Below are 230,686 nucleotides of genomic sequence, written 5' to 3' on the forward strand. Positions count from 1 at the left end.
ACCGGCTCTGTGATACGTTCAACCCGACACTCTGCGATACGGCGCTGGTCACCATTACGGTCCGCTCAGCGCCGCCGGTGGCTAATCCGGACATACAGATCATTTCGTTTAACCAGACTGTAACGATTCCGGTCCTGACCAATGATGCCGACAAAGCCAGCCGTCCGGCCGCGCTGACCAACGTGACCCTTCCTGTCATCGTGGATGGGCCGTTCAGCGGCACTGCGCTGGTAAATCCGGACGGGACAATCACCTATAATCCGGAAGACAGCTATGCCGGTACTGACTCCCTGCGGTACCGCATCTGCGATACGTTTAATCCGGCCCTGTGCGACACGACCGTATTGCGGCTGACCATCCGGTCGGCACCACCGGTGGCGATTGATGATCAGACTACGACAGCGTTCAACACCCCGGTCAGCCTGACGATTCTGGCCAACGACCTGGATCGGGCCAACCGGCCGGCCTCGCTGACCCTGACCCCGGTGGGCAGTGTGGTGCTGCCGCAAATCGTGGAACCGGCACGCCACGGGGCAGCCATTATACTGCCGGACGGTGTGCTGAGCTATACATCGGTTTCTGGCTATGCCGGCCGCGACACCCTGCTCTACCGTCTCTGCGACGCCGTTAATCCGGTGCTCTGCGACACGGCACAAGTCATTATCCGGATTGGTTCGGCCCCGCCGGTAGCTGTCCGGAATGACACAACAACGGCCTTTAATACGCCGGTTAGCCTGGCCATTCTGGCCAATGACCTTGACAAAAACGGCAACCCCGCCAGCCTCAGCGGTGTGGCCCGTAACGTCACCAATCCGGTTATTATCCGTCAGGCCGCTAACGGTATCGCCACGCTGGTGACGAGTGCGTCGGTAGCGGTGCTGACCTATGTGCCGGGCAACACCTTTGCGGGCCGTGATACGGTTATTTACCAGCTATGCGACATCGACGATCCGGCGCTGTGCGACACGGCGCTGGTGACGATCAACGTCCTGTCGGCCCCGCCGGTGGCCGCCGCAGACGGGTTTAATGTACCGTTTAATACCAGTGTGGTGATTCCGGTGCTGGCCAATGACACCGATAAGGCTTCACGGCCGGCTTCACTGACCAACGTCAGTCTGCCGCAAATCACGGCAGCACCGGCCAACGGAACCGCTGCGGTGCTGCCAGACGGGACACTTAGCTATACGCCAACCACCGGCTATGCAGGGCCGGACACGGTTCGTTACCGCCTCTGTGACCTGTTTAATCCGGTCCTGTGCGATACCACGCTGGTGGCATTGATGGTAGGTTCGGCGGCGCCGAATGCCCTGCTTGATCGGGCCGATACGCCGTTTAATACGCCGGTTTCGGTCAGTGTTCTGGCCAACGATACCGACCGGAACGGTCAGCCAGCCACGTTGAGTATGGTTACGGTGCCGCAGAAACTAACGGATCCACGGAACGGGACCGCCACGTTTGATGCATCCGGGGTGCTTTCCTATACACCGCTTACCGGATTTGCCGGTCTGGATACGCTGACGTACCGCATCTGTGACGTAGTTAATCCGTCGCTGTGTGATACCACACTGGTAATTATTCGGGTGGGATCAGCCCCGCCGGTTGCCGTCCGGAATGATACAATTACAGATTTTAATGTCAGCGTAACCATCCCGATTCTGGCGAACGATACCGACCGCAACGGCAATCCGGTCATGTTCAGCAGCAGTTCTGCCAATATGGTTGTTTTACCGGCCATTACACGCGCACCCGCCAACGGGGTGGCGACGATCCAGGCCGATGGTACGTTGTTGTATAATCCGGACGATACGTTTGCCGGCCGCGACACGCTGATTTACCGCTTGTGCGACGTGGTTGATCCGACCCTGTGCGACACGGCCCTGGTGACCATCATGGTAAAATCTGCCCCGCCGGTGGCTACCCCGAACAATTACAACGCGGGTTATGGCACACCGCTGACGGTACCGATTCTGGGTAATGACCTCGATAAGGGCGGCAATCCGGCCTCGCTGACCAGTGTCAGTCCGCCGGAAATTGTGCAGCAGCCGGCCAGCGGCACCGCTATTGCCAACCCGGACGGCACGCTCACCTTTATCCCGGCCATGGGCTTTGCGGGGAGTGATACGCTGCGGTACCGCATCTGCGACCTGATCAATCCGGCGTTGTGCGATACCTCCTTTGTCGTCATTACCATTGCGTCCCGACCGCCAACCAGCATTCAGGACAACCGTACGACCGCCTTTAACACCGATATCACGATCCCGATTCTGGCCAATGACCTTGACCGGGGCGGGCGGCCAGCCAGTCTGAGCCTGACGCCGACTACCGGCGTGACGCTGCCGCAGATTCTGGTACCGGCAAAACACGGAACGGGTAGCATCAACCCGGACGGAACGCTGTTCTACAACCCGAATGACACGTTTACGGGACTCGACACCCTGCAATACCGGATCTGCGACGGGGTAAACACCTCTCTTTGCGACACGGCCATCGTAACGATTCGTGTCAACTCGGCCCCGCCGGTCGCCAATCCGGATGCCGTGACGACAACGTTTAATACCGATGTGCAGATTGTCGTTTTGACGAACGATACGGCCAAAACCGGCCAACCGGCAACTCTGACCAACGTGGTGGCTCCGGCTATCCTGCAGCAACCCGGCTTTGGCATTGCCTCCGTTCAGCCGGACGGCCGCATACTGTACAACCCGAACAACACGTTTGCGGGTCGTGACACATTGATTTACAGGCTCTGCGACACCGACGATGCTACGCTGTGCGATACAGCACTGGTGTCCGTTCTTGTCCTGTCGGCCCCGCCGCTAGCCAGTCCGGATGCGTTCAATGTTTCGTTTAACAGCACGATTACGGCCTCTGTGCTGGCCAATGATGCCGACAAAGCCGCACAACCGGCCGGTTTATTGACCGTAACGCTGCCGCAGATTATTGCCGCTCCAGCCAACGGCACGGCAGTAATTAATCCGGATGGTAGTGTTACCTACACGCCGTTTACGGCATTTGCCGGCATCGACCGCCTTCAGTACCGGATCTGTGATGTGGTCGATCCGACACAGTGCAGCTCGACAACGGTAACGTTTAACGTCGGCTCGGTAGCGCCGAATGCCATTCAGGATGTTGCATCAACCCCGTTCAATACAACGGTAATCATTAACGTGCTGGCGAACGATACCGACCGTACGTCGGGCCAGGCCAGTCTGTCGTTTGTGACGGCTCCGGTAGTTGTTCGCGGACCGGCCAACGGTAGTGCGCAGGTCAATGCGGATGGCAGCATCACGTATGCGCCAACGACCGGTTTCGCCGGACTGGATACGCTGCGATACCGCATCTGCGACCGGGTGAACCCGATCCTGTGCGACACGGCTATCGTGGTCATTAATGTCGGTTCAGCGCCGCCGGTGGCCAATCCGGATCAGGCGACGACACCGTTTAATACCACGGTTGCCATCAACGTACTCGGGAATGACCTTGACCGCAACGGCCAGCCCGCCAGCGTCGGGACGGTGACCCTGCCGGTCATTATCTCGCAGCCCGCCAATGCCACGGTTATTGTCACACCAAACGGAACTGTCGTTTACGACCCGATCGGTGCTTTTGCGGGGCCGGATACGCTGGTCTACCGTATCTGCGACGGGGTCAATAACAGCCTGTGTGATTCCGCGCTGGTGGTAGTCTTTGTCGGGTCGGCGCCGCCGGTAGCCAACACCGATGTGGTGACAGCTCCGTTCAACAGCACCATTGCCATTGATGTGCTGGCCAATGACCTCGACCGCGCCGGGCAGCCGGCGAATGTGTCGACCGTTACTATGCCGGTGATTATCCGGCAGCCGGCCAGTGCCACGGTGATCGTGCGGCCAAACGGCACTGTAGTATACGATCCGCTGGATGCCTTTGCCGGGCCGGATACGCTGGTCTACCGCATCTGCGATCCGGTCGACGGCAGCCTGTGTGATTCCGCACTGGTGGTGGTAGTGGTTGGTTCGGCGCCGCCGCTGGCCTCGCCGGATGCGGCCACAACGGCCTCCGGGGTACCGGTTACGATTGCTGTTCTGGGCAACGACCTCGACCGGGGAAGCCGGCCAGCCAGTCTGGCAACGGTCGGTGTACCGGATATTTTTGTGCAGCCCGCCAACGGAACAGTAAGACCCAATCCGGACGGTACACTTACCTATACGCCGTTTGCCCGGTTCAGTGGTACCGACACTTTCCTTTACCGCATCTGTGACCGGGTTGATCCGACGTTGTGCGTGACCACCCTGGTAACCGTTACAGTCGAACCGGCCGGTTGTCCGGACACCCCGGTTTGTGTGCCGATTCTGATCCGGAAACTACAGCGATAGGCAACAATAAAGGCGAAGGCCCCGAACCTTGGTTCGGGGCCTTCGCCTTTATTGCGTAACTTGCATCACGTTTTATTTTACCTGCATGTTATGACACCTGCACAGCCCAACAACCCGCTACACGGCATTACCCTCGAACGCATCGTGACCGAACTGTCCGAACACTACGGCTGGGAAGAGCTCGGAAGCCGTATCCGGATTAACTGTTTTAACGACAATCCGAGCGTTAAGTCCAGCCTGACGTTTCTCCGGAAAACGCCCTGGGCCCGCGAGAAAGTAGAGCAGCTGTACATCCGGATGGTGGAGAAACAATCGAAAAAGCAGTCGTCCCGCCCCCCTACAAATCGTACCTCGTAAATCGTACCTCGTACCTCATAAATCGTAAATCCCTCTACAATCCGGTTGCCTTTTCCTGCGCTTCCGTGTAGCGGGCACCCACCACCTTTACCTGTTCGGAGGCGGTAGTCAGCGCGTTGACATCGTCTTCGCTGAGAAGAAGCGCCGCCGCTCCGTTGTTTTCGGTCAGCCGGTGCATTTTGGTCGTACCCGGAATAGGCACAATCCACGGTTTCCGGGCCAGCACCCATGCCAGGGCAATTTGTGCATTTGTCGCGTTGTATTTCTCCGCAAAACCGGCAATCACATCCACCAGAGCCTTGTTGGCCGCCCGGGCTTCTTCCGTAAAACGCGGAATGATCGCCCGGATATCACCGGCCTCAAATTTCCGGTTTTCATCAATCGCTCCCGTCAGGAAACCCTTCCCCAACGGGCTGAACGGTACAAATCCGATACCCAGTTCTTCGATAGCCGGGATAATCTCCGCTTCATGCTGCCGTGTCCAGAGCGAGTACTCACTCTGAAGCGCCGTCACAGGCTGAACGGCATGTGCTTTCCGGATGGTGTTGGCACCCGCCTCCGAAAGACCGAAATACCGGGCTTTGCCTTCCTGAATGAGCGTTTTCACGGTACCGGCAACGTCTTCAATCGGGACGTTCGGGTCAACGCGGTGCTGGTACAGCAGGTCGATACAGTCTACGCCCAGCCGCTTCAGTGAACCCTCTACGGCGTTGCGGATGCTGGCCGGCCGGCTATCAACGCCCGTCATTTTCCCGTCCTGAATCCTGAAACCGAATTTTGTGGCAATGATCACCTCATCACGGAAAGGGGCCAGGGCTTCGCCTACCAGCTCCTCGTTGGTGTAAGGCCCATATACTTCGGCCGTGTCAAAAAACGTCACCCCCTCTTCCACGGCTTTGCGGAGCAGGGCCACTGACGCTTCTTTCGGAGGAAACGGTGCGTAGGAAAAGCTCATGCCCATACACCCCAACCCAATGGCCGACACGGTCAGCCCCTGCTCTCCGACTGTTCTTTGCTGCATTCGTATGATTTACTTTTTTTACCTGTCACGAACCGGATACGTCCGTGACAGGTAAGGAATGACTTATATTTTTACCCCTTCCGGCCGGAACGGCTGATTATAATGCCGTTTGCCGGTCGATTTGTACAAGGCATTTGCCACCGCTCCGAACACCGGCGGGAACGGCGGTTCGCCCAGCCCCGTCGGGTCAATTTCGTTCTGTACGAAATGAACGTCGATGGTCTTCGGGGCCTCGTTGTGGCGGATCATCCGGTAGTTATGAAAATTAGTTTGTTCGGCCGCGCCGTCCTTGTGGGTCAGTGCCCCGTACAACGCGTTGCCGATCCCATCGACGACCGCTCCCTGTACCATGTTCTGCGCCGCATCTGGGTTCACCACAATGCCGCAGTCAATGGCACTCGTCACCTGCTCCACATACGGTTCGCCGTTCCGCACGACCATATCCACCACATGGGCTGCATAGGAGTTATGACAGAAATAGGCCGCTACGCCGCGGTGTTTACCTGCCTGTGCGGGGCTTCCCCAGCCGGATTTATCCCGCACCAGTTCGAGCACACCAGCATATCGGTCAGCATCGTATTCGTTGTTTTTGCCAACCGGATTTGCCTTAGCCCGCTTCAGCAGATCAAGGCGGAAGCTGATCGGGTCTTTGCCCATATACTCAGCCAGTTCGTCCAGAAACGACTGCTCGGCAGCGGCGTTAAAGTTTGATCGCGGCGCCCGGAAAGCCCCGATGGTGATGTTCGACGGAATTTCCCAGCCCTCGGCCAGGTAGTTGTCAACGGCACCGGCCGGGAATCGGTTGGCCGCAATCGGATGCTCGGGAATCCCGCCGCCTTTTACGTGGAAACCAATCAGATTTTTGTCAGCGTCAAAGGCGGCGCGGTAGGTTGCGGTGTACATCGGCCGGTAAATACCATACGTCATGTCGTCCTCACGGGTGTACATCAGTTTTACCGGCGCATTGACCTTTTTCGAAATCAGCGCCGCCTCCACCAGATAATGTCCGTAGGCCCGGCGACCGAAGCCCCCACCCATCCGCGTCATCTGAATTTCCACTTTTTCAACCGGTATATTCAGCACTTTAGCCAGTGTGCCTGTTATGAGGGACGGTGCCTGCAACGGACCGACAAGCAACGCTTTTTCGGGCGTTACGTGGGCGAAAAAATTCATCGGCTCCATGGTATTGTGTGCCAGAAACGGAGCATTGTATGTCCGTTCGATCACATGGGCAGCACCCTTGAACGCCGCTTCCGGATCGCCGTCTTTCCGCAGCACGGTAGCGGCCTGTTTTGCCCGCTCCTGCATCTGCGTCAGTTGCGAGGCGGTACTTTCCAGCCCGCCCGGTACGATTTCTTCCCGCGCCGGGCCGCTCCAACCTTTCACCTTTTCTTTGGTGTCGGTCGTTACCTCCCACTGTACCTTCAGTTTTTTCCGGGCGTTCATCACTTCCCAGGTCGTACGGCCCACAACAACCACCAGTTCGTTAAACGTGCGGGTATCAAAGGCCGACCGTTCGTACCCTTCGTCAAATAACCGGATCGGGAACACACCGGTAATGCCCGGCATTTTCAGGGCCTGAGACGCGTCGAACGATTTCAGTTTCATGCCGAAGGCCGGCGGGTGCTGTACCATCGCAATCAGCATGCCTTCCTGCCGGTAGTCGAGACCGAACAGCGGTTTGCCGGTAACAACCTTAATGCCCTCCGTATTCTTCTTCGACCGGCTGACAATGGTAAAGTCTTTTGGAGCTTTCAGTTTCACATTCTTCGGCACCGGCACGGCGGCGGCTTTCGCGGCCATCTCGCCGTAGGTGGCCGTTTTGCCACCGGCATGACTCAGCACACCGGCTTTGGTGGTAATCTCGCTGACGGGTACACCCCATGCCTGGGCCGCAGCCTCACACAGCATCAGCCGCGCCGACGCCCCGGCATTGCGCAGCGGCTTCCAGTAGGTCCGGACCGACATACTGCCACCCGTGAACTGCGACCCGAATTTCAGGTTATCGTGGGGGGCCATTTCTACGACCACATTCTTCCAGTCGGCGTCGAGTTCTTCCGCCACCATCATTGGCAGCGACGTCATGACGTTCTGCCCGAACTCAGGGTTGGGCACCATGATTTTGATGACGTTATCCGGCGTGATCCGGATATAGCCGGTTAACTCAGTCCACTGGTTTGCCAGGTTCAGGGCTTCGGTTTTTCCGGCCGCTCTGGCTTCGGTCAGCCACGAAAAGCTCAGCATCAACCCGCCACCTGCCAGGGCCGAAGAAGTCAGAAAAGAACGTCTGCTAATGTTTTTTTTTGTTTCCATGATCAGGTCGGGTTTATTTCTTCGCAGCCGATTTAATAGCGTCCTTAATGCGCAGATAGGTGCCGCAGCGGCAGATATTGCCGCTCATGGCCGCATCAATATCCTCGTCGGAAGGCGCAGGATTGCCTTTCAGCAAGGCCGCCGCACTCATGATCTGCCCTGCCTGGCAATAGCCGCACTGGGCCACATCGTGCTCAAGCCAGGCCTGCTGCACCGGATGCTCCCCGTTTGCAGAGAGCCCCTCGATGGTGGTAATGGCCTGCTTCCCCACCGCCGACACCGGATAACTACACGACCGCATGGCCATGCCATCGACATGAATTGTACAGGCACCACACTGCGCCATGCCGCAGCCATATTTTGTGCCCTGCAAATTGAGGTGATCACGCAGCACCCAGAGTACGGGCGTCGACGGGTCCACCTCCACCTTCCTTACTTTACCATTGATTTTCAGCTGAAACGTCGCCATAGGTTTATGAACAGAATAGTCTTAAACGAATATGTAAAGAAATTACTTTTTGCGGAATGCGCGTTAACGCTTTTCAAACAGGCGATTACGAAAATCAAACAATGGTGTGGTTCACCGGTGTGCTTCTGGAACCAAGGGTGACCGGCGACGTCTGCGGCACCTATTTTTGACGATTCCGGCCATAATCTTCCGATAGATAAGCATAGATTTACCGGGTCTAAAAACGCGTAGAGAGCTCTCCCTGCTTTTCCATAAAATCATATTCGGCATAACGGCCTTCGAATTGTTTTTTGACTCTGGCAGCATCCGGGCGGTATTGTTGCCAGAGTCCGCACTGACGGCCCACACAATCCATCTTCCGGCAAATGTCTGCCCGGCGCTTGTCTGCCTCCGGCCGCTATCCTCCCGCATCTGATCCAGTTTGATTGCTAAGTGACGCTGCGCAATTTTCAGGTCAATACCAGCCATTTTATACGGATGTCAACGTTAGCAGCCATAGCCACCGTCGTCCGGCAGTTGCCCTTTTGTGATGATCAGCCTATTGTCCGGAAAAACACCGGTCACACCATTGTTAATATGCAGATAGTGTGACAGTTCCCGTACCTTTCCCGACAGATTGTCATTGCACACGCAGCAGCAGTACCACACTACCCGCAAACAAGATTATAGTCATGGTATTGGCTTGCTTGTTTATTGACGGCGAAGCGTTCCCTGACTTTCTTTAGACGGCCGGCGGTCTTTATAAACGGTACGCATGAAATAGGTCATTTCCTGCTGCACGTTCAGGCGAATCTCCCGGCGGGCAATGGATTGATCGACAACCAGTTCGTATGGTTGTCCTTCACCCGGGCTATTCACCCCTTTCGGGTCAAGGTTACGAACGCTGACGGTTCCCCAGTCACAATCAGTGGGGCTACAGGCAGCCATAATCCGGACACGGCTGCGATTACCGGAAAACTCCATCCGCGTGATGGAACGTGTGTTCGGATCAGCCGCTACCCACACCTCTGTTGACTGAGTCGGCGCAGCGCTCATCAGGCCGAGTGTAAAAACGAAGCCGGCCAGTTGTGTAATCGAACGAACAAATTCAGGTCTCATTGTATTGATAACTAATTGATTGATAATTGCAAATACATCTTAAATATAGACACTTACGCAAGCTTATCTTCACATTAGTTAATAACCCAATCGTTTCAGTATACAGCAATAGTCTTTGAGTAAACCATTGCATTAACGTAACCTTTTCTGCGCATCCGGAAGCTCCCTGGCCTCCGAAGCCAGATAGCGGGTCAGCTCTGCCCGCCGCAGTCGGGTTTCGGCGATACTGGTCAGCAGGGCCGAGCTCAGCCCGCTGAGGGTCGGGGCCGGAGCCGGTTCGCCTTCGCTGATCCGGCGGATGTTGTCTGCCGTCGCGGGGATGACCAGGCCGGTTTTCCGGGCCGGATGGGCTGCCAGTACCTGCCCCGCCGGACTGATCCCGAACAGGAGCAGACAGCAGAAGATGCGAAAAAGAATAGCCGTAGTACGCCTAAAAGTCGGTCAGATGGATGGTGTTGCTTTCGTTCGTTGGTAAACTACAGTTGTTCAGGGTGAGCACATGCCGGTTGATAGCCGGCGTGGCCCAGGGCTGCGGTGAGGACGACGGTGGTACGCGGGTAGTGGTGGTGCATGGGTTTATAGGTTACGGAAGCCCGTAGGCATTGGTAATGATCAATTTGTCTAGTTTGCCAGCGCGTGGGTTTACCTCTCCGGCTGGCAATGGTAAGCCTGAAAAATTGTACGTTTACGCTTGAATTTATCATAGCTATCGGAGTTAGGTAAAGGAATCATTTTTTCTGAAAAGTGCATTAACGCTTTTCAGACAGGATATTACGAAAACCAAAAATGATATATCTGCATTAATTAATATATTTGAAAAAAGAGCCGCCTGGCGACCTCCGGCGCTGCGGTTCTGCACTTCCCGGAAGATCCGGATTGACGCCAATACCTGTTCTTTAACCAATCGCAAGCATTACTTAGCTATTTTGGCCCGTACAGGAGAGTACCGATAGGTTACGTTGGCGACAATATTACTTTTGCAACGAAGAATGACCTGATCGTGTTATTCTATTGGTTCTATTACAACAAAACCATGTCTACCTCTTCTAATCAGTTAGCAGCGCTTTTTCAGTCAGAAAGCGACATTCCTGCTGAGTACAACATTCAACCCCTCGATCAGCGTGAGTACCTGATCAACGGCGAAATGCGCCAGTGGGGCGGTATGACGACCGACGTTGTTTCACCCGTTTATGTGCAGTCGGAAGACGGATTAAAGCGAAAGGTTATCGGTAGTTATCCGGTAACGGGCGAGACCGAAGCGATGGAAGCGCTCGACGCCGCCGTCAAGGCCTACGACAACGGCCGGGGTGAATGGCCAACCATGTCGGTTGCCGACCGCATCGCCTGCATGGAACGTTTTGTGGGCCGGATGCTCGAACGAAAACAGCAGGTTGTAAACCTGCTGATGTGGGAAATCGGCAAAACGCTGGGCGACTCCGTAAAAGAATTTGACCGTACTGTTGAATACATTTATGATACCATCGGGGCGCTGAAAGACCTTGACCGTAACTCTTCACGTTTCCGCATTGAGCAGGGCATTATCGGCCAGATCCGCCGCTCGCCGCTGGGTGTGGTCCTGTGTATGGGGCCGTTCAACTATCCGCTGAACGAGACCTATACCACGCTGATTCCGGCGATTCTGATGGGCAATACCATCCTGTTTAAGCCCCCGAAACACGGTACCCTGCTGCACTACCCGATGCTCGAAGCCTTCCGCGAGTGCTTCCCGAAGGGAGTCGTTAACACCATCTACGGCCGTGGGGCTACGGTGGTCCCGGCGCTGATGCAGTCGGGCAAAATCAACGTGCTGACCCTGATCGGGTCGAGCCGTGTGGCCGATCAGCTGAAGAAAATGCACCCGAAAGTAAACCGGCTCAAAGCCGTTCTGGGCCTCGATGCCAAGAATGCCGCCATCATTCTGGAGAACGCCGACCTTGAACTGGCGCTGAAAGAATGTATGCTCGGAACGCTGTCGTTTAACGGTCAGCGTTGCACGGCGATCAAGATTGTGTGGGTACACCGCTCCGTTGCCGATCAGTTCCTGAAGCGGCTGGCCGAAGAGGTGAACAAGCTGCAACCGGGCATGCCGTGGCAGAAAACTTCGCAGATTACCCCGCTGCCGGAGCCGCAGAAACCGGCCTACCTGACCGATTGCATCCGCGATGCCGAAGCCAAAGGCGCGACCGTGATCAACGAAGGTGGTGGCACCTATGCCGAATCGCTGTTTTTCCCGGCGGTAGTGTACCCGGTGGCAGAAGGCATGAAGCTCTATCGCGAAGAGCAGTTTGGGCCGGTAATTCCGGTAGTCCCGTTCGACTCGATTGACGAGCCGATCGACTACATCATTTCGTCGGATCACGGTCAGCAGGTTTCTCTGTTCGGCACCGATCCGGATCAGCTGGCCCGTCTGATCGATCCGCTGGTTAACCAGGTCAGCCGGGTAAACCTGAATGCACAATGTCAGCGCGGACCGGATACGTTCCCGTTCACGGGCCGGAAAGACTCGGCCGAGGGAACGCTATCGGTTGAAGACGCCTTGCGCTCGTTCTCCATCCGGACGGTGGTAGCGACGAAAGATACCCCGGCCAACAAGGAAATTCTGAACGAAATCGTCGGCGAACACAAATCAGAGTTCCTGTCGACTAATTTTATTTTCTAGGCACCTGATTTAAGCCTATTCGTTTTAGTTACTCCTCAGATAAAAGCCCTGCCCTGAACTAACTGGTGTTCAGGTGGGGCTTTTGCTATTTGTAAGCAAATACCAACAAAAAAGTAACATATAGTACAAGATAAGCCTGTTGATAGATATTTGAAATATAGTTTTCTTATCAAAAAAACAACATCTATTTTCAGCGCGTTAAAGTAAGTAAATGCCGTTCATTTACCGGCCTGCCCGTTCTCAATCATTCAAGTCTACCAAACTATGCAACATCAAATGCTGGCTTTACTGCGCAGTAAAAAGCCACAAATCCTTGAACGCTGGATTCAACATCAGCTAACCCTGGACACCTTACGCGATGATCTGATCTCGAATGATGAGTTGCGGGAACAATCCGAAGGCATCGTCAATCTGATCGTTGATCAGATCAGTGAACAGACGCTTGCGCTCGACCCATACGCGCTGGAACCGATTCTGGAATACTTGTCCGGCATCGCTATTTCACGTGCCCGGCACGGTTTTTCGCCCCGTGAAACCAGTTTTTACCTGTTCAGTCTGAAAAATGCCATGCTGGATATGCTGGCAGAATCGGCCGGATCGGATATAGCCGCGCTCTACGACATGACCCGCTCGCTGGGCCGGTTTTTCGACGAGTTAAGTACGAGCACGTTTGAAACGTTTATTAAAGGCCGTGAAGAGGTTATTCTGCGCCAGACCGACGAGATTGCCGAGATCTCAACGCCGGTCATCCGTGTGTGGGACCAGATTCTGGCCATGCCGCTGATTGGCACCCTCGACAGCGCGCGCACGCAGGTTGTTATGGAAAACCTGCTGCAGGCGATAGTAGACACCGGGAGCGAGATCGCCATTCTGGACATTTCGGGCGTACCAGCCGTTGATTCGCTGGTGGCACAGCACTTAATTAAAACCGTAAGCGCTACCCGCCTGATGGGTGCCGAGTGCATCATCAGCGGCATCCGGCCCGAGATTGCCCAGACCGTGGTGCAGCTTGGTATCGACCTGTCGCAGGTAATTACCAAAGCGACCCTGGCCAGTGCGCTTAAATCAGCCTTCAGCATGCTGAAACTGGAGGTGCGGAAAACGCAGTCCCAAAAACCGTTTTTGATCTGATCGCCTATGGAACGTATTCCGATTTTACGAATGGGCTCCTTTTTGCTGGTGACCATTCAGGTAGACCTTTACGACCGGCTGGCGCTGACGCTGGAATCGGATCTGGTACAGGCTATCAGCAAAACCGGCGCACAGGGTGTTTTGATTGATATTTCGGCGGTATCCATCGTCGATTCCTTTATGGGGCGCATCATCGGCAACATCGCCAGTATGGCCAGGCTACTCGATGCATATACGGTTGTGGTAGGTATGCAACCGGCAGTAGCCATCACCCTGATCGAACTTGGTCTGACGCTGCCCGGCGTTCAGACGGCGCTTAATGTTGAAAAAGGCATGCAGCTTCTCCAATCCCGGATTCAGGTGACTGCCAGCGTAGAAGAAGCGCCAAACGAGGACGACGATGCTGGTAGTCCTGAATAAAGATGCGTTTCAGATACAGCGCGAACAGGATGTTATTCTGTTCCGCAACCGCGTCAAGGAGTTTGCGGTCCGGATCGGGATGGGGGTGGTTAACCAAACCAAGCTCATCACGGCGGCGAGTGAACTGGTCAGAAACATGCTCCGGTATGCCAGCGGCGGCGAAGTGCTGATCGAAGTCATTACCCGGGGCCGCGAAAACGGCATCCGCCTGACCTTCAAAGACCAGGGGCCGGGTATACCGGATATTAAACTGGCGATGCAGGATGGCTATTCAACCGGCCGCAGTCTGGGATTAGGCTTGCCGGGGACCAAACGGCTTGTCAGCGAATTTGATATTAAAAGTACAGTGGGAGTTGGCACAACCGTCACCATTGTTAAATGGAAAAATGGATAAGTCAATTCAACACGCATTTAACGCATCCGATCGCAGTTATCTGTCTTTTCTGAAACGTGAAATTCACCAGCTGGCCGTACAGACCGGCTTTAGCGGGCAGCGCCTGGCCGAAATTGACCTGATTATCGCCGAGCTGACGTCTAATCTTATCAAACATGCCGGTGGCGGCGAAATACTGGTCCGTCCGCTGGGCGAGACCACCTTTCACGGCATCGAACTGATCAGTATTGATAACGGTCCCGGAATGAGCAATCCGGCCCGAATGATGGAAGACGGTATTTCCACAACGAATACCCTTGGTCACGGGCTGGGATCTATCCGGCGGCTTTCTGACTTTTTTGATCTGTATACCCTGCCAAACTGGGGAACAATCGTCGTCTGCCGGATTCATCTGCCCAACTTTCGTGCACCGCAGGCTAACCCGACCCGTATCGGCTCCCTGCTGCTCCCAAAGGCAGGCGAAAAGGTTTGTGGTGATGGGTTCGCTGTCAAGTATGTGGCCCGTACCCTGCATGTATTTCTGGCCGACGGATTGGGGCATGGCCCGGAAGCCGATGCTGCCACTCAGCTGGCTATCAAAACGTTTCAGGCTTCCAGCAGCCAGGATCCGGTTTTGATACTGCGCGAAATTCACCAGGCGGTCCTGAAAACACGGGGACTTGTCGGTACGGTTGGCATCCTTGATCCCCTGGCCGGTAACTGGAAACTGTGCGGCATCGGTAATATTACCAGCCGGCTGTCTGGCCCGAACCTGCTGGATCTGCCTAAGACGTTTATGTCGTATAACGGCATTCTGGGCGGAAATCTGCCCCGGACAATGAATGAGCAGGTAGCTCCTTACCAGCGTGGGCAGACCCTGATTATGGCATCCGACGGGTTACGGTCCCGTTGGGAAACGAGCCGGCTCGTAGCCATCCGGCAGCATGACCCGGCCGTGCTGGCAGCTGCCCTGTATAAGGATTTTTCGCGTAAAACCGATGACGCTTCGGTACTCATCGTACAAACCCCATAACCGCATGCACCCAATTACGTCAGTTGCTCTTGACAACGAGTTAGACCTGATTCTGGCGCACAAGCGAACCATGAAACTCGCGGAACTGTCCGGCTTGTCGCTGTCGGCACAAACAACGTTTGCCACCGCCGTTTCTGAAATTGCCCGCATGGCCATTGATCTTGGCCATGGAACGGCCCTGACCCTGGCTGCCGACCGGAGTTCAGGGCAAATCTGGTATCTGGTCGCCTGCATCTCCGGCTTTGCCGGGCAGCCGACCGGGCTCAGCACGCAGGCAGAAGCCGTAAAGTATGCCCGGCGGCTGGTCAGCAAATTACAGGTTACCGAAACCGGCAAGGGAACCGACATCTCCCTGTATTATAAGCTCCCGGCCTCCTTGCCGGTCAGTACCAGTACCCTGAAAATCTGGATGAGCGCTTTTCATGACGACCCGCCCCTCTCACCGTACGATGAAATCAAGCGCAAGAATATTCAGCTCCAGGAAATGGCCGACCGGCTGCGGGTCAGCGAAAATCAGTACCGCACCCTGACCGATTCGCTGCCGATGATGATTTTTTCGTTTAATCCGAAAGGCGAACTGCTGTATGCCAACCGCTGGCTGATCGATTTTACCGGCAAAACGTTACCCGAACTGAATGAAAATCGCTGGGAAGGCATTTTTCACCGGGAAGACTATCCGGTTTTCTGGAACCAATGGGTCAATCATTCGTTTTCGGGCAAACCGTTCCGGATGGAGATCCGGATCGGCAATGCCGAAACCGGTAAGTATATCTGGCATCTGGCCTCACTGACTCCGCTGGTCGACGCCACCAACGTGATCTGGCACTGGACGGGCTTTCTGGTCGATATTCACGCCCAGAAAATTGTTGAACAAACCCTGCGCGATAATGAAGAACTGCAGGCTGCCCGGCAGCAGCTCGAACAATACCAGTTGCAGCTCGAACAAACGATCCGCGACCTGCACCGGAGCAATGATGACCTGATGCATTTCGCCTACGTGGCCTCGCACGACCTTCAGGAGCCCTTGCGCAAAGTACAGACGTTCGGGGATGTGCTGATGACCCAGTATGCCCCTGCCCTCGATGAATACGGCGTGGACGTAGTCCGGCGGATGCAGGCTGCCGCCCGGCGGATGCAGAACCTGATTCAGGACCTGCTGACCTACTCGCGGCTGACGCCTAAACAGCATGATTTTAAACGCATTGATCTCAACAAACTGGTGCATTCGGTGCTGGATGATCTGGAAATGATGCCCCGGTTCAGCGAAACAACGTTTGAGGTCGGTACCTTACCGGTTGTTTTCGGCCATCCGGTTCAGCTCGGTCAGCTGTTTCAGAATCTGATTGCCAATGCGCTGAAGTTTGCGGGTAAGGATAAGCCCCCTGTGATCCATATAAAGTCCCGCCCCGCTGACCCTGAGCGGGATCAGCTAGCGGCCGACCATACGCCGGGGCAGTGGTTTGCCATCGACTTCAGCGACAACGGTATCGGCTTCGACGAGCAGTATCTCGAGCGGATTTTCCAGCTATTCCAGCGGCTGCACGGGGCCAACCAGTATGCCGGTACGGGCATGGGACTGGCCATCTGTAAAAAAGTTGTCGAGCTGCACGGCGGCACCATCACGGCCCGCAGCCAGCCCGGCCAGGGCGCTACGTTTACGGCCTGTTTCCCTGCTTCATTCCAGTTAACCGCTTAACCCCGTTTGCTCTGTCGGCACTCCGGTCAGTCCTGAATTTTTACCTATGATAAAGGAGACGCAAGACGTTGCGTCTCTACCGTATGTACTGCCTGTTATCCGGTCAGGGGTAAAATTTTACCTATAATAAAGGAGACGCAAGATGTTGCGTCTCTACGTGTATATTGCGCATATAAATATAACCGCGACGAAACATGGGACTTTTTGATTTCATCAAGAACGAGTTCATCGAAGTAATTGACTGGGTAGATAACTCAACGGATACCGTAATCTGGAAATTTCCGGACAAAGGCAATAACATCAAATACGGCGCCCAGCTCACCGTGCGGGAATCGCAGATGGCGGTGTTTATGAACGAGGGGCAGATTGCCGATATCTACCCTCCCGGCCGTTACCAGCTGACGACGCAGAACATGCCGGTCATGACGACCCTGCGGTCCTGGAAAATGGGCTTCGAATCGCCGTTTAAGGCCGATGTCTATTTCGTATCTACCCGTCAGTTTACCAATCTGAAATGGGGTACCCAGAATCCGATCATCATCCGCGACCCGGAATTGAAACAGGTACGGGTGCGGGCCTTTGGTGTATTTGCGCTGCGGGTGGTCGACGGAGGGAAGTTCATCAAAGAGTTTTCGGGCACCAACCCGGTCGTCCGGATCGGCGACGTGGAGGATCAGCTGCGGTCGGCGATTATCACCAACTTCTCGGATTCGGTTGCCGAAGCCAGCGTGTCGGTATACGACATGGCCCGCAATTACCGTGAACTGGGGGATAAGCTGTTGCCGATGCTACAGAGTGATTTCTCGCCATACGGGCTTGAACTCACTAAATTCTACATCGAAAACACCAGCCTGCCACCGGAAGTTGAAGCGTTCCTCGACAAAACCACGCAGATGAACATGGTCGGCGACATGGCCCGGTTTCAGCAGTTTCAGGCCGGCATGGCCATTGAAGATGCGGCCGAAAGCGGTGGCGCCGCCGGTACCGCCATCCTGATGGGTGGCCTTGGCAACTTCATGAACAATGCTGCCGCCAGCAATGCACCACAACCGCAGTCAGCGCCGAAAGAAGATAAAGGCGAGGTGCTCGGCCTGCTCAAGCAACTTGGCGAACTCAAGGCCGCCGGTATTCTTACCGAAGAAGAATTTGCTGCCAAAAAAGCTGAATTATTAGCCCGTCTCTAAGTCTATCCGGTGTCGGAAAGGCCCCTGAGGCTAGTCCGGCACCCTGACCATGCTCATGAACCCAGTGCCTGATGCGGCTTTTATCAAAGCCCCCTGTAAGACATGCGGTGCCCAGCTCACGTTTTCGGCCGATGCCCAGAAACTGAAATGCGGCTACTGCGGCAGTACCGAAGAGATTCCGTTCACGCAGAAAAACCTTCAGGAAAATCCGCTTACGTTCCGGATCGAGAACCAGCAGCTGCCGAATGCCCCGACGGAGGAAAAACACCTGTTTACCTGCCAGAACTGCGGGGCCCATACGCAGATCAACCTCGAAACCCCGACCATCACCTGCGCCTTCTGCGGGTCGAAAAACGTAAACCCCGACGCGCAGAAAACCCGCGTCATTGAACCCGCAGGGGTGCTCCCGTTCCGGATGTCGAAGGCCGCCGCCACCGAACGCTTCAAAAGCTGGGTCGGCAATAACTGGCTGGCGCCCTCTGACCTGAAAGCCGGGGCGATGCTCGACCAGCTCCACGGTATTTACATCCCGTACTGGACGTTCGATGCCCGGGCGTATTCCAACTGGACGGGTGAGGCTGGTTTTCATTACTACGTGCAGGTACAGGACCGCGATCAGAACGGCAATATGATTACCCGTCAGGAACAGCGTACACGCTGGGAATACCGCTCGGGTAGTCATTCGCAGTTTTACGACGATCTGCTGATGATGGCCTCCCGCCAGTTGTCGAAGCAGGAAAGTACCGTCCAGGACGTAAGCCATTACGACATGAACGGCGTGGTAGACTATGATCCGCGTTTCCTGCTTGGATGGGAAGCCGAGGTTTACAGCATCGATCTGGCCGAAAGCGCCCGCAAAGCTGAAGAACAGATCCGCTACCGTGAAGAGAATGCCTGCTTACAACAGCTGGGTGGTGATACCCAGCGCGGTTTGCAGGTCGATACGCAGCTGAGCAATCAGACGTTTAAACATTTGCTGTTGCCGCTCTGGATCTGCGCCTACATGTATAACGGGAAGCTTTACCGTTTCATGATCAACGGACAAACCGGGCAGGTAGCCGGCGAACGCCCTAAATCGTTCTGGAAAATAGCGATGCTGGTCGCGGGCTTCCTTCTGCTGGTCCTGTTCTTTGTCTGGCTATCTAAACACAAATAACCAACTGCTCCGTCCGGTATGCGCTACGAACGAATGCCTATTGAGGCCGAATCGCCCGAAGAAACGGGCTATGACACCATCCGGTATAATCTGGCCGAAAGCTCGGTCCATGACCGGACCCTCGGCGAGGTGCTGCCGGACGGAACCCTGAACGATCTGGTGCTGGCGTATGCGCATCACCGTGGGAAACCGGAACTTTGCGACCTTATCGTGGCCGACAGTCCGGGCCTGACTGGCCGGGATGTGCTCGTCTGCACAGGGGCGGCTACGGCCCTGTTTATCATCGCCACCACCCTGCTCAGCGCGGAGGATCACCTGATTGTGATCCGGCCCAACTACAGCACCAACCTCGAAACGCCGCGTGCTATCGGCTGCCCCACCACCATCATAGACCTGTCGTTCGAAGCCGGATTTCAGATTGATGTCGCCGCCATCCGGCAGGCAATCCGGCCCGATACCCGGCTTATCAGCATCACGAATCCGCACAACCCGACGGGGCAGTTGTATACGGCTGAAACGCTGGATGCCCTGACGGAGCTGGCCCGCCAGCACAATTGCCACCTGCTGGTCGACGAAACCTACCGCGACCTGAACTTTCAGACCCCGTTGCAGCCCTACATGGCGGCCAACGCCCCGCATGTAATTTCCGTTTGTTCCTTATCGAAGGCGTTCGGGGTACCCGGCATCCGCATGGGCTGGATCGTTTGCCGCGATGCAGTCCTGATGACCCGTTTTCTGGCGGCCAAAGAGCAGATTGTTATCTGCAACTCCATCCTGGACGAAGCGATTGCCGAACACCTGCTGCGGCGGAAGGCCGAATTGCTCCCGCCCGTTCATGCCCACATCCGGCAGAACTATGCCATCATCAGCGACTGGTTTGCGGCCAACGCCGACCTCATCCGCTGGAACCCGCCGCAGGCCGGCGTGGTCGGCTTTGCCCGGATCAATCCAGACCTGACTATCGATACCGATGCGTTTTACCATACCCTTTACCACCAGTACCAGACCATGGTTGGGGCCGGGCACTGGTTCGAGCTTCCCGACGCGTATATGCGTATCGGTTTCGGATACCCGACGGCCGATGAACTGCGGCAGGGACTGGCCAATATCAGGGCGTGTCTGCTGGCCTGCCGGTGACCTTTCTCTTAGTTACCAATATGATAATATTATAACTACAAATAAGCATAACATCATAAATAATATATAATCTATTCCATTCTTGCATTCATTCATAAAAAAAAGAAACTTAGCAACTCCATTAAGCGACAGGTTTACACCTGCTAAACAACTCTTTATTTTCACTATGCTAACATCTTCTACTAATTGGCGATGGACTAGTTCCAGTCGCCTTCTGTGGGTTATGCTTTTGCTTTTACCCCTGAGTATAACGCCTCTTCTGGCACAGAAAACCTGGATCAGTTCCGGATCAGGCAGCTGGAACACGGCGGGTAACTGGAGTCCGAACGGCGTACCAACCGCTTCTGATGAAGTCGTAATTCCGGCGGGAACGGCCACTCCCGTTATTGAATCCGGTGTCACGGCCCTGGCGAAGTATGTTGAAGTTCAGTTGGGTGCTTCGCTCTCAATCAGCAATGGGGGCAGTTTATCAGTTGTGGGTTCTAAAGTTATTTCTGACCCCATCTATACGGCTGCTTTTCAGAATCTTGGTACGGTTAACACCAGCGGCTTATTAAGTATAAGCAGTAGTGTTTCGAAAACATATGGTATCGTTAACGACGGTGCGTTTACCATCAACGGTACCGGCGAAGTACAGATTGACAATACCAATCTGATAGGTTTCTGGAACCGTATCTCTGTATTATCAACGGCAAGCGTGACCAATTCCGGTAAGTTTTATTTAGGTGGAACTGCCTCATTAGGTGCTGCCGCAATTTATAATGAGGTTGCGATCCGGAATAATGCCGGCGGTGAACTTAAAATTGATCGGGCAAGTAGTTGTAACATTAACAACCGGGCTGGCAGTTCATTTGTCAATTCCGGAACAATTGCCATCGGCCAAACCACCAACAGTTCGGGGCCGGGGATTTATAACTTCAGTACGTTTAATAATCAGGCTACCGGTGTTATTAAGATTGACCGGACATCAACAGCTATTTTTAACCTGATTGATACCGGCCCGGTTTCGTTTACCAATGCCGGTAGTATTCAGATTGGTCAACAGGCGACGGTAAACGGCCCGGGGATACACAATTTGAGCAGCGGCAGCTATGCGGTTACCTTCATCAATACATCCGGTGCTGACATTAGAGCTGATCGTTCGAATACAGGCATTTACAACGAAAACACCGGTAACGCTACTGCTTCATTTACGAATAGCGGAACGATTCATGTCGGTCAGGCCAATGTAATAAACTCCGCCCCGGGTATTCATAATATAGCCAGAGCGAGCGGGAGTTTAACGTTTCAAAATACAAGCCTTGCTGAAATTAAGATTGACCGTGTCTCTACAGGTCTTCAGAATGAAGCGCAAGGCCCGGGGCCTATGTCATGTACGAATGCCGGAAAAATTCACATCGGTCAGACCGGCCCACTCACGAGTGTCGGGCTACTGAATACGTCTTACTCAGCAACGCCGATCGTCACCTTTACAAACACCGGCGGTGCTGAACTATTAATCGATAACGCCAGTGTAGGCCTTCAGAATGAAAGCCCTACAACGTTTACCAATGCCGGAAGTATAAAAATCGGCACGACCAGTACCCAATCATTTTACTCTCCCGGTATAACAAACAAAGGTAACTTTACTAATCAATCTACGGGCCTTATCGCTGTTGAGCGGGTTAATACCTCTGCCATTCATCACTCCCAGAATACCCTGACAAACAGCGGAACCATTACCATTGGTATCAGTGCGACGGCTGGAGGAAGCTATGCCCCCAGTTTCCTGAGCTCATCTACCGTGGTCAATGGTACTGGCGCGGTCCTGCAGATTGATAACTGTACGCGAGGTGGCATACATAGCTCGTCGCTGTTCACTAACGCCGGTTTGATCGATATCGGGAAAAACGGTAGCGGAGGCGTTTACGGTCTACAGAGTTCCGCTACCCTTTCCAATCAGGTGAGCGGAACCATTACCATTGACCATATAAGCGGCAGTAATTCCTGGGGTTTATTTTCATACTATGGCAGCTCGCTCACCAATGACGGTATTATCACCATCGGCCGCTCTTACAGTGGCGGGCAGACAGGCCTCTACAATTATAGTACGTTTACGAATAGCGGCTCGATAACGATTGATCATATCACGCCGAACACCTACAGTGTACATGGTCTGTATAACGCTTCGGGCACGTTCACCAATACCGGCCTGATTACCATGGGAACCTCAAGCACCCTTGGTGACTGGGGCCTGTATAATGTCGCATCCTTCAGCAATAACAGCGGAGGTGAGATCAGAATTAACCGCGCCGGCATTACCGGACTCCGGAATGAAAGTGGCGGCAATTTCACCAATAGTGGTAAAGTTGCCATTGGTGCAACCGCGGGTACCGGTCAATGGGGTCTCTGGAATCAGGGGCAGTTTACCAACAACAGTGATCTGACAGTCGACAACGTTACGATTACCGGCCTCCGTAATCAAGGCAATACATTTACAAACTCAGGCACTATTAAAGTCGGGAGCAACAGCAGCAGCGGTTCATGGGGCTTCTGGAACGAAGGGACCTTTAATAACCTGAACGGCAGCATCAGTGTTGACCGGGCCACAGAGGTAAATTTTGAAAATGCGAAAGGTTTCGGCGGCACCGGCGTGTTTATTAACAAGGCCAGCCTGAGCATTTCGACCGGCACACCCGCCACACTTGGTTTTTATAACGAACCGGGTGCTACATTCTCCAACAGCGCCTGCGCTGCGCTGACACTGTACGATAACCTCAGCAATGTCGGCGGGATGACTAATCAGGGAATTATGATCGTGAATACCTCGAAGCCTCATAGCAATACAGGTATCACCAATGACGGGGTAATTTCATACCTCCAGGCGAATGCCATTCCCAACATCACAAACAATGACCTGATCATTGCCCCGATCAGTTCGAATTGCGGCAATGCCAGTTCAACTGTCCTGCAGGTGGGTGGCAGTAATAGTTTCTCGGTAGCCACAACCTGGTACAAAGATGCCGCGCTGACACAGCCGGCAGGTACGTATGACGCCGGATCGAATACCTTTACGGCGTCAGGGTTGAACAGCGGCCTGAATCTGCTCTATTTTGCGGTCACCGATAACGTGACAAACTGCGTTAAAACAGCATCTGTTGCGCTACAGGTAGCGGGGTCAGCAACCAGTGCCACGATACAAAACGTATCCGTCAATGCTACGCTGGGGAGCCCGAACTGTGCGGTTGAACTGAATGGACAGGTGAGCGGAACGGTATTTACCTTTACCGGCCCGAATGGCTATGTGTTCAGTAACGTATACCGGAAAGCCGGCACCTATACCTTAAACGGATTTCGGGTGACAGAGCCAGGTGTCTACACATTGACCGCCAATGTAACAGGTGATTGTGGTTTGGGGACTCCTGTGACACAGACAATCACTGTCAGCGGGACAAAGTGCCCGTAATCTTTCTTTTTTTACAAACAAAGCGGCAGTCCGAATCGGACTGCCGCTTTGTTTGTTTTTCCTTATAGACGGCCAATCACGCACGAACATCCTGAACGATAACGTCTGGTACTTCCGTGTCTGGTTGTCTGTGTTTTGCCCGAAGAGCCGCAAATGTATGTGATATACTCAAAAGAAATACATACCCGAACCCTGTAACCATCATCAGGTGTAGCGGTGCCAGCCGGTACTCATCCAGTCGGTAGGCCAGCGACAATCCACCGACATAGTACAACCCCAACAAGCCTTCCATCACAGTCAGCCACGATAATTCCGGAACAATGTACTTGTTGGCCTCCCAACGCCCTCCTTTATGATTCAGATTAAACTTCGGTGTGCGGACAAACGGGCTCTTCCGGTTAAGATATCCTTCGATGACCGCAACTGAATTGTGTAGTGATAAACCCATCATCAGCGTTGAAAACATAAAAAAGTGCCAGATCATCAACGGCTTCTTTCTATAGTTCAGTATAAAGGCTGGTATTGCGTAGAATGTACTTAACGTAATCAGATTCAGCACAAAAAAACTGATTTCAAAAACGGTAATATCCCAGGGTATATGCTTTCGGATATACAACACAGGCACACTTAACACACCTAACAGGAAGACAAGGAAAACAATCTGATTACTGAATAAATGCATAAGTGCATGCACTTTGGCACTGATCGTCAGGCCATGCTGCCTGATCACAGCCCCTGTCAGTTTACGGGCACATTCAGCGGACCCCTTCAGCCAGCGATATTGCTGAGACTTCAGGGCTGTCATTTCAACCGGCAGCTCAGCGGGGGCACCGATATCTTCACGGTAATTAAACTTCCATCCTTTTAACTGTGCCCGATAGCTTAAATCCAGATCTTCAGTCAGCGTATTCGACTGCCACCCACCGGCCTGTTCAATGGCTGTTTTTCGCCATATGCCTGCTGTTCCGTTAAAATTGGCAAAGTAATCACCAACATACCGGCCACTTTGTTCAATGGTAAAATGAGCATCCAGCCCGAAACTCTGCAAACGGGTCAACAGGGAATAGTGCTTGTTGAGATGCTCCCATCGGGTTTGCACAAAACCAACCTGCGGATCGGTCAGATTGGGGACCGTCCGCAGTAAAAAATCAGGAGCGGGGACGAAATCGGCATCAAAAATAGCAATGAATTCGCCCCTGGCCAGGGTTAATCCGTAAGAAAGAGCACCGGCTTTATACCCAGTGCGGTGTGGCCGCCGGATGTGTTGAATATTAATCCCCTGCTGCTGAAAAAAAGCCACCCGCTGCGCGATTATATCGACCGTTTCATCGGTAGAATCGTCCAGTACCTGAATTTCCAGACGGGAGGCGGGGTATTCCAGCTCTGCAATCGCCTCAATCAAACGCGCCGAAACATACAGTTCGTTGTAAACCGGCAGTTGAACGGTGATCAACGGCAAATCATCCTTGTCCGGAACGGCTGCCGGAAGGGCATTTGCCTTTTGTCTGGGCCGATACCGTAAGTAAGCCATTACCAGGCTCAACCGGCAAAGGTTATGTGCTGTTAATAAAACCAGTATCAGCCCGTATAAAACCAAGATAAACATCCCCATTACACAAAAATATATGGAAATCGGTAACTTGAACGATCTGAATCAACCAGATGCGAAAAAGATAATTTTTCCCAATCCTCAGTTCACGATTTGATTCACTTCCTCCCCTCCATACTTACCCGTAAGGACATTATTTGCCCATCGCTAATTCATTAGTCTGCTTTTCTGATAAGTTTTATATATATTTTTCAAAATACTTTGAAAATCAATAGGATACTACGTTTATTAGACGTAGATTTACTAAATTTAAAAAAAGTAAGAATGCAAACAGGAACTGTTAAATTTTTTAATGAACTCAAAGGATTTGGGTTTATTTCTTCCCAGGATTCCCAATCCGATATCTTTGTTCATATCTCAGGTCTGATTGATCAGATCCGTGAAAATGATCAGGTAAAGTTCAACGTAGTGGATGGAAAAAAAGGCGTAAATGCGGTCGATGTAGAGCTGCTGTAAGCCTCGTTGCTATATATTGATGTAACAAAAAAGACATGCTGAAAAGCATGTCTTTTTTGTTATGCATATTGTTCAGTCAATGCCCGGTCACGCATGAAACGGGCATATGCCCTACCGGTTAGTCCACCTTGGCGGAACCGGAATAATAACCGGCCGGAAAATCCGTTCGCTCAGGCCTGCCCATTGAACAATCTGAATTGCGAGTTCCTGTAATTGATTTTGCAATCTTTGCTGCTTATGCATGTTTTGTCATCATTAAAATTGTGAAGATTGCCTTGCCCTATTGTATTCCTGTAAGTTAAGCAGACTTTTTAAGTCTATATGCATACGGCCTGCCTTCCCGTAAAATAAAGTGGCCGCTTAACGGGCCGTAATGTCGCCGTTCGCCTGAATGATTAACTCATCCGTGAACGGAACAGCCACAATTTTTATATCCCGGCAATTTGGAAAAATGCTGAGAAACCGCTGACGAGCCTGCTCTTCACTGAGGTTCAGATAGGCCCGCCTGGACGGCTTAGGAGAAACGGAGTTGTATCCGGAAACAAGTATCAACGTGTTTTCTTCCATTCTTTTTGAGTGAAAATTGGTAATAGCACTGTTTCCGGACTCTTCATACGAATCACCGTCCATCTAATAAACATAATTGCGGCCAAATCGCTTTTTTTTAAGCAAAATATCCTTCCGCAAAAAAGGAAATTTTCTGGCCAACCCCTATTGTTGCCCGAAATGCTGCAACATGCGGTAATGCGAGTACAGGGCCGAGGCAAAGCTCCGGTTTTCCAGATACGGCAAACCAAATTCGCGGGCAGTGTCTTTGACAATAACCGTAATGGCCGGGTAGTGAATATGACACACTTTCGGAAAGAGATGATGTTCAATCTGCCGGTTCAGACCACCGCAGATAAATGCAGCCAGAGAGCTGTCAGGCGCAAAGTTAGCCGTTGTATGAAGCTGGTGAATCGCCCATGATTCCGACATCATGCCGCTATCGTCCGGCATCGGAAATTCGGTTCCTTCCACCACGTGCGCTAACTGAAAAACGAGCCCTAACACGAGGCCTTCCGTCAAATGCATCAGCACAAAGCCAGCCAGCACCTGCCAAACCGTCAGATCCAGCACAAGGCAGGGAACGACCAGAAAGGCAAGGTAATACAGCGTCTTACCTACAAACAGGTTTACATACTCGCCCCGCGAATGAACGGCGTTTTTATGCTGACCGATTTTGCTTTTAAAGAATTTGACAAAGTCTTTCCGGAATACCCAGGACAGGGACGCAAAAGCATACAGGGGAATGGTGTAGATGTGCTGGTAGCGGTGCCAGGGATATTTCGGATCATCCGGATTAAGCCGCACCAGCCCCGGCGCTACCTCAATATCTTCGTCATGCCCGGGAATGTTGGTGTAGGTATGATGCACCACGTTGTGGGTAATTTTCCAGACGTACGGACTGGCACCAAGCAGATAAAAACTATTTCCGAGCAGCCGGTTTACCCACGGACGGGATGAAAACGCGCCGTGGACGGCATCGTGCGACACATTAAAGCCGATACAGGCGGCAAAAATACCCAGCAACAGACTCATGCCAAGCATCGCCGGGGTTGAAAACTGATTTGATATGATCAGGGCATAGAGCCCGATGTAACCTCCTAAAAAAAAACAGGCTTTCCCCCACATTGATCGGTTTGCATATGGAGAAAGCGCCTGCTCAGTAAAATAGGCATCAACCCGCTCGCGTAACGTAACGAAAAAAGGCGAGTTTCCTGCCGGAGTAAATTTAAGTTTTTTTGCCATCGGCATGTTTTATTAACTAATTGATTGATCAACAGAAACAGATTGCCCCGCGTCGTTAACCTAACTGATTCGACAGGGATCCGGAACAGTGAAGAGCCACCAATTGGCTTGCTGGATAGGTCAGTTTTGTCTGTTCTGACCAAAAACTGAAGCTATTATTTTCTATCAGACCGGCAACGCACTTGCTGAAATGGCGCTGATCTTTATTTGACAACGCAAATAACGGAAATTAGTTGTGTTTCTACGCCTATCCCGGGCAACAACACCTGATTGTTTTTTTACCTGAAATCATAAGCTAAACAGTATCAGCCGGTCAAAAAAAAAGAGGGAAAACACGTTCCCTCTTTTTCCTACGTTTCCACCTATCTAGTTAACTCATTCATCTACTAGTTCTTCAGTATGGGGCATGAGCCGTTCTGACTGCTCATCACACCGCTTTCGTTATGTCGTCAGTTTATTTTCTTCCGTTGATAATGGTACGATACGTGATTCCCGTCGACGGATCGACCGCCTGATCATCAATAGAAATATTGGTTCCGTCGATGGATCCGACTTTCTGCGAACCATAATACATGTCGTAGCCGCTGCCGACCGCCTGAAGTTTCACCTGTCCCAGGGCACTTATCTGATCGGTTTCTCCGGTGATTTTAATCGTTTGGGTCAGAAACAGGACATTGGCCGAATCGCGGCGGGCCGTAACTGAACCCGATAACGTAGTGGTGCCTACGGTGTAGGGCATGTTAAACTCATACAGGGTAACGGCTGCCGAATCGGCCCGATAGTATGAAATCGGGTATTCGCCCGCTACCTGCGTCGCTGCGTCAGGTTCAGGATCGTCTTTAGAACAGGCGGCCATAACAAAGGCCAGACACAGACCGAAAAGATAAAGATGCCAGCGCATACATAACAGTTGGTTGATTCATTAGTCAGTACGCGGGGGGGTTCTGAAACGTTGAGGCTTTGTCAAACTTTTTTTTCAAAGTGTAACAGACCAGGGCTTTTTTTTACGCAAAAAATAAAAAAAGGCGGCGATACCGGTTAAAGTTGTACCACCGCCTCCAAAAATAATTATGAAAAGAGTATACTTTTTCAATCAACTAAGTATACCCAAATTAACTTTTTGTCTAATTTTGTACATCTTGTTGTTATGCAAGATTGTTAAGTTTGAAACTAAAACGGGCGGCTTTTAGCTGCCCTGTTTTGTTTTTACGCCACCTGATCGCCGGCGGCTACCGCTGGCGGTACGGCCTTTGCCCCTGCCTGCTTTTTATTGATGTGGTTATTGATCCATCTCATCATAAAAATGGTAATGATTGTCGCTGCCGATACGATGTATCCCAGCAGCGGATATTGCTCTAAATAACCGTCGGGCCGCTGCACCACAATTAGCCCGGCGACCAGTGAAGCAACGCCCCCTGCCACCTGTTGGATCGATGCATTGACACTCATAAAGGCCCCCCGGTCTTTCGCCTCCGGCACCGCTGAGATCATGGCCTGCGACGAGATCATCCGCCCCGATATACCCACAAACAGCAGGACATTCAGGCCGATAATGCCCCATAGCGGGGTTTGTCCCAGATTACAGTAGATAATGGTGACGGCAATGCCCCAGATCGAGGCATAGGTAAAGAGATTGAATTTGCCGGTTTTATCACTCAGCCGACCCATTATGGGACCGAGCCCAATTGAAAATACGCCGGTGATGGTATAAATCAGCGGCAGCTGATCCGCCGTTACGCCCAGGTTATGAATGGCATAGGTACTCCCGAACGGCATCAGCATAAACCCGCCGGTGGCCAGCAGAACCGTAGCGGCAAACCCCCGCAGGTAGGTCGGCTGCGAAACGGTGTGCATCAGGTGGCGGAACGGATTATTGTCGGTCTGCAAGGTGAGGTGTCCCGTAACCGGTTTCATATACCAAACCATGAACAAACCCACCAGTATACTGACAGCCACAATCATCCGGAAGGGCGAGTGCCAGCCGTAGTTGTTTGCCAGAAATAAGCCCACCGGAATACCCAGCACCTGACTGGCAGCAAACGACATCTGTACAAAGCCCATGACGCGGCCCCGCATCTGCCAGTCGAATAAGTCGGTGATAATCGCAAACCCAATCGATGAAATGACCCCGCCAAACAGACCGGTGATGATGCGGGCCGCCAGCAGGGCTTCAAAGTTCGGGGCCAGACCGCAAAACAATGTCCCGAGTACAAAGCCGCTGTAGAAGAACAGGAGCAGCTTTTTCCGGTCGAAACGGTCGGCGAAACCAGCTGTCAGGAGCCCCGACACCCCGGCACTGAAGGCATAGCCGGAAACTACCCACCCGAACTGAGCCGTTGTGATGCTGAGTTCGGTCAGCAGCTGGGCACCAAGCGGCGAGAGTACCATGAAGTCGAGAACGACCGTAAATTGAATAAATGCCAGAATGGCAATAATCCCCTTCTGGTAGGGGCTCAGGTTGTTGTTTACCGGTTGTTGTGCTTGCATTGTCTATAGATGTTAAGGCGTCAAGGCTTTGATGACTAATTCAAGGGTCTGGTTCATGATCGGCTCATCGAGCGTAAACTTTTTTGAGCCGGGCAGTCCCTGTCTGGACATATGGAATTTGACGAGCTGATACAAAGGAGCAAACGCAACGGACCAGTATACTTCCATCGGTAACGGCACCAGCTCGCCGCGCGCAATTGCATGCTGAGCCCACGTACGCATGGCATGTATAAACGTACTTTTCGACGCCCCCTGCAGCCGTTCGTGAAACGGAGAATACCGGATCTGCTCCATAAAATGCATGCGTTCGGGGTTTTCCAGGCAATACCTCGCGCGGTTCATCCACTGAATCCGGAGCCCTTCTTCAAAATGCATCTCCGGATCAAATCCGTCGAGGGTAATGTCGGCCATGCGCGCGTTTTCAGTTTCAAAAATCTGCATGATCAGGTCATCGCGGTCTTTGAAATAAATGTAAATCGTGGCTGGCGACACACCGGCGGCCTTTGCCAGCTTTTGCATACTCAACCCGTCAAACCCTTCCTTTACAATCATTTCAAGCGCCTTTTCCCTGATGGCCAGCTCTTTATTTTCGTCGCGTAATCTCATATCTGATTCAAAAATAAACGAACGTTCTTTTATTATCCATAATAAACTGACGTTTTAACTCCTTTTTAATAACGCACTATGCACAGACAATAAATGCTTAACAGGCTGCGCACCGTTAAAATAAGCCGCCGTATTACTTTTGCAGGTATTAATAGATTGTCCCTGACATGATGAAATCTCTGCTTCCGCTGGCTGCTCTTGCCGGTCTGGGTCTGCTGGCCGGTTGCCAGACGCCCCGGCAACAAACCACGATACCATCCAAAGCCCTGACGACCATTGCCTTTGGTTCGTGTAGTGACCAAAAACGTCCGAAACCCCTCTGGGACGACGTGGTTGCCACCAAACCGGACCTGTGGATCTGGCTGGGCGACAACATCTACGGCGACAGCCAGAACATGGATACGCTCCGGGCAAAATATAACCGGCAAAAATCGGAGCCCGGCTACCAGCTGCTCCGGCAGTCGACACCCATCATCGGAGTATGGGACGACCACGACTACGGGGTCAATGACGGCGGGAAGGAATACCCCAAACGGGTAGAAAGCCAGCAGCTCATGCTCGACTTTCTGGATGTACCAGCCAATGACCCGCTACGGAAGCAGGCAGGCGGCTACTCGGTGCATACGTATGGCCCGACAGGCAAACAGGTCAAGGTAATTCTGCTGGATGGCCGCTATTTCCGCGATCCGCTAAAGAAAGACAGCGGCGGGAAAAATAACGTACCCGACCCATCGGGCGACATCCTGGGTGAGGCCCAATGGACGTGGCTGGAGCAGCAGCTGACCAACTCAACGGCCGACGTACACATCATTGGCTGCGGGATTCAGTTTATCTCCGACGACCATCCCTATGAAAAGTGGGGTAATTTCCCGACCGCCCAAAAGCGGCTGTGGGACCTGTTGGGCAAAACAAAGCCAAAGGGGGCCATGCTGATCAGCGGTGACCGGCATATCGGTGAAATCTCAAAAACGGAGATTCCGGGCCTGGGCTATGACCTGTACGACATCACCAGCAGCGGTCTGACCCACACCTGGGCGGCTCCGCGCGACGAACCCAACACACACCGCGTTAAAGACATGGTCGTCAAACTCAACTTCGGGCTGATTACCATCGACTGGGCCAAAAAGCCGCTGACGGCCAGTGTGAGCATCATGGGCGACAACCGCGCTAACTACCTGACGCACGAGATTGTCTTTTAATAGTCTCTGTAACCACAAAGACATGAAGTAAACGTATTACCACAAAGACAGGAAGGCGTGAAGCGGCACGAAGGTTTTATTCTGTTAAAACAAGAAACCTTCGTGCTCCTTCGGTTCTTCCCGTCTTCGTGGTTCTCCCTTTACAAGCCGAGAAACGAGCGACGGTAAACCTTCGGCAGGTCTGCTTCGAACAGGGTAAACGGATCCGCGTAAAACCGTTTGAAATCGGCTTCGCTGGCTTGCCCGGGATAAGGGGCATAAAAGTGCGTCGGGCTGCGGGTATCATTGCGCCAGACCAGCACATACGCCATCCGGACTCCCTCCGCCTGCAGGGCAGGCAACAGCTTTTCCGTCCACCAGGTTACGTCCGGAATAGATTCCAGACCGGTTTCGGTAAAGGCGGCCAGTTTGCCTGCTTTACGGGCATAGTCGGAGACGATCCGGAGTTTCTGCACGCCTGCTTCCAGGTTATACCGGCCATTCCGGCCAAAATCAGCGTAATCGTCAATACCGACCATATCGACGAAATCATCGCCGGGGTAGCGTTCGAGGTACTGCTGTTCGGTGGTAAACAGGCAGTCCGGCGAAAAGGCGTAGATAAAATTATGGACGTGCAGGCTGTCGCGCAGATAACCGACCGTAAAGCGCCACAGACCCGTGAACTCTTCTGCCGTACAGTGTGGCCTCCCCCACCAGAACCAGTTACCATCCTGCTCGTGGTACGGCCGGAAGATCATGGGCACCAGTTTACCGTCGGCCCCGCGGGTTGAGTTGGCTAGCCTGGCCACCGTTTTCAGAATGGATTTATATACCTCATGCTGGCTGCCTCCCGGAATCAGGTTACGGACTGCGGGAGCAGATGCGCCGTCTTTCCAGTAAAATCCGGTCTGCGGGGTAACCGGATTGGTAAAGTGCCAGGCCACCGTTGTGATGCCGCCGCGGTTATAGGTGTCCGCAATGGTTTTCCGCAATTTCTCCAGATTCACCCCGATCTCCCGCTCCGAACGACCGGAAAGCCCGCTGAAGTCAACGCCGATTACGGCCGGATGAGAACCAGTCACCGATTTAACATCGGACCGGTCTGCATCGCCAAACCAGCCGTGTCCATATTCCATGGCGTGCTGGTGACCAAACAGCGTGTGTTTCCGGGATAATTTATGCAGGTTTTTATAGAGTGCCACCGTCTCTTTGGTGGCGTCTTTGTCGATCAGTGACGGGCCTGCACAGCTTTCTGCAATTGGCAGCCATCCCAGCAGGACCATTAGTAATGTATGTTTCATTACGTTAAAATTACCTACAAAGCTGTTTTAAACCACAAAGAAACCTACGCGGCACAACGTTTTAAACGTTTAAAACGTTGTGCTACGTCTTTGTGGCAAAAAAACAAGCCAGACAACTTGCCTGGCCTGTTTCCTTCGTGTTCTTTAACTGTCTGACTACCGGTTATTTCACCAGCATAATATCATCAAAGTAGAACGTTTCGTCCTGTTTGTCAGGCCCCTGAATCCGGAAACCGACCTGAGTCAGCTTTTTGCCCGTTACCCACAAATCCATGTCCGAAATTTTGATCTTGAAGTAATTCCAGACACCGGCTTTGACGTCTACCTTATTGGTCGCAATATAATCGCCGAAACCACCCTTGCCCGCATCGGTCGTGATGTAGAGCGAGTAATCGGCCGAAGCGCCTTTAATCCAGCCGGTAATGTAGGTATAATCGGCTGAATAGCTGATCGGCGACGACCAGTTGGCGAAACCGATCAGGTGCCAGTTGCCCTTCTGGTAGGTCTTCCCTACCGATGCGGTACCGGTTTTGAACTCCTTCGTCGAAATGGCCCCGGCATCGCCCCAAGAGCCATCCTGATACCCTGCGCCATAAGCGTCCGTAAAGATCGGGTAGGCCTTGTCGATGTTCACAAATTCCTGCCGCGTCCGGATGCGGCCGGTGCCGTTGGTAATGCTCAGCGTACCACGGTTCAGCGTCGTAGACGGCATCTGCACCACCAGCTGGGTTTTGGTTTTCGACACAATCGTGGCGGCATCCGAAATCCCTTTCACCGAATCAGCAATGGCCACTGCCGACACATCATCCAGGTTGTTACCCGTCAGCGTAATCTGCGTGCCTTTGGTGAAGTTGTAATTCGACACGCTGGCCACCGTCGGATAGGCCAGTACCTTAAACGTTACCGAGGCCGACGTACCGGCGCCGTTGGTAAACGTAATTTTCTGGCGGCCACCGAGCGCATCCGTCGGAATCCGGAAAATCAGCGCATTATCTGTATTCAGGGTGGGCTGGAACCCGGCCGGAATACTCTGTTTTTCAAAAACAATCGACCGGATATCGCCCAGACCGCTCCCCGTCAGGGTAACCACGGTTCCACCCGCCGCTGAATCCGGCGCTATGGCGTTCAGCGACATACTGCCGGGGCTGATTTGCGGCCGGCCGTCGGTATCCTTTACACAGGAGGTCACCATACATCCTGCCGACAAGGTCAGCACCGACAGGACTGCTATATGTTTGAATCGTTTGAAAGTCATCTGCATACGTAGTTAAGGATCAGGGGATTATTTGTAGTAAGGCACCGGTTCTTTTCCCAGTTCAGGGTCCTGTACGATTTCACCGGCCGGAATAGGCAGATACATCTTGTCTTCTGTGAAGTTGGTGATGTAGTTCGGTGCATTCACAGAGCCACGGTTTTGTCTGGCAATCATCGCTTTTGCCTTTGCAAACCCCTGACGCTGAATATCGTACCAGTAATCGCCTTCAAAAGCAAACTCAACGCGGCGTTCGTGCAGGATATCGTCCAGCGTAAACGATGTTTTTGGTCCTAAACCGGCCCGCTTCCGCACCTTATTGACGGCATCGAGCGCACTTGCCTCATTGGTCGAGGCATTTGTGCCCAGTACGGCTTCGGCATAGATCAGCAAAATGTCGGCATAGCGCAGCAGGACCACGTTATTACCCGAGTTTTGCCCCAGCACCGATTCGCCGCCAAAACTTTTGCCCGGACCGGCAAAGTACTTGGCAATATTCGACCGGGTAGCGTTCAGGTTTCCGCCCGCATCGGCCGGCTGCAGCGTGTCGTACTTAAACCCGTTGGCCATGAACTCATTGTATTTCGGTGCATTCACCCGCTGTGGTTTCCAGCCCGCGTTTGTCCAGCCGTGTTCCATCACCGACCAGCGGCGGCGCAGGTCACCGAATTCATACTCCTTGAGCAGATCGAGCGACGGCACGTACATTTCCCAGGCATCGGCTTCGGCTGTCCGCAGGTTACTGGCACCGCGGTCCGGATTTTTGATGTTGCCGGTTCCCCACGGGTCCTGCGCCAGCTGATGCTGAATCGAGAAGAGCGTTTCGGCGTTGTTGTTCATGCTCATTTTGGTAAACATACCGTAGTAGTCATCCACGAGCATGTACTTCCCTGAGCTGATTACTTCCTGCGCTTTGGTTTTCGCATTGGCGTAATCTTTCTGGTACAGATACAGCTTGGCCATCATGCCTTTGGCGGTATATTTCGTCAACCGGCCCGGCACATCCGACTCCGGCAGCCCGGCCTCCGCCAGCTTCAGCTCTTCGAGTGCAAACCGCAGTACGTCTTTTTGCAGATACCGCGGAATGTTAAAGTTCCCCGACAAAGCCGTTGCTCCCGGATCGGTGATGATCGGTGCCGCTCCCCAGGTCCGGGCAATATAGAAATACACCATTCCGCGCACAAAATGGCATTCGGCAATGGCTGGGTCGAGGTAGCTCGCGCCCCCGCCGGCCGCTTTTTTCTCTTCGAACGTTTTAATCATCACGTTTGCATACCCGATGATTTTGTAAAACGCACCCCATGCCGCCCCAATCCGCTCCGACGCCGACGAGACGGTAAAGTTCAGGTATTCGACGTCGGTGTAGGTAAACATATTACCCGACATCACATCGCCGATGGCGTCCTGGGCGCGGCTTTCGAAGTTCCGCCAGGGCAGTCCGCTGTAGAGCGTGCTGGTTGCGCCCCGTACTTCATCGGCGTTGTTATAGTAGTTGCCGGTTGTTGTGCCCGACAGCGACGGGCGGTCAATAAAACTTTCCTTGCACGACGACAGCAGCATCACTGGTGTCATCAACGCGGCATATATGAAATTCCGTTTCATGTCTGTTTAATTGAGTGATTGAGTGGTTGAGTGATTTAGTGACGTTGCCTTGCTGCTTCTTCAGCGTTTCGCTCCTTCGCTAAATCGCACAATCACTCAACAGGTTTAGAATTGCACGTTTGCACCAATGGTAAAGGTCCGCGGGTTTGGATAGTGGCCGGTGTCGACGTTCATCAGCTTGATGCTGTTGTTGAAGGCGCCGATTTCCGGATCGTAACCCGAGTAATGCGTGAACGTTTTCAGGTTCTGGATGCTCCCGTAAATCCGCAGGTTCGACATCTTCACCCGGTTCAGAATCGTGCGCGGTACGCGGTAGCCCAGCGTAATGTTCTGAATGCGCCAGTATGAGGCATCCTCCACGTAACGGTCCGACATCGCCGTGTTGTTTTTGTTCGTCACCGTAAACCGTGGCAGTGTTCCGTCGGTATTGGTGTCGGTATACCGGTCCATAACCGTCCGCATCTGGTTCGACCAGGCATTGTTCAGCCCTTCAAGCTGCCAGCGCAGGAAGTTGAACGCCTTCGCCCCGTGGCTTCCCTGCAGGAAGATCGAGAAGTCGATGTCGCGGTACGTCAGTGAGTTGGTCAGACCCCAGGTAAATTTCGGTAACGGACTGCCAATATACGTCAGGTCATTGGCATCGACTTTCCCGTCGCCGTTGATATCCTTGTAGCGGATGTCACCCAGCCATGTCTCGGTCTGATTCACTTTGTAACCGAACTGAGACGGCGCTTTGGCCAGCTCTTCCTGGGTCCGGAACAGTCCGTCGGTTACCAGCCCCCAGAATGATCCGACCGGGCGGCCCGGGGTGGTGTGTGTAACGAGGTAGTTGTTGTAATATACTTTGCCGTCGAGTGCCGAGGCCGCGCTTGCTGCCTTTTCGTACTTGTTGGTGAACTGCGTCAGCACGCCGTTGGTTTTCCAGGTAAAGTCGCCTTTTTTGATGTTCACCGTCGACAGGCTCAGGTCGATACCCGTGTTGGTCATCTGACCGGCATTCCCCAGCGGCGCTTTCAGGTCATCCCACTGATCGCCTACCCCGATCAGGTTCGGCCCTGTCAGGAAGATGATCATGTCGGACGTTACTTTTTTGTAGACGTCGATGGTCGCGTCGATGCGGCCGCCCAGGAAGCCCAGATCAATACCGGCGTTCGTTGTTTTCACGGATTCCCACTTCAGGTTCGGGTTCGGAATGCCATTGATCATGTTCGACGACCCGAAGCCAACCGGCCCCGAGAAGAACTGCACGGCCCCCACATAAGCCGGGTTCGGTGCACCGCCCGGGAAGTTCTGGTTCCCTACGGCCCCGTAGCCGACACGTACTTTCATGTGGCTCAGCACATTGGAGATAGCTCCCTTGGCAAACTTCTCGTTTGTAACGGTCCAGCCGGCCGACACCCCCGGGAAGTACCCCCAGCGGTTGTTTGGCCCGAAATTCGATGAACCGTCCGTCCGGAAGCTCGCCGACAGGGAGTATCGCTCATCATAGGTATAGTTGGCACGGGCAAAATACGACTCCATGGCCCACTGTCCTTTGCCGCCGCTCAGGCCCCAGGTCGTCTGGTCGGAGCTACCGGTGTTCAGGTCAAAAATGTTGGCCTGCAAATCCACTTTCGTACCCGAAATGCCCTGGTAGTACGATGCCTGTGCCTGATGACCTAAGGTCGCCTGCACGCCGTGTTTCTTCCAGTACTTATTGTAGTTCAGGTAGTTAGTAATCGAGTAGTAATAACTGTCGGAGCGTGAATCGATCAGCTTACTGCGGAACGACGTTCCTCCTACGTTCCCGGCTTTCTGAAAGGCCACGTTGTTGTCCTGACCGAGGGAGTACGAAATTTCGTTGCGCAGCGTCAGGTCTTTCGTGAACTGGATTTCGGCGTAGAGGCTACCGAAAATGTTGTTCGTTGTTTTGGTATTGCCACGGTACTGGCTGTTTCCGACGAGATTGGCGTTGCTATACTGCACCCCGCCCACGGTCTGCCCGCCGCCCCAGCTTCCGTCCAGGTTTTTCACCGGAATCAGCGGGCTGGTAATCGCGCCCCACCAGATGGTTCCTTCGGCGGCATCGGCCAGCGACACATTCTGAATACTCCGCGACACATTAGCACTGACCCCTACCTTTGCCCAGCTCTTAAGCTGGTTGTCGAGGCTAAACCGGGTAGCATACCGCTTAAAGTCAGAACCCAGCAGGATACCCGTGTTGTCGAAGTAGTTGAGCGACAGGTAATAGGTTGTTTTATCGCGGCCACCCGAGAAGCTCAGCTGGTGGTTCTGCACTTTTCCGCGACGGAACATGGCTTCCTGCCAGTCGGTCCCTTCGCCCAGCAATTCCGGCTTTTTGAACTCATCGGCCACCGGATTGCCGATGATCGGCAACACCTCATTCTGGTATTGGGCAAATTCGCGCAGGTTCATCAGGTCGAGGCGGCGGGCCACTTCTGACACCCCGGTATACATCTCGTAGTTGATTTTCCCTTCGCCGGCCTTGCCTTTTTTGGTCGTAATCAGGATCACACCATTAGCCGCCTGCGACCCGTAAATCGCCTGGGCCGATGCATCCTTCAGCACGTCAATCGACTCAATATCATTCGGGTTCAGCATGGCCATCACGCTGTTACCCGTCTGTCCGTCGCCGCCACCCAGCCCGGCATAGCCGCTGCTCGACGAGGTATTACCACCGACAAACGGCACGCCGTCGATGACGAACAGCGGGTCATTGCTGTTGATTGAGGTCACCCCGCGCACTTTTACCGAAACCCCACCGCCCGGCTGTCCGCCGTTGCTGGTGACGGTTACCCCGGCCGCCTTTCCCTGCAACAGCTGGTCAATCCCGGCCGCCGGCATGTCTTTCAGCTCCGTTGCCTTGATGCTGGTGATGGATGAGGTTACGTCAGAGCGTTTGGTTGTCCCGTAACCGATCCGGACCACGACTTCATCCAGCGACTGGTCGTCCATCACCATCACCACATCGACACTGGTGCGCGAACCCACTTCGATTTCCTGCGTTTTCATGCCGATAAACGACACCACCAGGACCCTTGATCCCGCCGGCATGTTTATCGAAAAACGGCCATCGGCGTCTGAGGTTGTGCCGACCGATGTACCTTTTACCGACACCGTCGCTCCGGGCAGCTTATTGCCCTTATCGTCGGAAACCACCCCTTTGACAATGGCTTTAACGTCTGATGCGGCCCCCGTTGCCGCCCGGACATCCTTAATCGTAGCCAGTAGAGGCCGGTTTTTATCGACCGCTTTTCTGGCCATGGTGCGGTCCTGCGCCTGCGTACCCATGCAGATACTCATCACGAAAACCCCTGAAAGCATATGTTTGATCATACAACAAAAGAAAAAGGGTTGTTTGTAAACTTAGAAAATAGACATGATAGAGAATCGTTGGTGTACGATCCCTGCTTTTCATTTTTGGTTTATATTCAGACTATACGATTGATTGCCTGATCAGCCGGCCCAGGGGCAGCGAAATCATAACCGATGTACCTTTACCCGCCTCGCTGTGCCACATGACCTGCCCCCCGAGGTAAGCAATCCGCGAATTAACATTGGCTATCCCGCTGCCGGTGCCGGTGGGCGGGTTGTCGGCAAAATTGCCGCCGATGCCGTCGTCATCGACACTAACGAGTACGGCTTCGTCATTGGCCATCAGCTGCACCGTAATATGCTGTGCCTGTGCATGTTTAAGGCCATTATTCAGGAGCTCCTGGATAACCCGGTACAGCATAACCGAGGCCTCATCGTTCAGGGGTGGCAGCTCGCCGTAGTGCTCCAGATCCAGCCGGGTCCGGTTTACCAGATTCAGTTTCTGTACCAGGTCTTCGAGCGCCGGAATAAGCCCGAACGTCGACAGGGCGTAGGGCCGGAGGTCGTTTGAAATCACCCGGGTTTCGGTGCAGGCTTCATCCAGAAACTGGTTCAGCGGATCTTTTACCGACAACGGCAGTTGTTCCTGATGGGCCTCCACAAACAGTTTGATCCGCGAGAGCTGAATGCCCAGCCCGTCGTGGAGATCGCGGGCAATGCGGCTGCGTTCGCTCTCCTGTCCGTCGATCATAGCCCGCAGCGATTTAAGTTCCAGTTTCCGGATTTGCTGCTCGGCAATCACGGCCTGCTGCCGGGTAATCAGTTTTTGCTGGCGACGCAGAAAGACCAGTGCCACGACTCCTAACACACACATTACCAACCCGGCTACTAACATATAATTCACGACACTCTGGGTCCGGTTTTGCTCCTGGATCAGCTTTTTTTCAACCTCCAGCGACTTAATCTGGTTATCGAGTTCCTGCACCTGAATGCCTTTTGTCTGTTCAGACGTATAAAACTCGTTGGTATATTTCAGCGCCTTCAGAGACCAGGCATAGGCGCTCTGGTTATCGCCCAGCTGTGCATAGCTGGTAGCCATATGCCTCGACAACTCCCGCATGATGCCGATATTTTTCTCCGCCACCGACAGCCCGAAGCTGGTCTGAAAGTAGTTGAGTGCGGCTTTTTGCTGCCCGCGAAACTGCTCAACCAGGCCCAGATAAAAGTAATTCAGACTGATCAGCCAGTTAATTTTCTGCTGCTTCGCCATCACCAGACTACTGGCGGCGAAATACCGGGCGGAGTCGGGCATCTGCAGCCGGGAATACGAACTGGCCAGCAGATTCCGGGAATAGGCCTCAAAATAGGCTTCCTTATGTTCTTCACTCAGCTGTACTGTCCGGCGCAGGTCAGTTATTAAGGTGGCATTGACCGCATTCGAGTTTTGCAGGATATTGGCCAGGCTAATGCGGCATTCGATGACCTTGTGCATATTGCCGGCGCGGGAAAAATACCGCATGGCATTCCGGGTATATTTAACCGCCGCATTTTTCATGAACGTATCCTGCGAATAATAATCCCCGATGGCAATCTGTGCATTATAATACCCGACCGAATCCCCGACCAGACCGTAATAGCGCATGCCGTTCAGAAAGGCTTCGATGGAGTATTTGTTATACCACCCGAACCGTTTGTTATAGTGCCACCCCAACTCCTGATAGGTATCTGCGGCAAGCCGGTATTTTTTATGCTCAATCAGGGCGGCAATCTGTTTTTTGAGGCTGTCAACCGGTTCTGTCTTAGCATATCCCCAACCGATCCGGCTGGTCAACAGGCACAGCAATACCGCGATCACCGTTACCGGTCGCCCTGTCATTGCCCTAAACCCTGTTGTCAAGCTCACCTACGTATCGTTAAAATCCTGTTAATCAATACAATGCAATTCCATAGCGGTTTTGATCAGTAACGCCGTATTGGGCACCCCGAATTTCATCAGCAGACTGCTGCGGTGAAACTCAACGGCTTTTACACTGACAAACAACTGGTTCGCCATCTGTTGTGTAGTCAGGCCCTGCGAAATCAGGTTCAGCACTTCCGACTCGCGGGGCGTCAGGTTAGGCCTGGCTCCCAGCCCCGACGACGTTCTCCGGTTTTTCGGCGAATCGTCCAGCAGGATCTGCATGATCGTCTCGTTGAAATACTGCTTCTCATGGTACACCGTCTGAATAGCCTGCAGCAGTTCTGTCTTGGTTGTATTCTTGAGTAAATACCCTTTTGCTCCTTTTTTCACGACCCGCTTAATCAGACTCGCATCATCGTGCATCGTCAGCGCAATCACTTTGGTGACCGGATACGTCCGCGTAATGAACTCACACAGGCCAAGACCGTCTTCGATCTGCGGAAAGGAAATATCCAGCAATACCACATCGATACCGGTCTGTGCCAACCGCTCCGTAACCGACTGCACCGTGTAACAACGCTCCGCTACCTGTATCTCTGCTGAACCTGATATCAGTGATTCGATTCCCTCCACAAACACGTTGTGATCATCCGCAATTAACACCCGAATCATACTTCAGCTAAATTGAATATTGTGTAGCAAAATTAGGACTATTTATATCGTCCGGAGAATAGTGAAAACCCCACGAACTGCAAATTTAGGGTTTACCCTATATATGGCCTAATTGATGCGATTAGTATACAAACGTAGAGCCGCAACATCTTGCGGCTCAGTATCCGGAGGCAGGCATAATCAAAAAGGGCGACCCGGATACAAAAAAAGGCGACCACCGATGAAATAAAAAAAGGGCGACCACCGATGAAATAAAAAAGGGCGACCACCGATGAAATAAAAAAGGGCGACCACCGATGAAATAAAAAAGGGCGACCACCGATGAAATAAAAAAGGGCGACCACCGATGAAATAAAAAAGGGCGACCACCGATGAAATAAAAAAGGGCGACCACCGATGAAATAAAAAAGGGCGACCACCGATGAAATAAAAAAGGGCGACCACCGATGAAATAAAAAAGGGCGACCACGTGGGGTCGCCCGTACAGATAATATGTAGGGGCGACCCCACGTGGTCGCCCAAATGCACGCATCACCCAAATGCACGCAGCGCCCAAATCACATAACCGCCCGTTTCTTTTTCCGTTCCACCCAGAAATACAGCGGAGGCAGCAGAATCGGAGTAAAGACGAGGGTAGACAACAAGCCCCCGATGATTACGGTTGCCAGCGGCCGCTGTACATCGGAGCCGATGCCTGACGAAATGGCGGCGGGGACCAGCCCGATAATGGCAACAATGAGCATCATCAGGATCGGCCGCAGCTGCGAAGCGGCCGCCCCGGCTACCGACCTGGCCAGCGGTTCGTCGGGCAGCAGTTCCCGCCGTCGCTGGATAGCCGCCACCAGCAGGACACCGGCCATCACCGACAGCCCGAACAGGGATACGAAACCGACCCCTGCCGACACGTTGAAGTTATAGCCGCGCAACAGCAGTGCTGTCGTGCCACCTGCCCCGCCGAACAAGACGCAGGCCACCGCCATAAGCGCCGAGCCCATTTGCCGGAACAACATAAACAAGACGCCAAGCACAATGAAAAACGTCAGCGGAATGGCAATGCCGAGCTGTTTGCCCGCCCGCTCCAGGTTTTCGAACTGACCGCCGTATGTGACCGCATAACTGTGTGGCAGTTTAATGGCTTTTGAGACTTTCCGCCGCACCTCCTGCACAAAACTGCCCTGATCACGGCCGCGGATGTTGGTCCGGACAGTAACGAGCCGTTTGCCGTCGAGGCGGTAGATGTTGGTTTGTCCGTCGACCAGACCTACGCTGGCCAGCTGGCTCATGGGAATCAGGGCACCGGTCGGGGCCGGCACCTGCAGGGTTTTGATCACATCCAGGTTATTCCGGTTTTCAGGAAAAAACCGCACCACAATATCGTAGCGCTTGGGGCCATCGTAGAGCGTACTGATGGTTTTACCACCGATAGCCGCCTCAATCATGGTCTGAATCGCCGCTACATTAATTCCGTAGCGGGCAGCCTGCTGGCGGTTAATCCGGATACTGATCTGGGCCTGTGGTCCCTCCTGCTCAATACCCGACTCAGACGCCCCGTCGACCGTACGGACAATTTTCAGTATATCATCGGCATGTTTACGCAGCACCGTCAGGTCATTGCCGGTGATGTTGATGGCCAGATCGGAGGCCGAACCGGTCACGATTTCGGTAACCTGGTCGATAATCGGCTGACCGAACGACAGGCTGATGCCCGGCAATTGCTGCTCCAGTTCACGCTTAATCGTCAGCAGCAGGGTTTGTTTGGTGGTATCATGTACCCAGCCGTCGTAGGGTTTTAGCACCATCAGGATTTCGGTCCGGTTGCTCGGGAACGGGTCGGTCCCATCATCGTTACGGCCCGACTGGGTAATGATGCTTTCAATCTGCGGATGGTGGGTCGCCGTCCGGCGGATTACCGGCGCAATGGTCTGGTTGGTCCGGATGTTGGTTCCCGACGGCATAAACGACCGCATGAAGATCGACCCTTCGTCGAGGGTCGGCAAAAACTCCGTCCCTATTTTTACGGCAAAACTCAGTACGAACAGTACCCCTGCCATCCCGGCTATCACCACGATACGGGGTTGCCGGAATGTCTGGAGGAGCAATCGCTCATAGGCAAATTCAAGCCGGCTGAACACCGTTTTACCGTGTTTTCTCGTCTTCGGCTGCTCCACAAACCGACGGAATACCAGACTCATCAGGACCGGAATCAGGGTCAGGGCAAACAACATGGAGCCAATAACGGCAAAGGCCAGGGTCAGCGCCATCGGCGAAAACAGTTTCCCTTCAACCCGCTGCATGGTCAGGATCGGGCCATAGGCCAGAATGATGATCAGGACCGCAAAAAAGATCTCGCGGCTGACTTCTTTGGCGGCCCGGCCGGTCAGGCTGACAATGCTTTCGGATCGCTGGTGGGCGGCGCTCTCCCGGTAGGCGTGCATCAGGTGGGCGGCCATAACACAGGCCCCGTCAACGATAATTCCGAAATCGATGGCCCCCAGCGACAGCAGGTTGGCCGGAATCCCCGTCAGCTTCATCAGCATAAAGGCAAACAGGAGCGCAAACGGAATCGTTACGGCCACCACGAGTGCCGACCGCACATCGCCCAGGAACAGGATCAGGATGATCACCACCACCGAAATTCCTTCCAGCAACGTGTGCGATACCGTATCGAGCGTATAGTTGACCAGCGACGACCGGTCGTAAATCACCTTGATATGAACCCCTTTCGGCAGTTCATTTTCTTCGAGGTCGTTCATGCGCTGCTTTACCGCTTTCAGGACCTCCGTCGGGTTCTGGCCCCGCCGGAGCGACACAATGCCTTCGACGCCCGAGTTTACGTCGATCCCACCGGCAGGAATGGTGTAGCCCAGAATCCCCTGCGGCTGCGGCGGGGCGAGTTCCACACTGGCCACATCGCGGACATAGACCGGTACGCCGTTGATGTTGGTCAGGACGATATTGCCGATGTCGGTCGCGTTCTGAATGGCCCCAAGCCCACGGACGGCAAAGCCCTGATCACCCCGCTCCACAACGTTCCCGCCCGTATTCTGGTTGTTGACCTGTACCGCCTGAATCACCTGTTCCAGGGTCAGGTTATATTTCCGGAGCCGTTCGGGGGCGGTCAGCACATGAAACTGCTTTACCGGCCCGCCAAACGTTACGACATCGGCCACGCCGGGCACCTGCGTAATTGCCGGCCGGATAACCCAGTCCTGCAGATCGCGGAGATCCATGGGCGTAAACGTTTCAGGAGCTTCTACCACGTAGCGGTAAATTTCGCCCACGGCCGTGGTGAGCGGCCCGAGCTCAGGCGTTACCCCTTCCGGCAGTTCGGCGGCCGACAGCCGTTCCATTACCTGCTGGCGGGCAAAATAATCGTCGGTGCCGTCTTCAAAATTCAGCTGCACCACGGCCAGCCCGAAAATGGTCCGGGAGCGGCGCGCAATTACTCCCGGCGTATTGTTGAGCGCCCTTTCGAGGGGGATTGTCACCTGCTGCTCGACCTCCTCGGCGGCCCGCCCTTCGTACTGGGCAATGACAATAACGTTGGTATCGGCAATATCGGGATAGGCTTCGATTTTGAGGTAGGTAAAGCTTACCAGCCCGGCGGCCATCAGAAGAAACGCGGTAATAACGACGGTGATGCGGTTATCAAGCGCCCATGAAATTAAGGATTGAATCATTGCGGAACGGCTTAATAACCAAAACTGAGACCTTTGAGCTGAATGGTACCCTTCGTCACGACCCGGTCACCGGGGCGAAGCCCATTATAGACCACAATCCGTTCGCCGATCTGCGGCCCGATCAGCACCGGACGGCGGCTGAAGCGGTTACCATCCGTCAGAAAGACATACTCTTTGCCCTGCACCGTCACCAGCGACGATTGGGGTATGGTCAGCGTTTCACCTTCGGAGAGGCCAAACGAAACGGTAGCAAACATGCCCGGCCGGTAACGTCCCTGGCTGTTATTCAACCGGATGCGGAGCTTGATCGTCCGCGTCACGTTATCGACCACATCGCCGAACGACTCAATCTGACCGGTAATGGTTTCGTCGGGATAGGCCGTAAACTGAATGGTACACTGGCTCCCGACCCGCATTTTGTTTACCTGGCTTTCCGGCACATCGCAGACCAGCCATGACTGGCCGGGCCGGGCCTGCTGCAGGCTACCCGGGTTAAAACCGGCGATCTGGAGCTGCGTTTCGTGTTCGGCCAGCAACGACCGTTCATTGGCCAGATCGGTCTGTGCCATCGCCAGTTCGGTTTTCGCCTCCAGCACATCGCGGCCCGTAGCGGCGCCATGCTGCGCCAGATCCTGCGCACGCGCCAGTTCGGTCTCTTTCTGCTTGATGTTTACCCCCTGAATCTGCCGGATATTGGCCAGGTGCTGCTGCAGCTGGCTGTAATCGGCGGTCAGATCCGGATTGTCGAACAGCACCAGCGGCCGCGACGCCCCCGGCGACGAAACCACCGACGCAACGACGTGTGCTGGGGCCTGATAAGTCGTTGAAATGGCCTTCCGGCCAATGATTTCACTCTGGTAGTAGGTTAGCTGCGGCGCGTTGGCGGGATACAGAATAGACTCCCCACCCTGCTCAACCGTCGGGCGGATGACGGGATTAGCGGTCGTTTTTACCGGCGTTTCCTGATGCTGACAACCGGCCGCAAACAGGCTGATACACACTATATACTGTTTCATGGATTGGCAATACGCTGAATCTGTCCTGTAACAAATAATAAATCGATAAAAGCCTGTCGGTAAGCCACTTCCGTTGCCAGATACTCTTCCTCAATGGAGAGCATGGCCCGCTGGGCTTCCAGAAAATCGACGATGGCAGTTCCGCCCCTGAAATAGGCATAGCGGACACTGGCCAGCACCGCTGCTCCCTGCTGACGGATAGCCGCATAACGGGTCAGGTTATCCCGCTGTGTCGTATAGTTGCGTAACGCCACCTGCCCCTCAGTCAGCGCCTGCCGCCGCGTATAACCGGCCACCTGCCGCGACTGATCTTCGGCGATTCGCGCCTTCCGTATTTCGCCCTGGTTTTTGTTGAAGAACGGCAGCGCCATCGTGCCGTAAAAACCCAGGTAGGGAACCCCGTTCTGGGGGTTGTAAATCGCTCCCAGTTCGGGACGCGGTATCCGTAGTGCCTGTTGCAGATCGGCATTGCGTTGGGCAACCGTGATGGCCTGCCCGGCGGCCCGCACATCAGCCCGGTCCTGCGCCAGCCCGCTTACGTCCTTATCGGTCAGCCAGTCGGCAGGCCTGAAAAAAAGGCTGTCCATCCGGTCAACTTCGAGGCTATCTGTTGTCTGGAGCAGATACCGGAGGCGGGTGAGCTGGTTCTGGTACGCCTGCCTTGCCGTCCGGCCACGCAGCCGGTACTGATCGGCCAGTAGCTGCGTTCGCGAACGGTCTGTCTGCGTAATGACCTGATTCCGTAGCCGGACATCGCTGATCTGCACGAGCGTATCCAGGTTATGCTGCAGGCGTTCGGTATAGACAACGGTCTGGTAGGCACTCCAGGCATCGAGCCAGGTCTGTGCTGCCGACCGGAGCAGGTTGCGTTCGGTTTCGGCGTAATTAAGGCGGTTCAGTTCCACCGTTTCTTCGGCCAGGGCAACGCTTTTCTGCCGCTGCCCCGCCACATTTACCGGCGTGGTCAGCTGCCACCAGATCTGGCGGTTTTTGCGGTTTATGGCATTGGTCCCTTCCGGAAAATGCGAAGGCTGCATCAATTGCAGCGACTGGTTATTGAGCGATGGATTGGGGCGCAGACCCGCCGTCAAGACATCGGCTTTGGCCAGGTCCTGATTCAGTCGTTCGGCCCGTAGTTCGGGGCTCTTCTCCTGCACCTGCCGGATAACCTCCCTGAGCGTGAGCTGCCGGACAGCCTGAGCCGACAGCGTCTGAGCCGAACACAGAACGGCAGCTACTCCTACCCACAGCCGTATACCGGTCCGGTACATCAGGTCCGGTTGCGGCCTCATTGGTTTGTTGCAGGTCTTCATGGGGCATACTGAATTTATAGGTGAATCAACGATGCCGGTCGATGAACTGCGGATACTGCCTGCTAACTAATGTATTTGTTGGGAAACGATCAGAATGCCGGAAAACGATCAGAGTAACTTACTCATCAACAATAAATTAACCAAAATAGCACCACACAGCTCCGGCCGGCGACCGCAAAAGTACAGTGACACATGAAGCTCCCCTGTTAGGAAGCTCTTAAGGTTTTATTAGAATTCTGTTAGAAGAATCATTATAACGGTAAGTGTATACAAAATACGGTTATTTTGCCCGGTATGGAGCTGACGCTAATGCGTCCGTTGTGGAGCGTAACAATGCGGTGCGTCAAAGACAGGCCGATGCCGTGTCCTTCGGCCTGCCGCGCCTGGCTGCCCCGGTAAAAAGGCGTAAACAGATGGGGAATATCCCCGGGCTGAATCCCGATACCCTGATCCTCAAAATAAACGGCGCAACCGTGTTCTGCCGGCATGATTTTCACCAGGCAATGGTGATCAGCCGAAAATTTACAGCTGTTCTCCATTACGTTGGCAAAGGCAACCCGCAGCAGGTATTCGTTGCCCCGGACAAGGATGGGTTCACCGGTATCGGTTTTCGGATCAAAGGCAATATCTACCCGGTAGCCGGCCCGTTTCCGGATCACCTCATGGCTGGAGTCCAGCAGCACTTCGTCGATCCGGAGCGGCTTCATGGTGATGACAGAGGGGTCATAACTGGCCTTCGCCAGGTTCAGCAGCCCGTCTGTCAGGCGGCCCAGCCGCCGGGCGTCGTTCAGTACCCGCTGGATAATCTGCTCGTATTCTGCGGTTTGGCGCGGGCGGCGTTGTGCCAGGTCCAGTTCAGCAATAATACCGGCCAGCGGGGTACCGGTTTCATGGGCCACATTCGACACAAACTGCTGCTGAGCGGCAAAGGATTTTTCGAGCCGGTCGAGCATCAGATTAAACGTAATGGCCAGTTCGGCAATTTCATCGCGCCCATTCCCTTCCGGAACACGGTTATGCAGGCTCGTGGCCGTGATCTGCCCGACCTGACGGACCACATCGGCCATGGGTGCCAGCGCCTGTCTGGCAAAAAAACGGCCGGCTATCACCACTACCAGAATACTGATAATGAATGTTATAGCAATTGTATTCCGCAGATTAGCCAGCTTGGAAAGGCCATATTCGTCATAGGCCGCCGCCGTTACGATATACGTTTTTTCGCCGTGCTGATACAGGAACCCCACGACCTGACGGTTTTCCTGCTTAAACCGGAGCTTACCGTTCTGACAGATCTGCCGGAGCATCGCCGACGTTTCCTTTACAAAATCCTCTCTGATATCGTCGTGGTAGATCAGTTGGTTATGCTCATCATACACGGCCATTTCTTCCTGGAAAAGCGTGTTGGGCTGATTCTGGTAGATCACTTTCAGAACGGAGGGCGAAATCTGGCCTTCCAGCAACAGACGGGCTTTGGTATAGGCCTGCTGCTCCAGCCGTTTTTCGTATTGCTCATCCCTGAAATCGGCATAGGCCAGATAAACCGTTATGGCAAAAAACAGGAGGATGGCCGTGATAATGGCCGTGAAGAGGATTGTTAGTCGGTTACGGATTTTCATCCTTCTTTGAGAATAAAGCCAATACCGGATTTCGTATGAATCAGCTTAGGGGTAAAATCCCGGTCAATTTTCTTGCGGAGATAGTTGATGTACACATCAATAAAGTTAGTGCCGGTGTCAAACGGCATATCCCACACCCGGTCGGCAATTTCCGTACGCGGCAGCACCCGCCCCTGATTCAGCAGCATGTATTCCAGGAGATTAAACTCTTTCGGGGTCAGTTCAATTTCCTGACCCGCCCGCCACACAGTCCGGGTCCGCTGATCGAGCTGTAAATCGGCCAGCGTCAGCAGGGCTTCCTGCGGCCGTTTGGCATGGCGTTTCAGCAGCGACCGGATCCGTACAAAAAGCTCCCGGAAATCGAACGGCTTCACCAGATAATCATCGGCCCCGGCATCGAAGCCCTCCACCTTATCGTCGGTAGTGCCAAGGGCGGTGAGCATCATAATCGGCACTTCCGGCTGGCTTTTGCGGATTTGCTGGCAAAGATCAAGGCCGTTGAGGCGGGGCAGGATAATGTCCAGAATCAGCAGGTCGTAGGTTTTGGCATGCGCCATCCGGTGGCCCGTCAGCCCGTCCGGTGCCAGCTCAACCTGAAACCCTTCTTCTTCCAGCCCCCGCCGGATCAGATCGGCAACCCGCTCATCGTCTTCAACAATCAGTACCTGCATATACCCGTCCCGTAATCAGCATTTAATTCCCGACAAAGGTAACAGGCCGGGGCGTTTTTCCGGTGACCGGCACCGGTTAAAGCAAACGGGGAGTGCAGGCCCGATTACCTGCACTCCCCGTCCGGTGCTTCTGATACGGTACCTGACCGGCTACTTACTGCCCGAACCGACCGGGTTCAGGATCAGTTTATCCGCCGGCGCAGCGACAGTCACCGTAACCTGTTGCCGGCTACCGTCTTCTCCGTTAATCTGCAGGAGGTATTGGCCCGGCTGCACGATGTTCTGTGCCACCACCTGATATTGTCCGGATTCTCTGTACACGTTACTGAAGACATACCCTCCCGGCCCGGTGATAACAAATGAAATGCCCTGCGCCATAAAGGAGATGGCTGTTGTCGTCCCGCTCATCGGAACGGTTGCAGGATAGCTGATGGCTACGGCAGGCAGGCCTTTTTTCACCACAACAGTAGTCACAGCGGTACAGCCATCCGGCAGGGCATTCCCCGCTGTGATGGCGTAACTACCGGCCTCACTAACGGTAAAACTACCCGATCCGTTGCTGGTCAGCGTTCCGGGTCCCGATAGGGTGTAACTGGTCGCGCCGGTGGCATTCGCCGTAATCGTAACACGGGTTATGTCTTTGGTCAGTACGCCGCTGACCGACGCCAGCAAGGGGCCGACACTTCGTGGTTTTTCGCTGACAACGGCCGTTGCCGACGCCGTGCAACCGTTGGTGGCGCGAACCGTTAACGAATAAGTGCCCGGCAAACTAACCGGCAGATTAACGGCCGTCAGCGATAGCGGAGCCAATCCGGGGCCGTCAACGGTATAGGTCAGTGGGGCTGGTCCGGTCGCCGCTGCCATGAGGCTGGCCGATGCCGCGCAGGTTATTGTACCATTCGGCGCGAAGCTGGTGATTACTACCGGTGTGCTGCTGCCGGTAACCTGAATCGTTTGCTGGTTTGTGTTGCCGGTAATCAAATCCGTAACTGTAACCGAATATGGCCCGGCCAGCGTCACACTGGCGACACCCGTCGGCTGCTGCCCCGTAATTCCCGGCCCGCCAAACACAAAACTGACGCTGGTCGCCGTACTGCCTGCCGTCAGGGTAACGGCCGGTTGCTGACATGAGAGCAGGGCCCCGTTTGAGGCTGTCAGGCTCAGGCCGGGCGTAACCGTACTGCTGGTCACGTTCAGCGTCTGGCTCACCGGTGCGGCTGCTTCATACGTATCGTCTCCCGCCTGAGTGGCCGTTATGGTCGTTGAGCCGATCCCGACGATGCGTATTTTTCCGCTTACGATGGTAGCAACTCCGGTGTTGGAACTGACGTAGCTGACCGATAGCCCGGAACCGGCCGTTGCTGCCGGATCTACATCCGGATCGCCGGGCTGCCTGTCAGGCAAGGCACTGAATGCGATGGTCTGGGTACGTTTGGCCGCGATCAGAGCAATATCGTTGCCGTCGCCGCCCTGATAGCTGATCCGGAAGCGTACTCCCTCGACCTCCACCAGACTTCCTTCAGCCAGTCCGTCAAACGTACCCGCAACCGGTGTATTCGCCGTATTCTCCACCAGGATAAAAACCGTTCCTACTGCTACGGCCGACAAAGTACCGATGTGGCTGACCGTCAGTGAGGCCCCGCCGATTGCAACGCCGTTGGCGACAACCTTATCCGCTTTGCTCTGGCTGGTACTCAGTTCCGGCTGGTAGCCGGCCCCGGTCGTCAGATTCAGAGCACCGGCGACGGTAAAGGAGCCAATGCCGGTGCCTGGCAACAGCCTGCCCGAACCGCCAACCGTCACGGATGAAGCCGTACGGCCACTGCCCGTCAGGACCCCTCCTGTCACCGAAACCGGTCCGGCAAGGGCGCTGCTGACGACCAGCGTGCCGTTGTTGACACTGGTAACCCCCAGGTATTCATTCGTGCCGCTCAGGATCAGTTTGCCGTTGTTGACCGCCACCGACGAATAATAAGGCGTTCCCCCGATGACAGTCGTCCCGTTTTTCAGCGTACCGGATATGGTTTGTGTTCCGGTTCCGGTTTTTTCAATCACTACCCGTCCTTTATCCACGGTATCCGATGTCGGGCCTGAACTGACCGTCCCGTCAAACACGCCATCCTGGTTATCCGCCCCGACAGCGAGTGTAGCTACGCCGTTGGTGAGGTTGCTGCGGGAAAAGATAAACGCATCCGACGTACCATCGAGCGCCCCGACAGTCTGCTTATTGGCATACAGATTGGCTCCGTTGAAAATCAGGGCCGCCGTTGCGTCGGTTCCCATCGTCAGACGGATTGGCGGCAGCAACACATCATTAGCCTCGGTCAGGCTGTTGGTGGTGTTGTGCAGCTCAATAGCTCCCTGCGTCAGTTTAATTCCTCCCTGCATGGCGCTCCAGTCTATGGCCGCCTGAATGCGCAGGCCGGCATAAGACGAGCTTCCGCCGTAAATCGGGGTTGTGATATTCAGGCCCTGGGTTCCGGCAATTTTTAACGGAATCCGCGTGTTGTTGGTCGAATTGCCGAGAAAGAGCTTCCGGGAACCAGTGTTAATCATGTTGATCGCTGGCGTACCCGACAGTGTCTGAAACGTCAGCGTGCCTCCGTTCAGCCCGTTGGCCAGTGTCAGCTCCGAAGTGCCGTTGGCGGCGTAGGTCAGTGTACCGATGGTGATGGGCCCATCTAAGGCTACCCCGCCAATATTGCCAAACGACGTCGGGCCGAACGTAGCATTGGCTTGCGCACCGCCCGGAATCACCGATCCGCTCCAGTTCGCCGCCGTCGACCATTTCAGGAAGCGGTTCCCCGTCCCATTGGCAATGGAACTGGTTGCCGTAATGGCCGTCCCGCCCGGGCGCAGCGAAAGCTGAATCCGCGAACCACTAACCGCCACAACGTTATAGTTAGTATTGGCCGTAAACCCGCCCGGAACCGTGCCCGTCAGCCGCACCTGATCGCCGACCGTAAATGTTTGTCCGGGCCACGTCAGGTCTGCACTTCCGCTGGTTGACGAAAGGGTGCTGGTCACGATACCGGCCGTATTGGTCCAGGTACCATCCGTAACCCCGGGTATCTGATTGACGGTCAGCGTCTGCGAAACGATAGCAGCCGGACGGTACTGACTATCCCCCATCTGCTGGGCAATAATGACCGTTGATCCGGGCTTCAGCACGTGAAGTGTACCGTCGTCATTCACCGAAACAATTTGTGGATTGGTGCTGGAATAGACAACCGTCAGTCCGGAAGAGGCTGTGGCACCCGGCGCAAAATCAGCCGCGTTATAGTCTTTATTCGGGATGGCCGGAAAGGTAATGGTCTGGCTGTTTGGCCGCACCGGTTCGTCGAGAGAAGCCGTCAGTGTTCCGAAACCAAGCTGATCGTACCCGCCGCTGTTAGGGCCGAAATTACCGCCGCCGCCCTCTGGCCGGACGATCTGCGCAAAACGGGCAATGTGAGGTGCTGACAGCCCTTTCCGGTTCACATAATGGTTATACACCATTTCCCAGACCGGTCTCAGGTTTCCGCGCCCGTCTTCCGACACAATAGTCTGCACAACGCCAATGCAGTTTCTGTACGTCGTAAACGGCACCTCATAGCCAAGGTTATATTTCGCAATGTATTCGAAGCCTTTCAGCAGCCGGTTGTCGTCATAGCCATAGAGGTCATCGCCCTGGTTCCAGGCCATTTCGCAGAAGGTGCCGGCCAGTGCCACCCCCAGAACGGTATGTCCCTGATCGCGGCCACTTTCCTGCCACTGCCCGAGGCTACCGTAAAGCGCAGGCACAACATGTTTGATCGACCCCATGCCATTGCCGTTTTTAAAGTAATCGACAGCTTCATTGTAGATGTCGCGCCGGTCACACAAGACCCCGATGGCCAGCATCGAAGCCATGTTACACAAATCCCAGTTTGCCCAGTAGTTACTGATGCAGGCGCCGTTGTGATTCACCAGAAAATCGTGGTTTACCGGGTACCAGACGGTCAGCATCCAGTTCTGGAATTTTGTAAAATCCGTACTCGTCCAGCCGCCGTATGACCGCATGATTTCGGCCGCGTTGGCCAGCTGATACCCCTGAATACCAGCCAGCAGAAACCGGTCGGATGTACCGCTGATCGTAGTCATACCGGCGGCCCAGGCATTGAGGATCGCAATTGATTTGTCGGCGTAGGCATTATCTCCCGAAATTTTCCACCGGAGTGCGGTCTGGTAGGCGGCCGCGGCATCCCGGAAAAGTGATGCGTAATTTTCGGTATTTGTCCCGTCGAACCCGCGGTAAACGATGGCCGGAACAGGATTGGTGAAGTTACGGGTCAGCGACGAATTGGCATTGGCAACCAGCACATCCCAGCCCGCTTTCCATGGCTGGGCATTGGCAGCCACCTTGCTTTTCATCCGGTCGAAATCACTTTCCTTGTGTAACAGGCCCGGATGCACAAACGACTGAGCGTGTAGCTGTATCGTTACAGCCATTAACAATAATGTCAGGCATATAAGCTGCCGAAAGGCAATACCTCCCCTTACCCGGCCAACGGGTGAGAAATGTCGGATCATACGTATGGTTTAGACTATTTACGAAGGATAATAACAGATAATGAAGCACTTAACCGGTCGTTGCGCCCCTGTTATCCGGCAATGGCAATATGGCATTTACTAACGCTACCCTATAAACGCCGGCAAAATCCGTGCGCTATAACAGCTTGTCATCCGGCTTTACTGAAAAAGCCCGCTGATATAATTGTCTATAGAATCAATTGCGTTATTCCTGTTTTAAAGGGAAATAGTCAGCCATTCGCCCGCCATACTCTTATGGCTGCACTCTTTTTTTTTGCCTCCCGCCATTACGTTGTTTTTCAATCCTTTGTAAACAGAGAGCAAACTAAAGGCAAGCAAACAGGAGTTGTTCTGAATGTTGCCTGACCTGAGGCCGTATGCCCGCCAGAATGACCTGTTTTCACAACGGGGAGCAGCTGATACCTTCCTGAAGACGTTTTTAACCCGCCGATTCTTCTTTTGGCAGAAAGACTGTAAAAACGGCTCCTTTGCCGGGCATGCCGGTGGCCTTGATGATCCCGCCGTGATTAGCGACGACCCGCTGACAGGTAGCCAGACCAATGCCGGTGCCGGCGTACTGATTTTTCCCGTGCAGCCGCTGAAACATCTGGAAAATACGGTCCGCATTTTTTTCATCGAACCCGATGCCATTATCCGATACCTCAATGCAGTAGTATCCGGAAGCCGGCAACGGCATAGCTGCGGGCAGGGTTAAACCGGCGGCGCTGACTTCCCGGCACGTAATCCGGATTTCGGGCCTGATGTCTGTCCGGCGGAACTTCAGCGCGTTACTGATCAGATTCTGAAACAGCTGCCCGAACTGGAACCGGTCACCCCATACCTGCGGCAGCGGATCTGCATGCAGAACAGCATCGGTCTCCTGCAGCGTTAATTCCAGATTATCCAGCACGGCTCCGAGCACCTGGTTTAAAGAAACATGGGTTGCTGTTTCCTTACGGGAGGTCACCTTTGAATAGGTCAGTAAATCGCTGATCAGTCCTGACATACGAATGGCCGCAGCCTGCATCCGGTCAATAAATGTCACGCCATCGCCCAACTGAAATGCGTACCGGTCTTTCAGCAGATCGCCGAAGGATTTGATTTTCCGCAGCGGCTCCTGCAGGTCATGGCCCGCTACGTAGGCAAACTGCTCCAGATTCCGGTTTGACTCTCTGAGCTCCCGGATCAGGTTGTCTAACCGGACGGTCCGTTCGTTAACCTGCCGCTCCAGTTCCTGCTGAAGTTGCCGGTGCTCTGTTATGTCCTGCGCAATACCTTCCAGCCGCAGCGGTTTTCCGGCAGCGTCATAGATGACCTGGGCCTGTGCCCGGATAATGCGAATCTGACCGGTAAGGCGGTTAATAACCGGGTGCTCATTATCATACCGTCCGTTACTGCCGGGCTGCCAGGTAGCCTTCAGGGCAGCGGCCACAGTCTGGCGATAAGGTTCCGGCAAGGGGTTATACGCTTCATCAAGTGGCCTGGTCGCTTCCGAAAAGCCCAGCCAGTCCATAAACCGTTGCGAATAGCTGACAGTCCCCTCGTTGATTGCCAGCGTCCAGGTCGACAGTGCTGCCAGTTCAATCGCATCCTCAAGCGCCGACTGTGCCTGCCTGACCTGTTGGGTTGCCAGCGTTTCGGCCGTTACATTCTGAATAATACCGATAATTTTTGCCGGCTTATCGTCCTGATACAGTACCTGGCCGATACTCCTTAAATACAAAAAATCACCTGTCCCTGAGCCGTTTATGCGATAAATCACATCATGGCGGCACTGTTCTTTTGAGGCGAGTGACTGAGCAATGGTCTGTTCAACCATGGTCCGGTCCTGCGGGTGTATCCGGGCAAATGTATCTGCGTGCAGAGCGACATTGGCCGGCAGCCTGAACCAACCGGCCACGTTGTCGCTATACCGGGCCGTTGCCGTTTCCAGATCGACTTCAAATGTGCCAAGCTCTGCAATGGTCAGTGCATTCTGGAGAAACGTGGTTTGCCGGCCCAGTTCACTGCGTTTAAACCGCATACGGATGGTTTCGGCAGTAACATCCTGCATAATCCCACCCAGCAGCGGACTGTCGTCTACGGATCGCGGCTGACCGCTCATCATATCAATTTGGCTTACGACAATGTGCAGTGCATTGTCGTCTACGGATCGCGGCTGACCGCTCATACGCAGCCACCGGTACTGCCCGTCTGTTAGCTGACGGGTCCTGAATGTGTACTCAAGCCGTTTGGCTGAAGCCGATAACAAAACGGCATCAATGGCTTCCCGGAGAAGCGGGTAATCCTGCGGATCAATAAAGTGCATTAGTTCCGTAAAACCAAACCACCCTGTTAACTGACACCCCGTTAATGCCCGGCTCGTGTCATCGAGAAAGAGCATACTGCTTTTCGGTGCCAGCGACCAGATGCCGATACCGGCGGCATCCATGGCCTCAGCGGCAGTAAAAGACGGAGGATTTGTCAGATTATGCATAAAAACGAAAGGCCTGTGCCGGAAACCGAAGGTACTGCACTGAAAAGGCCTGTGATACCGGATTCATCGTAAAGTTATTTACAGGCCATGGCAGAGCGGGGCGGTGGCGGGCAGATTTGAGCCTCCCCGGCAGTTATTGCCTGAACAATGATGTGTTGGGCAGGTCCGTCTTCCGGTTCGTCAAACCGGATGGTACGTATGGAAAAACCACATCTTACCAACCAGACTTCATCGAAATGAGCTGGTCGGCAGGACATGGTTTCCGGAGTAATTTCTGAATTGTATCGCTACCCTTTATGGAGGGTTATTCCTGGCTGGCATCAACATCCACCGACGATTCTGCCAGTTCCGTCAGCAATTCGTCGGTCTTTTTCTCCTCAGACAATGTCTGATTCAACAAAACCGCCGCCTCGTCCAGACCCAGCTGACTGGCCAGGGTCCGCAGCGTGCCATAGGAGGCGATTTCATAATGTTCTACTTTTTGTGCAGCCGAAATCAGAGCCACATCACGGGTACTAGTCCCGGCATCGGTATCGTCCAGCAGTTCTTTGGCCTCCTTGACAAGCCCGTCCATAGCCAGGCATTTCTTCGTGGTCACTTTTTCACCAATAACCGAAAAAACCTGCTCAAGCCGCTGTACGTGCCCTTCGGTTTCTTCGAGATGTTTTTCAAAGGCAGCCTTCAGTTCTTCTGAAGTGGCCCCTTTTGCCAGTTTCGGCAGGTTTTTGACCAGATACTTTTCTGCCCAGAGAATATCCTGTAATTCATTTACAAAAAGCTCCCGCAGTGCGGAATCAGGGTGTTTTGCTTGTTTCGTCGCCATAATAAATCGGGTTTGACTTTGTGTTAGACACAAAGCCATTAAGACTTCAGATCCGGTGCTTGTTTACGGTCGGGGACAGTAAATGAGCTTTTGGTAACCAAAACGCCTATTTTTTAAACTTTACTGCTTACTTTCCTCCGAATCCTTTCCTCCGATAGCCTTTGTCTCCGGTTGCCCATTCGGATGCTCTCTGATACGGGAAAAGCGTTTGATCCGGCGGGAAAAGCGGTGGCGAAGCCGCCTATGACGCTGGTTTTATACCTTCCGAAGTAGGAACCGGCCATTTTTTGGTTTTACCTACCGGAAATCGATTCTTTTCACCTGTTTGCCAGTCCGATGAGCCCATCCATACTCGTAGTCGGTTGTTTTGACACAAAAGGCGATGTATTCGCCTACCTGCGGCAGTGCCTGCTCGACAGCGGGGAGCAGGTCTGCATGATCAATACCGGCGTCATGGGGACCACCACCCTCTTTCCCGTTGATGTTGAAGCCGATGTTGTTGCCGCTCAGGTCAATGAAAGCCTTACCGCCCTGCGGGAAGAGGGAGACCGCGGACGTGCTATCGGGATCATGAGTCAGGGCGTTGCGGTGCTGGTCAGGCAGCTGGTGGCCGCCAATCAGGTGAAAGCTATTGTAGGGATGGGCGGTGGCGGCGGCACCTTTATCGCCTTATCCGCCATGCAATCCGTTCCCTTCGGTATCCCCAAGCTGTGTCTGAGTACCCTGGCGGCGAAAGATGTTTCGGCCCAGACCGGCAGCAAAGACATTACACTGATGACTTCGGTGGTGGATGTGGCGGGCCTCAACAGCATCAGTATGACCCTCATTGCCCAGGCGGCGGCCGGTATCTGTGCCATGGCGGCGGTTACCCTCACCAATAAAACACAGTACAAGGGCCGGATCGCTATCAGTATGTTCGGCAATACCACGCCCTGCGTCAATCGGTGTACGGAGCTGCTGCAACAGCAAGGGTATGAAGTCTTTGCCTTCCATGCCAATGGCACCGGCGGCAGTACCATGGAAAGCCTGATTGCCGACGGCTTTTTCGATGCGGTGCTGGATATTACGACGACCGAACTGGCCGACGAGTTGTGCGGAGGCATCTGTAGTGCCGGACCCGACCGCCTGAAAGCTGCCACGGCGCTGGGCATTCCGCAGATTATCGTGCCCGGTTGTCTGGATATGGTTAACTTCGGGGCACCCGATACCGTACCGGCCCGTTACCGGGACCGGTTACTTTACAGCTGGTCGCCGGTTGTAACGCTGATGCGGACCAACGAAGCCGAGAATGAAATCCTTGGCCGGCAACTGGCCGAAACCCTGAATCAATCGGCCGGACCGGTGACCATCCTGTTGCCGGGCGGCGGGCTTTCCCAGCTGGATGCCAGGGGCGGGCTTTTTTATCAGCCATTGGTCAACCAGATACTGTTTAATTCGATAGAAACCCATGCGTCGGACAGGGTGCAGCTTATCCGTTCCGACGCCAATATAAACGATGCGGCGTTCGCAGCCCTGCTTGTCGACTGCTTTACAGCCATGGAGCAGCAACGAACCACATAATCCTAATTATCACGAAAAACGTATATTGTTATGCCAAATCCCTGGACCGGAAAAGGAAATCCGTATACCAAACAGGAAGTTAAAGACCGATTACAGGCAACGCTGGACCAGCAAAAAGCCATTATTGCAGCCGGGGCCGGTTCCGGCATCAGTGCGAAATTCATTGAAAAAGGCGGAGCCGACTTATTGATCATCTATAACTCGGGACGCTTCAGAATGTCGGGGCACGGGTCAACGGCGGGGTTGATGGCCTACGGAGATGCCAATGCCATTGCGATGGAAATCGGTGAATTTGACGTGTTGCCGGTTGTGGAGGAAATTCCCGTTATCTGTGGCGTTCACGGATCGGATCCGCGTCGCCGGATGTGGCATCACCTGCTCAAAGTCAAAGATATGGGCTTTTCCGGCGTCAACAACTTTCCGACCCACTCAATTGTAGACGGCCATTTCCGGCAGGTGCTCGAAGAAACCGGAATGAGCTTTGATAAGGAAGTCGAGATGATCCGGATTGCCAACAAAATGGATCTCTTTACCATTGTGTACGTCGCCACACCCGACGACGCCCGTAAAATGGCCGATGCCGGCGCCGATGCCATTATTGCGCACGTCGGTACTACCGTAGGCGGTTCGATCGGCGTGGTTGATGCCAGCTGCACCATGGACGACGCCGTCAGCCGGACCCGGGCCATCATCGATGCGGCCAAAGACATTAAGCCGGATAGTTTCTTCCTGGCCCATGGCGGTCCGATCAATACGCCCGAAGACGTACAAATCATTCTGGAGCAAACCACCGCCCACGGCTTTGTCGGGGCCTCGTCTCTCGAACGGATGGGGGTCGAAAAATCCCTGACCGATCTGACCAAATCGTTTAAAAGCCTCTCGTTTTCGGCTAAATAGTGGCCGGCTAACCCGGATTCGCTGTCCGGAGACCCAACCGTCTGCGGACAGCGAATCCGTAAAAATCAGCACGGCCTGAAGAAACTTTGCCCGATACCGTTATATTTGGACGAAAATAACGTCCGATGAATCATTCTGTACGCTCAGGCTGCCCGCGTTTTCTGCTGCTCATTTGCGGCCTGCTTCTATCGGCCATTACGGACCTGTCTGCCCAGGAACTCAGAATTGCCGTTGCCGCCAATGCACAGTTTGTGATGGAAACCCTGCGTGATGCGTTTCAGAAGCAAACCGGCATATCGGTTACGCCCATTGTGAGTTCGTCCGGCAAGCTAACGACGCAAATTCAGCAGGGCGCGCCTTATGACCTCTTTCTTTCGGCCGATACCGACTATCCTGAAACGTTGTTTAAAGCCGGCCTGACTACCGGAACGCCGTTCATTTATGCCTATGGCTCGCTGGTACTCTGGGCACCGGACAAACCTCAGCTCAAACGCCTGCACCAGCTAACGGCCCGATCGGTCCGCCACATTGCTATTGCCAACCCCGCGACAGCACCCTATGGCCAGGCCGCCGTATCCCTGTTGAAGTACCATAAGCTCTGGGACGCGCTTCAGCCTAAGATGGTTTACGGGGAAAGCATTGCGCAGGTAAATCAGTATATCACCTCCGGTGCCGCCGAAGCCGGTTTTACGGCCAAGTCGGTGGTGATGGCTCCCAATGCCAAAGGATACTGGATGGATGTACCGCCCCCCGGTTATGCCCCCATCGCACAGGGGGTAGTGATCCTCAAGCGCACACAATCGCTCAAAGCTGCCCGACAATTCATTCAGTTTTTGCGTAGCTCAACCGGCCGCCGTATTTTGCAGCAATACGGCTACCGTTTTTCAGCCTCCTAACTTTCGTTTGCATGCATACCCCCATTGACTGGGAACCTATCCGGGTAACGTTCTGGCTTACGCTCCGGCTGGCTGGCATCACCACCCTGCTCCTGTTACTGACCGGCATTCCGCTGGCCGGCTGGCTGGCAATCAGCCGGTTCCGGCTAAAACCAGCGATTGAGGCCCTGATCAGCCTGCCGATTGTTCTTCCCCCATCCGTCGTCGGCTTTTACCTTCTGCTGGCTTTCAGTCCGACGAGTGCCTTTGGCAACTGGCTGTTGCAGACGTTTGATATCCAGCTGGTTTTCTCATTCAACGGGCTCGTCATTGCGTCGTTGCTATACAGCCTGCCCTTTATGGTGCATCCGATCCAGGCCGGTCTGGAGAACCTGCCGGTTTCGTGGCGGGAAGCCGCCTATACCCTTGGTCAGTCGCCGGTAAAAACGGTCTGGAAGGTATTACTACCCAACTGCAAACCCGCTATCCTGACCGGTGTTGTTCTGTCGTTTGCCCACACCATCGGCGAGTTCGGGCTGGTGCTGATGATCGGCGGTAACCTGCCGGGACAGACGCGGGTGGCTTCCATCGCCATCTACGACGAAGTAGAGCAGCTGCATTTTGAGACAGCCCATGCTTATGCCGGGTTATTGCTCGGCCTTTCCTTTGCCATTCTCGTGCTGGTTTACAGCATCAACAAACGGGTTACGATATGATTGATGTTCAGCTGACCTATCCCCGCCTGTTTTCTGAAGGAGCCGGTATGCTGGCCATCAAGCTGCAGGTGCCCGAAAAACAGTTGGTAGCCGTTGTCGGGGCATCCGGTTCGGGCAAAACCACCCTGCTCCGGTTGTTGGCAGGACTCGAAAAACCGCAGTCGGGCGCCATCACGGTACAGGGTCAGACCTGGCTGGATACCGCCGCCCGGATCAGTCTGCCGCCGCAGAAGCGGTCTATCGGGTTTGTTTTTCAGGATTCGGCCCTTTTCCCGAATATGACGGTGCTGGAAAATATCCGCTTTGCTGCTGCCGGCTCCCCCCTGATCAGCTCCCTTATCGAATCGGTTGGCCTTCAGCCTTTTATACACCAGAAGCCGGATAAGCTGTCCGGTGGTCAGCGGCAGCGGGTAGCCCTCGCCCGGGCACTGGTCCGCCGCCCGCAGGTGCTGCTGCTCGACGAACCATTTGCCGCCCTTGACGAATCGTCGGGTGCCGAATTACGACAGACCCTCCTCCATCTGCATCAGGCATGGGGTACCACCACCTTACTGGTCAGCCATCATGCCGATGATGTCCGGACGCTGGCCGACCGGGTCATCCGGCTGGAATACGGAAAAATCATCAGTGATGTGCCCGTACCCTTGAAAACGGCGAGTCAGGAGATTATCCGCACTCTGACGTTCGACCATGATACGCAGACGTGGGTGATCGGGACAGACACGACACTACTGCGGTCCTCCAATCCGGTATGGGGGCAGTACAAGCCCGGGGATGTGTTTCCGCTTCCTGCCTGAAATCGTTTACCCGAACAGCTGTTCGTACTGGTCCGGTTTAAAGCCAAGGGCAATAATCCGGCCGTCCTGTTCGATCAGTGGCCGGCGGATCACCGATGGTTTGTCGATCATCAGTTGAATAGCCCCTTCCTGTGTGGTTGGTTTTTCGGCGTCCGGCAATTTTTTCCAGGTTGTTCCGGCCCGGTTTATGAGCTCTTCCCACGGTTTCTGCGTCAGCCAATGACCAATGGTAGCGCGGTCGATGCCTTGCTTTTTGTAGTCGTGAAACTGATAATCGATACCTTGAGCGGCCAGCCAGGTCCGTGCTTTCTTCACTGTATCACAATTCGGTATTGCAAATAAGGTCTTCATGCGTTTCTGTTTTTTGACAGGATTTCAGGATGGGGCAAAAATACGCGCCATACGGTTAAATTCCCGCCCTTCCGGCCTTATCATTCCGTTAACCCTGATCATACATGAAAAAGTTGCTTTGCTGCATTCCCGTTATTGCCCTGCTTTTTGCCTTTACCCACCCCGACATGACCTGGCTGGCCCTGGGCGACTCTATCACCTACCTCAACGATCACGCCGACGAAACCGGCAACCGTGTTCAGAAAGGCTACCTCACCCGCGTAACGGACAAGCTGCCGTATGTGCACTACGTCAACAAAGGCTACAATGGCTGGACGGTTATCCGTATTGCCGAATCCATCGACAAACTGGGCCTGACCAAAGCCGATGTATATTCGGTTTTTCTGGGAACAAACGACTGGTGGGGTGGCAAGCCACTGGGCCGGTTTACAGATTACGCACAGAAAACCGGCAACGGGACCGTCTACGGCGCTTACCGGACCATTATTGATAAGCTCAGGTCCCTGAATCCGGCCGCCCCGATTCTGCTGATCACACCCATGCAGCGCGTCGATTTTGTGTATATCAACAATCCGAAAAACAACGCTTATGGCTCCTACAAGGCCAAAAACGGGCAGACGCTCGAACAGGTTGCCGCCGCCGTTGATTCAATTGGCAAACACGAGCACCTGCCGGTCATTGACCTGTACCACCTCAAATCGCTCAGCCACAAAAAACTGGTCCGGTTTAAGCGGCTGAAGGATCCGGAAACCGGTCAGTACAAAAACGTCCGCTATCCGGCGTTCATTGACATTCCGTTTGACCCCGCCACCGACGAATACCCGTATCCGGTGGAGTCTATCGGCGCCACCTATGACGGGCTCCACCCGTCCGATAAGGGCAATGAAATTATCAGCAGGGAGGTCGTCAGGGTGATGAAGCGGTTTTAAGGCACTTCCCTGCCTCATCACCAACGCCGCGACAAAGAAATCCAGCAGTATTCCCTGTGAAACAATCAATATGAACATCCTGACAGCCGGTGATTTAAAAACTCATTTTTCAGACGCCTTAAAAGCTGTTCAGAACGGGAAAGAGATTCCCATTACGTATGGCAAAAAAAGAGATTGTGGCATATTTAGTGTAAAAGCAGCCGGGAAAGCCTAAAAAACGCCAGTTAGTTCATTGGGCAGACAAAGGAGTCGACAGATTACTTATCCACCATGCGATGACATTACAGTTAACATTCATTTCCGGCGATGAGGCGGTAAAACTTTACCAACCTGAAGGTCTCCGGGTATTCTGGTAAAATGGCAGCATTCAGGCCCAAAAAGCCTCATCATATCCTATCCGAATCAGGTTCTCCGGTCGCCCTCAAATCATTAACAGCGATAAAAGCAGAACGGGGTGCTCCGCTTTCATCGCTGTTAAATCTATATTAACTCTATAACAATCAAGCCATTAAACCCTCCATCAACCGGTAAACCTACATCTCTTTACATCCGGTAGGCCGACTGACGTTCGACCATCCAGCCCGGATACTGTTTCGGCAGCGGGCTGACTTCGTCTATTTTCTGAAGGTCTCCGGCCGTTAACTGCACCTTTACCGATTGCAGGTTGTCGGTCAGCTGGGCCGTGCTTTTGGCTCCGATGATGGTACTGGTTACGCCCGGCTGCTGACGTACCCAGGCCAGCGCAACCTGCGCTACGGTTACCTCATGCGCGGCCGCAATACCGCTGAACACGTCCACCAGATCATAGGCTTTTTCCTTATCAATCGGCGGAAAATCAAACGACTCGCGGCGGGAACCGGCCGATGAGCCTTCACGGGTGAATTTACCCGACAGAAAGCCGCCCGCCAGCGGACTCCACGGGAAAATGGCCAGTTTATGGTGTTTTGCCATCGGTACCAGTTCATGCTCAATATCGCGCGAGACGGCGGAGTAATAATACTGCAGACCGATGAAAGGCTGCCAGCCGTTGCGTTTTGCGATTTCCTGCGCCGTGGCGACCATCCAGGCCGGCCAGTTACAGATGGCGATGTAGCGCACCTTGCCACTGGCAACGATGTCGTTCAGGGAATGCACAATCTGCTCAATGGACGTAACCGGATCAACCCCGTGTACATACAGGATATCGATATACTCCATTTGCAGGCGCTTCAGGCTGGCTTCGACCGAGTTAAAGATGTGGTACCGCGAGAGACCGGCGCTGTTCGGGCGGGGATCCATGCGGCCCAGCACTTTGGTAGCAATCACCACCTGATCGCGCGGAATACCAAGATCAATCAGGGACTGCCCCAGCAACTGCTCCGACTGACCGAAGGAATACACATTGGCGGTATCGATAAAATTAATGCCCGCTTCCACGGCCGTTTTAATGATGTCGTTGACCTCCTGCTGCTGCAGTTTGCCGATGCTCTCCCACATACCGGCATTCTGTCCGCCGAATGTCATTGTACCCAGACATAATTCTGAAACCACGAGTCCGGTTTCTCCTACATAGTTATAGTTCATCGTTGGTTTGTTTATGTATCCGCTAAACACGGTTTATGGTCTGCTCAGTTCAGCCGGGCAGGGCCTTACGCTCATGTTTGTAAAACCAGTATTTCAGTCCTTCGGCCGATATGGCATACGCACCGACGATTCCCGGGATGACCCCGTACAGATGCAACGGCAAGGGCTTAAACCCAAAAGCCTGAGCAACCGGTGTCACGGGCAACACCAACACAAGCCCCACGATAAAAACCGTTGCCAGTACCAGCCACTTGCCGGGTCTGGCGCGGTAAAATACACGCCGCGTACGGACCACCAGCACAATGACAGACGCCGACAGGACGGATTCGACGAACCATCCGGTCTGAAAATGAGCCTCATCCGTCCGGAATACATACAGCAGCAAAAAGAAGCTGATGTAATCAAACACCGAACTTAACAGTCCGAACGTCAGCATAAACCGCCGGATAAACCGAAGGTCCCAGTTGGTTGGCTTATCGATCGTATCCGGTTCTACATTATCGGAGCTGATTACCATTTGCGGCAAATCGGTCAGCAGGTTTGTCAGCAAAATCTGGGTAGGCAACAGGGGCAGGAAAGGCAGAAACAGGGATGCTCCTGCCATGCTGAACATGTTGCCGAAGTTAGCGCTCGTAGCCATAAAAATGTACTTCATCGTGTTGGCAAAGGTGCGGCGGCCCTCGCGGACGCCGTCGATCAGCACATTCAGGTTTTGCTGCAGCAACACAATATCGGCCGATTCCTTAGCGACATCGACCGCCGTATCGACCGAAATGCCGACGTCGGCAGCATGCAGGGCACTGGCGTCATTAATGCCGTCGCCTATATACCCCACCACAAAACCGGCCTGTTGCAGGGCCCGGATCAGACTTTCTTTCTGATTCGGCTCTACCTCGGCAAACACGCTGGTGTGTCTCACCTTATGCCGCAGCGCCTCCGGACTCAGTTGCCGGATCATACTGCCCGTCAGCACTTCGGGGGTATGAATACCCATACGCGCGGCCGCACTCGCCGCAACCAGCGCATTATCTCCCGTAATCATTTTGAGCTGGATGCCCAACCCCGACAATTCATTCAGCGTTTGCTGAATACCGGCTTTGGGCGGGTCAAAGAGCGTAATTAAGCCCAGAAAGGTCATTCCTGCTTCATCCGGCTTATCGATTTCCGGCTTTCCCGAAATGATTTTTGTGGCAATGCCCAACGTACGGAATCCCTGGCTACTCAACTGATGATAGAGCGCATCGATTTGTGCCTGAACGTCGGCAATGGGCACCAGACGACCCGAACCGTTATCGGCGTTTACACAAATACTGAGGATTTGTTGCACCGCTCCTTTGGTACTCATCACGTACTGCCCATCCAGTTCTGTCAGAATCGTCAGCCGCTTGCGGATAAAATCATAGGGAATTTCATCCAGCCGGGGATAGCCTGCTACATCGGTAGCATCAGCCGACAGAATCGCTTCGTCGATCGGATTCCGGAATCCCTGCTGGAGCTGAGCGTTGATTTTTGCCAGAAGCTGTGCTTTCGGAAAGACCTGTCCGTTGATAGCCATAATCCGGTCGACCTTAACGTTGCCTTCGGTCAGCGTACCGGTTTTATCCGAACACAGGATATTCATGCTCCCGATGTTTTCAATGGCCGAAAGGCGCTTAATGATCACCTGTTGTCGGGCCATCCGCCCCGCCCCTTTCGACAGGTTGATGCTGATAATGGCCGGCAGCAGCTGCGGGGTTAGCCCGACCGCGATGGCCAGCGAAAACATAAAGGCATTGAGCGCCGGTTTATGCAGACCGACATTCACAGCAAAAATCAGCATGACCAGTACCAGCGTGATCTGCATCAGCATATATCCGAAATGGCGGACACCCCGCTCGAAGCCGGTTTCGGGCGGGGCAGCACTGATCCGGTTAGCGATATGGCCCAGTTCCGTCTGGATACCGGTATGGACCACAACCGCCTTCCCGCTCCCGCTTACTACATGGGAGCCCATAAAGAGCGCATTCTGCCGCCTGGCAATGGGGGTATCAGCCGGGGTTATACCAGGCAGTTTATCAACCGGATATGTTTCGCCGGTTAATGTGGCTTCGTTTACATATAGTTCGTTGGCGTCCAGCAGATAACAGTCGGCCGGAATCAGATCCCCGGCCCGCAACTGAATAATATCCCCCGGCACGAGCTGTTCCGTCGGGAGACTGACGGGCTGACCATCCCGGAAGACCAATGCCTTGACCGTCACAATCGACAACAGGTCCTGCATGGCATCGGAAGCGCCTTTTTCCTGCCAGAAACCGAGCAGACCACTGACGAGGATAATGATAAAAATGATGATAGCATCAGTCGTATCTCCCAGAAACGCCGACAGCACAGCGGCAGCGAGCAGAATAATAGACACCGGCCCTTTGAACTGGCTCAGTAGTAAACCGATGCAGGAGGATTTTCGGGTAGTCTGTAGCTGATTTACCCCCGAAGTCCGGCGAATTTGTTCTGCCTGCGGGGTTGACAGACCAGCCGCTGTGGTAGTCAGCCGGCGGAGAAGATCCTGCGGATCGGCGGACCAGAATGCATCCACGTCTTCGACGGTGCCTGCGGAACGGGAACTATCCATAGCATGGCAAGATGAATTGACAACACGAATTCAGGTTGCACCGGCAAGTTATGGATTTATACGGGGTATCCGTAAAATGATGCCAAAAGAAAAGCCCCTGAACTGGTTCAGGGGCTTTGGGCAGTGACCGATACGGGAATCGAACCCGTGTTACCGCCGTGAAAGGGCGATGTCCTAACCGCTAGACGAATCGGCCAAATATGGATGGGGTTTCTGAATCTGGTTTGCGCGAACCCCGGCATGCAAACCTGAGTGACCGATACGGGAATCGAACCCGTGTTACCGCCGTGAAAGGGCGATGTCCTAACCGCTAGACGAATCGGCCAAATATGGGTGGGGTTTCTGAATCTGGTTTGCGCGAACCCCGGCATGCAAACCTGAGTGACCGATACGGGAATCGAACCCGTGTTACCGCCGTGAAAGGGCGATGTCCTAACCGCTAGACGAATCGGCCAAATATGGGTGGGGTTTCTGAATCTGGTTTGCGCGAACCCCGGCATGCAAACCTGAGTGACCGATACGGGAATCGAACCCGTGTTACCGCCGTGAAAGGGCGATGTCCTAACCGCTAGACGAATCGGCCAAATATGGGTGGGGTTTCTGAATCTGGTTTGCGCGAACCCCGGCATGCAAACCTGAGTGACCGATACGGGAATCGAACCCGTGTTACCGCCGTGAAAGGGCGATGTCCTAACCGCTAGACGAATCGGCCAAATATGGGTGGGGTTTCTGAATCTGGTTTGCGCGAACCCCGGCATGCAAACCTGAGTGACCGATACGGGAATCGAACCCGTGTTACCGCCGTGAAAGGGCGATGTCCTAACCGCTAGACGAATCGGCCAAATATGGGTGGGGTTTCTGAATCCGGCTTAGATGAACCCCGGCATCTAGGCTGTCGAGTCAGCATTTTTGGCTGCTTTCTCGTAAATCGGTCCGCAAAAGTACGGCGATATCTTTAAAATGCAAATACAAGGACCAAAATTTTCGTGAAAAATAATTTCCACCCGTTTTTACTACTATTTTTACCCTTCGCTAACTTTCAACGAATAACCGTTTCATGAAACACTTCTCATGGCTGGCCGGGCTGCTCTTTCTGAGCCTCACTACGCTGGCACAAACCACCGTTATCACGCCTGAACAGTTTTTAGGCTACCGCATCGGCCAACGGTACACCCCGCACCACCGCGTACTGGCGTATGCCGAACAAATTGCCCGCCAGGCCCCCAACCGTGTTAAATTACTGCCGTACGGGACCACTTATGAGGGTCGCCCGCTGATGGCCGTGGCTGTAGCCAGCGAAGCCAACATGGCCAAACTGGAAGAAATCCGGACCGATAACCTGAAACGCATTGGTATGCTCGACGGAAAACCGGTGAATGCATCCGGACCGGCCATTGCCTGGCTGAGCTACAACGTGCATGGCAACGAAGCCGTCAGTTCAGAAGCGTTTATGGACGTTCTGTATGGACTGGTCAGCGGTACCCACCCGATTGCCGGTAAAGTGGCAACCAATGCCGTGGTGATTCTCGACGCCGACCTGAACCCCGATGGCCACGACCGGTATGTAAACTGGTTTAACCAGATGCTGGGCGCAACGCCGAACCCGATCCCGTTTGCCCGTGAACACAACGAACCATGGCCGGGCGGTCGCTACACCCATTACTACTTCGACCCCAACCGAGACTGGGCGTGGCAAACGCAGGAAATCACCCGGCAGCGCATGGCATTTTACCAGCAATGGATGCCACAACTGCACGGCGACTTCCACGAAATGGGCGTTGAAAGCCCTTACTATTTTGCTCCGTCGGCCAAACCGTACCACGAAGACATTACCGGTTTCCAGCGGCAGATGCAGCAGGTCATCGGTCAGTATTGCAGCCGTTACTTCGACCGAAACAACTGGCTGTATTACACCCGCGAACGGTTTGATTTGTTCTATCCAAGCTACGGTGATACCTGGCCGACCTACAACGGTGCCATCGGTATGACCTACGAACAGGGGGGTAACAGCCGCTCGGGTCTGGCTATCGAAAAAATGGACGGCGATACGCTTACCCTCCGCCAACGGATCGACCACCACGTTGCGGCCAGCTTTGCCACCCTGGAGGCCGCGGCTGACAAATCGGCCGATCTGGTGAAAGAGTTTACCAGCTTTTTCGAAAAGTCGCAGACAAACCCGGTTGGCCCGTATAAAACCTATGTCATTAAAAGTTCGGGGGATCAGGGCCGTATCCGTGCCCTGCGTAAACTACTCGACCTTAACGGTATCCGCTACGGCATGGCAGGGAAAGCGTCGGCGGCTCCGGCCTTTAACTACATGACCCAGCAGAACGACAAATCGGTGTCGATCAGCGCCGAAGACCTGGTAATCAGTGCCTATCAGCCGAAATCAACGCTGCTGAAAATCCTGTTTGAGCCTAAGTCGATGCTGGAAGATTCGGTTACGTACGACATCACGGCCTGGTCGCTGCCGTATGCCTATGGCCTGCAAACCTATGGCGTCACGACACGTCTGAACCCGGTAGCTTATCAGGAGCCGCAACCAGCCGCCACCCCGGCCGGCAAACCATATGCCTACCTGGCCTCGTGGGAATCGCTGCAATCGGTTAAGTTTCTGGCCACGTTGCTGAACCAGAAAGTACGTGTCCGCTCGGCCGAAAAACCGTTTGAACTGGATGGTAAAACCTACAGCGCCGGTACACTGCTGATCACCCGCGCCGGTAACGAACGCCTCGGCGACCGTTTTGATGCGCTGGTGCAGGAAACCGCCAAATCGGCGGGCATCAGCCTGACAGCGGCCGGGACGGGTTTTGTCACAAAAGGCTCTGACTTTGGCTCTGACTTTGTGATGGTCCTGAAAGCGCCGCGCGTCGGGCTGGTTATCGGCGAAGGCACAACCGCCACCTCATCGGGTGAGGTCTGGCATTATTTCGATCAAGAACTGGGTTACCCGGTAACGCTGATCAATCCCAATGATCTCGGCGGCATTCAGTGGAACCGCCTGGATGTACTGGTGCTGCCAACCGGGTCGGGCTATGGCCGCATCCTGAATGAGCGCACCCTGAATGCCATGAAAGACTGGATCCGGGCGGGTGGCAAGCTGATTGCGATCGAACGCGCCGCCGATGCACTGGCCGGCAAGGCTGATTTTGACCTCAAAACAAAACCAGAAAAAGAGGAGAGTCCGAAAGCAAAAGATAAAAAATCGGCTACCGACTCGCTGAAAACCTATGCCAGCCGCGAGCGCGATGCGATCGTCGACGAGTCGCCGGGCAGCATTTACCGCATAACACTCGACACTACCCATCCGCTGGCCTTCGGTCTGTCGGGCGGGTATTACGCGCTCGTGCAGGACACCCATAATTTTGATTTCCTGAAAGATGGCTGGAATGTCGGCTACCTGAAAGAAAACAATTATGTGGCTGGTTTCTCCGGTAAAAACGCGAAGGAAAAACTGAAGAACACCCTCTCGATGGGCGTGCAGCAACTGGGTCGCGGCAGTATCGTGTATCTGGCCGATAACCCGCTGTTCCGTGGTTTCTGGTATAACGGAAAACTGCTCTTCGGCAACGCCGTATTTATGGTTGGTAATTAGCCTTATCAACGTCCTGTCAACTCACCGGGAGGTTACAACTCCCGGTGAGTTTTGTTTTTCGCCAAACAAAAAAAGCCGGAAATTCCGGCTTTTTTTAGTAGTTAGTTGGTAATAAAAATTGTGAGGAACGTTTCTCACAAGGGATTCGGACTACATATATTTCAGGTCGTTATTCAATTTTAACTTGATGACACCGATCCCGTTCAGGAATTTCAGGAACGGATACGTCGGGTCAAATTCATGCCAGCGGAAGCCGCCGAAGTTGGCCCGCCCGCCAAACTTATGGTGGTTGTTATGGTACGATTCGCCCATCATCAGAAAGTCGAACGGCAGGAGATTTTTAGCCGTATCGTCTACCTTAAAATTCGTGTACCCATAGCGATGGGCATACCAGTTGATGATGGCCCCGTGAACCGGCCCCATCAGGAAATGAAACGGCAGCAGCAGGAACATCCACCAGGCGGTTGCGAAGTAGATATAAAACAGCACATAGGCCGTTCCCCACGCAATCCGGACCATCCAGCGATCGCCCAGCCACTCCATAAACTCCCAGTTTGGTACCCCTTTCTTAAACTTAGGGTCGATATGATCGCGGTTATGGACGATATCGTTGTAAAAGCCTTTGGTCTTCCACATCATATCAAACAGGTTATCCGAATAATCCGGCGAATGCGGGTCTTTTTCGGTGTCGGCATAGGCATGATGTAACCGGTGCATGATCCCGTATGCCCGCGGGCTCAGAAACGACGAGCCCTGTGAAATAAACGTTACGACGTAAAAAAACTTCTCCCAACCCTTACTCATGGTAAACATCTGATGGGCTGCATACCGATGCAGAAAGAAGGTTTGCATAAACACCGACAGGTACCAGTGCAGGAGAAAAAAACAAAGAATAATCATGTTAACCGGGAATAAACGCTAAAAAATCTGCTGCGAAACTACAGTCCGGATCCGGCCTGCGTTATGACCGCTGTCATAGCGGATGAATTAATGTTTCGGCCAGGAAACGGCGTATCTGCTGACGGAAACGCTGGTAATTGGCATCGAAATCGTCCATTTTTTCCTGTAGGTACCGCTGGTCTTTCCGCGTTTCCTGATCCATCCGTTCCTGATTCCGGATGGCCACCACCATCTCTACGTCCACGTCGTGCATTTCGTGCAGGATTTCCGGCACCAGCCGTTTATAATGGTCAATTTCATCGGCTAACCGGGCGCTTTGCCGGGCCGCCTGCGGATTATTGACCGCATCCAGCATATCGCGGTAAACGCCGAGTTGCTGCTCGGCCGTCCGGAGCTCGCTTTGCCAGATCCGGTGCAGCAGGTGATAATCACTGATTTGCTGACTTACGACAGTTTTCATAGTTGTATGGGTTAGACCACAGCCAGCACCGGAATATCCGATTGCCGCGCCATGCGTTGGGTGTTACTTTCGGTAAAGAGTTGTTCAAACCAGCCATGCGCCTGTGGCAGCATCACCAGCATATCGGTTTTGTGTTCGTCGATGAACCGCTGCAGATTTTCGGTCAGTTGTTCTCCTTGTATCAGGCTCATGGTATGCGGAACAAACCGGAACAGCTCCCGGATATGTTCGGCTGCCTTCCGGAGTGCCGGATCATCGGGATTTCCGGTAATACACACCATGTCCACGGCGGCCTCAAAAGCCAGCGCAAAGCGGGCAACGCTGTCGAGGGCCACGGCATCAACCGTTTTGGTCAGATCGAGGGCCAGCGTCAGCTGCCTGATATGCAGGGTTGAAATGGTTGGCGGCACCAGCAACATCGGCACGGTGGTTCTGGCGATCATGGCCGTTGTGAGGCTACCAAACAAGCGGGCGGCCTGCGGAGCGTCGCCGGCCGTACTCATCACCAGCACATCCGGCTTATAGTCGTTCACCATCTCCTGCAACACGTCGAGTGTCAGACCTTCGCGGGCCACTACCTCCGCCATAACCTTTGTATTCGACGACTTAGCCAGTTTCCGGCGCAGCCTTGCCAGATTACGCATCGCCTCCAGCCGCTGGAGCTCAGGGTTCAGATTACCTTTTACCGGAAAATCGGTTTTGAAAAGCCAGGGCTGGTAGGCATGAAAAAGCACCAGCCGCGCATTGAGCTGTACGGCCATCTGCATGGCGATCATTGAGGCATTTTCTGAGGCCTCCGAAAAGTCAGTAGCAAAAAGAATAGTTTTCATGGGGCACAGGGCATTTGGTTAGTCAAAAGTAGACCAGCCCGCCGGCTGCTTTCATGACGACCATCAGCCCATGCCATGATTTACAAAATGGTGGCCCGAACCCTGATTCCGGTTATCTTCGCCGTATGAATCCTGCATCCGGCAAATACATCATCTACATCGGCCTCGCGGTTGTGGCCGTTGGTGCGCTTATTTATTTTTTCGGGGATAAACTGAGGTGGCTGGGGCATCTGCCCGGCGATATCCGGATAGAAGGCAAAAACGGCGGCTTTTACTTTCCGATTGTAACCTGCATCCTTGTCAGCATCGTGCTGAATCTGGTCATCGCCCTGATCCGTAAATTCCTGTAGAGACGCAACATCTTGCGTCTCAGTACTACAAAATGTTGTTAGAGACGCAAGATGTTGCGTCTCTACGAATACGCCAATTTTATTCGTAGCGCCGGCTTGAAGGATTTCGCGTTGAGGTTTCCGTTACCTTTTTCAGATCACTGAGCTGATAGGTCATTTTATTGATGTAGTACACTTCCTTACCTGTTCCGTCGTGGCTCGACGAAAATTTCTGCATGCCGCAAGCGAGGAAATACTGCCCGTACCAGGCCATAATATGCTCATGATCCGATTGCAGCAGTTCGCCTTTCTTGTACATATCTTTCAGCGAAAAATTTTCCCGCTCTTTCAGCGTATTAGCCCCCTGAATTACTTCTGTATGGATTTTATCCTTATTCGGGTAAGCCAGGACCAGCTTATCATCCCGCTGCGAGACCTGTACTTTCTCGGTCAGTTCACTACTTTCAAGATCTTCAATGGGCAGGCAGTTATCCCACAACAGATTTCCCTGCCGGTCGAAGCCACACACAAAAGCGTGGGTGTAGCGATAGCCCTCGAAATAGCGGTCTGCCGTCCGGCTTACGTTCCCGGTATACGGCAAGGCGGTTCCGCGATACTGCGGATAGTAGACCTCTGCCAGTAAAACCAGGCCTTCGGGTGTCAGCATCGGGTCATGCACCAGCAGCCGGTAACGGAATTTATAGTCTTTCCCGGTTTCCTTGCGCTTCAGAATTTTGGCAATCAGCTTCTCCTGCCGCCGCGGCTTCATGTAGTTAAAGAAGTTTTTCAGCTGCGAAAATTCGACAAACTGAATGTTGTCGGGGTTGGCCGGGCCATTGTCAGCGGCGTGCACACGGGTGACATATACGCCCTGCGAATAGGGTGTGCAATCGGTCGAGTAATTGCCGATCAGCACCTGTTCCTGCTCGTTGACCCGCACCAGTTTACCGGAAATAAGGCTGCGTTCGGCTCCGTCGAACTCAACGGTTCGCAGCGGTTTGCTTTCATAAGTATAGGAACGCAGCGAAAACTGACATTTTTTTCGCATGGTATGCACAAGGACATGCACCTCGCGGCGGGCTTCATCAATTTCCAGACTACTGATTTCCTGATGGTTGGAATACAGCCCCGGCAGTACCTTCATGGTTTTGTCGAAAAACGAAAACGACATAACCACCGGCCGGTTGCGGTGATAGCCGCCGATGTAGGCCTGCCCGTTCAGCACCTTAAACTGCTGCACGTCAAGGCCATACAGCAACTCTCCTTCAAAGGTTTCAGTGATCCCGTCTTCCAGATTGATCCGGAAAAACAGGTATCGTTCCGAATCCGATTCGTGGAAAAGCCAGTACATGTACTCGGTATTATGAAACGACGTTACCGCATTGTATTTGTAGTCAGGCTTGTATTCGACCACCCATTGCTCTTTCAGGTCGGTTGTGTAGCGGATAAAGCGGAACTGCATCGGCGATGCGGCATAATACCCGCTGCGGCGCACAGTCAGCAGCGCCCCCCGTTCCTGCAGGGGAGTCATATCGAACGTCTCATCCTGATTGGCATCAGGCACAATCTCAATCCGTTTGGCCTGTTCAAACTGGGCCCAAACAGGCTGTGCCAGGCAACAACCCAGTAAACCAATGCCGAAAAGGAGACGTTGAAGCATATACTTGTTTTTGACTAAAAGACTTAAGTTACCGTTTTTCTACCAGTCAGCCCTCCTGTACCTGATGGTTTTGGTATGTATATGCGGATAACCGATTAAACGGGCGGATGGTTTTGGCCAGGTGATTACAGCTTATCCTATTCATTCTCATTTGAACAGGGTACTGGCAAATACTCATATAAACGTGTATAGCCCGGCTACTGGCATAATCTACCTATCACGCCCGGCTACAACATTCTGAATCCCCGCCGGACGAAAACCGGAGAAAGCTTAGTACTTTTGCGCCCATAAAAATACCACCGCTGAAGCGGTAGATGATGTAAATGGACATTCAGGACCAGCTTAAACAGGATATTCAACAAGCCATCAGCACCTTGTATGGCACGACCATCGACGAGGTAACGCTGCAACCGACCAAAAAAGAATTTGAAGGACTCTATACGTTCGTAACCTTCCCGCTCACCAAAGCCCTCCGCAAACCGCCGCACGTAATCGGGCAGGAAATCGGTGCCTGGTTGCAGGAAAACTCGCCGGTCGTCAGCCGTTTCAATGCTGTGCAGGGCTTTCTGAACCTGAGCATTGACGATGCCGTGTGGCTGTACGTGCTGAACAGCATTCTGGGTAACCCGACATTCGGTACTTTACCGAAGAAAAACGAATCGGTGATGGTTGAGTTTTCCTCACCGAATACCAACAAGCCGCTTCACCTCGGCCACCTCCGCAACAACTTCCTCGGCGATTCGGTCAGCCGGATTCTGGAAGCGAATGGCTATGATGTCGTAAAAGCATGTCTGGTCAACGACCGGGGGATTCACATCTGTAAGTCGATGCTGGCCTACCAGAAGTTCAGCAACGGCGAGACACCGGCATCGGCGGGGATGAAAGGTGACCACTTCATCGGTAAATATTACGTTTTGTTCGACAAGGCCTACAAAGCCGAAATCGAACAGCTGGTGGCCGGTGGCATGGATAAGGAAGTGGCCGAGAAAAAAGCCCCGCTGATGATGGAAGCGCAGGAAATGCTCCGGAAATGGGAACAGGGCGACGAAGCAACCGTAGCGCTCTGGAAGCAGATGAACGAGTGGGTGTTTGCCGGCTTTGACGAAACCTACCGCAAAATCGGGGTCAGCTTCGACAAAACCTACTACGAATCAAACACGTACCTGCTGGGTAAAGACGTAGTGGACGAAGGGCTGGAAAAAGGGGTTTTCTACCGTAAAGACGACAACTCTGTCTGGATTGATCTCACCAGCGAAGGCCTCGACCAGAAACTGGTGCTCCGGTCCGACGGCACATCGGTGTACATGACTCAGGATCTGGGCACGACCGATATTAAGTTTCAGGACTTCGGTACCAACCGCATGGTGTGGGTCGTGGGCAACGAGCAGGATTACCACTTTAACGTGCTGTTTGCCATCCTGAACCGGTTGGGGCGTTCCTATGCGCCAGGCTGTTACCACCTGTCGTATGGCATGGTTGACCTGCCGAGCGGTAAAATGAAATCGCGGGAAGGAACGGTCGTTGATGCCGATGACCTGATCCGCGAAGTAACCGCCGCCGCCGCCGAAGCTGCCGAGCAAGCCGCCAAAAGCCGGTACGACGACATGTCGGAAAACCAGCGGGACGCCCTGTTCCGGATGATTGGCCTGGGGGCCCTGAAATATTACCTGCTCAAGGTTGATCCGCAGAAACGGATGATGTTCAACCCTGCCGAGTCGGTTGACGTGCATGGCCATACCGGCCCGTTCATTCAGTACACACACACGCGGACGAAATCGGTTGAAGCAAAGGCGATGCAGAACGGCCTGCTGACCGGCCTGCTGACGCAGGTTGCTATTCCGGAAGGCGTTCAGTTACACGAACTTGAACAGCAGCTGATCTTTTTGCTAAGCCAGTATCCGCAGCGGATCGCTGATGCCGGAGCGGCCTACGCACCGTCGCAACTGGCCCAGTTTGCCTATGACCTGGCCAAGACCTATAACCAGTTCTATGCCGAGGTGTCGATCCTGCAGGAACCCGACGCCGGGAAAGCACAGATTCGTCTGGCAATTTCTCAGGCGGTCGGCCAAACCATTCGCAAGGTAATGTCGTTATTAGGCATTGAAGTACCTGACAAAATGTAAACCAAGACCAATGAAAAAGCCCATTCTGCTAACCATCGCTACCCTGGCGGTTATTGTTACGTTATCTAGTTTTATGTCGGTAACCCGTATCATCAAACACATTTTCAGCAACAAAAGCGCCGTGTATACGGCCCCTGCAAACATGGATTATGCTGGTACAAAATCGCTGTACGATTTCACAATGAAGTCGCTGGACGGCAAATCGGTAAACCTCGACAAGTTTAAAGGTAAAAAGGTCGTATTGCTCAACACAGCCTCTGCCTGTGGCTACACGCCACAGTATGCCGACTGGGAAAAATTCTATAAGGAACACGGCGATAAAGTGGTTGTTCTGGGCTTCCCGGCCAACAACTTCGGTAACCAGGAGTCTGGCTCTAACCAGGAAATTGCTTCGTTCTGCCAGAAAAATTACGGTGTCACCTTCCCGATGTTCGAAAAAATCGACGTGGTAGGTGATAACCAGCACCCGCTCTATCAGTGGTTGTCGAAAAAAGACCTGAACGGCTGGAACGACCAGGCCCCTAAGTGGAACTTCTGCAAATACGTGGTCGACGAAAAAGGTCAGGTAACCCACTTTTTTGCTTCTGCCGTGAAACCAACAGCGCCTGAATTCCTGAAGGCGGTTGGGCTGTAACAGAAATTTTTAAGCCTATTTGAATGAGTGAGTGGCAGAATCAGTAACTGATTGTGCTATTCACTCATTCATGTTTGAGACCTATATGAAAAGTTGGCTTGCTGCGGCCCGCCCGCGCACTCTCCCACTGGCTCTGGCCAGCATCATTCTTGGCAGTTTTTTAGCCGCTGCCGCCGGTCAATTCAGCTGGACAATTACCCTGCTGGCCTCTCTGACGACCATTTTTCTGCAAATCCTGTCCAACTTTGCCAACGACTATGGCGATGCCATTTCGGGTAAAGACACGGCCGAACGTGTTGGTCCGCGCCGCGCTGTGGCGACAGGCCTGATCACGAAGGAAGCCATGTTTAAAGGCATTGTAGTGACCTCGGGCCTATCGCTGATTACCGGCATCTGGCTCCTGATCGAAGCGACCGCACAGCCGGTCATTGCCACGTCCGATGCCACCGGCCCGTCGTATACGTTCTGGGTTTTTCTGGTGCTTGGCGTACTGTGTATTGCCGCCGCCATCGCCTACACCAACGGCAAGCGCCCCTATGGTTATGCCGGTTTCGGCGACATTGCGGTACTGATCTTTTTCGGCTGGGTCGGGGTGATGGGGACCTATTACCTGCAAACGCTGGCGTTTTCGCCAATCTTGTTATTGCCCGCCAGCAGTGTGGGCTTTTTTGCCACGGGTGTTCTGAATATCAACAATATCCGTGACATCGAAACCGATGCCAAAACCGGCAAAAATTCGATTCCGGTACGACTGGGCCGCGCCCGCGCCATTCAGTACCACTGGTTTCTGCTGCTGGGCGGCATGGTTATGGCGCTTATGTATTCGGTGCTGTCGGGCGCCCCGGTGATTGGCTACCTGTATGTGCTGTCGTTTCCGCTGTTCATCCTCAACGGCCGCGCCATTGCTACCCATACGCAGGCCGGTAGCCTCAACCCGCGGCTGGGTCAGCTGGCGTTATCGACGCTGCTGTTTGTGATTCTGTTCGGACTGGGACAGGTGTTGTAAATACAGTGGTGGCACGACTCTAAGTCGTGCCACCACTAAATCTTCTACTAAAAAGCAATAGACGAGCCCTAAACCTTCGGGGAGTTTTTTTAACAGCGTTCTCTATAGCTTCACAACCCGTCGCGTCACCTGCTTGCCGTTGACCTCAATGCGGATAAAGTACGTTCCGGCGGCGGCAGGGAGCTGTAGTTGGGTATGATGGGCATTGGCTGTTTTAAAGCCTTTGGTCTGCACGACCTGCCCCTGTGTATTCAGCACCGTCAGGGTAGCCGCCTGCGGGGTTGGTAAGGTCAGGTCTACCGACACCACGCCCGAGGTAGGATTCGGGTACACGGCCAGTTTGCCGCCCGCGAGTTCTTCAGTTCCCATGATTACCTGCACGGTCACCACGGCCTGACCCGTCACCATGCCAGCCCCGCAGTTGTTCTCTACCCGCTGAATCTGATAGGTGGTTGTGGCTTGTGGCTGTACTGTCAGGGTAACCGGCGAAGTAATGGCAGAAAAGGCCGTTCCGTCGCTCAGGACACCTTTCCACGGCCCGTCGCCGGTAAAGGTAATCGATAGCGGGGTGCTGCTGCCCTGCATGATGGTTGCCGTGCCGCTAAGACTGGCCATCGACAGCCCTTTCACGGCAAACGTGGCACTCTCCACCGATTCGGCAAAATCTACCGATTTGGTCACCACACGGTAGCGGTAGCCGTTGCCCGCCGGCAAGGCGGCGGGTATAGTGGCGCGCAGGTTCTGGCGGGTGCCGCTGCCGATGACTGTCGGCGCGTCAAACCGGCCGGCCGCATCCGAAAGCTGAATGTCATACGTCCACTGATCGGCTTTAGTTGAGTTTTCGGCCGTAATCAGAATCGGGAAGCTGGTACCGACGCAAACCGACGTTGCCGGAGGAGCTGCCGGTACGATGCGAGGTTTTGGCATAACGCTGAGCTGGAACTCATCGCGGAGGCAATTCAGCGGATCCGTTACGACAAAATTGGCCGGCTGCGTGGGCGAAACCGTAATGGACCGGCCCGTTTGACCCGACTGCCAGCGGTACTCGCCCGGCCACGACGCCTGCAATTCGCGCTGCTCGCCGTATTCCAGCGATAGCCGCTGCGTCCGGTTTGTGTTTTTCAGGATCGTAAACTGGTCGCCGATCTGCCCGGTGCTGGTCAGCCATTTCACGTCCATACGGTTGTCGTTCATGTCGATCAGCACCGAGCCGCCCACGGTAGTATTGCTGTAGGCCATGGCCACATGCGGATAATCGGCCGCCACGGCCTGATCCATCTGCCCGCCCGAGCCGGCCACGATGTAGACGGTGCCCTCCCCTTTTGTCAGCATCGGGCAGCTGTTCGGCGTACCGTCGTACCGCCCGTTGGTTTGTTCGGCCAGGTCGGTGTTTTTTGTAAACGATGTCGACGGTCCTTTCAGCCCCCGCAACCGGTACGAGCGTTCGTAGAGATGACTATGGCCTGAGAGCACCAGATCCACGCCATAGCGTTCCAGAATACCGGTCAGGTTTTCGCGGATCAGGATCAACTCAGTTTCGGCATCCGAGTTGTGTGAACCTTTTGAGTAGGGCGGGTGGTGAAAATAGACTACTTTCCAGGGCTGTTTAGTGGCCGCCAGATCCCGTTTAAGCCATTGTACCTGCGTGCCGGTCGTATCAGCCAGCCGCCATAGACCGGCTTCGTAGCCATACGAATCGAGGGCGACAAAATGCACGTTGCCGTAGTCGTAAGAATAATATTGTTTTGAGCCGGACGCCAGCCCGCCCGCTTCTCCCTTTTGCGGAGTACTGAAATTGGTGAAATACGGCAGGTCCCGCACATTAGCGTTGTTGCCGTAATCGTGGTTTCCCGGCACTGGCCAGAACGGCAGATTGGGCAGCGTTTTGGTATAGACGTTAAAGACAAACTGCTGGAACTGTTCATCATATCCGGCCGAATAGGCATTATCGCCCAGCCACAGCCACAGGTTTGCCGGATTCTGCGTCGCTACTTTTTTATACTGCTCATAGGTTGCAAACTGATTGTCGGTACCACACCCGAAATCGCCGAGCGCCCAGATCCGGAACGGACGACGGTCACCGGCTGGCAGGGCCGTTTTAAAGGTATAATCCGTGCCGTAGGCAATTTTCACGTCCGGCTGTCCGACCGCATAGTAATACATTGTCGCCGGCTGGAGGCCGGTAAGCGAGACAATGTGTTCGGTGGCAGGCTGTGCTTCAGACGCGATTGCCGTCATCTGATCGGGATTCGTGCCATACCAGACTTGACCGGCCACGGCCTTATCGGTTCGCCAGCGGACAGTGATACCCGTTGGCGTAACTACCTGCAGGTAGGGAATCCGGGTCAGGTACGCGATGGATTGCTGTGCCATCGCCGGTAAGCTGTTGAGAATGATTAGAAATGTAATGTATAAGTTCTTGTGCATAGGAAGATCAGGACGGAAACCGCAAGATGCAACAAAGCTACAAACGAACCTTCTTTTTTACAGCACCATTCGGGAAGTTCCTGCCAGGTTGGTAATTCGTAGGGGCAACCCCACGTGGTTGCCCGCCCACGTAGTTGCCCGCCCACGTAGTTGCCCGCCCACGTAGTTGCCCGCCCACGTAGTTGCCCGCCCACGTAGTTGCCCGCCCACGTAGTTGCCCGCCCACGTAGTTGCCCGCCCACGTAGTTGCCCGCCCACGTAGTTGCCCGCCCACGTAGTTGCCCGCCCACGTAGTTGCCCGCCCACGTAGTTGCCCGCCCACGTAGTTGCCCGCCCACGTAGTTGCCCGCCCACGTAGTTGCCCGCCCACGTAGTTGCCCGCCCACGTAGTTGCCCGCCCACGTAGTTGCCCGCCCACGTAGTTGCCCGCCCACGTAGTTGCCCGCCCACGTAGTTGCCCGCCCACGTAGTTGCCCGCCCACGTAGTTGCCCGCCCACGTAGTTGCCCGCCCACGTAGTTGCCCGCCCACGTAGTTGCCCGCCCACGTAGTTGCCCGCCCACGTAGTTGCCCGCCCACGTAGTTGCCCGCCCACGTAGTTGCCCGCCCACGTAGTTGCCCGCCCACGTAGTTGCCCGCCCACGTAGTTGCCGGTACAGTTGATAGAATACGATTTTGGGCGTACATTACCATCAAAAACATGAAACAACTTGTCTACCCAGCCCTTGTACTGCTAACAGCTGCTGCCTGCCAACGGGGGACTGTCCCGAACGCAAAACGCGTCGTCATCACCGGCATCGATGCCACGAAAAAGCCGGGCAATGATTTTTTCACCTACGCCAACGGCATCTGGAACGATACGGCTCAGATTCCGGCCAGTCAGGCGGGGGTTGGCTCCTACTCTTTCCTCAATTATCCGCAGCGGATCCGGTTGCAGGGAATTCTGGACAGCGTGTCGGCAAGTCCGCAGCCCAAAGGCAGTCTGGAGCAGAAAGTGGGCGATTTTTATGCGTCCGGCATGGATACCACCGCGATCAACAAGCGAGGTTATGACCCGATCAAGCCCCTCCTCGCCCGCATCGATGCGCTGAAAGACGTTCCTGACATGCTGGCGCTGATTGCCAGTGAACACAAGGAAGGCAACCGCTCGGTTATTGGGTTTTACGTTGGCCCTGACAACCGGCAGAGCAGCATCAACATTGCCCAGTTCCAGCAAACCGGCATCGGGCTGCCCGAACGCGATTATTATTTTAAAACAGATTCGTCGACCCTCGGCATCCAGCAAGCCTACCGTACCTACCTGACCCGCTTGTTTGAACTGACCGGAGCGGCTAAAACCACCGCCGAAAACGGGGCTGCCGTTGTGTATAACCTTGAGAAACAACTGGCCGGCGCTCACCGGACCAACATTGAGCGGCGTGACGTAAAGGCCAACTACAATAAACTGGCCGTTGCCGACCTGGCCACGAAGCATCCGACACTAGCCTGGCCGACGCTGTTACAGCACCTGGGCGTACAGGTCGATTCGGTGAACGTCGCCCAACCGGGCTACTACGACAAACTGAATGAACTGCTCACCGCCGTTCCGCTGGCAGACTGGCAGCTCTATCTGAAAGCCCGTGCCCTCACCAATTACGCCAATTACCTGAGCCAGCCGTTTGTGGATGCGGCGTTTGCCTATACGAAAGTGCTGACGGGACAGGCCGTTAAGAAAACGAGGGCCGAAGAAATGACCCAGGCCGTCGACGGATCATTGGGCGAAGCTCTGGCGCAACTCTATGTCAAAAAGTATTTTCCGGAAGATGCGCGGAAGCGGATGGCGGTTCTGGTCGATAATCTCAAAAAAGCGTTTGAGACCCGCATTACCAAACTGGACTGGATGAGTGATTCTACAAAAGCACGGGCAAAGGAAAAACTGTATGCCTTTACCGAAAAAATCGGCTATCCGGACAAATGGCGGGATTACTCAGCGGTTGAGATTCAGCGGGGAGCTTATTTCGAAAACCGCCTGGCCACCAATAAGAATGACTATCTGTATAATGTGGCCAAAACCGGCAGGAAGGTTGACCGCACCGAATGGCATACCACCCCACCCACCGTAACGGCCTACAACAATCCGCCGCTCAATGAGATTGTCTTTCCGGCCGGTATCCTGCAACCGCCTTATTTTGATGTGAATGCCGACGATGCGCTGAATTACGGCGGTATCGGCATGGTAATCGGCCACGAAATCACCCACTCGTTCGACGATCAGGGAGCCCAGTACGACAAATACGGCAATGTGGCCAACTGGTGGACGAAAGCCGATTACGCCAAGTTTAAAGCCCGAACCCAACAGGTAATTGACCAGTATAACCAGTTTACGGTACTGGATTCAGTACACGTAAAAGGCGCTCTGACGGTTGGCGAAAATACGGCCGACATCGCCGGTGTGGCCATTGCCTACGACGCCTTTAAACTGACTGAACAAGGGAAAAGCACCAAGAAACTGGACGGTTTCACCCCTGACCAGCGTTTTTTCATCTCAATTGCACGGATCTGGCGTGTAAAAACGCGGAATGCCTACATGGGTATGTACGTCAATACCAACCCGCATTCACCGGCTAAATGGCGTGTCAACGGGCCGCTGATGAATTTCACCCCGTTCTACAAAGCCTTTAATGTACAGCCGGGCGACAAAATGTATAAGCCCGAAAAAGACCGGATCACGGTCTGGTAAGTAAGGATCAATCCGGAGGTATTTCACACCTCCGGATTCTTTTTTTTATGTTGCGGGTTAAACCAGTAGCGGCGCCAAAGCCATGTCTCATCCATTAACTGTATGCCGTCAAATACCGGAAAGTGTATCTGTTTACGTACAGTTTTAAGGCCTTTTTTTGCCCTATGCAAACAGAATTAACGTTTTTGCCCCAAATCGCCCGAATCCGGCAGGATACACCGGGCTGTAGCGATGATACCCTGTTTATGAACAGTGCCGGGGCGTCATTGATGCCTGAGCCCGTTTTATCAGCCATGCTGCACCACCTTCAGTTAGAAAACCGGTTGGGTGGCTATGGGGCTGAGCGGCAACAGGCGGGGCAGATTGCCCGCTTTTACGACGAAACAGCGCTGCTGCTCAATACAAAGCCTGATAACATTGCCTATGCCTACAGCGCAACGGATGCCTTTATCCGTGCCATGTCATCCATACCGTTTCGCGAGGGTGATACAATACTGACCACAACGAATGATTATATTTCCAATCAGCTGGTTTTTCTTTCCCTGCAAAAGCGGCTCGGTATACAATTGATTCGGATTAATGACCTCCCGAACGGAGACCTGGACCTGACGCATCTGGAGGAGCTGATACGCCGGCACAGCCCGCGTCTGGTTGCCGTTACCCATATACCTACTAATTCCGGAATTGTATTACCTGCCGAAGCAATCGGGCAGCTTTGTCATCAGTATGACGCCTGGTATTTGCTCGATGCGGCGCAGTCGGTGGGGCAACTGCCGCTGGATGTTGCCCGGATCCGGCCCGATTTTCTGGTAGCCACAGGGCGCAAATTTCTGCGGGGGCCGCGCAATACTGGTTTTTTGTACCTCTCCGACAAGGCGCTACAAGCCGGCCTTACTCCGTTGTTTGTCGACCGCAGGGGTGCCATATGGACAGCACCGGATCAGTTTGACATTCAGCCGACTGCCCGTCGTTTTGAACCACAGGAAATTTCGCTTCTGATTATGGGGCTGGCCGAAGCTATTCGCTATGCCAACCAGATTGGTATCCAACAGATTGCGGCCCATAATCAGCTTTTGATGCAGGAGCTCCGGAACGGCCTTGCTCCTATCCCGGGGCTCACGCTGACGGACCGTGGCTCGGTGCAGAGTAATATCCTGACCTTTCACGCTGCGAACAAATCCCTTCCCGTGCTCGAAAATAATTTACGTCAGGCGGGTATTGTTTTCACGGCTCAGCAATCACAGGCAGCGCTGATCGATTTTCAGCGCAAGGGTATTGACTGGATTATCCGCCTGTCTCCGCATTATTTCAACACCAGTGACGAAATCGCAGCCGTGTGCCGGATCATTTCCCGCTGTCTGGAATAGGCAGGGGCGACCCCACAGGGTTACGGTCTTGTTTTGGTTTTCCGGATGGCAACCGGCACGCAGAGATTTGGCGGACAGTCGCAGCTGACGGACAACGTGACCGTTACGTCGCGGAAACACCCCAGAGCATTGAACACCCGTACCGTGTAGGTTTTCGCCTGATTCAGTGTGCTGGCAATAACCCCACCGGCGGGCACCGGAACCGGCGCGGGCTGAAGTGCCGCTGCCGCGTTAAACGATGTTCCTTCCGAGTATTGGTACATAAACTGACCGGTGTTGCTGCCCAAACCGGACAGACGCAGTGAGCCGTTTGCCTGTGGCTGGTTAGTAAGGCAGGTCGGGCGGGTCGCGACAACGTCGTAGAGCGGAATACTGTCTGACTCAATAAAGATCGGACAGCAGGTCAGATCAGGACACTGCACATTCCCCTTGTAGCCGATCACCCGGTACTCACCGAGAGCAGTGGCGGTAAAGCTCGTCAGCAGACCATCATATACTTTTTCGGTGCCTCGGTACCATTCGTAGCGGGTATAGCCGGCCGGAGCCGTCAGCTCAATCATCACCGGATCGCCCGGACAAACGTTAACGGGTACCGATAAACAAACCTGCGATACCTGCCCGCCTGCATTGGCCGATGCATAGACCACTCCTTCATTGACAATGCTGACCGAATACACCAGAGTTGCCGTACTGCTAGCCGGCAGCGTACCGACGTTCCAGAGGCTGGTCAGTGAGTTTGGCGAGAAAGCCCCCTGTGATACATTGACCGACCCCGGCACAATTACGCCCCCCCCAACTGAATCACGGACAGCAACCGCACTGGCCGCCACAGGACCGGTATTGGCAACCACCACCGTAAATGTAACGAGGCTACCCAACTGCGCCTTCGTAGCCGAAACGAACTTCTGCACCGAAACCTGCGGCCCAAGTACAGACAAACTCATGGACACCGATGCCGTACAGCCTTCCGGCGTGGTACAGGTGGCCGAATAAGCTGTTGTAACAGTCGGCGAAACAACCTGACTGACCCCGGTCAACGAATTGGACCAGGCCACGGTGCCGCTTTGGCAGCCATTGGCGAGCAGGGTTGTACTGGAGCCTGACGCCAGCGTTGAGCCGGTGGCCGACGTGAGCGTCAGTGAAACCGGTACGTCTTCGATCACCAGCGGACAGCAGGACTGTTGCTGACATACGCCGGTACCGTCATCAACCAGCACCTTATATTCACCGGCAGTAGTGGCCGTATAACTGTTCAGCGGTCCTTCCTGCACCAGCGCAGTGCCATTGTAGAATTTATAATTACTGTATCCGGCCGGCGCATTGACCTGCACGACATAACCACTTCCCGGACAAACAAGGATGGGTATGGATGTGCAAACCTGTGTCGTATCCACGTTCTGGATGGTACTGGTAACGTTTACTACCCCCTCCCCGACCACACTGGCCGAGTAGGTTAACGTAGCTGAGGCATTGGCCGGTAAGGTGGCAAACGCCCAGGTATTGGTCGGAATGCCGGCCGTAAAGGTGCCGGTTGATGCAGTGGCCGAATTAGGAATGTAGTTTGCTTTCGCCGAAATGTACTCTTCCACCACCACATTATTAGCGGCAGCATTCCCTGTATTGGAGACAATGACGGTATAGGTAAGCACATCCCCAATCCTGGCCCGCGCCTTACTGACCATGGTTATCAGCGAGAGTTTAGGTACCGGCTGTACGGTTACCGTCCGGGATGCGGTTGCCTGGCAGTTATCACCTACCGTGCAGGTGGCCGAATAGGTTGTTGTCTGAAGCGGCAGCACTACAATCTGCGTCCGGCCGTTGTCGGCTGTGCCCGTCGACCAGTGCATTGTACCGTAATCGCAGCCGGCCGCCGTCAACGTTACGGTACTTCCTTCACTGACGGTTGTGGCCGCCGAAGCCGTAATGGTCAGCGAGGGCACAGGTACGACCGTAATGGTGGCCGTGGTTGAAGCTACTGACGAACTCTCTGTGCAGGTAATTTTAAACGGAATAAGGGTTGGCGTCTGAACGCCCGATGGCGTCTGAAAACCAATCGAAGGTGTTGGCCCTCCGATACTTACACCATTTCCTTCCCACGAGATAGCCCCCGTACATCCGGTTGAGACTAACGTTGCCATCTGTCCCGTACAGGCGGTAACCGAAGCAACACTGATGGATGGCGGCGCTGTTAAGTAAGCATTCGCGCCTAATACTTTTACATTAGCGAACAGTAGCAGCCAGAGGCTAAATAGCATTGCCTTTGTAACAGTTCTGAAAAGTGCATAAACGTTCTGAGTGTAATAAATGGGCATAACCTTAGCTTCTTGAAAAGAGAGAATATAAACGAATTACATATTCGTCATAACCTTATCAAAAGGAATGCCATTTACATTCTCACAAATGTTTTTCTTTATGTCTATTTATCAGTTATCATACCCGTTATACAATAAATAGTTACATAAAAAACAATCACCTATGCACTGATAAAATAGTAAACAAGCTGATAATTAAGCCAATGACAGCTCAGGGGAATTCTTCTTTTATACCCCGGTTTATTTTTTATTTTTTTTCAATCCTGTCGTAAAATGCTGGGTTGAGTCGGCTTGTAAGCGGGCGCCGGAGCTGCCGAATGAATAAAAGTACCGGGTTCCCGGCTCGAGGTTGCTCAGAGTTATGTAATGATCCGTGAGTTGCTGGTTATTGAAGATCGCGCCATTCAGCTGGTTCATCCGGAGGCCATACAAAACCCGGCTGTTAGCGGGGCCGTCGGTATGCCAGCAAATGGTCACACTGTTTTCTGTCAGATTCTGAATATAGGGGCCTTTGACGATCCGGGGCGGAACGGCAAACAGGATACATAAATAAGCTACAGGTAAGAGTTTATTCATCTTTTTTTGAGTTAAGTCGTTTTGCATGCAGGGTTACGGCGCATAACCGGCTCTTTTTTGACATTTTTTTAATCTGAGGCCGCAAGTTACCGGCATCTTTCTGACCTAAGCCTATATAACCCCGACAAAATACCTTGATTTTAGAAGCAGAACTGATACCCCGACTCCGGAAAGGCGACGAAAAAGCCTTCCGTTACCTGGTAGAGACCTACCAGCGTCGGGTCTATAATACGATTCTGGCTCTGGTACAAAACGCAGAAGAAGCGGAAGACATTGCGCAAGAGGTGTTTGTCGAAGTTTATGAGACGATTACGGCCTTTCGGGGGGAAGCGAAGCTATCTACCTGGCTTTACCGGATTGCTACGTCAAATGCCCTGAAAGCCATCCAGAAAAAGAAGGCACAGAAGCGGTTTTCGTTTTTGAGCAGTTTGTTCGGAGCGAACAACGAGGTGATTTACCACCCGCCTGATTTTCATCATCCGGGGGTAGCTCTGGAAGACAAGGAACAAATGCAGCACTTATTTGCTGCCATTGCCCAACTCGCCGATAAACAAAAAATAGCCTTTACCCTCCATCATCTGGATGGGCTGAGCTACCAGGAAATTGCCGAGGTCATGCAAACGTCTCTTTCTTCGGTTGAATCGCTGATTCACCGGGCCAAACAAAATTTAAAGAAGCAACTGAAATACATTCTAATCTTTCATTGAATATGTACGCATCACAAGACGATAACTGGAACGAGCTGTTTGGCAAACTGGGTAAACTGCCCCCCGCCGAACCCAAACCGTTTTTTTATACACGGGTGAAGGCCCGCCTCGATAACCGTCAGGCAAGGCCCGTCAGCTGGCTGCTCAATCCGGCGTATGCCATTGCGGCCCTGAGCCTGCTGGTACTGATCAACGTGGCTGTGGCGGTAAACCATGGCAGCAACGACCTGACGCAAACTGAATCAACAACCTATGACGGCTTTGTAGCCGAATACCATCTTCTTCAATTTAACTGGGATGCCAATGAATGAGAAATCAAAAACCCGCCTGTTGACTGGTATCATTATCGTGCTGGTTGCCCTCAACGCCGCCTTACTGGCGTGGCTGTACATGGGCCCGAAACACCCGCCCCGCTGGCGTGGCGGAAACCGGTGGAACTCATTTTTAGCCGATACACTCAAGTTTTCACCGGAACAGCGTGTTCAGTTTGATACCCTGCGCAAACAGTATTTCAGAGAGACTATGCCCATGGCCAAAGACCTGAAAAAAGCGCGTCAGGAGTTTTATAAGCTCCTTGATGATACCACGCTGACGGAAGCACAACTTACCGAGAAGGCGTCGGTGATTAACAACCGGGTAGCCGGTATGGATGTCATTACCCTGCTGCACTTCCGGAAAGTAGCGGCCATCTGTACACCGGTTCAGCGCGAAAAACTAAAAAAGATCCTGATCGAAATGCCGTTTGTCGACCGTGGCATGGGGCGCGGCGGCGGCCCTCCGTTCGGCGGCTGGCGTAAACATGAAAAACATTAATTTTTTTTCGCTACCGCCGCAAGTTTCACCAGCCGAATCGTCCTAAGACATAAATACTAAACACAATCATGAAAAAAGTAATCTTAGCAGCCAGTTTGCTGGCCACCTTAACCATCAGCCAGAGTTTTGCCCAGGACCAGCCACGCCGCGAAGGCCGTCGCGACAGCACCAACCGTGGCGGTGGCCGCGGCGGGATGATGCGCGACATGGCGCAGGTGGAAGAAAAAGACCTGCCACAAAGCATTAAGGATTATGTTAAGAAAGAGTTTGCCAGTGCAGAATTCCGTCGTGCCGGTAAAAGTACGGAAGGCCAGTACATGGTCATGATGACCGAAGGCGAAAAGCGCCTGATGCTGACTTTTGACGAAAAAGGTGTTTTCGTGAGCAAGCGCGAAATGCAGGGTCGCCCGGGTGGCGGCGGCAATGGCGGCGGGCAACGCAACAAATAATTCCCGTATCGGTTTATGGATGAGGCAGTACCCGCTGCCTCATTCTGTTTACATTTTCACCTGAGACGCATCTGTCTCAACAACTCATTGGTACAATCTGAACACACAATTATGAAACCTGGAAGAATTTTCTTTTCACTGTTTCTGCTCATTTCAGCATGGCAGTTTACGTTCGGGCAAACGGCTCCTCCCCAGACCGGCGCCCTGCCGACCGGTATTCTCTCCGGTACTGTCACCGACCAGAAAGGACAGGCCTTAATCGGGGTAAACCTCGTATTGACCCGCCAGGACAGTACTGCCGAAAAGCATTATGCCGTGACAGACGTCAACGGTGCCTTTCAGTTCCCTAAAATTCCCCAACGCGCTTATCAGCTTCAGGCTACCTATGTCGGCTTTGATGCGCTCAATCAGACCGTTAACCTGCTGCAGGAGAGCCAGAGCCTTGGTGCGCTGCAATTACTCGAATCGGCCAAACAGCTGAAAGAAGTACAGGTTGTGGGAAAAGCGCCGACGGCTCAGCAAAAAGGGGACACTCTCCAGTTTAATGCCAGCGCCTACAAAGTAAACCGCGATGCCCAGACCGAAGACCTGATCAAGAAAATGCCGGGTGTGACGGTGCAGAACGGAACCGTGCAGGTGCAGGGTGAAAACGTACAGCAGATTCTGGTCGACGGAAAACCCTTCTTCGGCGATGATCCGACGATTGCGCTGCGTAACCTGCCGGCCGAAGTAGTCGATAAAATTGAAGTATTCGACCGGTTAAGTGATCAGTCTCAGTTTACCGGCTTCAACGATGGCAATACCAGCAAAACCATCAATATTGTTACCCGGGGCGATCGCCGGAACGGTCAGTTTGGCCGTGTTTATGCCGGCTATGGTACAAACGATACCTATCAGGCAGGGGGTAGCATGAACTTCTTTAAAGGCGACCGCCGGTTAAGCATTATCGGCCTGTCGAATAACATTAACCAGCAAAACTTCTCGGGCCAGGATTTATTAGGTGTTCAGAGCGCCGGGGGTACCCGGGGCGGTGGCGGCGGTGCCCGTGGTGGGGGCGGCGGCGGTGGTGGTGCCCGCGGGGGCGGCAACTTCGGGGGCGGCGGTGCCGGTAACTTTCTGGTCGGTAACGCAAACGGGATTAACACAACCCACTCAGTCGGCCTTAACTACAGCGACCAATGGGGTAAAAAACTGGCCGTGCGGGGCAGCTATTTCTTTAACCAGGGTAACAGCCGCAATGAACAGTCGACGGTACGGGATTATTTTCTGAATCAGGAAACAACCCAGCGCTACGAAGAAACGCAGACCTCCGGCAGCCGGAACAACAACCACCGGGTAAATTTCCGGTTTGAGTATACCATTGACCGTAATAACTCCCTGCTGATTACCCCGAACCTGAGCTTTCAGGATAACCGGTCAAACAGTGAGGTGACGAGCTCAACCCGTCAGGGCGATGCCTTGCAAAACACAGGTTCTAACTCCTCGTCGGCCCAAACGTTTGGCTACAATATGTCGAACAATATCCTGTACCGTCACCGGTTTGCCAAAATGGGCCGCAGCCTCTCGGTTAACTTAGGGATGGGACTGAACGACCGCGATCAGAAAAGCTTCCTGCTGTCGAACAATACGTTCTACGGCACCAATCCCGACACGACTATGATCGACCAGAAAACGCTGAACCGTTCGAAAGGGTATCAGGTATCGGGAAACGTGTCTTACACCGAACCGCTCAGCAAAAAAACACAGTTGCAGTTCAGCTATAACGTCAGCTACCGCTACAGCGACGCCGACAAGCGTACGTACCAGAATAACCCGTTTACACACCTGGTACAACGGCTGGATACGCTGCTGACCAACACCTTCAATAACGATTACGTTACGCATCAGTTTGGTACCGGAATCAACTACCGGGGAAAGAAACTGGGATTATTTGCGACGGTAAACTTACAGGATGCCGAGCTGTCGGGCCAGAAGACGTTCCCGCAGTTTACCAACATCGACCGGTCATTTATCAACCTGCTGCCCATGGTTATGCTCGACTATACGCTGAATCAGGACAACAAGTTTCGTCTGACATACCGCACGTCGACCAACGCGCCGTCGATCACGCAGTTACAGGATGTGGTGGACAACAGCAACCCGTTACAGGTATCGACCGGTAACCCGCTGCTGAAGCAGGAATACAGCCATAACGTTGGCCTGCGGTACTCACTGACCAAGCCAACGAGAGCTGCCAGCTTCCTGACCTTCATCAACCTTGGCTATACGCAAAACCCGATCGGTACTTCGACATTCATCGCTCAGCGCCCGACCACGCTGGCAAACGGGTATGTGTTGCAGCAAGGAGTTCAGCTGACACAGCCGGTTAACTATGACAACAACCTGAATTTCCGCACGTTCGTAACGGGCGGTCTGCCGCTCAAAACGATCAAGAGTCAGGTCAACGTCAATGCCAGCTTTACCTATAACCGTACGCCGGGTCTGATTAACCGGGTGCTGAATCTGGCGCATCAGTATGCAAGCAGCGCGGGGGTAGTCATCAGCAGCAACATCAGCGAAAAACTGGATTTCAACCTTGGATACAACGTTTCGTATAATCAGCAGCAGAATACGGTACAGACTCAGTCGAACTCCAATTACACGGTTCAGACCGGTAGCGCGCGGCTGAACTGGATTTTCGGAAAAGGCTTTGTGTACCGGACAGACTTCTCTTACTACAGCTATTCGGGTCTGGCCGCCGGTTTCAACCAGCAATTCTCGCTCTGGAATATGGAAGTGGGTAAGAAATTCCTGAAGAATCAGGCCGGTGAGCTGAAAATTTCGGTGTTTGACTTGCTGAACCAGAATACCAGCATTACCCGTACGCTGACGGAGACTTACCGCGAAGACGTTCGTTCGCTGGTCTTAAAGCAGTACTTTATGCTGACGTTTACGTATACACTCCGGAACTTCAAATCGGGTTCGATGCCAACGCAGGATAACCAGGAGCAGCGCCCGTGGCGCGAGCGGGGTGGTATGGGACCAGGCATGGGCCCTGGTGGCATGGGGCCTCGCGGCGGATTTAATTAAAGAGTGAAAGAGCGAGAGAGTGAAAGAGCGGCCATTAACCCGGTACTCTTTCGCTCTTTATCTCTTTCACTCTTTCGCTCTTTATATTACGCCTTCGCTACGGCAACGCGCAGCAGGAACTCGTCCATTTCAATTTCAGAAGCCCCGCCGTTCAGGTTTTCGACCAGCTCCAGCGAGTTCGCCTGAACTTCCTGACAGATATAGGCTTTATTGGCTTCAACAGCCGCCGCCAGCGTATCGTTATTCCGCTCCAGTACGATGGTAATTTTATCCGTTACATCAAAATCACTGTCTTTCCGCAGGTTCTGAATCCGGTTCACAAAGTCGCGGGCAATCCCTTCCTGCCGCAGTTCGTCGGTGATTGTCACATCGAGGGCAACCGTCAGCCCACCTTCACTGGCCACCAGCCAGCCCGGCACATCTTCAGTCAGGATTTCCGTATCGGCCAGCGTGATGGGCTGGTTCAGCGATGGCAGCAAAAACGTACCCGACTGCTCCAGCTGCGCGATGTCATCGGCGGTCATGGCCGTAATGGCCGCTGCCACGTCTTTCATCTGCTTACCGAACTTAGGGCCCAGGGCCTTAAAGTTGGGTTTGATCTTTTTCTTCAGGATACCCGAAGTTGCCTCAGCCGACGTACCATCCAGGAATTCAACCGCCCGAACGTTCACTTCCGACTGGATAATCGGCGCTACGTGTTCGATTAAACCGCGTGTTTCGGCATTGAGCACCGGAATGAGCACTTTCGTCAGCGGCTGGCGTACTTTGATTTTGTGGCCTTTCCGCAGCGAATGCACCAGCGAACAAACGTTCTGAGCCAGCGCCATCGACTTCTCCAGCTCAGTATCAATCCATTCTGTGACAACCGGATGCCATTCGGTAAAGTGGACCGAATCGTACTTAAACGGTGTATCTTTCTCAATTGATTCTTCGCGCACTGATTCGGTGAGGTTGCGATACAGCCAATCGGAGAAGAACGGCGCAATCGGCGACATCAGCTGGGCCACCGTTGCCAGACAGTGCTGCAATGTTTCGTAGGCCGCGCGTTTGTCTTCCGTCAGTTCACCGGTTTCGCTCGCCCCTGTCCAGAACCGGCGGCGCGACAGCCGTACATACCAGTTTGACAGCTGATCGCAGACAAAATCCTGAATCAGACGACCGGCTTTGGTCGGGTTATAGTCTTCGAACTGCTCGGTCACCTCGTTTACCAGCGTCATCAGCTTGGAGATAATCCAGCGGTCCAGTTCTGTCAGACGCTCGTATGGCACCCGGTCAAACTGTTCGATGCGGTAATTGTCGAGGTTGGCGTAGAGCGCAAAGAAGTTATACGTGTTCAGCAAGGTACCGAAAAACTTCCGCTGCACCTCCCCGATCCCGTCGAGGTTGAATTTCAGGTTTTCCCACGGCTCAGCATTGGTAATCATGTACCAGCGTGTGGGGTCAGCTCCGTAAGTCGACAACGTCCGGAACGGATCGATGGCGTTACCCAGCCGTTTCGACATTTTGTTGCCGTTTTTGTCGAGCACCAGCCCGGTCGACACCACATTTTTAAACGCAATCGACGAGTCGACGTTGCCATCGAGTGTACCCAGCATACCGGCAATGGCATGCAGCGTGAAGAACCAGCCACGTGTCTGATCAACGCCTTCCGAAATAAAGTCGGCCGGGAACGATTTATCGAATGTCTCTTTGTTCTCGAACGGATAATGCCACTGTGCATACGGCATCGCCCCCGAATCAAACCAGACATCGATCAGGTCCGGCTCGCGGAACATCAGTTTACCCGACTCCGATACCAGTACAAACCGATCAACATACGGACGGTGAACGTCTAACTGTGATTGCGCGAAAGATTGAATAAGTGACTGATTCTGGTCAATGTATGGCGCATATTCCGGGTGCTCAGCCAGCATCGCAGTCATACGCTCAACCGCTTTTTCACTCAAGGCAATAAGCTCTTCGACCGAGCCAATGCAATGTTCTTCACCGGCTTCGCTCCGCCAGATCGGCAGCGGCGTTCCCCAGAACCGGCTGCGGCTCAGGTTCCAGTCAACGAGGTTTTCGAGCCAGTTTCCAAACCGGCCGGTCCCTGTGCTTTCCGGTTTCCAGTTGATGGTTTTGTTAAGTTCAACCAGCCGGTCTTTCACGGCCGTTGTCCGGATAAACCAGCTGTCGAGCGGATAATACAGAACCGGTTTATCGGTCCGCCAGCAGTGCGGGTACGGGTGTTCGTATTTTTCAACGCGGAATGCCTTGCCCTCTTCTTTCAGTTTGATGGCAATCAGCACGTCCGTCGGGCGGAATTCGGGATCGGCCCGTTCCTCATCCGAATAGTATTCTTCCTTGACATACCGGCCGGCGAAGTCCGTAATTTCGTTCACAAACCGACCCTGACGGTCGACCACCGGCACTTCCTTACCCGTTTCGTCGCGGACCATGATCGCGGGAATGCCGTTGGCCTGGGCCACCCGGAAGTCATCCGCACCAAATGTCGGCGAGGTATGAACAACCCCGGTACCATCTTCGGTCGTTACGAAATCGCCGAGAATGACCTTAAAGGCAGGTTTTTCCGGCTGCACGTACGGCAGCAACTGCTCATACTCGATTCCTTCCAGATGCTCGCCTTTAAACGCCATGATAACGGCCCATGGCTGCACTTTATCCCCCGCCTGATAAGCACCAAACGCCGGATCGTTTACGTTGTCAACCTTACCCTTTTCGTTGAGCCACCGGCCAACGAGGTTTTTCGCCAGCACGATATTCACCAGCGCATGGGTATACGGATTGAAGGTTTTGACGAGCACATAGTCGATGTTGGCCCCAACGGTCAGCGCGGAGTTAGCCGGCAAAGTCCACGGGGTTGTCGTCCACGCCAGGATGTAAATGTTATCGCTGTCGGCAGCATCAAACAAATACCCTGATTTGCCCGTCAGCTTCGCCTTAAACATGGCCACGATGGTCGTATCCTTCACGTCTTTATACGTGCCGGGCATGTTCAGTTCGTGGGAGCTCAGGCCCGTCCCCGCCTTCGGCGAAAACGGCTGGATCGTATAGCCTTTATACAGTAAATCCTTGTCGTATAACCGCTTCAGCAACTGCCAGAGGGTCTCGATATAGTTATTCTGATACGTAATATACGGATCCTCCAGATCAACCCAATAGCCCATTTTTTCGGTCAGGTCGTTCCATTGGTCTGTAAACCGCATCACCGTTTCCCGGCATTTCCGGTTATATTCTTCAACGCTGATGGTTTTGCCGATATCTTCTTTCGTGATGCCCAGCTCTTTTTCCACCTGCAGCTCAATCGGCAGGCCGTGGGTATCCCAGCCCCCTTTACGCTTTACCTGAAATCCGCGCAGGGTTTTGTATCGGCAGAAAATATCCTTAATCGTCCGTGCCATAACATGGTGAATACCAGGCGCACCGTTGGCAGAAGGCGGGCCTTCATAGAACGTAAAAGATGGTTTGCCTTCACGGATCCGAACTGATTCCTCGAAAGCATTCGTTTGTTTCCAATGATTTAAAACCTCGTCTGCGATGCTGGCATAACTGAGGTTATCGTATTGTTTATAATTCATCAGGAGGTACTCCGGGTGTTTTCAGAAATAAAAATTGGGGCAAAGGTACAGGTTTCGCAGTAAAAAGGGCAATAGCTGGCCGTCAAGGCTGTAAGGTAATAACCAGAGGTATCAGGTATTAATTAGTTCATTGACTTCGGCCAGCGTAAGACCGGTAAGGCTCGCCAGCGTTTCAACCGAAAGGCCCGCCTCCTTGCCACGTCTGATAATTTCTGTTTTTTCACGAAGTGCTCCGGCCTTTTCTCCTTCTTCACGCCCTTCTAAGCGGCCTTCTTCACGTCCTTCTAAGCGGCCCTCTTCACGCCCTTCTAAGCGGCCTTCTTCTTTGGCAGTATCCAATGAGTTCTTAAGATCACGATAATACTTTAAGCTGTCTTCATACGACTGTAATTCCGACTGAGAAAACCTTGCAATCTCTGCCACTTCAAATAATCGTTCAAAAATCTGCTCACGCAACTTTTCCGGCACCCGATTAAGCCGGTTCATATTCCGCAGCACATACAGCCATTTGTCAAAGCGATTTGTTAATTCATCGACTGTTTTCAGGAACTTGGGCATTTCCAGATAGATAAACGTCAGCTTATCATAGAAAACCTTACAGGTTTCAATGTCCGTCAATTTGACATCATACCGGTATTTTGAGCGGTCAGCCCTATCTTCATCAAATACAAAATCCAGTATTGCAATGGTATAAACGGCCTTTAGCTCATAGTTCCAGTCCGTACGTTTTGCCTGTTCGCGAATAGGAAACGTAGCGTAGTACAGCGTACGATCTTTGAAAAAGTTCTGTTTCGATTTCTGAAGTTCAACGATAAACTTTTCGCCGCGCTCGTTTTCACAATACAAGTCAAATATTGCCCGTCTGTCAAGCGCATCAGCCCCCATGTGTTCCGATTTCAGATAAGTTAGTGACTTAATCGGCCCCTCTTGTTCAGCTAATAACTCATTCAGAAAATCAAGCAATAACTCTTTGTTGGGCTCTTCGCCAAAAAGCTTTTTAAACCCAAAATCAGTAAACGGATTCAGATAACGATCAGCTGACTCTTCCATACGAAAACGTACAATTGCTACGCTTATTGACAACTAAGACTGGTTTTCAGTTCCCTTGTCACCATTACAATACGTCTGACAATGCCGCTTGCTCAAAGCTAAAAAAAATACGCTCCCTGCCGCAGGATTTTTTATGTTACTCCGTCTAAAGATTTAATAAACAACATCTAATTCCCGATTGTACGCATGAAAACGTTTTTGCTCATCACCGTAAGCCTTGGCCTCGGCCTTCTTGCCTGTAAAAAAGAATCCACTGATTCGTCAGTAACCCCAACGACAACCACCTTGCCGGATGCTTTTAAAAAATTCAACAGTACGCTGTCCGTTGCCATAGACGGTAATTATGTGGTCATTAAAAGTACGGGCATTCCGGACCATAAAAGCCCTTATTTCAGTACGACAAGCAGTCAGTATGAAGCCTATAACGGGACAAATGCTAAGTTCAGCAAGAACCCGAACAGCATCAGTACCCAGAATCTGGTGTTCCGCATCCCGCTGACACCCACGAAAGCCGCTTCGCCGCAGGCAACGCCGCTGGGCCCGATCGGGGTTTCGCTCAATGGTGTGCCATTTTTCAATCAGTATGCCGGTCCCTCCCAGCCACTGACCAATGAGATTAATTCGTTTGACCAGTACGGAGGCCATCCGCAGCAAACCGGCCAGTACCATTACCACGTTGAACCAACCTACCTGACTAAAGCGTACGGCAGCAGTGCGCTGCTGGGCTTTTTGCTGGATGGTTATCCGGTGTACGGTCCAATGGAGAACGGTAAAGCGGTTAGCAACAGTGATCTGGACGCGTATCATGGCCATTCGCATGCTACGACCGAATATCCGAACGGGATCTACCATTACCACATTACGGCCCAGGATCCTTACATCAACGGCAACGGTTTTTACGGAACACCCGGATCGGTTTCACAATGAGCAGGCTCTTGACAATCGGCGTCGTGCTGTTCTTCTGTGGGAGCAGTTGTACGCAACAGGTGGCGTCAAACACGCCGGTTCTCGTTATGGACATACAAACGCCGGGCTTAGAATCGGTGCATCAGACCTATACCTACCAAGGCGTTCCGTTTACCGGTATTGTTGTAAGCCGGTTTCCATCGGGGGCGATTCAGTCAAAAGCGGCTTATGCCGTGGGCGAACCGGACGGCATAAGCCAGCAATGGTATGAAAACGGACGGACAGCTGAAATCCGGTACTACCATAAAGGGCGCAAAACAGGCCACCATCTGGCCTGGTGGCCCAACGGCAAGCGCCGTTTCGATTACACCTTTGAACGCGACATACCGGTCGGCCATCACCAGAACTGGTATCCGACCGGCCGGCGCTTCAGTTCATTTCATTACGATGCCGAAGGCCATGAAGCCGGTTTGCAGCAAATGTGGTTTGAAAGCGGGCAGGTTAAGGCTAACTACGAAATGCGAAACGGCCGCCGGTATGGCTTACTGGGCGCCAAAGGCTGTATGGGCGAAAACACAACAAATGGATTGAAAAATGGGTAAAAGCCTTATCGCACTTGCCGGAGCTCTGCTCCTGTTGACGGGCTGCGGATCGGATCAGAAGAAAACAGCTCCCCTGCCTTATTACAACACGGCCGATTTTACGCCGCTATGGCTGGAGAAAGGGGATGTACGGATTGGCCAACTGCACCGGCTTAGTGAGTTTAGCTTTACCGATCAGAACAACAGGCGTATCACAGAACAGACAGTCAGCGGTAAAATACACGTGGCTGGTTTCTTCTTTACCAGTTGCCCCGGCTTATGCCCCCGTCTCACCCGGAGCATGACCGAAGTACAGGAAGCCTTCCGCGACAATCCGCAGGTTGTGCTGCTTTCCTACAGCGTCACGCCCGAACGCGACAGTGTCCCTGTCCTGAGGGCCTATGCGACAAAGCATCAGGTTATTGATCAAAAATGGCACCTGCTTACCGGCGACCATGACGCCATATACCAACTAGCGCGAAAATCATACTTCGCCGATGAAAACATCGGTGTGCAGAAAGGCGAAAATGACTTTCTGCACACCGAAAACCTGATCCTGATCGACGGCGATCTGCACATCCGGGGCATTTATAACGGAACGCTTCCGCTTGATGTGCAACAGCTCATTCAGGATATAAAAGCACTAAACGGCGGCAGTGACCGTGATCACAATTGATTTTGAGGTCGGGGTATTGCTCTTGTCGGCCTTGCTGTCAATGGGAATCAGAACATTGGTTTCCGGGAAATAGGCCGCCACACAGCCTCTCGGAATGGTATAGGGCACAACCATAAACTGATGTGCGGTCCGGAGCTTACCGTCGTAATGACTGTGTAAATCTACCACCTGTTTCTCATGAAGACCACGGTTGGCCATATCGTCTTTATGCATGAACAGCACACGGCGCTCGTTGTAAATACCCCTGTAGCGGTCATCGTTTCCGTAGACGGTCGTATTAAACTGATCGTGGCTGCGGATGGTCATCAGCATCAGTTCGTCGGGCTTCATGATGGCCTGTTCCGGGGCATTCACCGTAAACCTGGCCTTCCCGCTGCTCGTCGGAAAACTACGCTTTCGGGGGCCGTTTGGCAGATAAAATCCGCCCGGCTTCCGCACCTTCTGGTTAAAATCCTGAAAACCGTCCACGGTTTTCGCAATCAGCTCACGAATCCGGCCATAGTCAGCCACCAGCGCATCCCAGTCAACACCGTTCCGGTTCCCAATGGTCGCTTTAGCCACCCCGGCGACAATCGCCGGTTCGCTTTTCATGTGTTCTGAAACCGGCTCAACCACCCCTTTCGACATCTGCACCACCCCCGTGGTGTTTTCCATCGTCAGAAACTGTTCCCCGGTAGCCTGCACATCAATGTCGGAATGGCCCAGACACGGTAAAATCAGGGCCGTTTTGCCATGCGTCAGGTGGCTGCGGTTTAATTTTGTCGACACGTGCACCGTCAACCGACAGTTTTGCAGGGCCTCGGCCGTGTAGTTGGTATCCGATGTGGCCAGGGCAAAATTCCCTCCCATGCCGAAGAAAACATGGGCTTTCCCTTCGTGCATGGCCTTTACGGCAGCAACCGTATCAAAACCATCCTTACGCGGAGGCTCAAACCCGATCACCTCCCGGAGTTTATCCAGAAAGGCGGGTTTCGGCTTCTCCCAGATACCCATCGTCCGGTCGCCCTGTACATTGCTGTGCCCACGGATGGGTGCCGCCCCGCCTCCTTCGATACCGATACTACCTTTCAGCAGCAACAGGTTGATAAGTTCCTGAATTGTCGCCACTGCATTCTTGTGTTGCGTTAATCCCATAGCCCAGCAAATGATAATTTTCCGGGTATGTTTGATGGTATCAACCAGCTGCCGGATTTCGGCCAGCGAAACACCCGTCTGCCCTACCAGATCATCCAGTTCATAATGGCTCAGGCTATGGATAAACTGGTCATACCCTTCGGTGTGGGTCTTTATAAAGTTCTGATCGAAAACTGTCCCGGGCGCTTTTTGCTCTTCGGCCAGTAACAGCTTGCAGACAGCTTTCAGCAATGCCAGATCGGCGTTGATCCGGATTTGCAGGAACTGATCGGTTAATTTCTGCCCGCCGGTCAGCATATCACGGGGGCTCTGCGGGTTGCGGAAGGCCATCAATCCCGTTTCAATCAGCGGATTAACGGCAATAATTTTCGCTCCCTTCCGCCGGGCCTTTTCCAGAGGCGTCATCATCCGGGGGGCGTTTGTTCCCGGATTCTGCCCCATGATGATAATCACATCAGCCTTTTCAAAATCATCGTATACAATCGAAGCCTTTCCCAGACCCAACGTATCGCCAAGGGCCACACTCGTAGACTCATGGCACATATTGGAGCAGTCAGGCATGTTGTTGGTGCCGAACATCCGGACAAATAACTGGTAAAGCCAGGCCGTCTCGTTGGCCGTCCGTCCGGAGGTATAAAAAATCGCTTCGTCAGGAGAAGCAAGCGCCTTCAGCTCCTGACCGATCCGGTCAAACGCCTCGTCCCAGCGGATGGGTTTGTAGTGGGTAGCGCCTTCTGCGAGGAGCATGGGCTGTGTCAGCCGCCCCTGTTGCCCCAGCCAGAAATCCGTTTTTCCGCGTAACTCCGCCACGGAGTAGCGCTGAAACAAGACAGGTGAAGCGGTATGCCGGGTCATGACCTCATCAGCAACAGCCTTGGCCCCGCTTTCGCAGTACTCCGCAATGGATGACCGGTCATGGTCGGGGTCAGGCCAGGCACATGAAGGACAATCATAGCCGTCTTTCTGATTCAGTTTATAGAGCGCTGTCCAACCACGTGCGGGTGTTGTCCGCGTAAATACATGCTCAAACGACTTAATGATGGCGGTCAGGCCGGCGGCTTCGGTCTTGTGTTCGCCGATGGTCAGCTCGCCGCTTAATTCTTCCGGAGGAGTCGCGTTCATAGTTTTGGCAGACGGGTCAACCGCCCGTTGGTATCTGTCTGATCGTTTATCTATAAAAACGACTTAACTTACATACTGTTCGGCGACTTACAAAAAATACCGGTACAGCATCCAGCCCATCACCGCGACAGGTTCAGCCTCCAGCATATCGGTTTGCAAGCATATCCCGTTCACCGGCCTGCGTTTCCTGTTACGATTGTGTTACTTATTGCCATAGCCGATTGCTTCAGCCACAACAACCCGTTCCACGCCGGTGTATACATTGAAGCGCTGGTTCCGCATAAAGCCAATCAGTGTAATACCTGCCTCCCTGGCCATCTCGACGGCCAGGCTCGTAGGTGCACCAACCGCCACCAGCACCGGTACACCCGCCATCCAGGCTTTCTGCACGAGTTCGAACCCAATCCGGCCGCTCAGAAAAATTCCGTATTCCTGAAGCGGAACCTGCCCGTTCCAGAGCGCGGCCCCGACCAGTTTGTCGAGCGCATTATGCCGACCGACATCCTCCCGCAGCATTAGTACCTGCCCGTCAGCATCAAACAGAGCCGCCGCATGCACCCCTCCCGTATACGAAAAGGCCCGCTGAGCAGCCTGCACCCGGTCGGACAGACGTTGCAGGACCGCTGCGTCAACCCTGAATCCGCCGGACGTCATCGTCGCCGGACAACTCGCCCGAACGGCATCAATCGAGGCTTTCCCGCAAATACCGCAGCTCGATGAGGCATAGGTATGGCGTTCCAGCAGTTGCCAGTCAATGAGTACCGATGGCTGTAATTCCACCCGCAGCACATTGCCTTGTTTGGTAGCGTCCTGTACGCAATGACGGCAGGAGACGACGTCGGATGCCTCGCGGATAATTCCTTCTGCATACAGGTACCCAAGCGCCAGTTCCTGATCGGCACCGGGTCCGTCAGCGCCGGGGGTCCGCATCGTTACACTCAGGCTTCGCTGCTGCCGGTTGTCGATGGGCCCGAAGCCGAGCCTGATTTCCAGCGGCTCTTCAATGGCGAGCAAATCCGGCTGCGGCTCCTGTAGCGCACCGTCGATAACTTTTTGAATAATGACAGGACTGACCATAGCTCCGGCGGCCCCTGCCGCCTTATTTAGTTGAACGTTTCCAGTTATCTACTATAACTGCGGTAGCGATGCCAACGTTTAAGGATTCGGCCTCGCCAAAGCGCGGAATCGTAATTTTTTCGGTTATAAACGGACTGACTGCCGGTCCGATTCCGTTTGATTCGTTCCCCATCACCAGGTATCCGCCTTTGCCGAACGACATCGTATGTACATCGTTGCCATCCAGAAAAGCGCCATACACCGGCATTTCAGGCCCACCCTCCTTGCTGACACCGGCAAAGAACGCCGGCAGATTCCCATACCACCAGTTTACGCGGGTAAATGAACCTTTACTGGCTGAAATTACTTTCGGGTTGTAGACTTCAGCCGTAGTATCGGAACAGATCAGCTTGCGGATGCCATACCAATCGGCAATGCGCAGGATGGTGCCCAGATTGCCCGGATCGCGGACATCATCCAGCACCAGCACAAATTCGCCGGGTCCGGCGACTAAAGGCCGGTTGTCTTTCGTTTTTACGACAGCCACCGCAGCATTGTTGCTTTCCAGCGTGGTAACGCGCTCCAGCTCGGAAACCGGCACAATTTCGGTCTGCGTCCGTTTGTTGTCTATCAACCGGGCATTTTCTTTACAGAAGCCCTCCGTTGCCAGAAGCATATCGACGGTAAAATCAGATGCGAGGACCTCCTGCACACTTTTGGCCCCTTCGACCAGAAAAGCGCCTGATTGTTGCCGGAATTTTTTCTGATGAAGTGATTGGATGTATTTTCGCTGATTATTTGTAAGCATATATGGTATTTTCAAAGCGCTGGCTCGTTGTTTTCACCGCCATAACCACCTTAGTCTCTGGCTGTATCAGCAACCGATCAGTACGCAATGGCGAGTATTTACTCTATGGTCAGACCATTCGGGGTAACCGCTCCATTCCCACCGAAGAACTGGAAGCCCTTCTGCCGCAAAAGCCTAACCGCCGGATCCTGCGGCTTCCGGTAACGCCTGCCCTCTGGTTTTATGAACTTGGCCTGAAAAGCTACAACCGGGAAGCGGCGGTAAAAGAATTAGAGGCCAAAACTACCGAATTTGAACAACAAAGCCAGCAACTGACCAATGACCCGAAGGCGCTTAAAAAGCTGAACCGCCGGTTTGGGCGGAAGGCTAAAAAACTGCGCAGAACCATAGAAGAAGGCAATGGCCTGATGCGTAACCTCGGAGAGCCTCCGTCTTACTTTTATCCCCGCGACGGGCAGGCCAATGCAGTAAAAATTCAGAAGTACCTCTTTAATAACGGGTTCTTCAATGCTTATGTAACCTATACACTGGATACCCTTTTACGCCGGCAGGTGCAGGTCACTTACCAGATTAACGAACGTAGCGGGTTTTATAACCGGAATGTTGATTTTGAAGCCGAAGATCCGGTAGTCGACTCGATCATCAAACGGGCGAAAGCCGACGCGTATGTGAAGACCGGCGAACGCTATAATACCGACAAGGCCCTGAGCGAACGGGTACGCATTGAGACCCTGCTCCGCAACAACGGCTATTACGGTTTTTCCCGCCAGTATGTTTTTCCGGAGCCAGATACATCCGTTGTCATCAGCCGGGATTCTGCCCGTCGCCAGGTCGACTGGCTCTTCCGCATCGTGAATCCGGTAGGTCAACCGGCTCACCCACGCTTTACGATCGGGCAGGTGCAGGTGACGATCAACGACAATCCGAATGCGGTAAACACCCCTGCTCCCAAAACCGATAGCCTGCGCGGATCCTCCAGCGATGTCCGGAACGGTGTTCGTTTTTACTATTCCGGACCAAAGTATGCCACCCGGCTGCTAAGTACAAAAATCCGGCTTCGTCCCGGTAATCAGTTCCGCCAGGAAGATTTGGCCGAAACCCAGCGTCAGCTGTTTATGCTGAACCAGTATAAATACATCAGTGTCAACATAACCGATACCACCAACCGGAAGCTGCGCGCCAATATCACCCTCAGTCCGCTCGACAAATATGAAACTACATTTGAGGGAGGCCTTTTTGTTCTTTACCAGAACCAGGGGTTTCCCGGACCCTTCGGTAATGTTTCCTTCCGGGTCCGCAATCTGTTTAACGGCCTTGAGGCGCTGGAAACCAACTTCCGGTACGGCCTTGAAGCCCAGGCAGGCTACCCCGGCGCCGATAACATTCTGATGGCCACAGAAGTGGCATTAAACTCATCACTGCTTTTTCCGCAGGTGCTGTTTCCAGGCAAACCCCGCTTTATTTTCAGCCATTATACGCCACGGACACAGGTCGGTATCGGTTTTACCTTTACCAGCCGGCCGGATTACCTCCGGCGAACGTTCCGGGCCACGATGTCATACAACTGGCAGCTGTCACAAACGCGTCAGTTTACGTTTTACATTGCCGATGTCAACCTGATTAATTCCAGTTTTGCCAACCGGGAATTCGGGCAGGCTTACCGGAATTTTATCGTTGCACAGGCCCGAAGCGGAAACACCATTCTGGCCAACAGCTTCTATCCGGCGTTCTCATCGAACATCAGCTTTGCCTATACCTACAATGCCAATGCGGCGACGCTGAACCGACGGACAAACTTTTTCCGGACGGCCCTGGAATCCGGCGGTACTACCCTGAATTTCGTGAAGAATAAAACCATTGAACACTGGAGCGATTCAAGCGTCACAGGGTTACAGTTCTATAAATACCTGCGCCTCAATCTGGACTACCGCCGCTATATTCCGATACGCCCCCACACCACCCTGGCCTTCCGGATCAATACCGGCATTCTGTATGGGTATGGCCCCAATAAAACCGCTCCTTACGAACGGCGGTTCTTTGTTGGTGGCAGTAACAGTGTCCGTGGTTGGCTCCCAAGACGGCTCGGACCGGGATCGGCCCTTCCGGAAACGGATGAAACCAACCCGAATGTTCCGAAATACCGCTACACCAAAGATTCAACCGAACGATATGAGCAGTTCGCCTATCGTTTCGAACAGCCGGGCGACTTATTGCTGGAAGGTTCGGCCGAACTTCGTCACCGGTTGTTTCATTTCGGGGCCGATATAAACGGGGCGCTGTTTGTCGATGCCGGAAATGTGTGGCTTCTACGACCCAACCCCAACAAACCGCTGGCAACCCTCAAGGCCAACCGCTTTTTCTCCGACATGGCAGTGGCAACCGGCTATGGTATCCGCATCGACTTTTCGTACTTTATTATCCGGTTCGATGCCGCCGTCAAGGTTTGGGACCCTGCCCGCCGGTATGTCAATCCGGAAACAAATCAATGGGTCGACGAACGGTTTATCCTGCCGAAGTTCTCCCTGCGGCAGCTTTCGAAAGGACCTAATCCACTGGTAGTTAATTTTGGGATTGGTTATCCGTTTTAAATTAACCTGCCAAAATGTCAGGAAACTTCCCCTATTCTTTGTAATTTTGCAAGAACCAATAGGTTTTGGTTTGCTGTTTAACGGATTCAGCCGCTTACTCAGCTGCGGCCTGGCTTATAGAGCAAAACCAAACAACAACACTGACATTTGTTTCAATGGAACGTATTGCCGAAACACTCACGATATTAACTCCGGAAGATAAAGAAGCCACTGATCTGCCACGCGTCTCGGAAGACGAGCTTGCGGTTGGCAAAAAGCGGCTGTATATCGAAAGCTATGGCTGCCAGATGAACTTCTCCGACAGCGAGATTGTGGCTGCTGTGATGCGGAATGCCGGTTTTGCCACGACCTCGACCGCCGACGAAGCGGATCTGATCTTCCTGAACACCTGCGCCATCCGCGACAACGCCGAGCAGAAGGTACGGAACCGGCTGAAACAGCTCAATACCCTCAAAAAGCGGAAACCCGAACTGGTAGTCGGTATGCTGGGATGTATGGCCGAGCGCCTGAAAACCAAACTTCTGGAAGAAGAAAAAATCGTTGATATCGTGGCGGGGCCGGATGCCTACCGCGACATTCCGAAGCTGGTTGAAGAAGCCGAAACCGGGCAAAAGGCGGTGAACGTATTCCTGTCGCGCGAGGAAACCTACGCCGATATTGCGCCGATCCGCCTGAATTCAAACGGCATTACTGCGTTTATTTCGATCATGCGGGGCTGCGACAACATGTGCAGCTTCTGTGTGGTGCCTTATACCCGTGGTCGGGAACGGAGCCGCGACGCCCATTCTATCGTCCGTGAGGCCGAACAACTGGTGGCCGATGGCTACAAGGAGGTAACCCTGCTTGGTCAGAACGTCGACTCATACAAGTGGACGAGTGCCGACGGCAGCGAGCATGTCAATTTTGCGCTCTTGCTGGAACGGGTTGCGCAGGTCAGCCCTGAGTTGCGGGTCCGGTTCTCTACCTCTCACCCGAAAGACATTACAGATGACGTGCTCCATACGATGGCGAAGTACGAAAACATCTGCAAATACATTCACCTGCCCGCACAGAGCGGCAACAGCCGGATTCTGAAACTGATGAACCGGACCTATGACCGGGATTGGTATATCCAGAAAATTGACCGGATCCGCGCCATTCTGGGTGAAGACTGCGGCATTTCGCATGACATGATCTCGGGCTTCTGCTCAGAAACCGAAGAAGAGCACCGGGATACGCTGACGCTGATGGAATATGCCCGCTACGACTATGGCTACATGTTTGCCTATTCGGAGCGTCCCGGCACACCGGCAGCCAAAAAGTATGCCGATGATGTACCGCATGACGTGAAACTCCGCCGCCTGAACGAAATCATTGCCCTGCAGCAGAAACTCTCACTGGAGCGGAATCAGCGCACGATCGGGCAGGTGCAGAAAGTGTTGATCGAAGGTACCTCGAAGCGGTCAGCCGAAGAGCTATGCGGGCGTAACGACCAGAACAAAATGGTAGTGTTTCCGAAAGGCGACCTACAGAAAGGGCAGTATGTGCTCGTGCGCATTACTGACTGTACTGCCGCCACATTGCGGGGTGAAGTTGTAGCCTGATCATTCATCAGTAAAGCCTCAACGGGTCGGGTAAAAGACTTGGGTGATTTGGAATATTTACCCTGACAGCATGAATCTACAGGAAATTCAAAGCGTCAAACAACGCTTCGGTATAATCGGCAGCGCACCTGCCCTGAATTACGCCATTAACGTGGCGATGCAGGTGGCTGCCACAGACCTTACAGTACTTATTACGGGTGAAAGCGGAAGCGGCAAGGAATCGTTTTCGAAGATTATCCATAGCCTGAGTCACCGGAAGCACGGTCAATTTATTGCCATCAACTGCGGGGCAATTCCCGAGGGGACCATTGATTCGGAGCTGTTCGGCCACGAAAAGGGGTCGTTTACGGGTGCCGTCGACCAGCGGAAGGGCTATTTTGAAACCACCAATGGCGGTACGATCTTCCTTGATGAAATCGGGGAAATGCCCATCGGTACGCAGGCCCGTTTGCTGCGGGTACTCGAAAACGGCGAATTTATCCGTGTGGGTTCATCAAAGGTGATGAAAACCGACGTGCGGGTAGTGGCGGCGACGAACGTAAATCTGATGGATGCCGTCGAAAAAGGGCGCTTCCGTGAAGACCTGTACTACCGGCTCAATACCGTCCCGATTTTTGTCCCGCCCCTGCGTGAGCGAGGTGAAGACATCGAACTGCTGTTCCGCAAATTTACGACCGATTTTGCCGAGCGCTACCGCATTAAACCCATTCAGCTGACAGAGCCGGCCAAGCAGATGTTGCTGCGTTATCCGTTTCCGGGCAATATCCGGCAACTGAAAAACATGGCGGAGCAAATATCCATTCTGGAGTCGGATCACTCACGGCCGGTGGATACCGATGTGCTGGGCCGCTATCTGCCGCAGCAGCAGCCAACGAGCCGGATGCCGGTTATGGTGCCTTCGGCAGCCGGAAGCGGCTCTTCAGAGAACTTCAACGAGCGGGAAATTCTCTATAAGGTTCTTTTTGACTTACGCCGGGACATGACCGACCTGAAAAAACTCGTTCTTGAAGTGTTAGGAAATGAGCAATACGGCCGGCAGATCTTAAATAATCATAAAGAGTTGTTTGATACGCTCCAAAGCGATACCTATGTACCGTCGGCGGAGCCGTCGGAAACCCACGTAGCCAAACTCCTGCCCGCCGTTGAGACCATTGAGAACTATAATGATCTCGACGAGGACGAAGAAATCACGATCGAAGACATTTCGCATGAAACCGAAGATGATGACTCGCTGTCGCTGGAGAAAAAAGAGAAAGAAATGATTGTGAAGGCGCTTCGCCGCAATAATAACAAGCGAAAATACGCAGCACAGGCACTTGGTATCTCCGAACGGACGTTATACCGGAAAATTAAACAGTACCAGATTGATGAAGAGTAAGCCGCGAATAGCTGAAATAAAAAATGTAAAATGGATAATGATGAAACCCGTTTCAGGTTTCAGATGGATTATCCGGACATTTTTCATTATTCATTTTTCATTATTCATTAATTCCTGCGGCGTCTATTCGTTTACGGGCACCACCCTGTCGCCGGATCTGAAGTCGATTACGATCAGCAACTTTACCATGGCAACGGCAGGTGGACCGGCCAACCTGGCGCTGAATTTCAACGAAAAGCTCAAGGAATACTACCAGCGGTATACGAACCTGAAAGTACTGCCCAACAACGGAGATTTATCGCTGGAAGGCTCCATCACCAATTATGACCTGCTGGCCGTTGCGCCGACCGCATCCGATCAGGCGGGTCTGAACCGGTTGCAGGTTACCGTTCAGGTCCGGTTTGTAAACAACAAAGACGAAAGTAAAAACTTCGAACAATCCTTTTCGTTTTATCAGGATTTCCCGCAGAACCAGACGCTAACCCAGAATGAAGGCCGGTTAGTGCCTAAAATCCTGGATCAGCTGGTACTGGACATTTTTAATAAAACGGCTGCCGACTGGTAGTGTATTCAGATTCAAGAACTTGTTAACATTAACTTTATTTCGGTACGAAACTTTTTTTGCCGGAACCCGGTTTTTGTCTACTTTAGAAAAATAATTAGTAACCCCCGACACCACCGGTAATGCAGCCTCTTGATAAGGAAACACTTTCATATTGGGTAACTCATCCCAACGACTTAACGGATAGTGATTTTCAGCAGTTGCAGGAAAGTCTGCAAGTGTATCCTTATTGCCAGGCGCTTTATTCATTGACCGCCAAAGCCGCGTCAATTCACCAGAAAAGCCAAACCATTACGTTTGCACGCAAGGCGGCGGCTTATGCCCTGAGCCGCAACGCGTTACGCAGACTGATTGATAATGAGTTTCAGTGGTCAGATCACCTGCTTTCCCGTCTGAATGAACTTTCGACCGGACAAGTACCGATCCCTGACGATTATCAGCAGGAAAGTTATGCGCTTTTCAAGTCAAAGTCGGGCCTAAACAACGGATTGGCGGGTGTTCCGCTGATTCGATTGCCAGAGCCAAAAATGCCTGAATTAGTAATCCCGGAACCAGATGAGCTGCCTCTTCTGGAAAATACATTACAAACCGAACTGGCTCAGCAGCCAACCGCTGAGCAACCGGAACCAGCGCCGGCCGCCAATGAAGAAGAACGGCAGCGGCAGTCTGAAATCATCGATACGTTTATCCGTAACGAACCCCGTATTGCCCCCTTCAGGGCCAAACTTACTGATCCCGTCGAACAGGTTGACCTTGCCCAGCGCAATACATCATCCGGACTTTCTTTGGCCACAGAAAGCTTTGCCAAAATTCTGATTAAGCAAGGTAAGGTAAATCAGGCCATTGAAATCTATGAAAAGCTATTGTTGAAAAATCCCGATAAAAAAGCGTACTTTGCATCCAGAATTGACGAGCTACGGGAAAATCCAGCAAACGCTGACAACGATATGATTCCCTAGTATTGTCATCAATGATCTTACAATTAGTTAAACAGTTTACATGGTAACGGCAACGATTATTATCATCTGCATTATTACCGTTTTGCTTATCCTGATCGTACTGGTTCAAAACTCAAAAGGTGGCGGACTTTCAGGCGAGCTTGGCGGGTTAGGGTCAAACCAATTGATGGGCGTCAAAAAAACGACCGATTTATTAGAACAAATTACCTGGGGTCTTGGCGTTGGTATGATGGTACTGACGTTGGCGTCGTATATCATGATTGACAAATCGAGCGTTGGTACGCAGTCGTCATCGGTAAACGTCGACCGTGCCGCAACCCGTACAGTACCTGCTGCCGGACCAGCCGCTGCGCCGGCCGGCGCTCCTGCGCCTGCTCAGCAGACACCTGCTGCTGCACCAGCCGGAACAGGTGCAACACCTCCTCCAGCCGCAGCCCCAAGCTCAGCTACGAAGTAATTTACCAGTGTTATATGCAAAAGCCCTTCCTGTCCGGAAGGGCTTTTTTTATGTCTTATCCGCATCATATCGGGTAGCTGTTACGCCTGAGCCGCCTGGGCAATCAGTTGACGGGCGATGGGCAGTAAGGTTTCCTGTACGGGATAATTCCAGTTGCTTTCGAGCATATAGGTTGCCGGATTGGGCAGGTGACGGTACCGGCGAACCAGATCCAGTTTCATGTTTTCAAATGTCCGGTGCACGCTTTTGGGCATCGACTCCACATACCGGATATGTACGTAGCGCCCCCCCGGCTCCCCGTCGGAATATAAGGTCAGGCAATACGAATAAATCTGCGTTTCGGCCTGCCGCGTCCGGTGAATGAGCAGATAGCCTTCTTCGGGCCGTAAGGGCATTAATCCGATCGGAATCAGGCTCAGCCCCGACAGAATTTCATTCCAGAGTTGCTGGCCTTCCTGAAACAGCTTCTGAAAACGGGGAATGGCAAAATCTACCACATCGTCGAGATCGGCCAGAAAGTCATTATCCATTACCTCAGATTTGTACCGCAGCGTCTGGCTTTTTATGTCAAATCGCACCGGTTTCTTGGGAAACGCCGCTTTAAGCGTACCTTTGCCTTGTCTGAATTGTAGCCCTTTTTCGTAGTGCTGGCGTAATTCGGGTAAATCAGGGTAGAGTTTTTTGTCAGAGAAGTTTTGCTGAACCGCGTGCAGATATGCCATTACGACATACTTTTTGTATTCGGCATCCAGCCATCCTTGTGTCAACCAGTCAGACTCCAGACGTTTCATAGCGAACATTATTTACGGTTGGACTTAAACTTAAGTAAGAGTAATGTACACTAAAAAGAGAATAATCCAAAACATTGTTTGCCTTTTTTGTGCCATTGCCTAACAAACGCCTATGATACCCCGATAATGTCCAACTTATGACATAAAACTGTAAAAATGTCAGTTTCGCATTTTGGCACAGTAATTGGCAATCGGGCCTAGTAGAACTCAGTATTAACAATTTTCATTTATAACCTTAATCACTTTATTGCTATGGTAGCAGCAGAGGAAAACGTAAAAGTGAACGTACGCCCGCTAGCTGACCGGGTCTTGGTAGAAGCCGCCCCGGCTGAAGAAAAAACCGCTTTTGGTATCATCATCCCTGACACTGCCAAAGAAAAACCACAGCGTGGTACAGTTGTAGCTGTTGGCACAGGCAAAAAAGACGAGCCTCTGACGGTACAGGTTGGTGATACTGTTCTCTACGGCAAATACGCTGGTACAGAGATCACTGTTGACGGCAAAGAGTATCTGATCATGCGTGAATCAGACATCTTCGCAATCCTCTAATTTTTAATGGATGATGTATAATGTACAATGGGCTAACGCGCTTTGTACACATACAAACTACATTATTCATTCTACATTGTTCATTATTCATTCTCTAAAAAAATGGCAAAGAAAATATTTTTTGACACAGAAGCCCGCGACAAAATCAAACGTGGTGTAGACACGCTGGCTGATGCCGTAAAAGTTACCTTAGGTCCTAAAGGCCGTAACGTAATCCTTGATAAAAAATTCGGTTCACCAGCGATTACAAAAGATGGTGTTACTGTAGCAAAAGAAATTGAGCTGAAAGACGCCATGGAAAACATGGGGGCTCAGCTGGTAAAAGAAGTTGCGTCGAAAACAGCGGACTCGGCTGGTGACGGTACAACAACAGCAACGGTTCTGGCACAGGCGATCTACTCGATCGGTGCGAAAAACGTAGCGGCTGGTGCTAATCCGATGGACCTGAAGCGTGGTATCGACAAAGCCGTTATCACGGTGGTGAAAAATCTGGCAGAGCAGGCTCAGACCGTAGGCGACGACTTCGGTAAAATTGCGCAGGTGGCTACCATCTCTGCAAACCACGACGAAGAAATCGGCAACATGATTGCTGAGGCCATGAAGAAAGTGGGCAAAGAAGGGGTAATCACTGTTGAAGAAGCACGCGGTACAGAAACCGAAGTTAAAACGGTTGAAGGTATGCAGTTCGACCGTGGCTACCTGTCGCCATACTTCGTAACCAACACAGAGAAAATGGAAGCTGAACTGGAACGTCCGTTCATCCTGATCTCTGAGAAGAAAGTTTCTTCGATGAAAGAGTTGCTGCCGGTTCTGGAGCAAGTAGCGCAGACAGGCCGGCCATTGTTGATCATCGCTGAAGATGTTGACGGTGAGGCCCTGGCTACTCTGGTAGTAAACAAAATCCGTGGTGCCCTGAAAGTAGCAGCCGTTAAAGCGCCTGGCTTCGGTGACCGCCGGAAAGCTATGCTGGAAGACATCGCGATCCTGACAGGTGGTCAGGTTATCAGCGAAGAGCGTGGCTTCAAACTGGAAAATGCATCCATCGAGTTCTTAGGCCAGGCCGAAAAAATCCTGATCGACAAAGACAATACAACTATTGTTAATGGCATCGGAGCGAAAGAACACATCCAGGGCCGCGTAAACCAGATCAAAGCACAGATCGAAAACACAACATCCGACTACGACCGTGAGAAGCTGCAGGAGCGTCTGGCGAAACTGTCAGGTGGTGTAGCGATCCTGTACATTGGTGCGGCTACTGAAGTTGAAATGAAAGAGAAAAAAGACCGTGTTGACGATGCCCTGCACGCTACCCGCGCTGCCGTTGAAGAAGGTATCGTTACCGGTGGTGGTGTTGCCCTGATCCGCGCCATCTCTTCACTAGACAGCGTTCAGACAATCAACGACGACGAGAAAACAGGTGTTGCGATCATCCGCACGGCCCTGGAATCTCCGCTGCGTACCATCGTTTCTAACGCTGGCGGCGAAGGTTCAGTGGTGATCAACAAGGTGAAAGAAAGCACCGGCGGTTTTGGCTACAACGCGAAAAACGATACGTACGAAGACCTGTTCGCTGCCGGTATCATCGACCCTAAGAAAGTAACCCGCTTAGCGCTGGAAAACGCAGCGTCTATCGCCGGTCTGTTGCTGACAACAGAGTGTGTGATTGCTGACGAGCCGGAAGAAGCGCCTGCCGGTGGTGGTGCACACGCACACGGCGGTGGCATGGGCGGCATGATGTAATCAACTGTCTTGCTAAAACAGACGATACGATCCCTCAACCTTGTGGTTGGGGGATTTTTTTGTGGCTGTCAATTGTTTAGTTTTGTCTATACCGGTATTTTGAAAAAACGATCAGCCATTATGACTACCGCTCAGATTTTGTTCGAACAATATAAAGTGCTGCCGTCCCGCGTGAAACGGGAGCTTAAGGAAATGATTATTCAGGAAGAAGCGGAAGATATCGTCCCGTTGAAAGATCAGATTAAAGAGGGTTTGAAAGAAATCAAACTCATTAAACAAGGAAAACTGAAGGCAAGAACCTTGGATCAGGTATTAACTGAACTTGAAGATGAAGCCTAAAATTCTTGCCCTTCCTTATTTTGACCGAAAGCTGAAGCGATTAGCAAAAAAATATCTATCGCTTACTCAAGAATTAAGGGCCTTGGAAAAGGAAATTGAACAAAATCCCAGGCTCGGCACTGACCTTGGGGCGGGTCTCTACAAAATACGGCTAAAGGAAAAGGAAAAAGTGGTGGATTTCGTGTCATAACCTATTATGTCGACGTAACTGACGACATCGAAACGATTTTCCTGGTTACGATTTATGACAAGTCTGAAGAGTCTGCCATCACCAAATCAGAACTTATCGAGATTATCAACAACTCGTTTGACGACGAAGACACTATATAAACGAAGCGGCCCCGATCAGCGTGATCGGGGCCGCTTCGTTATGCTGCTATCGCGACCGTTTCGGCGCTTTCTTTGCCGATGGTCAGCGGCTGACCCAGCAGCTGAAGCGTTATCGGCTGCGCTGAGAAGTTTTCGACCGTTACCGAGTCCTGCGTTACCGACACCTGTAACAATACCCCTCGGAAACGCAGCTTAAAGGCCAGCGACTGCCAGTTATCCGGACAATACGGATCGAGCCGCAAGGTTTCATTCTGTACCCGCAGCCCACCAAAACCCTTCACGACCGCCAGCCATGTACCTGCCATAGACGTAATGTGCAGACCATCTTCCGTATCGTTGTTATAGTCGTCCAGATCCAGACGGGCCGTACGGAGATACATCTCATACGCTTTCTCCTTCATCCCCAGCTTCGACGCCAGTACGGAGTGTACACAAGGCGACAGCGACGATTCGTGCACCGTCATCGGCTCATAAAAGTCGAAGTTCCGGCGCAGGGCTTCCGTATCAAATTCGTCGTCAAAGAAATAGAAGCCTTGCAGCACATCGGCCTGCTTAATAAAACAGGAACGCAGAATCCGGTCCCACGACCAGTTCTGGTTCAGCGGCCGCTGCCCTTTCGGAATGTCATTGACCGGCATCAGTTCCTTATCCAGGAAGCCTTCCTGCTGCAGAAATACACCGCGTTCCGGATCAAACGGATAGTGCATGTTTGCCACAATGTGTTTCGCCGTAGCCACCTCTTTCTCCTCGCGGAAGTGAATCCGTTCGGCCAGTTCGGCAAAGGCTTCCGGATTTAGTGCTTTCACCTTTTCGACGGCCTCAATGGTATACCGCAGTGTCCAGGCGGCGATGTAGTTGGTATACCAGTTATTGTTAACGTTATTTTCGTATTCATTCGGGCCCGTCACGCCCAACATGACATACTGCTGTTTGGCGCCCGACCAGTTGACCCGCTGACTCCAGAACCGGCTGATGGCAATCAGCACCTCCAGGCCATAGTCAACCAGATACGGCTCATCGCCGGTGTAGCGTACATAATCGTAGATGGCATACGCAATGGCCCCGTTCCGGTGAATTTCTTCGAACGTGATTTCCCACTCGTTGTGGCATTCCTCTCCGTTCATGGTCACCATCGGATAGAGCGCGGCCCCAGCCTTAAAGCCGAGTTTCTGTGCATTTTCAATGGCTTTACCCAGCTGCTTGTGGCGATAGACCAGCAGGTTACGGGCTACTTTCTGATCGGCCGTAGCCAGATAAAACGGTAAGCAATAGGCTTCGGTATCCCAGTAGGTCGATCCGCCGTATTTTTCACCCGTGAAGCCTTTCGGGCCGATGTTCAACCGTTCGTCTTCGCCGGTATAGGTCTGTTCGAGCTGGAAGATATTGAACCGGATACCTTGCTGGGCAGCTACATCCCCGTCAATGGTAATGTCGTTCATTTTCCACTTATCAGCCCACGCCTGTTTCTGCTCATACAGCATCTTGTCGAACCCCTTGCGGGTAATCCGCTGGATATACTGACGCGCATCGGCTAACAGGTTATCCGGGTCGTAGTTGAGCGACGAGAGGTTAACCGCGTATTTGTAGATGGCCGTTTCCTGCCCGCGCTCACAATCAAGCGTCATGCGGTTGGCTACGTACTTTTCGTATTTGATCGGCTGTGACTGGTAATCAATTTTAGTACCGTTCTGCTCAATTTCAACGCACATGCCGGTAGCCACATGGAAGCCGGTTTTCCGGGTCCGCAGCTCGATGTACGCTTCGCCGTAGGCGGTTTCCTTACGTACTTCATCCCAGAACTTCTCGTCGTAATTGGCATCCTTGTTACGGATGTCTCCATCGATATAGGGCGTGATCGTGATCTTACCATCGAAGTTCAGCGGGGTGATGGCATACCTGATAGCACCGGCCTCGTCATCGACAATCGAGCAGAAGCGTTTTGCATTTACCTGTAGTTCTTTACCGCTTTTCAGTATGGCAACAAACGACCGTTCGAGGTAGCCTTCCTGCATATTCAGCACCCGGCGGAAGTCACGGACCTCGCAATGGTTCAGGTCAAGGCTTTCGTACTCGATGTCGATATTGATGCCAATCCAGTTGGCGGCATTCAGTACCTTAGCGAAATACTCCGGGTAGCCGTTTTTCCACCAGCCAACGCGGGTTTTGTCGGGATAATAGACCCCGGCCACGTAATTGCCCTGTAATGTTTTTCCGGTAAACTGCTCTTCGAAATTGCCACGCTGCCCCATCCGGCCGTTGCCAAGGCTCATCGCACTTTCCGTAATTTCATTGTAGTCACGGTGGAAGCCCTCTTCGACTATACACCAGGGATCGTTAATCAGATATTGTTTCATCAGAGGTAAAAATAGCATGCGAAAATAGGGATTTACCGATTACGCATGCAGGGGTATCGTAAGTAGGTACGCAGAAATATCCTTTCTTGTTAGTTACGTTCAAATTATTCACCGTGCGACAGCATCTCTTTCGCCCGTAGTGCCTGATTGATATGCCGTTCCGTATGGGCCACCAGCATCAGCAGGGCATCGCCCAGACGGATCCGGATGCTGTTGCCGAACAAGGTAGCGAGTTTTGTGGTGTTCCAGTCCAGATAAACGCCTTTGTCGATCAGTGTATGTAACGTTTGCTGCAGGTCCACAAATTGCTGCATCACATCCGCTACATCCAGGTCCTGTGCCTGTCGTGGTTTGATAAACGACGGAGCAGGCAGTTTCATTTTTGTTTTCGGGTCAACCGCCCAGCGCAAAGCCCGCCCTACCCAACCGGATTCGAGTGGCTGGTCTGCCGGCTGGTGCTGAATCAGCCCCAGCTGATCTACCTTATGCTGGATATTCCGGATGTAAAACCGTTCGGCCAGATTCAGGTGTTGCAGACATTCGATCATGCTCCACTTATCCGGAGCCGGTTTCCGGCTCAGCTGCTCATGGGTTAACGGACGAAAATCCTGATCAATGATCGTTAATACGGCCGATAAACGCTGCTGAAGTTGCCGGGCAGTTTCGAGCTTTTGCATGGGTTATAAACGGGCTAAAATTTGTGAAACCGTAACGTTTTCAAGGGACGGAAACACCATACTGGCCTTTGTCAGGACATCCGGCGACCCCAGACCAACCGCAAACGAACCCGCCCGCAGGGCTGATTCAATCCCGGCTACCGCATCTTCAAAGACCACACATTCTGCGGGTTGTACGCCCAGTTCCTCCGCCCCTTTTAAGAACACTTCCGGATCCGGCTTGCCTTTTGCGATTTTGTTACCGTCGATAATGGCATCGAACTGACCGGTCATCCCGATGCGTTCCAGGATCAGACCGGCATTTTTACTGACAGACCCGAGGGCGGTTTTCAGGCCAGCCTCCCGCACCTGCGCGAAAAACGCCGGCACGCCCGGTAAAATATCGGTTGGCGTCATCCGGCTGACCAGCTCCAGATACCACTGATTTTTCAGGGTAGCCAGTTCCTGTTTTTTTTCTTCCGGAAGCTGCACATTCCCGTGTGCCAGAATCAGCTCCAGCGAGTCCATCCGGCTGACGCCCTTTAGTCCTTCGTTAAATTCTTCGGAAATATCAAACCCCAGCTCATTCGCCATCCGGCGCCAGGCTTGATAATGATAAATGGCCGTATCTACAATTACGCCATCAAGATCAAACAGAAATGCTTTGACAGGTTGCATGAATTAAAGTAAGTACCAGTCCGCAAAATAACACAACTCCGGCAGAATCAGCACAAACAGGCCGGTTAAATCGCACAATGGATAGACTCCCCGGCCAATCGGGAACTTAATCCAATTGAAAAATATTATGCCATAAAACAAGACAAAAACATAAACAATTACAGCTATGGCAGAGACCAAATATGCCCTGGAAGCAACTGATGCTAACTTTAGCGAACTGATTAATTCTGATAAACCTGTTCTGGTTGACTTCTGGGCTGAGTGGTGCGGACCGTGTAAGATGATTGGCCCGGTTGTGGAAAAATTAGCCGAAGAATATGAAGGTAAAGCAGTAGTTGCGAAAATGGATGTTGATGCGAACTCTACTACACCCGCAAAATTCGGTATCCGTAGCATCCCGACTTTGCTGATTTTCAAAAACGGAGAACTGGCTGACAAAATCGTTGGTGCCGTTCCTAAAAACGTTCTGGAGCAAAAATTAGCCGCTCAGCTGTAAGCCATCTGCTTACTGAGCGTTACTGATACATCTGAAATCTGAGTACCCCTCAAAAAGAAATGCCAGGTATATTGCCTGGCATTTCTTTTTGTATTTTTGGCCTCCTTCATCAACTTGTCCGCAAGCATTTTTATGAATACCTCAGCCATTACAACATCTGTTTTTGACTTATTTAAAGTAGGCCCCGGCCCGTCGAGTTCTCATACAATCGGCCCGATGAAAGCGGCTTTTGATTTTCGCGGGCGCATCGGTGATTTGTCAGAAGAAACCCTGGCGAAAGCCAACCGCATTGATATGCTGCTCTTTGGCTCCCTGAGTGCCACGGGGAAAGGGCACGGCACCGACCGTGCTATCGTAGCCGGTCTGCTCGGCTGGCAACCCGAAACAACCGATCCGGATCAACTGCTCGCGCTGCTGAAAGACCCGGACCAGCAATACCCCGTTACCGTAAACGGCCACACCTATCCCGTTGGACCGTCGGATATTTATTTTGAACGCCGCCGGTATGACTCGCCCTATGCCAATACCATGGTGCTGCGGCTGGCCGGCGGGGATGAGGTGCTGCTGGAAGAAGAATATTACTCGATCGGTGGTGGGTTTGTGATCCGGAAAGGGGAACCCGAAACGCCTCAGGCCTCGATTGAACCGCCGTATCCCTACCAGACCATGAAAGAACTGAAAGCGCATCTGAGCCAACATAACCTGTCGCTGGATGAACTGATCATGGCCAATGAAATCGCTCTGACCGGCCGTTCTGCCAAAGAAATCAACCAACGTATTGATCAGATTCTGGACTTTATGCACCGGGCCGTCCGGCGCGGACTACGGCACAAAGGCACCTTGCCGGGTTCGATCAAACTACGGCGAAAGGCTCCGTTGCTCTACCAACAGGCGAAAGGCATGTCCCATTCGTCAGACAGTTTTCTGATCTTTCTGAATGCCTACTGTCTGGCGGCATCTGAAGAGAACGCGGCGGGCGGTATTGTTGTAACTGCCCCGACCTCAGGGGCTTCCGGTGTCATTCCGGGCTTGACCTATCTCGCCAAACACCATTTCCACTACGACAAGGCAACCTTACGGAAAGGCATGATGGCGGCGGCGGCGGTTGGTTTTCTGGTCAAACACAATGCCAGTATCTCGGGAGCCGAAATGGGGTGCATGGGCGAAATCGGCTCAGCGTCGGCGATGGGGGCCGCCTTCCTGACGCATGCAGCCGGTAAGTCCATCGACGCGGTTGAATCGGCCGCCGAAATCGGCATCGAACATCACCTGGGCATGACCTGCGACCCGATTGGCGGGTATGTGCAGATTCCCTGCATCGAACGAAATGCCATGGGGGCCGTTAAAGCCTACAACGCCTTTTTGCTGGCAACGTCCGGCGCGCCGTCGATGCAAAAGATTTCGCTCGACTCGGTCATCAAAGTGATGAAAGCAACCGGCCGCGACATGTCGACCAAATACAAGGAAACATCGGAAGCGGGGCTGGCCCTCAGTGCTACCGAATGTTAACAATTTTCATATCCGGCAGTTTAACAAACAGATTCTGTTTACTGTGTTCTGTGTTCGTTTACTAATTGCCGCAACGCAGAACACAGTGAGCAGAACCATGCAGTTACCAACAGAACGAAGGAACGTTAATCATGTCGAATATCTATACACCCAACCAGCAACGAATACTACTGATTGCCAGCCTGTTCATTATCGGGGGCTTCATTATTGTCGGCGTCAGCCAATACATCACAGCCTTTTTAGGAGCCGTGATCCTTTACGTCGTTTTCCGGCCGTGGTTCCATAACCTGGTCCATAAGCGCGGCTGGAACCGGACACTGGTTACTGTGCTGCTGATCGTTTTTTCCATTGTTGTCATTATTCTGCCTTTTCTGGCCCTGAGCCTGTTGCTGGCCAGCCGGATCCAGTTTTACAGCCGCAATCCGGAACCGATTCTGCAACTGATTAATAAGGTCGAACAACTGACGAAGTTCAAGATTACTGACGAGAAGAATATCCGGTCGATGGTACAGCAGGGGGCGTCATTTGCCAGTAAGCAATTCCCGTCTGTTCTTAGCGGGACCCTCGATTTTATCATTATCATGGGCCTGCTTTATGTCGCGCTCTACTTCATGTTTATGGAAGAAGAGTCGTTTCTGAAAGGGCTCCGGAAGTACCTGCCATTTAAGTCAGCGACACTCAACAACCTGGGCGAAGAGCTTAAGAACATGGTGAATGCCAACGTACTCGGGCAAGCACTCGTCTCCTTTGTTCAGGCCATTCTGACCGGCCTGACGCTCTGGATTTTCGGAGTGCCCGACCCGGCGTTCTGGGGCATGGTTACCTTTTTCTTTGCCTTTATTCCCGTACTTGGTACTCCGGTGGTTTTTGTACCCGCCGCCATCCTGCAGATTTCCAGCGGTAATACCGGTCAGGGAGTAGGTATTCTGCTGGTAGGCGCCATTGTCATCATCAACATTGATAACCTGCTGCGCATCTGGCTGGCCAAACGCATGGGCGACGTTCATCCGCTGATTACGCTGGTCGGTATCGTGTTAGGGGTTCCTATTTTCGGTATCCTTGGCTTAGTGATCGGGCCACTACTGCTCTCCTACTTTATTGTCTTGATGAAAGTTTTTGAACGCGAGAACCATAAGCTCCGTATCGAAATTGCCAGGGACCAGGACGATGTAGAAGCAAGAGCGGAGAGCTTACCCCGTAAATAATAATCCGCATTGGCATATTCACGGGAAAGTGCCTATTTTTGTTATACGCAGAAAAAACAGCACTTTCCCATGAACGACGTCATCGCTTATTTTGAACATATCCCTTCAGCCCACCGAAGCCTGATTCTGGTAAGTGGCATTACTGTCTTCTGGCTGCTCGAAAGTGCGGTTCCGCTTTTCCGGTTTTCCTACCAAAAATGGAGCCACGCCGGCATTAACTTCTTCTTTACGTTTACCACGATACTGGTCAATTTTGTTTTAGCCTTTATTCTGGTCAAAACCGTTGACTGGACTACGCAGGCCCAGATTGGCCTGCTGCACTGGGTAGCCATGCCTGTCTGGGTGCAGCTGATTGCGGGGCTCCTGCTAATGGATTTTGTCGGGGCATGGCTGGCCCACTGGACGGAGCACCACATCTGGTGGCTCTGGCAGTTCCATACGATTCATCATTCAGATACCCATGTTGATACGACCACCGCAAACCGCCATCATCCCGGCGAGAGTGTCATCCGGTTTCTGTTTACAACCCTGGCTATCGTAATCACAGGTGCGCCAATGTGGCTGGTGTTCCTGTATCAGTCGCTGTCGGTGGTACTGTCGCAGTTTAACCATGCCAACATCGTTCTGCCTGCATGGGCCGACAAAGCCATGAGCTGGCTGATCGTTACGCCGAACATGCACCATGTACACCACCACTACGCGCTGCCACTCTCCAATACAAACTACGGCAACATTTTCTCAGTCTGGGACCGGCTCCTCGGTACCTTCGTACAGGTTGATAATCAGAAACTTGTCTATGGACTGGACACCTATACTAACCCCGCCGAACATCAACACATCGGCAATATGTTAAAGCTGCCGTTTAAGGGATACCGCCCGCCGGTTGCAACAGAACAACCTGACCCGCAACCCCCGCGAGCGGTTAAACCGGTATTATAACGTCCGCTCAAAAACCCAAAACTCATGCCGGCCGTCCGGACTGGGCATAGTACGGGTATGGGAAAAACCCAGACGGCCCAGCAGTCCCTGTGATCGCGGATTGTGCTGAATGGTAAACGCATACAGCCGTGAATACCCCTTGCTGCGGGCAAAATCAAGCACAGCCTCTGCCGCCTCCCGGGCATACCCTTTTCCGGCATACTCGTCAAGCAAAGCAAAGCCCATGTCCGGCGCATCCAGAAAATCACGTTGCAGCAACCCGCATAAGCCAATCGGCTGCAGCAACGCCTTTTCGTAGATCAGATATAAACCAAAACCATATTTCTCATAATTCGCCTGCTGTACGTCCCGGATATACCAGCGGGCATCAGCTTCGTTTTTTACGCCCCGATCGCCGATAAATTCCATCCAGGACGGGCTGGTCAGTAAGGTTTGAATAAACGGAGCATCGTCAACCACCAGTTGACGGATTTCCAGCCGGGGTGTTTCACGGATAAGCATTGTGTTCTTAGCGGTAGTTTTCAGGTAAAAAAAACAGGACTGACAGCATGGCTGTCAATCCTGTTGCAAGGTACATGTTTTATAGAAAAACCGGTCTGGTCTATTCCTGCCGGAAGCTTTTCATGATCCAGCCTCCGCCGACAACGTCGTCGCCTTCGTAGAAAACAGCCGCCTGTCCCGGCGCAATGGCCGATACGCCCTGTTCAAATAACACCTTAATCTGGTCATCGGCCTCCTGCGAAATAATGGCTTTGGTCCCCTGGTCTTTATACCGCACTTTTGTCACGGTTTCCATGGGTGCTTCTATCGCCGCATATTTCTGCAGATTCAGCTTACTGACCAGCATACCATCGCGGTATAAGTCCTGATCCAGCCCCAGTACTACTTCGTTGGTATCTTTCCGGATATCGGTCACGAAAACGGGATGTCCCAGGGCAATGCCTAATCCTTTCCGCTGCCCGATGGTATAAAACGGGTATCCTTCGTGTTTACCAACCACGCGGCCATCTTCCATCACAAAATTACCACCAGCCACTTCTTTTTCGAGCCCCGGCACACGGCGTTTCAGAAAACCACGGTAGTCATTATCGGGTACAAAACAGATTTCATACGACTCCGATTTTGTCACCAGCTCGATAAATCCGCGTTCTTTAGCCATCTCACGGATTTCGGATTTACGCAGGTGCCCCAACGGTAATTTTGTCCGGCCCAGGCTTTCCTGCGACACCCCCCAGAGCACATACGACTGATCTTTGAGGTTATCAATGCCTTTCGAAACCACCTGCCGTCCATTTTCTTCGCGCAGGTTGGCATAGTGGCCGGTTGCGATAAACTCGCAGCCGAGCCGGTCGGCGCGGCGGAGCAAGGCATCCCATTTGATGTGGGTATTACACAGCACACACGGGTTCGGTGTCCGGCCCGACAGGTATTCGTTTGTAAAGTGATCAATTACATAGTCCCCGAATTCCGACCGGATGTCGAGAATATAATGGGGGAAGCCCAGGCTAACGGCAATGTTACGGGCATCGTTAATGGAATCGAGGCTACAGCAGCCGGTTTCTTTTTTGGTACCACCCGAGGACGCATAATCCCAGGTTTTCATCGTCATACCAATTACTTCATACCCTTCTTCGTGTAATAAAACTGCTGCCAGCGAAGAGTCGATGCCGCCACTCATAGCGACCAGAATGCGTCCGTGTTTGCTCATTGGATCCGTCCAGGGTTCAAAGCCCTGCGATTAAAGATATACTGAATTCAAACCCCGTAACGCTGTTTCTGTAAAAATCATTCAGTATACGGCCCGAATTTCACAACAGCCCCCATCTGAGAGAAAAAGCGCTGAATCCGAAATCAATCTATGAGGAATCGGATGGTACCATTACTTTTGTACCTTACTTCACCGGACAGAGGCCGGCTGCTCACGCACCGCTATGCTGTCCTGTTCTTTTCTGTCTACAATGGCTCTGAAAACCATCGTCAAAATCAGCAACGTTACGAATCTGAGTGATGCCCGCTATTGCGCCGGTATGGGCGTGGATATGCTTGGCTTCTCCATGGACGAGCAATCGCCCGAATACGTTGATCCTAAAAAATTAGCCGAAATCCGTTCGTGGGTGGCCGGCGTTCAGATCGTTGGCGAAACAACATCGACTGATCTGACCCAACTCGAACAATTACTGGAGCTGTATCAGCCCGACATTTTACAAATCAACGAAAGTGCGCTGCTGCCTTATGTATCCAGCTTCGGCAAACCGGTAATTCTTTCGCTTGACCTGTCTCTGCTTTCCCTTGAGCAGCTTGACGCCCTGGCGACCACCCCGTTAGCAGGTGCCGATTTCGTCCTGCTGGAAAGCCGGGCAGCCCTCCACTTAGACGCTGACCTCTCGGCACAGATCAACCAGCTGGCCGCCCGCCATCCGGTATTACTCGGCACAGGCTTCTCCGCTGACTCAATCAACGGCCTGCTCAGCACACTGCCCGTTCAAGGGATTGCGTTGCAGGGAGGCGACGAAGAACGTCCCGGCAATAAAGAATTCGGGGCGCTGATGGATATACTTGAAGTACTCGAAACCGAAGATTAAGCAACCATTGAGGGTTTTCTTGGCAAAACACAGTAGTATGTATTACCTATTATCAGGCAAAACCCTCAATTCATCAAATCCTGTTTCCACTCTTCCATCTTAGATTGTCGTTCCGGCCGCTGCCTGCTAGGTTTACATCATCAATCAACTACTGATGAACAATGGAACGACGCTTAGAACGCATTCCCGGTGAGGCAAAAATCGGGGGCGTGTGTGCTGGTCTGGCACACTATTTCAATCTCGATAGTGCATTAATCCGCGCATTATTTGTTGTCGGAATTTTTCTCCCGCATTGCCCGGCTTTGCTTATTTACGTTATATTGTGGATCGCATTGCCTGAGCGTCTGTACGGAACCGCTTATTCTCAATCAACTCTTTACGCTAATCCTTCTTTTTCTATGCATACTTCAAATCAAAAACCGCAAGGTAGTATCATTGGTGGGGTGGTCCTCATCATCCTGGGTGTCTTGTTTTTACTGGATCGTTGGTTTGACGTTGATCTCGGCGATCTGTGGCCACTGTTCCTGATCGCGATCGGCGTTTGGCTTATCTTCAAGGACCGGATCAAACCGCCTTATGATAACAACACCTACAACAACCCGACCAATTATAACAATCCGACCGACTATAACTCACCGTCGAACCCGGGCGGTACACTGTAAGCCATGAAAACGAAAGGACTTTTCTGGGGCTGTTTCTTTGTCGTCTTTGGTTTGCTGTTTCTCGGCCGCAATATGGGCTGGCTGGCCATCGACTGGGACTACCTGAAAGACTTCTGGCCCGTATTACTGATTCTGGCAGGTATTAACCTGATTCTGGAACGACGCAACAGTCAGCTGGTATTAGTCACAACCCTGTTGCTTGGCATCATTGCCCCGGTAGCACTCTTCAGTTTCCTGAACCGCGACCGTGATTTCGGCCGGTACGAATACCACCTCGGCGACGATAATTATGACGACGGGGAAGATGACCGCGAAGCCGAAGAAGATGAAAACGATACGTTCCGGTCTGACAACGGTAAGGTACACGAAAACGTCTTTGTCGAAACGATGTCTGCCGATACGCGTGAAGCAAAACTCAGGTTTGAGGGCGGTGCCGGTCATTTTGTGATCGGCGAAACGTCGACTGACCTGATCAAGGCCGAAACCAAACAATCGTTCGGTACCTATAAAATGGAAGTCGAACGCGATCCGACCACCCGCACACCAACCATCGTACTGACGCCCAACGAAGGCAATGTGAAGATTAAGGACGGGGAGCTGAAAAACAAGGTGAATGTTTCGCTGAATCCGAATCCGGTCTGGGACATTGATATCGACATGGGGGCCGGTGAAGGCGACTTCGACCTGAGCGCTTTTCAGGTAAAACAGGTATCCATTGATGCCGGTGCCGCCGATGTAGACCTCAAACTAGGCGATAAGGCGGCTCAAACCGATGTTAAAGTCAGTGCCGGTGTGGCCTCTGTCGTGATTCGTGTACCGGCTCAGGTTGGTTGCCGGATTGAAAAAGACGGCGCGCTGAATATCAACGAACTTGAGGATTTTCAGAACACCGGAAACGGCGTGTATGTGAGTCCGGAGTACGATAAAGCCACGAAGAAAATCAACATCCGGTTCGAAGGTGGTATTTCCCGGTTCAAGGTAGAACGCTACTAATAACAAAGCCCTCTCAACAGTCATTGAGAGGGCTTCTTCATGTATGGGTTAGCGTTAATTTTTTAACTGCTCGAGGAGCATTTTACTGAAAGTCCGTTCGGTGTTGTACAGTTCGTTGAGCTGCTTGGGCGAGATTACCTTCAGAAACTTTTTCGAGTATTCTTCGTCCAGATTGGCCAGCTGCTGTTTCAGTTCGTTAATTTCCTTGATGTTGCTGAGTGCTTTTTCGTCAGTCAGGTTTTGGCCTCCGTTCAGCTGACGGATTTTCCGGCGGATATCCGAGCGCTTATCGTCGTATTCGTTATAAACCGACCAGAAGCCCGGGGCCTGATCAGAGGTCAGATTGAGCCGGTTGGTAATCAAACCAATCTTGGCACTTTCGATTTGCTGCCGTCCTCCTCCTTGCGCCATTGCTACCCCGCCCGATAACAGCAACCAAACTAAACAAAAGCCTATAAGTCGTCGCATGGTAATCATTACTGTGTGTTTCAAGAACCAAATTCCATTGTTTGTGGGTCGTACAATTCGTGTGTATCAATGTGTTGCCGAACATCTTCCGGCCGAACGTCCAGATAGCGGAACAACGTTGAATCACTACTTACTGCCGATTGTTGGACAGCATTGTCTACCAGATCATCTACTGTCACACCTTCTTCGTCCAGGTAACTCAGAATTGCCTCATTGCTAACCCCGCTCAGGGATTCATTGTCGAGCGCTTCCTGACGGGCGGGCCAGGTGATCCAGACCAATGCCGCCACCAAACCTGCTCCTGCCATTGATGCAACTGAGCGTTGCCATGACCAACTAACGGAGAATCCGTGTTGTTTTTTGGCAACCCGAGCCTGAACGCGTGAAGGCAGCATATCAAAATACCCCTCCGGCACGCTGGAAGCATTGCCTTCAAAGGGGTGCTGTCTGAGCGGATGCCCAGCCTTCAGCTCGTCCAGCGATATGTATTTCTTCTCATTCATAGCCATTTGCTTATTTGACAGGCCTCAATGGATAAGGTTTACTCGCCGTTTAGAAATTCTTCAATTTTTTTTACCGCTAAATGGTACGACGCTTTGAGCGCGCCGACCGAAGTACCCGTAATTTCCGAAATTTCTTCGTACTTCATATCATCGAAGTACTTCATATTAAATACCAGCCGCTGCTTATCGGGCAGTTTCAGCAAGGCTTTCTGAAGTTTCAGTTGTATTTCCTCCCCGCTGACATCCCCTCCTGAGGTAACGAAGTCCGAATTTTCTTCCAGCTTCTCCAGCAACTCGCCTTCTACATCACCGATTGGCAGAAAAAACTTCCGCCGTTTTTTATTCAGAAAGTTAAGACACTCGTTGGTGGCAATGCGGTAAATCCAGGTATATAACTGACTATCACCCCGAAAGTGTTCCAGACTAGACCAGACTTTGATAAATGTTTCCTGCACCAGATCATCCGCATCGTCATGGTCGATAACCATCTTGCGAATATGCCAATAAATTTTCTGCTGATACTTACGTACCAACAGATTAAAGGCATAATTCCGGCTCGCCGGATCACGGTATTTCTCAAGCAGTTCCTGGTCAGTCATTGTATATCAGTAGAGACGCAAGATCCTGCGTCTCTAGTCTACGTCAGTTCATCAGACTATTTTACGTCTCGTTGCCTCAGGTATTCCCGAAACCTGCGGAAAAGGAGACGCAAGATGTTGCGTCTCTACGTTAGGCGGCTTTGCGTTGCATGGCTTTCTTAACGGCTTCAACAATTCTATCTGCTGTCAGGCCGTATTTTTCCATCAACTGGGCCGGTGTACCGCTTTCCCCGAAGGTATCATGAACACCGATCATTTCCAGCGGAGCCGGGTAATTACGGGCCAGTACCTGCGCTACGCTATCGCCTAAACCGCCGTTCAGCATGTGTTCTTCGGCCGAAACCGCACAACCGGTTTTCTTCACCGAAGCCAGAATTGCTTCTTCATCTAACGGTTTAATCGTATGAATATTGATGATATCAGCTTCAATTCCTTCTTCAGCCAGCTTCTCACCCGCCTGAATGGCTTCCCATACCAGGTGACCGGTCGCAAAAATCGACACGTCCGGACCTTCGTTCAGGATAACGGCTTTACCGATTTCGAATTTCTGATCGGCCGGGGTAAATATCGGTACCACCGGACGGCCGAAACGCAGATATACAGGCCCTTCATGCTCAGCAATAGCAATAGTAGCGGCCTTAGTCTGATTAAAATCGCACGGGTTAATGACGGTCATGTTCGGCAACATTTTCATCATCCCGAGGTCTTCCAGAATCTGGTGCGTCGCTCCGTCCTCACCCAATGTCAAACCGGCGTGTGATGCACAAATTTTAACATTTTTGTTAGAGTAACAAACCGACTGACGAATTTGATCATACACACGGCCTGTTGCGAAGTTGGCAAACGTCGTGGCAAACGGGATTTTACCACCGATGGTCAGGCCGGCTGCTACCCCGATCATGTTTGCTTCGGCAATCCCGCACTGGACATAACGCTCCGGAAACTCCTTGATAAAGCCTTCCAGTTTCAGGGAACCAGCGAGGTCGGCAGTCATTGCCACCACATCCGGGTTTGTCCGGCCCAGCTCCAGAATTCCTGCGCCAAAGCCTGAACGAGTATCTTTCTTTTCGGTAAACGTGTATTTTTTCATGTCTGTTATCCGGCCGTCGAAGCGAGCCGTTGCAATTTAGTTAAAAAGTATCGTGCCGACGGGCAATTCGGATGTTCCGCTGCCCGTTCGGGTGTAAAGCCGTACTTGAGCATCCGGCTTACCAGAATGGCCTTACCACCGACACCACGTCCTGTTTTTAGTAAAAAAAGGTTTTTCAGATACTCAAATGGCGCAGGTATTTTTTCGGGTTCTCTGCAATAATAACCGGTATCATTCAGCATTCCCTTCAGCGTCTCTGTATCACTCAAAAACCAGGCTTCAATCTGCCTTACTGCTACCACAACGTGTTGATTTGGCAACGCATTGATTCGTTCTCTCGTCAGCGTAACACATAAATCATCATCGGAGTCGGTCAGGATCACAATTTGCTGTGCGCCACGCAGGGCCAGTTCTTTGGTAATCAGCCCGATATTGTGCGGTAATAGATTGCCTCCCCCCTTAGCATCAATAACCTCAAAAACGCACTCGATCCGGTTCTGATGCAGCCAGGCCTGAAAGGCATCTGACTGGATAATTGCCTTTTCGGTTTTGCCTTCACAAATAAAGCCAACCTTTACCACGGCAGCCCACCTCCAAGAGCATTTGTGAGCCAGGCTTCGTCCATACGCCAGCCTTTCAGGTCATCGCCGTTGAATTGTCTGATTCTGGTGGAGCCTTGTTTTTTATCAACCACAACCAGTTCTTCCGGACGAACCCGCGACGCCATTGTCTGCGAATGTGTATTGAGCCAGATATAATGTCCGCGCTCTTCACACATCGTACGGAAAAAATCAACCAACTCACCGGCCACCTGCGGGTGCAACCCGTTTTCCGGCTCTTCAATGCACAGAAACTGCGGTCTATCGTCGCTTTGGTAAACCGCCGTCAGCAATGCCAGAATGTTGTAGGTACCATCTGAAATCAGATTTTTGGTAAAAGGTTTGTCTGAAAACTGCTCATACCAAAGTAACGTTTCATCGGTACTATACTGATTCTTTATTACCTCGACTGACTTAAATTCAGGAACAAAAAGCGCTAACCATTCAAAGAATTCGTTTTTCAGAATTATATCAGTTAAAACCCGCTTCAACACTTTCTCAAGATTTGTAGCAGCGCCATTTAAACTACTATCATCAATAAAACGCTTTCGAAGAAGCTTTTCATTACCAACAAAAATTCTGCTAAACCTTCTGGCGAAATCTAAGTAGCGTTCTTCGTTCTTTATCAGGCTTTGTTCATCAAAAGCTACTAGTCCAACTTCAACTAATAATTTATTAGCATCTAATTCACTTATAGTTTGATAGGAGCTATTCCTGGCCCATACAAACGTGTCTGTTTCTATTTGAAAACGATAGTTTGAAGAGTTGTCTATCAACCTGTTCTGAAGATAATCTGCACCACCAAAAAGCCGTAACTTCTCTCCAACATCTGTTTGTGGGATATGAAACTCCAGCGCCTCGAAAATATTGGATTTGCCAGACCCGTTGGGCCCGACAAATACCGTAAACGGATTAGGCTCAATGAGCTCAATCCGTTCAATGGATTTAAAATTTTCGATGACAAGGCGCTTGATCTTCATACGCTACAGAGATCTTGATTCAGGCAATGCTTTCGCTAAATCACGCAATCGCACATTCACTCAATGGCTTAATAATCCGCCTGTCCGACGGTTTGTGGTAATTGATTTAAGGCAACGGCAAGCTGCTCATCGTTCGGCGCAACACCGTGCCATTTGTGGCTACCCATCATGTAATCGATGCCATAGCCCATTTCGGTATGCATCAGAATCAGGGTTGGTACGTCGGCATCCTTGCGCGATGCTTTCAGTTTTGCCACCACGTCGGCCATGTTGTTGCCTTCCATGTGCTCCACGTTCCAGCCGAATGCCTTGTATTTTTCGCCCAGATCGCGGTTGTTCATCACCAGACTCGTCGGACCGTCGATCTGCTGACCGTTCAGGTCAATTACGGCCGTCAGGTTACCCAGTTTGTGGTGCGGCGCAAAGGTAGCCCCTTCCCAGACCTGACCTTCCTGCTGCTCACCATCGCCCATCAGCACATACACGTGAGAGTCGTCGCCGTTCAGGCGCTTGGCCAGGGCAGCTCCGCAGGCGACCGATAAACCCTGACCCAATGAACCCGAGGCAATACGAACGCCCGGCAGGTGCTCAGCCGTAGTGGGGTGCCCCTGCAGACGGCTGTCCAGTTTCCGGAACGTTGCCAGTTCTGAAACCGGGAAATAGCCCCGACGAGCCAGTACTGAGTAAAACAACGGAGAAATATGGCCGTTCGACAGGAAGAAAACGTCTTCCCCTTTGGCGTCCATGTCAAAAATAACCGTTCCCTGCCCGTCTTCTTTCAGACGCATTACATCAAAATAAAGCGCTACCAGAAAATCAGTACAGCCCAGCGATCCGCCAGGGTGGCCTGAATTTACGGCATGCACCATCCGAACGATGTCGCGCCGAACCTGAGTAGCAATCTGTTCGAGTTGTTGGATTTCCATAGTTTTAGGTTTGCAAGCCTTGCAGTGGCCTCCGGGGAGGTCGTTAACTTACTTTAAAATTTGTTCTGCGTGTTTTTTTGTATCCACTTTTCCGATGATTTCCGTGATCACACCCCCTTCGTCAATGACAAAAGTAGTCCGTACCGTGCCCATGTACGTGCGGCCATACATCGATTTTTCTTTCCATACGTCATAAGCCTCTACCACTTTCTGATCGGTATCGGATATTAACGTAAAGGGAAGCTCATATTTGCTGATGAATTTCTGGTGCGCTTTTTCGCCGTCAACGCTTACGCCAATGACTTCATAACCCGCCTGCTGAAGGGCCGTATAATTGTCGCGTAAACTGCAGGCCTGCGCCGTACAGCCCGGCGTATCGTCTTTCGGGTAAAAATACAGGACAACTTTTTTGCCCCGATAGTCAGATAAACGGACCCTGTTGCCGTTCTGATCATTAGCCGTAAAATCCGGCGCTACATCGCCAACTTGTAAACTCATAGTCGAATGGTTTCCGTGCTTTATTTACCGGCGGCGCTTTTTGGATTTCCCCTTTGGTGCCGCTTTTTTCTTAGCCGCCGATTTCGCTTTTACCTTTGCTTTGGGCTTTGGCTTACTGATGGTGGTCCGGGTAGTTGACACGTTGCCCGAGCGGTCGGTGACTTCGATGATCACTTCCGCGTCGTCCGGAAAATCTTCGTCCGGGTTCAGTTTATCCGACCAGATCAGCGCCCGTTTATAATCATACTGCATCAGCAGCCACTCGCCGTCAACTGAGGCCCGGAAGGTACCGATTCCGGAGCGGTCATCGCTGATGCGGGCCGAAATGCCGTTTGCCGAAGCCGACAACATAGTAATAGACGGCGGATTAACGTCTGTTTGCAACTGAAAACGTCCCAGTTCTTTTGTTTTAAACTCAATCCGGCCGTTTTTCCAGGTCCCCCCGACATACCGGCTTCGCCCGCCGCTGACCATATACACCCGCGTACGGGACGTATCGACGGCCACCGGATAGGTCGGGGTCCAGTTTACCGTCAGATAGTCATTGATCGGAATGGTTGGCTGGTTAATTTCCAGGATGCCGCCCGGCAACTGCCGCGTTGTCAGATAGAGCGTATCAAACAGTGTTTTACTGTCAAAATTCAGTTTTACCCCCCCCCCTTCGTATTCCTGCGGTTTGCCCGGCAGTATCCGCTTCCGGAAATTGGTAGCGACCACGCCGCGCCCCACCTGAATCGAATCCGGCATGTGTTTGTTCAGATCGATCAGGTATATGCCCTGATTCTGGCGGATGTAACTTACCGGCAGTTCTTCAATCGTCGACCCGTGGAAGAGTAAGGCTACCGGTACTTCGGTCGTCCGGAAATTCCGTACGGCCAGTTTCAATACACTTTCGTCTACTGTAATGGTAACCGCTTCAGCCGCACTGCCCGGTACCACCGACGTTGCCTGCACGACCGTTGCGGGTTCGGGCTGCAACGTAAACCGTAGTACGGCCGGATTCTGATAGACATCAAAGAGGGTGACCTCGATTTCATGCGGCTGTCCGTCGAACAACGGTAAGCGACCACGCCGGCCATCGGTCCGGTAAATGGGCAATGTATTTCCGTCGGCAACGTAACACCGGTGATACCGCATGCCGAACAACTGTTCTACCTCGTAGTTTTCGTGGATGTTCATCAACCGCGTCAGCTCATTGGGAAACGTGTCCATGTTGTACGCAAACACCTCTTTGCCATCCAGCTTGATTTCGATGCAGTTGAGTCCGTTTTTATACGGCGATCCGCCGGTACGGTCATACCCCAGAATCTCCATTCCGATCAGCCCCGAAGCCGTTATCGGCTGGTTTACCCCGTAGGTTCCGTCGGCGCGGCGCACCGGCGCGACATTGATCCGCTGGTACTCCCCATTGATGCGCGAAGTAGTGGTGAGGGTCTTCAGCGCAATCCGTTCGATAATCGGGGGCAGGTTATCACTCAGTTCCCTGAAATCATACAGCAGCGGGTTGATGAGATTGTCCTTCGGATCACGTACCTCAAAATGCAGGTGCGGTCCGCCGGAGCCCCCCGTATTGCCGGAAAGCGCCACGATGTCGCCTTTTTTCACCGGAAACTGACCGGGAGCCGGACGCAGGTCAATTTCAAACGTTTGTTTGCGGTATTGCTGCTCGCGCAGGTACACGCCCAGCGTATCCTTCAGTTCTTTCAGGTGACCGTAAACGGTAGTCAGCCCGTTCGGGTGTTTGATAAAAATGACATTGCCATAGCCTCCCGTAAAGACGGCAATCCGCGAGATATAGCCATCAGCGGCAGCATACACATTCAGTCCTTCCCGGCCACCGGTCCGGATATCCAGACCGGCATGAAAGTGGTTTGACCGCAGATCGCCCAACCCTCCCGAAAGCGAGTTGGCCAGACCTGGCTGGATGGGAAACATAAAGTAGCCCGGCTCCAGGTAATTCGGGCCATTTTCCGACGTCAGGGCTGTTTTTTTTATCTCCCGCTTCAGTTGCCCAAACACACCGCCAATTACACCAAGCGATAAAAAACCAGCCAGTAAAGTGCTTTTCCCAAACCGTCGAATACTCATTCTTAATCGTTAACTACTATGAAAGCCCGTAGACAGGCATACTAAACCTTTATTTCACCTCAAAATCCAGCATTACCTGGTCTTCCAGGTACGCCGTGAGCCGGTCGCCCGGTCTTACGCCGCTTACGCCTTTCGGGGTGCCGGTAAAGATGATATCTCCCTGCTGCAGCAAAAAATACCGGGAGACAAATGAGATCAGGTAATCGATTTTGTACAGCATCAGGCTGGTATTCCCCTGCTGCCGGGTCTCCCCGTTGATGTCGAGCCGGAAGTTAATATCCTGCAAATCCGCAAACTGGCTTTTAGGCACAAACCCGGAAATCGGGGCGGAGCCGTTAAAGCCTTTGGCCAGATCCCAGGGCAAGCCTTTCGCCTTCAGTTTACTCTGCACGTCACGTGCCGTAAAGTCGATACCAATGCCGATTTCGTCGTAGTATTTATAGGCGAATTTTTCGTCGATATTTTTACCGGTCCGGCTGATTTTGATCAGAATTTCTACCTCATGGTGCACGTCCGATGAAAAATCCGGATAATAAAACGTGTCATTATTTCGTAGAATAGCCGTTTCGGGTTTAGTAAAGATGACGGGATCATCGGGCTGCTCGTTGTTGAGCTCTTTAATATGTTCTGCGTAGTTGCGGCCGACAGCAATGATTTTCATGTATCAGAGAAGCACAGAAGAGGTCTGTATCCAGTTAAACGATCCGTTTTAAAGCCGCAAATCTACGGACTAATGACGGTGTGGCCGAATCCGACAATAAAAAAAATGAACAATCACTAGCTAAAAAAGGTACATATTTGGCAGTTTTGCCGTCAGATTACTTATAAATCGTTTACTACAATGAAGAAAATACTTTTTGGCGTTTTACTGATCTCAATGGCCATCGGCTGCCAGAAGGTCCCGTTGACCGGCAGAAATCAGCTAGCATTCGTCCCGAACTCGACGTTATTACCCATGTCGTTTACCAACTATAAAGAAGTACTGGATACGAGTACGGTGGTTAACAATGGCTCACAGGCCGACATGATCAAGCGTGTGGGTGGGCGTCTACGTACGGCCATGGAAAACTACATGAAAGCCAACAATTTAGGCGACCGCCTGAATGGCTATCAGTGGGAGTTCAACCTGATACAAAGTCCACAGGTGAATGCCTGGTGTATGCCCGGCGGTAAGGTGGCTTTCTACACCGGTATTCTGCCGTACTGTCAGGGGGAGGCAGGTGTGGCAACGGTTATGGGCCACGAAATTTCACACGCTATTGCTGAGCATGGCAATGAGCGCATGAGTGAAGGCCTTGTGGCAAACGGCCTGATTCAGGGCGGTCAACTTGTTTTGGGTACGTTATCACAGACTCAGAAAAGTCAGGCGAATGCGCTGTTGCTACAGGCGGCGGGTGTTGCTCTGCCCGTTGGTTATCAGCTCGGCCGTGAGTTGCCCCATAGCCGTGCTCAGGAATCAGAAGCCGATCACCTCGGGCTGATCTTCATGGCCATGGCGGGCTATGACCCCAACGAAGCAGTAGCTTTCTGGACCCGCATGGCCAAAGCCGGTTCCGGTCAGAAACCGCCGGAATTTCTGTCGACGCACCCGTCTGATGAGCGCCGGATCAACGATATCCAGAAGCTGATGCCAGAGGCCATGAAATATTATAAGCGATAAGGTTTGTTATTCTTACCGGTACATCTGGTCGGCAGAAGGTTTCTCAAGGTTCTCACCACGCAAGTGAATAAGATTCCTCCTGCGTCGGAATGACAAAAAATTAAACCCAAAAAGGCCCCGGAGCAGCTGCTCCGGGGCCTTTTTGGGTTATGCGTCAGGTTGCGATTACATCGCCGACAATACCTGCTTTACTTTTTCAGCGGCCTCTTTCAGCTGCACAGCCGAGTACACCTTCAGGCCTGACTCGTCGATGATCCGGGCACCTTCTTCGGCGTTTGTTCCTTGCAGACGTACAATGATCGGGATCGGGATATCACCAATTGCCTTGTATGCTTCCACAACGCCGGTCGCCACACGGTCGCAACGAACGATACCACCGAAGATGTTGATCAGGATTGCTTTTACGTTCGGATCTTTCAGGATGATACGGAAACCGGCTTCCACCGTTTTCGCGTTGGCTCCACCTCCTACGTCCAGGAAGTTGGCAGGCTCACCACCCGAGAGTTTGATGATATCCATCGTAGCCATCGCCAGACCAGCACCGTTCACCATACAACCTACGTTACCGTCTAGTTTTACGTAGTTCAGGTCGTTGGCCGATGCTTCAACTTCGAGCGGATCTTCTTCCGTGATGTCGCGCAGGTTAGCCAGATCCGGATGACGGTACAGGGCATTATCGTCAAGGTTTACTTTGGCATCAACCGCCAGGATTTTGTTGTCCGACGTTTTCAGCACCGGGTTGATTTCAAACATAGACGCGTCTGAATCAACGTAAGCCTTATATAAGGATGTAACGAATTTCACCATTTCTTTGAAGGCTTCACCGGTCAGGCCAAGGGCGAACGCAATTTTACGGGCCTGGAACGGTTGTAAGCCAACGGCTGGATTAATCCATTCTTTAATGATTTTTTCCGGACTATGTTCAGCCACTTCTTCAATATCCATACCCCCTTCCGTGCTGGCCATAATCACATTGCAGGCATTCGCACGGTCGAGCAGGATACTCATGTACAATTCTTTCGGCTCCGAATCGCCCGGGTAGAATACATCCTGGGCAACCAGTACCTTACTTACTTTTTTGCCTTCAGGGCCGGTCTGATGCGTTACCAGTACGTTACCAATCAGGTTGGTAGCAATGGTACGTACATCTTCCACTGACTTCGCCAGCGCAACACCACGCTGCTCTGACCCCTGGACCTTACCCTTACCGCGGCCACCAGCATGAATCTGTGATTTGACGACTACAAATTTAGAGTTCGTCTGGGCCATGATCTGTTTAGCTGCCTCAACCGCCTTTTCCGGCGATTCGGCAACGATACCTTCCTGAATCCGGACGCCGTAGCGCTTCAGTATTTCTTTACCCTGGTACTCGTGTATATTCATGACAAATAAAGGAAAACAGTAGTTTTGCGTTCGCGCGGCAAGTTAGCCAATAATTTGGTTGGGTAATCAGTTTATAGCGCACAGTTTTCATTTACCCGCGCCAATCCGTCCGAAACTGCGCGAAATAAACAACAAAACGCACACTTTATGCAAACACTCCTTCAGGCAACCGACCTGCGTCGTACGTATGGTAATCTTCCCGTTTTAAAGGGTATTAATCTCACCATTCAGTCGGGCGAGGTCGTCTCCGTTGTCGGCGCTTCGGGAGCTGGTAAAAGTACATTATTACATATTCTGGGCACCCTCGACCGCCCCGATAGCGGCGAACTGGTACTGGCCGGCGAATCCGCGTTTACTCTGAATGACCGCGAGCTGGCCCGTTTCCGGAATGAGCGGATTGGCTTTATCTTTCAGTTTCATAACCTGCTGCCTGAATTTACCGCCCTCGAAAACGTATGTCTTCCCGGATTCATCGCGGGAAAACCGGAAGCCGATGTCCGGAAACGGGCAGCAGAACTCCTGACCTCACTGGGCTTAAAAGACCGGATTGATCACTTTCCCTCACAGATGTCGGGCGGAGAGCAACAGCGGACCGCCGTCGCCCGTGCCCTGATTAATCAGCCCGACATTGTTTTTGCCGACGAACCCAGCGGTAATCTGGATTCACAAAATGCGCAGGAGCTTCATCAGCTATTTTTTAACTTAAGGGATCAATTCGGTCAAACGTTTGTTATTGTAACGCATAACCAACAGTTAGCGGAACTGGCAGACAGAACTTTAACTATACGGGACGGACAAATAGGTGACACTAAAAACCTGTAGCCTTTTAGTACTTTTTATCTTTTTGATAAAATATAGTTCACTAACTATCAACAACTTACAAAATTGTTGAAAAAAAATTAACGAACGGGAAACAATTATTTGTTACTTTCGTTTTATTATTGCGTCGAAAAGAAAAGTTTTTCATAACGTTGAGTAAATCAGAAAGCCAAGAGAGTGTCTCGCTTGGCTTTTTTGTTTTGTATACCCCAAGGCGCTGATTCTGCCCCGATTCTTTCTCTCCGGACCGTTCCCTCACCTTTTCTGAACATTCTGTCTCTGAAAAAGTCTATATGATGTAAACTGCAACAGCAGATTCATAAATCATTAAACTATCAACGTCATGAACGAGACAACAATCAAAGGCGCATGGAATGAGCTTAAAGGCAAAATCAAACAAGCTTACGGTGATCTGACAGACGACGATCTGACTTACGAAGAAGGTAAAGAAGACGAAATGTGGGGCCGGGTTCAGCAAAAAACCGGCAAGACAAAAGATGAGATCAAAAAAGCAGTGGCTGATCTGTAACAGCCTGAACGGATTATAATGAAAACACCCCGGCAGGTAAAACCTGCCGGGGTGTTTTCATTATTGCTTTTCTGCGTTATCCCGTCAGCTTTACTTTATAATTCCCGGCAAACTTCAGTTTCCCGTCCAGTTTCAGATTACGCATGGTAACCGACTGCCCTACGGTTACGGTATGACCGGGACAAATCCGGACAAATTCGTTCGGGAACGGCATCCGCCCAACTGTCCACGTATTTTTATCGGTCCAGTCACCGGATGTGACCGACTCAACCATGTTGGAAAACAACGAGACCGTCGGAAAATTACGGAACAACAAGGTGTCGGTTTTACTTTGCCCGGCCCCGAACCAGTCGTTCAGAATATCATTGTATACCCGCCGGAAGTCTATCTGCATTTTAATGTCCTTGTTGGTGCCGGTTCCGGAAAGATCAGACAGGTTCGGGTTTGTCCCGATCGTGCTGTGCTTTACCCCCGAGCCAAAAACAAACATGGGGGCTGCCACGCCGTGATCCGTTCCCTTTGAGTTATTCGAATTCGCCCGGCGGCCAAACTCCGAGAAGGTCATGCCGATCACCTTATCTTCAATTCCCTGTAGTTTCAGATCCTGCTGGAAAAGGGCAATTCCGTCTGACAGTTTAGCCAGCAACGTGGCGTGTGCCCCCTTGGTATTATCCGTCGTATCGACCTGCCCTGAGTGCGTATCAAAACCGCCGAGCGATACGAAGTAAATCTTCGTTTTCAGGCCGCCGTGAATTAAGCGCGACACAATTTTCAGCTGATCGGCCAGTGAGTTTGTACCCGATGTAGGATAAGTCGCAAGGTTTTTACCGGCATCGGCTGCTTTTTTGATTTCCCCGGCATAGCCTACTGACAAGGCCTGTTGCTGCCGGATAAACGAAATCAGATCCCCGGCATCGCAGCAGGGCAGGTCGCCTGGCGAGGTAGCACTAGCCGCTCCCACCAGCTGGTAAAAGCTATCCGGGTTGCTGATCGCGATTCCCATCGATCCCTGACTACCCAGCAAGGCGGTTGAGGTCAGATACCCAATCTGAATCGCCAGCGGATCTTCCATATTGGTGTTTGGGTAACCCGTCGGATAGCCCGGAAAACGATCCTCCAGGTAACGGCCAGCCCAGCCCGAATCAGATGTCTGGGTGCTGTCTACGGCTGTCATCCAGATATCCGTAGCGCGGTAATGGGACTGATCCGGGTTGGGGTATGATACCGAATGAACAATCGATAGCTTCCCGTCATTATAGAGGCTTTGCAGCCCGGTCATGGCCGGATGCAGCCCCGTGGTATCGTTGCCGGTTAGTGTCAGGGCACTGGCCTGTGGAATGGCAATGTTGCTGCGGAGGGTAGTATACGCCGGATACTGGTCGAGCGGTAACACCATGTTCAGGCCATCGTTGCCGCCGTTCAGGTAAATGATCACCAGCACACGGTCAGTATTGGCGGCGGTAGTCTGCAAAAGCGACTGCACCAGCACAGAATCACGGGCCAGCGCCTTCATCCCGAATCCGTCAATCATTACCGGCAACACACAAGCCGAACTCGCTTTAAAAAAATCTCTACGGTTCATGATGTTCGATCTGGTTGGTTAACAAAGCTGATACTCCGCCATGCGAAGCATGTACTTCATCAGGTTTTGAAGCCGGTTGGTCACGGCATTTTTGCGGTTGGTGTTGGTTGGTGTTGTCCGGTAGTTATTCCATTCGTTGACCCACGACGTGCGCGGAATTCCCTGCATCATGATGGTATCGATCAGGAAATCCTTCTGCGACGGGAAGAGGTCGGTGGCAAAGAGGTTTTTCGTAAACGCCTCCAGCACATCCACACAGGTAATCGATGGCGTTCCGGCTACATCGGAGAAGTTGGCTTGCAGGGATGTTGCCCAAGCCAGCACATCGATGCCCATTTTATAAGGGACACCTGTGCCATAGTAATTGGCATCTACCACCAGCCAGCGCCAGATAAAGGCATCCGTAAAATCGCTTCGTAAGGCAATGGTGGTGGTATTCATCCAGATTTTAGAGTACCCGGTCTGGTAATAAGGCTCGTACCCGAACACCGTCGGCTGATCGATTGCATCCATTTGCATATCGCGCATCCGCCAGTGGGCAAAATCACCGAACAGCTTTTTATAGGCCGTATAGTTGGTGGCCATCGGCGGAACGGGCTGATCAAAAAACTTCAGCGAGCCAATCACCAGTTCAAGGGGTGATTTGATGATGGCACCGATATTGGACACATCGAAGAAAATCTGGCTGGTGAGCAGTTTCTCAATCACCGGCTGAATCGCGTAATTGTTGGACGGGCTGGCAAAAAACTGCGCCAGCGGCACAATGACGTTTGTTTCGATTTCCCGGGTCACATTCGGATTTACGTACCAGCGATACAGCTTACGGCAGATAAATTTCGGCGTTTCGGGATGATTGAGCAGCATGGTAATCAGGTCACTCAAATCGGCCTCACCCGTATTGGCAAACCCTGCCGGCGCCGTTGTCCGGGCCGGAATGGTGGTGTTGTTATATTTTGCCGAAAAAACCTTGGCGTCCGTGTCGTGCTTAGTGGCCGTGAAGGTAGTGTCAAAGGTAGTTGACCCGTTAACCCAGTAGTTGGAGTATTTCCAACCGGTCAGAGCGCGGGCCGCAACTTTCACATCGTCTTCGGTATAGTTCTTGTTGCCCGCAAAATCAAACGCGCCGACCGTAAATAACTCCTGCAGCTCGCGGGCATAATTTTCATTCGGCTTACCCTTCTCATTCTCGTTCCCGTTCAGAAAACGCAGCATGGCAGGATCTTTGCTGATACCAGTCACCAGCGTCCGGAAATTGCCCAGCGCATTGGTCCGCAGCAGCTGAAAATACCGCCAGACAAACCGGTAATCATCTACCACCTCACGGGTCGTGACAAAGTGATTTTGCCAGAAAAGCGTTAGTTTTTCCAGCAACGCCGGCTTGTTCGACTGATCAGCCATGATACCATACCACCACCACTTTATATACGTGCCGAAATCAAAATTCCGGTCTCCGTTAAAGGGTTTGTCGAGGTAGGTCTGACCTGCCGTGGCCTTCGTGCTGTCCAGATCGATCGGGGGAGACGGCGACAGATTTGCATTCCGGATCAGAAGCTGCACGGCCTGGGTAGCCGTTTTGCCGGTAAACCCGGTAATTTCTGCTTGTGTGGGCCCAAATGTGGCTCGTCGCAACATATGAGCAGCCGTCTTTGCCGTAAGCGGTTGCGTATACGTGTCTAGATAGGGCATTAACGATTATGAATTACTGTTTCGTTACGGATGTATCCGGTCTGCTAACCGGATCTGGGTAGTTGAATGGTATAGCAAGTTAAGGAAATTTAGGTAATTTTCATCCTCTAATTCACCTTAACACTATTTCCGTAAATTAAAGAAACTCTTTTTTGACCGCTCTTCGAGCGCTGACATCGTCTATGAATAAACTAGTCACTCTGATCATTACCGGCTTCGTATGCTGGTCTTGCCATTCTTCAGATCAGGAGTCCTTTTCTCTTTCGCCCACGATTACCATTTTCTCTGAAAAGCCGGCCGACCTTACCGCTCCTGCCGCCAATCCGCCGAAGCAGCTTCCGGAAGGCATGGTATATGTACCGGGCGGCTATGTGCTGGTTGGCTCGGAAGATGGCCTTGAGCAGGAAAAGCCCACTTTCTGGGCCCTGCTGAAGCCCTTCCTCATGGATCAGCACGAAGTGACCGTCGGTGAGTTCCGGCAGTTTATCAAGGCAACCGGCTACAAAACACAGGCCGAACAATTCGGGGATGCCGGTGTTCTGAGCGATTCGACGAAAGAGTGGACGCTGGTGCCGGGGGCAACCTGGGAATTTCCGCAGGGACCCAAGGCCGGAAAAGCCACCGATAACCTGCCGGTCACGCAGGTATCCTGGAACGACGCAACGGCCTATGCCAAATGGGCCGGTAAACGGCTGCCCCACGAAATTGAGTGGGAACACGCTGCCCGTAACGGCCGCAATGACCGTACCCTTTACCCCTTCGGCGATGAACTGGCTCCCGGCGGCAAGGCACTGGCCAACACCTGGAACGGTACCTTCCCCAACTTCGATCAGGTAACAGACGGCTTTCACCACGCCTCGCCCGTCGGATATTACGGAAAAACGCCGCTCGGTTTAACCGACATGGCCGGTAATGTCTGGGAATGGTGTGCCAACTGGAAAATTTCCTATCAGGATCTGCTCACCAAAACAGAACCCAAAGCCGGACCGGAAACAGAACGGGCACAGCGCGGCGGTTCTTACCTCTGCGAACCTTCGTGGTGCCACGGTTACCGCGTTTCGGGACGTTCGGGCAGTACGCCGGAGACCTCTCTGATGCACCTTGGTTTCCGCTGTGTGCAGGATTTGCGATAACGATTTACCGGCAAAAACCTGCTGTTTACCGATTTTCCCGGTATTCCTGCAATGCTTGCGTCCCGTTTTGCGTATTAGGCTTACAAACAACCGCATGTAAACCAAACGCCTTTCTAATCACATGGACCGCAAAGACTTTTTGAAAAAAGGATTTACCGCACTCGGCATCAGCATGGTTATGCCACTGACGGGGTGTAAAAAATCAGAAGTAGACGCCGCCACAACCTCCGGTACAGGCACCGGCACTTCGACCGGTACAACCACCGGTAACTGTACCGTAACCCCTTCAGAAACAGAAGGCCCGTTTCCGACCAAAACCCCGTCCTCACTGGTCCTTACCGATATCCGGTCAGACCGTACAGGGGTGCCGTTTACCATTAAGATTACCATCCAGAACAAAAATGCCGGCTGTGCCGTATTGAAGGGGGCGCTGGTTGACATCTGGCATTGCGACAAGGACGGCTACTATTCTGAGTACGGGGGTACGGGCATGCAGTCGGCCAACTTTACCTCGGTGCACTTCCTGCGTGGCCGCCAGACAACGGATGCCAGCGGGCTGGTGAGTTTCACCTCGATTTTTCCCGGCTGGTATTCCGGCCGTGCTCCGCACATTCACGTACACATCTACGACTCAACCGGCAAATCACTGCTGGTTACCCAGATTGCGTTCCCGAAAGACGTTTGTGATACCGTTTATACAACCGCCACCACGTTTTATACCCGCGGCAAGCAGGATACCACCAACGAACGGGACAATGTGTTCAGTGATGGGTTCACGACGGAGCTGGCCACGGTAACCGGTAGTGTTTCGGCAGGCTACGTGCTTACGCATACCATTGTGGTCAGTGCCTAAACCCGCTTCAAGATGTTAACCGACGTACAAGGACAACTTTATCTGGCCGATCAGCGGGGTGTTGCAGAAACCGACGGTTTCCGGAGTTTCCATACATTTAACTTCGGCCCCTATCAGACCGAGGGCCGGACACCTTTCGGGAGGCTATGTGTCGTCAATGACGATACACTGGCTGCCGGCCGTCAGCTTACAAGGCAGATCGACGAAGCCATGCACGTCCTGATTTTGCCGCTGGTGGGGGGCATTGAAGTGAACAGTACCGTCGCCGGCACCTCGTATGCCTCGGCCGGCGAAGCCCTTGTTTTATCAATGCCGGCCAACGCATCCTATTCGGTTCTGAATCCATATGATACCGAGCTGATTAATTACCTGCAGATTTGGGTCAGGGCAAAACCCGCAGACTCGTTTACGGCCGGCGTCACCATTACGGCGTTTGATCTGGCTCAGCCCAATCAGCTGTTACCGGCCGGCAGTACAGCCATCAACGTGACGATTGGTCAATATGGGGGTCGTGAAGAAGATCGTATGAAGGTATCAGATCCGGAAACCGGACTTTTTGCCTTTGTTGTAGAAGGCGCTTTTGAAGTACAGAACCGCCTCCTGCATGCCCGCGACAGCATTGCCTTATGGGATATTGATACAGTTGATTTTGAGGCACTCTCCAACAACGCCCTTATTCTTTTTGTAGACCCGGCATAAGTCAGACCCCGTCACCGGCACCAAACATCCCGCTCTTAACCCAATTATCCGTTGCTTTACTTAACCGCCCTGATCTGATTCCGGATCGGGGCTTTTTTTCGTTCAGTAACGTTAGTGATGCTCCGCGAGTTTTGACGCTCCGGGAAGTTTATGAATGAACTATTTTGTAATTTTGACTCTTTATAAATAGTAATTTTCTTATTCTCCATGATCGAAAGACCCCTTACAGACTGGTTGCCTCTCACGATGAAAGAAGTCGAAAAACGAGGCTGGGACGAAGTGGATATTGTGTTGGTGTCCGGGGACGCTTATGTTGACCACCCGGCCTTTGGCACTGCCGTGATCGGCCGGATCATGGAGAGCGAAGGCTTCCGCGTGGCCATTATTGCGCAGCCAAACTGGCAGGATGACCTGCGCGACTTCAAAAAATTTGGTCGTCCGAAGTATTTCTTTGGTGTTACGGCCGGTTGTATGGATTCGATGGTGAATCACTACACCGCCAACAAACGCCGCCGCTCAAACGACTCCTATACGCCGGGTGGCGAAGCCGGTTTCCGGCCTGATTACGCCACCATCGTGTACACCAAAATACTGAAAGAACTGTATCCGGATGTACCGGTGTTGCTGGGCGGTATTGAGGCATCCCTGCGCCGGGTTACTCACTATGATTACTGGCAGGACCGGCTGATGCCCTCGATTCTGGTTGATTCGGGTGCGGATATGCTCGTCTACGGCATGGGCGAGCAACCCCTGCGTGAGATCCTGAAACTGGTCCGTAAAGGGGTTCCGTTCGGGTCAATGCGCAACATCAATCAGGTGGCCTTTGTTCATGAAGGGCCATCCGAACTGCGCGACTATAATAACTGGAATACGGTTGAACTCGCCAGCCACGAAGACTGTCTGAACGATAAAATCAAGTATGCGGCTAACTTCAAAATCGTTGAAGTTGAGTCGAATAAATGGCAGGCAAACCGCATCATTCAGCGGGTTGGGGAGCAGGTGCTGGTGATTAATCCGCCGTTTAAGACGATGGATGAAACCGAAATCGACAAGTCGTTTGATATGCCGTATACGCGTATGCCACACCCGAAATACAAAAAGCGGGGTGCTATTCCGGCCTATGAGATGATCAAGTTTTCGCTGAACATGCATCGTGGCTGTTTCGGCGGTTGCAGTTTCTGTACCATCTCGGCACACCAGGGCAAATTCATTGCTTCACGAAGCGAAGAATCGATCCTGAAGGAGGTAGACGAAATCACCAAACACCCTGAGTTTAAAGGCTATATTTCCGATCTGGGCGGTCCGTCGGCGAATATGTACAAAATGAAGGGTAAGGACGAGTCGATTTGTGCCCGTTGCCAGAGCCCGAGCTGCATTCACCCGGTTATCTGCTCGAACCTCGACACCTCACACAAGCCGCTGACTCAGCTATACCGCAAGGTCGATGCTAACCCGGCGATCAAAAAAGCGTTTGTCGGCTCCGGCGTCCGGTATGATTTGCTGGTCGATGATTTTAACAAAAACAACGAAGACGGCAACCATGACGAGTACATGGAGCAGCTCATTACCCGCCACGTATCCGGCCGGTTGAAAGTAGCCCCTGAACACACCTCTGACGACACGCTCCGGATTATGCGCAAGCCGTCGTTTAAGTATTTCAAGCTCTTCAAAAAGAAATACGATAAGATTTCGGACAAGCATAACCTGAAACAACCGCTGATTCCGTACTTCATCTCGTCGCACCCCGGCTGTGAAGAGCAGGACATGGCGAACCTGGCCGCCGAAACGAAAGACATGGGCTTTCAGCTGGAACAGGTGCAGGACTTTACGCCGACCCCGATGACCGTTGCAGAAGTGATTTACTACTCCGGTGTCCATCCGTATACGCTCAAGCCGGTCAAAACGGCCAAAACCCGCGATGAGAAGCAGGCCCAGAACCGGTATTTCTTCTGGTACAAGCCGGAATTTAAAGACTGGATCCGCAACCGGCTGAACAAGCTCAATCGCCCCGACCTTGCCGACCAGCTCCTCGGTGCGCCAAAGCAGGGCGGTGGCCAGGCCCCTAAACCGAAATACCGCAGGCCGTTTGCCGGTAAGAAAAAGAAATAAGCAGGTTAACTGCGAGATGTAGCGGTGGCAAGGCTGAGACCCTTGCCACCGCTTTTTTTACAACCCTACCGGCACCGGAATCACCGTTGTGTCCCAGCCGATATACATCGTCGCATTCTTTGCGTCTTTCTTCGCAAACTGAATCGAGAAATTCTCCAGCGGGGTTTCGGTTTTCTGTACCGGCACCGTTATCCGCGCCACATCCAGTGCCTGATTGTAGCTGTAAGCTCCCCATTGATCCACGTCTGAGCTGAGGATAATAGTCCACTCGCTTTCGCCGGGAATGGCCAGCAATGCATAACTGCCTGCCGGAATTTTCTTGTCGCCAAGTGTTACATCCTGATAAAATTTGATTTCCGGAGCTTCATTGGCTCCCATTCGCCAGACTTTGCCGTAGGGTACCAGTTTACCCATCACGTCACGGCCGTTTTTGGCAGGACGGCTGTAGGTTACGCGTACCATCGCCTTATCAGTCCCGATTTTAGCGGGGGCAAATTTCCGGTCGTGGGCATAGTCATCCGGATAATAAGCCATGTCCATCGGCGTCTTGTCGATGCCTCTGAACGTTTGTGCCATTGTTGCAGGCAAGGCTCCCATAAAAAGCCCGAGGGCAAGGAGAATCTGTTTCATGTCAGTCAGGATTAATCAGTTCCGGAGCAATATACACAACTTCCGGTTGTCCGCAGAGGCCGTATCCGTTCCCATACAGATCAGTAGTTCGCTACCGGCAACCGGTTTTAGGGGAAAACCGCTTACGATGCAAAACGAATTATTGATGGACATGGTGGCCCAGAACCGGATGACCTGTGCGGTCGCCTTCTCCCGGATTACACCGGAAAGCCTCTCCTGCCGGCTGAATGACCAGACTGCTTCTGTTGGTTTCATCTACCGCCATATCGGCGAAACGATGCTGCTGTTCGGCTACTTTTTCGGCCTTCCTGCGGCCGATGTGCAGAACACGACCATGGGACAGCCGGATACCGGACAAGGACAGGATCTGGCAACCAGTCATATATTGGTTGAACGAGGGTTTTCCATGCTGGAACAGCTGGTCAATGAGACCCCCGAACAAGCCTGGCTCGATCCGATAGATACCCCATTTTTCGGCAAGGTATCGAAGGGGCGGCTTTTCGCGCATGTGCTGTTCCATAATGCCAATCATGCCGGACAAATCAGCCTGACACTGGCACGCGGTCAGTAACCTGCCAGGCGGGTAAATTGCCATCAGCATACCGTAAAGGCAGTATTTAGGCCAGCCTACGCTCTTTAGTGGGTAAACCCAACAACAACCTATTCCTCGCTTTTCTAATCCGGAAACGATGATTCAGATTAATGACCACCTTACACCCGCCGACCTTTCTTCGAAATTAACCCGGTTCTGGGAGCTTTCGGCCAAAAAAATCCGCCTCATTGACGCGGAATACGATACGACCAAAGGCTCCCCCGTGTTCACGGCTGCCGGTAAATACACCACCCGTGGCTGGACGGAGTGGACACAGGGCTTTCAGTACGGATCCTCTATTCTACAGTTCGATGCCACCGGCGACAGCTATTTTCTGGATGAGGGCCGCCGCCAGACGGTGCAGGCCATGGCGCCGCACGTCAGCCATATTGGTGTACACGACCATGGTTTCAACAACGTTAGTACGTATGGCAACCTGCTCCGGCTCATGCGCGAAGGCCGCATTCCGCAGCAGGACTGGGAGCAGCATTTCTATGAACTGGCACTGAAAATTTCCGGAGCCGTGCAGGCGAGCCGCTGGACCACCATCAAAAACGGTGGTTTCATTCACTCCTTCAACGGCCCGCATTCGCTCTTTGTGGATACCATCCGGTCGTGCCGCGCCCTGGTGGTAAGTCACAGTCTCGGGCATGTGTTTCAGGCCGAAAACGACATCCGGATCAACCTCCTTGACCGGGCGTTACAACACATTAAAGCCACCGCCGACTATTCCGTGTTTTATGGCGAAGGCCGCGACAGCTACGATGTGTGGGGCCGGACAGCCCACGAAAGTGTCTTCAATACAAAAGACGGTAATTTCCGCTGCCCGAATTCCCAGCAAGGCTATACCGGCTTTTCGACCTGGACCCGCGGCCTGGCCTGGGCCATGTGCGGGTTCCCCGAGCAGCTCGAATACCTGAACACCCTGCCCGACACTGAGCTTGAACCATTTGGCGGCCGGGAAGCGGTTGAAGCCTGGATGCTGAAAGCCGCAACAGCTACCTGCGATTTTTACATCGAATATACCCCAACCGACGGTGTCCCGTACTGGGATACCGGCGCCCCTTTCCTGCACCTGCTCGGCGATTACCTCGACCGCCCTGCCGATCCGTTTAATGCCTTTGAACCCGTCGACAGTTCGGCGGCGGCCATCGGAGCACAGGGGCTCTTGCGGCTTGGCAACTACCTCACGGCCAAAGGCGACCACGAAGCAGGCCAACGGTACACCAGGGCCGGTCTGACCGTGCTGAACACCTTACTCGACGAGCCGTATCTGAGCACCGATCCGGCCCACCAGGGGCTCTTGCTGCACTCGATTTACCATCGCCCGAATGGCTGGGATTATATACCGGCCGGCAGCCCGATTCCGTATGGGGAGTCGAGCATGTGGGGTGACTACCACCTGCGCGAACTGGCGCTTTATGTACAGCGACTCGCTGACCCAACCCAACCGTACTATACGTTTTTTAACTGCTTGCCACGATGAGCGAAAAATACAAACCCCGCTTTCCGCGCATGGCGCAATTGAAAACGGCCGGCGATCTGCGCAACTACCTGCAAACAAACCAGATAGACCTGCCGTTTGACGATACATTATTCCCCCCGGCCGAGAGCCCGTTCCGGAAACCGATTCAGCTCAAGTCAGGCAAAACCATTGGCAACAGCCTGTGTATTCTGCCCATGGAAGGCTGGGACGGTACGCCCGACGGCCGGCCGACCGATTTTACCCGCAACCGCTGGCGGAAATTTGCCGTCAGCGGCGCTAAACTGCTATTCGGCTGCGAGGCGGTTGCCGTATGCCATTCAGGCAAAGCCAATCCGAATCAGCTGGTTCTGAACAAGGACACCTACGACGAGTTTGTCGCTCTCCGGCAACTGCTGCTGACCGAACATGCCGCCCGATTCGAAACAACAGATGATTTGCTGATTGGCCTGCAGCTGACCCATTCGGGCCGTTTCTGCAAGCCACACAGTCATAAACAGTTTGAGCCGAAGATCCTGTACAGTCACCCGTTTCTGAACAGCAAATTCGGGATGGCACAGGACTACCCGACCCTGACCGACGAAGCCATTGACGGCATCATTCAGCAGTATATCGAGGCCGCCGTACTGGCTCAGCAGGCGGGGTACGATTTTGTGGATGTCAAGCATTGCCACGGGTATCTGGGCCATGAATTTCTGAGCGCCGTTGACCGCGAAGGCCGCTACGGCGGGTCGTTTGAAAACCGTACCCGTTACCTCCGCAGCATTGTGGCGGGCATCCGCGAAGCTGCACCCGGCCTTGGTATCGGGGTACGGCTCAGTGCCTTTGACTTTTTACCGTTCAAAAAAGGAACCGACGGTCAGGGCATTCCGGAGCCTGCCGGAACGTATCCGTATGCGTTTGGCGGCCAGGAAAACGGCCTGGGCCTCGACCTGACCGAAACCAAAGCATTCCTTTCTTTGCTACAGTCGCTGGACATTGAACTGGTTTGTATCACAGGTGGCAGTCCTTATTATAACCCGCACCTGATGCGGCCGGCCCTGTTTCCGCCTTCCGACGGTTACCTGCCACCGGAAGACCCGCTTATTGGGGTCAAACGCCAGATCGACGTTACCCACGCGCTCAAGCAGGCATTCCCTGACCTGATCATCATTGGCTCCGGATACTCGTATCTTCAGGAGTGGTTGCCGAATGTGGCGCAGTATGTGCTCAGTCACGGCATGGCCGACAGCATCGGTTTCGGGCGGATGGTGCTCTCCTACCCGACTATGCCTGCGGATATGACCGAAGGTAAAACCCTGACCCGTAATCTGATTTGCCGGACGTTTTCAGACTGTACTACCGCCCCGCGCAACGGGATTATTTCGGGTTGTTATCCGCTCGATCCGTTATATAAGAAAAGCCCTGAGGCAGAGCAATTAAAAGAGGTGAAAGACAGCCTGTAACCGCATGAAACCGATAGCTTTAGTAACAGGAGGTACCCGCGGAATCGGTCTGGGCATTGCACGCCACCTTGCCAGGGCCGGTTTTGATCTGGCCATCAACGGGGTCAGACCCGAAGAGGCCGTGCAGGAGCCTCTCGCCGAACTCCGTGCCCTCGGGGCCGACGTTGTCTATTGCCGGGGCGACATTGCATCGGCCGACGCACGTGCCGGCATCCTGGCGACGATCAATGACCATTTCGGTCGCCTGAACGTGCTGGTTAATAATGCCGGTGTTGCCCCGAAAGAACGCCGCGACATGCTGGAGGCGACCGAAGAAAGCTTTGCCTACGTAGTAACAACCAACCTGCAGGGGCCTTATTTTCTGACCCAGGCCGCAGCAAACTGGCTGATTGCCCAGAAACAGGCTAATCCATCCTTTTGGGGGTGTATTATCAACGTTTCTTCGGTTTCAGCAACGGTAGCCTCGGTCAACCGCGGGGAATATTGTGTGGCCAAAGCCGGTATCAGCATGGCAACACAGCTTTTTGCCGTCCGGCTCGGGGAGTTCGACATTCCGGTCTATGAAGTGCGGCCGGGCATTATCCGGACCGATATGACAGCCGGTGTCACGGCTAAATACGACAAGCTGATTGAAGACGGGCTCTGCCTGCAAAAGCGGTGGGGACTGCCGGATGACGTGGGCAGGGCCGTAGCCGCGCTGGCAAAGGGCGATTTCCCCTACTCAACCGGCCAGGTCATCATGGTCGACGGCGGGCTGACCACGTCACGGTTATAATTTTAACAAATCAGGTTACAAATACACGTTAGTTCCTGATTATCTTTTGCTTTTGATTACGTGACAATTTATTCCTAAACCTTAATTCACGTATGAAGAGTACCCTTGAATCGCGCCGTGACTTCCTCAAAACGGCGGCCACGGGTTCCCTGGCTGTTATGGGAATGCCGACGATTATTCCGTCCCATGCCTTCGGGGCCAACGACCGCATCCGGGTCGCCGTTATTGGTGTCAATGGCCGCGGGAAAGACCATATTTCCGGTTTTTCACGGCTCAAAGATGTCGAAGTCGTTACCCTGTGCGATGTCGATAAGGTGGTTGCCGCCGAACGCGCTGCCGACTTTGAAAAAACGTATAACCGCAAAGTGCATACCGAGCAAGACCTGCGCCGCGTGTACGAAGACAAAAACATAGATGCGGTCAGCATTGCCACACCTAACCACTGGCATGCGCTGGCGGCGATCTGGGCGTGTCAGGCCGGTAAGGATGTGTATGTCGAAAAGCCGGGGGCACATAACCTCTACGAAGGCCGGAAGCTGGTCGAAGCAGCGGCGAAATACAACCGCATTGTGCAGCATGGCGTCCAGCTCCGTAGTTCGGTAGCCATTCAGGAAGCCATCAAACACCTGCGCGATGGGCTGATCGGTAAAGTCTACATGGCCCGCGGCCTGGTGTTCAAATGGCGTCCCGACATCGGCAATCAGGGCACCTCACCCGTTCCGGAAGGCCTCAACTGGGATATGTGGCAGGGCCCGGCGCAGACCAAAGCGTTCAGCAAAAACTATGTTCACTACAACTGGCACTGGTTCTGGGACTACGGCAACGGCGACATCGGCAACCAGGGCATCCACGAAACCGATCTGTGTATGTGGGGCTTAGACGTCGGCCTGCCGGAAGAAATCAGTTCATCGGGGGGGAAATTTCTGTGGAACGACTGCAAGGAAACCCCGGAGACGCTGACTTCGGTCTACAAATACCCGAAAGAAGGCAAGGTCATTCAGTTTGAGGTGCGGCCATGGATGACCAACAAGGAAGATGGCGTTGAAATCGGTAACCTTTTCTACGGCGACAAAGGCTACATGGTCGTCAATGGCTACAATGAATACAAAACCTACCTTGGCAAAGAGCGTACGCCGGGCCCGGCCAACAAGGCGGGTGGTGATCATTACCTGAACTTTATCGAAGCCGTCCGGGCCCGCGATAAATCAAAGCTGAACGGACCGGTCGAAACCGCTCACCTGGCCTCGGGGATCGCCCACCTGGGCAACATTTCGTATCGCCTCGGCCGGACGCTGAAGTTTGACCCGAAAAAAGAACAGTTCATCGGAGATGCCGAAGCCAACGGCATGCTTACCCGCAAATACAGGGCACCTTATCTGGTACCGCAACAAGTTTAGTCCATTCATCTGATCGTGGTGGCCCCGCCTGCCGGTCGTCCGGACATGACCAGCGGTTGTGCCACCACTTTTTTCTGACAACCCAACCTATTAACCCGTATCCTTTCATGGTTCAGGAACCCGTTCTTCCCCAAAAAACCACCAGTCAGCTCCTCAGCCTGCCGGTGTTGGTTGCCGCCCTTGGCTACCTCGTCGACATGTACGATCTTTTTCTGTTCAGTGTTGTCCGGGTGCCCAGCCTGAAAGACCTGGGCGTCGGCGCAGACCGGCTTTTGCCCGAAGGTATTTATTTGCTCAACATGCAGATGGCCGGTTTGTTGGTGGGTGGCATTTTCTGGGGTGTACTGGGCGACAAGCGCGGCCGGCTTTCTGTCCTGTTCGGCTCCATTCTGATTTACTCCCTGGCCAATATCGGCAACGGTCTGGTCACGTCTCTGTCCCAATATGCCGTTCTCCGGTTTATCGCCGGTGTAGGTCTTGCCGGTGAACTGGGGGCAGGCATTACGCTCGTAACCGAAGTGCTGCCCCGCCAGATTCGTGGTTACGGGACCACAATCGTAGCGACAATGGGCGTTCTGGGCGCGATTCTGGCTTATTTTGTCGCGGATCTGTTTGCCTGGCGCAATTCATATTTCGTCGGCGGCGGCATGGGCCTGCTGTTGCTTGTCATGCGCGTAAACATTCTGGAATCAGCGATCTTCGAAGTGGTTAAAGACCGGCAGGTGAAGCGCGGCGATCTGATGATGCTGTTTTTCAGTAAGCCCCGCCTGCTGAAATACCTGCAATGCATCCTGGTCGGGCTGCCGATCTGGTTTGTGGTCGGTATTCTGATTACGTTTTCCCCCGAATTCGGGCAGGCCATGGGGTTAACGGAACCGGTTGTTGCGGGGAAGGCCGTGATGATTGCCTTTCTCGGACAGGTTGGCGGCGATGTGGCCAGCGGGCTGCTCAGTCAGTTTCTGAAAAGCCGTAAAAAGGTCATTACCGGCTTCATTCTGCTGTCTTTTGGCTTTGTGCTGGTATATTTACTAATGCCGGTCAACGACCTTAACACCTTCTACATTATCTGCTTTCTGCTCGGATTGGCCAACGGTTACTGGGCCCTTTTCGTCACCATAGCAGCCGAGCTGTTCGGCACCAACCTCCGCGCCACCGTTGCAACGACAGTTCCGAATTTTGTCCGTGGGGCCGTTATCCCGCTGACTACCTTATTTGTCTGGGGCAAAGGGCAGATTGGCGTTTTGGGCAGCGCGTTGGGTGTAGGGTTCCTGACGGTGTGTCTGGCGTTAATCGCCCTTTACTTCATGGAAGAAACCTTTACCAAGGAGTTGAATTATGTAGAAGAGTAGGCGGATAAGCGTAGTGGCACGACCGGAACAGGGCCAACAGCCGGTCATGCCACCGCTATTTTTCAGGTTACAGCTCCCTCGCCAGTAGATGCGGGCGCTCGGCCGAAACTTTCAGGATCAGCTCACCAAACAGGGTATTTGCCCAGGCAAACCACTTCCGGGTAAATTTCGACGGGTCATCCTGATTAAACGACTCGTGCATAAAGCCGGTCCCGGCATGTGTTTTCTTCAGCATCCGCAGTTGAGCGACAATTTCCTGATCGTCGGTCGAGGTCAGGGCCCGCATAATCAGACTCATCGGCCAGATGTTTTCTACCAGTGTATGCGGGCTGCCGATACCCTGTGCCGCTTTGCCGGTAAAGAAATACGGGTTGTAGTTACTCAGGACAAACCGGCGGGTATTCCGGTAAATGGTATCGTTGGTTGTACAGGCTCCCAGATATGGTAACGACAGCAGATTTGGCACATTGGCATCATCCTGTAGCAGTCTGTTGCCGAACCCATCAACTTCGAGGGCATACAGATTACCGAAAACCGGATGGTTGTAAACTGCATATTCTTTCAGGGCTTTCTCGACCTCGTCCGCTAAGGCACGGCAGTCATAGGCAAGCGGAATATCCGGATGCAACACTTCCATCATAGCTGCCAGTTGCCGCATCGACACCACCGCAAACCAGTTGGAAGGTACGTAGAAGGGGAATACCGTCGCATCATCGGATGGTCTGAAAATACTGTGAATCAAACCAATCGGGCGTGTCGGATTGCCGTATCCGTTGCCGGGAACGGTATCGGTTGACCAGGCGGTCTCCCGTCCGAAACGGTAAGGTCCCTGGCCTTGCTTCCGTTGTTGTTCACGGCATGTTCTCAGCACCAGCTGCATGGCTTTTGCCCAATCCCGGCCAAACGGTGATGTATCGCCGGTGGTTTTCCAGTAGTGGTAAGACAACCGGATCGGGTAACACAGCGAATCGAGCTCCCATTTGCGCTCATGCAGTCCCGGCTTCATCGCTGTAATGTCTTTTTTCCACTCGCCTTCCCGGAACGGATCCGGATAAAACGCATTGGCATACGGGTCAAGGAGGATGCATTGCGCCTGCTGCCGGATTACCCCGGCAATGAGTTTTCTCAGCGACTCATCCTGTCGGGTCAGTGGCAGATAGGGCCAAACCTGTGCCGTACTGTCGCGCAGCCACATGGCATCGATATCGCCGGTAATTACGAACGTATTAGGCCTGCCATGATTTTCGGAATACTGCACTGTGGTATCCAGCGTATTGGGAAAGCAGTTTTCAAACAGCCATGCCAGTTCAGGATCTCTGACGGTTCTTTTTACATTGGCTATGGTTTCCTCAACCGCTCTACTGGTAAATTTTCGTTCAAAAGCAGGTATTCTGACTACAGGAAACGAAGTATCGTTCACCGAAGCCAGCCCCGGGCCACCGGCCATTACAGCCATACCCGCTACTGCCGATTGTTTGACAAAATTACGACGATTCATAAAAGTAGATTGTTACGCTCTATAAGGCTATCGAACAGGCTATTCCGTGGCTGGTATACGCCCGCCCCTCTGCTCCATAGCATGTTGTTTTCCGGGAATACGCAAAAAAACGGCTTTTTCACAACTAATGCGACCGGATTACCGCCAAGGTTCGGTTTCCGGACCGAAATGCCTACCTTTAACCAATTTTTATCTACTAATTCTGACACGTTGAAAACGCTTTACCTGTCGCTGCTAACCCTGCTGACCCCATCTGTTCTGATTGCCCAACACCTGCCCGACTGGCACGGCCGTAAGTGTGCCGTTGCGCTTACCTATGATGACGCCCTGCAGGTACATCTTGATAAAGCCATTCCGGCCCTCGATGCGGTCGGACTCAAGGGCACCTTTTACCTTGCCGGCAACTTCCCGGGCCTGAAAGCCCGCATCGCCGACTGGAAGCGGGCCGCCGCCAACGGGCATGAGCTGGGCAATCATACGTTGTTTCATCCGTGTGCCGGTGGTCCGGGCCGCGAGTGGGTCAAACCAGCGCATGATCTCAACACCTATACCATGGCCCGGATTCTGGACGAAATCCGCATGACCAATACCCTGCTGGAGGTAATGGATGCCCAAAAGGAACGGACGTTTGCCTTCCCCTGCGGCGACCGGATGGTGGAAGGCAAAAACTATTACGAACCGGTAAAACAGGATTTTGTCGCCGCCCGTGGTGTGGTCAGCCGCATGCAGAAAGCCGAAAATATTGACCTGACCAATGTGGATGCCTATGTCATCAATGGCCAGACCGGCGAGCAGATGATCGAACTCGTTAAACAGGCCATCGCCACCAATTCGGTCCTTGTCTTTCTGTTTCATGGTGTAGGGGGTGAACATAACCTGAACGTCGATGAGGCCGAGCACAAAAAGCTGATACAGTTCCTGAAACAACAGGATAAAGAGGTCTGGACCGCTTCTTTCCTTGACGTAGCCAAGTCGGTCAAAGCCTTCCGGCAAGCCCGTCAGGCGCCGCAAAAATGATATTTTATTAACTCAAAACCAGCTTACCGGCATTTAACAACCTATTTATTTCAATTTGTTAATGCAGAGCGTTACCTGGTAACTCACCCTCCGTCTGAATGACGTTTGTAGCCCAACCGGCTTTTGCTTCCGGTCTACAGGCATTCAGACAGAGGGTGTTTTTATTGGCATCATTCTTTCTGCACTTCGTAGCTGAAAACCCATTTTTTAGCCCCTGACAGTCAGTCATACACGGAAACAGAACGTACCATTATGTATCTTGCTACTTCAACACAAAACGCATTATTTCCAGGATTTAACCTGAAACCACTCAGTGATGAAGAACTGGTACAACACTATCTGTTGTCCCAGGACGACCGGTTCTTCGACGTGTTGTATACGCGGCATTGCGATAACGTTTATGGAAAATGTCTTTCCTTTCTGAAAGATCCGGAGCTGGCGTCTGATTTCACGCATGACATTTTCTTTAAAGCGCTCACCCGTATCTCAACATTTAAGGAACAGGCCCGTTTTTCCACCTGGCTATACGGCATGACCTATAATTATTGTCTGGATCAGGTACGATTCCGGAAGAAAGAACAGCATTTTTTCCCGACAGCCGATGAATTGCCGGGTAAAGATGAACTAGAGGATGACTTTTCGGATATGACGGTGGCAGACTTGCAGAAAGCGATGAAAAAAATGAATCCGGAAGAACAAAGCGTACTGATGATGCGCTTTCAGGATGAGTTTTCGTTCCGTGAAATAGGCCACATTCTAAAAACAAGTGAGGGGTCGGCAGCGCTGCGGGTAGCACAGGCCCGAAAAAAACTTAGAAAATATTATCTGGAAACGTTAGCTTTGGTACTTATGATACTATCCCGTTTTGCCGCTAAACTACCGTTCCGGTTTTTTTAAACGTTTATGAGTCGTATTGAAAAACCCTTTAAAGTCATTGAAGCCGAAGCAAAAGCTCCCGCTTTTATTCAGAAATCACTACAACAAGATATACAAGACATCCGGAATGTGCTGAGTGTGCTACACACGTTTAGTGCCGGCTTCCCTGAAGTAATGAATCAGCTTCTTACTCCCGGCAGCAAACCAGGGACGAGTAAAACACAATAAAACCTGTCTCTTCACAATACACCCGGCTTCCTTCTGCCCGTAGACCGGGATTGTGGAGGTTAAATCTCTTGTACTATGCAATCCTCTCCTGATATTTATGGTATTATGATGAACACCGTGATGAGTTTCGTCAATTCGGTGTTCAGTTTTTTTCCACGACTGATCGGTTCTGCCGTGGTATTGATTCTGGGATTCGGGCTTGCGCGGTTATTCAGCCGGCTGGCACTGCGGGTGCTTTCCCGGATCGGTCTCGACAAGCTCGGCGAGCGGCTCAACGAAGTCCAGTTTATCCGGCAGCTACAAACCGAAATCAAGCTTTCGGAGGTCATCTCTAAAATTATCTATTACTTCGTTCTGCTGATTTTTATCACAGCATCGACCGAAACGCTCGGTGTCGAAGCCATCAGCAAAATGATTCAGTCACTGGTAGCATTCATCCCACGGCTGATCGCAGCCGCGATTATGCTGCAAATTGGTATCATGGTGGCCGACGCGCTGAAAAAAGCCGTCACGACCCTGGCCGCGTCCTTTAACATCCCTTCCGCGCGGAACCTCGGTACGGTTGTCTTTGCTTTTGTACTGCTGGTTGTCATCATTTCGGCCTTATCGCAGGCTGGTATCAATACGACCCTGCTTGAATCCAGCTTTAACCTCCTGATTGGCGGAGCTATTTTTGCCTTTGCTCTCGGATACGGCCTTTCGTCCAAAGAAATCATGGTCAACACCTTATCGTCGATCTATAGCCGGTCGCAGTTTGAGATCGGCCAGCGTATCCGCATCGACGATATTGAGGGAACCATTACCAGCATTAATCAGTCAACGATTCTGCTGCAAACCGGCAAAGACATCACCCGGATTCCAATGTCGACCCTGCAAAATAAAATCGTTGTTTACCTGGGAGCTGCCGAACCGGAAGAACAGGAAGCCCCTCAGCCGCATTTCCAGCCGGATGGCATAGATTCTCACCCCTGATTAACGGCTACAATCTGTTACCCCCTAACGACAACGTCCCGGCCAGCCTGGCCGGGACGTTATTTTTTACAGCATACAGGCGGCTTATACCGAAACGGCTTTGCCGTCTGTCACCGCGTGGCCTTTGCCCTGTTCAAATGACAGGTCGATACGCCCCAGATAGATACCGGCAAAACCAACCTGATTGATCAGGGTTGGTTTGCTATCGAGGTTATTTACGGCCACCGGCGCGTCCAGAAACGTATGGGTGTGTCCGCCGATGATCAGGTCAATATGCCGGGTTCTGGCCGCCAGCACATGATCCGAAACCATGGCGTCATTATACTTATAGCCGAGGTGCGACAGGCAAATAACATAGTCACACTTTTTGTCTTTCTTCAGTTCTCCGGCCGTCTGACTGGCAATTTCCAGCGGATCGAGGTACTTCATCTCCCCGTACAGGTTTTTCGGGATCAGGCCGTCCGGCTGTATTCCCAGGCCAAACACACCCACCTTAACGCCATCAGCAGTAAAGATTCGGTGCGGTTGGGTCTGTCCCTCCATCGGCGTGTTTCTGAAGTCGTAATTGGCAATCAGGAACGGAAATGTAGCCTTACCAAACTGGGTTTTCATGTTGTCGATGCCACCGTCGAAGTCGTGGTTGCCGATGGTACCGGCATCGTAGCCCAACTGATTCATGGCCAGAATTTCGGGCTCACCTTTGTAGAGGTTAAAGTACGGTGTCCCCTGAAAAATATCGCCGGCATCAAAGAGCAACACGTTTTTCTGCTCTTTCCGGATTTGCTGCACCAGCGTAGCCCGGCGGGCAACGCCTCCTTTACCGGCGTTCCGGCTACCGTCCATCGGAAAAGGATCCAGGCGACTGTGGACATCGTTGGTATGCAGAATGGTCAGGGTAGTGGCTTTTTTAGCGGCGGCGAGCAGGGTGTCGGGCGTCAGACTGCCGATTACCGCCGCCGATCCCATCAGTTTTAAAAATGATCGTCTATTGGATTGTAATGCGTCCATCGGGTTGCGGGTTTAACGGTTGACCTGATTTTCCTTGTTGCCGGATGGCTTCAATAAAGGCGTCACGGATGAGGTAGTTCACATTGTCGCGTGCAACGGCGTTGCTCAGAAACGACGCATCGCTCCCCCCGTTGGCCACGTAATCGCTCATGGCAATGGTGTAAGTCTGGTTCGGGTCGAATGTCCGGCCGTTGTTAAACGTAACCGACTGCACCGTTTTATCCTTCATTGTGACACGGATTCCGCCAACAACCAGGGCATCATCGTGTTGGGCGAAGTGGTCCAGAAACTGCATCAGCATGCTGCCTTTGACTGTAACAACCACCAGCAGGTTATCGAAAGGCATTACCTCATACACGTTCCCCACCGTAATATTCCCTTTCGGAAGGCCTGACCGAACCCCCGAAAAATTCAGGTGCGATACGTCGATCGGCTTGTTATATTTTTGCTGCGCACGTTCCAGCAACATGTCTGTCAGCATGTCCGTAAATCCGCCTTCCGGCTTTTTCTTGTCGAGCGGGGCCGGCGTTACCGTCAGCACCTCATTCATGCTCTGATCCATCTTTTGCTTATAGGGACGAAGCAAAGCCGCCGTACCGCTGTCAGTCGCGGCTTTTTCATCGATTGTCAGCCGTTTGTAGTGCTGGCCGGTAAACTGGTAGGGTCGGTGACAACCCACGAACAGTCCCAGCATCAGCAACAAGGCTCCGGTAGTTTGTTGTATGCGCATACGAGTTGTTTGGAGTTCAAATTTACAGAAAATACCACATCCCGGCCGGTTTCGGCGCTCTGTAGTAACAATTTGGCCGTGATCTATTAACTTGAGCCCGCATTACGCTTCTCTAGCCTACATGAACCGCTATCTTTTATCAGCCCTCGCGGCACTTACTCTCGGGGCGGCACATGCCCAGACCATCCGGTACGATCTGACTTTTCCGAACGCCGTACACCACGAAGCCGACATTTCGCTGTCGGTGGCGCAACTGCCCAAACAACCGGCCACGTTCCGGATGAGCCGGTCATCGCCGGGACGGTATGCTACCCACGAGTTCGGCAAAAACATCTACAACGTCAAGGCCTTCGACCAGAACAACCAGCCGTTGCCCATCAACCGCATCGACGGCGATGTGTATGAAGTACCGAAGCACAACGGGTTTGTACGGGTCAGCTATACACTTTATGGCAACCACCCCGACGGCACCTACATGGGGATTGATCCGCAGAGTATTCACCTGAATATGCCGGCTACGTTTCTGTGGTTAAAAGGGTATGACAGTAAGCCGGTTACCGTCCACTTCAGTCTGCCCGACGGGAATGCCGGCAAAGTTGCCACGCAGCTCGTCGGCACGAATGACCCTTACACCTTTACTGCACCGAATCTGCAGTATTTTATGGATTCGCCGACGAAAATCGGCGATCTGATCATCAAGGAGTGGAAACGGACGAATGCGGATGGCAAACCGGTTACGTTCCGGCTGGCCCTCGAAGCAGCCGTTACCGACTCAGTCGCAACAGCCTATGCCGGCAAAATTGCCAGTATCGTCGATGAGGCCGGCGCTGTTTACGGCGAGTTCCCGGCGTATGATTATGGCACCTATACCTTCATTGCCAGCCTGAATCCCTATGTCAAAGGCGATGGCATGGAACACCGCAACTCTACCATGATTTCGTCGGGTATTACCAATTTTAACGGCCAGAGCCGGACACTGGGCGTGTTTGCCCACGAGTTTTTCCACTGCTGGAATGTGGAACGCATCCGGCCGAAAACGCTGGAGCCGTTTAATTTCGAAAAAAGCAACATGAGTAACGAGTTGTGGTTTGCCGAGGGCTTTACGCAGTATTACGGTGAGTTGCTGATGGCCCGCGCCGGCTTCGTTACCCCTGAAGAATATGCCGGTACGATTTCGGGGCTGGTGTTCACCAAAACCCAGACGCCAGGCGCCACGCAGTATACCCCCATTGACGCCAGCCGCCATGCCGTGTTCGTCGATGCCGGTGTCTCGATTGACCGGAACAACTACGTCAACATGTTTACCTCGTACTATACCTACGGGGCGGCCGTTGCCCTCGCGCTTGATCTCGACCTGCGCCAGCGGTTCGGCAAAACGCTGGACAACTACATGCAGGCGGTCTGGAAGCGGTTCGGCAAACCCGAAGTGCCTTACACCGTCGACGGTTTGCAGGAAGTACTGGCGACGGTTACTAACCAGGACTATGCGGCTGCTTTTTTCGGTAAATACATCAACGGGCATGCCCCGATTGAGTACGCGCCGCTGCTGAAACCGGTCGGTTATACCGTTAAACCGGCGGCTCCCGGCAAGGCCTGGATCGGCAATCTGCGGTTTACAGACACCGATAAAGGGCTGATTATTCCGGCGAACACCGTAAAGAACACGCCGGTGTATAAAGCCGGACTGGATGTCGACGATGTGATTGTGAGTGTTAATAACCAGCCCATTAAGACAACGGATGCCCTCCGGAGCCTGTTGAGTGAGCAAAAGCCGGGCGATAAACTGACGGTGCAGTACCAGCACCGTGGCCAGACGCGGACCACGACGATACTGACCGAAGAAAACCCGAATCAGGAAGTGATAGTGTCTGAAAAGGCAGGCAGCACCCCGTCAGAGGCCGACGTTTCGGCGCGGACAAAATGGGTAGGCCCGCAGGCAAAGCACTAAAGCTATACCAGAAGCCGACCTGAGGCTCCTATTGATTTACCACATAGGCACATAGGGCACATAAGAACTAAACAATCTTTGTTTTACTATGTGGCTATGTGGTTTGTAGCCATTTAAAGAAGCCGCTTGAGGTAATCTAAACTATTATTAAAACAGTCTTCCCTCAGCTCCCTATTCAGTCAGAACGCCCATTTTACCCGTTTGGTAATCGTAAATCGCCTGCCGGATTTCTTCGGGTGTATTCATCACAAACGGCCCGTGCGAAACCACCGGTTCATTAATCGGCAGGGCCGAGCCCAGCAGTATACGGGATGTTTCGGCTGCATCGATAACGATTTCGTCGCCATCGTTGGCAAACACCGGCATCCCGCGTCCTTCCACTGCTTTTCCGTTCACCAGGCTGCGACCGGCCAGCTGATAAAACAGTACGTTCCGTTCAGACGGGATAGTCAATATGTAACGGCCACCGGCTTCTAATGTCAGATTGGCCAGCTTTACATCATAGACCGGATTGACGGGGCCCGTAATGCCGGACCAGGTACCGGAAACAACCGCCAGCTTTCCCTTCCCTTCGCCAACCGGAACGACCGGAATTTGGTCTTGCTGCAAACCGATATAATTGGGTTTTACCATTTTCAGCCGCGCGGGCAGGTTTGTCCATAGCTGAATCAGTTCAACAGGTCCGCCCTGCTGCCGGAAACGGGCCGACGAGCTTTCGGAATGCACCAGGCCGCTCCCGGTTGTCATCCACTGCACCCCTCCCTTACTGATCGTACTCGAAAACCCGCTGCTGTCGCGGTGCTGTACGTCGCCTTCATAAATAAACGTTACCGTCTCAAAACCACGGTGGGGGTGCGGTCCGAACGGTAATCCGCTGTTATTAGCCGGAAAAACCTGCGGTCCGTGATGATGAAGCAACAGAAACGGGTCAATCTGCTGGATACCGGCTACCGGTAATGGCTGGTGCATCGTAAGCGGACCAATGCGCTGTGCCCGCGGTTGTATGAGTTGCTGGATCGTGCGTTGTGCCATGGGGTTGTCAACTATTTACCATTTTAACGCAACTTACCGGCCAAGGGTTCTCCTGTTCTGATGCCTTCGAACTCACTTTGTCTGTATCTTTGCCGGTAGTTTTGTTAAAACGGTTATTTGTACTTCTCCATGATAAATCTCATTAAAACAACCATTGGTCAGCTGCGTATTCTGGCTTTTCTGGAAGGCTTGTCGTTTATTGCCCTGCTGGCAATCGGCATGCCGCTCAAATACGGCTACGGTATGCCCGGGCCAAACCGGATCATTGGTATGCTACACGGCCTGTTATTTGTAGGCTACGTATTTCTGGTTATACAGGCCAAAATTGAATACCGGTGGAATGCCCGTAAAACAATCCTCGCCCTGCTGGCTTCTGTTATCCCGTTTGGTACTTTCTGGGCAGAAATGAAGCTGTTTAAAGAGTGAAAGCGTGGCCCGCTTACGCGGTCAAAGCGTGACGGCCCGTGCGATGCTCAATAAAAAACCCTGCCGGTGCTTGTTGCACCGGCAGGTTTTTTTATTCGCTCTTTATCAGTTAGTTTACCGCGCGGGCGACCGTCTGGCGAAGATTATCGAGCCCGTTACTGACAGCTTTCGAGGCCTCTGATACCAGATCGACGGCTTCGTCAGACGCATGGGCATACCCACGGCTTGCTTTCCATTTCAGCTTACCCAACTTATACTTATAGCGCCATTTGTCAACGACACTGGAATTGCTGTACGCTACGGCAAGCGCCACCCCGGCAACCGCGACGGCCGCAATACCAAGTCCCCATGCCAGTGCGGATGAGTTTGCGGCCTTGTCTGAACCTTCTTCTTTTTTCTGCTCTTTAGGCTCAGCCTTAGGCTCGTTGTTATAACGCATCATGGCTGCAACGGCCTCCTGAGGAGCCACATAAGCCATTACTTCGTACATTTTATTAACCAGACCGCCCGGCACTACTTTGCTTTCACCGGCCATAAGCGCTTTGTACCCGTCTTTCGCAACCATTGCCGGGTCATCGACCTGGTCAGTCGCACGGATATTGGTTGCACCGGCTTTGTTAAAGAAGTCTGTATTTGTCGCATTGGGCAACAAGGCCGTTACCGTCACCTTAGTGTCTTTCAGCTCGTTGATTAACGACTGGGTGAAGTTATAAACGTATGCTTTGGTAGCGGCATATACGGCCATCAGCGGGAATGGTGTCACCGAAACCAGCGAGGCCAGATTCAGAATTTTCCCTTCGTTACGTTCCACCATCTCTTTCAGAAAGAGCTTGGTCATCTGGGTCGTTGCCAGCACATTCAGGTGAATCAGCGCCTTTTCACGCTCCCATTCCGTTTCGTTAGCAAACTTGCCGTATGCCCCTACCCCGGCATCATTCACCAACACATTGATCGTAAGGCCTTTTTCGCGCACCTGATTGTATACATCCTGCGCCGCATCTTCTTCTGAGAGATCTTTCCCGATAACGGTTGTTTCGATACCGTAATCGTCGTTGAAGCGATTGGCCAATTGTTGCAGTTTATCGTCGCTGCGGGCTACTAACACCAGATTATAGCCGTCTTTGGCAAACAATTTTGCTAATTCCAGCCCTATACCGCTGGATGCGCCCGTAATCAGAGCGGTTTTACCTGCACTAGTATTCATAACGTTGTCAGTTTTGTCTTAACTAAAACAACGGAATAGCCGAACAGATGTTTGCACAAAGTTTCTGCTTTAATTTTACGGTGACTTACAAGAAGGTGTCGATCTGTTCCATCCTTGTGCGCAATTTATCACGGCTTCGCTTCAGCCGCATTTTTACGGCACTTACATTGAGGCTAAGTTCTTTACTAATCTGCGTCATCTCCAGATCGTCAAAGTACTTCATCCGCAGAATCTCGATTTCCTTAAGCGTAAGTGTCGAGATCGCCTGTTGCAGAGCGCTCAGCCGGTAATCAGTCTGATCCTGATCTTCAGCCATATACACTGAATTATATTCTTCGGTCAGCTCTTCTGAGCGCGTCCGGACGGAGCGAATCTGGGTTACGCAATAGTTTCGGGTAAGCGTAAATAACCAGGTCGAAAACGTAGCCCTGCCCTCAAACTTATTCAGTTTTGTCAGTAAGCGCAGAAAGATATCCTGTGTATAATCACGGGCCAGTTCTTCATCACGGGTTATAGACAGACATTTATGATAGACTTTTCTCGTGTATCGGTTATAAAGTAAGGTGTAATAGTGCGCTTCGGCGGTCAGACAATACAATTTAACAACATCTTCATCACTTAATGAGTGGGGTAAATACTGCGCCATGCAATCCTTGGGTTAGCTGTTGAGTCGTACAAATTACTATAATCCACTATACGCTAACTTCTAACACTTAGATTCTCACATTGTAAACTTTTTTAATAGGATCATGTAGGCACAGTGAGGGCAGTACTATCTTATTTATTTACTAAAACAGTTTATTGGTAAATACCGTACCGTGCATGGTATTCCTTCCGGCCTTGCCGGATCGCTTCTTCATGGCCGGCGATCAAGGCCGGAGAGACCCGTTGCCGGACCGAAACCGTATACCAGTTCAGCTGACGGCTAAAGCGTTCAAGGAACACCCCAGACAGTTTCTGGTAATAGGATATCTCCTGCCAGTCGACCCGATCGGCAAATCGCTCGATAAAGGCTTCGGAAAGCTGTTGACCCGCCGAAATACAGCTCCAGTCGACCCGGTCGGCGAATTGCTCGATAAACGCTTCTGACAAGGTCTGATGCATCGACACCGCCCGCCAGTCGACCCGATCCTGAAAATGGGCGATAAACGCTTCCGACAAGCTCTGGTGCATCGAAACGGCCCGCCAATCGAGCCGGTCGGCATGTCGGTTCATAAACTTTTCGGATAAGGTCTGGTGCTGACAGATCGACTCCCAGTCGACGCGGTTCCGGAAGCGGGCAATGGTATGCTCCGGTAAACCAACACGGGCCGAGACCAGGCCCCAGTTTACGTAATGGCTGAAGCGGGCCAGAAATGCTTCATTGAGATAATATCCGTATTCTTCCCCTTTTGATACTACTTCCCAATCGATGTATTCCCGGAACGGCCACATCCAGTCTTTCGGGATACGCTGATAAATTGTCAGTATATGCCAGTTTAACCGACCTTTATTGGCTTCGACCCATTCCGGGCGCAGGGGCTGGTAACGGGAAATCAGATTCCAGTCGAGCCGGTCGGCGAACTCCCGGATAAATGCTTCTGACAGAGCCGGGCGCATGCTCTTCGAAATCGCTTTCCAGACATCGGCTGTTACATCAGCTATGGATATAGATGGGATAAAACCAGTCACCTCACCGGATGAAGCGGTGATAAACAGATCACTGATGTGCTGAATTTTAACTGGATATGACTGCATAACGGGATAAGACAGCACATGGATAAATATAATTATAGATTCAAATAAATCAATTTCAGAGCAGAATTTCAATAAAATGACCACATAAGTTCTACTGTTCATCAGCAAACAGCCCGTACTTATGTGGTCACATTTTATTTCTGTGAATGCATCGGCTCAATATTGATCGAGCAAATAGTTGATGACATCCGTAGTCGTAACGATACCGGCCAGCGTATTATCTCCGGAAACGACAGGCAGCGCATGAAACTCTTCTTCGGTAAACACTTCGGCCACCTCACGGATGGTCATAGTAGCCGGAATTGTCCGTGGTTTGTGGGTCATGACCTGCGCGATGGTCAGCATCTGTAAAACTGCTTCATCGGCATCATCCTGGCCGTCGAACAGCGAACTGAACGTTAACCGGTTAATATCGGTACGGCTGATCATTCCCACGATTTCACCCGCATTCAGGACCGGTACATGTCTGATTTTATGGTGGTTGATGAGGTCAATTACCTGATGGAGATCATCGTTCAGATTCACTGTCAGCACTGAACTGGTCATAATGGTTGAAACAGGTTCTCTGCGTTTCATATGCTTTGCGTTTTTGATTGCGTCAAAGGTCAGAAAAGCCGGTGCGGTATCTGATGATAAGCCTCACCGCAAGTCCTGTTCCTGCTCAATGAAGACGCGCAATTGTTATCATTTTCTGAATTTTTCGCCCTCTTTAGTAAATAATTTAAGATTGTGCCTTTATTGCAGTAAATGCCACTTACTTCGTTCATGAGCCAGAAAGAACAAAACTCAACCACAACAAGCCGCCGGCAGTTTATCCAGGCAGGTGCTTTAGCTGCCGCCGGTAGTTTCTTTATCGTCCCACGGCACGTTCTCGGGAAAGGGTTTATCGCCCCTTCAGACAAACTAAATATTGCCGGTGTTGGTGTTGCCGGAAAAGGTTTTTCGGATACCAACAACGCGTTTAATAAAGGCGCTAACAATTTAGTCGCCCTTTGTGACGTGGACTGGGGTCGTGACCAGGTGAAAAAGAACTTCGAGACCCATGCGAAAGCGGCCCGTTACAAGGACTTCCGCGTGATGCTGGAGAAAGAAGCGAAAAACATTGATGCCGTAACGGTATCGACCGCCGACCATTCTCACGCGGTGGTGGCAATGGCTGCCATGCAGCTGGGCAAACACGTGTACGTCCAGAAGCCGCTGACACACAACATCTACGAGGCACGAATGCTGACCGAAGCCGCCCGTAAATACAAAGTAGTAACCCAGATGGGTAATCAGGGCTCGTCGAACCCGTCGCAGAAAAAGATGGTCGAATGGTTCGACAAAGGCCTGATCGGTAAAGTGCATACAATCCATATCTGGACCAACCGCCCGGTATGGCCGCAAGGTATTCCGGTACCGGCGGGAGCGGGCGAAGTGCCGTCGGAACTGGACTGGGATACCTGGATCGGACCCGCCGAAAAAGTCGGTTATACGCCGGCCTATCACCCCTTCAAGTGGCGTGGCTGGTGGAACTTCGGTGCCGGCGCTCTGGGCGACATCGGCTGCCATCAGATGGACGTTCCGTTCCGCGTACTGGGTCTGGGCTACCCGACCGAAGTGGAAGCCAGCATTGGTGCGGTGTTCCTGAAAGACTGGACACCGGAATACATTCCGGAAGGCTGCCCGCCATCATCGTATGTGCAGCTGGCTTTCCCGGCAACCGACAAAAACAAAACGCCGGTTAAAATGACCTGGTCTGACGGAGGTATCCGTCCGTTCCGTCCGGAATTTCTGCCCGAAAACGAGCCGATGAGCGACGACAACGGCGCTAACGGCGTATTCATGATCGGCGACAAAGGCCTGATGATGTGTGGCATGTATGGCCGCGACCCGAAAGTATTCACGAAAAAAGGGGAGAAGTTCGAACTGTCGGCCGAAGAACTGGCCCGTCAGAACGACAAAACCTATCCGGAATATGGTCACCAGGTGCTGTGGACGAATGCCTGCAAAGCCGGCTTCAACAGCAAAGAGCACAAGGAACTGACTTCGTCGTTCGACTTTGCCGGTCCGTTGACAGAATCGGTACTGATGGGTAACCTGGCTATTCGCAGTTCCAACGTCCGGACTGCCCGTAACGGGGGTGGGTTCGATTACCCTGGCCGCAAAAAACTGACCTGGGACGGCAAGAACATGAAGATTACAAACTTCGACGAAGCGAATCAGTTTGTTTCGCGTAAATACCGCGAAGGCTGGAAGCTGGTTTAAGGACGTAGCGCTAAGCGCAAAGGGCGTAGCACCAGGCGACATTCATTGTCTCTGGCGTTACGCCCTTTTTTGTTGGTGAAGGGGCTTAGAGCAGAAAGCGTAGCGAACACTCACCCCCTGCCCTAAGCCCCCCTACCGGATAATCGTCAGCGGACCTTTAAAACGCTGCGTCGTGTATTGAATGAGGTAATAATAGGTACCAACCGGCAGATTGTCACCATCCCACTGGAAATCGCGGGTAGTTGACCGGAATACTTCCTTGCCCCAGCGGTTAATGATCTGAACAAACCGGAACTGCTCCGAGCAATTGTCGACCGGCAGCGTCGGAATCTGCCAGACGTCGTTTTTCCCGTCGCCATTCGGCGTAATGACATTCGGAATAACTACTTCAGTGGCCGCTTGCGCCGGATTTACCAAACGCACCTGAATCGCCGTTGTATCGGTATGATCAGGCTGGCAGCTCCGGTCATCGGCCACGAAATTGATGGTATAAATCGCTTCATTTTTACCGTTCAGCATATCGCAGGTCGGTCGCCAGCTGAAACCGGAGGTCAGCATCGGCACCCCGTTTTTATCGGTAAATTTTGCGCCTAACGCCCGCGGGTCGAAACCTTGCCCCTGCATTTTCATCGTCAGCGAATCCCGCTCCGGATCATTGGCCAGCACATTAAATCGTATGGACGTGGTGTCTGTCGGACTGACCACCATTGTAACAATGGACTGACTAAGCGATGTGGTTATGACAGGTTGCTGGCTTGGCTTCCCGACAGCCGCCAGATTAACGGTTACCGTGTCGCTGTATGTCCGGTTACACCGCTGTTTGGTTACGATAAAATCGACGATGTATTCCGGTCGGGTTGCCTGCGCACATTGCGGATTCCAGACAAATTTCGGGGATAGCTTGCCGGTTCCGCTCGTAGTCGAAAACGACATGTTGGCCTGAGACAGCGTAAAACCCCGCCCGATGGCCTGTATCGAAATAATGTCGCCGTCGGTATCAGTTCCGATGGCATTGAAACTCAGCGACGACCCAACGGTGATGCTGGCTTTGTTGTTGGTCAGGTTGGTGATAATGTCGGGCCGGTTCACCGGTTCCGGTACAATGCGCACCTGTACATAGAGCGTATCGCTCAGCCCCTGCGGGCAACTCTCATCCACCGCCCGGATGGCCAGCGTAACCACTCCTCCGTTGCCGACGCATTTCCCGAAACAGAACCGTGATTTCAGTGTATCGGATTTACTCCGGATGACCATGTCTGTAGCCGACAGTGAAAGCCCCGGCAACGTACCACTGGCATTCACAATGGTGACCCGCTGGTTGAGGTCAGGGTCTGTTACAAACAGGTCGAAGCAGTTCTGGTCTTTTTCCTGAATGGTAATGACTGTTCCTTCCTTGTAAAAATCTTTTTGCCCGTCGAGCTTCATCGCAATTTTTGGCGGGTTGTTGACCGGGCAGTCGAGTACCTTCAACTGAAAATCCCTTCTTACGCGGCCGATGCGTACAGGGGCCTGCCCGGGTACCCGGCGATACTCGTCTACTTCGACCGAAAACACATAAAGCCCCGGCGTGCCGGCAACCACCGTGAGTAGACCCGTTCTGGCATTTACCTGTAACGGTAGTGAGCCCGGGATGGAGTTTCGTTCGGAAATACCGGTCACCCAGGTAACGTTCGGATACGGTCCGGCATCGGCCCGTGGAGGCACAGCCTGACTTGGATTCGGCTGATTCCGGTCGCTGAAACCGTTATACGGGGTCACAATCTTATACGTCAGGCTATCCCCGTCAGGATCCGTAGCAGCAAAGCTAAACGTAAAAGGCCGGTTCACGCAGATATAGTCACCGATGGCTTTCCCGAATATGGGAGACGTGTTGGCAAAAGCTGCCCGTCCGACATACGGAGCCGGAAATTCCAGGTAAAAGACAGAACCTGCCCCGCCCGGATCGGTAATATTACTGATTACATTGTTGCGGCAGCAGCGCTCCCATACCATGTAATACCCACCGGTATCATTGAAGTCTGACGGGAATGTAACATCGACACTGTACTGGATGAGCCTTGTCCGTAAATCGCCGACCGCACAGGACTGGTTGGTATAGCTGATTAATTCCTGACTGACGCGGGGCATCGTCACACTGGCCATAAAGGCATTATCGCGCTTCCTGAAAATGAAGATTGTTACCGTAGGGTCATTGGCCTGTGCATTCCCGTTGATATCATCAAAATACATATTCATGTTGATCCGATGAGAGTAGGGGCTTGTTGCACCAAGGTATCTTAATTCAAATTCGCCGCCAACGATGTGAGTCGCCTGTACGTATCGGGGCAATGCAATCCCTAACAAACAGAGTACAAACAGCTTAAATAATCGTAAGGAGTAATTTTGTTGCATACAATTGGGTTAGGTTTGAGTGCTTTGGCTATCCTCTACACTGTAATAATTCCGCAACTTGAAAGCCGGAAGCACACACTATCAAAACGACTGCTTAATTTAGCAGTTTTTACAATAGAATATGCGACATAAGACCCATAAACCAGCCGTCCGGTTGGAACGAATCCGCATCGACGATGTGGCCGCTGAAGGCAAGTGTCTGGTCCGCACCGACGAAGGCGTCATTTTCGTTGAAGGACGACTTGGTGGCCCTGCCGTTGCGCCCGGTGATCTGGTTGACATCCGGATTACTAATACCAAAAAGCAATATCGCGAAGCGGTTGTCGAACACGTTCACGAATATGGTCCGGTCCGGACAGAACCTTTCTGCGAACATTTCGGTACCTGCGGCGGCTGCAAATGGCAACACATTCAGTATGGCGAACAACTCCGGTTTAAGCACCAGCAGGTTGTCGACCACCTTACCCGTATCGGCAAGGTGGCCCTGCCGCCCTTCCAGCCGATTCTGCCTTCGGAAGGCAAGCAGTACTACCGGAATAAACTTGAGTTTACCTGTGCCGACGGCCGCTGGATGACCGACGCCGAAGTGCGTTCCGGCGAACACATCGACCAGCGGGCCGTGGGCTTCCACGTACCGAAGCGCTTCGATAAGGTACTGCCCATCCGGCATTGTTACCTCCAGGCCGATCCGTCAAATGACATCCGGCTGGCCGTAGCCAACTACGTTCAGGAGCACAATCTATCGCTGTATAACCTCAAAACGCACCGTGGTTTTCTCCGTACGCTGATCATCCGTACGGCTTCTACCGGCGAAGTGATGGTTACCGTACAGGTGGGCGAAGACCATCCCGAAGCGCTGAACCAACTGCTCGGTTTCCTGCAAACCAGCTTCCCGCAGATTACCTCGCTCAACTACATCCTGAACCGCAAAATGAACGACAGCTATCAGGATCAGGAGGTAATCAACGTGGCAGGCCGGCCATACATCGAAGAGCGGATGGACCCGGGCATCGGCGAACCGCTGACATTCCGTATCGGACCGAAATCGTTCTACCAGACCAACAGCGAACAGGCTTATGAGCTCTATCGCATTGCCCGTGACGGCGCTAAGCTGACCGGCGAAGAACTGGTGTATGACCTCTATACCGGTACCGGTACTATTGCCCTGTTTGTAGCCCGAATGGCCAAACGGGTCGTTGGTATTGAGTACGTCGAAATGGCGGTGAATGATGCAAATGTGAACGCAAAAATTAACGGCATCGGCAATGCCTCGTTTTTTGCGGGTGATATGAAGGCATTGCTGACCGATGAGTTTATGGATACCCACGGCCATCCGGATGTAGTCATCACTGACCCGCCGCGTGCCGGTATGGATGAAGAAGTGACGCGCCAGTTGCTGAAAGCTGCCCCGCAACGGATTGTTTATGTCAGTTGTAACACCGCTACACAGGCCCGCGACCTGGCCATTCTTGATGAGCTATACGACGTTACGGCTGTTCAGCCGGTTGATATGTTCCCGCATACTCACCATGTGGAGAATATCGTGGTGCTGGAGAAAAGAGCGAAAGAGTGAAAAAGCAAAAGAGTGAAAGGGAAGCCTAAACGCCGCTCTTTCACTCTTTCATTATCTCGCTTTTTAAAAAGGCGTCTGCTGCGACGGATCGGCATGGCCGAAGTTTGACAGGTCGTTGGCTTTGCTGCGGAAGGTACCACCTACCGGAGGCGCTGCCGGTGCATCAAAACTGTTGAGGCCCGATACGTTGCTGCCGAAACCACCGCCTTGCGGGAAGCCCTGAGTAGCTACCGGTTCAAAATAAGTGTCAACGTCGCAGAACTTGGTAAATTTATTGATAAACCGCAGTTGGATCGTATCCAGCGAACCACTCCGGTTTTTTGCCACAATCACCTCGCCGATGCCCATCGTTGAGTTACCGTTCTCATCCTGCGTAATGTTGTAGTATTCAGGGCGGTACAGAAAGCAAACCATATCGGCATCCTGCTCGATTGAGCCCGATTCACGAAGGTCAGACAGCTGTGGTTTCTTGTCGCCACCCCGCGTTTCTACCGCCCGGCTCAGCTGCGACAGCGCAATTACCGGTACGTTCAGTTCCTTGGCGAGGTTTTTCAGCGCCCGCGAAATCGAGGCGATTTCCTGTTCACGGTTCCCTCCCGATTTTGAGTCGCCCGACATCAGCTGGAGGTAGTCAATAACCACCATCTGGATATCGTGCTGGGCTTTCAGACGGCGGCATTTGGCCCGAAGTTCCAGAATGGACAAGGCCGGTGTATCGTCAATAAAAATCGGTGCTTCCGACAGCCGCTGGATTTTGTGGTGCAACTGTGCCCACTCGTGCGGTGCGAGGCTTCCTTTTTTAATTTTTTCACTATCAATTTCCGCTTCGGCCGAAATCAACCGATTCACGAGCTGAACGGCCGACATCTCAAGGGAGAAAATCGCCACCGGCTGCCCGAAATCCACCGCTGCATTACGAAGCGCCGAAACGACAAAAGCCGTATTATGGGTTACGGTCATATCTTCGAGCAGGAACAGGTGATTCCCATCGATGGTAAAGCCGTAATAGTCATCCACTTTATCGTATTCAACCTGAATGCCGGTTACGCGCCAGTCAGCACGTGCCTGTAGCGGCCTTGCTTTTTTACGCTCAATCCGTACCGGAATACGGTCCAGATTACCAAACAGCCGTATCCGGTAAACAGTTGTCTCGTAACCAATCGAACTGATCCTCGCCGTTTTTTCTTTTAACGAAACACGGTAGCCAAGCGTGTCACACAAATACTTGATTTGTTCTGCAAACGCCTTGCTTTTCTGCGTGATTTCGTAACAGTTGAACTCCTCCTGATAATGGCCGTCGCTATCTATCAAACCAGCTAACAGCCTGAGCCTGTTTTCTGTAGAGTTTATCAGGTACGCCTGAGGAATAAGCTTGTGCTCAATGACATTCATCCCGCGTAATTCGTTCTGAATACAGGATTCAGAGCGGACACCCCGCTGACCCGTAGTGATTGCGTAGTTGGCGGTTTTACCGGTCTGCTCATATTTTACCAGCGATAAATTGAGCGATTCAGCATAATCTCCCAGATAGCTGATGACTTCCGGATCTACATTTGTAATCCGGGAGCTATAACTGTGACCCGGTCCGTCGTTACGGTCACCAAGCCAGAGTCCAACAAAATAGGGATCAAGGGCAAGTGCCTTTTCAGAAAACTCGACGGCAACCTTATAACCTTTATAATTCGTCTTAAACTTATCTGATTTCGTCAGATATTCGCGGATCCCGATATTCAGAACCTCATCTTTTGTATGTGGTCCTTCATTCCGGCTCCGTTTCAGCGATAAGATGTGGCTTTCGTTAACCCGGTAGCTAATACCCTTATTCTGATGAACCCAATACATTCGTTCCCGTCCGCGTGCCAGTGAAAGCACACGGCGTGGTGTTGAATCATCACCCATCAACAGGTCACCGACCTGAATATCTTCTACGTTTCGCAGGCTGCCATCAAACATGACTACCTTTGTTCCTTTACCGAGGCATTTTCCCATCGCCGGCCGCGCGGCCAGAATCACTAATTCGGAGCGCTGCCAGCCGGAAGTCAGACGGTCGAGCGCACTGAAACCCGAAGGAACACCCGTTAACCCGTCCTTGTTGTTTTTCTTCGTTTCCAGCTCGGCCAGCGCCTGCCGCACGATGCTGCTCATGTCGGCATAGTTCTTCTTGATATTCGACTCCGAAATCCGGAAGAGCGACTGTTCGGCCTGATCCAGCAGCGAGAAAACGTCGGTCGTATCTTCGTAGGCATCCCGCAGAATCACCGACGCCATCGTAATCATCGCCCGCTTGAGCGCATGCTCTGAAATCACACGGGCATGGTACTCAATGTTGGCGGCAGAATTGACGCGGATGGTAAGTTCTGAAATATACGTAGCTCCGCCAACGAACTCCAGTTCGCCTGCCTTCCGGAGTTGCTGCGTAACCGTCAGCAAGTCGATCGGTTCCGAATTCGCAAACAGCGTCAGGATCGCGTTATAGATCCGTTGATGAGATTCTTTATAAAATGTTTCCGGCTTTAAAATGTCGACAACGGCAGACAGCGCATCTTTTTCAATCATCAATGCACCTAATACCGCTTCCTCAACATCTACTGCCTGGGGGGGCAATTTACCCAAACCCGTATCGAGCCAATGATTCCCTGACTGCGACCGGTTTCCATACAGCGATGCCGCTTTTCGTAAGTGTTGATTAGGACGTGCGTTTTCCATGACTAATGCAATTTTACGGAATTCATCGCAGTTATGATAGCAACCCTACCGATTGTTTCTTAACAATTTAGTAACAAGACAAACTTAACCACCTGACCCTAAAACGAATGCAGGCGGCAAACAGCGCAAGGAATTGTTTAACCGGATGTTAACATTCTGTCGCCTGGTCAGACAATAACCATTCCGGCAGGTTGTGCGTTGCACTTTGAATATTTTTTTGTTCTTTTTTGTTGTAAAGTTAGCCTGACACTTTAAATTTATCTATCACAATTAACAGCTTGACGCATTTGGTTGAAAAAGTAATAACCCTCGACAACGTTTCGCTCATTGATTTTCTGGGCGTTGAAAACAACAACATCAAACAGATTGCGGCTGCGTTTCCGATGAGCAAAATCATCTCGCGCGGCAATGAAATACGCATAAAAGGAACGACGCCTGAAATCTCCCGTATTTCAGATATCCTTGAATCGCTCCTTCAACATTATCAAACGTACGGGAAGCTTACGCATGAACATGTAAAAACCTATCTGAATGGTAACCCTGAGGCCAACCGGCTGGCAGCAGATGTTTCGGACGAAGATGTGCTGGTGTATGGTACGAAAGGGATTGTGGTACGGGCACGGACCGCTAACCAGAAAAAACTGGTAGAGGCCGCCGAGAAGGCTGATCTTGTCTTTGCCATCGGGCCCGCAGGTACCGGTAAAACATACACTGCCGTTGCCATCGCGGTCAGGGCACTTAAGAATAAGGAAGTCCGCAAAATTATCATAACACGCCCCGCTGTTGAAGCAGGCGAGAACCTCGGGTTTCTGCCCGGCGATCTGAAGGAAAAGATCGACCCGTATCTGCGCCCGATTTATGACGCTCTGGATGATATGATTCCGGCCGAAAAGCTGAAATTGTATCTTGAAAACAGAACTATCGAAATTGCACCGCTTGCCTACATGCGTGGCCGTACGCTGAACAATGCCTTTATCCTGCTTGATGAGGCACAGAATACGACACCCATGCAGATGAAAATGTTTCTGACACGGATGGGCCCCAATTCTAAGGCCATTATCACCGGTGACCGCTCTCAGATTGACTTGCCGAATAAGCAAAAGTCCGGTTTAATTGAATCTGTTAACGTTTTAAAAAATATCAAAGGGATATCCTTCGTTGAATTGGACGGGCGCGATGTGGTTCGTCACCGACTTGTTAAAGACATTATCAAAGCTTATGAAGATGCAGGCCAGTAAGGCAGCAAATCAACGTAAAGGGCAGTGGGCAGCCATCAAAAAGGCGGCCTGCTGCCTTTTCTCTATTGTAGCCATTTCACAAACATTTGCCCAAACCGCTGAACCCGTCAGCCCAAACCGCTGCGGTACCGCCGACTATGAACAATTTTTACAGAAGGTCCACCCACTCCGCCGTCAGCAGATTGAAGCCCTGAACCAGAATATTCAGCGGTTTTCGGAGCTGAAGGCCCGGGGACGCATTACCCAATCAGCCGATGAGACGGTCTACCGCATTCCGGTTGTGGTCCATGTCATTCACAACAACACCTCTAATTTTATTGGTGGCAGCAACAACCCGAATATCACCGATGCCCAGATTCAGGACCAGATTGCCGTGCTGAACGAAGATTTCCGGCGGAAAGAGGGGACAAAAGGCTACAATACCAGCCCTGTTGGCTCAGACACCGGCATTGAGTTTTTCCTGGCCACAACAGATCCGGCCGGTAATACCACATCTGGCATTACCCGGACGTATTACAACCGGAGCGAGTTCAATGTCAATGCCGATTGGGAACTGGTATCCGGCATCGCTTACTGGCCCAGCGACAAGTATTTGAATATCTGGGTAGTGCCTAAACTCAATAACGACTACCTCGGTTTTGCTAAATACCCTACCGCTGCCGATACCCTGAAAGGCCTCAGCATTACCACTGACGAAAAAACAGACGGACTGCTGATCAGTTCGCTTGTCTTTGGCCGGGTTTGTCCGTCACAATACCGGTACAACTGTCTGGGTCGAACCGCAACGCACGAAATCGGTCACTGGCTGGGGCTGATTCATACATGGGGCGATGCCTTTTGCGGGAACGACTATGTATATGATACACCGGTAACCGAGAGCAGTTATACCGGTACGACCTGTACGGATGTGTACTCAAACTGTTCAGGAACCCGTACCCGTAACCTTATTGAAAATTACATGGACTATTCGCCTGACTTTTGCATGAATATGTTTACTAAAGGTCAGAAAGAACGGATGCGGGCGGTATTACAGCTCAGTCCGCGCCGGGCAAAACTGGTACAGGCTTCCAGCGGACCATTGCCGGAAAGCGACGCACTGACCGTAAACATCGCGAATCCGGTTACAAGCTCATCAGCAGATGCACAAATCCTGTTCAAGGGAGCGAAAGCGTTTACCGTGGAATTATATGACGTAACCGGTAAACTGGTGTATCAGAACGGCTATGCTGCCACGACCAGTACCACGATCTCACTGAACCTGGCCAATTACCAGGCAGGTTCGTATATTTTACGGGTAAAAGCGGATCAGGAAACCGTCAGCAAACGGCTGTTAGTCCTTTGAATTGTTGATTGGTTTCGGTATTTTGCCTGAAACCATCCGACACACTGTCAACTTTTATGATTGAAGTTATTCGCATTTCACAAAAAAATCACCTCGATGAAGCCTTTGCCATTCGCAGGGAAGTATTTGTGGACGAGCAGAAAGTCAGCCCGGAAGACGAATACGACGAATTTGAAACGACCAGCCGCCACTTTCTGGCTCTTATTGACGGTAAGCCTGCCGGTACCTCCCGCTGGCGCCGTACATCCGGTGGCATCAAACTTGAGCGGTTTGCCGTCCGGAAAGCCTTTCGTGGAAGCGGCGTCGGCAAAGCCCTCGTAAAAGCTGTACTGAACGATGTTTTCAGCGAACAACCCGAACCGATCGAACGCATTTATCTACATGCGCAGCTTTCGGCAATGCCTTTGTACGCCGGTTTCGGTTTTGTTCCGGTGGGCCCTATGTTCGAAGAATGTGCGATTCAACACTATAAAATGATTCTGCCGCCTGCGGCTTATCCGCATAACTAATGACCTATCCGGTTGTCCGTTTTGTCATTGCCCTGATAACAGGCATCGTCACTTACGAAACCATTGCTTTACCAAACTGGCCTATTTACTTGATTGGAAGTATAGGCCTTTTTGCTTTTTTACAGGGCCTTATACCCTTGAAAAACAGATCAGTAACACAAAATAAACTCTTTCAGGGCTTTGGGGCACTTATTCTGTTTTTCACACTGGGCTGGTATACAACCTGGATGCATGATGAACGGAATACACCCACTCATCTTACCCGGCAAACGGACAGTCTGGTAGCCTATGAAGCCGTAATTACCGGACAACCGGAAGCACGTGCCAGGAGTTACCGCGTCCTCTTGTCATTGAGCCGCGGGAAGACGGCTTCCGGCTGGAGACCGGTCAGCGGTGCCATTATTGCCTATCTGGACAAAGCTACCGCAGCGGGTATACCGGTTAATGCACCTGTGTATGGCCAACGCTGGCTCGTTTACGGAACGCCTGTGCCGGTTGAGCCCCCTAAAAACCCGGGATCCCTTGATTACAAACGTTACCTCCGCCACCAACAAATCCATTACCAGCAGTTTATCCGGCCACATCAGCGCCTTGTTCTCAGTACAGGCAACCCGAATCCGGTCAAAGCATGGGCCATAAGTCTCAATCAGTGGGCAGACAGTGTCTTTGCTGCCCAAATCAGTAGCCGTACCGAATACGGTATTGTGAAAGCGATGCTGCTGGGCGCCACAGATTCACTGGATCCGGATACCTATACGGAGTATGCAACGGCTGGTGCCATTCACATTCTGTCAGTATCCGGTCTGCATGTCAGCATTTTATTTCTGGCGCTTACCTGGGTAGTGAGTTTAGTCAAACGAAAAGCCCGGTACCCGTGGATCTGGCCGGCCGTACAACTTTACATACTGTGGTTTTATGCCCTGATGACTGGCCTGGAGCCTGCGGTTTTGCGCTCTGCCGGTATGTTTACCGTCCTGATTCTTGCCAAAGCCATGGACCGGCCACAATCACTGGCCAATAGCCTGGCGGTTTCGGCTTTGTTTGTCCTGTTTTTCAGCCCGTATACTTTATTTTCGGCGGGTTTTCAGCTATCGTATCTGGCTGTCGCCGGGATTGGGACCTGGCATCCCGGACTCTACCAGTCTGTCACCTTTAAACACCCATGGGTCAATAAACTCTGGGAGGTTTCGTCGGTCGCGCTCGTCGCACAACTCATTACCTTCCCGCTGGCGGTTTATTACTTTCATCAGTTTCCGACGTATTTTCTACTGGCCAATCCGGTCGTACTGGTCCTGTCGAATGTGTTATTATACACTGGAATGGCGGCTCTGCTTTTCTCGTGGATACCGTATGTGAATACGCTGGCAGGTTTTTTTCTACAAAAAATAGTTTGGCTGATGAATGGGAGCGTACAGCTTGTGGGCCAGCTTCCCAAAGCAGCGCTCGAAAACCTGTGGTTATCAGCCGAAGAGCTGGTCTTACTGTATGCCCTGATTTTCGCTGTTGTTTGGGCTATTACGTCCCGGAAAATTATGGCGCCTGGGCTGGCGGCATGTCTGAGTTTCTGGCTGGCAGGCTCTCTGCTGATGGATGATTACCAGCTGGACCGACAGCAACGGTTTGCGGTTCATTATCTGCCTCATTATACCGCCATCAGCGTTACCGACGGCCATAAGGCTACGTTATTGACCGACTTTGCCCCTTCAAAAGATCAGAGAACATTTGACTTCCACCTGAAGAATACGTTTGGCCAATGGGCTGTCGACCAGATCACTCCGGTTGATCTGACCGAAGACAGCACACAGACCAACATACCTATCGCCCGCACAGAGGCCTACACCTTATGGGTTGTACACGGCAAAAGTATCCTGATTATTAACAAGCTGAACCGGCATGCCTTCTGGCGATTACCAGCCGTGGTTGACATTGCTGTTATCCGCAAAAACGCGCTCAGAAACTGGCAGCAACTCGATGGCCGTGTAGTGGCCCGCAACCTGATCCTTGATTCGTCTAATTCGCCCCGGCTAACCGCCCGGCTTCTGGCCGAAGCGCGTACACGTCACATTCCTTGTTTTTCCGTTAATCAACAGGGAGCATTTCTGGCGGAAAAATAGTTCCTGGCTGGTGCCGGATGTTGGAAGATATTGGATAATACTGATACCAGTTGTCGGGGGATGCAGAATATTCGATGATGCCGGATGACCAGAGTTATCGCCAAACCATGCGGCCTGAAACACGAGGTCAGATCACCCACACATCATCTTTTCTGATGTAATAAAGACGGTCATTCCAGAAGACACGTAGCCAGATATCAGCACTGCCGAGAATATTAATTTTGTTACCACGGCTGATAATTTCGATAACCGGTGCGGCAGACGATGGTTCAGCCCTTAGCAGCACTTTATCGCGGTTAATAATGCCGGACTGGTAGCCTTCCGGAAGATTGACAAATATAAACAGGGTTACCAGATACACAAACGCGACCCATTTATAGCGCTGGGGCACGCTTTCCTTGTGGTATATCCGGACGACAATGATCCCGAAAACATACATACCCAGTGCCAGCAGTGCCAGCAGCACGTATAGGCCATATTGTTTGTAAAACAGGTAAAAATAGTTGAGGTCGTCGGTTTCGTAGCCGATTAAGCCATTGGCGCGCGCAATGTCATTCATTTTTTGCAGAATGGATTCATTGGGGTGCCGGTCAAAGTACATCTCAAGGAAGTACAGTAATTTAGGCACATCATTATTTTTTTCTGCTACGTAAGCCAGTTTCAGAAGCATGCCATCCGTGGCCACTTCCCCTTTTGTTAGTTCTGATTGATACAAGGCGGATGCTTCATTGTATAAACCGGCAGAAAAAAGGGAATCGGCACGTTTAATCACAGAAAAATTTTCTGCCTTAACTGCAAGACAAACAGGCAGAAAGAAAACAAATAGTATTTTTTTTAGGGTATACGCTTGCATTTACAAATTTGAGAGCATAGTTTTGCACCGCGATTCAGGAAAAGCACAGAGCTAACAAAAATCGCAGCCAGTTCCGATCTGGTAGCTCAGCTGGTAGAGCAATACACTTTTAATGTATGGGTCCTGGGTTCGAATCCCAGCCGGATCACGAAAAAAGCCCCGAAACCGGGGCTTTTTTGTTTTAGAACGGTAAGTCATTTGACTCTTCTTCGAATGACATCCCGAACGGTGAGGCAGCTGGCTGGCTGGCCGGCCGTTCTGCCCGTGGAGCCGGTGAAGACGCTTCCGGCCGAATCGAATCTCCCTCTGCCAGTTCAATCCGCCAGGCACGGGCTTCCGTAAACCAACGGTCATTCCATTCCCGCGACTCAATATTGAACGTCACTTTCAGGGTATCGCCGGGGGTAAACTGTTTCAGATCATTTGCTTTATCTCCCCACGCAGCCATACACACCTTTTTAGGAAACTGATCGATGGTTTCGATAACAAATTCCTGCTTGTTCCATGCACCATTCCGACCCTGCCCTGTGACCTCTGCCAGGGTTTTAACTAATTTACCGGTTAATTCTAACGCCATGTTTTGTTGAAAGTTAACAGTTTGTACACCACTCCGCTATGCTTTTTTGCATGCAGCGATAACCTGCGTTACACTGCGGGCGCACATCAAATGCCTTTGATGCCGCCGCAAACGAAGCCCTGCAACCTGTCTGCTGTTGTATAAACGAAAGGTTAAAATTACGATTTTCTGGCGTTTTTTCACGAAATTCCGGCCAAACAATCCCATTAAACTACATGAAAATTGGTGTTCTTTTCCATGGTTCAGGAGTCTTCGACGGCACTGAAATTCAGGAAGCCGTCTTTACCCTGCTGGCCCTTGCCGAAGTCGGTGCAGAGGCCGTTTGTTTTGCTCCGGACGTTAATCAGCATCATGTGCTAAATCACCTAACCGGCGACGAAATGCCGGAAGTCCGGAATGTACTGGTCGAGTCGGCACGGATCGCACGGGGTCAGATTGCCGACCTGGCAACCATTTCTGCCCATGATCTGGACGGGCTGGTGATGCCCGGCGGCTTTGGCACGGCGAAAAACATCACCAACTGGGCCTTCGCCGGACCTGACGGGACCATCCTCCCTTCAGTCAAACAATTGATTCTGGACCTTGTGGCGCAGCAAAAACCGATCGTCGGCCTTTGCATGAGCCCGACCACGATAGCTAAGGCACTCGAAGGATCAGGCATCCAAAGCACCCTTACGGTAGGCACAGACGCCGAAGCATCACCCTATGACATTAACGGAATTGCGGGGGGTATGGAAAAAACAGGTCAGGTAAGTGCAAAAAAATCAGTCCGTGAAATTGCGGTTGATCCTGCGGCGCGCATCATTACCGCTCCCTGTTACATGATGGAAGCCAGCATTTTAGACGTTCGTAACAACATCAGACAAGCTATTGACGCGATGCTGGCCTTTATTCCCGTGGCGGCCTAAAGCCATAGTTTTTGTACAGTGGGATTGACAAACGGCGCAAAAACGCCTATATTTGCACCCACTTACAGGAAATGGCCACGTGGTGAAACTGGTAGACACGCCATCTTGAGGGGGTGGTGCTTCACGGCATGGGAGTTCGAGTCTCCCCGTGGTCACATTGCAAACGGTTGTAAATCAGGTATTTACAACCGTTTTTTTATTGCTGACTGCTTTTATGGCAGAAAAATGGCAACGTTCCATACACCGAGAAACCAAAAGAGATTCCAGAAAAGTGAAGTACCCCTGGAAAGAACCGAAGCTCTCTAAACCCGCCAATAACGATCTTTCTAAGCAGTGGTGCGTCGAATATGGCGCCTATTCTCAGGTTAGAGACAAAATAATCCGCAAACGGGTAACTTTATCCGGCGACACCATAGAAGAGCGTCTGAAGCAAGCAGACGAAGTAATCAAGTACCTGAACGATTACTTTAAGAACGGTGATGTGTTTGTTGAGCCTCTCGGCGAGCCTGAAAAGGAAAAGCAACCAAAGGCATCAGATGGCATTACCGGCAAAAGCACGATCAAAAAAGCGCTGGAGTATTACCAGGCGACCAAATTGCCAACACTGAGTAAGCAATCCGGCCGTACTTATACATCCATCGCTAAGTTGTTCACTGAATACCTGAAGAAAAATAAACTACAAAACCTTCCCCTAAATCGGTTCGATACACATCAGGCAAACCTGTACTTTGACCGGCTCTTGCAGGCAGGAGGCTCAAACAATAAGCACAACAAGCATCTTGGCTTCATCAGTACGTTTTTCAACTTCTATCTGAAGCGGAGAACGATAACAGAAAATCCATGTGAGGCGATTTCTGAGCTTGCCGAGAATGCGGGTAACCACAAGCCGTTTAAACCGGATCAGATTGCCGATATTAAAACATACCTCGAAGAGACAAACGACCGTCAGCTCTGGCTTTTTATCAATTTCATCTACTACACGTTCTCTCGACCGCATGAAGAAGTACGCTTGCTGAAGGTTTCCGATATAGAACGGAATACAATCCGGATCGATGCATCAACCGCAAAGGGTAACCGCGTCCTATATAAGAAAATACCACCTGGTTTAGAGCAGCTACTACAACAATACCGGATACGGCTGGCCCCCTCCCACTACTACGTTTTCAGCCGGAGTGGTATTCCGGGACCGGAGCCGGTTGGCGAAGCCTATTTTTATGATCGCCACAAAAAAATGCTCGATAGTCTGGAGCTACCCAAAGGGTATGATCTATATGGCTGGAAACACACCGGCGTTATCAGTTTGTACATAGCCACCCGCGACATGAAGAAAATTCAGCGACAATGCGGGCATACGAGCATTGAGCAAACTGACCAGTACTTACGCGATCTGGGACTCTTTGCAGAGTTTGAAGACTTTAATAACTTTCCTGAACTTTAACATTAATCAAAAACAAAATGAAATTCAAAAATCTTGTAATCGAGAACCTACGAGGCTTTAAAGGTCAACATGTTATTGAACTTAGCGATAATATAAATGTCTTTATTGGAAGAAATAACTCAGGGAAAAGCACTATTTTACTTTCACTCTATAATCTTCAAAAATCAGGGACATTATTTCATAATGACATTACTTTTGGTAATGATAAGGGTTCTTGTAGAGTTAGAGTTGATGCTCAGAATTACAGAATGTATAGGAATGACATTGAGGCTACACCTACTGAATTTTCATATTCTATATTTTCACGATCTCGTTTTGGAATAATTTATAATTATTCAAGCACAGATGGCATCTTTACAGAGTATGACACTAATGAACTTCAAACAAATAGGAGAAATTTCATTTACCCATATCTATCAAAGAGGAAAGTTAAAAGTTATTCTCAACAAATAAATAAAGCAAATTCGAATACTATATCTGATGATTTTCAATATTTATATTCAAAGATAGACAATATCCAAAACTCTGCTAATTCTAATATACGTAATACATTCTTAGAACTTTGCAATAAGGTTCTTGGCTTTGAATTAGGCATGAATCAAGATGAAATCGGTAAACAGGTAATATATTTCATAGATGACAACTACAACATTCCACTTCCATTTATGGGAGAAGGAGTAGCTAACATTTTAGGTTTATTGGTCGATATTGCACACTCAAATGGCAAAGTGTTCATAATTGAAGAGCCTGAAAATGACATTCATCCTCAAGCACTCAAAGCACTTATGGAGATCATTATTGAAAATTCGAACAAGAATCAATTTTTCATTTCGACTCACTCTAATATAGTAATGAGGATGTTAGGAGCTAAGGAAGGAGCTAAGATATTTAGAGTTCATAATGATATGTTTGATGCTACGTTAACACCCATGCGCCTGTCAAAGTGCGATGAATTGAATACAGCTGAGGATCGTAGATCAGCTTTAGAAGAACTAGGATATGAATTTTTCGATTTTGGTCTGTGGGAAGGTTGGTTAATATTAGAAGAATCGTCAGCTCAAACTATCATTGAGTATCTAATAAAATGGTTTATTCCAAAGCTTTCTAATAAATTAAAAGTTGTATCAGCTGGTGGGGTAGACAATGTAAAAAAGCGATTCAATACCATGAAAGAAATGTTTTTATTTTTACATTTAGAAGAAATGTATAAAAACAGAGCTTGGGTTATTATCGATAGTGGAGCAAAGGAAAATGGAATAATTCAAGACTTTAAAAAAGCTTACTTGGGAGCCGGATGGAAAGAAGATTCTTTTCTTCAATTTTCAGAGCATGATTTTGAATCATATTATCCTGACAACTTTAACTCTGATAGAAAAAGTGCTTTAGCTATAACAGATGAAGCCAAAAAAAGAGCAGCAAAGAAAGATCTTCTTCTGAGGGTTAAAGACTGGATTGACAAAAATGAAGAACTTGCTAAATCAGAATTTAATAAGAGTGCATCAGAAATTATAGATATACTTAGGTTTATTGAACAAAAATTATTCAATTCAAGCAATTAGCGTAAAAAAGAGGGAATAAATTTTTTATTCCCTCTTTTTTTTACCATCTCCAAAGCGTCGTCTCGCACGGAATCAGATTACTGTCGCTTATACCGGCCTTCATATCGCCAATCACATAATCGACTCCCCTGACATGAATCTTCTGCCGCATGCTGAAGCTGGCCAGATCGGCCGGTGAAAGATAAAGCATTTTCTTCAGCGCAAACGTGCGCGAACGGAATCCTTCATACACCCTCCAGTATTTTTTGGCCAGCCCGTTGGCTCCCGACCAGTTGAGTATCATATTGCCGTCGCTGGCGGTTGCTCTCGGGGCTCCGTTCTGCATGCCGTTCCAGATCAAAAAGCGGGCGGTGGCCACCGGCTTACTGTCTTTGTTAAGCGGACTGTAGCCTTGCTGATCTGTATGGGCAAACCCAGATCCGCCATCGGTTAACAACGTCGAGAACGCGCACTTTACCGGGATCAGTGCACCGCCTTCATTTTCGGCCGTTTCCGGCGTGGTATACTTATCCAGCTCCAGTGGCAGAGGTTTCATAGTCGCATCGTTCTGATCAATGTCGAACGAAAGCTCCAGACGGCCGTGCAGGTCAGGCAGCTTGGTATGACGCGGATCACCCTTTTCCGTCCAGTTGTATAAGGTCGGTTGCCGCAATACATCATCTACGAAATCCATCGTAATTACTTTACGCCGGACGTCAAAATCAAGGTACAGGTTAAACATCTTCCGGATTTCCTTCAGCAGATTCCGGGGGGAGATGGGAGGCAAATGGTTGCAGTAGGTCATCGTGGCGGCCTGATCCAGACTATGCAGGTTGTAAAAGATCAGCCGCTGACCGACATTGCTGTCCCACCAGTCACCACGGAAGGTCCAGCCCGTCAGCTGACCGATCCGAGCCAGCACCCACCGGACGAAGAACATCGGCACACGGGCATTGGTCATATAACCCGAGGCATACTGATTCATTATGCCGTCATAGCCCGCCACAGCGACGTTACCGTAAAACGACGGATTCAGCACGCTTGGCAGACAGTATTTAGCCGTAGTCAGATCCGGATCAGCCACCGGTGCCGCCGGTGCCGCTTCACTGCCCAGCTCCAGCATTTCCGACAACAGCACGTCCTGATAATCCCCGAACAGCTCCCCCAGATTCTGAGTAAAATACAGGTTAAATTCAGGATTAACCTCACGGAGTTTGATAAACCCGCGCTCAATTAAATTCGTGCTCAGATACTTCTCACAGTACCACCGGCGGCGCGGGTTACCCGCCTGCGGCAGATGGGCATACCCCAGAATCCGCCGGTTTGCCGGTGTGTCGGGCAGGTTAAAATCCAGCACTTTGGCTCCCTGAATGGTATCAAAATCAAACATCGGGTTAAACCGCTCCAGCACCAGCTGTGTACCGGGTTTGATATCTACCGACTCGCCTTCCAGTCTAATGTCTAACATGCTTAACTGAGCTAACGCTGCAACTTTTTGAAATTTTGTAACGCTGTAACGGCCTACAGATTCGAATCCCTGTTGACAGCTTCAATGTTATTCTGAATGTTAATGATATTGGTGACGCTCACATTGAGGTTCTTAGCCGCAATCTGCGCCAGATAACCATTGGCCGTATCGAGCTTAATGGAGATGGCACCCAGAGCAAAATTGGCATTGCCGAGTTTATCTACGGTATCGGCCGTATTCGTCTCAATGCCTTCCATCAGTTTCTGCGACTTACCGATTTCCTCATTGGTCATCGATACCGTATCATCGGCAGAACCGGCCGTGGTACTGCTGTAGCCGCCGTCATCTCCGCTGTAATCTCCGCCCATGTCCGACATTGCGGCATCCGCTTCGGCCTGCGCGGCCGCCGCCGCTTCTTCGGCTTCACGCTTTTTCTTGCTGCCAAAGAGATACATCTTTCCTTTCCGGAGCGGCTCCAGATAATCGCGGTAACTGCCGCCGTCTGACCCAACGATACCACCGGCTTTATAGATCGGTGCACCGTTGCGGTGCAGACTGGAGTGCAGCAGCCGGTCGATGATCGGTCTGTTGTTGGCGTAGGTGTTGCGGCTCAGGATCATGACCGGCTCCCCGCCTTCCATCTCGCCTTTTTCTTCGCCATAGGTACCATCCGGATTTCGCTCGACGATGGCCAGGCCGGACTCCCCGTAACGGGAGCCGTGACGCGGACCCACCGGCACCCCGCCGTTGACAAACCCGCCACGGGCAAAATCCGGTGGTTTCTGGGATTTGATGATCCCGATCTGAATCGCGGCCATTGCGGCCGAAGCCGCTACCCCGATCAGACCGAGCGGAAAGCCCATCGTGGCCAGCGATTTCAGGGCGGCCATTGCCGCGTTGATCAGCGCCATGGCAATCTGTAGCTTCTGGTCCCGCTTCCAGGCCGTCAGTTTCGCTTCTTTCTCCTTAGCCGCTGAATCCTGATTGATTTTATCGACCTCCTTGTCAAACTGCTCTTTCGAGATCTTGCCGGCCTTATACTGATCCTCCCAGCTCTTGACCTGCGTATCTTTTTCTTTCTGGATTTTCTTCAGCTGGGAATCCAGAAACTTCTGATTCAGCTGCTGCAGGGACTGCACCACCTGACCGGCCACCTCCAGTGTTTCGGTACCCTTCTGCGTAAAATCCTGAAGTTTCTGGTTATTGGCCGCTTTATCATTGGCCAGCTTCTTGTTCAGGAAGCCCATGAAGGCAGTGTAGTCGCCATTCATCAGGCCATTGATACCATCGAAAAACTCTTTGGTATTGGCCCGGCGTTTCTCCAGATGTTCCTGATTCAGGGCCGTCATATCCTGCGTGTGCTTCTGATCGGCGGCCGACAACTGACTGTTCTTCCATTCATTCAGGGTTTTGATCGCCTTCATGCGCTCATCATTGTCGCGCACGTTATCCTGAATCTCCTTTACCTTATCGGCATATTCCTTATTGATGGCCGCCGCTGTTTCGTTATACGACTGCTGAAGTTGCTGTTTACGCAGGTTCAGTTTCTGGCTTTCGGTCAGCGTGGTTAGGTTTAGCTGAAACTCCGAGTTGGTTTTATTGGTCGCCTGCTCATACTGGATCAGCTCATCAAACAACTGCTTCTCCTTCTGCTTTCTGGCCTCCTGATCGGCCAGATATTTCTCCATGGCCGCTTTTTCTTCAGCCGCTTTCTTATCGCGGAAGTCTTTCTGCACAGCAGCCACGTCGGCTTCATACTGTTTTTCGACCAGCTGCATCTGCCGGGTCTTCAACGCATGATCGGCCTTCGATTCGGTAATCCGTGCCCGTTCCTTATCCCGCTCAAATTCGAGCTGTGCCAGCTTGCGGGTCTGCTCATCGGCAATGAGTTCAATGTTGCGGCTCCGGATATCATTAACCGCATCAACATTCGCCTTTTTCTTTTCTTCAGCTACCTTTTTAGCATGTTCGGCTTCTTTCTGCTGCTCTTTCGTGCGGTGACCATCATTATCGGAACCCATGCCTGAGAGTGCATCTTTATTGGCGTTTAACATCGCCTGAGCTGATTTCAGAGCAGCGGCACTATCAGCACTGGTTTTCTTCGTGACATGAGCATCGTGATCGGCGGCATCTTTCGTCCGGGCAGCGGTCAGCTCCTTATCATAGGCCTCTTTGAAAGCGGTTCCCATCTTTTCGCCGGCGGCTCTGGCTTTAGCGGCCACGTCGTCGAGCCCCAGGAAAGCGGCTATTTTACCACCGAACTCCAGCAGTTTATTACCAAAGTCAGCGATGGCGTTCCAAAGGGACATGATCGCATTTTTGGCAGGCTCATAGAATGCCCCCAGAATCGCCTGAAGGGCGCCGGCCGCAAAACCGACGACGGCCTGTTGCAGATTCAGCCACAAAGCAACTCCTCGCTGGAGCAGCGAGAACAGGCCGGAAAACGCATCCTGCACCGGTGAAAGCATATCCCACAACACCTTCAGCGCCGCCCAGACACCATTGACGATTCCACGGAAGGTCTCCGATTTTTCATAGGCAATGACCAGACCCGCTGCCAGAGCGGCAATTGCCGTAATAACGATACCGATCGGGTTGGCTTTCAAAGCCGTATTGAGTGCATTCTGAGCCACCGTCCAGGCATTCGTCAGCACCACTTTTGCCTGTGTCAGTCCGTTACTGATGGTCGTCTGAGCGTTGGCCAGTGTTTCCTGCAACGTGCGTGATTTGGTCGCAGCGCCGGCGGCCGTCTCAGCCGTCGTGGTAGCAGCTGTGCGCTGGGCCCGTACCTGATCAGCCGCAGCAGCCAAGGTGGATGCAGCGGCTGCCGCCTTGTCGGCCGCGACTTTTGCCAGCGTGGTGACCTGCGCCTGAATCATATTGGCATTCAGCGTCACCAGCCCCAGCGCCAGTAAGCCGATCGCTGTTTTGTTCTCGGTCACAAACTGCGGAATGTTCCGGATCGCATTTAAAAACAGGACCAGACCGGAAACTGTCGTGGTGACCACCGGCATGAGGCCCACACCCAGTTCAGTCTTGAAGTTTTCGACCTGTTTTTTGGCTTTCTCCAGCTCGGCAGCGGCCGTCTGATTTTTCAGGTTAAACTCATTGGTCAACGAGGTACCTTCAGCCATCGCTTTGGCTGCCAGCTGTTGCTTATCACGTACCACATCGGTCTGGCTGGCCAGCAGACTCATCACCTTAATTGACTCTTGGGAGCCGACCTTCATTTCGGCCAGTCGCTGGGCCACCTGCGTATTACTCAGCCCCTTGAACGATTCGGCCAGTTTCAGCAGAAACTCATTCGGATTGGTGTTAATCAGCCCCTGAACTTCTGATTTAGCCATGCCCATCTGCTTGGCAAACGCGTCAATCTCGTTTGCCCCCGTCAGCATGATATTGGTAATACCACCGGCGGCGATTTCGGCCGATAGCCCAAGCTCCTGCATGGCGGCACCCAAACCCATCGTTTCCGATATCTGCGGAGCCAGGTTGCCCAGCTGACCGATCCGTGTGGTAAACTCGGCCACTACCGGAGCGGTCGCCGATCCGGCCGCCCCTAGCTCGTTCATGGCCGAACCGATCTGGTTGATAGCTTCGCCGGCGTTCAGGTCTTTGGTTTCCTTAAAAAGCTGCGACAGCGTTCCCATTTTAGACGCCACTTCTTCAGCTCCTCCCGAGAACTCATCCCCCAGCGCAACGTTGGCTTTGTCGGTCATCTCGACGAAACCGCGCATTTCATCGGTGGCAATACCGATCTGACCACCTACCTGCGCAATATCCAGCAGCGCTTCCTGACTACTGCGGGTATCCAGATTTTTCAGCGTTTCGTTCAGCCCTTCGACTTCTTCGGTTGTCATACCGGTGGCCTTCCGGATGTCGGCAAATGCATCGGACTGCTTAGCAGCTGCTTCTACGGACTCCTTACCGAAATCGACAACGGCGTCGATGACGTCATCGAGCTGAATGGCGGCAAAAGTGCTCAGGAAATCATCTTTCAGCTGTCCCCAGAGGCTGCTTTGCTGATCAACGGCATCATTGAGATTGCGCATTTCCTGCCGGACGTCGGCAATTTTGCCGTCGACGTCCTTGACCTGCTCCATCTTTTCCAGCCACTCTTCCGAGCCGATCTTGAGTTGGTTTAGTTCCTGGTGCAGCAGCCGGCTACTGGCCCTGAGCTCGTTCAGACTGGCATCATTCAGATCAATACTGCGGGTGTATTCCTTGATTTCGTCGGTAAGATCAGCCTGACGTCTGCGCAGTTCGGTATAGGCTTCTTTCTGCTCATCGGTCCATTCGTCCGAAACCTGCCCCATTTCCCGGAGCTCGCCTTTAACCTCACGCAGCTCGGACTTAAGGCCTTCCAGCGACACCGACGCTTCATCAGTATCTATCTCGGTCCGGAGCTTTACGCTTTCATCTAATTGTCCCATTGGATGTGAATAAAAAAAGCCACGCGGCAAGGTGCGGCGTGGCTTTCGGGCAAAACAGGACAATATTTCAGTCAGTATCTTCTTCTGCAGTCATTTTGATCTGTGCGGCAATCCATTCCGAGGTACGCCAGGCAAGTCGCTTCTTACCGACATTCACCATATTCATTTTGGTTTCGTTGTACCACGTTCCGGAATAAGGCCGTTTGGTGGTATACACCTTGCGGCTGAAACTGATACCGGCCGCAATCCTGCGCACGGCATTTGGTACGGTGGCAATGCGTGAGCCGGTACGGTCCCAGTAACCGGATACATAAGCAAAATTTCCGATACCCACCTTCTCTACAAAGAATTCCATCGCATCGATGGGCGGCATACTGCCCCGATAGCGGAGCTGGCGCATATCCTTGAAGCGGCCATAATTCAGCAGATCTATTTCAGCGGCCACCTGCGTAGCCGACCGCACAATATGATACCGGAATGAGCGCATCAGCTCTTCAGTCAGCACCAGCCGTTTGGCTTCCAGCGCCCGCCGGAAGTATAACAACGCATCGGCCGTCAGCTCCTCGAGCACTTCCGTCGCTATTTCGTCGAAGGTTAAATCCATGATCAGAAAAACGTAAAAGAGCCAATGTTTTCCGTAGCGGCATAAACGCCACCCGTGTTCACATAATAGTGTGCCGTTGCGGCCGGTACAACCGTTCCCCGCAGTGACGCCGGCAGTTGCAGTACGTATTGGGGTACGAACGCACCGAACGGCTCATTGATCACACACGGACCGGCCGACCATTGCATGTTGGTCATCGATGCCGCAAAGCGAAGTTTCATGGTCAGCGTATAGCTCTGATCCGGATTGCGGGTTAACAGAATATAGATGGCCGTCCCGTTATCATAAACCGACTGCGTGGCATTGACACAGGCTCCGTACTGATCGGCATACGCCTGCGTATTAATGGCCGACCACGCCACTTCGGCCTTCGCATCGGCATCGGCCTGACTGATCCCGGAACCATACTGACCGGCGGCTACATTGATTAAGGCACTCGACCCGATGGTACCGGTACCACACCCCTGTTTGACATAGGTTCCATACCGGTTAATGGCCACGTTCAGATATGGCGCCAGCGTACACCCGCCGTATTGATTTGCATACGCCTGACTATTGAAGGCCGACCACGCCACTTCGGCCTTCGCATCGGCATCGGCCTGCGAGATTTCAGAACCATAGGTACCTGCATCAATCACAATCAATGCCGTTGACCCTACCTGATTTGGCTGACAGTTGTTTCGGTGGAACGTTCCGTACCGCTCAATCCGGACATTGAGAAACGGAGTCACCACACATGACTCCGCTTCCTGAGGCGGAATGTAATCGGTACTGTCCGGCAGATTGATCACAATCACCGGCGGGATAACCGGCTCTCCGGTATTGAGATAAATCTGACGGCGAAGCGTGGTAATCTGACGGCCGGTACGCTTTCCGTTGGCGTCCAGCTCACAGGCAAATGTAAAGCTCTCCCAGGCTGTCGGCTGGGTACTGGATGCCACCGGCGTGGGCAGGTTAGAGATATTACGCTCCTTATTGGCATACAAAAACGAAAACTGCCGGCCGATCAGCTGCTCGTCGTCATTTGCGGCCAGATAGCTGTCACCCTGAAGCACCAGCGGCAGGTGTGCACGGTCTGTTACCAGAAATATATCATGCGACATGGCCAGCTCCTGAAGCCACGTACGCTGCAAGGGGGTCAGGTATTCGGTATTGACAATCAGCTCACGGGTTCCCTGCACGTCGGTCACCACCTGCTCGGTATAGCTGGCAATACCATAGGTATCCCCCGCCCGCTCGGCTACCGATCGCGCCGGTTTCAGCGATTCGCTGCCGGTACCGACCAGGCTCAGCGTATCGACCCCGCCTAATGAATTCGAAAAGAGAATAAACCGGCATTGCCGGTAATACCGTTGATCGGGATAATACCGGCGTACTGCGCTGATCCGTTCCGTACTCTCGTTCGATAGCCAAACCTGGTAAAACTTAACCCGCTTTTCTTTGGCAAACGCCCCCACTACCGTCGGCCCGACCGGTATACAGTAAACTGTCATTGATGAAATATCAGTTGCCGTCAGCAGCGTTGCTGTCTCTGTCGTATCGTCATCGAAGGTATACTGCACCCGTAACCGGAGCTCCGCCGGCGACGGACTCAGGTTATTGAGAAAGTAAAGGAACTCGGGTTGTCCGGGCAGGACTTTCTTGCTGTCAGGTTGCCAGGTCAGGAACCTTCCGGCCAGTGCAAACGAGCTAACAAACACGCCCATTCCCCAGAATGCGTAATCGCGCTCGGCAATACCGGCTTTGATCATCCATTCGGTATTTGACTGATCAGAGCTCGCCGTATTATTCTCGTAAATGATTGTCTGAACGGTGTAAAACTGCCGTGTCATCTGCTCGCAGATGCTGATATACTGCTGGTTGAACTTAGGTAGCGAGACCGCCAGCAGGGAATCAGCAATATCCTGAAGTTCGAACGACGCACCGGCATATACCAGATTCCCGCCGAATTGTCGGGGTGGTGCTTCAGAAGCCTCCAGCGGGTTGGCCGTCATTTTGGTGAATGTATTGGCCCGGAAAAACTCCTGCACGTACAGATCGGCCGTGTAGCGGATTTCGGCCCGGTTGGGATAGGTCACAGGGTTGAGCGAGGCCTGCCGGATAACCAGATAATTCCGGCTCAGCCGGACCGGCAGATACATGGCGGTAGCAAACGGATCAATCATCGCTTATAAACGGTTGACAGGTTGAACGTAGCCATAAACTCCATCCGGAAACCGTAATGACTATCCAGCCAGAGCTGGCTGACGGCCTCCTTTTTAATACCCGTGACCTCACAGATAATTGACCCGTCTTTTGTGTCTTTGTGAAGCTTGCTTTGCAGCCGGTACAGAATGGACAAAGCGCTGTCATACGCCCTGATCTGCGCGTCATGATCATCCTGAGGGGCATCAAAAAGTACGGAGATACCCGACTGAAAAACTTCGTTGAAGTTATGATTACCGGTCGAGTCGGAAATGATGGTCGGCTGCTCCAGCCAGGCAAAGGGGTAGTTAAAATCGGGGTGCGAGCGGGGCGCTTCCAGTCCGAGTTCGACTGACCCGAACATAAAAAAGGTTAGTTCCGGATCATTGTCGGCCCATTCCTGAAAGTAGGCCACATAGTTTAGCAGGGTACCTGTCTTCATACAAAATCCTGTTTCCGGCAAAGATGCCAAGCGGCAATTGCCGGAAACAGGACATAATCTTTAATAGTATCATGTCAAAAAAATAATTTCTTAAATTTATAGCGCTTTGTATAGCGCTTCACAGAGGCAAACTCTTTTACAATTAGCATTATTAACATTCTTTACCCACTTTTAGACAAATGAATAATTACGACTTACTAATTTTATCTGCTGATGAATTTGAAAACTTCACTAGAGATCTTTTACAAGCCAAGCTGAATGTATTCATTGAGAGTTTTACAAGTGGCCCAGATGGTGGTATTGACTTAAGATATGCCACAGATAAAAATAAAAAAATAATTATTCAAGCCAAAAGATACAAAGACTACAATTCACTGATAAATAACCTAAAAAAAGAAATCAAAAATCCAATAAAATTAAATCCAGAGAGATATATAATATCAACAACAGTTGGATTAACACCTAAAAACAAAGAAGATATCCTAAAACTATTCTCCCCTCACATAAAATCAACAGAAGATATTATCGGAAATGATGACTTACAAAATCTTCTAAGTTTACACAAGAAAATTGAATTAAAATATTTCAAGTTATGGATTACCAGTACAAGGGTACTTGAGAAAACCTTACACAGTAAAATTTACAATCAATCAGAATTTGAAATCGAGGAAATACGTAATCAGGTAAAACTATTTGTTCAAAATAGAAGCTTTCATAAAGCACTAAGTATACTAAGTAAGTACAAATATGTAATTATTTCAGGGATCCCCGGAATTGGAAAAACAACCTTAGCTAGAATGCTAACATTACGTTTTCTATCCCAAGAATATAATGAGTTTATTTATTTAAACAGCTCAATTGATGAAGCTTATCAATATTTCAATATTAATACTAGTCAAATTTTTCTATTTGATGACTTCCTTGGAAAGAATTTCTTTCAATATGATAACAATAAAAATGAAGACGCAAAAATCATTAAACTAATTAATAAAATCAGGAGCAGCAATAATAAATTAATCATTTTCACTACTCGGGAATACATCTTAAACCAAGCTATGTTTTCATTCGAGGAATTTACATTAAACCATATTGATATAGCAAAGTGTACAATTGATTTAACATCTTACACAAGTATAATCAAAGCAAAAATACTATACAATCACATGTTTTTTGCTGAAATACCTAAAAGTCATTTAAGTGACCTAATGAAACATAATAATTTATCAAAAATAGTAAACCATAAAAACTATAACCCGCGGATAATTGAAGCAATAATTAATAAAAAAATTTGGACTTTATGCAACAGCACTGATTTTTCCAATCAGATTAAATCTTACTTTGACAACCCAGAAAGCGTCTGGTTGCATACATTTCAAAAGGCTCTTGATCCTATCTCAAAATACACCTTGCTTGTCTTACTAACACTTGGAACTCCTTTGCTACTAGAAGATTTAGAGGAAGCATTGACATCATTTTTAAAAAACAATCAAAGTGAATTGAATTTATTTTTCGACCCTTTAAAGTTCAATAAATCAATAAAAGAATTGGAGAATACATTTATTAAAACCCAAATAGATGAAGATAAGTCTATAATTATCGAATATCAAAATCCATCTATTCAAGACTTTCTATTAAACTACATTAGAGATAAAAAATATTTAATAAAAAACCTAATTAATGGAGCAATATTTAAAGCACAATTCTTTACAATATTCACTTCTTTAGACGAGGAATCAGAAAATTATTACTCCAAAATAAAACTTTCTCCGGAATTAGCGAAGCAAGCATTCGAGAAAATAAAAAGCAATTATCATAATTTAAAAAACTTAAATTTCAATGTACAACATTCCCCTTTTGACGAAAATGAATTCTGGAGTTTTTCTATTGAAAATGAATACAGTTTCTTATACACATTATTAATTGAGTTGCAATCAATCAAAAAAGAGGTCGAAGAATTTGTCAGAATCGAATTTAACAAGATAATATATATACAAACTTATGATTTCAATGAACAAGATAAATATATTAAAATTTTCGAGATGTTAAAACATTATTCTCTAGAGTTTGATGGACTAATGGTAATTGATAGCTTTTTTAAAAATCTCATTAATCTCAACAATTTTATCAATTTTATTTCACTAAGAAATATTTTACCTGACACTTATAAAACATATACAAGCTCAAGGTCTTTTGAAGAAAATTTACGCATTATAGTCAACGAAGAATTAAAATCAGCAACACCATATGCCCTTGAAGAACTAGCAGAGAATATGATAATATTATCGAAAGAATTCGATTTTGATTTTGAGCAAGAGTTTTCAACATTAAACTATAAACTCAGCGAAAAAAGAGATTCATATAATGAGTATTATGATGAAGAAAGATCTCATGAAACTTATGCTCATAGTGAGTATCAAGAACTTGACGAAGAAAAACAAATCGAAGACTTGTTTAATGGTTTACTTAATCAATAACTAAAATAACGTATATTCTATTACACATTAACTTGATTCGCACTGTTTCGCTTTAAGGTCCTGTGCTTCAAATACAGCCAGATCGTATGGCAGTTTTCAGCACATACCTGCTGAAACTGTCCATGTGTCCCCAGCTCAGCCACCTGCTCCAGACATGTCAGCCATCCCTCCCCGTTCTTGTACAGGGGTGGCGCTTTTTCTTCCGGATCACCGCCGAATACTTCCCCGTACCGCTCCAGAAACGAGCGGTTCAGGCTTTCAAAGTATTGAACTACCGCAATAACTACCCCGAAATGAAGCTTTGAAAATTCAGCGGCCCGCTCGTCGGCCAGTACTGAGTTGTATTCTTCACGGGCATCGCCGTTCCATTTCACTGACCGGCGAAAACTTTTGATATCCGTCCGCTGCGGGCGGCATAACGTGGCTACCAGCTTCAGCGCCGCTTCCTTGTGGCCTTTGGCAAATTGCAGGTAGTAGATGTTGGCCATCGCCAGCTCAATGGCCGACGTATTGGCAAAGCCTTCGGCAGGCAGCAGGTAGTCTTTGCCGTTGAGCGTAAAATGCCCGAATGGCTGGCTGGTAACCGGCGTTTCAAACGCCCACTTTACCAGCTTTTTCAGCCGGTAAAGCTGCTCGCCGTTCAGCTGCGAAAGCTGCTTTACCTGGCAATCTGACAGAATCCGGAGCATCATTACCGTATAATGCGCCTTCCGGAGTTCGTGCTTCTCAACACTGGCAGACAGCTGGAGCAACAGTCCGTTCTTGAGCTGCTCAGGGGTGCATTCCTGCCAGCTGTCTGCCACATGATATTCCCGCTCACTGATCCAGAACTTTTTCATCGGAATAAACCAAACTTAGCTGCAACAAAAACCACTACCCCGATCCGCCAGCTCCAGTTCTCCAGCCGTGACATACGCAATTGCTGCCGGGTTTGCCGGCCATCCCCTTCGGCCTGCTGCTGCAAATTGCCGGTAGCCTGCTGCTGACGGTTGATCCGTCCGAACTCGGCATCTTTCTGCCGGATCGTATGATTCAGGTAAGCGATAGTTGAGTCTTTCAAGGCCTGCGCTTGCCGGCAGGTTTCCAGATCGATCCGCTGTTTCAGGATCAGCCGCGCGCCGGCTTCGGTTAGTACGATGGGACGGCCGGGTAACGGCCGGATACTGTCGGCCAGGCTCATTATAGTACCGGTCGATTTCCCGCTGCAGGTCATCACCGTGCAGCTGATCAATATCACGCTTAAGACTATCTGCATATCCGAAAAGAAGTAAAAGTTGCTTATCCGTTGCGGCCTGACGCCAGAACAGTTCCTGATTGATGGAATCCTGCCGGTGCAGGTTTTTGTAGTAGGCCGTCGAGTCATACGGCAGTGTCTGTACAACTGACCGGCGGTGACCGTTGATCAACACTACCAGCAGGACAGCCAGCGCCACGATCAGTATTACCCAGACCTTTATCCGTATGGTCTGGTCAAGCATCTCTGACAGGCTTTCTGTATGCTGCGGGCGGTCCGGTGGGGGCGGCGGTGGTACTGGTGGCGTTGTCATAGTACCAGCCCTCTCAGTTTCAGGTACTGCTTTGTCTCCGTATGGTCGAAGTCTACCGTCAGTTTAGCGATACCGGCCACCGTCGCTGACAGGATGGTCAGCCCTTCGGCTATCAGTTCCACAACCGCCGGTACAGGGATTCCGGCGGCAGCGAGCTGTGTCTGAAAAGCCACCAATGCCGCAGCCAGGGCCGCCACCCAGATGCCGCCGGTGACCAGCGGTTTGAAGAACTTGCTGGTCGGCAGCTTGAGCCGCTCCGTCAGCGTGAGTTGATTGTTCATGAAACATGTGTAGTGAAAAGTGAAAAACTACTCCTTGAAAAGCCGGATCTGATTCCGGACAATGTTTTTGGGCCGCACCAGATCAGTATGCACCCCCTGATTGGGACTGCCGGTATTACCGCCGACCGCTCTGAAAATGCGTATGCGCGGATCAAGCGGCCAGTACTTGTTAAATTCTACATGCGACCACGTGCGGTAGGTGACGATATCACCCGGTAAGGGCATTTGACCAGCCTTCAGAAAAAAAGGTTTGAGCGTGTTCCAGCTTGCCACCGACGCCATATTGATCTTTCTGACCGCTCCGCTGACCAGATCACACTGAATCAGCACCCAGCCCACAAACGCCCCGCAGTAGGGCTTTGCCCTGCCCGGAAGCTTTTCCGGACTTTTCCAGCCGATTGCCCGGAAATACACATTGATCTGTTTGTGATCGTTGTTGTTGGTCGCTTCACGGACATAGGTCTGTGATTCGGCCGTGCTGATGATGCAAGCCCGTTTCTGCTGGATGCTGTCTAGGCGTACAGGGCCTGATAGAAGCTGGCAAAAAGCTGGGTGAACAGCCAGACAAGCAATAAGATAGAGCCCAAAACCGCCCACGCGGGCGCTTCGGATAATACACTCTCGAACGTACGTTCTGATTCGACGCGGTTGTGCCATATGCGGTATAGTTGTGGAAAGAATAAGCGGATAAACAGCACCCCGACCAGTACCGTCAGAAACGTCAGCGTAAAGGAAAGCAGCGCCCGTACCGGTGCATTCTGGAACATGCTGTGTCCCATCGCATTGTTGGGATCAGCGGCTACCTTACTACCGAAGTAATACGTCGCCAGCGCACTCAGCAGAAACATGCCTATGGTGTACCAGATCGCCCGGGTAGTCGAGAGCGCCGGTTTACGGGCCGTCTGACCGGCTGCCTCAGGAGCTTTTTCTGCAATACCCAGATCGGCCGCCAGCTCAGCCGCTTCGGCTTCAGCGGATTTGGCCAGATTCAGGTAGTCTCTGGCCACCTCGGGCTCACTCCGGAACTTGTCGGCCATTTCCCGCCAGTCGACGGCATCCGAACGCAGACCGTTCAACTTCTCCAGCTTTTCCTGACGGATCGCTTCGTTGGCCTGCTGGCGCTTCTGGGTCAGCTCCTGCAGCTTGGAGCTCAGGGATTCTTCCTGCTGATCCAGATCAGACAGTACTTTCGAAAACTCATCGGCTTCCGGTTTGGGAGCCTGCCCTCCATTACTGTGAATCCGGCGGAATGGCTGGTCTTTGTGGTTGTTTTTTGCGCTCATAATCATAGCACGAATGGTTGTTGTGGATCGTTATTGGCCGGTAGCCGGTATGGTTTCTTTTCGGACACCGTATAGGCATCCGACTGATAGTAGGCAGGAAAAACCGTTGGTGAAGCCTTATGATCGAGGTACTTTTTCAGCTTCATGGTCTCGTTGCGGGCCTCCCTGTTACACTCAGCCTTTATCTCGGCACGGCGGTTTTCAGGCAGCACATCCTCATTGACAATCCCGTCCGTTTCGGACAGGTAGCGCAGATCGGCATTGATATTGATAAAGGTCACCGCGCGGCTGAAAGCATCATTGGCCACAGCTGACCGGATCATTTTAAGCGCTTCCGACTCCTGAGCCGTCCAGCTGTAGGTTCGGTCAGGCAGTTTGCCTTTCAGATACGTATAGAAGCTCTCCCCGATCAGCGGCCGGATCAGGTCGTTTTCCGCCTTGATAATGTAGGGCCTTAGCGCCACATATAACCGGCGGCTGTTCTGGACCGCTCCGAAGTACTCCGTATACTCGGTGGCCGTTGCCAGAAACAGCGAATGGCTTACCGTGTAGGCATTGGAATTGACCCAGACCGGAAAACTACCGACATGTTTTTCAAGATATTGCAGCACCCGTTCCAATGACCGGTCCGCCTTATCGCGGGCTTCCTTGATCCGGGCAACAATGGCCCACTTGCCGGGAGCCTGCATGTTGGGCGGACTGGCAACGGCAACGCCTAAGTCCCCTTTCTGGAGCATAATGGCCAGCTCACTGTCCATTTCCACAAAGTGGCAAAGAGCAATCCGGATGCGCTCAATCAGCGTTTCCTCGAGCGGGGTTGCCGTAACCACATCTGTCGCCGCATTGATCTTTGTCAGCAGATGGTCATACAGCTCTTCCCCGATGGCAGGCACAATATGATCCAGCTCCGCCTGACGCACGAACGGTGCCCAGGTATCCCAGGTCGTTTTCTTCTGGATACCGCCTAACAGGCTTTTCAGAACGGGCAGCGTGTTAATTAGCATTGTCAGTGTTGTTTGGATTGGCACCGGCATCCGTCGGCGTTACATCCGGGTTATAGACTTCGATATCCTCAAACCAGAACTGAATATCAGCCGCCCAGCCATTGAGGCGACGGGCAATCCAGAGCGGCCGGAGCAGTAACTGACGGTCGGCAAACGTGCGGAACTTCTGCTGGAAATTAGCCGCCACTTCCAGTTCCTTTCCGGAACCACCCAGCCGCCCACCGGTATCCACGCCCGCCAGTGCCGGCAAGATACCATGGCCACTGGCCTGAGCGGCTTTGGCCGTGTTGTACAGCTGCACGTAGGCATCGTCGGTCATGGTGTTTTTCAGCGGGATAATTTCCACGCCTGGCAGGGCTTTCATGCCCACTAAATCCTGTTTGTAGAAAGTCACCACGGCCCGGTCAGACTCGCCGGCCAGACTATTTTTCATCTGCTTGAGCACCGCATCCCGGAAGGCATCCTTTTCTTCCTGCGTCTCCAGTCCTTCCTTTTCGAAATAATCATCCGGTATCTTGATCAGATACTTGATGTTATAGCCGTTGGTCAGCCCCGACATGTGATAGGCCGGAATCTTGTTGGCCACTTCCGTCCATGAACGGGTTCCCCACCAGGCCGCAAACGAGTAAAACGGCTGACCGGGCAGGCGGTGCTTAGCGTGGTAAATCGACGATGGGAACGCCAGCGGACGCGCCGGATCATAGACCGGTACCGTCACCGAATCATCCACCCTGAAATGACGGGTTCCATACCCGGCATTCAGCAGGAAAGCGGTCGGCCTGCGCTCATTCGGCTGTAAGGCCCGGTAGCGGGTTTCAAAACAGTCGTTTACGTCAAACGGCAGCACCTTGCCGTCACGGTCGAGCGTGATCCGGGTAAAATGCTGGCCGGCGTAACTGACCTGCCCTGCCGTATCGATCCAGTAACCCGACTCGTCGAGCGCCGCCGTGAAGTCGCTGATGGCGGTATAATCCGCATGGGTCGTGGCCAGCTCTTCATAAATGCGCTGCTTGCCTTCCTTGCGGACCGTACCGAACCGGAGACCCAGACCAACCAGAAAATCACGGCGGGTATTGATCAGCTCCCACTTAACGTCGTTGTCGGTCGCCAGCCGGTGCATGAGATTCGGCTGGTTATCTTTCAGGCCCCAGGGGATATGATCGGTTAAACCGGGGGTGCGAAGCGGGGACGTGCGCGGGCCGTAACCGGTATCGCCTGCCCCCGGATATACTTCCACAAATGCACCCAGTTTCGATGGCTCATCCCTGAGCAGAAAGATGTTATTGCTTATCTGAACAACTCCTGACATAATTAATACGGGTGAACGACGGTCATTTCATTGAACTCAACCAGGCAGTCAATGTACACGTCGAATGTGTGGTCAATGGCAGGTTGATACAGGCGAAGCAGTCCGGAGCGGTTTGATTGTTTCTGATCACCCAGTCCGTTGGTAGTGGGCAGACGGGTACAGCCTACCTTTACCGAAATGTTTCCGTCTGTCTTCCGGAACTTCACCGAAAAGACGGCGCCGGGTTTGTTAACCAGGGCCAGTACTCCGCCTTCTCCGACCAGATTGATCTTCTTTTTACCTGTCATTTGCGTGCTGAAATCCGGTACAATCTTAGTTTTTAACCGGTCAAGGCTACAGGACGGGTTTGTTTAGCGGCCAAACGGGGGCGGTTTTCAATGCTTTTTCCGGCAATTGTCAGCGATTCAGGCGGTTAAATGAAAAACGGCGGGCAAAACACTGTTTTTCCCGCCACGAACTGGCCCGCACTTTACCGGATGCGGCCCTTGCCGGTTCAGTTTTTCGGAATATAACATTGTCACTTTCGAAAAAATCGGATTGATTTTTTTGCAGACCATGCCACTTACATGCTGGCAATGTGATTCTGAAGCGGACCACGGTTGCCGATCAGATTTCTGTACTTTCCCCAGAGCAGATAATCCAGTGCATCAGTGCCATCGGTTGCATACTCACGGTTGCGGGCCTGCTTTTCACTGCTCTTGTCTTTCTTAAAGCTGCCGTCGGTCTTAACCGGCGTTGACTTCATAGCGATCAGCAGTTCTTTGTTGTAGTGGCGGTTGAAGCGTACTCGTGGTGTCCGCGGGTTGCTCTGCTCCATAAGCAGACTGATGAGTGTGTACTTGTCTTTATGACCTGGGTTCTTTCTACTGCCTGGCTCCTGATAACGGCGTACGATACGCCACCCCTTACTCTCCAGTACTTTACAGTAGGTCTCAAAGAAAGGCCGGTTTTCCTGATCGTTACCGGCACTGCGGTTTTTGCCCGATAAATCACCCCATACGTGCACCACTTTACGCTCATGGGAAGCATAGGTTTCACACCATTTTTCGGCCAGTGCCTTGATCAGGTTTTTGTCCGTATCGGTCAGCGTCGATTTTTCAAACATTGACCGGATCACCCTGAACTCACTACCGACTTCCTGACCGGTCACACACCAGCAGATATCGGCGTTAAAGTCCAGACTTATTTCCAGATCCTTGTCCGACAGATAATCGTTGGAGCGGTAAACGTGCAGCTTCAGTTTATCATCCCACTGATAATCGTAGCACTGCGTATAGTAGTGGATATTTTCTGACAGGGCGAAGTAAAAACAGTTGGGTAATTTGTCGATCCGCTTGTTGAGCACTTCGACGTCAAACTGTAAATCTGTCAGTACATCCCTGAGCGTTTCGGCATAGTCATCGGGCAGAACGTCGGCGTTATCCAGATAGGTACTCTCCAGCCAGAGGTGTGTCGGCGGAATCTTTTCCTTTTCGGCTGTGGCCATCTCTGCCCTGAGCGCCATCATTTTCAGATACGCTTCTTCCGTTTTGAGAATCCACTTCCCCTGATCTGTCCAGGGAGCCGACGTAAAATCGTAGAAAGATTTCCATTTCCGGCTTTTCGAAATTGCCCGGTAACGGTTGGCCCGCATGGTCGGCAAGAGCACTTCACCAATAAAGCTTTCCTTGATCTGCGCCGATTCGTCGGCCCGAACAGCATCAGAGTTAATCCCCCGGTGCGTCTGGGCGTTATCTTCTGACACAAACTGATAGGATAAGCCATTGATAAAACTCATGGTGTACGGTATGGCCCGCTTGCCGACCGGTTCCCACGGGCGCTCCCAGTGATCCGGCGGCTGAATACCGACAACATACACACCCCAGGGCGTATGTTTGGTATACTCGTCGAATCCGCAGGCCTTGAGACCTGCCTTGAGTCCGGGCAGTACAACCGAATCAAGCTGAACATAGCTGTTACCGGCTAATACTACTTTGCCTTTGGGCAGCTCAAAGAAGTTTTCGTAGGTATCAATAGCCAAGGTACGGGTTTTGCCCGAACCACGGCCGCCCATAAACGTTTTCCGCTTTGCCCGGGAGCGCAGAAACTTGGTTTGCTTGTCATTGGCGTAGATGTATCTGGTATCATCCCGCTGAGCCATCCGCTTACTCATCGTCGTCACGCTGCTGCTGCTTAAGAATATTGACGTTGTTGACGAAGACAATATTTGGTTTCACCATGAAGTCTTCCGGATCAAAACCGGCCGCATCTTCTCGGTACAGGCCTTCCAGCCGTTTGGCTTCTACCCACGCTTCCTTGGCGGTTTTGTAATCCTTATCGGCACGGGCCAGGTTGCTCAGCATCTCCAGATAAAGCACAGCCGCGCGGGTTTTGCCTTTTTTATGGACTTCACGGGCATTACCGTAAATGTGGTAGGATTCGTCGATTATCACGCGGGCCATGCCTTCCTTGATACCGAACTGTTTCTCCAGCGACGAGCGTACCATTTCGTCCGTGCGGCCAATGGACACCATGCCCCAGGCAAACGAATACTTCAGAAACATATCCTGCTGGGTAGCGGTCAGGCAGGGCTTCCGGGGTTGCTCCGGATCAGGTTCCCAGGCAACTTCATCATTTAGGTACTGTAAGTAAACTGACAATTTATCCGTGTTGACGCCCAGCTGACGGCTCATACGGCGAATGGACGTCCCGTTCTTTTTTGATTTTGGCATGGTCTCTCTACATAAAAGCCTGCTGCAAGTTGCAGCAGGCTTCATGCTCAAAACAGGACGTTATCAGTCAAACAACCCGTTTCCGGCCGGATTACTGATGGCATCCTGTGCCCGGCTCCGCATCTCCTTTTCCCGGTCTACCTCATAATGCGGGTGCAGCAGCGTTCCCTCGGTGAAAAAATGGTACCACGACCGCCCCAGACGGCGGCCACGTTCATTATGCTTATCGAGGGCGTAGTCTGGTATCGGAAAAAACCGGAATTTATGGGTCAGCCACGCCCAGATCAGCGTCCAGTCGATCATCCGGCTTTTGCGCGCGCGGCTGAGCCGCAGAATGGCGTGGGTCAGAAACAGCCTTTGCGGCTCATTTTTATCTTCTTTCTTCTTAGCCTGCTCCCGGTGCATTTCGTATAACGCCCAGATTTCGGCCGGCAAACCGGGTTCAGCCAGGCCAACATCTTCACTACACAGAATCCGGAGCCGCTTCCAGGTATATTCGACAAAACCTGAATTATAGAGCTCGACTGCCCAGTACAGGGCTTCATCTTCCTGCCCCCGACGGATGCATTTAATCATGGCGCTGGATACCTCAAAGAGGTCATATCCTTTATCTGTTTTTTGTTCGTATTTACCCATTTTTATTGTTTCTTTGCCTTGTCTGATGATAGAATTGAACATCCTGTATTCAGATTAATGCCCGGCGTGACAGCGCCGGGCATTTCCATTTAGAACAGGGTTACCTGAGCGACATTAATCAGCTTTTTGCGGACACCCGTTTTGATATGCATCCACGCATCCCGGAGCGCTTCACCAAAAAACAGCCAGCGGCCGGTCTTAAAAATGCGCCATGCTTCGCGCATTACGTGTTTCAGAAATGACTTCTTCTTCGTCATTTTCGGGTTCTCAAACTTGCGGGGTTTCCTCGTGTAAATTCCCATTGAACATCCTTATAATCAGGGTTTTGTTTGTGACTGATTACATATAAAAATCTCCCGACAGAACGGATAAAAAAAGCGTTTTCCTGAAAAAATTCACCGATAAAACGCTAATTTTCAAGCAGTTAAAACAGGCTTAGCTGGCCGTGTTTCGACATTTTCACGGCCGGTGGTTCCGGTGCCGGTATGGCCGGATTTACTGCCTTTTTCTTTTCCCACTCGGCTTTTTCCTGCTGCCACAACCGCCATGTATAGCACTGTTCTTTTTGAATGGGCACAATGCTCAGCCACCCGCCACGATTCAGGTATTTATTGATCTCATACCCAAACCGCCAGTCGTCGGGATTCAGCGAATCCATACAAACCGCCTGCCCGACACAACCGTGCAGGCACATGTTTACGGCCGTCATTTTTGCGCAGATGGCATCCAGATCGGCGCCGTACTGGAAATTACCCGAAGCATGGGCATGGAACGAGAGCAGGAGCCGCCCCGAACCGCAGGCCGGATCATTGATCGTTTTCCCGACCGGCTTGGGGTCGGTGAGCTGTAAGGTGGTCATGAAGTCGCAGACACACTCGGGCGTAAAGAATTGCCCAAGTGCGTCCCGCTTACCACGGCTGGATAGAATCTCATACAAGGTTCCTAAGGAATCATACCAGCCATGTTCGCGGTCGTTAATCATCCGATGCTGCACCATTACCCATTCGTTGGTCATCCGGACAAACCAGTCAAGGTCCTTGTGCTTTTTCTTTAACCGCTCGTACTCTCCCTGCCGGACGGGCATAAATGACTCGACCAGAAAATCAATCCAGTCGCGGAACGAGTCCGCGTAATCCCAGCTGTAATCCTTTTCCGAAAATATCTTATTGAGCGCCCGCAGCTCGTGCGGCACGTCGGTTGTCTTTGCCATGTCTGTAAAATGAAAAAAGCCGCCCGGTCGGGCGGCTCTGGTAGTTAGAAAGGAACTTCGTCGAAGGTTGGTACCACGTAATAACAGCTCTTGAGCAGGTGCTCCGCGTAGTAGTCTTTTATGCGGAAAGTCGTAATGTTTTTGAAGCGTTCTTCAATATACTCCAGCTGAAGCTGAGCCGGATTTTTGTACATGCCTGGTTTGTGGGCCCGTACAAAATCAATGGCATCCTGAAGCGTAATCTGCCGACCACTCATGGCTGATATTTCTTCGATCTGCACATCCAGATTCAGGCCGTCTTTTCTGAACCACGATTTGGCGACGTCGGGCAACCAGTTCGGATCGCCATGTAGTTCAAAATCGCTTTTGGGGAAAGGCCGCAGGTTATCGGCCAGAATGGACTGTACACTTACCCAGCTTTGGGCATCCGGTTTGGTTTTAAGCCAGAGCTGAGCCAGTTCCAGTGGGTTTTCGGTGCGATCTGCCAAATACTTATCGTACTCATCGGCGGGCAGATCAATAGGGGTTGGTGTTGGCAGGTAAGCCAGATGCGACACGGTGTAGATATTGAGCTTCGCACATACCAGCTTATCGAGGTTGTTAATGTGCATACGCCGGCCAACTTCCGTGGCCCAGGCCTGATACTCGGCTTCACTCTTACCCGTGTTCTGAACGAAGCGTTCCTGATTACGGAGCCGAGCGGTAGTAGTCTGATTTTCTTTCATTTATCTGAGAATGATTAATTGAACATCCCCAGTAATTTCTCCCAAGAAAACGGATTTACAACTTTCAAATCTTATTTTTTTTACATTTGCTATCTCTATTTAAAAATATAACTTTCACGCTAATTAATTCAATTAAAACATGAATCAAAACCCCACTCCTGATCCTGTCAAATCTTTGCGTAGAGATATTATTCGCTCTGCCGCTCAGGCTAAGATAGGTGCACTTCTAGTTCTTTTAAAGCGTTATGAAGACAATTGGATCAAACAAACAACCGCCGAAGGCTACGTTTGGCATGCTTCAGATTCCAGAGCCATTGGAAATGCATTGAAAGGTGAATACTATGACAAATATTCTTCTGCTGCGACTAAAGAGCTTTTAGTACAAGAACTTGGCTTGGCAAGTGATCCCACAAGAGATTTTATTTTTTCTGCAATAAATTCAGAAGAGTACAGTGAAATTAAGTCAAGACTTAATTCAATGGCGGAAGAATTAATAAAGCTTGCTGCTCTATTATAAATATGAGGCTGCTTAGAAAAACCATCTTACTTTAAATTGTCTCATAAAAGACAATTTAAAGTAAGATGGTTTTTCTAAGCAGCCTCGTAGCATATTAACTAAAAGGCAAACTTATAGTCTTCTGGAACGGATGCTTCAACTGGCTTTTCCCGCCAGCCTTCTTCAAAGTAACAACATCTGATCCAAATATTTTCTGCAAGTAGTTAAAATCCTGCTCTTCAGCGCCAAAGTTCCTAAACTCAGCTAAGCCCCCGGCGTTTACGAACGTATCCCGCTGATCGAAGTAAAACCGCGTATCCTTCCAGATCAGGCGGTGTTCATAGGCATTCAGGCAACTAATCCAGTAATCTTCATTACAGCGAATCTCCGGCGAGTACCAGAGTCTGGAGCCCTTCAACACGCCATGCGCACAGCCGGTCACATAGCCACTGAGCTGAACCGGATTCAGGCTGTTATACGACACCGGTGCCGGACTGGAGCTGAAGCCAAACAGATAAGCCCCTGCCTGCCGGGCTGCATCAGCCGTCACCTGAATAATCTCATAAGCGTCTTTTGCATCCACGTCGGCCGACTCACCCTTTTCGGTGTATAACCGCCGGAAGCTGTCAATATCGTCATCCAGCATGAACACCGAACCAAAATGGTTAATGATCCAGTCCCGTTTACGGGCTAGTCCGACCACACTATCCGGATGCGTCGCAATCTCATCTATCGGGTTACACATCCGGTACGCCTTCTCCTGGCTTTCCGCCACACAGATAATACAGCCATCCACCACCGAGGTCGTCGTTACGCGCGTATGGCGCTTGTGCGAAGGAATTACAATTTTGCAGACTTCCATAGCTCCTGAAACTGTTTAGCCGTTACCACATGCGTACTACCCACCTTAGATGACTTATAACACTGCCCCCTGTCGACACGCAGCAGCTCCGCCACATTGTTCTCGTCGATCTCATTCGTACAGACAATAATAAAGGCGCTGTACTTCTCCGAAAACTTCGGCACTATCGGCATTTCAGCTACCGGTGCAGGAGCCGTCAGCTCCGCCACGTCGGCATCCATTTTGGCGAAGTCGATTCCGAAATCAAAGTCGTTCAAAAAGCCCGAAAACTCCTCTTTCAGCAAATGGGCATCCCATTCGCCCCAGTGGTTGTTCTCGATCAGCATTACCTCTTTCAGCTCATCGTCGGTCAGCTTCCGGACGGCGACGCGCACGTCAACCACCTTATCGGCAAAACCCATCTGCACCAGCCGCTCACAGCGCTGCTTACCGGAAATAATTGTGTTGTCGGCATCAACGACCGCAATACCGATCAGGCCATATTTGCCCAGACGCTGCTCCAGCTCACGCTGATTGGCAGCCGAAATCTTACGGGGATTTTTTGCATGCGGGACCAGATCGCCAAGCCGGCGTTGCTCGGTCCGGAATAATTCATTCATGATTAACAGATTTGCTCACAGCAGCAAACCTATTCGCCCATCAGGAATCGTCACAGGACAAAAAAGGCTGACTAATACAGCCAGCCTTTTACTACTTACTAGAACTTGTAAAACACGCAGAACCAGATTCAGAGAGTAGCTAATCTGGTCTTCAGCTGACTAATTTCCGCAGTCCATTTGGCAATGGCCAGCTCATTACGTCGTTTGGTTAATTCCTCTTTCGCCTGAGCCCTGCGTTTTTCAGCCTTTCGGATGTTAGACTGAAGACACTGAATTTTGTAACGCAATTTTTCCGGATCCGCAGTCAGTTTGGTGATATCCGTACCCGGTTCCGCTTTTTCAGGTCCGACGACCGGAATTACTCCCAGCTGCATCGTTAAGCGGATATCGTCCTGAAGCAGTTTCCATTTCTGCCGGTAAGCCAATATTTCCTTGACAACCTGCTTACAGTTGACCGAATCGGGATAGGTATGCAGGCTATTGCAAAGCTTTGCCTTTTCGGCATGAATCTGGTTTCTGGCGCCTGTAAGCTGCTCAATGTGCTCCTGCACCTGCTTTGGAAGCTGCTCCAGAGGTAGCTGTGCCTGCTTTTTTTCGGGGACTACGTTTTGTACCGGTGCATCCGGCTCTGCCTTGCGGGTGGTCAGCGCCGTCAGAAACGCCCGCGCCTGCTCCAGCTCTGAGGGCTTTGCGCTCTGGCGTTCCAGGCTCCTGATCTTTGCTTTTTGCCGGATTATCTGTTCCTGTCGTTCCTGCTCGTTCATACCACGAAGCTACTACCGGCAATTGCCTGTTCACTGGACGATTCACCTCCAGCATTATGCGCAGGTCATTCATTCCATTCAGGTAATCGCGTGCTTCCACGTAGACAAGCGGCTCATTCATATCATCAATCTCCTGAAACACATGCTCCCTGAGCAGGGCAATGTAGTAGTCGGTAACATCCTGTAACAGCTTGATGTCGTAACCGGCTGTAGCCAGATAGGCCGCAAATGGCGGGAAGGTAGAAGGAGGCGTAGGAGACATAAAAAAGCCGGCTGGTCACTGCTCACACATAGGCAACCCTACCTGTTGGGTACTCACAACCCATTGCCAGCCGGAATATCTCCGGCCGGTAGGGTTGTGATAATCATGTGTGAGCGCTCAAATATAACAAAAAAGGTTGCCTACAACGTAAGCAACCTTTCAGGTATTAACCCAACTGAGCGATTTACTCAATAATCCGCTCCTCCTTTTCTGCCATAAGCTCCTGATTCTTTACCCCATCGATCAGACTTAGCAACCGGCGTGCCGTCAGTCTTTTTTTTGCGCGTTGTTTCAACACATCAGCCGCTGACAGTACCGGTTCCGGCTGATCCGGTTCCGGAGCTGTCTGAACCTGCTCCGGAGCCTGCTGTATGACCGGCGTCGGGGCGTCGGTCGTCACTGGCGGTATCGGTTCCGGCTGATCCGGTTCCTGTGTCTGTTGCATGGCCGGTTCGCCGGCGGGAATCTGTGCGGATTGCTGAACTGCCGGCGTTTGCTCCGCTTCCGGAACCGGCCTTTGATTTCTTGTTGCCATTTTTTTTACGCGTAAAGTATTTGGTAATACCTGCTTCAATTAGTTGATCAATCCGTTCATCGGTCAGTTGCGACGGGATAACATCAAACTTTCCTTTGCCCGGAATGATATGGCTGACACCCCCGTCAGGAATGCCCGCCACGTCATAGCGCTTCAGCGTCATCAGCGGTTAGGCCGGTTCCGGAACCGGATCAATGGCCAGGTCTTCGACCAGAGCCGCCGGCAGAACAGCCAGATCCCACATCATGCCATCCACATCGCCTTTCAGCGTGAAGCCACGCTTGTCATTGCCTTTCTTGCCGCCTTTAAACGACGATTTCAGGAAGATCGGATCATCCGAAGAACCGGCAACCAGAAACTGGCCATCCTTCATTTCCATCACAATCACGCAACCGGCATTTTTGTGCTTCTTGATCTCCGCCCGTACATCTTTCGAAAGACCGGCAAGGGCCAGTTCAGCCACGTGCTTGAAGCTCTGGTAGCCGGGATCACCGCCGCCGTCCGAATCCAGGGACGCCGTACCGTCCGGAAACAGGTACTCCGCCCACTTGTCCTGGGCATTCTTCAGCACCGGCGCAACCGTGACTTCATTGTCCGCATCGATACCCGCCAGCGTTGGCCACGGATTGGCAAACTTGCGGGACAACATGATCAGTACCCGGCGGATACCGCCCGGATTGGCTTCCTGATACGACTGCGCATCGATACTCGCAAAGTTCACCAGCGCTAACCCCGTCACAACGGGAGCATCTACCGAACCAAAAAAATCCGCATGACCCAGCACCTCATTGGGCAGTACGATACCAATCAAAAATACCAGGAGTGCCAGCGCAAACTCCCCCATTTTGTCAATTGAAAACTTCATTGTCTGTAAGAATTATGGTATAGAAAACTTGTGCAGATATAGCAGAAAGCTATGATTGCCCTGCCGGTCAGCAGGGCAACCGGTTAGTCATCAATTTCGCCCATCCAGATTTCTTCGGCCAGCGCGAAATCCGTCGCCGCCTGGAACTTCAGGATATAGGCCAGATCTTCCGAACGTTTGTTGTAATCAAACGTCAGCGACATCGTTGTCAGATCGTCGTCGTACAGCCAGCAGATATTACCCAGGGTGGTAATGAACGGCGAGTCGGCTCCGGTCATACCCGGCTCGACAAAGAACTCAATCATTGTCCCTTCCAGCGTCCGTTTATTGTAGGCATTGTTGTAGATCAGTGCCCCGCGCGTTGACTGATAATTGGCTTCGTACATCTCCAGATGCTCCGGTGAAAGCACCATGATCAGCCTGTCCGAAAACTTGTACTTGGCCGGTACCTTTTTGGCGATTTTCTTAAACTCGGCTACCGCATTAGCTTCCGTAATGGCATTGATCGTTGCAATGTTGGCCACCGGAATTTCGCCGTCCGCCAATGCTTCGTCAATCTTGATACGGATACCGTCAAATACACCCTCAGGCGACGGGTTGTTGATGTTCTCCACACCGTTGTACAGCGAAATATTCCGCAATTCAGCGCGGGCCGTATCAATTATCCGCTTGTTAATGTAGGCCTCAAACACCGGCAGGCGGTCAAGGATCAGCTTTGACTCAGGACCTTTAATCATCCCGTAATAGCTCTTGTTCAGGGTAACAAGCTGCTTTTCGGTGAACTTCAGGTTGATCTTACACGGCTTTACCTTCGCTTTACGCGGCTTGATTTTTACCACGTTGTTCTTCGGCGTAAAGCCTTCGCGCTTGTCTGGCTGCAACACCGAACCAATCACGATTTCGGTCAGTACCACCTCGTCCTTGCCGGGGATCGGGGTTACGTAGTCGGTCAGCGGCCGGATCGGTGAGCCCGGAATGCCGCTGAAGCCCGGGTTTAGCAATTGATTGAATACGTGATCCTGATTGTCACGTGCATAGTCGGTCGCGGTCGTCGCCAACAGACTCAAATCGAGTGAATCCATGTTACTTGTGGTGCAGTGATGAAAAAAGCCCTACAACGAATCAGTACAAACCTCTCCGTTCCAGGGCTTTTCACTAAGGACGGGTTACGTCCTATTTTTTTGCCTGATGCTGGTTCCAGGGCGCTTTCTCGTAGCTTTTCAGCTCCGGAGCCTGCCCGGTTGTGGTGGCATCAGCCTTAGGCGGCGTTACCGATGCGCTGCGCATGGCATCGGCCTGCTGCAGGGCCAGATCAGCCTGTGCTTTCCAGGCTGTCCGTGCTTCCTGGCTGGCTCCGAACGTCTTCAGTTCAGTCTCCAGGGCCGTCGCACGCTGTTCGGCCGCCTGCCGGGCAGCTTTTTCGGTAACCAGCTCAGCAGCTGCATCCGGAGCCGCCGGTGTGGTGACGGCTGCCGGTACAACTGCCCCGCCCGTTGCCGCCGGTTTGGGTATTTCCTGCGGGAATTCGGCGGCAAGGCGTGTTTCCAGACTGGCGGCTTCCTGTTCGGCCGCGTTGAATTCTTCCGTGGTTGCGTGCTCTGAAGCAACCTTGAATAAAGACGGAAAAAGACGGGCAATTACACTGCCCGACTGCGTTGGCTTGTTCATAACCTATTTTTGTTTTGATAATTGAAGAACCCGGTTGTAGGCATACGGCAGATCGCCTTTTGCATCGGCCAGTCCCAGCTGAATGGCTCCATCTACACCGTACATCTTTCCGGTGTAAATCTCATCGCTGGTAATCTTAGCCCCACGGCCACGGCGGACCTCAGACTTAAACGCCTTATTCGACGAATCCAGATCACGCTGAATTTCCTGCTCCAGTTCCGGATCAAGCTCCTCAATGGGATTGATCCGCGCTTTGTCACTGCTTCCGGTCGAGCGGAAAATCTGTACATCATACCCCTGCTGATCAAGCGCCTTCTTAATATTGGTGTGGATATAAATTGTACCGATTGACCCAACCCGTGAAACGCTGTTGGGCATCATAACCAGCTCCTTATTCTGAGAGCCTACCCAGAAGCCGGCTGACGCGCAGTAGTTGATCAGGCCGACAGATGGCTTTACCTGGTTGAAGGCACGGACCGCTGCCGCAAATTCATCAGTCGAGTCCACCGAACCACCGCCGGTATTGTAGCGCATGATCACCCCTTTTTTGCTCTCATCTTCGGCAATGTGGGCCAGCATGCTCATCATGAACTCGTTGGAAAAGTAGTTGTCCCACGTCCAGCCGCGCGACATCGTACCCTGCACCGGAATCACCACCACATCTTTGGCTTTACCGATGCTGAAGGCATTGGCATAGTAACCCTCCCAGGTGAAACCGCTGGCGGCCTGCTGCTCGGCCGATGCCATCAGCGGATGCCCGGCGAGCTTTGCAGAAATACCGCCCCCCAGGATCGCAGCCTTTAAATTGTTCTCCAGTTGCCTGTCGACGGCATAGAGCCCCGAAAAAATAACGCCGTTCATACTGCTAATTTTCAGCAAGTATGAACGGCGCAGGCCGGATAAAACAGGACTGATTACTTCCCGTAGCGCACCCAGCCAAGAGCACGGACGTAGTAGTACATCAGCAGGCGTTGCCAGACCGGAACTCCTGCTTCCCAGAGCAGCTGATTGAATACCTGATCAGCCTCTTTTCGGGAAACAATACCGGTTTCGCACAAATAATCATGCGCGGCACTGGGCATCGCACTCAGACCGGATTTAGGGATCAGCCAGTCCGGCACCCACGAGGGGCGCGACGCATAATCCGTCTCGTACCCGGCAGGGATTACTACCCCCCTGCTATTACACGGCACCAGCGCCGGTTCGTTGAAGGCCCACCAGTCCGGCTTTTTCCCATATACTTTTTTAACACTGGCATGGAGAACGTGAACCGGCATGGCTATTCAGAAATTACGGTTTCTTCAGGATCAGTCGGTTCAACCGACTCTTCTGATTCTTCAGGTAAGACAGGAGCTGGCGGCTCCGGAATCACCGGATCAAGAATCTGCGGAAAGTTGCCGCCATTCTGTTCGATCAGTGCGGCCTGAATACCCGGCTCATGCTGCACCAGGTAACCGGCCACCGCATGCATGTTGTTTGGGTCCAGGTTCTCAATGGCTCTGAACGGTTGTACTTCTCCGACAATGTTTTCTACCTTATGTTCCCCGCAGACATAGACACGCCGGGTATGTGAACTGCCGGAATAGTTGTTGCCGATCACGCGGGACGTAAACGTGGCATCAACTATGTTTTCAATGACCCCTCTGGCCTCCAGATCATCAATCTGGGCCTGACTCAGGTTGTGCCAGTTATGGCGGATGTTTTCTGCTGTTTCCTGGATAATCATAGTGCATCAGGATGTTAGTGCTCTGGCGTAGGTTTTGGCCAGAGCGTGTGGCCAAAATTCTATTTTCTTGGTGTGTCCGTTCGGAAAATTACTGCCCTGTGCAGGGGCAATTCGTAGCATCGTTGCATCAGGGTACTTTGTGCCTGAGATACCTCCCAGACTACCGGCGAGTCCGCCGGCAACAGAGCCCCAGCAATCACTAACTGAAGTTGCCGAAATCATTCTCGTCCAGTTAAGAGTGTCCGTAGCTGTTCCAATCTGACTGCCATAGGTAGCAGGGCCAAGCCCGTTCACCATGTTATTATTTTCAGTGTAGCCTAAAATCACGTCATTCACTACATTGTCAAATGTCAGAAGCCGTCCTGATCCGATCCGGTTTAGCCGCCGTGACTCGGCAAAGAATGTTCCGCCCTTGCGGTTGAACCAGTTGCCTGTCACTATGCTGCAAGTATCATAGTCGCGGGTCGCCACTGCGCTGGTTGTGGGTATTATGGAGGTTGACCATTTGCCCTGCTCACCTTGCGGGAAGCTGGCAAAGATATAATCGCCCGGATTTGAATTAGTGCTGCCGGAGCTGGCAGGACCATAGTTGACGGTATAACTGGCAGACGTTATGGCATAGTAGGCTTCACAGCGATACCGGCCTGCGCCTAAATGCTTAATAGAAGCCGAAACCCCTGTTGTTGTGGACACTACTGAGCCATTCCCTGTCAGGGCAAAAACAGCTGTATTATTCACCCCGTCTGAATGTACAATGGCGGCGTAATTGGTATTACCGGCCCAGAACACGGCCGATGCCGTGTAGTTATTGCCGACGGTTACTGTTCCGCTAAGACCGGCTCTGACCCGTGCCCATATATTACCGGATCCTGTATTGGTAATTTTCCACACGCTTGCTGTATTATCCAGATTGGTTATACCGGATATTTCGGGTGTACAATTAAACTTCCCCCAGACAGCATTACTGAAGTCTTTCGAATACAGTAGTTGATTTGTCCGTCGCTCTTCGTGCAGATACCCGACACATTCCAGGGTTATCGGGTCATAGTCAATACGGGGCATATGATTGGCCACCGCTTCGAGAATACCTGAGTTATTGAACCGCCATGCCAGCGTTGGCCGGGAAAATGTCAAGTCTGCGGGAAATAAACCGGAGGCAAAATTCCAGCACCGGACAGGTGTAAACTGGCTGACCAGCCCTAACATCGTTTTCCGCATGTGCTTAGTGTTTAGCGTAATAGCCTACCAGTGACGTCGTGCTGTTGGCTTCCATCGTGATGACGGTAAGCCCGCCAACTGCCGTATTCATATCGACAGTGGCACCACCAGGAAATTTCACCATCGCAGGATAATTGAATCTAAAATTCCCCGCCCCGCCCTGAAGCGCATAGATGGTCAGCGTTCTACCCAGCGACGGATTGAGAATAGTGAGCGTAACGTCAGAATTAAGCGTCATGCTGATCACCAGATCATCGGCCTGACTCATATCAGCGGTGTAGGCGGTACTGACACTGCCGGCGGCAATCGACTTTTTCGTTGGATTAAAGTTGGTGGCCGCATTAATGTTTGTCGTGTAGCCTGTCGAACAAACATAAAGCGGATTGCCACCGCTGGTAACTGCCGGCTTTGTTCCTTCGCCACCGGTCCAGTCCAGCAACTGAAGCACGATATTCTGCCCGTTAGGTACACTTCCGTGAACAGCTGCCCAACCCTGATACCCTTGCGGACCACGGTAATCCGTGGCGTTATTGATATTTGTTGTCAGACCGGTTGGCGATTCGTAATAAGGGACATTGCCTGGCCCCAGGATCGGTGGTTTAGGACCTTCCCCTCCGATCCAGTCCAATAACTGTCTGACGACCTTTACCCCTGATAAGATCCCTGAAAATACAGCCGACCAACCTTTCTGGCCCTGAAAGCCACGAATATCTGTTGCCAGATTAATGTCAGATACCAGCCCTTCTTCACCAAGATACAAGGCGTTTCCTTCGTCGGTGATCTCCGGCTTCTCACCTTCCCCCCCGAAAAAATCATACAATTGGAGTACAACCTGCTGATTGTGCTCAACCGGCGTGCACAAAGGAGACCAGCCCTGAAAGCCGCGATCCCCCTTCACTCCTTTGTTCAGGATTATATTGATCATAAAACGGTAAAAGCTATGTGTAGAAAATCATCCCGTTCTCCTTCGCGCAAACTATAGAGCTCCATACGATAGGCTCCCGGCAGCAGACTGCTCATCTGGGCCGTAGTAATCGCCGCCTGTAAAACGTTGCTGTTCTGCTTGAGCAGTCCGCTGCCCTCCTGCAGCTGGAGCTTGATGTAATTGAAGCGGTCGAACACATCCAGATAGAAGGTGTGCGCACTTATGTCCTGAGGATTGCCGGCCGTATCCTTAAAAGCAAATTCTTCATCATACCGCTCTTTCCGGAAGGCGGTTATCCTGATGAGCGGAACAGATTTGTTAATCAGCATAATCAAGTGATTTAAATTTTCGAGTAGCCAGGGCGTATGCTTCTGTTTAACCTGCAACTCCAGACGCTGCACATTACGGCCGGCTCTCACGCCCGTTGTCGCTGAACCGGTCAGCATGGCGCCGTTATCCGGATCACCGATCAGGTAGCAGGTCCCGTTCAGGTCTTCGGCCAGCACCACCCAGCGCCGGGCCCTGTTCAGGGAAAACCACCCCAGAAGCGTCTGCTGCAGCCGTGGGATCTCCAGCGTAACCGATACTGTGTATATCTCGCCGTTAGGCGTTTCATCGACTACCCAGCTATACACGGCCGTATCACGTTGAAAGGTTAAATCCAGTATCGTGGCATTATCGGCCAGCTCCAGATTCGTAATAGCAATGAAGGGATAAGGCAACACATCCGGATGCAGCTCCGGATCGAACAACGAAATGATATCGGTTGTCGGAATCAGCTTCAGGCGGCGGATTCCGCCGGCATTATGTTCGCCGTCCCATGCTCCAAGTTCCTGTTCCATAACCCGAACCTACAGTATATATATAGGCCGGAACAGGACATAAAAAATGCCCGCACAGTGGCAAAAAGCGCTCACCATGAGGGCATTCGGGGTATGCTGTCCAGCAAAAGGGGGAAACCGTCCAGAATGCGGGACAACTTCCCCGGAAAACTGGACGGCTTCCCGTCACTGCTGGACAAAAAAAATCAGGCTGCTACTCTTGTCCGGAAATCCGAACGCTCCCGGCGTTCCCGCTGGGCCATCTTGATGGCCGACTCTTCGGTTAGTTCGTCCTCCGGAATCCGGTATTGTTTCAGAAAGATTTTAACGGCCGACAGCTCGGAGTTGAACAGGGTGCGCCGGCCGATGCAGTAATAATGCAGCGCCGTCCGGAACTCGGCCAGCAGGGCATTCGATAACATCAGCCGGGTCTCGGCCGACAGCGCCGACCGCTGGAACTTTTCCCCCAGCTGAAAACTGATTTCAACCATGCCTTTATGGTCAGGCAGCTCCTGATCGGTCACCTCCAGCACGTCGAGCGGGATACGTTCGCCACGGCCGAAACCAAGCAGCAGTTTGGCACCCAGATCAGAATTAGCCCGCACACGGATCGGCTCCGGACCAAAGTCATGCAACAGCCACCGGCGGACATACGGTTTCACTAAAATCGTAAGCTTCATGTGAATGGGAAGGGGTTACTTGAAAAGCGTGAGAACAAAATCAATTACAGCGTTACGGGGAGCTAAGCGGCTGGCCCGTCCTTTCAGGTAAGCCGTTGTCATGGCATCGGCCAGCGGATCACGGCGGGCCTGCTCCCGCCGGTATCGCTGGTAGCCGCGCCAGCTACCGGCCAGGTAAATGATCAATAAAAACAGGGCGAACCCGGCAACAATAAGTACTGTGATGTAGAACATATTCATGCCTTTAAGTTACAACTCCGAAGCCTTTCGTACAAGCAGAAAACTGTATTTTTCCAATAAAAAAACCAGCCCTGAAGCTGGTTTTCAATCACATTACCAGAGACCTGTCAGATCGTTTCCAGGAAAACATACTTACCATCCTGAACCCCGGCGAACTCCAGTCCGGAATTCAGACGGCTGGTGAAATGGCTGGTTACTGAGCTGCCCAGCGCAATCTCACCAACCTGAATGGCCAGCTGGCAGGCTGCAATATCATTCGTGGCTGTTGGCTGATACGTCTGCTTGAATTCAAGCTCTTCCCGCAGCTCGGTCAGATTATAAGCGGCGATGTAATTGAGAAATGTGGACTGAATAATGTTCATTGCGTTGCTACATTAGGTTTGCACCGGCAAAACACTTCTTTTCAGTTCACAAACGACAATACAGGTTCCCGTCTGTATGTACGCTAACCGGCGACGGGCATGCCATCTTTCATTTTTCCAACCTGCCCGGATTTCTCCCTGCACGTTTCGTACGGTTTTACGGATTAATACGATTCCTGAAGAATGAACAGTCAACCGGCAAACCCGTGTATTTTTTTGTAATGCTGTAACAATGTAATGACCGCCGGAAAATAGCTGACATTGAGTCAGTTAGCTGTTACAAAAAAGTTGTCTTTGCTGAAACAGACACCAAACCGGTTTGTATCAGATTGTAACAGGGATAAATCAAAGATTTTCAGCGGCTTATTTATTACAATTATTTGTAACAGTTATCTTTTTGTTACAAATCATAGATAAACTTTGTAACACTATAAATATCTGATTACTACCCCTGTTACCCCGTTTCGCTTTATGACTGTTACAGAATTACAAACGTTTTGTCAATTTTATAGTAAGAATCCAAAGGAAACAGCAAAGCCCCCGATGCCCCAAAAAAAATGCCCCGTTTCCGGGGCATGCGGTTTAAGCGGATTTTGTACTATTAATAGAAACGCGTTAATGTGCCGTCTTTTACCAGACGCTCGACCTCGGTACGTGGCCGGCGTATCTTCTCTTCTGTAGTCAGATTCAGCAGATCGACATATGCCTTAAGGCCATGCCACGCGTCGAGTACCACGAAAATGCGGCCGTTTCTATCCTTCCATTTGGAGTACTGGAACAGGATCACCGTACGCCCGTCGGCTGTAATCCCTTCTTCTAACTCAACTGGCTTTTCCATGTATCTGTCGGTTTATACGGAGCATCGACTGATCGGCAAGGTCATGGTATTTCGCGTGGCCCAGCATTCGGGAGCTCAGGCGGATTTTTGACATGTTCAGATAGGCGTCGATTAATGCCAGCCGATTGGCATTGCCGGTGTTTTGTGCTAGTTTTGTCATCGGAATTTTGATTTGGGCCCGGATAATTGTTCGCAGCAATGTCCGGGCTTTTTTAATTGGGTTTCTGGACCGAAGCATCGTTCTGCTTCGCCCGTTTGGCGTAAATCATCTGCTGGAGCCGGTTTACCATCAGCCGGTCAAGGAGCTTCGGGCAAAACAGCATAAGCAGCAGTAATACCAGAAGCATGAAAACAGTAAGCAGTAGTCCGGCAGGTGCCCAGAGTAGCATCCTGACTATTTTCGGTGAGCTGACATGTGGCCACATAGCGCATGATGAGAGTTAAAGGATCTGTTACATTCGGGGCAGATAAAACTACCGGAGGGTACGGGAGGAACCACCGGCTGAACGGCGGTGGCCACAGTAAGCACCTGTGTGACGGGCAGGTGCAGCGCACGGCAATCTGACAAAATCTGAAAGGCGATATCGTATTGCCGGCGGGCGTCCGTTTCAACGGCTAACGCTTTTGTATTGCGTTCAAGCCGGTTCCGGCGTTCATCATCCAGCCGCATAGATAATCACGGCCGATACGCTGTCGGCAGGGCGGTCCTTTAATGTGATCCGGCTCGAAATCTCAATCTGCCGGTTATCTACAAAGCGTAAGCCTACATTGTCACAGCTACTTTGATTGTATAGACGGTAAAGCTCAATTTCCCTTTGGAGCTCTAAATAGAAGTCCTCCAGTGTCGTGATCCTGACGTAGTTTTTTCGTTGACACCAGGCTTGGGCGACCTCAATTAAATGCGATTCAATACGAAGTTGAAAACGCTCCCTGACCTCAATAACAAATTGAGGAACGGCCATAACGGTAGACATAAGCTATAAGAATTAAGGTGAACATTTTAAAATGGCATGCCGGCAGGTTCATCCCAGAAGCGCCGTTCCGGAGTGATCTCGGCCGACGTCTGGATGTACAGGTACTCGTCTGAGGCTGACTTATCGCTTTTGACCCACTCCCCCCGCTGATTGATGTACTTTTCGTGGCGGGCCATGATCCGGCCGTCTTTACCCTGTAGCTCGACAGGGTTCAGCACATAGCCGTTATACCGGCAGAATGCCTTCAGCTTATCCATAAAGCCCTGAGCCGATAATTGCGGCTGGAGAGTTTTGATATAGGTTTCCTGCGCCATATAGCGGGGTACCAAACGGTCCAGACGCTGATCTTCCGAATTGAAATAGGCATCGGCCCAAGCGTGAAACGTCGGCCCCATCTGCGCCTTATACGTGTTCTGCATCACGTTACCCATCGGCGGCTCCACTACGCCGGTCGTCAGCCAGGCCTGCACACAACGCGCCATCAGGTTCAGATAGCTGTTCCATTCTGCCGCGGTAAACTCCGTAAACAATGACTTGCCGAACTCATGAATCGGTAACCGTTCTTCACGGTATTCACCATTTGGATTTTTGTGGTAGTAGTCCGAAAAAGCCGTGAACCAAAGCCGGCGCATCGTTGATTTATCGGTCTTATTCGGCGGGTAATTACTCGTAATACAAAGCTTAGGCGACAGGCTGAAGGGAATGGTATAGGCCGTCATCCCCTTCGGGTTCACCGGCATAAACGCATTGATCATCGAAAAGAAGTTGTCAAAATCGAGATACTTATTGGCGTCATCGATCAACACCAGGTCAGTATGCTCTGTTGTCCCCTCCATAAAGTGCGGATCGTCGGTAAGCCGCTGCTGACGGCCACTGAGCAGTTTATGTTTCATTAGCTGCGACAGGCTCATATACGCCATCGACTTACCGGTACCACCGTTGCTGTCGTCGGTGCTCTGCATGGCGTAATCCATTGCCCAGATACAATACGCCGCCGCAGGGTCTTTGAACCGGTGCAGCAGGTAGCCAAACGATACCAGCTTATTGATCAGATGCTGCTTTTGCTCCCGGATCTCTTCTGCTGAGAGTAAAGGCCCGTCAATGCTCCAGCGGTACTTCTCCCGGTATTCGGCCTGCTCTTTCAGCGGTAGCTTGTCGAGTTCTTCTTCCAGCTCCTTTTTCCAGTGCACACGACTGGCATTGATCAGAAACCGCAGAAACATACAATCCGTATTGTGTATTTCGATATCCGGATCACCCATCCCATCCCGTTTAATCGTGAAGGGCGCGGGAAGCACCTTCACATCATGCGGAATCACTTCTTCCTCCCACACATACACCTGACACTTTTCATTGTCGAATACCTCAATCGCATCGCCGGACACCCGCCAGCTCTGATTCTGAAAAAACAGATACTGAAAATCGCGGCCGAAATCTTCGAACGGCACCTCTATACGATTCAGGTTCGACATTGAGTCTTTCGAAAAGTATTTCGACCGGTGGAAGGCATTCAGCAGGTCAATCGGCGAATAACGATCCTTCAGAAAATCCTTGACGTACCGGTTGATGTGGCTGAACTCAATCTGCCGGACCACGTTCCCCCCGACCTGTACCAGCACTTCCCCTTCTTTGGCATTCGGCATATCCATCAGCCCGAAACCGTTACGATACAGAAAGTTGTAGATCAGCTCATTGTTCGGCTTGTACTCATACAGAATCCGGCCGAACTTCCTGACCGGCATCCCTTCACGGTCGAGCTTTGGCTCTTCGTCCCAGAACCGGAGCGGATAGGCCTGTTTGAGCAGGTTGTCAAAATCCTTGTTCGAATAGTAGTTGAAATAATCCCGCACATCCTTGCAGTAGTTGCCGCGCAGATCATAGCGTTGCCGTAACAGATCGGGCAGATAAATCGTATGCAGGTCCAGATACTCCATCCCCAGCCGCAATGCCTCTTTTTTTCCCGTCTCGTCAATATCACCCAGATAATACACCCGTTCGGCCAGACCACGCAGTTTGGCAAACTGTGAGCTATCGAGCATGGCTGTCTCCGAGTTCAGCCACACCACCGAAAAACCAAGTGCCGCAATATTCAGCGCGTCCGATCCACCGGTGCAGATAATGATTTCCGGCAGTTTATTCACCAGTGGTTTATTAGGCTTTGCTTCACTCGTTTCCGGGTCAAACGTCTCACGGCCATTCGGATAGGCCATTTCTTCGAGTCGCTTTTCGGCCTGAGCCAGACCGAACATGTAGTTTTCCGGCTTACGGCCGGAGCTGAAAAAGCGCTTTGATTTTTCCCGCTCCCGGGGCTTATAATACTTCTGCCACGAGCCTTCATCAAACATAAACTGCGGAAAACTCTCCGTGCTGATGTAAGTAAAAGCCGTCCGGTCTTTGATCCAGCTATACTTCTCCAGCGAGTGCAGCCGGTAGGTTTTGCAGATGGCCACCGCCGCCCGGAAGGCCGCTTCGTCAGACGGCATTTCTCCGTCCTTTGTCTTTTTAGATAGATACTGCCAGATGTTTTTACTGAAGATCGTCTTGAGTTCCGGTACCGTAAAGTCCTTCGTACTCGGGTAGGCTTTCCCATCTTCCTGCTCCGGATCGGCTGGGCCTTTCCGGAACTCATACCGTGGCTTTGTCTCCTGCCCGTCTTCGCCGATAATGCCAAACTTTTCGGCAATCAGCTTCATGGCGCCGGAAAAATCGAGGGATTCTTCCTTCATCACCACGTCGATGGGCGACATGGCTTTATCCGAAGAGCCGTAGTCTTTTACCCACCATACACCGCCATATTCCCTGACAATGGCAGATGGTGTTTTTTCATTCCGTATTCCAAACTTAAAATTCCTGTGTTCAAACGACTTTTTAGCCTGCGGATAATACTCCAGAATTATAGTTTTTCCGCCGTCTGTCTGCTCATAAACATGTTGGGGTGTAACCTTCATAGGGTCAATGCATTAGATATTGGCCGGAAAGTAAGCCGCCGGCCGGGTAGTGAGAAAGGACTGAAACCAACCCGCTGAAGCTCATGCCCGATAAAATCAGGCACAAGACTTAGTGTATGTATCTGATTTAACCACTCACAACTAAGCTCTCGTGAGATTCAGCGGGCCGGGGCAAACGGCCTGTTTCAGCCAGATAAGATTCAACGTCACTTTTTGCTGCCTCCAGATCAAAGCGTCTGCGCAGATCGAACGGGGCACTGCTGTAGGCGATATACACTGAGGCTAAAAACAAACCGTTTTCATCCTTAGCCACCCGACCCAGATAGAGGGTATTGACTTTAGAAATACCATCTAAACGGGGTTCTTCAACCGACTGTACGAGGTAGTGAATACCTGATAGCTCAATCCATTTGGTCGCTGCTTTTGGCTGCATCTGATTTGTAGATTTAAAGGGTGTGTTTACTTCGAAAGCTTCTGACGTCTCAACTGCCTTGGAGGCTCTTCATCCGGCCGCAATTGTTTCATCAGATTTACGGCTAATGCTGTACGCTTTAATGATGCTCTTCCTGCCTGTACATTCCTTAACCGCAGGAATCCTTTTGCCCCATCAAACTGTGCATCCAATGGGCTTATCATTTCCCATATCTCAGTTAGATTTTTAAAGCGGGGATATACACGACTAAACTCATTCCGCCACCAGGTCACATCCAGATTAGTAACCGTTCCGTCATTATGGCGTTGACTTGAACCTTTTGTCAACATATATTTACACACCAAAGATTACACAGTAAAAATTACACACCACAAAAGTAAACAAAACATCGACTTGTCAATATTTTATTGACAACAATTTTTCTATGCAGGAGTCATCGCCAGGAAAACGGATTATGGAGTTGAGAAAAGCCAAAGGTTGGTCTCAAGATTATTTTGCTGAACAACTGGGTTTGGAGAGCAAAAACCGTAAGGCGACAATATCAAGTTGGGAGAACGATAAAACTGAACCATCATTCAGTGATACCAGGAAAATAGCGGAAGTCCTTGGCACTTCGGTTGGCTATATCATAGAAGGTACAACCGATAAAGGCATCGCCACACCACCAGTCGGGTATGTTTTAAGGCCAGCAGAAGAGATCTTACAGCAAAAAGACGAGCTTTTGGAGATGCAAAGAAAGCTCTTAAAATATCAAGAGTTAGAAATTAAGCAGCAACAAAAAAACAACGCAGAGAAAGAGGCCTTGCCCTGATCAGGGCATACATACGTTTTTTTATCCACGACAACTGACCCTTTCTTATCTTATCGACACATCATCATAAAACTTAAAATCAATCCATATCTGAAGGCAGAACTGACAAACCGTAATGGCAAATAGCTACTTTGACCTCTTCAAACATTGTTATAGATGCTATTTAACCCAAAAAAATGGCAAGAAAATGGCAAACCGACACATCCAGAATGGCATTCAATTTTGCACTAAAAATGCCCCTGAGATAGCCTTAGGGGCATTTTTAGTTTTTATCTACCGGAGTTCGAGTCTCCCCGTGGTCACAACTTATACTACACATGTTATATTTATAGTATCAAAAAAGCCTGATTTACAGGCTTTTTTCGTTTCTTGCCGTTGGTTTACTATGCGTTGTATTAACATATAAAACACCAAATACCCGACCAAATGCCCGACCAAGCGGCATGAACGAAATTTCCTTCAGACAGAAGCTTTCTAAAACTGATAAATCAGGTAAGGCTCCCATCTTTCTGGAGTTTTATCATAATGCCCAAACGCTCGTTCTGGCGACCGGTGAGAAATGTAAACCCTCCGAATGGGATCCTGAAAAGCAGAAGTTCCGGAGAACGATGGCTGGCTATCAGGAAGCAAATGATTATCTGAATCAGCTGAAGGAGCGCCTTACCACTGCATATCGCAAGTTGCGTAGCTCCGACCAGCCAATTACCTCAGATATATTACGAAATGAAATCCGACCATCAAAAAAGGCTATTCCTAACTCTGGTCTGGCACAACAATATGATTCTTATCTGACATTCTGTAAAGTCAATAACTATAAGCCAGCCACTATTAAGTCGATGGGGGTCACTTTTGGCCGGATTAAGGGCTTTATTGGTCCATTATCTGTTTCCAGTTATACGAACAGCGTACACGCTCAGTTTTTACGGTATGTAAACGAGGATATGAAACTTCACCCAAATTCAGTTGCCAATTCAAACAAACACCTGAGAGCATTTTTTAACTGGTGCCGAACCAACAATATCCAGCTACATCCAGACCATGCCACTATAAAAACCGAATGGGCTGAGTCAGACCGGATATATTTAACTGAAGCTGAACTTCAAAAGCTGGCAGCTGTAGAATTAACCCCAGCAATGTCTAAGGTGCGCGATGCTTTTCTTTTTCAATGCTATACGGGTTTAAGATATGCAGAACTGTAGAGACTTGAGAATAGTCATATTGAGCAGCATCAGGGCTATAGAGTGTTATCTTTTATTCCGGAGAAGTCAGTAAGCGTCCGTCTTAAACGTACCAAACGCGTTGAAATTCCTTTGCTGCCTGATGCTGAGATAATCCTGAACCGCTATGCCGGCAACTATCGGATTCTGCCTGTACTCAGTAATCAAAAAATGAACGACTACGTTAAAGACATTGCAAAACTCGCCGGTATCAATACCCTGGTTGAGCAAATCCGTTATGAAAAAGGGATGCCAACCTTGGTCAGCATCCCTAAACATGAATTAGTAAGCAGCCATATTGCCCGACATACATTTGCCACCTTGTTAATCATCAAGGGTGTTCCACTGGAAGTAGTCAGTAAAGCACTTGGGCACTCTGACTTGAAAACTACGCTGATCTATGCCAAAATTGCTGATGAGTACAAGAATCAACAGATCCTTAACGCTTGGGGTAA

General features: G+C 51.8%; 203 protein-coding genes and 8 tRNA genes (3 of these 211 cut by a window edge). 89 read left to right on the forward strand and 122 right to left on the reverse strand.

Going from position 1 to position 230,686, the window contains the following annotated elements; genetic code table 11:
- Both BLX24_RS02825 and BLX24_RS02830 read left to right on the forward strand, forming a co-directional pair.
- Positions 1-4,352: the 3' portion of an Ig-like domain-containing protein gene (locus BLX24_RS02825; protein ID WP_071501531.1), read on the forward strand. 2,506 nt of this gene lie to the left of the window's left edge; only the last 4,352 of its 6,858 coding nucleotides appear in the window; its start codon lies off the left edge, out of view; the stop codon is at positions 4,350-4,352.
- 90 nt (positions 4,353-4,442) lie between these two features.
- Complete coding sequence (locus BLX24_RS02830; protein WP_071501532.1) at positions 4,443-4,709, forward strand: VF530 family protein; 267 nt, start codon at positions 4,443-4,445, stop codon at positions 4,707-4,709.
- A gap of 34 nt (positions 4,710-4,743) precedes the next feature.
- On the opposite strand, the gene BLX24_RS02835 is transcribed toward BLX24_RS02830, so the two are convergent.
- The 5 genes from BLX24_RS02835 to BLX24_RS32025 all read right to left on the reverse strand — a co-directional run bounded on the left by BLX24_RS02835 (position 4,744) and on the right by BLX24_RS32025 (position 10,314).
- On the reverse strand, positions 4,744-5,730 hold the full coding sequence (locus BLX24_RS02835; RefSeq protein WP_071501533.1) for an aldo/keto reductase: 987 nt from the start codon (positions 5,728-5,730) through the stop codon (positions 4,744-4,746).
- A 63-nt stretch (positions 5,731-5,793) separates the two neighbouring features.
- Entirely contained in the window at positions 5,794-8,043 is a 2,250-nt protein-coding gene (locus tag BLX24_RS02840) for a xanthine dehydrogenase family protein molybdopterin-binding subunit (RefSeq protein ID WP_071501534.1), read from the reverse strand.
- A gap of 13 nt (positions 8,044-8,056) precedes the next feature.
- Positions 8,057-8,512, reverse strand: a complete 456-nt coding sequence (locus BLX24_RS02845; RefSeq protein ID WP_071501535.1) for a (2Fe-2S)-binding protein — start codon at positions 8,510-8,512, stop codon at positions 8,057-8,059.
- Positions 8,513-9,202: 690 nt separating this feature from the next.
- A complete protein-coding gene (locus tag BLX24_RS02855; RefSeq protein WP_071501537.1) occupies positions 9,203-9,610 on the reverse strand; it encodes a hypothetical protein in 408 nt (135 codons plus the stop codon).
- A 476-nt stretch (positions 9,611-10,086) separates the two neighbouring features.
- On the reverse strand, positions 10,087-10,314 hold the full coding sequence (locus tag BLX24_RS32025; RefSeq protein ID WP_143092547.1) for a hypothetical protein: 228 nt from the start codon (positions 10,312-10,314) through the stop codon (positions 10,087-10,089).
- Positions 10,315-10,643: 329 nt separating this feature from the next.
- Between BLX24_RS32025 and BLX24_RS02860 the strand changes: the two genes are divergently transcribed.
- The 10 genes from BLX24_RS02860 (at position 10,644) to BLX24_RS02905 (ending at position 23,844) form a co-directional block, all read left to right on the forward strand.
- Positions 10,644-12,269: an NADP-dependent glyceraldehyde-3-phosphate dehydrogenase gene (locus BLX24_RS02860; protein ID WP_071501538.1), complete on the forward strand. Its 1,626-nt coding sequence runs from the start codon at positions 10,644-10,646 to the stop codon at positions 12,267-12,269.
- Positions 12,270-12,533: 264 nt separating this feature from the next.
- Positions 12,534-13,400 (forward strand): STAS domain-containing protein, encoded by an 867-nt coding sequence (locus tag BLX24_RS02865; protein ID WP_071501539.1) that lies wholly within the window; start codon positions 12,534-12,536, stop codon positions 13,398-13,400.
- A gap of 6 nt (positions 13,401-13,406) precedes the next feature.
- On the forward strand, positions 13,407-13,820 hold the full coding sequence (locus BLX24_RS02870) for an STAS domain-containing protein (RefSeq protein WP_071501540.1): 414 nt from the start codon (positions 13,407-13,409) through the stop codon (positions 13,818-13,820).
- Positions 13,801-14,214: an anti-sigma regulatory factor gene (locus BLX24_RS02875; RefSeq protein ID WP_177225759.1), complete on the forward strand. Its 414-nt coding sequence runs from the start codon at positions 13,801-13,803 to the stop codon at positions 14,212-14,214. Before BLX24_RS02870 ends, BLX24_RS02875 begins: the two co-directional genes overlap by 20 nt.
- Positions 14,207-15,226: an ATP-binding SpoIIE family protein phosphatase gene (locus BLX24_RS02880; protein ID WP_071501541.1), complete on the forward strand. Its 1,020-nt coding sequence runs from the start codon at positions 14,207-14,209 to the stop codon at positions 15,224-15,226. The genes BLX24_RS02875 and BLX24_RS02880 overlap by 8 nt, the downstream gene beginning before the upstream one ends.
- Positions 15,227-15,230: 4 nt before the next feature.
- Positions 15,231-16,922 carry a sensor histidine kinase gene (locus BLX24_RS02885; RefSeq protein ID WP_071501542.1) on the forward strand — a complete coding sequence of 564 codons (1,692 nt, stop codon included), beginning with the start codon at positions 15,231-15,233 and terminating at the stop codon, positions 16,920-16,922.
- Positions 16,923-17,116: 194 nt separating this feature from the next.
- Positions 17,117-18,106, forward strand: a complete 990-nt coding sequence (locus tag BLX24_RS02890; RefSeq protein ID WP_071501543.1) for an SPFH domain-containing protein — start codon at positions 17,117-17,119, stop codon at positions 18,104-18,106.
- 55 nt (positions 18,107-18,161) lie between these two features.
- Positions 18,162-19,262, forward strand: coding sequence for a helicase C-terminal domain-containing protein (locus BLX24_RS02895; protein WP_071501544.1), 1,101 nt, complete (start codon positions 18,162-18,164; stop codon positions 19,260-19,262).
- Positions 19,263-19,280: 18 nt separating this feature from the next.
- Positions 19,281-20,399: a pyridoxal phosphate-dependent aminotransferase gene (locus tag BLX24_RS02900; protein WP_071501545.1), complete on the forward strand. Its 1,119-nt coding sequence runs from the start codon at positions 19,281-19,283 to the stop codon at positions 20,397-20,399.
- 223 nt (positions 20,400-20,622) lie between these two features.
- Positions 20,623-23,844: a beta strand repeat-containing protein gene (locus BLX24_RS02905; RefSeq protein WP_071501546.1), complete on the forward strand. Its 3,222-nt coding sequence runs from the start codon at positions 20,623-20,625 to the stop codon at positions 23,842-23,844.
- A gap of 76 nt (positions 23,845-23,920) precedes the next feature.
- On the opposite strand, the gene BLX24_RS02910 is transcribed toward BLX24_RS02905, so the two are convergent.
- Entirely contained in the window at positions 23,921-25,375 is a 1,455-nt protein-coding gene (locus BLX24_RS02910; RefSeq protein WP_310590767.1) for a cellulose synthase family protein, read from the reverse strand.
- A 342-nt stretch (positions 25,376-25,717) separates the two neighbouring features.
- Between BLX24_RS02910 and BLX24_RS02915 the strand changes: the two genes are divergently transcribed.
- Positions 25,718-25,909: a cold-shock protein gene (locus BLX24_RS02915; protein WP_071501548.1), complete on the forward strand. Its 192-nt coding sequence runs from the start codon at positions 25,718-25,720 to the stop codon at positions 25,907-25,909.
- Between the two features lie 360 nt (positions 25,910-26,269).
- Here the strand turns inward: BLX24_RS02915 and BLX24_RS02920 are convergent, their stop codons facing one another.
- The 5 genes from BLX24_RS02920 to BLX24_RS02940 form a co-directional block, all read right to left on the reverse strand.
- Complete coding sequence (locus tag BLX24_RS02920) at positions 26,270-26,476, reverse strand: hypothetical protein (RefSeq protein WP_071501798.1); 207 nt, start codon at positions 26,474-26,476, stop codon at positions 26,270-26,272.
- A gap of 144 nt (positions 26,477-26,620) precedes the next feature.
- The gene (locus BLX24_RS02925) at positions 26,621-27,700 is read right to left on the reverse strand and encodes a fatty acid desaturase family protein (RefSeq protein WP_071501799.1); all 1,080 of its coding nucleotides are present in this window, start codon (positions 27,698-27,700) and stop codon (positions 26,621-26,623) included.
- Between the two features lie 454 nt (positions 27,701-28,154).
- The gene (locus BLX24_RS02930) at positions 28,155-28,601 is read right to left on the reverse strand and encodes a hypothetical protein (RefSeq protein ID WP_071501549.1); all 447 of its coding nucleotides are present in this window, start codon (positions 28,599-28,601) and stop codon (positions 28,155-28,157) included.
- A 305-nt stretch (positions 28,602-28,906) separates the two neighbouring features.
- Entirely contained in the window at positions 28,907-30,187 is a 1,281-nt protein-coding gene (locus BLX24_RS02935) for an MFS transporter (protein ID WP_071501550.1), read from the reverse strand.
- 12 nt (positions 30,188-30,199) lie between these two features.
- Complete coding sequence (locus tag BLX24_RS02940) at positions 30,200-30,793, reverse strand: TetR/AcrR family transcriptional regulator (RefSeq protein WP_071501551.1); 594 nt, start codon at positions 30,791-30,793, stop codon at positions 30,200-30,202.
- A 170-nt stretch (positions 30,794-30,963) separates the two neighbouring features.
- On the opposite strand from BLX24_RS02940, the gene BLX24_RS02945 reads away from it, so the two are divergent.
- On the forward strand, positions 30,964-31,992 hold the full coding sequence (locus tag BLX24_RS02945; protein ID WP_071501800.1) for an alkaline phosphatase D family protein: 1,029 nt from the start codon (positions 30,964-30,966) through the stop codon (positions 31,990-31,992).
- Between the two features lie 140 nt (positions 31,993-32,132).
- Here the strand turns inward: BLX24_RS02945 and BLX24_RS02950 are convergent, their stop codons facing one another.
- The 14 genes from BLX24_RS02950 to BLX24_RS03015 all read right to left on the reverse strand — a co-directional run bounded on the left by BLX24_RS02950 (position 32,133) and on the right by BLX24_RS03015 (position 58,159).
- Entirely contained in the window at positions 32,133-33,272 is a 1,140-nt protein-coding gene (locus tag BLX24_RS02950; protein WP_071501552.1) for a glycoside hydrolase family 26 protein, read from the reverse strand.
- 163 nt (positions 33,273-33,435) lie between these two features.
- A complete protein-coding gene (locus tag BLX24_RS02955) occupies positions 33,436-34,527 on the reverse strand; it encodes an IPT/TIG domain-containing protein (RefSeq protein ID WP_071501801.1) in 1,092 nt (363 codons plus the stop codon).
- Positions 34,528-34,554: 27 nt separating this feature from the next.
- Entirely contained in the window at positions 34,555-36,126 is a 1,572-nt protein-coding gene (locus BLX24_RS02960) for a RagB/SusD family nutrient uptake outer membrane protein (protein ID WP_071501553.1), read from the reverse strand.
- A gap of 105 nt (positions 36,127-36,231) precedes the next feature.
- Positions 36,232-39,462, reverse strand: a complete 3,231-nt coding sequence (locus BLX24_RS02965) for a SusC/RagA family TonB-linked outer membrane protein (protein WP_071501554.1) — start codon at positions 39,460-39,462, stop codon at positions 36,232-36,234.
- A 100-nt stretch (positions 39,463-39,562) separates the two neighbouring features.
- A complete protein-coding gene (locus tag BLX24_RS02970) occupies positions 39,563-41,317 on the reverse strand; it encodes a tetratricopeptide repeat-containing sensor histidine kinase (RefSeq protein WP_071501555.1) in 1,755 nt (584 codons plus the stop codon).
- Between the two features lie 48 nt (positions 41,318-41,365).
- On the reverse strand, positions 41,366-42,013 hold the full coding sequence (locus BLX24_RS02975) for a response regulator transcription factor (protein ID WP_071501556.1): 648 nt from the start codon (positions 42,011-42,013) through the stop codon (positions 41,366-41,368).
- A gap of 557 nt (positions 42,014-42,570) precedes the next feature.
- Positions 42,571-45,693 carry an efflux RND transporter permease subunit gene (locus BLX24_RS02980; RefSeq protein WP_071501557.1) on the reverse strand — a complete coding sequence of 1,041 codons (3,123 nt, stop codon included), beginning with the start codon at positions 45,691-45,693 and terminating at the stop codon, positions 42,571-42,573.
- Positions 45,694-45,704: 11 nt separating this feature from the next.
- Positions 45,705-46,709 (reverse strand): efflux RND transporter periplasmic adaptor subunit, encoded by a 1,005-nt coding sequence (locus tag BLX24_RS02985; RefSeq protein ID WP_071501558.1) that lies wholly within the window; start codon positions 46,707-46,709, stop codon positions 45,705-45,707.
- Positions 46,706-48,001, reverse strand: a complete 1,296-nt coding sequence (locus BLX24_RS02990) for a TolC family protein (protein ID WP_177225760.1) — start codon at positions 47,999-48,001, stop codon at positions 46,706-46,708. The genes BLX24_RS02985 and BLX24_RS02990 overlap by 4 nt, the downstream gene beginning before the upstream one ends.
- Before the next feature lie 272 nt (positions 48,002-48,273).
- The gene (locus tag BLX24_RS02995) at positions 48,274-49,638 is read right to left on the reverse strand and encodes a sensor histidine kinase (protein ID WP_071501559.1); all 1,365 of its coding nucleotides are present in this window, start codon (positions 49,636-49,638) and stop codon (positions 48,274-48,276) included.
- On the reverse strand, positions 49,635-50,309 hold the full coding sequence (locus tag BLX24_RS03000) for a response regulator transcription factor (protein ID WP_071501560.1): 675 nt from the start codon (positions 50,307-50,309) through the stop codon (positions 49,635-49,637). The genes BLX24_RS02995 and BLX24_RS03000 overlap by 4 nt, the downstream gene beginning before the upstream one ends.
- Positions 50,310-50,459: 150 nt before the next feature.
- A complete protein-coding gene (locus tag BLX24_RS03005) occupies positions 50,460-54,860 on the reverse strand; it encodes an alginate lyase family protein (protein ID WP_177225761.1) in 4,401 nt (1,466 codons plus the stop codon).
- Between the two features lie 439 nt (positions 54,861-55,299).
- Positions 55,300-57,336, reverse strand: a complete 2,037-nt coding sequence (locus BLX24_RS03010) for a PAS domain-containing sensor histidine kinase (RefSeq protein ID WP_083421758.1) — start codon at positions 57,334-57,336, stop codon at positions 55,300-55,302.
- 304 nt (positions 57,337-57,640) lie between these two features.
- On the reverse strand, positions 57,641-58,159 hold the full coding sequence (locus BLX24_RS03015; protein ID WP_218160669.1) for a YciE/YciF ferroxidase family protein: 519 nt from the start codon (positions 58,157-58,159) through the stop codon (positions 57,641-57,643).
- 336 nt (positions 58,160-58,495) lie between these two features.
- Between BLX24_RS03015 and BLX24_RS03020 the strand changes: the two genes are divergently transcribed.
- The 5 genes from BLX24_RS03020 (at position 58,496) to BLX24_RS03040 (ending at position 63,004) form a co-directional block, all read left to right on the forward strand.
- Positions 58,496-59,719 (forward strand): Tm-1-like ATP-binding domain-containing protein, encoded by a 1,224-nt coding sequence (locus tag BLX24_RS03020; protein WP_071501564.1) that lies wholly within the window; start codon positions 58,496-58,498, stop codon positions 59,717-59,719.
- Positions 59,720-59,749: 30 nt separating this feature from the next.
- Positions 59,750-60,616, forward strand: coding sequence for a phosphoenolpyruvate hydrolase family protein (locus BLX24_RS03025; protein ID WP_071501565.1), 867 nt, complete (start codon positions 59,750-59,752; stop codon positions 60,614-60,616).
- Positions 60,617-60,741: 125 nt separating this feature from the next.
- Positions 60,742-61,512: a molybdate ABC transporter substrate-binding protein gene (modA, locus tag BLX24_RS03030; protein ID WP_071501566.1), complete on the forward strand. Its 771-nt coding sequence runs from the start codon at positions 60,742-60,744 to the stop codon at positions 61,510-61,512.
- Between the two features lie 11 nt (positions 61,513-61,523).
- The gene (gene modB / locus BLX24_RS03035; protein WP_071501567.1) at positions 61,524-62,207 is read left to right on the forward strand and encodes a molybdate ABC transporter permease subunit; all 684 of its coding nucleotides are present in this window, start codon (positions 61,524-61,526) and stop codon (positions 62,205-62,207) included.
- Complete coding sequence (locus BLX24_RS03040; protein ID WP_071501568.1) at positions 62,204-63,004, forward strand: sulfate/molybdate ABC transporter ATP-binding protein; 801 nt, start codon at positions 62,204-62,206, stop codon at positions 63,002-63,004. The genes modB and BLX24_RS03040 overlap by 4 nt, the downstream gene beginning before the upstream one ends.
- Before the next feature lie 6 nt (positions 63,005-63,010).
- Here BLX24_RS03040 and BLX24_RS03045 read toward each other — a convergent pair whose 3' ends face one another.
- Positions 63,011-63,355, reverse strand: coding sequence for an ArsC family reductase (locus BLX24_RS03045; protein ID WP_071501569.1), 345 nt, complete (start codon positions 63,353-63,355; stop codon positions 63,011-63,013).
- A 104-nt stretch (positions 63,356-63,459) separates the two neighbouring features.
- Here BLX24_RS03045 and BLX24_RS03050 point away from each other — a divergent pair, with 104 nt between their 5' ends.
- Both BLX24_RS03050 and BLX24_RS32560 read left to right on the forward strand, forming a co-directional pair.
- Positions 63,460-64,284, forward strand: a complete 825-nt coding sequence (locus tag BLX24_RS03050; RefSeq protein ID WP_071501570.1) for an SGNH/GDSL hydrolase family protein — start codon at positions 63,460-63,462, stop codon at positions 64,282-64,284.
- 70 nt (positions 64,285-64,354) lie between these two features.
- Positions 64,355-64,498, forward strand: coding sequence for a hypothetical protein (locus BLX24_RS32560; protein ID WP_177225762.1), 144 nt, complete (start codon positions 64,355-64,357; stop codon positions 64,496-64,498).
- 329 nt (positions 64,499-64,827) lie between these two features.
- On the opposite strand, the gene BLX24_RS03055 is transcribed toward BLX24_RS32560, so the two are convergent.
- The 8 genes from BLX24_RS03055 to BLX24_RS03090 all read right to left on the reverse strand — a co-directional run bounded on the left by BLX24_RS03055 (position 64,828) and on the right by BLX24_RS03090 (position 69,296).
- Positions 64,828-65,847 carry an aldo/keto reductase gene (locus tag BLX24_RS03055; RefSeq protein WP_071501571.1) on the reverse strand — a complete coding sequence of 340 codons (1,020 nt, stop codon included), beginning with the start codon at positions 65,845-65,847 and terminating at the stop codon, positions 64,828-64,830.
- A 49-nt stretch (positions 65,848-65,896) separates the two neighbouring features.
- On the reverse strand, positions 65,897-68,455 hold the full coding sequence (mgtA, locus tag BLX24_RS03060; protein ID WP_071501572.1) for a magnesium-translocating P-type ATPase: 2,559 nt from the start codon (positions 68,453-68,455) through the stop codon (positions 65,897-65,899).
- Between the two features lie 124 nt (positions 68,456-68,579).
- Positions 68,580-68,651: transfer RNA gene (locus BLX24_RS03065), tRNA-Glu, on the reverse strand.
- Between the two features lie 57 nt (positions 68,652-68,708).
- A tRNA-Glu gene (locus tag BLX24_RS03070) sits at positions 68,709-68,780 on the reverse strand.
- Positions 68,781-68,837: 57 nt separating this feature from the next.
- A tRNA-Glu gene (locus BLX24_RS03075) sits at positions 68,838-68,909 on the reverse strand.
- Between the two features lie 57 nt (positions 68,910-68,966).
- Positions 68,967-69,038: transfer RNA gene (locus tag BLX24_RS03080), tRNA-Glu, on the reverse strand.
- A 57-nt stretch (positions 69,039-69,095) separates the two neighbouring features.
- A tRNA-Glu gene (locus tag BLX24_RS03085) sits at positions 69,096-69,167 on the reverse strand.
- 57 nt (positions 69,168-69,224) lie between these two features.
- Positions 69,225-69,296, reverse strand: a tRNA-Glu gene (locus tag BLX24_RS03090).
- Between the two features lie 216 nt (positions 69,297-69,512).
- On the opposite strand from BLX24_RS03090, the gene BLX24_RS03095 reads away from it, so the two are divergent.
- Positions 69,513-72,050 (forward strand): M14 family zinc carboxypeptidase, encoded by a 2,538-nt coding sequence (locus tag BLX24_RS03095; protein ID WP_071501573.1) that lies wholly within the window; start codon positions 69,513-69,515, stop codon positions 72,048-72,050.
- Between the two features lie 150 nt (positions 72,051-72,200).
- Here the strand turns inward: BLX24_RS03095 and BLX24_RS03100 are convergent, their stop codons facing one another.
- From BLX24_RS03100 to BLX24_RS03110, 3 genes are all read right to left on the reverse strand, one after another.
- The gene (locus BLX24_RS03100; RefSeq protein ID WP_071501574.1) at positions 72,201-72,950 is read right to left on the reverse strand and encodes an acyl-CoA desaturase; all 750 of its coding nucleotides are present in this window, start codon (positions 72,948-72,950) and stop codon (positions 72,201-72,203) included.
- 73 nt (positions 72,951-73,023) lie between these two features.
- Positions 73,024-73,410 (reverse strand): hypothetical protein, encoded by a 387-nt coding sequence (locus BLX24_RS03105; protein WP_071501575.1) that lies wholly within the window; start codon positions 73,408-73,410, stop codon positions 73,024-73,026.
- Positions 73,411-73,421: 11 nt separating this feature from the next.
- Entirely contained in the window at positions 73,422-74,240 is an 819-nt protein-coding gene (locus BLX24_RS03110; protein WP_071501576.1) for a universal stress protein, read from the reverse strand.
- Positions 74,241-74,365: 125 nt separating this feature from the next.
- Here BLX24_RS03110 and BLX24_RS03115 point away from each other — a divergent pair, with 125 nt between their 5' ends.
- Entirely contained in the window at positions 74,366-74,590 is a 225-nt protein-coding gene (locus BLX24_RS03115; RefSeq protein ID WP_071501803.1) for a DUF2905 domain-containing protein, read from the forward strand.
- A 79-nt stretch (positions 74,591-74,669) separates the two neighbouring features.
- On the opposite strand, the gene BLX24_RS03120 is transcribed toward BLX24_RS03115, so the two are convergent.
- Entirely contained in the window at positions 74,670-76,229 is a 1,560-nt protein-coding gene (locus BLX24_RS03120) for a hypothetical protein (RefSeq protein ID WP_071501577.1), read from the reverse strand.
- A gap of 323 nt (positions 76,230-76,552) precedes the next feature.
- On the opposite strand from BLX24_RS03120, the gene argS reads away from it, so the two are divergent.
- The 3 genes from argS to BLX24_RS03135 all read left to right on the forward strand — a co-directional run bounded on the left by argS (position 76,553) and on the right by BLX24_RS03135 (position 79,992).
- Positions 76,553-78,352 (forward strand): arginine--tRNA ligase, encoded by a 1,800-nt coding sequence (argS, locus tag BLX24_RS03125; protein WP_071501578.1) that lies wholly within the window; start codon positions 76,553-76,555, stop codon positions 78,350-78,352.
- Positions 78,353-78,362: 10 nt separating this feature from the next.
- Complete coding sequence (locus tag BLX24_RS03130; protein WP_071501579.1) at positions 78,363-78,986, forward strand: glutathione peroxidase; 624 nt, start codon at positions 78,363-78,365, stop codon at positions 78,984-78,986.
- An 85-nt stretch (positions 78,987-79,071) separates the two neighbouring features.
- The gene (locus BLX24_RS03135; protein ID WP_071501804.1) at positions 79,072-79,992 is read left to right on the forward strand and encodes a 1,4-dihydroxy-2-naphthoate polyprenyltransferase; all 921 of its coding nucleotides are present in this window, start codon (positions 79,072-79,074) and stop codon (positions 79,990-79,992) included.
- Positions 79,993-80,094: 102 nt separating this feature from the next.
- On the opposite strand, the gene BLX24_RS03140 is transcribed toward BLX24_RS03135, so the two are convergent.
- On the reverse strand, positions 80,095-82,419 hold the full coding sequence (locus tag BLX24_RS03140; protein ID WP_071501580.1) for a metallophosphoesterase: 2,325 nt from the start codon (positions 82,417-82,419) through the stop codon (positions 80,095-80,097).
- Between the two features lie 57 nt (positions 82,420-82,476).
- On the reverse strand, positions 82,477-83,061 hold the full coding sequence (locus BLX24_RS03145; RefSeq protein ID WP_143092548.1) for a toxin-antitoxin system YwqK family antitoxin: 585 nt from the start codon (positions 83,059-83,061) through the stop codon (positions 82,477-82,479).
- A 57-nt stretch (positions 83,062-83,118) separates the two neighbouring features.
- Between BLX24_RS03145 and BLX24_RS03150 the strand changes: the two genes are divergently transcribed.
- Together BLX24_RS03150 and BLX24_RS03155 are read left to right on the forward strand one after the other, a co-directional pair.
- Positions 83,119-85,137: a M13 family metallopeptidase gene (locus BLX24_RS03150; protein ID WP_071501582.1), complete on the forward strand. Its 2,019-nt coding sequence runs from the start codon at positions 83,119-83,121 to the stop codon at positions 85,135-85,137.
- A gap of 164 nt (positions 85,138-85,301) precedes the next feature.
- On the forward strand, positions 85,302-86,504 hold the full coding sequence (locus tag BLX24_RS03155) for an aminotransferase class V-fold PLP-dependent enzyme (RefSeq protein WP_071501805.1): 1,203 nt from the start codon (positions 85,302-85,304) through the stop codon (positions 86,502-86,504).
- 20 nt (positions 86,505-86,524) lie between these two features.
- On the opposite strand, the gene BLX24_RS03160 is transcribed toward BLX24_RS03155, so the two are convergent.
- Both BLX24_RS03160 and BLX24_RS03165 read right to left on the reverse strand, forming a co-directional pair.
- On the reverse strand, positions 86,525-88,642 hold the full coding sequence (locus BLX24_RS03160) for a DUF11 domain-containing protein (protein WP_177225763.1): 2,118 nt from the start codon (positions 88,640-88,642) through the stop codon (positions 86,525-86,527).
- 414 nt (positions 88,643-89,056) lie between these two features.
- Positions 89,057-89,392, reverse strand: a complete 336-nt coding sequence (locus BLX24_RS03165; RefSeq protein WP_177225764.1) for a fibronectin type III domain-containing protein — start codon at positions 89,390-89,392, stop codon at positions 89,057-89,059.
- Positions 89,393-89,526: 134 nt separating this feature from the next.
- On the opposite strand from BLX24_RS03165, the gene BLX24_RS03170 reads away from it, so the two are divergent.
- The 5 genes from BLX24_RS03170 (at position 89,527) to BLX24_RS03190 (ending at position 94,430) form a co-directional block, all read left to right on the forward strand.
- Positions 89,527-90,099 carry an RNA polymerase sigma factor gene (locus BLX24_RS03170; RefSeq protein WP_229201681.1) on the forward strand — a complete coding sequence of 191 codons (573 nt, stop codon included), beginning with the start codon at positions 89,527-89,529 and terminating at the stop codon, positions 90,097-90,099.
- A gap of 2 nt (positions 90,100-90,101) precedes the next feature.
- Positions 90,102-90,410: a hypothetical protein gene (locus BLX24_RS03175; RefSeq protein ID WP_071501585.1), complete on the forward strand. Its 309-nt coding sequence runs from the start codon at positions 90,102-90,104 to the stop codon at positions 90,408-90,410.
- Entirely contained in the window at positions 90,403-90,912 is a 510-nt protein-coding gene (locus BLX24_RS03180) for a Spy/CpxP family protein refolding chaperone (RefSeq protein ID WP_071501586.1), read from the forward strand. Before BLX24_RS03175 ends, BLX24_RS03180 begins: the two co-directional genes overlap by 8 nt.
- 68 nt (positions 90,913-90,980) lie before the next feature.
- Entirely contained in the window at positions 90,981-91,361 is a 381-nt protein-coding gene (locus BLX24_RS03185) for a hypothetical protein (RefSeq protein WP_071501587.1), read from the forward strand.
- 111 nt (positions 91,362-91,472) lie between these two features.
- On the forward strand, positions 91,473-94,430 hold the full coding sequence (locus BLX24_RS03190) for a TonB-dependent receptor (protein WP_071501588.1): 2,958 nt from the start codon (positions 91,473-91,475) through the stop codon (positions 94,428-94,430).
- A gap of 86 nt (positions 94,431-94,516) precedes the next feature.
- Here the strand turns inward: BLX24_RS03190 and ileS are convergent, their stop codons facing one another.
- Entirely contained in the window at positions 94,517-98,008 is a 3,492-nt protein-coding gene (ileS, locus tag BLX24_RS03195; RefSeq protein WP_071501589.1) for an isoleucine--tRNA ligase, read from the reverse strand.
- 111 nt (positions 98,009-98,119) lie between these two features.
- Positions 98,120-99,058, reverse strand: a complete 939-nt coding sequence (locus BLX24_RS03200; RefSeq protein WP_071501590.1) for an Rpn family recombination-promoting nuclease/putative transposase — start codon at positions 99,056-99,058, stop codon at positions 98,120-98,122.
- A gap of 186 nt (positions 99,059-99,244) precedes the next feature.
- Here BLX24_RS03200 and BLX24_RS03205 point away from each other — a divergent pair, with 186 nt between their 5' ends.
- From BLX24_RS03205 to BLX24_RS03215, 3 genes are read left to right on the forward strand one after another with little or no spacing between them, the layout of a single operon-like run.
- Positions 99,245-99,985, forward strand: coding sequence for a YHYH protein (locus tag BLX24_RS03205; RefSeq protein WP_071501591.1), 741 nt, complete (start codon positions 99,245-99,247; stop codon positions 99,983-99,985).
- Entirely contained in the window at positions 99,982-100,566 is a 585-nt protein-coding gene (locus tag BLX24_RS03210) for a toxin-antitoxin system YwqK family antitoxin (protein WP_143092549.1), read from the forward strand. Before BLX24_RS03205 ends, BLX24_RS03210 begins: the two co-directional genes overlap by 4 nt.
- On the forward strand, positions 100,559-101,221 hold the full coding sequence (locus BLX24_RS03215) for an SCO family protein (RefSeq protein WP_071501593.1): 663 nt from the start codon (positions 100,559-100,561) through the stop codon (positions 101,219-101,221). Before BLX24_RS03210 ends, BLX24_RS03215 begins: the two co-directional genes overlap by 8 nt.
- Here the strand turns inward: BLX24_RS03215 and BLX24_RS03220 are convergent.
- The 3 genes from BLX24_RS03220 to BLX24_RS03230 form a co-directional block, all read right to left on the reverse strand.
- On the reverse strand, positions 101,189-103,477 hold the full coding sequence (locus tag BLX24_RS03220) for an FdhF/YdeP family oxidoreductase (protein WP_071501594.1): 2,289 nt from the start codon (positions 103,475-103,477) through the stop codon (positions 101,189-101,191). The two genes, BLX24_RS03215 and BLX24_RS03220, sit on opposite strands and share 33 nt — an antisense overlap.
- Before the next feature lie 201 nt (positions 103,478-103,678).
- On the reverse strand, positions 103,679-104,554 hold the full coding sequence (fdhD, locus tag BLX24_RS03225; protein ID WP_071501595.1) for a formate dehydrogenase accessory sulfurtransferase FdhD: 876 nt from the start codon (positions 104,552-104,554) through the stop codon (positions 103,679-103,681).
- Positions 104,555-104,576: 22 nt separating this feature from the next.
- Positions 104,577-105,341, reverse strand: coding sequence for a TrmH family RNA methyltransferase (locus BLX24_RS03230; protein ID WP_071501596.1), 765 nt, complete (start codon positions 105,339-105,341; stop codon positions 104,577-104,579).
- A 2-nt stretch (positions 105,342-105,343) separates the two neighbouring features.
- On the opposite strand from BLX24_RS03230, the gene tamL reads away from it, so the two are divergent.
- The 6 genes from tamL (at position 105,344) to secG (ending at position 112,868) form a co-directional block, all read left to right on the forward strand.
- Positions 105,344-107,929 (forward strand): translocation and assembly module lipoprotein TamL, encoded by a 2,586-nt coding sequence (gene tamL, locus BLX24_RS03235; RefSeq protein ID WP_071501597.1) that lies wholly within the window; start codon positions 105,344-105,346, stop codon positions 107,927-107,929.
- Positions 107,930-108,084: 155 nt separating this feature from the next.
- Entirely contained in the window at positions 108,085-109,512 is a 1,428-nt protein-coding gene (gene miaB, locus BLX24_RS03240; RefSeq protein WP_071501598.1) for a tRNA (N6-isopentenyl adenosine(37)-C2)-methylthiotransferase MiaB, read from the forward strand.
- Between the two features lie 70 nt (positions 109,513-109,582).
- Positions 109,583-110,890: a sigma-54 interaction domain-containing protein gene (locus tag BLX24_RS03245; RefSeq protein WP_071501599.1), complete on the forward strand. Its 1,308-nt coding sequence runs from the start codon at positions 109,583-109,585 to the stop codon at positions 110,888-110,890.
- A gap of 37 nt (positions 110,891-110,927) precedes the next feature.
- The gene (gene lptE, locus BLX24_RS03250; RefSeq protein WP_083421761.1) at positions 110,928-111,455 is read left to right on the forward strand and encodes an LPS assembly lipoprotein LptE; all 528 of its coding nucleotides are present in this window, start codon (positions 110,928-110,930) and stop codon (positions 111,453-111,455) included.
- A 119-nt stretch (positions 111,456-111,574) separates the two neighbouring features.
- Complete coding sequence (locus BLX24_RS03255; RefSeq protein ID WP_071501600.1) at positions 111,575-112,411, forward strand: DUF8458 domain-containing protein; 837 nt, start codon at positions 111,575-111,577, stop codon at positions 112,409-112,411.
- A 40-nt stretch (positions 112,412-112,451) separates the two neighbouring features.
- Entirely contained in the window at positions 112,452-112,868 is a 417-nt protein-coding gene (gene secG / locus BLX24_RS03260) for a preprotein translocase subunit SecG (protein ID WP_071501601.1), read from the forward strand.
- Between the two features lie 80 nt (positions 112,869-112,948).
- Here secG and BLX24_RS03265 read toward each other — a convergent pair whose 3' ends face one another.
- Positions 112,949-113,659 carry a hypothetical protein gene (locus BLX24_RS03265; protein ID WP_071501808.1) on the reverse strand — a complete coding sequence of 237 codons (711 nt, stop codon included), beginning with the start codon at positions 113,657-113,659 and terminating at the stop codon, positions 112,949-112,951.
- A gap of 252 nt (positions 113,660-113,911) precedes the next feature.
- Between BLX24_RS03265 and BLX24_RS03270 the strand changes: the two genes are divergently transcribed.
- The 4 genes from BLX24_RS03270 to BLX24_RS33585 all read left to right on the forward strand — a co-directional run bounded on the left by BLX24_RS03270 (position 113,912) and on the right by BLX24_RS33585 (position 116,477).
- A complete protein-coding gene (locus BLX24_RS03270; RefSeq protein WP_071501602.1) occupies positions 113,912-114,208 on the forward strand; it encodes a co-chaperone GroES in 297 nt (98 codons plus the stop codon).
- Between the two features lie 102 nt (positions 114,209-114,310).
- Positions 114,311-115,948 carry a chaperonin GroEL gene (gene groL / locus BLX24_RS03275; RefSeq protein WP_071501603.1) on the forward strand — a complete coding sequence of 546 codons (1,638 nt, stop codon included), beginning with the start codon at positions 114,311-114,313 and terminating at the stop codon, positions 115,946-115,948.
- Between the two features lie 120 nt (positions 115,949-116,068).
- A complete protein-coding gene (locus BLX24_RS03280; protein ID WP_071501809.1) occupies positions 116,069-116,287 on the forward strand; it encodes a hypothetical protein in 219 nt (72 codons plus the stop codon).
- Positions 116,277-116,477, forward strand: coding sequence for a hypothetical protein (locus tag BLX24_RS33585; protein WP_229201682.1), 201 nt, complete (start codon positions 116,277-116,279; stop codon positions 116,475-116,477). The genes BLX24_RS03280 and BLX24_RS33585 overlap by 11 nt, the downstream gene beginning before the upstream one ends.
- Positions 116,478-116,655: 178 nt before the next feature.
- On the opposite strand, the gene BLX24_RS03290 is transcribed toward BLX24_RS33585, so the two are convergent.
- The 3 genes from BLX24_RS03290 to pgmB all read right to left on the reverse strand — a co-directional run bounded on the left by BLX24_RS03290 (position 116,656) and on the right by pgmB (position 120,305).
- Positions 116,656-118,971 carry a glycoside hydrolase family 65 protein gene (locus BLX24_RS03290; protein WP_071501604.1) on the reverse strand — a complete coding sequence of 772 codons (2,316 nt, stop codon included), beginning with the start codon at positions 118,969-118,971 and terminating at the stop codon, positions 116,656-116,658.
- Between the two features lie 104 nt (positions 118,972-119,075).
- Positions 119,076-119,648 carry a DinB family protein gene (locus BLX24_RS03295; RefSeq protein ID WP_071501605.1) on the reverse strand — a complete coding sequence of 191 codons (573 nt, stop codon included), beginning with the start codon at positions 119,646-119,648 and terminating at the stop codon, positions 119,076-119,078.
- Between the two features lie 3 nt (positions 119,649-119,651).
- Positions 119,652-120,305, reverse strand: coding sequence for a beta-phosphoglucomutase (gene pgmB, locus BLX24_RS03300; protein WP_071501606.1), 654 nt, complete (start codon positions 120,303-120,305; stop codon positions 119,652-119,654).
- A gap of 166 nt (positions 120,306-120,471) precedes the next feature.
- Between pgmB and trxA the strand changes: the two genes are divergently transcribed.
- The 4 genes from trxA to BLX24_RS03320 all read left to right on the forward strand — a co-directional run bounded on the left by trxA (position 120,472) and on the right by BLX24_RS03320 (position 124,454).
- Positions 120,472-120,801: a thioredoxin gene (gene trxA / locus BLX24_RS03305; protein WP_071501607.1), complete on the forward strand. Its 330-nt coding sequence runs from the start codon at positions 120,472-120,474 to the stop codon at positions 120,799-120,801.
- A 132-nt stretch (positions 120,802-120,933) separates the two neighbouring features.
- A complete protein-coding gene (locus BLX24_RS03310) occupies positions 120,934-122,310 on the forward strand; it encodes an L-serine ammonia-lyase (protein ID WP_071501608.1) in 1,377 nt (458 codons plus the stop codon).
- Between the two features lie 131 nt (positions 122,311-122,441).
- A complete protein-coding gene (locus BLX24_RS03315) occupies positions 122,442-123,515 on the forward strand; it encodes an AI-2E family transporter (protein WP_071501609.1) in 1,074 nt (357 codons plus the stop codon).
- Between the two features lie 69 nt (positions 123,516-123,584).
- Positions 123,585-124,454, forward strand: coding sequence for a sterol desaturase family protein (locus tag BLX24_RS03320; RefSeq protein WP_071501610.1), 870 nt, complete (start codon positions 123,585-123,587; stop codon positions 124,452-124,454).
- On the opposite strand, the gene BLX24_RS03325 is transcribed toward BLX24_RS03320, so the two are convergent.
- Together BLX24_RS03325 and mnmA are read right to left on the reverse strand one after the other, a co-directional pair.
- Positions 124,449-124,955 (reverse strand): GNAT family N-acetyltransferase, encoded by a 507-nt coding sequence (locus BLX24_RS03325; protein ID WP_083421762.1) that lies wholly within the window; start codon positions 124,953-124,955, stop codon positions 124,449-124,451. The genes BLX24_RS03320 and BLX24_RS03325 overlap by 6 nt on opposite strands.
- A 100-nt stretch (positions 124,956-125,055) precedes the next feature.
- A complete protein-coding gene (gene mnmA, locus BLX24_RS03330; RefSeq protein WP_071501611.1) occupies positions 125,056-126,162 on the reverse strand; it encodes a tRNA 2-thiouridine(34) synthase MnmA in 1,107 nt (368 codons plus the stop codon).
- 250 nt (positions 126,163-126,412) lie between these two features.
- On the opposite strand from mnmA, the gene trpF reads away from it, so the two are divergent.
- The 3 genes from trpF to BLX24_RS03345 all read left to right on the forward strand — a co-directional run bounded on the left by trpF (position 126,413) and on the right by BLX24_RS03345 (position 128,691).
- On the forward strand, positions 126,413-127,036 hold the full coding sequence (trpF, locus tag BLX24_RS03335) for a phosphoribosylanthranilate isomerase (protein WP_071501612.1): 624 nt from the start codon (positions 126,413-126,415) through the stop codon (positions 127,034-127,036).
- Positions 127,037-127,197: 161 nt separating this feature from the next.
- Complete coding sequence (locus tag BLX24_RS03340) at positions 127,198-127,698, forward strand: PspC domain-containing protein (RefSeq protein WP_071501613.1); 501 nt, start codon at positions 127,198-127,200, stop codon at positions 127,696-127,698.
- Between the two features lie 3 nt (positions 127,699-127,701).
- A complete protein-coding gene (locus BLX24_RS03345) occupies positions 127,702-128,691 on the forward strand; it encodes a toast rack family protein (RefSeq protein ID WP_071501614.1) in 990 nt (329 codons plus the stop codon).
- A 54-nt stretch (positions 128,692-128,745) separates the two neighbouring features.
- Here the strand turns inward: BLX24_RS03345 and BLX24_RS03350 are convergent, their stop codons facing one another.
- The 10 genes from BLX24_RS03350 to BLX24_RS03395 all read right to left on the reverse strand — a co-directional run bounded on the left by BLX24_RS03350 (position 128,746) and on the right by BLX24_RS03395 (position 137,103).
- Positions 128,746-129,159, reverse strand: coding sequence for a Spy/CpxP family protein refolding chaperone (locus BLX24_RS03350; RefSeq protein WP_229201683.1), 414 nt, complete (start codon positions 129,157-129,159; stop codon positions 128,746-128,748).
- 20 nt (positions 129,160-129,179) lie between these two features.
- Positions 129,180-129,662 carry a hypothetical protein gene (locus BLX24_RS03355; protein ID WP_071501811.1) on the reverse strand — a complete coding sequence of 161 codons (483 nt, stop codon included), beginning with the start codon at positions 129,660-129,662 and terminating at the stop codon, positions 129,180-129,182.
- Positions 129,663-129,700: 38 nt separating this feature from the next.
- Positions 129,701-130,261: an RNA polymerase sigma factor gene (locus BLX24_RS03360; protein WP_071501616.1), complete on the reverse strand. Its 561-nt coding sequence runs from the start codon at positions 130,259-130,261 to the stop codon at positions 129,701-129,703.
- Positions 130,262-130,391: 130 nt separating this feature from the next.
- Complete coding sequence (locus BLX24_RS03365) at positions 130,392-131,351, reverse strand: transketolase family protein (RefSeq protein ID WP_071501617.1); 960 nt, start codon at positions 131,349-131,351, stop codon at positions 130,392-130,394.
- 5 nt (positions 131,352-131,356) lie between these two features.
- Positions 131,357-131,932, reverse strand: coding sequence for a hypothetical protein (locus BLX24_RS03370; protein ID WP_071501618.1), 576 nt, complete (start codon positions 131,930-131,932; stop codon positions 131,357-131,359).
- Positions 131,926-132,930 (reverse strand): AAA family ATPase, encoded by a 1,005-nt coding sequence (locus BLX24_RS03375; protein ID WP_071501619.1) that lies wholly within the window; start codon positions 132,928-132,930, stop codon positions 131,926-131,928. The genes BLX24_RS03370 and BLX24_RS03375 overlap by 7 nt, the downstream gene beginning before the upstream one ends.
- A 68-nt stretch (positions 132,931-132,998) precedes the next feature.
- Positions 132,999-133,856: a transketolase gene (locus BLX24_RS03380; protein ID WP_071501620.1), complete on the reverse strand. Its 858-nt coding sequence runs from the start codon at positions 133,854-133,856 to the stop codon at positions 132,999-133,001.
- A gap of 48 nt (positions 133,857-133,904) precedes the next feature.
- Entirely contained in the window at positions 133,905-134,354 is a 450-nt protein-coding gene (gene bcp / locus BLX24_RS03385) for a thioredoxin-dependent thiol peroxidase (RefSeq protein ID WP_071501621.1), read from the reverse strand.
- A gap of 24 nt (positions 134,355-134,378) precedes the next feature.
- Positions 134,379-136,442 (reverse strand): M23 family metallopeptidase, encoded by a 2,064-nt coding sequence (locus BLX24_RS03390; RefSeq protein ID WP_083421763.1) that lies wholly within the window; start codon positions 136,440-136,442, stop codon positions 134,379-134,381.
- 49 nt (positions 136,443-136,491) lie between these two features.
- A complete protein-coding gene (locus BLX24_RS03395; RefSeq protein ID WP_071501622.1) occupies positions 136,492-137,103 on the reverse strand; it encodes a fumarylacetoacetate hydrolase family protein in 612 nt (203 codons plus the stop codon).
- Positions 137,104-137,283: 180 nt separating this feature from the next.
- Here BLX24_RS03395 and BLX24_RS03400 point away from each other — a divergent pair, with 180 nt between their 5' ends.
- The gene (locus BLX24_RS03400) at positions 137,284-138,102 is read left to right on the forward strand and encodes a M48 family metallopeptidase (protein WP_071501623.1); all 819 of its coding nucleotides are present in this window, start codon (positions 137,284-137,286) and stop codon (positions 138,100-138,102) included.
- 165 nt (positions 138,103-138,267) lie between these two features.
- Here BLX24_RS03400 and sucC read toward each other — a convergent pair whose 3' ends face one another.
- A complete protein-coding gene (sucC, locus tag BLX24_RS03405; RefSeq protein ID WP_071501624.1) occupies positions 138,268-139,485 on the reverse strand; it encodes an ADP-forming succinate--CoA ligase subunit beta in 1,218 nt (405 codons plus the stop codon).
- Between the two features lie 147 nt (positions 139,486-139,632).
- Between sucC and BLX24_RS03410 the strand changes: the two genes are divergently transcribed.
- A complete protein-coding gene (locus BLX24_RS03410) occupies positions 139,633-140,307 on the forward strand; it encodes an ABC transporter ATP-binding protein (protein ID WP_071501625.1) in 675 nt (224 codons plus the stop codon).
- A 340-nt stretch (positions 140,308-140,647) separates the two neighbouring features.
- Positions 140,648-140,833, forward strand: coding sequence for a CsbD family protein (locus tag BLX24_RS03415; RefSeq protein ID WP_071501626.1), 186 nt, complete (start codon positions 140,648-140,650; stop codon positions 140,831-140,833).
- 76 nt (positions 140,834-140,909) lie between these two features.
- On the opposite strand, the gene BLX24_RS03420 is transcribed toward BLX24_RS03415, so the two are convergent.
- Together BLX24_RS03420 and BLX24_RS03425 are read right to left on the reverse strand one after the other, a co-directional pair.
- Positions 140,910-142,415 (reverse strand): DUF1501 domain-containing protein, encoded by a 1,506-nt coding sequence (locus BLX24_RS03420; RefSeq protein ID WP_071501627.1) that lies wholly within the window; start codon positions 142,413-142,415, stop codon positions 140,910-140,912.
- An 18-nt stretch (positions 142,416-142,433) separates the two neighbouring features.
- A complete protein-coding gene (locus BLX24_RS03425) occupies positions 142,434-144,101 on the reverse strand; it encodes a DUF1800 domain-containing protein (protein ID WP_071501628.1) in 1,668 nt (555 codons plus the stop codon).
- A gap of 182 nt (positions 144,102-144,283) precedes the next feature.
- Between BLX24_RS03425 and BLX24_RS03430 the strand changes: the two genes are divergently transcribed.
- The 4 genes from BLX24_RS03430 to BLX24_RS03445 all read left to right on the forward strand — a co-directional run bounded on the left by BLX24_RS03430 (position 144,284) and on the right by BLX24_RS03445 (position 148,895).
- Complete coding sequence (locus tag BLX24_RS03430) at positions 144,284-145,234, forward strand: formylglycine-generating enzyme family protein (RefSeq protein ID WP_071501629.1); 951 nt, start codon at positions 144,284-144,286, stop codon at positions 145,232-145,234.
- A 121-nt stretch (positions 145,235-145,355) separates the two neighbouring features.
- Positions 145,356-146,087: a dioxygenase family protein gene (locus BLX24_RS03435; protein WP_071501630.1), complete on the forward strand. Its 732-nt coding sequence runs from the start codon at positions 145,356-145,358 to the stop codon at positions 146,085-146,087.
- Positions 146,088-146,099: 12 nt separating this feature from the next.
- A complete protein-coding gene (locus BLX24_RS03440; protein ID WP_071501631.1) occupies positions 146,100-146,786 on the forward strand; it encodes a pirin family protein in 687 nt (228 codons plus the stop codon).
- A gap of 207 nt (positions 146,787-146,993) precedes the next feature.
- On the forward strand, positions 146,994-148,895 hold the full coding sequence (locus BLX24_RS03445; protein WP_071501632.1) for a YgiQ family radical SAM protein: 1,902 nt from the start codon (positions 146,994-146,996) through the stop codon (positions 148,893-148,895).
- A 57-nt stretch (positions 148,896-148,952) separates the two neighbouring features.
- On the opposite strand, the gene BLX24_RS03450 is transcribed toward BLX24_RS03445, so the two are convergent.
- Entirely contained in the window at positions 148,953-149,525 is a 573-nt protein-coding gene (locus BLX24_RS03450; RefSeq protein WP_071501633.1) for a DUF2911 domain-containing protein, read from the reverse strand.
- A 127-nt stretch (positions 149,526-149,652) separates the two neighbouring features.
- On the opposite strand from BLX24_RS03450, the gene BLX24_RS03455 reads away from it, so the two are divergent.
- The 6 genes from BLX24_RS03455 to BLX24_RS03480 all read left to right on the forward strand — a co-directional run bounded on the left by BLX24_RS03455 (position 149,653) and on the right by BLX24_RS03480 (position 156,566).
- Positions 149,653-150,096, forward strand: a complete 444-nt coding sequence (locus tag BLX24_RS03455; RefSeq protein WP_071501634.1) for a DinB family protein — start codon at positions 149,653-149,655, stop codon at positions 150,094-150,096.
- A 118-nt stretch (positions 150,097-150,214) separates the two neighbouring features.
- Entirely contained in the window at positions 150,215-151,603 is a 1,389-nt protein-coding gene (locus BLX24_RS03460; protein ID WP_071501635.1) for a glycoside hydrolase family 88 protein, read from the forward strand.
- Positions 151,600-153,045, forward strand: a complete 1,446-nt coding sequence (locus BLX24_RS03465; RefSeq protein ID WP_071501636.1) for an oxidoreductase — start codon at positions 151,600-151,602, stop codon at positions 153,043-153,045. The genes BLX24_RS03460 and BLX24_RS03465 overlap by 4 nt, the downstream gene beginning before the upstream one ends.
- A 4-nt stretch (positions 153,046-153,049) precedes the next feature.
- Positions 153,050-153,820 carry a 3-ketoacyl-ACP reductase gene (locus BLX24_RS03470; RefSeq protein ID WP_071501637.1) on the forward strand — a complete coding sequence of 257 codons (771 nt, stop codon included), beginning with the start codon at positions 153,050-153,052 and terminating at the stop codon, positions 153,818-153,820.
- 92 nt (positions 153,821-153,912) lie between these two features.
- Entirely contained in the window at positions 153,913-155,217 is a 1,305-nt protein-coding gene (locus tag BLX24_RS03475) for a Gfo/Idh/MocA family oxidoreductase (RefSeq protein ID WP_071501638.1), read from the forward strand.
- 107 nt (positions 155,218-155,324) lie between these two features.
- Positions 155,325-156,566, forward strand: coding sequence for an MFS transporter (locus BLX24_RS03480; protein ID WP_071501639.1), 1,242 nt, complete (start codon positions 155,325-155,327; stop codon positions 156,564-156,566).
- Positions 156,567-156,633: 67 nt separating this feature from the next.
- Here the strand turns inward: BLX24_RS03480 and BLX24_RS03485 are convergent, their stop codons facing one another.
- Complete coding sequence (locus tag BLX24_RS03485; protein WP_071501640.1) at positions 156,634-158,064, reverse strand: glycoside hydrolase family 125 protein; 1,431 nt, start codon at positions 158,062-158,064, stop codon at positions 156,634-156,636.
- 210 nt (positions 158,065-158,274) lie between these two features.
- Here BLX24_RS03485 and BLX24_RS03490 point away from each other — a divergent pair, with 210 nt between their 5' ends.
- The 4 genes from BLX24_RS03490 to BLX24_RS03505 all read left to right on the forward strand — a co-directional run bounded on the left by BLX24_RS03490 (position 158,275) and on the right by BLX24_RS03505 (position 161,157).
- The gene (locus BLX24_RS03490) at positions 158,275-159,081 is read left to right on the forward strand and encodes a polysaccharide deacetylase family protein (protein WP_229201684.1); all 807 of its coding nucleotides are present in this window, start codon (positions 158,275-158,277) and stop codon (positions 159,079-159,081) included.
- A gap of 252 nt (positions 159,082-159,333) precedes the next feature.
- Positions 159,334-159,978, forward strand: coding sequence for an RNA polymerase sigma factor (locus BLX24_RS03495; RefSeq protein WP_083421764.1), 645 nt, complete (start codon positions 159,334-159,336; stop codon positions 159,976-159,978).
- Positions 159,979-159,984: 6 nt separating this feature from the next.
- A complete protein-coding gene (locus BLX24_RS03500; protein ID WP_071501641.1) occupies positions 159,985-160,185 on the forward strand; it encodes a hypothetical protein in 201 nt (66 codons plus the stop codon).
- 75 nt (positions 160,186-160,260) lie between these two features.
- Complete coding sequence (locus BLX24_RS03505; RefSeq protein WP_071501642.1) at positions 160,261-161,157, forward strand: mechanosensitive ion channel family protein; 897 nt, start codon at positions 160,261-160,263, stop codon at positions 161,155-161,157.
- An 84-nt stretch (positions 161,158-161,241) separates the two neighbouring features.
- Here the strand turns inward: BLX24_RS03505 and BLX24_RS03510 are convergent, their stop codons facing one another.
- Both BLX24_RS03510 and BLX24_RS03515 read right to left on the reverse strand, forming a co-directional pair.
- Positions 161,242-162,165 carry a bifunctional metallophosphatase/5'-nucleotidase gene (locus BLX24_RS03510; RefSeq protein WP_071501643.1) on the reverse strand — a complete coding sequence of 308 codons (924 nt, stop codon included), beginning with the start codon at positions 162,163-162,165 and terminating at the stop codon, positions 161,242-161,244.
- Positions 162,143-162,895 carry a 5'-nucleotidase C-terminal domain-containing protein gene (locus BLX24_RS03515; RefSeq protein WP_083421765.1) on the reverse strand — a complete coding sequence of 251 codons (753 nt, stop codon included), beginning with the start codon at positions 162,893-162,895 and terminating at the stop codon, positions 162,143-162,145. Before BLX24_RS03515 ends, BLX24_RS03510 begins: the two co-directional genes overlap by 23 nt.
- A gap of 121 nt (positions 162,896-163,016) precedes the next feature.
- Between BLX24_RS03515 and BLX24_RS03520 the strand changes: the two genes are divergently transcribed.
- On the forward strand, positions 163,017-164,843 hold the full coding sequence (locus BLX24_RS03520; protein WP_071501645.1) for a M61 family metallopeptidase: 1,827 nt from the start codon (positions 163,017-163,019) through the stop codon (positions 164,841-164,843).
- Positions 164,844-165,014: 171 nt separating this feature from the next.
- Here BLX24_RS03520 and BLX24_RS03525 read toward each other — a convergent pair whose 3' ends face one another.
- The gene (locus tag BLX24_RS03525; RefSeq protein WP_083421766.1) at positions 165,015-165,875 is read right to left on the reverse strand and encodes a pirin family protein; all 861 of its coding nucleotides are present in this window, start codon (positions 165,873-165,875) and stop codon (positions 165,015-165,017) included.
- Between the two features lie 129 nt (positions 165,876-166,004).
- On the opposite strand from BLX24_RS03525, the gene BLX24_RS03530 reads away from it, so the two are divergent.
- A complete protein-coding gene (locus tag BLX24_RS03530) occupies positions 166,005-166,301 on the forward strand; it encodes a DUF3817 domain-containing protein (RefSeq protein ID WP_071501646.1) in 297 nt (98 codons plus the stop codon).
- A 109-nt stretch (positions 166,302-166,410) separates the two neighbouring features.
- On the opposite strand, the gene BLX24_RS03535 is transcribed toward BLX24_RS03530, so the two are convergent.
- From BLX24_RS03535 to BLX24_RS03550, 4 genes are all read right to left on the reverse strand, one after another.
- On the reverse strand, positions 166,411-167,505 hold the full coding sequence (locus tag BLX24_RS03535; RefSeq protein ID WP_071501647.1) for an SDR family NAD(P)-dependent oxidoreductase: 1,095 nt from the start codon (positions 167,503-167,505) through the stop codon (positions 166,411-166,413).
- A gap of 85 nt (positions 167,506-167,590) precedes the next feature.
- Positions 167,591-168,151 carry an RNA polymerase sigma factor gene (locus tag BLX24_RS03540; RefSeq protein WP_071501648.1) on the reverse strand — a complete coding sequence of 187 codons (561 nt, stop codon included), beginning with the start codon at positions 168,149-168,151 and terminating at the stop codon, positions 167,591-167,593.
- Between the two features lie 152 nt (positions 168,152-168,303).
- A complete protein-coding gene (locus tag BLX24_RS03545) occupies positions 168,304-169,242 on the reverse strand; it encodes a hypothetical protein (protein ID WP_143092550.1) in 939 nt (312 codons plus the stop codon).
- A 156-nt stretch (positions 169,243-169,398) separates the two neighbouring features.
- Positions 169,399-169,818 carry a CBS domain-containing protein gene (locus tag BLX24_RS03550; RefSeq protein WP_071501650.1) on the reverse strand — a complete coding sequence of 140 codons (420 nt, stop codon included), beginning with the start codon at positions 169,816-169,818 and terminating at the stop codon, positions 169,399-169,401.
- A gap of 189 nt (positions 169,819-170,007) precedes the next feature.
- On the opposite strand from BLX24_RS03550, the gene BLX24_RS03555 reads away from it, so the two are divergent.
- On the forward strand, positions 170,008-171,489 hold the full coding sequence (locus BLX24_RS03555; protein ID WP_083421767.1) for a Gfo/Idh/MocA family protein: 1,482 nt from the start codon (positions 170,008-170,010) through the stop codon (positions 171,487-171,489).
- 132 nt (positions 171,490-171,621) lie between these two features.
- Here the strand turns inward: BLX24_RS03555 and BLX24_RS03560 are convergent, their stop codons facing one another.
- On the reverse strand, positions 171,622-173,880 hold the full coding sequence (locus tag BLX24_RS03560; RefSeq protein WP_071501652.1) for a T9SS type B sorting domain-containing protein: 2,259 nt from the start codon (positions 173,878-173,880) through the stop codon (positions 171,622-171,624).
- 121 nt (positions 173,881-174,001) lie between these two features.
- On the opposite strand from BLX24_RS03560, the gene rlmD reads away from it, so the two are divergent.
- Positions 174,002-175,453 carry a 23S rRNA (uracil(1939)-C(5))-methyltransferase RlmD gene (rlmD, locus tag BLX24_RS03565; RefSeq protein WP_071501653.1) on the forward strand — a complete coding sequence of 484 codons (1,452 nt, stop codon included), beginning with the start codon at positions 174,002-174,004 and terminating at the stop codon, positions 175,451-175,453.
- A gap of 63 nt (positions 175,454-175,516) precedes the next feature.
- Here rlmD and dnaB read toward each other — a convergent pair whose 3' ends face one another.
- A complete protein-coding gene (gene dnaB, locus BLX24_RS03570; protein WP_071501654.1) occupies positions 175,517-178,159 on the reverse strand; it encodes a replicative DNA helicase in 2,643 nt (880 codons plus the stop codon).
- 287 nt (positions 178,160-178,446) lie between these two features.
- Between dnaB and BLX24_RS03575 the strand changes: the two genes are divergently transcribed.
- The 4 genes from BLX24_RS03575 to BLX24_RS03590 are packed head-to-tail and all read left to right on the forward strand — an operon-like array spanning position 178,447 to position 183,362.
- A complete protein-coding gene (locus tag BLX24_RS03575; RefSeq protein WP_071501655.1) occupies positions 178,447-179,397 on the forward strand; it encodes a PhoH family protein in 951 nt (316 codons plus the stop codon).
- Entirely contained in the window at positions 179,378-180,739 is a 1,362-nt protein-coding gene (locus tag BLX24_RS03580; RefSeq protein WP_071501656.1) for a M43 family zinc metalloprotease, read from the forward strand. The genes BLX24_RS03575 and BLX24_RS03580 overlap by 20 nt, the downstream gene beginning before the upstream one ends.
- A gap of 56 nt (positions 180,740-180,795) precedes the next feature.
- On the forward strand, positions 180,796-181,248 hold the full coding sequence (locus BLX24_RS03585) for a GNAT family N-acetyltransferase (protein ID WP_071501657.1): 453 nt from the start codon (positions 180,796-180,798) through the stop codon (positions 181,246-181,248).
- Entirely contained in the window at positions 181,248-183,362 is a 2,115-nt protein-coding gene (locus BLX24_RS03590; RefSeq protein ID WP_071501658.1) for a ComEC/Rec2 family competence protein, read from the forward strand. Before BLX24_RS03585 ends, BLX24_RS03590 begins: the two co-directional genes overlap by 1 nt.
- Positions 183,363-183,489: 127 nt before the next feature.
- On the opposite strand, the gene BLX24_RS03595 is transcribed toward BLX24_RS03590, so the two are convergent.
- Positions 183,490-184,134 carry an SH3 domain-containing protein gene (locus tag BLX24_RS03595; protein WP_229201685.1) on the reverse strand — a complete coding sequence of 215 codons (645 nt, stop codon included), beginning with the start codon at positions 184,132-184,134 and terminating at the stop codon, positions 183,490-183,492.
- A gap of 156 nt (positions 184,135-184,290) precedes the next feature.
- Between BLX24_RS03595 and BLX24_RS03600 the strand changes: the two genes are divergently transcribed.
- Positions 184,291-184,363 (forward strand) — tRNA-Lys (locus BLX24_RS03600).
- Between the two features lie 33 nt (positions 184,364-184,396).
- Here the strand turns inward: BLX24_RS03600 and BLX24_RS03605 are convergent.
- Positions 184,397-184,792: a DUF3127 domain-containing protein gene (locus BLX24_RS03605; RefSeq protein ID WP_071501660.1), complete on the reverse strand. Its 396-nt coding sequence runs from the start codon at positions 184,790-184,792 to the stop codon at positions 184,397-184,399.
- Between the two features lie 215 nt (positions 184,793-185,007).
- Between BLX24_RS03605 and elbB the strand changes: the two genes are divergently transcribed.
- The 4 genes from elbB (at position 185,008) to BLX24_RS03620 (ending at position 188,697) form a co-directional block, all read left to right on the forward strand.
- Entirely contained in the window at positions 185,008-185,700 is a 693-nt protein-coding gene (elbB, locus tag BLX24_RS03610; protein ID WP_071501661.1) for an isoprenoid biosynthesis glyoxalase ElbB, read from the forward strand.
- Between the two features lie 73 nt (positions 185,701-185,773).
- Positions 185,774-185,855 (forward strand) — tRNA-Leu (locus tag BLX24_RS03615).
- Positions 185,856-185,971: 116 nt separating this feature from the next.
- A complete protein-coding gene (locus tag BLX24_RS31550; protein ID WP_177225765.1) occupies positions 185,972-187,138 on the forward strand; it encodes a tyrosine-type recombinase/integrase in 1,167 nt (388 codons plus the stop codon).
- Positions 187,139-187,155: 17 nt separating this feature from the next.
- Complete coding sequence (locus tag BLX24_RS03620) at positions 187,156-188,697, forward strand: ATP-dependent nuclease (RefSeq protein ID WP_071501662.1); 1,542 nt, start codon at positions 187,156-187,158, stop codon at positions 188,695-188,697.
- Between the two features lie 40 nt (positions 188,698-188,737).
- Here BLX24_RS03620 and BLX24_RS03625 read toward each other — a convergent pair whose 3' ends face one another.
- The 5 genes from BLX24_RS03625 to BLX24_RS03645 all read right to left on the reverse strand — a co-directional run bounded on the left by BLX24_RS03625 (position 188,738) and on the right by BLX24_RS03645 (position 197,807).
- Positions 188,738-190,144 carry a hypothetical protein gene (locus BLX24_RS03625; RefSeq protein WP_071501663.1) on the reverse strand — a complete coding sequence of 469 codons (1,407 nt, stop codon included), beginning with the start codon at positions 190,142-190,144 and terminating at the stop codon, positions 188,738-188,740.
- Positions 190,145-190,197: 53 nt separating this feature from the next.
- The gene (locus BLX24_RS03630) at positions 190,198-194,577 is read right to left on the reverse strand and encodes a phage tail tape measure protein (RefSeq protein WP_071501664.1); all 4,380 of its coding nucleotides are present in this window, start codon (positions 194,575-194,577) and stop codon (positions 190,198-190,200) included.
- A 67-nt stretch (positions 194,578-194,644) separates the two neighbouring features.
- Positions 194,645-195,181, reverse strand: a complete 537-nt coding sequence (locus tag BLX24_RS03635; protein WP_071501665.1) for a hypothetical protein — start codon at positions 195,179-195,181, stop codon at positions 194,645-194,647.
- A 2-nt stretch (positions 195,182-195,183) separates the two neighbouring features.
- On the reverse strand, positions 195,184-197,346 hold the full coding sequence (locus BLX24_RS03640) for a DUF5977 domain-containing protein (RefSeq protein ID WP_071501666.1): 2,163 nt from the start codon (positions 197,344-197,346) through the stop codon (positions 195,184-195,186).
- Positions 197,343-197,807 carry a hypothetical protein gene (locus BLX24_RS03645; RefSeq protein ID WP_071501667.1) on the reverse strand — a complete coding sequence of 155 codons (465 nt, stop codon included), beginning with the start codon at positions 197,805-197,807 and terminating at the stop codon, positions 197,343-197,345. Before BLX24_RS03645 ends, BLX24_RS03640 begins: the two co-directional genes overlap by 4 nt.
- A 179-nt stretch (positions 197,808-197,986) precedes the next feature.
- On the opposite strand from BLX24_RS03645, the gene BLX24_RS03650 reads away from it, so the two are divergent.
- Complete coding sequence (locus tag BLX24_RS03650) at positions 197,987-200,281, forward strand: nSTAND3 domain-containing NTPase (protein ID WP_071501668.1); 2,295 nt, start codon at positions 197,987-197,989, stop codon at positions 200,279-200,281.
- Positions 200,282-200,301: 20 nt separating this feature from the next.
- Here the strand turns inward: BLX24_RS03650 and BLX24_RS03655 are convergent, their stop codons facing one another.
- The 14 genes from BLX24_RS03655 to BLX24_RS03720 form a co-directional block, all read right to left on the reverse strand.
- A complete protein-coding gene (locus tag BLX24_RS03655; protein WP_071501669.1) occupies positions 200,302-201,120 on the reverse strand; it encodes a hypothetical protein in 819 nt (272 codons plus the stop codon).
- A complete protein-coding gene (locus BLX24_RS03660) occupies positions 201,117-201,536 on the reverse strand; it encodes a hypothetical protein (RefSeq protein ID WP_143092552.1) in 420 nt (139 codons plus the stop codon). The genes BLX24_RS03655 and BLX24_RS03660 overlap by 4 nt, the downstream gene beginning before the upstream one ends.
- 288 nt (positions 201,537-201,824) lie before the next feature.
- Positions 201,825-202,109, reverse strand: a complete 285-nt coding sequence (locus BLX24_RS03665) for a hypothetical protein (RefSeq protein ID WP_071501671.1) — start codon at positions 202,107-202,109, stop codon at positions 201,825-201,827.
- 27 nt (positions 202,110-202,136) lie between these two features.
- Positions 202,137-202,706, reverse strand: coding sequence for a hypothetical protein (locus BLX24_RS03670; RefSeq protein WP_229201686.1), 570 nt, complete (start codon positions 202,704-202,706; stop codon positions 202,137-202,139).
- Positions 202,622-203,392 carry a hypothetical protein gene (locus BLX24_RS03675; RefSeq protein ID WP_143092553.1) on the reverse strand — a complete coding sequence of 257 codons (771 nt, stop codon included), beginning with the start codon at positions 203,390-203,392 and terminating at the stop codon, positions 202,622-202,624. Before BLX24_RS03675 ends, BLX24_RS03670 begins: the two co-directional genes overlap by 85 nt.
- A gap of 2 nt (positions 203,393-203,394) precedes the next feature.
- Positions 203,395-204,396, reverse strand: coding sequence for a DUF6712 family protein (locus BLX24_RS03680; RefSeq protein WP_071501673.1), 1,002 nt, complete (start codon positions 204,394-204,396; stop codon positions 203,395-203,397).
- Entirely contained in the window at positions 204,386-205,705 is a 1,320-nt protein-coding gene (locus BLX24_RS03685; protein ID WP_071501674.1) for a hypothetical protein, read from the reverse strand. The genes BLX24_RS03680 and BLX24_RS03685 overlap by 11 nt, the downstream gene beginning before the upstream one ends.
- Positions 205,706-205,707: 2 nt before the next feature.
- On the reverse strand, positions 205,708-205,992 hold the full coding sequence (locus BLX24_RS03690) for a hypothetical protein (RefSeq protein ID WP_071501675.1): 285 nt from the start codon (positions 205,990-205,992) through the stop codon (positions 205,708-205,710).
- Between the two features lie 275 nt (positions 205,993-206,267).
- Positions 206,268-207,857, reverse strand: coding sequence for a terminase large subunit domain-containing protein (locus tag BLX24_RS03695; protein WP_071501676.1), 1,590 nt, complete (start codon positions 207,855-207,857; stop codon positions 206,268-206,270).
- A complete protein-coding gene (locus tag BLX24_RS03700; protein ID WP_143092554.1) occupies positions 207,850-208,416 on the reverse strand; it encodes a hypothetical protein in 567 nt (188 codons plus the stop codon). The genes BLX24_RS03695 and BLX24_RS03700 overlap by 8 nt, the downstream gene beginning before the upstream one ends.
- A 63-nt stretch (positions 208,417-208,479) precedes the next feature.
- The gene (locus BLX24_RS03705) at positions 208,480-209,094 is read right to left on the reverse strand and encodes an AAA family ATPase (protein ID WP_229201687.1); all 615 of its coding nucleotides are present in this window, start codon (positions 209,092-209,094) and stop codon (positions 208,480-208,482) included.
- A 47-nt stretch (positions 209,095-209,141) separates the two neighbouring features.
- Entirely contained in the window at positions 209,142-209,354 is a 213-nt protein-coding gene (locus BLX24_RS03710) for a hypothetical protein (protein ID WP_229201688.1), read from the reverse strand.
- A gap of 122 nt (positions 209,355-209,476) precedes the next feature.
- Positions 209,477-210,262: an N-6 DNA methylase gene (locus tag BLX24_RS03715; protein ID WP_071501678.1), complete on the reverse strand. Its 786-nt coding sequence runs from the start codon at positions 210,260-210,262 to the stop codon at positions 209,477-209,479.
- Between the two features lie 44 nt (positions 210,263-210,306).
- The gene (locus tag BLX24_RS03720) at positions 210,307-210,987 is read right to left on the reverse strand and encodes a hypothetical protein (RefSeq protein ID WP_071501679.1); all 681 of its coding nucleotides are present in this window, start codon (positions 210,985-210,987) and stop codon (positions 210,307-210,309) included.
- Between the two features lie 139 nt (positions 210,988-211,126).
- Between BLX24_RS03720 and BLX24_RS03725 the strand changes: the two genes are divergently transcribed.
- A complete protein-coding gene (locus BLX24_RS03725; protein WP_071501680.1) occupies positions 211,127-211,504 on the forward strand; it encodes a hypothetical protein in 378 nt (125 codons plus the stop codon).
- A gap of 94 nt (positions 211,505-211,598) precedes the next feature.
- On the opposite strand, the gene BLX24_RS03730 is transcribed toward BLX24_RS03725, so the two are convergent.
- From BLX24_RS03730 to BLX24_RS03740, 3 genes are all read right to left on the reverse strand, one after another.
- The gene (locus BLX24_RS03730) at positions 211,599-212,345 is read right to left on the reverse strand and encodes a GREB1-related protein (RefSeq protein ID WP_071501681.1); all 747 of its coding nucleotides are present in this window, start codon (positions 212,343-212,345) and stop codon (positions 211,599-211,601) included.
- Positions 212,324-212,944 (reverse strand): ParB N-terminal domain-containing protein, encoded by a 621-nt coding sequence (locus tag BLX24_RS03735; protein ID WP_071501682.1) that lies wholly within the window; start codon positions 212,942-212,944, stop codon positions 212,324-212,326. The genes BLX24_RS03730 and BLX24_RS03735 overlap by 22 nt, the downstream gene beginning before the upstream one ends.
- Before the next feature lie 128 nt (positions 212,945-213,072).
- Complete coding sequence (locus BLX24_RS03740; RefSeq protein ID WP_071501683.1) at positions 213,073-213,708, reverse strand: hypothetical protein; 636 nt, start codon at positions 213,706-213,708, stop codon at positions 213,073-213,075.
- Positions 213,709-213,730: 22 nt separating this feature from the next.
- On the opposite strand from BLX24_RS03740, the gene BLX24_RS32565 reads away from it, so the two are divergent.
- Positions 213,731-213,895 carry a hypothetical protein gene (locus BLX24_RS32565; protein ID WP_177225767.1) on the forward strand — a complete coding sequence of 55 codons (165 nt, stop codon included), beginning with the start codon at positions 213,731-213,733 and terminating at the stop codon, positions 213,893-213,895.
- 259 nt (positions 213,896-214,154) lie between these two features.
- Here BLX24_RS32565 and BLX24_RS32030 read toward each other — a convergent pair whose 3' ends face one another.
- From BLX24_RS32030 to BLX24_RS03830, 20 genes are all read right to left on the reverse strand, one after another.
- Positions 214,155-214,505: a hypothetical protein gene (locus BLX24_RS32030; RefSeq protein WP_143092555.1), complete on the reverse strand. Its 351-nt coding sequence runs from the start codon at positions 214,503-214,505 to the stop codon at positions 214,155-214,157.
- Between the two features lie 169 nt (positions 214,506-214,674).
- Entirely contained in the window at positions 214,675-215,370 is a 696-nt protein-coding gene (locus BLX24_RS03750; RefSeq protein WP_071501685.1) for a hypothetical protein, read from the reverse strand.
- An 83-nt stretch (positions 215,371-215,453) separates the two neighbouring features.
- Entirely contained in the window at positions 215,454-216,452 is a 999-nt protein-coding gene (locus BLX24_RS03755) for a hypothetical protein (RefSeq protein ID WP_071501686.1), read from the reverse strand.
- Between the two features lie 91 nt (positions 216,453-216,543).
- Positions 216,544-217,038, reverse strand: a complete 495-nt coding sequence (locus tag BLX24_RS03760; protein ID WP_071501687.1) for a hypothetical protein — start codon at positions 217,036-217,038, stop codon at positions 216,544-216,546.
- A gap of 3 nt (positions 217,039-217,041) precedes the next feature.
- Positions 217,042-217,899, reverse strand: coding sequence for a S49 family peptidase (locus BLX24_RS03765; RefSeq protein WP_071501688.1), 858 nt, complete (start codon positions 217,897-217,899; stop codon positions 217,042-217,044).
- 53 nt (positions 217,900-217,952) lie between these two features.
- Complete coding sequence (locus BLX24_RS03770) at positions 217,953-218,315, reverse strand: DUF1353 domain-containing protein (protein WP_071501689.1); 363 nt, start codon at positions 218,313-218,315, stop codon at positions 217,953-217,955.
- Between the two features lie 2 nt (positions 218,316-218,317).
- Positions 218,318-218,764 (reverse strand): hypothetical protein, encoded by a 447-nt coding sequence (locus BLX24_RS03775; RefSeq protein WP_071501690.1) that lies wholly within the window; start codon positions 218,762-218,764, stop codon positions 218,318-218,320.
- A gap of 6 nt (positions 218,765-218,770) precedes the next feature.
- Positions 218,771-219,982, reverse strand: coding sequence for a phage head spike fiber domain-containing protein (locus BLX24_RS03780; RefSeq protein ID WP_071501691.1), 1,212 nt, complete (start codon positions 219,980-219,982; stop codon positions 218,771-218,773).
- A 4-nt stretch (positions 219,983-219,986) separates the two neighbouring features.
- Entirely contained in the window at positions 219,987-220,907 is a 921-nt protein-coding gene (locus BLX24_RS03785; protein ID WP_071501692.1) for a hypothetical protein, read from the reverse strand.
- Entirely contained in the window at positions 220,904-221,749 is an 846-nt protein-coding gene (locus BLX24_RS03790) for a hypothetical protein (RefSeq protein WP_071501693.1), read from the reverse strand. The genes BLX24_RS03785 and BLX24_RS03790 overlap by 4 nt, the downstream gene beginning before the upstream one ends.
- Positions 221,750-221,934: 185 nt before the next feature.
- The gene (locus BLX24_RS03795) at positions 221,935-222,408 is read right to left on the reverse strand and encodes a hypothetical protein (RefSeq protein ID WP_071501694.1); all 474 of its coding nucleotides are present in this window, start codon (positions 222,406-222,408) and stop codon (positions 221,935-221,937) included.
- A 15-nt stretch (positions 222,409-222,423) separates the two neighbouring features.
- Positions 222,424-222,642 carry a hypothetical protein gene (locus tag BLX24_RS03800; RefSeq protein ID WP_143092556.1) on the reverse strand — a complete coding sequence of 73 codons (219 nt, stop codon included), beginning with the start codon at positions 222,640-222,642 and terminating at the stop codon, positions 222,424-222,426.
- A 113-nt stretch (positions 222,643-222,755) separates the two neighbouring features.
- A complete protein-coding gene (locus BLX24_RS03805; protein ID WP_071501696.1) occupies positions 222,756-223,010 on the reverse strand; it encodes a hypothetical protein in 255 nt (84 codons plus the stop codon).
- Positions 223,011-223,611: 601 nt separating this feature from the next.
- Positions 223,612-223,848, reverse strand: a complete 237-nt coding sequence (locus tag BLX24_RS03810; RefSeq protein ID WP_071501697.1) for a hypothetical protein — start codon at positions 223,846-223,848, stop codon at positions 223,612-223,614.
- On the reverse strand, positions 223,832-224,008 hold the full coding sequence (locus BLX24_RS32570) for a hypothetical protein (RefSeq protein WP_177225768.1): 177 nt from the start codon (positions 224,006-224,008) through the stop codon (positions 223,832-223,834). Before BLX24_RS32570 ends, BLX24_RS03810 begins: the two co-directional genes overlap by 17 nt.
- A gap of 52 nt (positions 224,009-224,060) precedes the next feature.
- On the reverse strand, positions 224,061-224,195 hold the full coding sequence (locus tag BLX24_RS33815) for a hypothetical protein (protein ID WP_262482975.1): 135 nt from the start codon (positions 224,193-224,195) through the stop codon (positions 224,061-224,063).
- Positions 224,196-224,242: 47 nt separating this feature from the next.
- Positions 224,243-224,518, reverse strand: a complete 276-nt coding sequence (locus tag BLX24_RS34015; protein WP_083421769.1) for a C2H2-type zinc finger protein — start codon at positions 224,516-224,518, stop codon at positions 224,243-224,245.
- Positions 224,505-224,822, reverse strand: a complete 318-nt coding sequence (locus BLX24_RS03820; protein WP_071501699.1) for a hypothetical protein — start codon at positions 224,820-224,822, stop codon at positions 224,505-224,507. The genes BLX24_RS34015 and BLX24_RS03820 overlap by 14 nt, the downstream gene beginning before the upstream one ends.
- 26 nt (positions 224,823-224,848) lie before the next feature.
- Positions 224,849-227,770, reverse strand: a complete 2,922-nt coding sequence (locus BLX24_RS03825) for a toprim domain-containing protein (protein WP_071501700.1) — start codon at positions 227,768-227,770, stop codon at positions 224,849-224,851.
- Positions 227,771-227,897: 127 nt separating this feature from the next.
- A complete protein-coding gene (locus BLX24_RS03830) occupies positions 227,898-228,203 on the reverse strand; it encodes a hypothetical protein (protein WP_071501701.1) in 306 nt (101 codons plus the stop codon).
- Positions 228,204-228,627: 424 nt separating this feature from the next.
- Between BLX24_RS03830 and BLX24_RS03835 the strand changes: the two genes are divergently transcribed.
- The 3 genes from BLX24_RS03835 to BLX24_RS31560 form a co-directional block, all read left to right on the forward strand.
- A complete protein-coding gene (locus BLX24_RS03835) occupies positions 228,628-229,014 on the forward strand; it encodes a helix-turn-helix domain-containing protein (protein ID WP_071501702.1) in 387 nt (128 codons plus the stop codon).
- A 443-nt stretch (positions 229,015-229,457) separates the two neighbouring features.
- Entirely contained in the window at positions 229,458-230,213 is a 756-nt protein-coding gene (locus tag BLX24_RS03840; protein WP_071501703.1) for an Arm DNA-binding domain-containing protein, read from the forward strand.
- A 42-nt stretch (positions 230,214-230,255) separates the two neighbouring features.
- On the forward strand, positions 230,256-230,686 hold the 5' portion of the coding sequence (locus BLX24_RS31560) for a site-specific integrase (RefSeq protein WP_143092557.1). Its footprint extends 46 nt past the window's final position; only the first 431 of its 477 coding nucleotides appear in the window; it begins with the start codon at positions 230,256-230,258; its stop codon lies beyond the right edge, outside the window.
- Positions 230,671-230,686 carry the end of a hypothetical protein gene (locus tag BLX24_RS03850; RefSeq protein WP_143092558.1) on the reverse strand. The gene runs 632 nt beyond the window's last position, so only the last 16 of its 648 coding nucleotides appear in the window; its start codon lies beyond the right edge, outside the window; the stop codon is at positions 230,671-230,673. The genes BLX24_RS31560 and BLX24_RS03850 overlap by 62 nt on opposite strands.

Source organism: Arsenicibacter rosenii (assembly GCF_001870735.1).
GTDB classification, from domain to species: domain Bacteria; phylum Bacteroidota; class Bacteroidia; order Cytophagales; family Spirosomataceae; genus Arsenicibacter; species Arsenicibacter rosenii.

What these genes read in the sequence shown, in the direction of transcription:
- BLX24_RS03115 (WP_071501803.1), top strand. Translation starts at nt 74,366, where the DNA reads ATGAATCCTGCATCCGGCAAATACATCATCTACATCGGCCTCGCGGTT.
- BLX24_RS03375 (WP_071501619.1), bottom strand. Translation starts at nt 132,930, where the DNA reads ATGAAGATCAAGCGCCTTGTCATCGAAAATTTTAAATCCATTGAACGG.
- BLX24_RS03390 (WP_083421763.1), bottom strand. Translation starts at nt 136,442, where the DNA reads ATGAGTATTCGACGGTTTGGGAAAAGCACTTTACTGGCTGGTTTTTTA.
- BLX24_RS03515 (WP_083421765.1), bottom strand. Translation starts at nt 162,895, where the DNA reads ATGCGCATACAACAAACTACCGGAGCCTTGTTGCTGATGCTGGGACTG.
- BLX24_RS03005 (WP_177225761.1), bottom strand. Translation starts at nt 54,860, where the DNA reads ATGATCCGACATTTCTCACCCGTTGGCCGGGTAAGGGGAGGTATTGCC.
- BLX24_RS02990 (WP_177225760.1), bottom strand. Translation starts at nt 48,001, where the DNA reads ATGAGGCCGCAACCGGACCTGATGTACCGGACCGGTATACGGCTGTGG.
- BLX24_RS03280 (WP_071501809.1), top strand. Translation starts at nt 116,069, where the DNA reads ATGACTACCGCTCAGATTTTGTTCGAACAATATAAAGTGCTGCCGTCC.
- BLX24_RS03675 (WP_143092553.1), bottom strand. Translation starts at nt 203,392, where the DNA reads ATGAGCGCAAAAAACAACCACAAAGACCAGCCATTCCGCCGGATTCAC.
- BLX24_RS03435 (WP_071501630.1), top strand. Translation starts at nt 145,356, where the DNA reads ATGGACCGCAAAGACTTTTTGAAAAAAGGATTTACCGCACTCGGCATC.
- BLX24_RS03540 (WP_071501648.1), bottom strand. Translation starts at nt 168,151, where the DNA reads ATGGCGCAGTATTTACCCCACTCATTAAGTGATGAAGATGTTGTTAAA.
- BLX24_RS03550 (WP_071501650.1), bottom strand. Translation starts at nt 169,818, where the DNA reads ATGAAACGCAGAGAACCTGTTTCAACCATTATGACCAGTTCAGTGCTG.
- miaB (WP_071501598.1), top strand. Translation starts at nt 108,085, where the DNA reads ATGGAACGTATTGCCGAAACACTCACGATATTAACTCCGGAAGATAAA.
- BLX24_RS02895 (WP_071501544.1), top strand. Translation starts at nt 18,162, where the DNA reads ATGAACCCAGTGCCTGATGCGGCTTTTATCAAAGCCCCCTGTAAGACA.
- BLX24_RS03470 (WP_071501637.1), top strand. Translation starts at nt 153,050, where the DNA reads ATGAAACCGATAGCTTTAGTAACAGGAGGTACCCGCGGAATCGGTCTG.
- BLX24_RS03310 (WP_071501608.1), top strand. Translation starts at nt 120,934, where the DNA reads ATGAATACCTCAGCCATTACAACATCTGTTTTTGACTTATTTAAAGTA.
- BLX24_RS03695 (WP_071501676.1), bottom strand. Translation starts at nt 207,857, where the DNA reads ATGAGTAAGCGGATGGCTCAGCGGGATGATACCAGATACATCTACGCC.
- BLX24_RS02890 (WP_071501543.1), top strand. Translation starts at nt 17,117, where the DNA reads ATGGGACTTTTTGATTTCATCAAGAACGAGTTCATCGAAGTAATTGAC.
- BLX24_RS03730 (WP_071501681.1), bottom strand. Translation starts at nt 212,345, where the DNA reads ATGGAAGTCTGCAAAATTGTAATTCCTTCGCACAAGCGCCATACGCGC.
- BLX24_RS03775 (WP_071501690.1), bottom strand. Translation starts at nt 218,764, where the DNA reads ATGATTATCCAGGAAACAGCAGAAAACATCCGCCATAACTGGCACAAC.
- BLX24_RS02945 (WP_071501800.1), top strand. Translation starts at nt 30,964, where the DNA reads ATGAAATCTCTGCTTCCGCTGGCTGCTCTTGCCGGTCTGGGTCTGCTG.
- BLX24_RS03530 (WP_071501646.1), top strand. Translation starts at nt 166,005, where the DNA reads ATGATAAATCTCATTAAAACAACCATTGGTCAGCTGCGTATTCTGGCT.
- BLX24_RS02925 (WP_071501799.1), bottom strand. Translation starts at nt 27,700, where the DNA reads ATGGCAAAAAAACTTAAATTTACTCCGGCAGGAAACTCGCCTTTTTTC.
- BLX24_RS03625 (WP_071501663.1), bottom strand. Translation starts at nt 190,144, where the DNA reads ATGTTAGACATTAGACTGGAAGGCGAGTCGGTAGATATCAAACCCGGT.
- BLX24_RS03770 (WP_071501689.1), bottom strand. Translation starts at nt 218,315, where the DNA reads ATGCCGGTTCACGTTCTCCATGCCAGTGTTAAAAAAGTATATGGGAAA.
- BLX24_RS03315 (WP_071501609.1), top strand. Translation starts at nt 122,442, where the DNA reads ATGTCGAATATCTATACACCCAACCAGCAACGAATACTACTGATTGCC.
- BLX24_RS02910 (WP_310590767.1), bottom strand. Translation starts at nt 25,375, where the DNA reads ATGGCTTACTTACGGTATCGGCCCAGACAAAAGGCAAATGCCCTTCCG.
- BLX24_RS03715 (WP_071501678.1), bottom strand. Translation starts at nt 210,262, where the DNA reads ATGGCAAAGACAACCGACGTGCCGCACGAGCTGCGGGCGCTCAATAAG.
- BLX24_RS03660 (WP_143092552.1), bottom strand. Translation starts at nt 201,536, where the DNA reads ATGCAGATAGTCTTAAGCGTGATATTGATCAGCTGCACGGTGATGACC.
- BLX24_RS03830 (WP_071501701.1), bottom strand. Translation starts at nt 228,203, where the DNA reads ATGCAGCCAAAAGCAGCGACCAAATGGATTGAGCTATCAGGTATTCAC.
- BLX24_RS03350 (WP_229201683.1), bottom strand. Translation starts at nt 129,159, where the DNA reads ATGCGACGACTTATAGGCTTTTGTTTAGTTTGGTTGCTGTTATCGGGC.
- BLX24_RS03175 (WP_071501585.1), top strand. Translation starts at nt 90,102, where the DNA reads ATGTACGCATCACAAGACGATAACTGGAACGAGCTGTTTGGCAAACTG.
- BLX24_RS03795 (WP_071501694.1), bottom strand. Translation starts at nt 222,408, where the DNA reads ATGAAGCTTACGATTTTAGTGAAACCGTATGTCCGCCGGTGGCTGTTG.
- BLX24_RS03725 (WP_071501680.1), top strand. Translation starts at nt 211,127, where the DNA reads ATGAATCAAAACCCCACTCCTGATCCTGTCAAATCTTTGCGTAGAGAT.
- BLX24_RS03430 (WP_071501629.1), top strand. Translation starts at nt 144,284, where the DNA reads ATGAATAAACTAGTCACTCTGATCATTACCGGCTTCGTATGCTGGTCT.
- modA (WP_071501566.1), top strand. Translation starts at nt 60,742, where the DNA reads ATGAATCATTCTGTACGCTCAGGCTGCCCGCGTTTTCTGCTGCTCATT.
- BLX24_RS03840 (WP_071501703.1), top strand. Translation starts at nt 229,458, where the DNA reads ATGAACGAAATTTCCTTCAGACAGAAGCTTTCTAAAACTGATAAATCA.
- BLX24_RS03100 (WP_071501574.1), bottom strand. Translation starts at nt 72,950, where the DNA reads ATGATTATTCTTTGTTTTTTTCTCCTGCACTGGTACCTGTCGGTGTTT.
- trpF (WP_071501612.1), top strand. Translation starts at nt 126,413, where the DNA reads ATGGCTCTGAAAACCATCGTCAAAATCAGCAACGTTACGAATCTGAGT.
- BLX24_RS03050 (WP_071501570.1), top strand. Translation starts at nt 63,460, where the DNA reads ATGAAAAAGTTGCTTTGCTGCATTCCCGTTATTGCCCTGCTTTTTGCC.
- BLX24_RS03105 (WP_071501575.1), bottom strand. Translation starts at nt 73,410, where the DNA reads ATGAAAACTGTCGTAAGTCAGCAAATCAGTGATTATCACCTGCTGCAC.
- BLX24_RS03320 (WP_071501610.1), top strand. Translation starts at nt 123,585, where the DNA reads ATGAACGACGTCATCGCTTATTTTGAACATATCCCTTCAGCCCACCGA.
- ileS (WP_071501589.1), bottom strand. Translation starts at nt 98,008, where the DNA reads ATGAATTATAAACAATACGATAACCTCAGTTATGCCAGCATCGCAGAC.
- BLX24_RS03495 (WP_083421764.1), top strand. Translation starts at nt 159,334, where the DNA reads ATGTATCTTGCTACTTCAACACAAAACGCATTATTTCCAGGATTTAAC.
- BLX24_RS03365 (WP_071501617.1), bottom strand. Translation starts at nt 131,351, where the DNA reads ATGAAAAAATACACGTTTACCGAAAAGAAAGATACTCGTTCAGGCTTT.
- BLX24_RS03380 (WP_071501620.1), bottom strand. Translation starts at nt 133,856, where the DNA reads ATGGAAATCCAACAACTCGAACAGATTGCTACTCAGGTTCGGCGCGAC.
- BLX24_RS02830 (WP_071501532.1), top strand. Translation starts at nt 4,443, where the DNA reads ATGACACCTGCACAGCCCAACAACCCGCTACACGGCATTACCCTCGAA.
- BLX24_RS03580 (WP_071501656.1), top strand. Translation starts at nt 179,378, where the DNA reads ATGAAGATGCAGGCCAGTAAGGCAGCAAATCAACGTAAAGGGCAGTGG.
- elbB (WP_071501661.1), top strand. Translation starts at nt 185,008, where the DNA reads ATGAAAATTGGTGTTCTTTTCCATGGTTCAGGAGTCTTCGACGGCACT.
- pgmB (WP_071501606.1), bottom strand. Translation starts at nt 120,305, where the DNA reads ATGCAACCTGTCAAAGCATTTCTGTTTGATCTTGATGGCGTAATTGTA.
- BLX24_RS03445 (WP_071501632.1), top strand. Translation starts at nt 146,994, where the DNA reads ATGATCGAAAGACCCCTTACAGACTGGTTGCCTCTCACGATGAAAGAA.
- BLX24_RS03510 (WP_071501643.1), bottom strand. Translation starts at nt 162,165, where the DNA reads ATGGACGCATTACAATCCAATAGACGATCATTTTTAAAACTGATGGGA.
- BLX24_RS03220 (WP_071501594.1), bottom strand. Translation starts at nt 103,477, where the DNA reads ATGAACGCGACTCCTCCGGAAGAATTAAGCGGCGAGCTGACCATCGGC.
- BLX24_RS02935 (WP_071501550.1), bottom strand. Translation starts at nt 30,187, where the DNA reads ATGCAAGCACAACAACCGGTAAACAACAACCTGAGCCCCTACCAGAAG.
- BLX24_RS03755 (WP_071501686.1), bottom strand. Translation starts at nt 216,452, where the DNA reads ATGGATTCACTCGATTTGAGTCTGTTGGCGACGACCGCGACCGACTAT.
- BLX24_RS03135 (WP_071501804.1), top strand. Translation starts at nt 79,072, where the DNA reads ATGAAAAGTTGGCTTGCTGCGGCCCGCCCGCGCACTCTCCCACTGGCT.
- trxA (WP_071501607.1), top strand. Translation starts at nt 120,472, where the DNA reads ATGGCAGAGACCAAATATGCCCTGGAAGCAACTGATGCTAACTTTAGC.
- BLX24_RS03015 (WP_218160669.1), bottom strand. Translation starts at nt 58,159, where the DNA reads ATGGCGACGAAACAAGCAAAACACCCTGATTCCGCACTGCGGGAGCTT.
- tamL (WP_071501597.1), top strand. Translation starts at nt 105,344, where the DNA reads ATGGTATTTTCAAAGCGCTGGCTCGTTGTTTTCACCGCCATAACCACC.
- dnaB (WP_071501654.1), bottom strand. Translation starts at nt 178,159, where the DNA reads ATGGAAAACGCACGTCCTAATCAACACTTACGAAAAGCGGCATCGCTG.
- BLX24_RS03720 (WP_071501679.1), bottom strand. Translation starts at nt 210,987, where the DNA reads ATGAAAGAAAATCAGACTACTACCGCTCGGCTCCGTAATCAGGAACGC.
- BLX24_RS03130 (WP_071501579.1), top strand. Translation starts at nt 78,363, where the DNA reads ATGAAAAAGCCCATTCTGCTAACCATCGCTACCCTGGCGGTTATTGTT.
- BLX24_RS03450 (WP_071501633.1), bottom strand. Translation starts at nt 149,525, where the DNA reads ATGAAACAGATTCTCCTTGCCCTCGGGCTTTTTATGGGAGCCTTGCCT.
- BLX24_RS02970 (WP_071501555.1), bottom strand. Translation starts at nt 41,317, where the DNA reads ATGACAGGGCGACCGGTAACGGTGATCGCGGTATTGCTGTGCCTGTTG.
- BLX24_RS03040 (WP_071501568.1), top strand. Translation starts at nt 62,204, where the DNA reads ATGATTGATGTTCAGCTGACCTATCCCCGCCTGTTTTCTGAAGGAGCC.
- BLX24_RS03685 (WP_071501674.1), bottom strand. Translation starts at nt 205,705, where the DNA reads ATGTCAGGAGTTGTTCAGATAAGCAATAACATCTTTCTGCTCAGGGAT.
- BLX24_RS03200 (WP_071501590.1), bottom strand. Translation starts at nt 99,058, where the DNA reads ATGGAAGAGTCAGCTGATCGTTATCTGAATCCGTTTACTGATTTTGGG.
- BLX24_RS03400 (WP_071501623.1), top strand. Translation starts at nt 137,284, where the DNA reads ATGAAGAAAATACTTTTTGGCGTTTTACTGATCTCAATGGCCATCGGC.
- BLX24_RS03345 (WP_071501614.1), top strand. Translation starts at nt 127,702, where the DNA reads ATGAAAACGAAAGGACTTTTCTGGGGCTGTTTCTTTGTCGTCTTTGGT.
- BLX24_RS03700 (WP_143092554.1), bottom strand. Translation starts at nt 208,416, where the DNA reads ATGCCAAAATCAAAAAAGAACGGGACGTCCATTCGCCGTATGAGCCGT.
- BLX24_RS02900 (WP_071501545.1), top strand. Translation starts at nt 19,281, where the DNA reads ATGCGCTACGAACGAATGCCTATTGAGGCCGAATCGCCCGAAGAAACG.
- BLX24_RS03140 (WP_071501580.1), bottom strand. Translation starts at nt 82,419, where the DNA reads ATGCACAAGAACTTATACATTACATTTCTAATCATTCTCAACAGCTTA.
- BLX24_RS02835 (WP_071501533.1), bottom strand. Translation starts at nt 5,730, where the DNA reads ATGCAGCAAAGAACAGTCGGAGAGCAGGGGCTGACCGTGTCGGCCATT.
- BLX24_RS03095 (WP_071501573.1), top strand. Translation starts at nt 69,513, where the DNA reads ATGAAACACTTCTCATGGCTGGCCGGGCTGCTCTTTCTGAGCCTCACT.
- BLX24_RS03805 (WP_071501696.1), bottom strand. Translation starts at nt 223,010, where the DNA reads ATGAACATTATTCAGTCCACATTTCTCAATTACATCGCCGCTTATAAT.
- BLX24_RS03440 (WP_071501631.1), top strand. Translation starts at nt 146,100, where the DNA reads ATGTTAACCGACGTACAAGGACAACTTTATCTGGCCGATCAGCGGGGT.
- BLX24_RS03505 (WP_071501642.1), top strand. Translation starts at nt 160,261, where the DNA reads ATGCAATCCTCTCCTGATATTTATGGTATTATGATGAACACCGTGATG.
- BLX24_RS03485 (WP_071501640.1), bottom strand. Translation starts at nt 158,064, where the DNA reads ATGAATCGTCGTAATTTTGTCAAACAATCGGCAGTAGCGGGTATGGCT.
- fdhD (WP_071501595.1), bottom strand. Translation starts at nt 104,554, where the DNA reads ATGGTCAGTCCTGTCATTATTCAAAAAGTTATCGACGGTGCGCTACAG.
- BLX24_RS02915 (WP_071501548.1), top strand. Translation starts at nt 25,718, where the DNA reads ATGCAAACAGGAACTGTTAAATTTTTTAATGAACTCAAAGGATTTGGG.
- BLX24_RS03120 (WP_071501577.1), bottom strand. Translation starts at nt 76,229, where the DNA reads ATGCTTCAACGTCTCCTTTTCGGCATTGGTTTACTGGGTTGTTGCCTG.
- BLX24_RS02845 (WP_071501535.1), bottom strand. Translation starts at nt 8,512, where the DNA reads ATGGCGACGTTTCAGCTGAAAATCAATGGTAAAGTAAGGAAGGTGGAG.
- BLX24_RS03000 (WP_071501560.1), bottom strand. Translation starts at nt 50,309, where the DNA reads ATGCAGGTACTGATTGTTGAAGACGATGAGCGGGTTGCCGATCTGATC.
- BLX24_RS02950 (WP_071501552.1), bottom strand. Translation starts at nt 33,272, where the DNA reads ATGAAACATACATTACTAATGGTCCTGCTGGGATGGCTGCCAATTGCA.
- mgtA (WP_071501572.1), bottom strand. Translation starts at nt 68,455, where the DNA reads ATGGATAGTTCCCGTTCCGCAGGCACCGTCGAAGACGTGGATGCATTC.
- BLX24_RS02880 (WP_071501541.1), top strand. Translation starts at nt 14,207, where the DNA reads ATGGATAAGTCAATTCAACACGCATTTAACGCATCCGATCGCAGTTAT.
- BLX24_RS02955 (WP_071501801.1), bottom strand. Translation starts at nt 34,527, where the DNA reads ATGACTTTCAAACGATTCAAACATATAGCAGTCCTGTCGGTGCTGACC.
- BLX24_RS32030 (WP_143092555.1), bottom strand. Translation starts at nt 214,505, where the DNA reads ATGGCAACAAGAAATCAAAGGCCGGTTCCGGAAGCGGAGCAAACGCCG.
- BLX24_RS03420 (WP_071501627.1), bottom strand. Translation starts at nt 142,415, where the DNA reads ATGAACCGTAGAGATTTTTTTAAAGCGAGTTCGGCTTGTGTGTTGCCG.
- BLX24_RS03785 (WP_071501692.1), bottom strand. Translation starts at nt 220,907, where the DNA reads ATGATCAATATAATCCTGAACAAAGGAGTGAAGGGGGATCGCGGCTTT.
- BLX24_RS03290 (WP_071501604.1), bottom strand. Translation starts at nt 118,971, where the DNA reads ATGAAACAATATCTGATTAACGATCCCTGGTGTATAGTCGAAGAGGGC.
- BLX24_RS03790 (WP_071501693.1), bottom strand. Translation starts at nt 221,749, where the DNA reads ATGGAACAGGAACTTGGAGCATGGGACGGCGAACATAATGCCGGCGGA.
- BLX24_RS03760 (WP_071501687.1), bottom strand. Translation starts at nt 217,038, where the DNA reads ATGAACAAGCCAACGCAGTCGGGCAGTGTAATTGCCCGTCTTTTTCCG.
- BLX24_RS03020 (WP_071501564.1), top strand. Translation starts at nt 58,496, where the DNA reads ATGAGCCCATCCATACTCGTAGTCGGTTGTTTTGACACAAAAGGCGAT.
- BLX24_RS03180 (WP_071501586.1), top strand. Translation starts at nt 90,403, where the DNA reads ATGAATGAGAAATCAAAAACCCGCCTGTTGACTGGTATCATTATCGTG.
- BLX24_RS03640 (WP_071501666.1), bottom strand. Translation starts at nt 197,346, where the DNA reads ATGATTGATCCGTTTGCTACCGCCATGTATCTGCCGGTCCGGCTGAGC.
- BLX24_RS02930 (WP_071501549.1), bottom strand. Translation starts at nt 28,601, where the DNA reads ATGCGCTGGCATCTTTATCTTTTCGGTCTGTGTCTGGCCTTTGTTATG.
- BLX24_RS02965 (WP_071501554.1), bottom strand. Translation starts at nt 39,462, where the DNA reads ATGATCAAACATATGCTTTCAGGGGTTTTCGTGATGAGTATCTGCATG.
- BLX24_RS02975 (WP_071501556.1), bottom strand. Translation starts at nt 42,013, where the DNA reads ATGATTCGGGTGTTAATTGCGGATGATCACAACGTGTTTGTGGAGGGA.
- BLX24_RS03535 (WP_071501647.1), bottom strand. Translation starts at nt 167,505, where the DNA reads ATGAATACTAGTGCAGGTAAAACCGCTCTGATTACGGGCGCATCCAGC.
- BLX24_RS32025 (WP_143092547.1), bottom strand. Translation starts at nt 10,314, where the DNA reads ATGATAAATTCAAGCGTAAACGTACAATTTTTCAGGCTTACCATTGCC.
- BLX24_RS03500 (WP_071501641.1), top strand. Translation starts at nt 159,985, where the DNA reads ATGAGTCGTATTGAAAAACCCTTTAAAGTCATTGAAGCCGAAGCAAAA.
- BLX24_RS03835 (WP_071501702.1), top strand. Translation starts at nt 228,628, where the DNA reads ATGCAGGAGTCATCGCCAGGAAAACGGATTATGGAGTTGAGAAAAGCC.
- BLX24_RS03590 (WP_071501658.1), top strand. Translation starts at nt 181,248, where the DNA reads ATGACCTATCCGGTTGTCCGTTTTGTCATTGCCCTGATAACAGGCATC.
- BLX24_RS03810 (WP_071501697.1), bottom strand. Translation starts at nt 223,848, where the DNA reads ATGGAAAAGCCAGTTGAGTTAGAAGAAGGGATTACAGCCGACGGGCGT.
- BLX24_RS03150 (WP_071501582.1), top strand. Translation starts at nt 83,119, where the DNA reads ATGAAACAACTTGTCTACCCAGCCCTTGTACTGCTAACAGCTGCTGCC.
- BLX24_RS03475 (WP_071501638.1), top strand. Translation starts at nt 153,913, where the DNA reads ATGAAGAGTACCCTTGAATCGCGCCGTGACTTCCTCAAAACGGCGGCC.
- BLX24_RS02980 (WP_071501557.1), bottom strand. Translation starts at nt 45,693, where the DNA reads ATGATTCAATCCTTAATTTCATGGGCGCTTGATAACCGCATCACCGTC.
- BLX24_RS02920 (WP_071501798.1), bottom strand. Translation starts at nt 26,476, where the DNA reads ATGGAAGAAAACACGTTGATACTTGTTTCCGGATACAACTCCGTTTCT.
- BLX24_RS03110 (WP_071501576.1), bottom strand. Translation starts at nt 74,240, where the DNA reads ATGAAAACTATTCTTTTTGCTACTGACTTTTCGGAGGCCTCAGAAAAT.
- BLX24_RS03620 (WP_071501662.1), top strand. Translation starts at nt 187,156, where the DNA reads ATGAAATTCAAAAATCTTGTAATCGAGAACCTACGAGGCTTTAAAGGT.
- BLX24_RS03255 (WP_071501600.1), top strand. Translation starts at nt 111,575, where the DNA reads ATGCAGCCTCTTGATAAGGAAACACTTTCATATTGGGTAACTCATCCC.
- BLX24_RS03165 (WP_177225764.1), bottom strand. Translation starts at nt 89,392, where the DNA reads ATGAATAAACTCTTACCTGTAGCTTATTTATGTATCCTGTTTGCCGTT.
- BLX24_RS03545 (WP_143092550.1), bottom strand. Translation starts at nt 169,242, where the DNA reads ATGCAGTCATATCCAGTTAAAATTCAGCACATCAGTGATCTGTTTATC.
- BLX24_RS03630 (WP_071501664.1), bottom strand. Translation starts at nt 194,577, where the DNA reads ATGGGACAATTAGATGAAAGCGTAAAGCTCCGGACCGAGATAGATACT.
- BLX24_RS02960 (WP_071501553.1), bottom strand. Translation starts at nt 36,126, where the DNA reads ATGAAACGGAATTTCATATATGCCGCGTTGATGACACCAGTGATGCTG.
- rlmD (WP_071501653.1), top strand. Translation starts at nt 174,002, where the DNA reads ATGCGACATAAGACCCATAAACCAGCCGTCCGGTTGGAACGAATCCGC.
- BLX24_RS03605 (WP_071501660.1), bottom strand. Translation starts at nt 184,792, where the DNA reads ATGGCGTTAGAATTAACCGGTAAATTAGTTAAAACCCTGGCAGAGGTC.
- sucC (WP_071501624.1), bottom strand. Translation starts at nt 139,485, where the DNA reads ATGAATATACACGAGTACCAGGGTAAAGAAATACTGAAGCGCTACGGC.
- BLX24_RS03245 (WP_071501599.1), top strand. Translation starts at nt 109,583, where the DNA reads ATGAATCTACAGGAAATTCAAAGCGTCAAACAACGCTTCGGTATAATC.
- BLX24_RS03415 (WP_071501626.1), top strand. Translation starts at nt 140,648, where the DNA reads ATGAACGAGACAACAATCAAAGGCGCATGGAATGAGCTTAAAGGCAAA.
- BLX24_RS03765 (WP_071501688.1), bottom strand. Translation starts at nt 217,899, where the DNA reads ATGAACGGCGTTATTTTTTCGGGGCTCTATGCCGTCGACAGGCAACTG.
- BLX24_RS02885 (WP_071501542.1), top strand. Translation starts at nt 15,231, where the DNA reads ATGCACCCAATTACGTCAGTTGCTCTTGACAACGAGTTAGACCTGATT.
- BLX24_RS03045 (WP_071501569.1), bottom strand. Translation starts at nt 63,355, where the DNA reads ATGAAGACCTTATTTGCAATACCGAATTGTGATACAGTGAAGAAAGCA.
- BLX24_RS03210 (WP_143092549.1), top strand. Translation starts at nt 99,982, where the DNA reads ATGAGCAGGCTCTTGACAATCGGCGTCGTGCTGTTCTTCTGTGGGAGC.
- BLX24_RS03190 (WP_071501588.1), top strand. Translation starts at nt 91,473, where the DNA reads ATGAAACCTGGAAGAATTTTCTTTTCACTGTTTCTGCTCATTTCAGCA.
- argS (WP_071501578.1), top strand. Translation starts at nt 76,553, where the DNA reads ATGGACATTCAGGACCAGCTTAAACAGGATATTCAACAAGCCATCAGC.
- bcp (WP_071501621.1), bottom strand. Translation starts at nt 134,354, where the DNA reads ATGAGTTTACAAGTTGGCGATGTAGCGCCGGATTTTACGGCTAATGAT.
- BLX24_RS02865 (WP_071501539.1), top strand. Translation starts at nt 12,534, where the DNA reads ATGCAACATCAAATGCTGGCTTTACTGCGCAGTAAAAAGCCACAAATC.
- secG (WP_071501601.1), top strand. Translation starts at nt 112,452, where the DNA reads ATGGTAACGGCAACGATTATTATCATCTGCATTATTACCGTTTTGCTT.
- BLX24_RS03650 (WP_071501668.1), top strand. Translation starts at nt 197,987, where the DNA reads ATGAATAATTACGACTTACTAATTTTATCTGCTGATGAATTTGAAAAC.
- BLX24_RS02995 (WP_071501559.1), bottom strand. Translation starts at nt 49,638, where the DNA reads ATGAAAATCCGTAACCGACTAACAATCCTCTTCACGGCCATTATCACG.
- BLX24_RS03710 (WP_229201688.1), bottom strand. Translation starts at nt 209,354, where the DNA reads ATGGGAATTTACACGAGGAAACCCCGCAAGTTTGAGAACCCGAAAATG.
- BLX24_RS02905 (WP_071501546.1), top strand. Translation starts at nt 20,623, where the DNA reads ATGCTTTTGCTTTTACCCCTGAGTATAACGCCTCTTCTGGCACAGAAA.
- BLX24_RS03525 (WP_083421766.1), bottom strand. Translation starts at nt 165,875, where the DNA reads ATGGCACAACGCACGATCCAGCAACTCATACAACCGCGGGCACAGCGC.
- BLX24_RS03215 (WP_071501593.1), top strand. Translation starts at nt 100,559, where the DNA reads ATGGGTAAAAGCCTTATCGCACTTGCCGGAGCTCTGCTCCTGTTGACG.
- lptE (WP_083421761.1), top strand. Translation starts at nt 110,928, where the DNA reads ATGATGAAACCCGTTTCAGGTTTCAGATGGATTATCCGGACATTTTTC.
- BLX24_RS03425 (WP_071501628.1), bottom strand. Translation starts at nt 144,101, where the DNA reads ATGCCCTATCTAGACACGTATACGCAACCGCTTACGGCAAAGACGGCT.
- BLX24_RS03705 (WP_229201687.1), bottom strand. Translation starts at nt 209,094, where the DNA reads ATGTTCAATTCTATCATCAGACAAGGCAAAGAAACAATAAAAATGGGT.
- BLX24_RS03820 (WP_071501699.1), bottom strand. Translation starts at nt 224,822, where the DNA reads ATGTCTACCGTTATGGCCGTTCCTCAATTTGTTATTGAGGTCAGGGAG.
- BLX24_RS03655 (WP_071501669.1), bottom strand. Translation starts at nt 201,120, where the DNA reads ATGAAAAAGTTCTGGATCAGTGAGCGGGAATATCATGTGGCAGACAGC.
- BLX24_RS03340 (WP_071501613.1), top strand. Translation starts at nt 127,198, where the DNA reads ATGGAACGACGCTTAGAACGCATTCCCGGTGAGGCAAAAATCGGGGGC.
- BLX24_RS03205 (WP_071501591.1), top strand. Translation starts at nt 99,245, where the DNA reads ATGAAAACGTTTTTGCTCATCACCGTAAGCCTTGGCCTCGGCCTTCTT.
- BLX24_RS32570 (WP_177225768.1), bottom strand. Translation starts at nt 224,008, where the DNA reads ATGACAAAACTAGCACAAAACACCGGCAATGCCAATCGGCTGGCATTA.
- BLX24_RS02940 (WP_071501551.1), bottom strand. Translation starts at nt 30,793, where the DNA reads ATGAGATTACGCGACGAAAATAAAGAGCTGGCCATCAGGGAAAAGGCG.
- BLX24_RS03645 (WP_071501667.1), bottom strand. Translation starts at nt 197,807, where the DNA reads ATGAAGACAGGTACCCTGCTAAACTATGTGGCCTACTTTCAGGAATGG.
- groL (WP_071501603.1), top strand. Translation starts at nt 114,311, where the DNA reads ATGGCAAAGAAAATATTTTTTGACACAGAAGCCCGCGACAAAATCAAA.
- BLX24_RS03160 (WP_177225763.1), bottom strand. Translation starts at nt 88,642, where the DNA reads ATGGCAACGTTAGTCTCAACCGGATGTACGGGGGCTATCTCGTGGGAA.
- BLX24_RS02870 (WP_071501540.1), top strand. Translation starts at nt 13,407, where the DNA reads ATGGAACGTATTCCGATTTTACGAATGGGCTCCTTTTTGCTGGTGACC.
- BLX24_RS03665 (WP_071501671.1), bottom strand. Translation starts at nt 202,109, where the DNA reads ATGAACAATCAACTCACGCTGACGGAGCGGCTCAAGCTGCCGACCAGC.
- BLX24_RS02855 (WP_071501537.1), bottom strand. Translation starts at nt 9,610, where the DNA reads ATGAGACCTGAATTTGTTCGTTCGATTACACAACTGGCCGGCTTCGTT.
- BLX24_RS03270 (WP_071501602.1), top strand. Translation starts at nt 113,912, where the DNA reads ATGGTAGCAGCAGAGGAAAACGTAAAAGTGAACGTACGCCCGCTAGCT.
- modB (WP_071501567.1), top strand. Translation starts at nt 61,524, where the DNA reads ATGCATACCCCCATTGACTGGGAACCTATCCGGGTAACGTTCTGGCTT.
- BLX24_RS03740 (WP_071501683.1), bottom strand. Translation starts at nt 213,708, where the DNA reads ATGAACGAGCAGGAACGACAGGAACAGATAATCCGGCAAAAAGCAAAG.
- BLX24_RS03295 (WP_071501605.1), bottom strand. Translation starts at nt 119,648, where the DNA reads ATGCAAAAGCTCGAAACTGCCCGGCAACTTCAGCAGCGTTTATCGGCC.
- BLX24_RS03560 (WP_071501652.1), bottom strand. Translation starts at nt 173,880, where the DNA reads ATGCAACAAAATTACTCCTTACGATTATTTAAGCTGTTTGTACTCTGT.
- BLX24_RS03520 (WP_071501645.1), top strand. Translation starts at nt 163,017, where the DNA reads ATGAACCGCTATCTTTTATCAGCCCTCGCGGCACTTACTCTCGGGGCG.
- BLX24_RS34015 (WP_083421769.1), bottom strand. Translation starts at nt 224,518, where the DNA reads ATGCGGCTGGATGATGAACGCCGGAACCGGCTTGAACGCAATACAAAA.
- BLX24_RS03455 (WP_071501634.1), top strand. Translation starts at nt 149,653, where the DNA reads ATGCAAAACGAATTATTGATGGACATGGTGGCCCAGAACCGGATGACC.
- BLX24_RS03025 (WP_071501565.1), top strand. Translation starts at nt 59,750, where the DNA reads ATGCCAAATCCCTGGACCGGAAAAGGAAATCCGTATACCAAACAGGAA.
- BLX24_RS03185 (WP_071501587.1), top strand. Translation starts at nt 90,981, where the DNA reads ATGAAAAAAGTAATCTTAGCAGCCAGTTTGCTGGCCACCTTAACCATC.
- BLX24_RS03735 (WP_071501682.1), bottom strand. Translation starts at nt 212,944, where the DNA reads ATGAATGAATTATTCCGGACCGAGCAACGCCGGCTTGGCGATCTGGTC.
- BLX24_RS03825 (WP_071501700.1), bottom strand. Translation starts at nt 227,770, where the DNA reads ATGAAGGTTACACCCCAACATGTTTATGAGCAGACAGACGGCGGAAAA.
- BLX24_RS03465 (WP_071501636.1), top strand. Translation starts at nt 151,600, where the DNA reads ATGAGCGAAAAATACAAACCCCGCTTTCCGCGCATGGCGCAATTGAAA.
- BLX24_RS33815 (WP_262482975.1), bottom strand. Translation starts at nt 224,195, where the DNA reads ATGCTTCTGGTATTACTGCTGCTTATGCTGTTTTGCCCGAAGCTCCTT.
- BLX24_RS03635 (WP_071501665.1), bottom strand. Translation starts at nt 195,181, where the DNA reads ATGGATTTAACCTTCGACGAAATAGCGACGGAAGTGCTCGAGGAGCTG.
- mnmA (WP_071501611.1), bottom strand. Translation starts at nt 126,162, where the DNA reads ATGAGCAAACACGGACGCATTCTGGTCGCTATGAGTGGCGGCATCGAC.
- BLX24_RS03055 (WP_071501571.1), bottom strand. Translation starts at nt 65,847, where the DNA reads ATGAACTATAACTATGTAGGAGAAACCGGACTCGTGGTTTCAGAATTA.
- BLX24_RS03325 (WP_083421762.1), bottom strand. Translation starts at nt 124,955, where the DNA reads ATGCTTATCCGTGAAACACCCCGGCTGGAAATCCGTCAACTGGTGGTT.
- BLX24_RS03010 (WP_083421758.1), bottom strand. Translation starts at nt 57,336, where the DNA reads ATGCATAATCTGACAAATCCTCCGTCTTTTACTGCCGCTGAGGCCATG.
- BLX24_RS02875 (WP_177225759.1), top strand. Translation starts at nt 13,801, where the DNA reads ATGCTGGTAGTCCTGAATAAAGATGCGTTTCAGATACAGCGCGAACAG.
- BLX24_RS33585 (WP_229201682.1), top strand. Translation starts at nt 116,277, where the DNA reads ATGAAGCCTAAAATTCTTGCCCTTCCTTATTTTGACCGAAAGCTGAAG.
- BLX24_RS03460 (WP_071501635.1), top strand. Translation starts at nt 150,215, where the DNA reads ATGATTCAGATTAATGACCACCTTACACCCGCCGACCTTTCTTCGAAA.
- BLX24_RS03480 (WP_071501639.1), top strand. Translation starts at nt 155,325, where the DNA reads ATGGTTCAGGAACCCGTTCTTCCCCAAAAAACCACCAGTCAGCTCCTC.
- BLX24_RS03555 (WP_083421767.1), top strand. Translation starts at nt 170,008, where the DNA reads ATGAGCCAGAAAGAACAAAACTCAACCACAACAAGCCGCCGGCAGTTT.
- BLX24_RS02985 (WP_071501558.1), bottom strand. Translation starts at nt 46,709, where the DNA reads ATGAAACAGTATATAGTGTGTATCAGCCTGTTTGCGGCCGGTTGTCAG.
- BLX24_RS03395 (WP_071501622.1), bottom strand. Translation starts at nt 137,103, where the DNA reads ATGAAAATCATTGCTGTCGGCCGCAACTACGCAGAACATATTAAAGAG.
- BLX24_RS03155 (WP_071501805.1), top strand. Translation starts at nt 85,302, where the DNA reads ATGCAAACAGAATTAACGTTTTTGCCCCAAATCGCCCGAATCCGGCAG.
- BLX24_RS02860 (WP_071501538.1), top strand. Translation starts at nt 10,644, where the DNA reads ATGTCTACCTCTTCTAATCAGTTAGCAGCGCTTTTTCAGTCAGAAAGC.
- BLX24_RS32560 (WP_177225762.1), top strand. Translation starts at nt 64,355, where the DNA reads ATGAACATCCTGACAGCCGGTGATTTAAAAACTCATTTTTCAGACGCC.
- BLX24_RS03265 (WP_071501808.1), bottom strand. Translation starts at nt 113,659, where the DNA reads ATGAAACGTCTGGAGTCTGACTGGTTGACACAAGGATGGCTGGATGCC.
- BLX24_RS03230 (WP_071501596.1), bottom strand. Translation starts at nt 105,341, where the DNA reads ATGCTTACAAATAATCAGCGAAAATACATCCAATCACTTCATCAGAAA.
- BLX24_RS03680 (WP_071501673.1), bottom strand. Translation starts at nt 204,396, where the DNA reads ATGCTAATTAACACGCTGCCCGTTCTGAAAAGCCTGTTAGGCGGTATC.
- BLX24_RS02840 (WP_071501534.1), bottom strand. Translation starts at nt 8,043, where the DNA reads ATGGAAACAAAAAAAAACATTAGCAGACGTTCTTTTCTGACTTCTTCG.
- BLX24_RS03690 (WP_071501675.1), bottom strand. Translation starts at nt 205,992, where the DNA reads ATGACAGGTAAAAAGAAGATCAATCTGGTCGGAGAAGGCGGAGTACTG.
- BLX24_RS03585 (WP_071501657.1), top strand. Translation starts at nt 180,796, where the DNA reads ATGATTGAAGTTATTCGCATTTCACAAAAAAATCACCTCGATGAAGCC.
- BLX24_RS03360 (WP_071501616.1), bottom strand. Translation starts at nt 130,261, where the DNA reads ATGACTGACCAGGAACTGCTTGAGAAATACCGTGATCCGGCGAGCCGG.
- BLX24_RS03780 (WP_071501691.1), bottom strand. Translation starts at nt 219,982, where the DNA reads ATGCGGAAAACGATGTTAGGGCTGGTCAGCCAGTTTACACCTGTCCGG.
- BLX24_RS03355 (WP_071501811.1), bottom strand. Translation starts at nt 129,662, where the DNA reads ATGAATGAGAAGAAATACATATCGCTGGACGAGCTGAAGGCTGGGCAT.
- BLX24_RS03800 (WP_143092556.1), bottom strand. Translation starts at nt 222,642, where the DNA reads ATGTTCTACATCACAGTACTTATTGTTGCCGGGTTCGCCCTGTTTTTA.
- BLX24_RS03750 (WP_071501685.1), bottom strand. Translation starts at nt 215,370, where the DNA reads ATGAAGTTTTCAATTGACAAAATGGGGGAGTTTGCGCTGGCACTCCTG.
- BLX24_RS03410 (WP_071501625.1), top strand. Translation starts at nt 139,633, where the DNA reads ATGCAAACACTCCTTCAGGCAACCGACCTGCGTCGTACGTATGGTAAT.